This window comes from Sulfobacillus thermosulfidooxidans DSM 9293 (assembly GCF_900176145.1).
Lineage (GTDB): Bacteria > Bacillota > Sulfobacillia > Sulfobacillales > Sulfobacillaceae > Sulfobacillus > Sulfobacillus thermosulfidooxidans.
Genome location: NZ_FWWY01000001.1, coordinates 2,539,444 through 2,770,129, shown reverse-complemented (window position 1 = coordinate 2,770,129; position 230,686 = coordinate 2,539,444). Strand labels below are relative to the sequence as shown.

At 49.2% G+C, this 230,686-nt stretch carries 215 protein-coding genes, 3 tRNA genes, 1 other RNA gene, 2 pseudogenes, 1 CRISPR repeat array and 1 riboswitch (1 of these 223 cut by a window edge); of the genes and pseudogenes, 45 read left to right on the top strand and 176 right to left on the bottom strand.

Going from position 1 to position 230,686, the window contains the following annotated elements:
* From dxs to accC, 9 genes are all read right to left on the bottom strand, one after another.
* A protein-coding gene (gene dxs / locus B8987_RS13710; protein ID WP_020373287.1) for a 1-deoxy-D-xylulose-5-phosphate synthase crosses the window boundary here: on the bottom strand, positions 1-1,487 show its 5' portion. Its footprint begins 406 nt before the window's first position; 1,487 of the gene's 1,893 nt are visible here — the first part of the coding sequence; it begins with the start codon at positions 1,485-1,487; its stop codon lies beyond the left edge, outside the window.
* Between the two features lie 11 nt (positions 1,488-1,498).
* A complete protein-coding gene (locus B8987_RS13705) occupies positions 1,499-2,374 on the bottom strand; it encodes a polyprenyl synthetase family protein (RefSeq protein ID WP_020373288.1) in 876 nt (291 codons plus the stop codon).
* A 1-nt stretch (position 2,375) separates the two neighbouring features.
* Positions 2,376-2,573 (bottom strand): exodeoxyribonuclease VII small subunit, encoded by a 198-nt coding sequence (gene xseB, locus B8987_RS13700; RefSeq protein WP_020373289.1) that lies wholly within the window; start codon positions 2,571-2,573, stop codon positions 2,376-2,378.
* Positions 2,570-3,775: an exodeoxyribonuclease VII large subunit gene (xseA, locus tag B8987_RS13695; RefSeq protein ID WP_020373290.1), complete on the bottom strand. Its 1,206-nt coding sequence runs from the start codon at positions 3,773-3,775 to the stop codon at positions 2,570-2,572. The genes xseB and xseA overlap by 4 nt, the downstream gene beginning before the upstream one ends.
* A complete protein-coding gene (gene folD, locus B8987_RS13690) occupies positions 3,772-4,629 on the bottom strand; it encodes a bifunctional methylenetetrahydrofolate dehydrogenase/methenyltetrahydrofolate cyclohydrolase FolD (protein ID WP_020373291.1) in 858 nt (285 codons plus the stop codon). The genes xseA and folD overlap by 4 nt, the downstream gene beginning before the upstream one ends.
* Before the next feature lie 175 nt (positions 4,630-4,804).
* Entirely contained in the window at positions 4,805-5,767 is a 963-nt protein-coding gene (locus B8987_RS13685) for a tRNA (adenosine(37)-N6)-threonylcarbamoyltransferase complex transferase subunit TsaD (RefSeq protein ID WP_020373292.1), read from the bottom strand.
* Positions 5,748-6,224, bottom strand: a complete 477-nt coding sequence (nusB, locus tag B8987_RS13680) for a transcription antitermination factor NusB (protein ID WP_020373293.1) — start codon at positions 6,222-6,224, stop codon at positions 5,748-5,750. The genes B8987_RS13685 and nusB overlap by 20 nt, the downstream gene beginning before the upstream one ends.
* Before the next feature lie 24 nt (positions 6,225-6,248).
* Positions 6,249-6,650 (bottom strand): Asp23/Gls24 family envelope stress response protein, encoded by a 402-nt coding sequence (locus tag B8987_RS13675; RefSeq protein WP_020373294.1) that lies wholly within the window; start codon positions 6,648-6,650, stop codon positions 6,249-6,251.
* Positions 6,651-6,720: 70 nt separating this feature from the next.
* Positions 6,721-8,067 (bottom strand): acetyl-CoA carboxylase biotin carboxylase subunit, encoded by a 1,347-nt coding sequence (gene accC, locus B8987_RS13670; RefSeq protein ID WP_020373295.1) that lies wholly within the window; start codon positions 8,065-8,067, stop codon positions 6,721-6,723.
* Positions 8,068-8,292: 225 nt separating this feature from the next.
* Here accC and B8987_RS13665 point away from each other — a divergent pair, with 225 nt between their 5' ends.
* Positions 8,293-8,649, top strand: a complete 357-nt coding sequence (locus tag B8987_RS13665) for a DsrE family protein (RefSeq protein WP_020373296.1) — start codon at positions 8,293-8,295, stop codon at positions 8,647-8,649.
* Positions 8,650-8,728: 79 nt separating this feature from the next.
* Here the strand turns inward: B8987_RS13665 and B8987_RS13660 are convergent, their stop codons facing one another.
* From B8987_RS13660 to B8987_RS13545, 24 genes are all read right to left on the bottom strand, one after another.
* Positions 8,729-9,229, bottom strand: coding sequence for a SpoIIIAH-like family protein (locus tag B8987_RS13660; protein WP_020373297.1), 501 nt, complete (start codon positions 9,227-9,229; stop codon positions 8,729-8,731).
* A 42-nt stretch (positions 9,230-9,271) separates the two neighbouring features.
* Positions 9,272-9,784: a hypothetical protein gene (locus tag B8987_RS13655; protein WP_020373298.1), complete on the bottom strand. Its 513-nt coding sequence runs from the start codon at positions 9,782-9,784 to the stop codon at positions 9,272-9,274.
* A 38-nt stretch (positions 9,785-9,822) separates the two neighbouring features.
* Complete coding sequence (locus B8987_RS13650; RefSeq protein ID WP_020373299.1) at positions 9,823-10,320, bottom strand: stage III sporulation protein AF; 498 nt, start codon at positions 10,318-10,320, stop codon at positions 9,823-9,825.
* Entirely contained in the window at positions 10,320-11,483 is a 1,164-nt protein-coding gene (gene spoIIIAE, locus B8987_RS13645; protein WP_020373300.1) for a stage III sporulation protein AE, read from the bottom strand. The genes B8987_RS13650 and spoIIIAE overlap by 1 nt, the downstream gene beginning before the upstream one ends.
* Before the next feature lie 11 nt (positions 11,484-11,494).
* Positions 11,495-11,887 (bottom strand): stage III sporulation AC/AD family protein, encoded by a 393-nt coding sequence (locus tag B8987_RS13640; protein ID WP_020373301.1) that lies wholly within the window; start codon positions 11,885-11,887, stop codon positions 11,495-11,497.
* Positions 11,888-11,901: 14 nt separating this feature from the next.
* On the bottom strand, positions 11,902-12,102 hold the full coding sequence (gene spoIIIAC, locus B8987_RS13635) for a stage III sporulation protein AC (protein ID WP_020373302.1): 201 nt from the start codon (positions 12,100-12,102) through the stop codon (positions 11,902-11,904).
* 17 nt (positions 12,103-12,119) lie between these two features.
* The gene (locus B8987_RS13630) at positions 12,120-12,620 is read right to left on the bottom strand and encodes a stage III sporulation protein AB (RefSeq protein ID WP_020373303.1); all 501 of its coding nucleotides are present in this window, start codon (positions 12,618-12,620) and stop codon (positions 12,120-12,122) included.
* The gene (locus B8987_RS13625) at positions 12,617-13,525 is read right to left on the bottom strand and encodes an ATPase, T2SS/T4P/T4SS family (RefSeq protein WP_020373304.1); all 909 of its coding nucleotides are present in this window, start codon (positions 13,523-13,525) and stop codon (positions 12,617-12,619) included. The genes B8987_RS13630 and B8987_RS13625 overlap by 4 nt, the downstream gene beginning before the upstream one ends.
* A 154-nt stretch (positions 13,526-13,679) precedes the next feature.
* Entirely contained in the window at positions 13,680-14,192 is a 513-nt protein-coding gene (locus tag B8987_RS13620; RefSeq protein WP_020373305.1) for a CD1247 N-terminal domain-containing protein, read from the bottom strand.
* Positions 14,193-14,299: 107 nt separating this feature from the next.
* A complete protein-coding gene (gene efp / locus B8987_RS13615; RefSeq protein ID WP_020373306.1) occupies positions 14,300-14,857 on the bottom strand; it encodes an elongation factor P in 558 nt (185 codons plus the stop codon).
* 45 nt (positions 14,858-14,902) lie between these two features.
* A complete protein-coding gene (locus B8987_RS13610) occupies positions 14,903-15,964 on the bottom strand; it encodes a M24 family metallopeptidase (protein WP_020373307.1) in 1,062 nt (353 codons plus the stop codon).
* Positions 15,965-16,065: 101 nt separating this feature from the next.
* Positions 16,066-16,494 (bottom strand): type II 3-dehydroquinate dehydratase, encoded by a 429-nt coding sequence (locus B8987_RS13605; RefSeq protein WP_020373308.1) that lies wholly within the window; start codon positions 16,492-16,494, stop codon positions 16,066-16,068.
* Positions 16,494-17,750: a serine hydroxymethyltransferase gene (gene glyA / locus B8987_RS13600; protein ID WP_020373309.1), complete on the bottom strand. Its 1,257-nt coding sequence runs from the start codon at positions 17,748-17,750 to the stop codon at positions 16,494-16,496. Before glyA ends, B8987_RS13605 begins: the two co-directional genes overlap by 1 nt.
* Before the next feature lie 99 nt (positions 17,751-17,849).
* Positions 17,850-19,301 (bottom strand): aminomethyl-transferring glycine dehydrogenase subunit GcvPB, encoded by a 1,452-nt coding sequence (gene gcvPB / locus B8987_RS13595; RefSeq protein WP_020373310.1) that lies wholly within the window; start codon positions 19,299-19,301, stop codon positions 17,850-17,852.
* Positions 19,286-20,617 (bottom strand): aminomethyl-transferring glycine dehydrogenase subunit GcvPA, encoded by a 1,332-nt coding sequence (gene gcvPA / locus B8987_RS13590; RefSeq protein ID WP_020373311.1) that lies wholly within the window; start codon positions 20,615-20,617, stop codon positions 19,286-19,288. The genes gcvPB and gcvPA overlap by 16 nt, the downstream gene beginning before the upstream one ends.
* A 5-nt stretch (positions 20,618-20,622) precedes the next feature.
* Positions 20,623-20,991: a glycine cleavage system protein GcvH gene (gene gcvH, locus B8987_RS13585; RefSeq protein WP_020373312.1), complete on the bottom strand. Its 369-nt coding sequence runs from the start codon at positions 20,989-20,991 to the stop codon at positions 20,623-20,625.
* Between the two features lie 46 nt (positions 20,992-21,037).
* Positions 21,038-22,159 (bottom strand): glycine cleavage system aminomethyltransferase GcvT, encoded by a 1,122-nt coding sequence (gene gcvT, locus B8987_RS13580; RefSeq protein ID WP_020373313.1) that lies wholly within the window; start codon positions 22,157-22,159, stop codon positions 21,038-21,040.
* Between the two features lie 93 nt (positions 22,160-22,252).
* Positions 22,253-23,335 (bottom strand): 3-dehydroquinate synthase, encoded by a 1,083-nt coding sequence (aroB, locus tag B8987_RS13575; protein ID WP_020373314.1) that lies wholly within the window; start codon positions 23,333-23,335, stop codon positions 22,253-22,255.
* Positions 23,313-23,849 (bottom strand): shikimate kinase, encoded by a 537-nt coding sequence (locus tag B8987_RS13570; RefSeq protein WP_020373315.1) that lies wholly within the window; start codon positions 23,847-23,849, stop codon positions 23,313-23,315. Before B8987_RS13570 ends, aroB begins: the two co-directional genes overlap by 23 nt.
* Positions 23,833-24,972, bottom strand: coding sequence for a chorismate synthase (gene aroC / locus B8987_RS13565; RefSeq protein ID WP_040766935.1), 1,140 nt, complete (start codon positions 24,970-24,972; stop codon positions 23,833-23,835). The genes B8987_RS13570 and aroC overlap by 17 nt, the downstream gene beginning before the upstream one ends.
* 93 nt (positions 24,973-25,065) lie before the next feature.
* Positions 25,066-25,650 (bottom strand): prepilin peptidase, encoded by a 585-nt coding sequence (locus B8987_RS13560; RefSeq protein ID WP_020373317.1) that lies wholly within the window; start codon positions 25,648-25,650, stop codon positions 25,066-25,068.
* Entirely contained in the window at positions 25,643-26,446 is an 804-nt protein-coding gene (locus tag B8987_RS13555; protein WP_139793563.1) for a shikimate dehydrogenase family protein, read from the bottom strand. Before B8987_RS13555 ends, B8987_RS13560 begins: the two co-directional genes overlap by 8 nt.
* 22 nt (positions 26,447-26,468) lie before the next feature.
* Entirely contained in the window at positions 26,469-26,825 is a 357-nt protein-coding gene (locus tag B8987_RS13550; RefSeq protein ID WP_020373319.1) for a hypothetical protein, read from the bottom strand.
* A 77-nt stretch (positions 26,826-26,902) separates the two neighbouring features.
* Positions 26,903-27,412 (bottom strand): YqeG family HAD IIIA-type phosphatase, encoded by a 510-nt coding sequence (locus B8987_RS13545; protein WP_020373320.1) that lies wholly within the window; start codon positions 27,410-27,412, stop codon positions 26,903-26,905.
* Positions 27,413-27,648: 236 nt separating this feature from the next.
* Between B8987_RS13545 and sufC the strand changes: the two genes are divergently transcribed.
* Genes sufC through B8987_RS13515 form a run of 6 tightly spaced genes read left to right on the top strand, consistent with a single transcriptional unit; the run spans position 27,649 to position 33,135 of the window.
* Entirely contained in the window at positions 27,649-28,416 is a 768-nt protein-coding gene (gene sufC / locus B8987_RS13540) for a Fe-S cluster assembly ATPase SufC (RefSeq protein ID WP_020373321.1), read from the top strand.
* A 10-nt stretch (positions 28,417-28,426) separates the two neighbouring features.
* Positions 28,427-29,716, top strand: a complete 1,290-nt coding sequence (gene sufD, locus B8987_RS13535; RefSeq protein ID WP_020373322.1) for a Fe-S cluster assembly protein SufD — start codon at positions 28,427-28,429, stop codon at positions 29,714-29,716.
* On the top strand, positions 29,713-30,936 hold the full coding sequence (locus B8987_RS13530) for a cysteine desulfurase (RefSeq protein WP_020373323.1): 1,224 nt from the start codon (positions 29,713-29,715) through the stop codon (positions 30,934-30,936). Before sufD ends, B8987_RS13530 begins: the two co-directional genes overlap by 4 nt.
* On the top strand, positions 30,933-31,355 hold the full coding sequence (sufU, locus tag B8987_RS13525) for a Fe-S cluster assembly sulfur transfer protein SufU (protein WP_020373324.1): 423 nt from the start codon (positions 30,933-30,935) through the stop codon (positions 31,353-31,355). Before B8987_RS13530 ends, sufU begins: the two co-directional genes overlap by 4 nt.
* A gap of 60 nt (positions 31,356-31,415) precedes the next feature.
* Complete coding sequence (gene sufB, locus B8987_RS13520) at positions 31,416-32,816, top strand: Fe-S cluster assembly protein SufB (RefSeq protein ID WP_020373325.1); 1,401 nt, start codon at positions 31,416-31,418, stop codon at positions 32,814-32,816.
* Between the two features lies 1 nt (position 32,817).
* Positions 32,818-33,135: a non-heme iron oxygenase ferredoxin subunit gene (locus B8987_RS13515; RefSeq protein ID WP_037913512.1), complete on the top strand. Its 318-nt coding sequence runs from the start codon at positions 32,818-32,820 to the stop codon at positions 33,133-33,135.
* Between the two features lie 13 nt (positions 33,136-33,148).
* On the opposite strand, the gene B8987_RS13510 is transcribed toward B8987_RS13515, so the two are convergent.
* The 8 genes from B8987_RS13510 to B8987_RS13475 all read right to left on the bottom strand — a co-directional run bounded on the left by B8987_RS13510 (position 33,149) and on the right by B8987_RS13475 (position 42,637).
* Entirely contained in the window at positions 33,149-34,372 is a 1,224-nt protein-coding gene (locus B8987_RS13510; protein WP_051005350.1) for a trans-sulfuration enzyme family protein, read from the bottom strand.
* Positions 34,373-34,438: 66 nt separating this feature from the next.
* Positions 34,439-34,548, bottom strand: a riboswitch (SAM riboswitch).
* 166 nt (positions 34,549-34,714) lie between these two features.
* Positions 34,715-36,058 carry an amidohydrolase family protein gene (locus tag B8987_RS13505; RefSeq protein WP_020373328.1) on the bottom strand — a complete coding sequence of 448 codons (1,344 nt, stop codon included), beginning with the start codon at positions 36,056-36,058 and terminating at the stop codon, positions 34,715-34,717.
* Positions 36,052-37,245: an amidase gene (locus B8987_RS13500; RefSeq protein WP_020373329.1), complete on the bottom strand. Its 1,194-nt coding sequence runs from the start codon at positions 37,243-37,245 to the stop codon at positions 36,052-36,054. The genes B8987_RS13505 and B8987_RS13500 overlap by 7 nt, the downstream gene beginning before the upstream one ends.
* A gap of 244 nt (positions 37,246-37,489) precedes the next feature.
* A complete protein-coding gene (locus B8987_RS13495; protein WP_020373330.1) occupies positions 37,490-38,557 on the bottom strand; it encodes a ring-opening amidohydrolase in 1,068 nt (355 codons plus the stop codon).
* Complete coding sequence (locus tag B8987_RS13490; RefSeq protein ID WP_020373331.1) at positions 38,557-39,120, bottom strand: ureidoglycolate lyase; 564 nt, start codon at positions 39,118-39,120, stop codon at positions 38,557-38,559. Before B8987_RS13490 ends, B8987_RS13495 begins: the two co-directional genes overlap by 1 nt.
* A gap of 121 nt (positions 39,121-39,241) precedes the next feature.
* The gene (locus B8987_RS13485) at positions 39,242-41,389 is read right to left on the bottom strand and encodes a xanthine dehydrogenase family protein molybdopterin-binding subunit (RefSeq protein WP_020373332.1); all 2,148 of its coding nucleotides are present in this window, start codon (positions 41,387-41,389) and stop codon (positions 39,242-39,244) included.
* On the bottom strand, positions 41,386-42,159 hold the full coding sequence (locus tag B8987_RS13480; RefSeq protein ID WP_084661671.1) for an FAD binding domain-containing protein: 774 nt from the start codon (positions 42,157-42,159) through the stop codon (positions 41,386-41,388). The genes B8987_RS13485 and B8987_RS13480 overlap by 4 nt, the downstream gene beginning before the upstream one ends.
* The gene (locus tag B8987_RS13475; protein ID WP_020373334.1) at positions 42,146-42,637 is read right to left on the bottom strand and encodes a (2Fe-2S)-binding protein; all 492 of its coding nucleotides are present in this window, start codon (positions 42,635-42,637) and stop codon (positions 42,146-42,148) included. Before B8987_RS13475 ends, B8987_RS13480 begins: the two co-directional genes overlap by 14 nt.
* A 346-nt stretch (positions 42,638-42,983) precedes the next feature.
* Between B8987_RS13475 and B8987_RS13470 the strand changes: the two genes are divergently transcribed.
* Positions 42,984-44,816 carry a DUF4012 domain-containing protein gene (locus tag B8987_RS13470; protein ID WP_020373335.1) on the top strand — a complete coding sequence of 611 codons (1,833 nt, stop codon included), beginning with the start codon at positions 42,984-42,986 and terminating at the stop codon, positions 44,814-44,816.
* A gap of 85 nt (positions 44,817-44,901) precedes the next feature.
* On the opposite strand, the gene B8987_RS13465 is transcribed toward B8987_RS13470, so the two are convergent.
* The 24 genes from B8987_RS13465 to B8987_RS13350 form a co-directional block, all read right to left on the bottom strand.
* Entirely contained in the window at positions 44,902-45,282 is a 381-nt protein-coding gene (locus B8987_RS13465) for a type II toxin-antitoxin system VapC family toxin (protein WP_020373336.1), read from the bottom strand.
* A complete protein-coding gene (locus B8987_RS13460) occupies positions 45,279-45,521 on the bottom strand; it encodes a type II toxin-antitoxin system Phd/YefM family antitoxin (protein ID WP_020373337.1) in 243 nt (80 codons plus the stop codon). The genes B8987_RS13465 and B8987_RS13460 overlap by 4 nt, the downstream gene beginning before the upstream one ends.
* 820 nt (positions 45,522-46,341) lie before the next feature.
* Entirely contained in the window at positions 46,342-47,049 is a 708-nt protein-coding gene (gene sigK, locus B8987_RS13455) for an RNA polymerase sporulation sigma factor SigK (RefSeq protein ID WP_020373339.1), read from the bottom strand.
* 173 nt (positions 47,050-47,222) lie between these two features.
* Positions 47,223-47,948, bottom strand: a complete 726-nt coding sequence (locus B8987_RS13450) for an A/G-specific adenine glycosylase (protein ID WP_020373340.1) — start codon at positions 47,946-47,948, stop codon at positions 47,223-47,225.
* 180 nt (positions 47,949-48,128) lie between these two features.
* Complete coding sequence (locus B8987_RS19695; RefSeq protein WP_020373341.1) at positions 48,129-49,355, bottom strand: hypothetical protein; 1,227 nt, start codon at positions 49,353-49,355, stop codon at positions 48,129-48,131.
* Positions 49,356-49,417: 62 nt separating this feature from the next.
* On the bottom strand, positions 49,418-50,455 hold the full coding sequence (gene mltG, locus B8987_RS13440; RefSeq protein ID WP_242823840.1) for an endolytic transglycosylase MltG: 1,038 nt from the start codon (positions 50,453-50,455) through the stop codon (positions 49,418-49,420).
* Between the two features lie 30 nt (positions 50,456-50,485).
* On the bottom strand, positions 50,486-51,226 hold the full coding sequence (gene ruvX, locus B8987_RS13435; RefSeq protein ID WP_020373343.1) for a Holliday junction resolvase RuvX: 741 nt from the start codon (positions 51,224-51,226) through the stop codon (positions 50,486-50,488).
* Positions 51,227-51,493, bottom strand: coding sequence for an IreB family regulatory phosphoprotein (locus B8987_RS13430; RefSeq protein WP_020373344.1), 267 nt, complete (start codon positions 51,491-51,493; stop codon positions 51,227-51,229).
* 21 nt (positions 51,494-51,514) lie between these two features.
* Entirely contained in the window at positions 51,515-54,133 is a 2,619-nt protein-coding gene (alaS, locus tag B8987_RS13425) for an alanine--tRNA ligase (protein ID WP_084661670.1), read from the bottom strand.
* 78 nt (positions 54,134-54,211) lie between these two features.
* Positions 54,212-55,258 carry an AI-2E family transporter gene (locus B8987_RS13420; RefSeq protein WP_020373346.1) on the bottom strand — a complete coding sequence of 349 codons (1,047 nt, stop codon included), beginning with the start codon at positions 55,256-55,258 and terminating at the stop codon, positions 54,212-54,214.
* A 28-nt stretch (positions 55,259-55,286) separates the two neighbouring features.
* Positions 55,287-55,484 (bottom strand): hypothetical protein, encoded by a 198-nt coding sequence (locus tag B8987_RS13415; protein ID WP_242823847.1) that lies wholly within the window; start codon positions 55,482-55,484, stop codon positions 55,287-55,289.
* 2 nt (positions 55,485-55,486) lie between these two features.
* The gene (locus tag B8987_RS13410) at positions 55,487-55,675 is read right to left on the bottom strand and encodes a hypothetical protein (protein WP_020373348.1); all 189 of its coding nucleotides are present in this window, start codon (positions 55,673-55,675) and stop codon (positions 55,487-55,489) included.
* A gap of 29 nt (positions 55,676-55,704) precedes the next feature.
* Positions 55,705-56,181, bottom strand: coding sequence for a PRC-barrel domain-containing protein (locus B8987_RS13405; RefSeq protein WP_020373349.1), 477 nt, complete (start codon positions 56,179-56,181; stop codon positions 55,705-55,707).
* A 21-nt stretch (positions 56,182-56,202) separates the two neighbouring features.
* Complete coding sequence (gene mnmA, locus B8987_RS13400) at positions 56,203-57,252, bottom strand: tRNA 2-thiouridine(34) synthase MnmA (protein WP_020373350.1); 1,050 nt, start codon at positions 57,250-57,252, stop codon at positions 56,203-56,205.
* A gap of 1 nt (position 57,253) precedes the next feature.
* A complete protein-coding gene (locus tag B8987_RS13395; protein ID WP_020373351.1) occupies positions 57,254-57,712 on the bottom strand; it encodes an RrF2 family transcriptional regulator in 459 nt (152 codons plus the stop codon).
* 204 nt (positions 57,713-57,916) lie between these two features.
* Positions 57,917-59,593 (bottom strand): EAL domain-containing protein, encoded by a 1,677-nt coding sequence (locus B8987_RS13390; protein WP_020373352.1) that lies wholly within the window; start codon positions 59,591-59,593, stop codon positions 57,917-57,919.
* A gap of 276 nt (positions 59,594-59,869) precedes the next feature.
* Positions 59,870-60,634, bottom strand: a complete 765-nt coding sequence (locus B8987_RS13385; RefSeq protein ID WP_020373353.1) for a succinate dehydrogenase/fumarate reductase iron-sulfur subunit — start codon at positions 60,632-60,634, stop codon at positions 59,870-59,872.
* The gene (locus B8987_RS13380) at positions 60,631-62,412 is read right to left on the bottom strand and encodes an FAD-binding protein (RefSeq protein WP_020373354.1); all 1,782 of its coding nucleotides are present in this window, start codon (positions 62,410-62,412) and stop codon (positions 60,631-60,633) included. The genes B8987_RS13385 and B8987_RS13380 overlap by 4 nt, the downstream gene beginning before the upstream one ends.
* The gene (locus tag B8987_RS13375; protein ID WP_020373355.1) at positions 62,412-63,167 is read right to left on the bottom strand and encodes a hypothetical protein; all 756 of its coding nucleotides are present in this window, start codon (positions 63,165-63,167) and stop codon (positions 62,412-62,414) included. The genes B8987_RS13380 and B8987_RS13375 overlap by 1 nt, the downstream gene beginning before the upstream one ends.
* Before the next feature lie 123 nt (positions 63,168-63,290).
* Positions 63,291-64,616, bottom strand: a complete 1,326-nt coding sequence (locus B8987_RS13370) for a replication-associated recombination protein A (protein WP_020373356.1) — start codon at positions 64,614-64,616, stop codon at positions 63,291-63,293.
* 3 nt (positions 64,617-64,619) lie between these two features.
* A complete protein-coding gene (gene ltaE / locus B8987_RS13365; RefSeq protein WP_020373357.1) occupies positions 64,620-65,663 on the bottom strand; it encodes a low-specificity L-threonine aldolase in 1,044 nt (347 codons plus the stop codon).
* On the bottom strand, positions 65,660-65,980 hold the full coding sequence (trxA, locus tag B8987_RS13360) for a thioredoxin (protein ID WP_020373358.1): 321 nt from the start codon (positions 65,978-65,980) through the stop codon (positions 65,660-65,662). The genes ltaE and trxA overlap by 4 nt, the downstream gene beginning before the upstream one ends.
* A 78-nt stretch (positions 65,981-66,058) precedes the next feature.
* Positions 66,059-66,246, bottom strand: a non-coding RNA gene (gene ssrS / locus B8987_RS13355) — 6S RNA.
* Positions 66,247-66,336: 90 nt separating this feature from the next.
* A complete protein-coding gene (locus tag B8987_RS13350; RefSeq protein ID WP_020373359.1) occupies positions 66,337-66,588 on the bottom strand; it encodes a DUF3243 family protein in 252 nt (83 codons plus the stop codon).
* A gap of 170 nt (positions 66,589-66,758) precedes the next feature.
* Between B8987_RS13350 and B8987_RS13345 the strand changes: the two genes are divergently transcribed.
* The gene (locus B8987_RS13345) at positions 66,759-67,091 is read left to right on the top strand and encodes a phage holin family protein (protein WP_020373360.1); all 333 of its coding nucleotides are present in this window, start codon (positions 66,759-66,761) and stop codon (positions 67,089-67,091) included.
* Positions 67,092-67,170: 79 nt separating this feature from the next.
* Here B8987_RS13345 and aspS read toward each other — a convergent pair whose 3' ends face one another.
* The 7 genes from aspS to B8987_RS13310 form a co-directional block, all read right to left on the bottom strand.
* On the bottom strand, positions 67,171-68,910 hold the full coding sequence (aspS, locus tag B8987_RS13340) for an aspartate--tRNA ligase (RefSeq protein ID WP_020373361.1): 1,740 nt from the start codon (positions 68,908-68,910) through the stop codon (positions 67,171-67,173).
* A gap of 28 nt (positions 68,911-68,938) precedes the next feature.
* Entirely contained in the window at positions 68,939-70,195 is a 1,257-nt protein-coding gene (gene hisS / locus B8987_RS13335; RefSeq protein WP_020373362.1) for a histidine--tRNA ligase, read from the bottom strand.
* Positions 70,196-70,217: 22 nt separating this feature from the next.
* On the bottom strand, positions 70,218-70,673 hold the full coding sequence (gene dtd, locus B8987_RS13330; protein WP_020373363.1) for a D-aminoacyl-tRNA deacylase: 456 nt from the start codon (positions 70,671-70,673) through the stop codon (positions 70,218-70,220).
* On the bottom strand, positions 70,673-72,811 hold the full coding sequence (locus B8987_RS13325; RefSeq protein WP_040766948.1) for a RelA/SpoT family protein: 2,139 nt from the start codon (positions 72,809-72,811) through the stop codon (positions 70,673-70,675). The genes dtd and B8987_RS13325 overlap by 1 nt, the downstream gene beginning before the upstream one ends.
* 37 nt (positions 72,812-72,848) lie before the next feature.
* The gene (locus B8987_RS13320; protein ID WP_020373365.1) at positions 72,849-73,364 is read right to left on the bottom strand and encodes an adenine phosphoribosyltransferase; all 516 of its coding nucleotides are present in this window, start codon (positions 73,362-73,364) and stop codon (positions 72,849-72,851) included.
* 122 nt (positions 73,365-73,486) lie between these two features.
* Positions 73,487-75,796 (bottom strand): single-stranded-DNA-specific exonuclease RecJ, encoded by a 2,310-nt coding sequence (gene recJ, locus B8987_RS13315; RefSeq protein WP_020373366.1) that lies wholly within the window; start codon positions 75,794-75,796, stop codon positions 73,487-73,489.
* Positions 75,797-75,810: 14 nt separating this feature from the next.
* Entirely contained in the window at positions 75,811-76,680 is an 870-nt protein-coding gene (locus tag B8987_RS13310; protein ID WP_020373367.1) for a cation diffusion facilitator family transporter, read from the bottom strand.
* A 202-nt stretch (positions 76,681-76,882) separates the two neighbouring features.
* Between B8987_RS13310 and B8987_RS13305 the strand changes: the two genes are divergently transcribed.
* Positions 76,883-77,452 carry an RNA polymerase sigma factor gene (locus B8987_RS13305; protein WP_020373368.1) on the top strand — a complete coding sequence of 190 codons (570 nt, stop codon included), beginning with the start codon at positions 76,883-76,885 and terminating at the stop codon, positions 77,450-77,452.
* Positions 77,439-78,155 carry an anti-sigma factor gene (locus tag B8987_RS13300; RefSeq protein ID WP_020373369.1) on the top strand — a complete coding sequence of 239 codons (717 nt, stop codon included), beginning with the start codon at positions 77,439-77,441 and terminating at the stop codon, positions 78,153-78,155. Before B8987_RS13305 ends, B8987_RS13300 begins: the two co-directional genes overlap by 14 nt.
* 256 nt (positions 78,156-78,411) lie before the next feature.
* Here B8987_RS13300 and B8987_RS13295 read toward each other — a convergent pair whose 3' ends face one another.
* From B8987_RS13295 to B8987_RS20045, 3 genes are all read right to left on the bottom strand, one after another.
* Positions 78,412-78,621, bottom strand: a complete 210-nt coding sequence (locus B8987_RS13295) for a YgaP family membrane protein (protein WP_020373370.1) — start codon at positions 78,619-78,621, stop codon at positions 78,412-78,414.
* A gap of 345 nt (positions 78,622-78,966) precedes the next feature.
* Complete coding sequence (locus B8987_RS13290) at positions 78,967-79,719, bottom strand: IS110 family RNA-guided transposase (RefSeq protein WP_242823926.1); 753 nt, start codon at positions 79,717-79,719, stop codon at positions 78,967-78,969.
* Positions 79,647-80,192: an IS110 family transposase gene (locus B8987_RS20045; protein ID WP_242940674.1), complete on the bottom strand. Its 546-nt coding sequence runs from the start codon at positions 80,190-80,192 to the stop codon at positions 79,647-79,649. Before B8987_RS20045 ends, B8987_RS13290 begins: the two co-directional genes overlap by 73 nt.
* Positions 80,193-80,587: 395 nt before the next feature.
* On the opposite strand from B8987_RS20045, the gene B8987_RS13280 reads away from it, so the two are divergent.
* Positions 80,588-83,044, top strand: coding sequence for a hypothetical protein (locus B8987_RS13280; RefSeq protein WP_020373788.1), 2,457 nt, complete (start codon positions 80,588-80,590; stop codon positions 83,042-83,044).
* 73 nt (positions 83,045-83,117) lie between these two features.
* Here B8987_RS13280 and B8987_RS13275 read toward each other — a convergent pair whose 3' ends face one another.
* The 10 genes from B8987_RS13275 to B8987_RS13230 form a co-directional block, all read right to left on the bottom strand.
* Positions 83,118-83,537 (bottom strand): hypothetical protein, encoded by a 420-nt coding sequence (locus B8987_RS13275; protein ID WP_020373787.1) that lies wholly within the window; start codon positions 83,535-83,537, stop codon positions 83,118-83,120.
* A 180-nt stretch (positions 83,538-83,717) separates the two neighbouring features.
* Positions 83,718-84,614, bottom strand: a complete 897-nt coding sequence (gene secF / locus B8987_RS13270) for a protein translocase subunit SecF (protein ID WP_020373786.1) — start codon at positions 84,612-84,614, stop codon at positions 83,718-83,720.
* Between the two features lie 11 nt (positions 84,615-84,625).
* The gene (gene secD / locus B8987_RS13265) at positions 84,626-85,837 is read right to left on the bottom strand and encodes a protein translocase subunit SecD (RefSeq protein ID WP_020373785.1); all 1,212 of its coding nucleotides are present in this window, start codon (positions 85,835-85,837) and stop codon (positions 84,626-84,628) included.
* 152 nt (positions 85,838-85,989) lie between these two features.
* Complete coding sequence (locus tag B8987_RS13260) at positions 85,990-86,544, bottom strand: DEAD/DEAH box helicase family protein (protein WP_084661668.1); 555 nt, start codon at positions 86,542-86,544, stop codon at positions 85,990-85,992.
* Positions 86,507-87,208, bottom strand: coding sequence for a PP2C family protein-serine/threonine phosphatase (locus B8987_RS13255; protein WP_020373783.1), 702 nt, complete (start codon positions 87,206-87,208; stop codon positions 86,507-86,509). The genes B8987_RS13260 and B8987_RS13255 overlap by 38 nt, the downstream gene beginning before the upstream one ends.
* 18 nt (positions 87,209-87,226) lie before the next feature.
* On the bottom strand, positions 87,227-89,116 hold the full coding sequence (selB, locus tag B8987_RS13250) for a selenocysteine-specific translation elongation factor (protein WP_020373782.1): 1,890 nt from the start codon (positions 89,114-89,116) through the stop codon (positions 87,227-87,229).
* 10 nt (positions 89,117-89,126) lie between these two features.
* The gene (locus tag B8987_RS13245) at positions 89,127-90,500 is read right to left on the bottom strand and encodes a Mur ligase family protein (protein WP_020373781.1); all 1,374 of its coding nucleotides are present in this window, start codon (positions 90,498-90,500) and stop codon (positions 89,127-89,129) included.
* Complete coding sequence (rfbB, locus tag B8987_RS13240) at positions 90,497-91,534, bottom strand: dTDP-glucose 4,6-dehydratase (protein WP_026040528.1); 1,038 nt, start codon at positions 91,532-91,534, stop codon at positions 90,497-90,499. Before rfbB ends, B8987_RS13245 begins: the two co-directional genes overlap by 4 nt.
* Positions 91,535-91,550: 16 nt before the next feature.
* Positions 91,551-92,021, bottom strand: a complete 471-nt coding sequence (locus B8987_RS13235; RefSeq protein ID WP_020373779.1) for a dTDP-4-dehydrorhamnose 3,5-epimerase family protein — start codon at positions 92,019-92,021, stop codon at positions 91,551-91,553.
* 34 nt (positions 92,022-92,055) lie between these two features.
* Positions 92,056-93,123 carry a glucose-1-phosphate thymidylyltransferase gene (locus B8987_RS13230; protein ID WP_020373778.1) on the bottom strand — a complete coding sequence of 356 codons (1,068 nt, stop codon included), beginning with the start codon at positions 93,121-93,123 and terminating at the stop codon, positions 92,056-92,058.
* A gap of 128 nt (positions 93,124-93,251) precedes the next feature.
* Between B8987_RS13230 and B8987_RS13225 the strand changes: the two genes are divergently transcribed.
* Positions 93,252-93,328: transfer RNA gene (locus tag B8987_RS13225), tRNA-Pro, on the top strand.
* Between the two features lie 302 nt (positions 93,329-93,630).
* Here B8987_RS13225 and B8987_RS13220 read toward each other — a convergent pair.
* The 3 genes from B8987_RS13220 to B8987_RS13215 form a co-directional block, all read right to left on the bottom strand.
* A complete protein-coding gene (locus tag B8987_RS13220) occupies positions 93,631-94,020 on the bottom strand; it encodes a type II toxin-antitoxin system death-on-curing family toxin (RefSeq protein WP_341349020.1) in 390 nt (129 codons plus the stop codon).
* The gene (locus tag B8987_RS19690) at positions 94,017-94,166 is read right to left on the bottom strand and encodes a hypothetical protein (protein WP_020373776.1); all 150 of its coding nucleotides are present in this window, start codon (positions 94,164-94,166) and stop codon (positions 94,017-94,019) included. The genes B8987_RS13220 and B8987_RS19690 overlap by 4 nt, the downstream gene beginning before the upstream one ends.
* Positions 94,167-94,545: 379 nt before the next feature.
* Positions 94,546-94,842, bottom strand: a complete 297-nt coding sequence (locus B8987_RS13215) for an MFS transporter (protein ID WP_139793560.1) — start codon at positions 94,840-94,842, stop codon at positions 94,546-94,548.
* A gap of 392 nt (positions 94,843-95,234) precedes the next feature.
* Between B8987_RS13215 and B8987_RS13210 the strand changes: the two genes are divergently transcribed.
* Together B8987_RS13210 and B8987_RS13205 are read left to right on the top strand one after the other, a co-directional pair.
* Entirely contained in the window at positions 95,235-96,680 is a 1,446-nt protein-coding gene (locus B8987_RS13210; protein WP_020373774.1) for a form I ribulose bisphosphate carboxylase large subunit, read from the top strand.
* Between the two features lie 18 nt (positions 96,681-96,698).
* On the top strand, positions 96,699-97,127 hold the full coding sequence (locus B8987_RS13205) for a ribulose bisphosphate carboxylase small subunit (RefSeq protein WP_020373773.1): 429 nt from the start codon (positions 96,699-96,701) through the stop codon (positions 97,125-97,127).
* A 160-nt stretch (positions 97,128-97,287) separates the two neighbouring features.
* Here B8987_RS13205 and B8987_RS13200 read toward each other — a convergent pair whose 3' ends face one another.
* The 3 genes from B8987_RS13200 to cysK are packed head-to-tail and all read right to left on the bottom strand — an operon-like array spanning position 97,288 to position 99,598.
* On the bottom strand, positions 97,288-98,205 hold the full coding sequence (locus B8987_RS13200; RefSeq protein WP_020373772.1) for a LysR family transcriptional regulator: 918 nt from the start codon (positions 98,203-98,205) through the stop codon (positions 97,288-97,290).
* On the bottom strand, positions 98,206-98,667 hold the full coding sequence (locus B8987_RS13195; protein ID WP_020373771.1) for an RrF2 family transcriptional regulator: 462 nt from the start codon (positions 98,665-98,667) through the stop codon (positions 98,206-98,208).
* A 1-nt stretch (position 98,668) separates the two neighbouring features.
* A complete protein-coding gene (cysK, locus tag B8987_RS13190) occupies positions 98,669-99,598 on the bottom strand; it encodes a cysteine synthase A (protein ID WP_020373770.1) in 930 nt (309 codons plus the stop codon).
* Positions 99,599-99,705: 107 nt separating this feature from the next.
* Here cysK and B8987_RS13185 point away from each other — a divergent pair, with 107 nt between their 5' ends.
* Entirely contained in the window at positions 99,706-99,876 is a 171-nt protein-coding gene (locus tag B8987_RS13185) for a small, acid-soluble spore protein, alpha/beta type (RefSeq protein WP_020373769.1), read from the top strand.
* On the opposite strand, the gene dapB is transcribed toward B8987_RS13185, so the two are convergent.
* The 12 genes from dapB to B8987_RS13125 all read right to left on the bottom strand — a co-directional run bounded on the left by dapB (position 99,860) and on the right by B8987_RS13125 (position 109,995).
* Positions 99,860-100,609, bottom strand: a complete 750-nt coding sequence (gene dapB / locus B8987_RS13180) for a 4-hydroxy-tetrahydrodipicolinate reductase (RefSeq protein ID WP_020373768.1) — start codon at positions 100,607-100,609, stop codon at positions 99,860-99,862. The two genes, B8987_RS13185 and dapB, sit on opposite strands and share 17 nt — an antisense overlap.
* A gap of 8 nt (positions 100,610-100,617) precedes the next feature.
* Positions 100,618-101,781 (bottom strand): acyl-CoA dehydrogenase family protein, encoded by a 1,164-nt coding sequence (locus B8987_RS13175; protein WP_020373767.1) that lies wholly within the window; start codon positions 101,779-101,781, stop codon positions 100,618-100,620.
* Positions 101,782-101,786: 5 nt separating this feature from the next.
* A complete protein-coding gene (gene meaB, locus B8987_RS13170; RefSeq protein WP_020373766.1) occupies positions 101,787-102,746 on the bottom strand; it encodes a methylmalonyl Co-A mutase-associated GTPase MeaB in 960 nt (319 codons plus the stop codon).
* Positions 102,733-103,137: a cobalamin B12-binding domain-containing protein gene (locus B8987_RS13165; protein ID WP_020373765.1), complete on the bottom strand. Its 405-nt coding sequence runs from the start codon at positions 103,135-103,137 to the stop codon at positions 102,733-102,735. Before B8987_RS13165 ends, meaB begins: the two co-directional genes overlap by 14 nt.
* A 152-nt stretch (positions 103,138-103,289) precedes the next feature.
* Positions 103,290-103,964 (bottom strand): hypothetical protein, encoded by a 675-nt coding sequence (locus B8987_RS13160; protein ID WP_026040527.1) that lies wholly within the window; start codon positions 103,962-103,964, stop codon positions 103,290-103,292.
* Between the two features lie 132 nt (positions 103,965-104,096).
* Positions 104,097-104,321, bottom strand: a complete 225-nt coding sequence (locus tag B8987_RS13155) for a hypothetical protein (protein WP_020373763.1) — start codon at positions 104,319-104,321, stop codon at positions 104,097-104,099.
* Between the two features lie 78 nt (positions 104,322-104,399).
* Positions 104,400-105,110 carry a cytochrome c biogenesis protein gene (locus tag B8987_RS13150; protein WP_020373762.1) on the bottom strand — a complete coding sequence of 237 codons (711 nt, stop codon included), beginning with the start codon at positions 105,108-105,110 and terminating at the stop codon, positions 104,400-104,402.
* A gap of 1 nt (position 105,111) precedes the next feature.
* Entirely contained in the window at positions 105,112-105,822 is a 711-nt protein-coding gene (locus B8987_RS13145) for a heme exporter protein CcmB (RefSeq protein ID WP_051005369.1), read from the bottom strand.
* Positions 105,782-106,522 (bottom strand): heme ABC exporter ATP-binding protein CcmA, encoded by a 741-nt coding sequence (gene ccmA / locus B8987_RS13140; RefSeq protein ID WP_020373760.1) that lies wholly within the window; start codon positions 106,520-106,522, stop codon positions 105,782-105,784. The genes B8987_RS13145 and ccmA overlap by 41 nt, the downstream gene beginning before the upstream one ends.
* A complete protein-coding gene (locus B8987_RS13135) occupies positions 106,519-107,340 on the bottom strand; it encodes a hypothetical protein (RefSeq protein WP_084661667.1) in 822 nt (273 codons plus the stop codon). Before B8987_RS13135 ends, ccmA begins: the two co-directional genes overlap by 4 nt.
* A gap of 193 nt (positions 107,341-107,533) precedes the next feature.
* Positions 107,534-109,558 carry a heme lyase CcmF/NrfE family subunit gene (locus tag B8987_RS13130; RefSeq protein WP_242823931.1) on the bottom strand — a complete coding sequence of 675 codons (2,025 nt, stop codon included), beginning with the start codon at positions 109,556-109,558 and terminating at the stop codon, positions 107,534-107,536.
* 26 nt (positions 109,559-109,584) lie between these two features.
* Complete coding sequence (locus B8987_RS13125) at positions 109,585-109,995, bottom strand: cytochrome c maturation protein CcmE (protein ID WP_026040526.1); 411 nt, start codon at positions 109,993-109,995, stop codon at positions 109,585-109,587.
* 100 nt (positions 109,996-110,095) lie between these two features.
* Between B8987_RS13125 and B8987_RS13120 the strand changes: the two genes are divergently transcribed.
* Together B8987_RS13120 and B8987_RS13115 are read left to right on the top strand one after the other, a co-directional pair.
* Positions 110,096-110,182 (top strand) — tRNA-Leu (locus B8987_RS13120).
* A 477-nt stretch (positions 110,183-110,659) separates the two neighbouring features.
* Positions 110,660-111,283 carry a hypothetical protein gene (locus B8987_RS13115; protein WP_139793559.1) on the top strand — a complete coding sequence of 208 codons (624 nt, stop codon included), beginning with the start codon at positions 110,660-110,662 and terminating at the stop codon, positions 111,281-111,283.
* A gap of 196 nt (positions 111,284-111,479) precedes the next feature.
* Here B8987_RS13115 and B8987_RS13105 read toward each other — a convergent pair.
* The 10 genes from B8987_RS13105 to B8987_RS13060 form a co-directional block, all read right to left on the bottom strand.
* Positions 111,480-111,564, bottom strand: a tRNA-Leu gene (locus B8987_RS13105).
* A 360-nt stretch (positions 111,565-111,924) separates the two neighbouring features.
* A complete protein-coding gene (locus B8987_RS13100; protein ID WP_084661666.1) occupies positions 111,925-113,319 on the bottom strand; it encodes a sensor histidine kinase in 1,395 nt (464 codons plus the stop codon).
* Complete coding sequence (locus B8987_RS13095; protein WP_020373753.1) at positions 113,312-113,983, bottom strand: response regulator transcription factor; 672 nt, start codon at positions 113,981-113,983, stop codon at positions 113,312-113,314. The genes B8987_RS13100 and B8987_RS13095 overlap by 8 nt, the downstream gene beginning before the upstream one ends.
* A 15-nt stretch (positions 113,984-113,998) precedes the next feature.
* Positions 113,999-114,541 carry a hypothetical protein gene (locus B8987_RS13090; protein ID WP_139793558.1) on the bottom strand — a complete coding sequence of 181 codons (543 nt, stop codon included), beginning with the start codon at positions 114,539-114,541 and terminating at the stop codon, positions 113,999-114,001.
* 97 nt (positions 114,542-114,638) lie between these two features.
* Positions 114,639-115,586 carry a PepSY domain-containing protein gene (locus B8987_RS13085; protein ID WP_084661665.1) on the bottom strand — a complete coding sequence of 316 codons (948 nt, stop codon included), beginning with the start codon at positions 115,584-115,586 and terminating at the stop codon, positions 114,639-114,641.
* A gap of 394 nt (positions 115,587-115,980) precedes the next feature.
* Positions 115,981-116,469 carry a 2'-5' RNA ligase family protein gene (locus B8987_RS13080; RefSeq protein WP_157782326.1) on the bottom strand — a complete coding sequence of 163 codons (489 nt, stop codon included), beginning with the start codon at positions 116,467-116,469 and terminating at the stop codon, positions 115,981-115,983.
* A gap of 381 nt (positions 116,470-116,850) precedes the next feature.
* Positions 116,851-117,594, bottom strand: coding sequence for an ABC transporter permease (locus tag B8987_RS13075; protein WP_020373749.1), 744 nt, complete (start codon positions 117,592-117,594; stop codon positions 116,851-116,853).
* On the bottom strand, positions 117,591-118,490 hold the full coding sequence (locus B8987_RS13070) for an ABC transporter ATP-binding protein (RefSeq protein ID WP_020373748.1): 900 nt from the start codon (positions 118,488-118,490) through the stop codon (positions 117,591-117,593). Before B8987_RS13070 ends, B8987_RS13075 begins: the two co-directional genes overlap by 4 nt.
* 220 nt (positions 118,491-118,710) lie before the next feature.
* A complete protein-coding gene (locus tag B8987_RS20040; protein ID WP_020373747.1) occupies positions 118,711-119,361 on the bottom strand; it encodes a GNAT family N-acetyltransferase in 651 nt (216 codons plus the stop codon).
* Complete coding sequence (locus tag B8987_RS13060; RefSeq protein ID WP_157782325.1) at positions 119,358-119,885, bottom strand: GNAT family N-acetyltransferase; 528 nt, start codon at positions 119,883-119,885, stop codon at positions 119,358-119,360. The genes B8987_RS20040 and B8987_RS13060 overlap by 4 nt, the downstream gene beginning before the upstream one ends.
* Before the next feature lie 291 nt (positions 119,886-120,176).
* Between B8987_RS13060 and B8987_RS13055 the strand changes: the two genes are divergently transcribed.
* A complete protein-coding gene (locus tag B8987_RS13055) occupies positions 120,177-120,833 on the top strand; it encodes an AAA family ATPase (protein ID WP_242823930.1) in 657 nt (218 codons plus the stop codon).
* Between the two features lie 280 nt (positions 120,834-121,113).
* Here the strand turns inward: B8987_RS13055 and B8987_RS13050 are convergent, their stop codons facing one another.
* From B8987_RS13050 to B8987_RS13040, 3 genes are all read right to left on the bottom strand, one after another.
* A complete protein-coding gene (locus tag B8987_RS13050; RefSeq protein WP_020373744.1) occupies positions 121,114-121,311 on the bottom strand; it encodes an aspartyl-phosphate phosphatase Spo0E family protein in 198 nt (65 codons plus the stop codon).
* A 291-nt stretch (positions 121,312-121,602) separates the two neighbouring features.
* Positions 121,603-122,385 carry a hypothetical protein gene (locus tag B8987_RS19420; RefSeq protein ID WP_020373743.1) on the bottom strand — a complete coding sequence of 261 codons (783 nt, stop codon included), beginning with the start codon at positions 122,383-122,385 and terminating at the stop codon, positions 121,603-121,605.
* A 15-nt stretch (positions 122,386-122,400) separates the two neighbouring features.
* A complete protein-coding gene (locus B8987_RS13040; RefSeq protein ID WP_020373742.1) occupies positions 122,401-122,691 on the bottom strand; it encodes a hypothetical protein in 291 nt (96 codons plus the stop codon).
* A gap of 159 nt (positions 122,692-122,850) precedes the next feature.
* Between B8987_RS13040 and B8987_RS13035 the strand changes: the two genes are divergently transcribed.
* Positions 122,851-123,075, top strand: a complete 225-nt coding sequence (locus B8987_RS13035) for a hypothetical protein (protein ID WP_139793557.1) — start codon at positions 122,851-122,853, stop codon at positions 123,073-123,075.
* Positions 123,076-123,199: 124 nt separating this feature from the next.
* On the opposite strand, the gene B8987_RS13030 is transcribed toward B8987_RS13035, so the two are convergent.
* The 4 genes from B8987_RS13030 to B8987_RS13015 form a co-directional block, all read right to left on the bottom strand.
* The gene (locus B8987_RS13030) at positions 123,200-123,976 is read right to left on the bottom strand and encodes an alpha/beta fold hydrolase (protein ID WP_020373740.1); all 777 of its coding nucleotides are present in this window, start codon (positions 123,974-123,976) and stop codon (positions 123,200-123,202) included.
* Between the two features lie 218 nt (positions 123,977-124,194).
* Complete coding sequence (locus B8987_RS13025; protein ID WP_020373739.1) at positions 124,195-125,373, bottom strand: GerAB/ArcD/ProY family transporter; 1,179 nt, start codon at positions 125,371-125,373, stop codon at positions 124,195-124,197.
* Positions 125,340-126,407 carry a Ger(x)C family spore germination protein gene (locus B8987_RS13020; protein WP_026040523.1) on the bottom strand — a complete coding sequence of 356 codons (1,068 nt, stop codon included), beginning with the start codon at positions 126,405-126,407 and terminating at the stop codon, positions 125,340-125,342. The genes B8987_RS13025 and B8987_RS13020 overlap by 34 nt, the downstream gene beginning before the upstream one ends.
* Positions 126,404-127,966 (bottom strand): spore germination protein, encoded by a 1,563-nt coding sequence (locus B8987_RS13015; protein ID WP_020373737.1) that lies wholly within the window; start codon positions 127,964-127,966, stop codon positions 126,404-126,406. The genes B8987_RS13020 and B8987_RS13015 overlap by 4 nt, the downstream gene beginning before the upstream one ends.
* Positions 127,967-128,292: 326 nt before the next feature.
* On the opposite strand from B8987_RS13015, the gene msrB reads away from it, so the two are divergent.
* On the top strand, positions 128,293-128,736 hold the full coding sequence (gene msrB, locus B8987_RS13010; RefSeq protein ID WP_020373736.1) for a peptide-methionine (R)-S-oxide reductase MsrB: 444 nt from the start codon (positions 128,293-128,295) through the stop codon (positions 128,734-128,736).
* 563 nt (positions 128,737-129,299) lie between these two features.
* Here msrB and B8987_RS13005 read toward each other — a convergent pair.
* The 8 genes and pseudogenes from B8987_RS13005 to B8987_RS12970 form a co-directional block, all read right to left on the bottom strand.
* Complete coding sequence (locus B8987_RS13005; RefSeq protein WP_020373735.1) at positions 129,300-129,839, bottom strand: DNA topology modulation protein; 540 nt, start codon at positions 129,837-129,839, stop codon at positions 129,300-129,302.
* Between the two features lie 281 nt (positions 129,840-130,120).
* Positions 130,121-130,310, bottom strand: a pseudogene (locus B8987_RS20035) (integrase core domain-containing protein); the annotation flags it as partial.
* A 440-nt stretch (positions 130,311-130,750) separates the two neighbouring features.
* Positions 130,751-131,743 (bottom strand): HNH endonuclease, encoded by a 993-nt coding sequence (locus B8987_RS19875; protein ID WP_020373733.1) that lies wholly within the window; start codon positions 131,741-131,743, stop codon positions 130,751-130,753.
* Between the two features lie 690 nt (positions 131,744-132,433).
* Positions 132,434-132,646, bottom strand: a pseudogene (locus B8987_RS20260) (integrase core domain-containing protein); the annotation flags it as partial.
* Positions 132,647-133,201: 555 nt separating this feature from the next.
* Positions 133,202-134,350 (bottom strand): NAD(P)/FAD-dependent oxidoreductase, encoded by a 1,149-nt coding sequence (locus tag B8987_RS12985; RefSeq protein WP_020373730.1) that lies wholly within the window; start codon positions 134,348-134,350, stop codon positions 133,202-133,204.
* Between the two features lie 31 nt (positions 134,351-134,381).
* Complete coding sequence (locus B8987_RS12980; RefSeq protein ID WP_020373729.1) at positions 134,382-135,299, bottom strand: ornithine cyclodeaminase family protein; 918 nt, start codon at positions 135,297-135,299, stop codon at positions 134,382-134,384.
* 171 nt (positions 135,300-135,470) lie between these two features.
* Complete coding sequence (locus B8987_RS12975; protein WP_020373728.1) at positions 135,471-135,980, bottom strand: GNAT family N-acetyltransferase; 510 nt, start codon at positions 135,978-135,980, stop codon at positions 135,471-135,473.
* Positions 135,981-136,187: 207 nt separating this feature from the next.
* Entirely contained in the window at positions 136,188-136,556 is a 369-nt protein-coding gene (locus B8987_RS12970; protein WP_020373727.1) for a winged helix-turn-helix transcriptional regulator, read from the bottom strand.
* Positions 136,557-136,680: 124 nt separating this feature from the next.
* On the opposite strand from B8987_RS12970, the gene B8987_RS12965 reads away from it, so the two are divergent.
* The 4 genes from B8987_RS12965 (at position 136,681) to B8987_RS12950 (ending at position 139,478) form a co-directional block, all read left to right on the top strand.
* Positions 136,681-137,073: a DoxX family protein gene (locus B8987_RS12965; RefSeq protein WP_020373726.1), complete on the top strand. Its 393-nt coding sequence runs from the start codon at positions 136,681-136,683 to the stop codon at positions 137,071-137,073.
* A 116-nt stretch (positions 137,074-137,189) separates the two neighbouring features.
* Positions 137,190-137,534 (top strand): lipopolysaccharide assembly protein LapA domain-containing protein, encoded by a 345-nt coding sequence (locus B8987_RS12960; RefSeq protein WP_157782324.1) that lies wholly within the window; start codon positions 137,190-137,192, stop codon positions 137,532-137,534.
* Positions 137,535-137,743: 209 nt separating this feature from the next.
* Complete coding sequence (locus B8987_RS12955; RefSeq protein ID WP_020373724.1) at positions 137,744-138,736, top strand: hypothetical protein; 993 nt, start codon at positions 137,744-137,746, stop codon at positions 138,734-138,736.
* A 175-nt stretch (positions 138,737-138,911) separates the two neighbouring features.
* A complete protein-coding gene (locus B8987_RS12950; protein ID WP_026040522.1) occupies positions 138,912-139,478 on the top strand; it encodes a GNAT family N-acetyltransferase in 567 nt (188 codons plus the stop codon).
* Here the strand turns inward: B8987_RS12950 and B8987_RS12945 are convergent.
* Together B8987_RS12945 and B8987_RS12940 are read right to left on the bottom strand one after the other, a co-directional pair.
* Entirely contained in the window at positions 139,475-139,909 is a 435-nt protein-coding gene (locus tag B8987_RS12945) for a PucR family transcriptional regulator (protein ID WP_020373722.1), read from the bottom strand. The genes B8987_RS12950 and B8987_RS12945 overlap by 4 nt on opposite strands.
* Positions 139,910-139,959: 50 nt before the next feature.
* A complete protein-coding gene (locus B8987_RS12940; protein ID WP_084661941.1) occupies positions 139,960-141,417 on the bottom strand; it encodes an RNA-guided endonuclease InsQ/TnpB family protein in 1,458 nt (485 codons plus the stop codon).
* A gap of 66 nt (positions 141,418-141,483) precedes the next feature.
* Between B8987_RS12940 and tnpA the strand changes: the two genes are divergently transcribed.
* Positions 141,484-141,918, top strand: a complete 435-nt coding sequence (gene tnpA, locus B8987_RS12935; RefSeq protein WP_020373697.1) for an IS200/IS605 family transposase — start codon at positions 141,484-141,486, stop codon at positions 141,916-141,918.
* 159 nt (positions 141,919-142,077) lie between these two features.
* Here tnpA and B8987_RS12930 read toward each other — a convergent pair whose 3' ends face one another.
* The 6 genes from B8987_RS12930 to B8987_RS12905 form a co-directional block, all read right to left on the bottom strand.
* The gene (locus B8987_RS12930) at positions 142,078-143,130 is read right to left on the bottom strand and encodes a GAF domain-containing protein (RefSeq protein ID WP_020373696.1); all 1,053 of its coding nucleotides are present in this window, start codon (positions 143,128-143,130) and stop codon (positions 142,078-142,080) included.
* 102 nt (positions 143,131-143,232) lie between these two features.
* Positions 143,233-143,799, bottom strand: coding sequence for a GNAT family N-acetyltransferase (locus B8987_RS12925; RefSeq protein ID WP_020373695.1), 567 nt, complete (start codon positions 143,797-143,799; stop codon positions 143,233-143,235).
* Between the two features lie 79 nt (positions 143,800-143,878).
* The gene (locus B8987_RS12920) at positions 143,879-145,453 is read right to left on the bottom strand and encodes a hypothetical protein (RefSeq protein WP_020373694.1); all 1,575 of its coding nucleotides are present in this window, start codon (positions 145,451-145,453) and stop codon (positions 143,879-143,881) included.
* A 413-nt stretch (positions 145,454-145,866) separates the two neighbouring features.
* Positions 145,867-148,428 (bottom strand): M1 family metallopeptidase, encoded by a 2,562-nt coding sequence (locus tag B8987_RS12915; RefSeq protein ID WP_020373693.1) that lies wholly within the window; start codon positions 148,426-148,428, stop codon positions 145,867-145,869.
* A gap of 157 nt (positions 148,429-148,585) precedes the next feature.
* Positions 148,586-149,212 (bottom strand): ATP-dependent Clp protease proteolytic subunit, encoded by a 627-nt coding sequence (locus B8987_RS12910; RefSeq protein ID WP_020373692.1) that lies wholly within the window; start codon positions 149,210-149,212, stop codon positions 148,586-148,588.
* 201 nt (positions 149,213-149,413) lie between these two features.
* Positions 149,414-150,385 carry a tetratricopeptide repeat protein gene (locus B8987_RS12905; protein ID WP_020373691.1) on the bottom strand — a complete coding sequence of 324 codons (972 nt, stop codon included), beginning with the start codon at positions 150,383-150,385 and terminating at the stop codon, positions 149,414-149,416.
* Positions 150,386-150,664: 279 nt separating this feature from the next.
* Between B8987_RS12905 and B8987_RS12900 the strand changes: the two genes are divergently transcribed.
* Positions 150,665-151,243 carry a metalloregulator ArsR/SmtB family transcription factor gene (locus B8987_RS12900; protein WP_020373690.1) on the top strand — a complete coding sequence of 193 codons (579 nt, stop codon included), beginning with the start codon at positions 150,665-150,667 and terminating at the stop codon, positions 151,241-151,243.
* A 152-nt stretch (positions 151,244-151,395) separates the two neighbouring features.
* Here the strand turns inward: B8987_RS12900 and B8987_RS12895 are convergent, their stop codons facing one another.
* Together B8987_RS12895 and B8987_RS12890 are read right to left on the bottom strand one after the other, a co-directional pair.
* The gene (locus B8987_RS12895; RefSeq protein WP_139793556.1) at positions 151,396-151,815 is read right to left on the bottom strand and encodes a hypothetical protein; all 420 of its coding nucleotides are present in this window, start codon (positions 151,813-151,815) and stop codon (positions 151,396-151,398) included.
* Between the two features lie 21 nt (positions 151,816-151,836).
* Positions 151,837-152,166: a hypothetical protein gene (locus B8987_RS12890; protein ID WP_020373688.1), complete on the bottom strand. Its 330-nt coding sequence runs from the start codon at positions 152,164-152,166 to the stop codon at positions 151,837-151,839.
* Between the two features lie 436 nt (positions 152,167-152,602).
* Here B8987_RS12890 and B8987_RS12885 point away from each other — a divergent pair, with 436 nt between their 5' ends.
* On the top strand, positions 152,603-153,397 hold the full coding sequence (locus B8987_RS12885; RefSeq protein ID WP_020373687.1) for a Fic family protein: 795 nt from the start codon (positions 152,603-152,605) through the stop codon (positions 153,395-153,397).
* A 277-nt stretch (positions 153,398-153,674) separates the two neighbouring features.
* Here B8987_RS12885 and B8987_RS12880 read toward each other — a convergent pair whose 3' ends face one another.
* On the bottom strand, positions 153,675-154,931 hold the full coding sequence (locus B8987_RS12880; RefSeq protein WP_020373686.1) for an APC family permease: 1,257 nt from the start codon (positions 154,929-154,931) through the stop codon (positions 153,675-153,677).
* A gap of 365 nt (positions 154,932-155,296) precedes the next feature.
* Here B8987_RS12880 and B8987_RS12875 point away from each other — a divergent pair, with 365 nt between their 5' ends.
* Both B8987_RS12875 and B8987_RS12870 read left to right on the top strand, forming a co-directional pair.
* Entirely contained in the window at positions 155,297-155,899 is a 603-nt protein-coding gene (locus tag B8987_RS12875; protein WP_020373685.1) for a CGNR zinc finger domain-containing protein, read from the top strand.
* 270 nt (positions 155,900-156,169) lie between these two features.
* A complete protein-coding gene (locus B8987_RS12870) occupies positions 156,170-157,075 on the top strand; it encodes a cupin domain-containing protein (protein ID WP_020373684.1) in 906 nt (301 codons plus the stop codon).
* Between the two features lie 472 nt (positions 157,076-157,547).
* Here B8987_RS12870 and B8987_RS12865 read toward each other — a convergent pair whose 3' ends face one another.
* The 5 genes from B8987_RS12865 to B8987_RS12840 form a co-directional block, all read right to left on the bottom strand.
* Positions 157,548-158,183 carry a histidine phosphatase family protein gene (locus B8987_RS12865; protein ID WP_040767067.1) on the bottom strand — a complete coding sequence of 212 codons (636 nt, stop codon included), beginning with the start codon at positions 158,181-158,183 and terminating at the stop codon, positions 157,548-157,550.
* Between the two features lie 782 nt (positions 158,184-158,965).
* Positions 158,966-159,913, bottom strand: a complete 948-nt coding sequence (locus B8987_RS12855) for a LysR family transcriptional regulator (protein ID WP_020373681.1) — start codon at positions 159,911-159,913, stop codon at positions 158,966-158,968.
* Between the two features lie 102 nt (positions 159,914-160,015).
* Complete coding sequence (locus B8987_RS12850) at positions 160,016-160,888, bottom strand: DUF6671 family protein (protein ID WP_020373680.1); 873 nt, start codon at positions 160,886-160,888, stop codon at positions 160,016-160,018.
* A 272-nt stretch (positions 160,889-161,160) separates the two neighbouring features.
* On the bottom strand, positions 161,161-161,814 hold the full coding sequence (locus B8987_RS12845) for an HAD hydrolase-like protein (RefSeq protein WP_020373679.1): 654 nt from the start codon (positions 161,812-161,814) through the stop codon (positions 161,161-161,163).
* Between the two features lie 127 nt (positions 161,815-161,941).
* Entirely contained in the window at positions 161,942-162,409 is a 468-nt protein-coding gene (locus tag B8987_RS12840; RefSeq protein WP_020373678.1) for an NUDIX domain-containing protein, read from the bottom strand.
* Between the two features lie 564 nt (positions 162,410-162,973).
* On the opposite strand from B8987_RS12840, the gene B8987_RS12835 reads away from it, so the two are divergent.
* The 6 genes from B8987_RS12835 to B8987_RS12810 all read left to right on the top strand — a co-directional run bounded on the left by B8987_RS12835 (position 162,974) and on the right by B8987_RS12810 (position 171,564).
* Positions 162,974-165,112, top strand: coding sequence for an MMPL family transporter (locus B8987_RS12835; protein ID WP_084661663.1), 2,139 nt, complete (start codon positions 162,974-162,976; stop codon positions 165,110-165,112).
* 559 nt (positions 165,113-165,671) lie between these two features.
* On the top strand, positions 165,672-167,216 hold the full coding sequence (locus B8987_RS12830; RefSeq protein ID WP_020373675.1) for a hypothetical protein: 1,545 nt from the start codon (positions 165,672-165,674) through the stop codon (positions 167,214-167,216).
* Positions 167,213-167,869, top strand: coding sequence for a precorrin-2 dehydrogenase/sirohydrochlorin ferrochelatase family protein (locus B8987_RS12825; RefSeq protein ID WP_020373674.1), 657 nt, complete (start codon positions 167,213-167,215; stop codon positions 167,867-167,869). The genes B8987_RS12830 and B8987_RS12825 overlap by 4 nt, the downstream gene beginning before the upstream one ends.
* Before the next feature lie 158 nt (positions 167,870-168,027).
* Positions 168,028-168,924: a DUF309 domain-containing protein gene (locus B8987_RS12820; RefSeq protein WP_020373673.1), complete on the top strand. Its 897-nt coding sequence runs from the start codon at positions 168,028-168,030 to the stop codon at positions 168,922-168,924.
* A 567-nt stretch (positions 168,925-169,491) separates the two neighbouring features.
* Positions 169,492-170,088: a hypothetical protein gene (locus tag B8987_RS12815; RefSeq protein ID WP_040767032.1), complete on the top strand. Its 597-nt coding sequence runs from the start codon at positions 169,492-169,494 to the stop codon at positions 170,086-170,088.
* Between the two features lie 240 nt (positions 170,089-170,328).
* On the top strand, positions 170,329-171,564 hold the full coding sequence (locus B8987_RS12810; protein ID WP_020373670.1) for an MFS transporter: 1,236 nt from the start codon (positions 170,329-170,331) through the stop codon (positions 171,562-171,564).
* Between the two features lie 185 nt (positions 171,565-171,749).
* Here the strand turns inward: B8987_RS12810 and B8987_RS12805 are convergent, their stop codons facing one another.
* The 18 genes from B8987_RS12805 to B8987_RS12720 all read right to left on the bottom strand — a co-directional run bounded on the left by B8987_RS12805 (position 171,750) and on the right by B8987_RS12720 (position 201,281).
* Complete coding sequence (locus B8987_RS12805) at positions 171,750-173,390, bottom strand: APC family permease (RefSeq protein ID WP_020373669.1); 1,641 nt, start codon at positions 173,388-173,390, stop codon at positions 171,750-171,752.
* 447 nt (positions 173,391-173,837) lie between these two features.
* On the bottom strand, positions 173,838-175,079 hold the full coding sequence (locus tag B8987_RS12800) for an MFS transporter (RefSeq protein WP_020373668.1): 1,242 nt from the start codon (positions 175,077-175,079) through the stop codon (positions 173,838-173,840).
* A 236-nt stretch (positions 175,080-175,315) separates the two neighbouring features.
* Positions 175,316-176,404, bottom strand: a complete 1,089-nt coding sequence (locus tag B8987_RS12795; RefSeq protein ID WP_020373667.1) for an RNA polymerase sigma factor — start codon at positions 176,402-176,404, stop codon at positions 175,316-175,318.
* A gap of 477 nt (positions 176,405-176,881) precedes the next feature.
* Positions 176,882-178,786, bottom strand: a complete 1,905-nt coding sequence (locus B8987_RS12790) for a beta propeller repeat protein (RefSeq protein WP_020373665.1) — start codon at positions 178,784-178,786, stop codon at positions 176,882-176,884.
* Between the two features lie 182 nt (positions 178,787-178,968).
* A complete protein-coding gene (locus tag B8987_RS12785) occupies positions 178,969-179,682 on the bottom strand; it encodes a hypothetical protein (RefSeq protein ID WP_020373664.1) in 714 nt (237 codons plus the stop codon).
* Positions 179,676-181,472 carry a BREX-3 system phosphatase PglZ gene (gene pglZ / locus B8987_RS12780; protein WP_020373663.1) on the bottom strand — a complete coding sequence of 599 codons (1,797 nt, stop codon included), beginning with the start codon at positions 181,470-181,472 and terminating at the stop codon, positions 179,676-179,678. The genes B8987_RS12785 and pglZ overlap by 7 nt, the downstream gene beginning before the upstream one ends.
* Positions 181,469-184,132, bottom strand: coding sequence for a DEAD/DEAH box helicase (locus tag B8987_RS12775; RefSeq protein WP_020373662.1), 2,664 nt, complete (start codon positions 184,130-184,132; stop codon positions 181,469-181,471). Before B8987_RS12775 ends, pglZ begins: the two co-directional genes overlap by 4 nt.
* Positions 184,133-184,191: 59 nt before the next feature.
* Positions 184,192-185,439, bottom strand: a complete 1,248-nt coding sequence (locus tag B8987_RS12770; RefSeq protein ID WP_020373661.1) for a hypothetical protein — start codon at positions 185,437-185,439, stop codon at positions 184,192-184,194.
* A gap of 133 nt (positions 185,440-185,572) precedes the next feature.
* Positions 185,573-186,808 (bottom strand): IS110 family RNA-guided transposase, encoded by a 1,236-nt coding sequence (locus B8987_RS12765; protein ID WP_084661662.1) that lies wholly within the window; start codon positions 186,806-186,808, stop codon positions 185,573-185,575.
* A 342-nt stretch (positions 186,809-187,150) separates the two neighbouring features.
* A complete protein-coding gene (locus B8987_RS12760) occupies positions 187,151-188,773 on the bottom strand; it encodes a DNA methyltransferase (RefSeq protein WP_020373659.1) in 1,623 nt (540 codons plus the stop codon).
* Positions 188,774-188,816: 43 nt separating this feature from the next.
* On the bottom strand, positions 188,817-192,527 hold the full coding sequence (locus B8987_RS12755) for a DUF6079 family protein (RefSeq protein WP_020373658.1): 3,711 nt from the start codon (positions 192,525-192,527) through the stop codon (positions 188,817-188,819).
* The gene (gene brxF / locus B8987_RS12750) at positions 192,524-193,000 is read right to left on the bottom strand and encodes a BREX-3 system P-loop-containing protein BrxF (protein ID WP_020373657.1); all 477 of its coding nucleotides are present in this window, start codon (positions 192,998-193,000) and stop codon (positions 192,524-192,526) included. Before brxF ends, B8987_RS12755 begins: the two co-directional genes overlap by 4 nt.
* Positions 193,001-193,428: 428 nt before the next feature.
* Entirely contained in the window at positions 193,429-193,755 is a 327-nt protein-coding gene (locus B8987_RS12745; RefSeq protein ID WP_020373656.1) for a hypothetical protein, read from the bottom strand.
* A gap of 28 nt (positions 193,756-193,783) precedes the next feature.
* Entirely contained in the window at positions 193,784-194,515 is a 732-nt protein-coding gene (locus B8987_RS12740) for a hypothetical protein (RefSeq protein WP_139793555.1), read from the bottom strand.
* Positions 194,516-194,750: 235 nt separating this feature from the next.
* On the bottom strand, positions 194,751-197,474 hold the full coding sequence (locus tag B8987_RS12735; RefSeq protein ID WP_020373654.1) for a DEAD/DEAH box helicase: 2,724 nt from the start codon (positions 197,472-197,474) through the stop codon (positions 194,751-194,753).
* 11 nt (positions 197,475-197,485) lie between these two features.
* Positions 197,486-198,667, bottom strand: a complete 1,182-nt coding sequence (locus B8987_RS12730) for an EH signature domain-containing protein (RefSeq protein WP_020373653.1) — start codon at positions 198,665-198,667, stop codon at positions 197,486-197,488.
* On the bottom strand, positions 198,664-199,362 hold the full coding sequence (locus B8987_RS12725) for an OmpA family protein (RefSeq protein ID WP_020373652.1): 699 nt from the start codon (positions 199,360-199,362) through the stop codon (positions 198,664-198,666). Before B8987_RS12725 ends, B8987_RS12730 begins: the two co-directional genes overlap by 4 nt.
* A complete protein-coding gene (locus B8987_RS12720; protein WP_020373651.1) occupies positions 199,359-201,281 on the bottom strand; it encodes a MotA/TolQ/ExbB proton channel family protein in 1,923 nt (640 codons plus the stop codon). Before B8987_RS12720 ends, B8987_RS12725 begins: the two co-directional genes overlap by 4 nt.
* Before the next feature lie 556 nt (positions 201,282-201,837).
* Here B8987_RS12720 and B8987_RS12715 point away from each other — a divergent pair.
* The 5 genes from B8987_RS12715 to B8987_RS12695 all read left to right on the top strand — a co-directional run bounded on the left by B8987_RS12715 (position 201,838) and on the right by B8987_RS12695 (position 209,745).
* Entirely contained in the window at positions 201,838-202,797 is a 960-nt protein-coding gene (locus tag B8987_RS12715) for an ABC transporter permease (protein WP_020373650.1), read from the top strand.
* Positions 202,798-202,814: 17 nt separating this feature from the next.
* A complete protein-coding gene (locus B8987_RS12710) occupies positions 202,815-203,705 on the top strand; it encodes an ABC transporter permease (protein WP_020373649.1) in 891 nt (296 codons plus the stop codon).
* An 83-nt stretch (positions 203,706-203,788) separates the two neighbouring features.
* Positions 203,789-205,438, top strand: coding sequence for a peptide ABC transporter substrate-binding protein (locus B8987_RS12705; protein WP_020373648.1), 1,650 nt, complete (start codon positions 203,789-203,791; stop codon positions 205,436-205,438).
* A gap of 25 nt (positions 205,439-205,463) precedes the next feature.
* Positions 205,464-208,532, top strand: coding sequence for a WD40/YVTN/BNR-like repeat-containing protein (locus B8987_RS12700; RefSeq protein ID WP_139793554.1), 3,069 nt, complete (start codon positions 205,464-205,466; stop codon positions 208,530-208,532).
* Complete coding sequence (locus B8987_RS12695) at positions 208,525-209,745, top strand: MFS transporter (protein ID WP_020373646.1); 1,221 nt, start codon at positions 208,525-208,527, stop codon at positions 209,743-209,745. The genes B8987_RS12700 and B8987_RS12695 overlap by 8 nt, the downstream gene beginning before the upstream one ends.
* 91 nt (positions 209,746-209,836) lie before the next feature.
* Here B8987_RS12695 and B8987_RS12690 read toward each other — a convergent pair whose 3' ends face one another.
* Positions 209,837-210,175 carry a hypothetical protein gene (locus B8987_RS12690; protein ID WP_020373645.1) on the bottom strand — a complete coding sequence of 113 codons (339 nt, stop codon included), beginning with the start codon at positions 210,173-210,175 and terminating at the stop codon, positions 209,837-209,839.
* 109 nt (positions 210,176-210,284) lie between these two features.
* Entirely contained in the window at positions 210,285-211,193 is a 909-nt protein-coding gene (locus B8987_RS12685; protein ID WP_020373644.1) for an MFS transporter, read from the bottom strand.
* A gap of 84 nt (positions 211,194-211,277) precedes the next feature.
* Between B8987_RS12685 and B8987_RS12680 the strand changes: the two genes are divergently transcribed.
* Positions 211,278-212,543: an IS256 family transposase gene (locus B8987_RS12680; protein ID WP_020373486.1), complete on the top strand. Its 1,266-nt coding sequence runs from the start codon at positions 211,278-211,280 to the stop codon at positions 212,541-212,543.
* A gap of 1 nt (position 212,544) precedes the next feature.
* Here the strand turns inward: B8987_RS12680 and B8987_RS12675 are convergent, their stop codons facing one another.
* From B8987_RS12675 to B8987_RS12625, 11 genes are all read right to left on the bottom strand, one after another.
* Positions 212,545-212,943 carry an MFS transporter gene (locus tag B8987_RS12675; RefSeq protein WP_084661661.1) on the bottom strand — a complete coding sequence of 133 codons (399 nt, stop codon included), beginning with the start codon at positions 212,941-212,943 and terminating at the stop codon, positions 212,545-212,547.
* 179 nt (positions 212,944-213,122) lie between these two features.
* Positions 213,123-213,665, bottom strand: coding sequence for a DUF4850 domain-containing protein (locus tag B8987_RS19685; protein ID WP_020373642.1), 543 nt, complete (start codon positions 213,663-213,665; stop codon positions 213,123-213,125).
* Positions 213,666-214,189: 524 nt separating this feature from the next.
* On the bottom strand, positions 214,190-214,819 hold the full coding sequence (locus B8987_RS12665) for a nucleotidyltransferase family protein (protein ID WP_020373640.1): 630 nt from the start codon (positions 214,817-214,819) through the stop codon (positions 214,190-214,192).
* Entirely contained in the window at positions 214,794-215,816 is a 1,023-nt protein-coding gene (locus B8987_RS12660; protein WP_020373639.1) for an XdhC family protein, read from the bottom strand. Before B8987_RS12660 ends, B8987_RS12665 begins: the two co-directional genes overlap by 26 nt.
* 18 nt (positions 215,817-215,834) lie before the next feature.
* Positions 215,835-216,944: a VWA domain-containing protein gene (locus B8987_RS12655; RefSeq protein ID WP_084661660.1), complete on the bottom strand. Its 1,110-nt coding sequence runs from the start codon at positions 216,942-216,944 to the stop codon at positions 215,835-215,837.
* Entirely contained in the window at positions 216,932-217,783 is an 852-nt protein-coding gene (locus B8987_RS12650; RefSeq protein ID WP_020373637.1) for an AAA family ATPase, read from the bottom strand. The genes B8987_RS12655 and B8987_RS12650 overlap by 13 nt, the downstream gene beginning before the upstream one ends.
* Positions 217,784-217,803: 20 nt before the next feature.
* Positions 217,804-218,256: an SRPBCC family protein gene (locus tag B8987_RS12645; RefSeq protein WP_020373636.1), complete on the bottom strand. Its 453-nt coding sequence runs from the start codon at positions 218,254-218,256 to the stop codon at positions 217,804-217,806.
* Positions 218,257-218,260: 4 nt separating this feature from the next.
* A complete protein-coding gene (locus B8987_RS12640; RefSeq protein WP_020373635.1) occupies positions 218,261-219,226 on the bottom strand; it encodes an XdhC family protein in 966 nt (321 codons plus the stop codon).
* Positions 219,227-219,245: 19 nt separating this feature from the next.
* The gene (locus B8987_RS12635; RefSeq protein ID WP_020373634.1) at positions 219,246-221,600 is read right to left on the bottom strand and encodes an aerobic carbon-monoxide dehydrogenase large subunit; all 2,355 of its coding nucleotides are present in this window, start codon (positions 221,598-221,600) and stop codon (positions 219,246-219,248) included.
* Complete coding sequence (locus B8987_RS12630; protein WP_020373633.1) at positions 221,597-222,103, bottom strand: (2Fe-2S)-binding protein; 507 nt, start codon at positions 222,101-222,103, stop codon at positions 221,597-221,599. The genes B8987_RS12635 and B8987_RS12630 overlap by 4 nt, the downstream gene beginning before the upstream one ends.
* A 38-nt stretch (positions 222,104-222,141) precedes the next feature.
* Positions 222,142-223,029, bottom strand: coding sequence for an FAD binding domain-containing protein (locus tag B8987_RS12625; protein WP_020373632.1), 888 nt, complete (start codon positions 223,027-223,029; stop codon positions 222,142-222,144).
* A 252-nt stretch (positions 223,030-223,281) separates the two neighbouring features.
* On the opposite strand from B8987_RS12625, the gene B8987_RS12620 reads away from it, so the two are divergent.
* The 3 genes from B8987_RS12620 to B8987_RS12610 all read left to right on the top strand — a co-directional run bounded on the left by B8987_RS12620 (position 223,282) and on the right by B8987_RS12610 (position 228,767).
* Positions 223,282-224,460: a GAF domain-containing sensor histidine kinase gene (locus B8987_RS12620; protein WP_020373631.1), complete on the top strand. Its 1,179-nt coding sequence runs from the start codon at positions 223,282-223,284 to the stop codon at positions 224,458-224,460.
* Positions 224,448-225,074 carry a response regulator gene (locus tag B8987_RS12615; RefSeq protein ID WP_020373630.1) on the top strand — a complete coding sequence of 209 codons (627 nt, stop codon included), beginning with the start codon at positions 224,448-224,450 and terminating at the stop codon, positions 225,072-225,074. Before B8987_RS12620 ends, B8987_RS12615 begins: the two co-directional genes overlap by 13 nt.
* Before the next feature lie 282 nt (positions 225,075-225,356).
* On the top strand, positions 225,357-228,767 hold the full coding sequence (locus B8987_RS12610) for a TM0106 family RecB-like putative nuclease (protein WP_020373629.1): 3,411 nt from the start codon (positions 225,357-225,359) through the stop codon (positions 228,765-228,767).
* Positions 228,768-228,956: 189 nt separating this feature from the next.
* Here the strand turns inward: B8987_RS12610 and B8987_RS12605 are convergent.
* A protein-coding gene (locus B8987_RS12605) for an IS3 family transposase (protein WP_278281281.1) occupies positions 228,957-230,101 on the bottom strand; the annotation gives its coding sequence in 2 pieces (ribosomal slippage) (positions 228,957-229,855 and positions 229,855-230,101; 1,146 coding nt in all).
* 127 nt (positions 230,102-230,228) lie between these two features.
* Positions 230,229-230,623: a CRISPR direct-repeat array (repeat unit 37 nt; unit sequence GTTTCAATCCTCTCCCGGAGGTTTTGCTCCGGGAGAC).
* Between the last annotated feature and the right edge of the window lie 63 nt (positions 230,624-230,686).

The window sequence follows — 230,686 nt, the reverse complement described above, 5'->3', positions numbered from 1 at the left end:
TCGCCTTGGCCCCATGGCAATGGCTTCAACGGTTCTGTTAAGTCTAAACCGCGGCTTGCTCCCCGGGGATATCTCAGTGCCACCGGGTGCGGCCTGTCTAAGGCACTCACCAGTAACTGGCGTAATTCCCTTTCATCTTTCCCCATAGCAATTTCCATGTTCGGAACCGCGCGCAGAAAACTGATGTCATAGACACCTTGGTGGGTCGCTCCGTCTCCTCCCACGATCCCAGCCCGGTCTACCCCCAAAATCACCGGCAAATCCTGATGGCAAATGTCGTGAATCACTTGGTCGTAAGCTCTTTGCAAAAACGTGCTATAAACCGCAAATACGGGACGCATTCCGCCTATCGCCAAACCTGCAGCAAATGTGGCCGCATGTTGCTCAGCAATACCGACATCAAAAAACCGGTCAGGAAAAGCTTTTTGAAAGAGATCGAGTTTGGTTCCGTCGGGCATAGCCGCCGTAATCGCCACGATTTCGGGGTGTGTCTTAGCCAATTCGATCAAGGTTTGACTGAAAACCTGACTATAGGATGGCGGTTGGGGCTTTTTAATAAACTGCCCGGATTGAATTTCAAAAGGCCCTGGTCCATGAAATTCTCCAGGACGTTCCTCCGCTGGACGGTAGCCACGACCTTTTTGAGTAATCACATGCACGACAACTGGCCCGTCGACCAATTGCGCATTGCGCAGGACCGGAATCAGCTCGGACAAATTATGACCATCAATGGGTCCATAATACTTAAATCCTAATTCTTCAAACACATTGCGAGGTAAAACCGCATGGTGTAATAAATCCTTGACCCGCTCAATGGTTTTGCGAAGAGGCCCGCCAAATACCGGGACCGAATCCAGTAATTGTTCAATTTCTTGTTTCATACGCGTATACGCCGGAGCTGATCGCAATTCCGTCAAATAGCGTGAAAAAGCTCCTACATTGGGGGCAATAGACATCGAGTTATCATTGACCACAATCACTAAATTGGTTTTGGTTTGGCCGATTTGATTAAGCGCTTCCCATGCCATTCCAGCCGTCAGGGCCCCATCGCCAATCACCGCGACGATGCGGTATTTTTGGTGACGCAAGTCGCGGGCACTGGCAATCCCCATCGCCGCCGATAACGAAGTGGAGGCGTGCCCAGCCTCCCAGACATCGTATTCACTTTCGCGACGTTTGAGGAAACCAGACAACCCGTTTAATTGCCGGAGAGTAGAAAACGTTTGATAGCGCCCCGTCAACAATTTATGAGCATAGGCCTGGTGACCAATATCCCAAATCAGCTTATCTTGGGGTGTATCATAAGCATAATGCAGAGCAATCGCGAGTTCCACAGCCCCTAAACTCGCGCCGATGTGTCCTCCGGTTTGGGCCGTGGTTTCAATAATCACGCGGCGGATTTCTTTCGCTAATTCCTCTAGTTGCAGTATCGACCAATTCCGCATGTCTTTGGGGGATTGGATTGATGCCAGCAATTTTGTTTCCATAACCTACCTCCTTACCACTGACGGTCCACAGCAAAATCGATCAAATTACGCAAAATTTCGGCTCCGGGCTCCGAACCAATAGCAATCTTGGCCCGAATCCGGTGGTCATCAGCCAATCTGCGCGCTTGCTCGATGCCTACCAGTCGCGGATAGGTTGCTTTGCCTCGCTCACTGTCCGTGCCGACATTCTTCCCGAGCAACTCACGCTTGCCGACGACATTCAAAATGTCGTCAACAATCTGAAAGGCCAGGCCAAAATGTTCCCCATACACGCTCAGTGCCTTTTGCCGTGCGTGATTGCCCGTAAGCAAAGCCGGAATGACCAATGCGGCTTGAAATAATGCCCCCGTTTTATTGCGGTGTATGGTTTGCAATTCTGCCAATTCCACATCATGATGCTCAGCCGCTAAATCCATCACTTGTCCCTTGATTAAGCCTTGTCGTCCCACGGCTACCGATAAATAGGTAATGGCATTTAATACGTCTTCCGCCTTAGCGTTTTGCATTTGGCTCATTTTTACAAAAGCCTCAGTCAACAGCGCGTCGCCCGACAAGATAGCCATGGCTTCTGGAAACATTTTATGGGCTGTTGGCTGCCCACGCCGCAAGTCGTCATTATCCATGGCCGGCAGATCGTCATGAATTAACGAATAGGTATGAATATATTCAACCGCTAAGGCTACATCACGAAAGGTGTCCTGGGGTAACCCCAAATACACTGTACTGGCCATGACGAGTTGAGGCCGTAACCTTTTTCCTCCCGCAAGCAGTGAATAGCGCATGACTTCTTCAACAGTGCCAGGTGCTGCTTGACGAGCAATATCATCCTCGCGAATCCACTGTTCGATTATCGCCCGGGTTTCTTCAAGCCATTTTCCTATGTCCACGTTATGCCTCAGCCTTTGGTTTCAGTAAGCTTTCAGCTTGATTTAGCAGAAGGTTGGCTTTCTCACTGAGAACTCTGGCTTCTTGATACATAACCAGGCTTTCTTTGAGAGAGAGCCTGCCTCCCTCTAGCTGACGGACAATTTCTTCGAGCCGGACAATGATGTTTTCAAATTGGTCAAGTTCGTTTTCCTCAATCACGCATCTTCCTCTTTCCCCGGTGTCTCAGATCTCATCCAATAGCTCCCATTATACCAGTGTACCTCATATCGCTGCCCTTGACGAACGTCTTCTTTGCCAATTGTATTACCAGATTCATCTAACACATAAGTATAACCACGGCGCAATACGGCCGAGGGGTTCATAGCGGCTAAAGACGCTGCCAGTTTTTCGACATGCAATCGTAACGACTGAACCATCCGCTCAAAAGCCCGATCTCGGCGTTCATCTAGGCGATCTAAAAGGTCGCGACGTGTAATGATAAGCCGGGAGCTATCGGCCAGGATGCCGTGAGTTGTCCACCCTTCAATGCGGGTACGTTCCCATTCCAAACGGCGGCTTAAGGCTTGATACACCCTTTCATTGAGCTGATCAATCCATTCCATAAGACGGCCTTTCTCCGGCACCGCCAATTCAGCGGCCGCTGATGGAGTCGGTGCCCGCAAATCAGCCACTAAATCGACTAGGGTGGTATCAATTTCATGACCGACCGCAGATATTACAGGCATAGGTGACTTAGCCACCGTGCGCACCACCATCTCATCATTAAAAGCCATTAAATCTTCTTTTGAACCGCCTCCCCGGCCAATAATTAACACACTAATCGGCGTCCGAAAAGCCTTTTGCAAGGCCTCTACAATGGCCCGGGGCGCATCTTGACCTTGGACAAGAACCGGGAATAACCACACAGGCATGCCCGGAAAACGGCGGTTGATGACAGTTTCAATATCATATCGGGCCGCTCCCGTTCCCGAGGTAATCACACCGATCGCCCGCGGTAATTTGGGAATGGGACGTTTGGGACGGGAAAACAACCCTTCCTGATAGAGTTTTTGTTTTAACGCCTCGAGCTTTTGAAACTGGGCTCCCGCTCCCAAGTCTTGAATCACACTGGCATACAGTTGGGTTTGCCCATCTCGTTCAAAGACGCCGATGCGTCCATAGACCAATACGGACATGCCGTCAACCAAGGGTTTCGTTAAGGAAACGGCATCGCGCCGAAACATCACGCCCCGGATTTGAGCCTGATCATCTTTCAATATAAAGTACCAGTGCCCCGAACTATGATGTTTAACCCCCGACAATTCTCCTTGGACCCATAGGCGTTGCCATTCCGGAACGTTTTCCACGAGCTTTCTAATACCTTGCACTAGTTCGTGGACACTCAACACACTTTCTGTCATGATCCAACCGTTTCCTGAAAGGCTTGCCACGTATTACTGAGGAGCATAGCGATTGTCATGGGTCCAATGCCTCCGGGCACAGGAGTAATCCGTGAAGCCATGGCGGCAACCGAATCAAAATCCACATCTCCAACAATCCCGCTCTCAGTGCGGTTAATCCCCACATCAATCACAGTGGCCCCTGGTTTAATCCAGTTAGGCTGCACCAAATGGGCATGTCCCACCGCGGCCACGACAATATCTGCTTCCCGGGTAATGTCCCACGCATTTGGTGTCTTCGAATGCACGATAGTGACGGTAGCGTTGCGTTCCACGAACATAAGGGCTAAAGGACGGCCCACCAATTGCGAACGGCCAATAACGACCACGCGTTGGCCCTCTAAAGGCACATGGTAGCGGTCTAACAACTCAATGATTCCAAGGGGTGTACAGGGTCTTAACCCACTTTGACCTGCCATAAGTCGGCCCATATTAGTCGGCGTGAGACCGTCAACATCTTTGCGTGGATCTAAGTGGCGAAGAATAACTTGAGCATCTATATGCCTAGGCACGGGCAGCTGCAATAAAATCCCATGGATACTCGGATCTTGGTTTAACATTTCAATGGTTTCCAAGACCTGGCTTGTCGTCGAATGTGCTGGAAGAATGATTTGACGAGAGTCCATCCCAACTTGTGTACTCGCCCGGTGCTTATTTCGCACGTAAATTTTCGACGCCGGATCATCTCCGACTAGCACTACCGCTAATCCTGGTCTTAGCATCGTGCGTTCATAATGCTCCTCAATCTTCTTGGCTAGCTCTTCGCGGATAATCTGAGCCGTTCGTTTCCCATCTAAGAGCTGGGCAGTTGCCATTATTATTTCGTCCTCTCTATGAGTTCTTCGCGTCATGCCGACATCTCTTAACTACCTTGATGATATCCTTAAATTCCCGTAAATGAAAAATCCGGTTCTATTTTCGACGACGATGCCGCTAATACGCCCCTGAATTACGCAATGAAGTGCTTCATGCAATGGTCTCGAATTTTATTTAGCTGCTAAAAAGCTGGTATCCAATACGGGCGATACCCACTGCATTATCCCGACTGAGATCGGGAGTTGCAAAGAAAATTTCTTCGGGGTGAGAGCTATGTCGGATGAGTTCGTGGCGAAGGGTTTCATTCGCAGCCACCCCTCCCACCACAACCAACGGCCAAACATGGACGGCGCGCTCAATCAACCTCGCTAAGGCACGTGCCAATACCAATTCGACTCCCCGTGCCACATTCGCGCCGGCAACTCCTTGCTCATAGGCCCTGCGAGCTTGAGTTTCTGGGCCGGAAAAACTGGTTTTCCACTCCGTTCCATCATGCCAAACGCGGGGGACGGTCAACATGAGAGGCTCTGTAGCGTGTTGAGCCAAGGCTTGCAGGTGGGGGCCCGCTGGAAAGGGCAAACCCAGCATCACGCCCACACGATCAACGAGTTGGCCCGCGTACAGATCATCGGTGCTCCCGATGCGTTGAATCAAAAAATGGCCGGAATCTTGCCGGCGGACTTGCAACAATTCCGTCGTGCCCCCCGAAATATGCAGCGCTGAGAAACTCGTCCATTCCTCGTGCCCGATGCTCCACAAGGCCGCTTGAATGTGTCCCTCTTGATGGGTGGATAACCATAAAGGCACACCGTATACATAAGCCAGTGATCGGGCAAAACTCACTCCCACACTAAAGGGTGGTAGATAAGACGTGGGCAGAGGCCTGGGTTTTTCGGAAACACAGATGCCACGAATAGAATACGCCGTGATCGCTTGCACCAATTTCTCAATGAGAACTGGCATATTTTGGACATGTTCAAAAACCGCCTCCGAGGGACGTAATCCCCGTTGCGATGGCGGTACTTTCAGCAGTTGCCGTTGTTGAAAGATAACATGCTCCGCGGTCACTGCCGCGACCGAGGTGGTATAGGCACTGGTATCCAAACCAATAACACAATCACGAATTGACTGGGTCATCCTTAATCTGTGGATTCTCCTTGTGCGTCTTCTCATCAGCCAATGGCCGATCGACATCTCCCTGCGGACGAACGGTTTTGGATGCAGTAGATAAGACGCCATTGACAAACCGTTTGGCCTCATCGGTACTATAGGCACCGGCTAACTCTAAAGCTTCTGCAATAATGACCGAAATCGGAGTCTTGGGTTCATATAAAAGCTCATAAACAGCAATACGCAGAACATTCCGGTCAATCGTCGGCATACGTTGAATGCGCCAATCCACAGAGGATTGGGCAATGATTTCATCAATCTGATCTTGATGCATTAACACACCATGCACGATAGATTCTGCAAATTGCCGGTCATCCGGATCTTGCCCTTGAAGACGTGCCACCAAGACACCTGGCTCGGTATGGGCTAAATCATGTTCAAATAATACGCGTAAAGCCATTTCCCGTGCATGATGTCGAGCCATTACCTTTCCCCCTTTATGGATCGTTTAAGATTCTGAACTCGCTGGGCTTCCAGAGGAATTATCTTCCGTGGAGGCAAACGAGACGCCTTGGACATGAATATTCACATCCGAAACGGTGAGTCCAGTCATCAATTCCACTTGCTCTTTCACTCGGTCTTGAATACGCGACGCAACCTCTGGAATTTTTGCGCCATATTGGACCACCACATACAGATCAAGACTCACTCGGTTATCCTTCACTTCTAATTTGACGCCACGACTAGCGGCTTTTTTTCCCAACATTTCCGTAATGCCCCCGGTTAGTCCGCCGCTCATTGCCGCTACGCCATCTACCTCTGAGGCCGCAATCCCAGCAATCACTGCTATCACTTCATTGGCAATGCGCACACTGGGTATGGTTTTAATCTCCTGGGCCGTGTCTGCCATGATATGTCCTCCCCTCTTGTGGACTGCACCAAATCCATTGTCGAGATCTTTCCACTACGCATGTCGGCGTTTACGCGCCTTTGATGCGCTCAGCCAGGAAATTGGTATGAATGCGACCCGCACAGAATTCCTCATCGTTCATCAGTTGTTTGTGGAGGTCCAACGTCGTCTTGACCCCTTCGATATGGAATTCACTCAGCGCCCGCCGCATGCGTTCAATCGCTTCGTCACGGGTACGACCCCAGGTCACAATTTTGGCCAACAGGGAATCATAAAAGGGTTGAACTTGATAGCCGGGTTCCGCCCCCGAATCCACGCGCACCCAGGGCCCACCTGGCTCCTGCCATACCGTGACCTTGCCGGGGCTCGGGCGAAATTGATTAGCCGGGTCTTCCGCATTTATACGACATTCAATAGCCCAGCCCCTGAGTTCCACATCATCTTGTGTGATCGACAAGGGTAGGCCCGCGGCCACGCGAATTTGTTCCTTTACAATATCGATGCCCGTAATCATTTCGGTACAGGCATGCTCCACTTGGACCCGCGTATTCATCTCCATAAAGTAAAAATGCCCATTTTCATCCAATAAAAATTCTAATGTTCCCGCACTCGTATAGTTCACGGCTTGGGCGGCACGAACGGCAGCTTCACTCATTTTGGCTCGCAATTCTGGGGTCATGGCTACAGAAGGCGCTTCTTCCAAAACTTTTTGCCGCCGCCGCTGCAATGACGACTCCCGTTCACCTAACGTAACCACATGCCCATAGTTATCGGCAAGCACTTGGATTTCAATGTGACGGGGTTGCCGCAAGTATTTTTCGATATACACATCTCCCTGCCCAAAGGCTGATTTTGCCTCGCGGCTGGCGCGTTCCAATGCTTCTTCCAATTCATTTGGCGATTCGACAACTCGTATGCCCCGTCCTCCGCCGCCGAATGACGCCTTCACCATTACAGGATAACCAATTTCCTCGGCAATCCGCTTCGCCTCGTCAATATTTTCCACTGTGCCTGCCGTCCCCGGAACAACGGGGACCCCCGCCTCCATCATCATTTGCCGGGCTTGAGCTTTGATTCCCATTTTCTCGATGGCATCGGCTGGGGGTCCGATGAATTTAATGCCCCATGTCTGGCACACAGCAGCAAAATGATGATTCTCGGACAAAAATCCGTAACCCGGATGGATAGCTTCCGCCCCAGTTTGTACCGCGGCATTAATAATATTCGGAATATGTAAGTAGCTTAAATTGGATGGAGCCGGTCCAATAGGAAAGGCTTCGTCCGCATATTTGACATGCGTGGCCTCTTTATCGGCATCCGAATAGACTGCTACTGTCTTGATACCGAGTTCCCGAGCAGCACGCATTACCCGGATGGCTATTTCGCCCCGGTTAGCGACTAAAATTTTGTTAAACAAGATGACACCTCCGATTCTCTTTCATTACTAGACCACAATCATTCAGGATTGTCTAGACTCTGTCGACGCCCACTCCATGCCTTTTTTGTGCCTCTTTCTATGTTTGGTATTCTGGCTTGCCTTATCATTTGGTGAAAGCACGGTGTTTATAATCTGAAACATGATAGGGACCAATTTGTGGTATGCTGAAATTGTTCATAATGATCTACAAAAAGGAGGAGTCGCATGATGGAAAATAAGCAACCAACCCTTGTCGTCTTAACAACAGGTAAAGAAGCTTTTGTCCGCGCCAATGCCGTCTTACAAATGACCTTGATGATGCGCAAATTTGGACAAATGCCTGTAGAATTCTTGGCGCTTGGCCCGGGTATTGAAATTCTCCGTTCCAACCAAAAGAATTCCCCGCAATTTGGCCAACAACTTCAAGCCATGAAAGAAGCTGGAATTGAAATTGCTGTATGTGAAAATTCTTTAGAAAATCTCGGATTAACCATGGACCAAATGTTTGAAGCAAAAGTAGTGCGGGGTGGCGAAGAAGTCGCTCATAAGATTTTAGAAGGCTACAAAGTCTTAACGTTTTAACGGTATAACGGTGTAGCCGATGGCTCATCACAATAGAACATAATGAAAAGGAGCGCGTCATGCGCTCCTTTTTACTCATTTAGGATTTCGGAAGAATCACCACATCTTGAGGCGGTAAACTCGTGACTTCGGTAATGGTATCGGCGATCCGCCCAATTTGCTCGGAATTGAGATTAGTGGCTCCGATGACGACCACCGCTTTATTTTGGGTGATGGTCACAGCACTCAAGGGAAACCCGCGAGCGGATAACAGACCTTCGGCTTGTGTTTCTTCTTTTAATTCTTGCGTATCCCGAACCATGGTCGCCGTGGCTTCGTCTTTGGCTGACTGCGATATAGAGGGATTACTGATCAAGGCTTTCAAGGTGGCAATTTCTTCGGTCATCACGCGATCTCGGTGCATGCGGTAATTCACAAAATAATTTTCCAAATTTGTGACCGTCTGGGCTTGCTGTTTTTGAGGTGAGACAGTTGTGTATGCCGTGGCATTAGGGGAGGTTCTGTGATAGACCACATATCCCAATAACACGGCTAACACCGTAACAAATGCAGCAAACCGGACAATTTGGGGACGATTCATCGTATTCTCTCCTCTCAATCATGAATTTCGTATGAACCAAGGTTAGGTCGATGGCAAAATGAGCACTTGGTAGGGTTGCACTTGTAGTAACGTTTCGACCGCTTGGGCCAGCTCCGCGCGAATTAACGGATTATGAGCCGACGGACTGACCACAACGACACCTTCCACAGCCGGGCCAATTTCATCGAGGGGCACAACAGTCTCCCCAGAATTGGTTGTCAGGACGACCGGAGAGGATCCCTGGCCGCTGGCATTTGATGAGGCATATTGTGACGTCATACTGCGACTTAAGGTCACAGCCACAGAAACCTGATGAACTTGGGGAATAGCCTCCAAAATTTGACGGAGTTGTGAAGAGACTTCTTGTTCTTGGGCCACTAAAGGACCCTTACTCGTCACCGGTGCCGATGAATGAGGCGGCGACGGAACAGAAGGACCAAAACTGCCGAATCCTAACAACAACACTCCTAATAGCCCGATCCCGATAAGGCGGTATAATTGAGGTCGGTCCTGCGCCGAAATTTTTTTCCACCATTCCTGAAAATTGTTGGACATTGCAATCTTCCCCTTATGGCCTGTGTAGTGCTCCGCATTTATGGTTTGATTTGTGTCACGGTGCGTTTTAGTGCAGGATTCACAACAATGAGCTGGACGTGAAGGCTAGAGGCACTCTCTCCCGTCGTTATCGCTAAAGCGTCTTGGACATACTGCGACAGCGTGTGGGTGGCAAGAGGTGCACTCGTTTTCACCAGGGCCTGGTAATGTAGAGGACTACTCCTGGTCAGTTGGCAGGAGATGACCTGGGGATAACTCATCACCATAGCTTCCGCTTGAGCTAGCTGTTCTTGTTGTACCAGCGCAGTAAAATTGGCGCCTGTTCCCGGTCCTAACAACGCGCTGGGCGCGCTAGAATGTTGTAGTTGGTGCATCAGACTCCAAATGGGAGAAACCATGGCTAACAACAAAACCAAACCCACGATGAGCCCCGCATACTTTTTCAAATCGCCCTTGGGGAGAATAAATTCCGCAAGGTTGCCAAGCAATACGATAATGATCAGCGACTTCACCCAGTGCCCAATTAAAGCCATCATTACAGTCCCACTCCATTGGATGCGGTCACCACAACCGTAATCATCAAAAAGAACATGAGCGCCACGGACCCGGTAATTGCTAGCAACCATCCCGCTGCCGTGGCCATCGTTTCTAAAGTCTTATTAACCCCGCTTACACCTAAGGGTTCTGTTGCCGCAGCCCCCAAACGATAGAGCACCATCATAATGAAGAGCTTGATCAAGGGAAATGCCACAAGGACAATGATGGTTAAAGCCCCGACAACCGAAACCGCATTTTTGAGCAACATCGAGGAACCTAGAACGGCTTCCATAGCATCCGAAAACGCTTTGCCAACCACCGGCACAAAGGTATTGGCCAGAAATTTCCCCGTACGTAATGTGACGCCGTCTGCCACTGAGCCCGCCGAGCCTTCTACCGCCATCACCCCCAGGAACAACGTCATTAACCCGCCCAATAAGGTCAGACCGGTTTGACGTAGCAGCAAGGCTAAATTTTTTAGGGAAAAATTAGGGAGCCAGTGGCCAACCAAGTCCACAATGGTCGCAAGCAACACTAACGGCAGAACCCATGATCGGGTCAAAACCGCTACCAAATTGACGGTTAGCATCATCACGGGGTGAAAAATGCCGGCAGATGCCACTGCCCCACTGCCCGCCATCAATACCACAAGAAGGGGAATTAAAGCTTCCATAAGATGCACCACATCCGTCAACAGGTGATGCACCATAGACAATGCCACCCCAAAGGCATGCAACGCAATCAGAATGAGAGCGGAGACCACCACCATTTCCGACAACTCGGCAATTCGTCCCGCTCCATCAATGGATTGAGTCAACCTTGCTAAAATCGCCGCCAACACTGAAAGCAGAAAAATGACCCCTAATACCCGACCTTCTTGCGCTAAATCTCCGGCAATAGCTTGCCCCATAGCGGACAACAAGGTCTTCAGCGGAAAGGGATTTTTGTGATGCAGGAGGTCCGAAGCCATTTCCGAGACGGTAGGGATATGGATTTGAGGATAGGGATTAACGAGCTGGGAGATTTGATGATCCAGCGACTGGGTATTAACGCTTTGCGCTTGGTGTTGTACGAGCGTATCGATCCCTTGGGCATAAACCGCCGGAGATAATCCCGCGATCATCCCCATCGCCACGATCCAAATCCAAAGGCGCTTTAGCATGTCCCCACTCCTCATGACGGAATCATTTTCAAGACCGTGTGCAAAATGGCACTAATTAACGGCAATGCAAGAGCTAGAATGACGATTTTGGCCCCCACTTCAATGCGCCAACCAATTCCCGCTTCTCCGGAATCATTGGCAATATGTGCTGCGAATGTCGCCACATACGCAATGCCGATGACCCGCAGTAATAATCCCAGATACAACCCGCGGATTTTGACCTGATCGACTAACTGCAATATGCCGGATAACACCTGAGCCAAGGGAGACACCAAAAGCAAAAGAAGAGCAACTCCTATGGCGAGCCTGAGAATCACTCCGATATCTCCACGTTCTTCCCGGATAATCACCAAGAAGACGGTGCCGATAAGTCCAAGCGATACCAACTTGAGTATGGTGTGCACGGCACCTCCTCCTTTTACAGGTTAAACATGGTGCGCACGGCGTTGAACAATTGCTGCACCTCGCGTAACACCAAGAGGAATCCCACAGCAACTCCTGCCAAGGCGACCAGTTGTCCCCATTCCTTTCGGTCGAGGCGTTCCAACACACTGTAAGCCACTGTGACCAAAATGCCGATGCCTGCCAGACGCACGATTAAATCAATATTGTTCGTCATATCTTCACCCCGTTCGTTCAGATGAGAACGATTACGATGGCCACGCCGGTCAATGAGACCAATGCTTCCATCATTCGCGCCGTTTTTAACCCCTGAGTACGCGCATCGGTTAATTGTCGTGCCAATTCGTGATGGGCCGATTGAAGATGTTCCAATTGATAGTCCACCGCAGATTTTCCGAGCACTTGTCCCAAGTTCTCCCAGATATCGCGATCCTTGGTCCACAATCCAAGAACCCGGTCAAGCGCATGATGAAAGGCCGTCGTAAAATCGGTCTCGTGCTGGTCGATTTGTTGCGAAAGATACTCGGCCATCGGCTTCCATGCGGAATAGGAGCAACTCGCGCGTTTAAAGGCCTCCGTGAGGACACGGTGATGCCAACCAATTTCCGCCCGTAGCTGGTCTAATAGTGCTAGACCTTGTTCCAGACAGACAATCCGTTGGCGATAGGGTTTTGCCAACAACCGTCCTATCCACCATGCGGCGGCAATAATACAAATCGCCCCAACCAGTTTCATGACGGAACCTTCCAGACTTTCTCGTGATGGTGCCAAATTTCATGAATCATGCCAGGCGTTTCTCCTTTGTGTAGGAACACAACGGCATCAAACAGATTCTCCACCGACAGCTCCCCTTGACCACGATGACGCAAATCGTCATAAGTTTGGGCATGGATACTCGCCACCACTTTGACACCCGCATGAAGGGCATGGCTAACCGCCTGCAAATCTTCACGACTGCCAATTTCATCCACAATGACCCGGTCAGGGCCGAGCGTTCGAATGGCGACATTCAGCCCTTCCGCCTTGGGCCATCCATCTAAGACATCAAGATGGAGGCCCAAAGCAAAGCCATAGTGACCATTGTGATAGCCCGCCAGTTCCGATCGTTCATCCACGATCGTCACTCGCTCACCTTGGGCACTAAAAAACCGTGCACAGTCCCGCAACAAGGTCGTTTTGCCACTCCGGGGAGGACCCGCAATAAGAAGTGATTCGAGATCAAGCTGGTGCCGAGAAAAGATGCTGTGAAGAGCATCTGCTATCCCTTCAACATGTCGGGCTTTTCGAAAATTTAATCCGGTTACATCACCCATCGTGACAATTTTTCCGTTTTCCCAGATGGCTTTGCCCGCAATTCCTACCCGATGTCCTCCCGGCAGAGTCAAATAACCGTGCCGCAATTCTTCAGTGCGCGCATAAAGAGAATGTTGGGCAATAACGCCCACGATATGGTCGAGGTCACTTTGGATCCCAATTAAGACCTGATCTCCCACTTTTAATGGTTCAACCCAATAGGACCCGTAACAATAAACAGGGCGATCCAGCCGAAACCGCACTTCTTCCAAATTGTCCAGTTTATCTGAAGACAGCTGGAAAATTGCATCTCTCCAGGGATTTGGAAGATAGCCCCATGGTTCCATTACCCTCACTCCTGTTCATAACTGGAACTCTGTCCCAGTTGTTTGATATCTATGGAGGGGATAGACAAGTTATGCTAACCAAATAAAATGCCCGCAACCCCAAGGGGGTTACGGGCCAAGACAATGTTACCATTATCTAGGTAAGGCTAATGACTTAACGGTACGACGTGTAATCGTCCTCGTCATCATCGTCGGATTGTTCCATGATGATGCAGTCTTCGTCGCTATCATAAATCACATTGCCGCAATGGGGACAGGACAGCTGTATGCCGTCTCTTTCGAATAATGCTTCGTTATAAGACGATTCCTTATGACACACGGGACATTCCAGCGCAATATAAGAAGGTTCATCGAGATCGTCATCATCAAGAAATGCATCATCGAGAAGGGTATCGTCGTCATCATCGTCGAAATTCATTGTGTCGTCATCATCGACGTCACCATCGCCGTACACTTCTTCTTCGACATCCAGAAGGTCTTCGTCCAATTCGTCAAGAAAGTCTTCCATTTCCGCTTGGTTCACGGAAACTTCCTCGACATCCAGGGCCAAATCCCTCAAAACATCAATCATTTCCTCAATGATTTTTCCCTCACGACTTCGTGAACCCACATCATATCGTTCAGCCAAACCCACTAAATGCGAAACTTTGCGTCGAAGATCTGCCATTCATCACACCTCCTTAGCCATTACGTCCTATACTTTCTCCCTTTTGGACGGGATTCATGCATAAAAAAAGACTGGGAATCATCCCAGTCTTTCGGTCCTTGGCGGCGTTAAGCGCGTCCTAAATACTGGCCAGTGCGGGTATCGACAGTAATGACTTCACCTTGTTCAACAAATAAAGGAACTTTGACAATGGCCCCAGTTTCCAATTTCGCCGGTTTCGTACCACCCGTTGCCGTGTCGCCTTTAAAGCCCGGTTCTGTCTCAACAATTTTCAAATCCACACTATTGGGCAAGTCGACACCGATACTGCTGCCTTTGTATAAAATGACATAACAGGTCATATTTTCTTTGAGGAAACGAACTCCATCGCCAATGTCAGCACTGTGTAAGGTCAGTTGCTCAAAGGTTTCGGTATCCATAAAAGTGTAATCGTCGCCACTGCTATATAAGAATTGCATTTCCCGTTTTTCCACCCGGGCACTCGGAACGCGCTCGCCAGCGTTAAATGTCCGGTCTACGACACCACCGGTCTGCAAATTCTTAAGCTTAGTACGGACGAAAGCCGAACCCTTACCTGGCTTCACATGCTGAAATTCAATGACTTGATACAAAACGCCATCGAGTTCAATGGTTACACCATTGCGAAAATCGTTAGAAGAAATCACCCGTTATCCACTCCCATTCCAATCTGACATCATCAATAGAACAGACTAATTTAAACGTTTGTCCCACGAAGTGAGCCGTATTGAGCCCTCCTTGGTGACAACCAGCATATCTTCTAATCTCACGCCACCCATATCGGGAAGATAGATGCCAGGCTCCACGGTAATCACCATACCTGCTTCCAAAACCATATCATGCTCAGGTTTAGGGCCTAAAAACGGGTCCTCGTGAACATCCAAACCTACACCATGACCGGTTCCGTGTCCGAAGTACTCACCAAACCCCGCTTCTATAATAACGCGACGGACTACTTCATCAACCTCTGACGCCAAAATTCCTGGTTTGACGACTGCAATTCCCGCTTTTTGAGCCTGATATACAATATCATAGATTGCTTGTAATTGCCGAGTTCGTGCCTGATTGGTTACCGGTATCGTAACCGTCTCATCCGAATGATATCCGCGGTAAACAGCACCAAAGTCGATGGTAACCCATTCATCTGCCTGAAGCTGCCGTTCGGACGGCTTCGCATGCGGTAAAGCACCCCGAGGACCCGAGGCCACAATCGTAGGAAATGACAGTCCTTCCGATCCTTTTTGTCGCATGGCGGTTTCTAAGGCGATAGCCAGTTCTTGTTCAGTGATTCCGGGCCGAATCTGGCTTACCACCGATGCCAAAGCCTCATCGGCAATCCGCGCAGCCTGCTTTAAGGACATGAGCTCTGTCTCATCTTTGACACGCCGCTCAAGCTCCACCAAATCAGTTGCCGGAACCCATTTTATATCGGAAAAACGTTGCTGTATCTCGTCATAGGTCTTAACCGTGGTATGCCGAGCTTCGATCCCAATATGCTTGTATTCGTGCTCTCGGGCCAAATGAACGATTGAGTCAAACGGCTTTCGGGTTTCGATAATTTCAAAGTCGGGCGCTTCCTGGCGAGCTTGCAATACATAGCGTGAATCGGTTAACAAGTAGCGGTGTGTTCCATCAATGAATACACATCCAGCTGAACCCGTAAAACCACTTAAATAATAGCGGTTTTGTGGGGAGCAGATGACGAGAGCATCTAATCCCTGAGTTTTTTGCCACACACGCTCCGCACGCGACATACCCTTTCCTTCTTTCCGTCTTTCCGTCTTTCCGTCTTGGCGTCTTTGGTTCTTTCCCTGAGCCAAAGGCCACCTAGCGCCAGATACCCGTTAACACAATACTAGAGGGGATTCTCACATAAATACGCCACAGCTAGCCGGTAACCCTCCGCTCCAAATCCGCTTAATTGAGCCGTCACAACAGGAGCGGTGAGCGAATGGGCACGGAAATCTTCTCTGGCATAGATATTACTAATGTGAACTTCCACAATGGGCATCGACAAGGCTGCCAAGGCATCTCGAATCGCATAACTTTGGTGCGTCCAGGCTCCCGGATTAATGATCAAAGCCTCAATCCCTTGCTCCTCCAAGCTTTCTAAATAGTCAATAACCTGGCCCTCGTGATTGGACTGAAAATGCACCAACGTACACGCGGGGAAACGCTGTTGAAGACGTTGAAAAATGTCGTCCCAGCTACGATTGCCGTAAATTTGCGGTTGACGTCTCCCCAAAATGCCCAAGTTAGGTCCATTCACAATCGCAATTTTCATCAGTCATCCAACCCGGGAAGCGGAAATTCGTGAGCCAAAGCTTCCACCCGTCGCCTTAAGGGTTCTGGATTAAAGTCATGCGGGGCCTGAATGGTTTCCACGATGATATCGGCCAAGGCATCAATTTGTTCGGCTTTAAATCCCCTGGTCGTAATTTGCGGCGTACCCAAACGAATCCCTGAGGTGACAGTAGGTTTCTCCGTTTCAAATGGGATCGTATTTTTGTTTACGGTAATGCCCACTTGTGCCAGGCGCTCTTGGGCTTCGAGCCCCGTAATGCCACTGTGTTTGGTGTCAACCAGCATCAAATGATTATCCGTGCCGCCGGACACTAAACGTAAACCACGGTCCATTAATTGCTGGGCCAAACGATGAGCATTTTCTACGACTTGCACCTGGTACTGGCGAAAACTCGGCGTTAATGCTTCGCCAAACGCCACCGCTTTTCCCGCAATCAGATTCATCAAGGGACCGCCTTGCAACCCAGGAAAAATCGTCTTGTCAATTTTCTTTCCCCATGCTTCATTCGTTAAAATGAACCCTCCACGCGGGCCCCGTAATGTTTTGTGGGTGGTCGACGTGACAAAATCTGCGAATCCAACGGGACTGGGATGAAGTCCGGCGGCGACCAAGCCAGCAATATGAGCCATGTCGACCATGAGAAGGGCTCCCACCTCATTAGCGATGTCCCGAAAGGCCTTGAAATCCAAAATACGGGGATACGCCGAGGCGCCCGCCACAATCATGTGAGGTTGAAAAGCTTTAGCAATCTCCCGAACTTGATCCATGTCGAGACGTTCTGTCTCACGATCGACGCCATAGCTTTCAACCTGGTATAGTTTTCCGGAAAAATTCACCGGGCTTCCATGAGTTAAATGTCCCCCATGACTCAAATTCATGCCCAGAACACGGTCGCCTGGTTTTAAGGCGGTGAAATATACCGCTAAATTGGCTGGAGCCCCAGCATGGGGTTGAACATTCGCATGTTCCGCCGAAAACAATTTTTTGACGCGTTCTTGGGCTAGCCGTTCAACGACGTCCATATATTCACAACCACCGTAATAGCGGTGACCGGGATACCCTTCCGCATATTTGTCCGTCATCACGGATCCGACGGCTTGGCGAACGGCCTTTGAGGTCCAGTTTTCCGATGCAATTAACTCAAGATGGTTGGATTGTCGTTCCTCTTCATGAATAATCGCTTCATAGACTTGTGGATCAACCTGCGCTAACACATCTAAATCATGGCGCGCCATCAAAAAATCCCTCCTCGAAAAATATGATCGACCATCATAAGATAAAGAAAGCCAATTTTTTGCCTAAAAAGCGCGCCCCATTTCTATTAAAGCCCTCTACTACGCATCTTTTTGGAAATACGTCAAAATAGGATGACGGGCGGCTTGGGCTTCGTCCAACCGGCTCACAATGGTATGATGTGGGGCCTCGTGTAGGAGACTAGGCTGGGTATCAATTTCATCATCAATTTGAATCATTGATGCCGCAAAACGATCCAACGTTTCTTTGCTTTCCGTTTCCGTGGGCTCTACCATCATGGCTTCTTCCACAACCAGTGGGAAATATACCGTGGGCGGATAGACTCCATAATCAATGAGCCGCTTAGCGACATCTAGCGCCCGAGCGCCCCGTTTTTTTTGTGGGGTCAGAGACAACACAAATTCATGTTTGACCGGCCTGTTAAACGGCGTTTGGTAGCGTTCTTTCAATAAGTGCAAAAGGTAGTTGGCATTTAACACGGCGGTTTCGGAAACATTCTTTAATCCCTCGGCCCCATGGCTTCTGAGATAGGCATAGGCCCTAATTAAAATCCCGGGATTTCCATAATATGACCTGACCTTGCCAATAGACTTGGGTCGGTTATAATCCCAATACCAATGTCCTTCGTGACCTTGAATGCGAGGCAGAGGTAAAAACGGTTCTAGGGGCTTTTTCACGCCCACGGGTCCAGCGCCTGGCCCTCCTCCCCCATGAGGAGTGGAGAACGTCTTATGCAAATTCAGGTGTACCACATCAAAGCCCATGTCACCGGGTCGGACTTTGCCCATGATCGCGTTAGCATTAGCGCCATCGTAATATAACAGCCCCCCAACACCGTGAACAATATCCGCGATTTCCAGAATATCCTCTTCAAAAAGTCCCAAGGTATTCGGATTGGTGAGCATTAATCCAGCCGTTTCTTCATCGACGATCTCGCGAAGTTTCTGAACATCAACCCCTCCTCGTGCATTGGAGGGAACAACCTTGACCTTAAATCCTGCCATGGCTGCCGTGGCAGGATTGGTGCCATGAGCCGAATCGGGAACCAAAATCGTCGTGCGTTTTTGTCCTTGAGCTTCTAAATAGGCACGGATCACCAGTATTCCTGTAAGTTCACCATGTGCACCCGCTGCCGGCTGCAAACTCACCGCATCCATGCCAGAAATCTCAGCTAAACCATCTTCTAGGGCACGCATGACCGCCAACATGCCCTGGACAGTATCATCGGGCTGAAGCGGGTGCAAATCCGCAAATCCCGGCAACGACGCCACCGACTCATTGACTTTCGGGTTATATTTCATGGTACAAGATCCCAAAGGATAAAATCCGGTATCTACCCCGTAATTAAGGGAAGACAAATAGGTGTAATGACGAACGACATCCAATTCCGAAACTTCCGGCAAGTTCAATGGTGAGGTACGCACAAACGATCCGAGCTCTTTTGCTATATCAACTGTGGGAACATCACACTCAGGAAGCCTAATGCCTTGTCGGTGAGGAACGGAACGTTCAAAAATTACCGGGACATCCATCTTTTTACCTCCTCGACCAGCCCATCTAATTCTTGTTGGGTACGTTTCTCCGTGACAGCAATTTGCCAAAGCCCTTCAAAGGCCGGATCCCATTGTCCCAAATCAAATCCACCCAAAATCCCTTTGGTCAAGAGATGCTGATTTAAAGCAGATACCGGGCCCGGCACTTTTACGACAAATTCATACAAAAATGGCTCGTCAGGATTTGTTCGAAGTATCCCGATACTTTCCAATTGCTGGGCCAGATAATGGGCCTTATGCATAGAGAGTTCGGCAACTTGTTTTAGCCCATGAGGACCTAATAACGCCATATAAATCGTTGCCTGCAAGGCATTGAGAGAATGATTGGAACAAATATTGGACGTTGCCTTTTCACGGCGAATGTGTTGTTCGCGAGCTTGCAGTGTCAGCACAAATCCGCGATTTCCGTGATGGTCGACAGTTTGTCCGACCAAGCGTCCTGGCATTCTCCGGACCAGTTTTTCAGTCACTGTAAAGAATCCGAAGGTGGGTCCTCCGTAGTTCAGATGATTTCCTAGCGGTTGTCCCTCTCCTACGACCACGTCCGCTCCCCATTCCCCAGGTGGCTTCAGGAGTGCTAGTGCTACCGGATCGGAGGACACAATCGCTAACGCGCCGTACTGATGAGCAAGTGAAATGGCATCGGGCAAAGACCGAAAATGTCCCAAAATATCGGGGTATTGCCAAATAACCCCAGCGACCGGATGGGTAGCTAAGGTTTTCTCCAACGCTTCGAGCGAATCCACAACCATAACCTTGGCACCACGGGCATGAGCATAAGTTCGAACGACGGCTAAGCTATCGGCATGGACATAGCGGGACACCACTAAATACTCCCTGCCCGTTTGAGCTAAAGCAAGTAATGCGGCTTCACCGACGGCAGAAGCCCCATCATACATGGACGCTTGAGCGGCGTACATTCCACAGAGTCCGGCTATCATGGTCTGAAACTCAAAAATTGCCGCCAGCGTTCCTTGCGACAATTCAGGTTGGTACGGGGTATAAGCCGTGAGAAATTCCCCACGTTCCGCTAACTGCCCGATAGCAGCCGGAATAAACCGATCATAAAATCCCGCACCCAGAAAGGAAGTGAGTTGTTGAACGTTCTGATTTTCAGCGGCCAACTGTGCCATATGTTGTTGCAATTCTAATTCTGACAACGCTGGCGGAAGATTGAGCAACCGGCCAAGACGTGCCGCTTCGGGAATATCGTCAAATAACGGATCAATTGACGTGTAGCCTAAGGCTTGTAACATCGCCTGTTTATCATCATCAGTGTGAGGAATGTAGCGCAATGAATTTATTCTCCTTCGACTTGCTGCTGATAAGCCTTCGCATCGAGTAATTCTTCACCATATCCCTCTACATCCACTTGAATAATCCAGCCCTGATTGTAGGGATCTTGGTTTATGAGTTCTGGAGTTTCATTGAGCGCCTCGTTCACGGCCGTAACCGTGCCATCAACGGGACTATATAAATCCGACACAGATTTGACCGATTCTACGACGCCAAAAGCTTCTCCTGTCTTAACCACTTGGCCCACCTGGGGAAGTTCCACAAAAACCACATCCCCGAGCGATTCCTGGGCATAATCGGTAATTCCGACTCGTCCTTCTTCATCAATCCACTCGTGATCTCTGGTATATTTCAGGTTTTCCGGGATTTTCACGGTAGTTCCTCCTCAATGGATTTGTCTTGGTTACTCCGTAAGGCACTCACATGGGGCGACGATAAAATGGGGTTTTGACACTGAGGGCCGGGACAGCCCGATTGCGAATCATGACCAAAAAGTGTTGTCCGGTTTTGGCATGGGAACTTTCAACCAATGCTAAAGCGATGGGTTTTTTCAAAGTCGGTGAATAACTCCCCGAGGTAATCACTCCGATGAGGTTGCCTTGGGCATCTGACACCGCATATCCCGAGCGCGCAATACCGCCGTCAAGCGTGAGCCCAACAATTTTCCTTGTCAAGCCCGTTGCCTTTTGATTCCACAGAGCCTCACGACCAATGAAATCACTTTTATCAAACTTGACAAAGATCCCCAGTCCTGCTTCCAATGGCGAAATGTCTTCCGACAGCTCATGCCCATACAATGGTAATCGCGCTTCAAGACGTAAGGTATCACGAGCTCCCAGTCCCACAGGTTTGACACCCAGCTCATAGAGCTTCTCCCACAAGCCTAAGGCTTGGTCCGCTTTGACATACAATTCGAACCCGTCTTCACCTGTGTATCCTGTACGGGACAAGTGGACATTGATGTTATTCACCGGGACATCAAAAACTGCATGATAATAATCCAACGCGTCCAAATTAGTGGATGTTAAAGGTTGGATCAGCTCTTTTGCCAGGGGCCCTTGCACCGCAATTAACGCTGTTTCGTCCGAGACATCAATAAGCTGAACATTAGGATAGTTTTGAGCTTGTTCGACAATCCATGTCCAGTCTTTATCATGGTTGGCCGCGTTCACGACCATGAGGAATTTTTCGGGGGCCATGCGATAAATCAACAAATCATCAACGGTTCCCCCGTGGGGATAACACATTGGCGTATATAACGCTTGACCGATTTCCAACTGCGATGGGGTATTGGTTACCAAGTAGTCTAAAAACCGTGGAGATTCTTCTCCTTCAATGAGAAACTCCGCCATATGCGATACATCAAACATCCCGACCGCATGCCGGACTGCTTCATGTTCTTGGATAATGCCCTGATATTCCACAGGCATGTCATAACCGCCAAATTCCATCATTTTGGCACCATGCTCTTTGTGCCATGCGGTTAGTGGTGTTGTCTTCAATCGATTCCCCTCTTCTTTATACAAACTTAGGCCTAACATACCACTTCTACCGCTTTCCTATAAGTCCCTTACTGATGATACCCTGCCCAATCCTCTATCGCAATTAGCCTGATGCAATTCTTTCAAAGATCATCACTGAATTTCCTCGAGCGCCTCCATCACCTGTTGCGAATCCACTTGGCGGGTCACCAGGGGATCTCCAATGTCCTTTAATAGAACCCACTGTAACCCATAAGCCCGGGCCTTTTTGTCTTGGGCCATAATCTCATAGATTTTTGCCGGATCAAAAGGTTGGCTTTTGGTAGGGAGCCCCCACTGCCTAAGCCACCCCATAACCTGTTCACGCACGGCTTTTCGGAGTCCCAACACACGTTCTGACAGGCTTAGTGCCACAAGCGTGCCCAGTCCCACCGCTTCTCCATGAGACAGTGTGCCGTACCCGAAATAGTTTTCGAGCGCATGGCCTGCTGTATGACCAAAGTTTAAAAACATGCGTTGATTTTGTTCGTAAAGATCAACCTGCACGATCCGCGCCTTAAGCGCTGCGGTCTCAGCAATAACAGAGGCCCACCATGGAGTGAGATCGCCTAGAGGTTCTTGTTTTTGCTGAACCCATTCATAAAGGTGGCCCCCCGCGATAAGTGCGGACTTAATGACTTCTCCTAGACCTGCCCGCCACTCTTTTAACGGCAAAGTGGACAACATCGCGGTATCAATAGCCACAATAGCAGGCAGATGAAAGGCTCCCACCAAATTCTTACCGAATTCTGTGTTGACAGCCACTTTGCCCCCAATCGCCGCGTCTACTTGGGCGAGTAATGTGGTAGGGACAGCGATCCACCGTAAGCCTCTTAGGTAAGTCGCCGCCACATAGCCCACCAAATCCGTCAGAACACCCCCCCCTACCGCCACCACAACGGTATCCCGTGTCACCCGGTGTTTTCCAAAATCCCGGTATAAAGCCGCCACCGTTTCCAGCGTTTTGTCGTGTTCTGCAATGGTTCTTGGTACGACAGTCATATGGGCCTGACGACTTTTTTCAATGGCTGAAACAAGGGGCTCAATTTGGGTTTCAAGTTTCGGATCCACGACCATGACCACTGGCGCATTTTCAGGTAGCCACGATGACCACGGCCAGACTGATAACGTCTCATGGCCAATCATGACCTCCGATTTTTGATAACTTTGAGACTCAATCACAATTGCCTTGTTCACCAATATCTGCCCCCAACCCTTGCAAAATGGCTGCGACCACTGTACTGGGATCGCCAACGCATTCGATTTTTAACGACGCGACTTTTTCGTAGACAGCCCGCCTGGCCTGGTGCATCAAAAAAAATGCCTCTTGTCCTTGCGCCACTAAAGGCCGATTCGTGTCTTTGACCCGGCGCCATAATTCGCTGCTCGGCGCATCAAGCCAAATCACACGATGAGCTTTTACCAGATCATGACTTTTTTCTTGCAATAAGGCTCCACCGCCTAACGCTAAAACGATAGCCATATCATGCGCCAGCATGCGCTCGAGCGTTTCTCTTTCCCAGTGCCGAAAAGTCTCTTCACCATGCTGGGCAAAGATTTGCGGAATGGTCATTGCATAACGCTTTTCAATCTCCTCATCGAGGTCGAAAAAGGGCCAGTTCAATGCATCCGCCAATCGCTGACCAATTGTCGATTTGCCACTCCCCATCATGCCCGTAAGCAGAATGTGGCGTCTAATATTCCCGGACATACCGTTCCCACGCTTGAATTCGTTCCTGAACCTCGGGCAAACTATCCCCGCCGAACTTCTCCAAAATGGCATTGGCAAGAACATGCATGACCATAGCTTCTCCCACTACCACAGCCGGGGGGACGGCCGTAACATCTGACCGCTCGACCTGCGCCAAAAAAGGTTCCTTACTTTCAATGTCGAACGAGCCAAGAGGCGATAGCAAAGTAGAAAGGGGTTTCATGGCAATGCGTACGACTAGGGGCATACCCGTGGTAATACCGCCTTCAATGCCCCCAGCGCGGTTACTTAACCGGCTAAAACCCTTCTCCTTATCCCACCAAATCGCATCATGAACAGCAGAACCGGGAACATCAGCTTGGGCCATTCCTGTTCCCACCTCGACGGCTTTCATGGCCGGGATACTGAGGAGAGCCTGGGCCAATTGTCCTTCTATCCGGCGATTCCATTGCACATAACTGCCGAGTCCTACTGGCAAGCCAAAGGCCTTGACCTCAAAAATTCCTCCTAACGTGTCCCCCGCCTCTTTAGCCCGGTCAATCGCATCCGTCATAGCTTTTTCACTGGCAGGATCGACCACGCGAACCGGTGAGTTTTCTGATGCCAGGATTTCCTCTAAGGTATAATCCTTGTAGGGTGCATGCACATCGCCAATGCTAATGACATGCCCCCGCACTTCGATGCCCAGTTCATGAAGGAAACTCCGAGCGACGGCTCCTAACGCAACACGCATGGTGGTCTCGCGGGCCGATGCACGCTCAAGAACATTACGCAGATCCCGGTGTTGATATTTGATGCCACCCACTAAATCAGCATGTCCAGGCCTCGGACGCGTCACAATGCGATCGGGTTTGCCCTCGTCAGGGGCCATCGACTCTTGCCAATTCACAAAATCCCGATTTTTCACTAACAGGGCCACTGGACTGCCTAAGGTTTTGCCGTGACGCACGCCCCCGAAAAATTCGACTTGATCCTTTTCTATAGCCATCCGGCCCCCGCGGCCATAACCTTTTTGTCGCCGGGCCAAATCTTGATTGATTAATTCACTTGTGACGGGAACTTGAGAGGGAACCCCATCGACAATTCCGACTAATCCCGGTCCGTGAGATTCTCCAGCTGTCATGAAACGCCATAAAGCCAAATGATATTCCACCTTTCCTCACACGTGTTTTTTTGCAATGGATACGGTAAAGTGATTGACAACTTGCTTAAATGCCTAATGCAATAAGCCAACCAGGCCTGTCAATCCTCCCAATACCAGAAAAGGCCCTAAAGCAATCGCTTGCCCGCGCGATCGCCGAAACACCATCAGTAAAATCAGGGAATAAAGTCCGGCCGCCCATAATCCCACCACTGATGCCAATAAGCCTTGAGGCCACCCTAAAACAAAGCCTTGCGCGCCACTAAATTTCACATCACCCATGCCCAGTCCGCCGGACGTGACAAAATGGACCAACAAGTAAAAAGCAAAAAGACCTAGTCCTGTTGCCATGTCTTGAATTGCGATATGAAGAGTCCATGGCGTCACCATAATGCCCCAGAGCATGGTCAACAAAACGAAACGATTCGGGATAATACGTTCTTTGGCATCAACATAGGCTACAACCGTCCATAATCCCACAAACCCATCATCCAGGGGCTTCCAGTGCCCATCATACCAGCCCAGTCCAACAGCTAAAAAAATGATCACACAAGCCATCAAGACCCGGCTACGCCATGAAACCGTTTCCGTTAGACCCCAATAAGGAGCGGCTACCGACATAATAAGTGCTGTGAGCACACTAGCCCAAAGGTTATTCATAAAAAAACTCTCGAACTGCGTTTTCCATCACATCGAGCGGGCCTGGCATGCCAAACCACAGTTGCCAGGATAAGGCCGCTTGTTTCACCAGCAAGCTGAGCCCGTCCACAATCTGACATCCCGCTTGACGCCCTTCTGTCAGCAACACCGTGTTGTTGGGACGGTAGACCCAATCCACAACAATGGTATGGGGGTCAAATTCCGGGCGAATGTCCCAGGGATGTTCGCCGATTTGTCCAAGGGGCGTTGCGTTAACAAACACATCGCAGTGAGGATGGCGGAACATGTCATTATCCCATTCAACCCAGTGATGATGCCATGACGGCTTAGATGAACGTCGCCCAAACACAATGACCTCATAGCCCTTGGCTTCTAAAGCGACCACACTGGCCCGGGCTACTCCTCCTTGTCCTAATACCCAAGCCACTTTGCCAAAATAATGGGCTCCAGTATCAGGAATAGAGGCCATTAAGGCCTGAACATCGGTGTTATCGCCGACCCAAGAGCCCTCTTGCCAAACAAGCACATTGGCCGCTTGGGCCTTTTCTACCCACGATGATGCCGACTGTAAGTGTGGGACAATGAGTTCTTTTAATGGGCGAGTCAAATTGACTCCACGCCCACCGAGCTGGCGAAAAGCATCCAAGCGCTGCAACAGCTCGTGAGGTGGGCACTGAACAGGAAGGTAAAATGCTGGACGATCAAGATATTTGAACGCGGCATTATGCATCTGGGGAGAGAGCGAATGATGAATGGGTTGACCGAATACCGCGAAAAGTTCCATAAACCGTGTCACATCTCCACAATTCGTTAATAGGTTATCCGTAATTCATCATATGGCCCTGTCCTGCTCCCGCAGTTTGAAAGAGCACCGCCTCGACCACAGCTCGCCATGCAAAAGGTGGTTTAAAGATGCGTCTTGATGGGGAACGTGCCATCATCCCCGAAAGATCAACCACCATCCGTGATGTGCTGTGTTCCCATCGTAAGATTTGCTGACGTTCCCGAGATGTACATTGCAACCAGTCAATAATGAGACAGGTGACGGGATAGGTCGCAGTCGAGGCAGCTATGGGCTCTATTGTGACACAGCGCACGGAATAGGACTCGAACAACAACCGAACAATTTCCTCAAGTTCCGCATGACGTAGGAGCGTACCGACAGTGTTTGTCATTGGAGATTTCGATCCTCTCTTCCTTCGTTAAGCAATATGCTAACGGGAAGCGGTTACAAAATCTGTCGACCTTTGTCCTAGTGCGAAAAACTTTGTGGAAAATGCGGGCGTCTCACGACATATCGCTCTAACCTCCGAACGAGACGTGTCGCCCAATATTCATGTGTGTCGATGGGATGGACCAAGATGGTGAATAAACGCAGGCGGTTTCCACCCAAAATATCCGTAAAAACTTGGTCTCCAATCACGGCTGTATTGTGCCGTGTCGTGCCCATTTTTCTCATAGCTAGACGAAATGAACGCCGCCTCGGTTTGGCAGCTTTAGGAATTGCCATAACCCCGACTTTTTCGGCAAATTGCTCGACACGTTCCGTCATGTTATTGGACACAATGCACATTTTAAAGCCATGCGCCCGGACATCTTGGAACCACATTTTCAACTCTTGACTTAAGTCGGGTCGATTCCAGCCAACGAGTGTATTATCCAAATCCATGATCAATCCACGCACTCCATGGTCGTGCAAACGGGCCAAATCGAGATCGAAAATAGAGGTAAGAAAAAGGCGAGGCTGCAACAATTTTATCATCCACTGACCCCCTTTCCTCTATTTTCATTCAGTATACCATGCACTATTCACAATCATATATGCCTATTCGTTATACGCGCGTCCTTCCCTATCACGGCCTACTTAAAACACGTCAAAAATTCATGGGTCAAGTTTTCGGAAAATCTTTCAATGGTTGACTTTTATATGGAGTGGAATACACTAAATATGAATACTGAGTAAATTAGTCGGAAATCGGTTGGAGCAGGAGGGGTTTCATGCCAGCACCAGTACTGGAAATTAAAGATCTGCACGTAAATATTGATGACAAGCCCATTTTGAAGGGCGTTAACTTGACGGTTAAGGGGGGTGAAATTCACGCCATTATGGGTCCTAATGGAACGGGCAAAACGTCACTCGCCCAAACCTTGATGGGTCATCCCCGCTATCATGTCACACAAGGGGAAGTGTTGTTAGACGGTCAAGACGTCTTGGCTATGAAAACGGACGCCAGGGCTCGCGCTGGACTCTTTTTGGCGATGCAGTACCCCAGTGAAATTTCCGGTGTGACGACCGCCAATTTTCTTCGAACCGCCATTAATTCCCGGAGGGGTGAAGGAAATCAAATTCCTTTAAAGGAATTTCGCGATAAACTGGACCGGACTATGGAGTTTTTGGAAATGGATCCCAAATTTGCAAATCGGTACTTAAACGAGGGATTTTCGGGCGGGGAAAAGAAGCGCAACGAAATCTTGCAAATGCTCATGTTGGAGCCGCGTATCGCGATTCTTGATGAGATTGATTCAGGGCTGGACATTGATGCCATAAAAGTTGTGGCCAAAGGAGTGCAGTCTTTGTCTGGGCCCAACTTTGGCGTGCTCCTCATTACCCACTACCAACGCATTTTGTCCTATCTCAAACCCGATGTGGTGCACATCATGATGGATGGACGGGTCGTCAAGTCTGGAGACTACCAATTAGCCGAAGAATTGGAAGTCAAGGGTTACGAGTGGGTTCGCAACGAATTGCTCAATCAGGTGCAGTAAGGAGGCTCCCATGAATACGTCGACCGATGTGAAATGGCTTGAAGATATTCGCTCTCTCACTTTGGACCGTCAACAAGAGCCTCTTTGGCTTCGTAATTGGCGTTTATCCTATTTAGACAATCTGTCCGATTACTCGTGGCCAAAACGGGAGAAAACACCGCTCAGAGAACGACAATTGGATCAAATCCCCTTAACCACAGTGTTTCCGAGCGTCACGGTGCCTCGCGATATCTTACAATCGATGGTTTCACCCGCTTATGTTGCCTTTGCGAATGACCGTCTTGTCGCGAGCAGTGTACCCCAAGATTGGGCATCACAAGGTGTGGTGGTCATGCCTTTGCAAGAGGCTGCCGCAAGATATGAAAAAGAGCTTAGCATAGTCTTAGGACAGATTGTTACGTCTCCGATGAGTCGAGCGGAAGCCTTAAATGGAGCCCTCTGGGATCAAGGACTTTATATTAAAGTCCCAGCGCATATCCAAATGGCGGAACCCTTATTGGTTCTTCATTATGGCCAGTTTAGTCATGACGTGCACAGCCTTTTCCCGCGCACCCTGATTGTGGCAGAGCCGGGAAGTCAAATTACTGTCATTGAGCGCTATATTTCCAATGAATTTGAGGACAAAACCTTGTTCTCAAGCGTCGTTGAGATTTTGGCTAAAGAAGATGCCAAGGTGCATTATGGTGCTGTGCAAAATCTCTCTAACAACGCCGAAGTGTTTATGCGCCGCTCTGCACAAGTTTACCAAGACGCAGCAGTGAACTGGAGCATCGGCGAATTCGGGGGCCATCTTACCATAGCCAGCGATGAAACGCATTTGATACAACAAGGGGCCCAGAGTACCCACACCATGGTGTTTTTCGGATCTGGTCATCAACGACAAGATTTTGATACGGAGATTGTTCATTCGGCTCCTTATACCACGAGCCGGATTATCGCCAAGGGCGTCATGAAAGATCAAGGGCGCAGTGCATTTCATGGCATCACGAACATCGAACATGGAGCCATCAAGGCTGACGGCCGGCAAAAAGAGCAGACTTTGATGTTGTCCGATGAGTCCCGCGCTGACGCGGTGCCATCCTTGCTGATAAATGATAACGATGTCTACGCCGCCCATTCGGCCAGTGCGGGTCCCATTGATCAAATCGCGCTGTTCTATCTGATGGCGCGTGGGTTATCAGAACGCGAGGCCATCCGGTTATATGTTCATGGATTCTTGGCGCCCGTCGTAGACGCGTTACCCGGTCCTATTCTACGGGACTCGGTATGGGAATCTGTAGAAAGGAAGTTGGACGCATGATCACGGCATTGGTCGATATTACCGTGGATTTTCCCATTTTAAAACGGCAAATTAATGGACACCGGTTGATCTATTTGGACTCGGCTGCAACCTCACAAAAGCCCCAAAGCGTCATTGACCGGTTGGTGCAATATTATGAAACGACCAATGCCAATGTTTTGCGTAGCGTACACACCCTGGCTGAAGAGGCCACGACGGCAATGGAAGAAGCCCGGGAGAAGATTGCGCGTTTTATCCATGCCAAATCGCCTCGTGAAGTAATTTTTACGCGTGGCACCACCGAAAGCCTGAATACGATTGCCCGGGCATGGGGAGATAAATTCTTAGAAGCTGGCGATGAAATCGTCCTTTCTCCCATGGAACACCATTCTAATCTTATCCCATGGCAACAGTTAGCCAAACGTGTCGGTGCCAAGCTGAAATTTATCGAATTGCAGCCTAATGGCACAATCACCGTTGAAGCCGTTAAACAACAGATAACCGAACGTACCCGAATTGTGACATTGTCCGCCGTCTCAAATGTCCTCGGTACGATTAATCCCATAGCCGAGGTTGCGGTTCTGGCTCATCAAGTCGGGGCAATTATGGTGGTTGACGGGGCCCAATCGGTTCCTCATGGGCCCACGGACGTTCAGGCGTTAGGAATTGATTTTTTGGCTTTTTCCGGACATAAGATGTTAGGACCAACAGGTATTGGCGTGCTTTGGGGTAAAGAAGCGTTACTCGAAGCCGCAGATCCAGTAATGTTTGGCGGAGAGATGATTGCCTATGTCGACCGAGACGACGCCACTTGGGCAGAATTGCCCGCTAAATTCGAAGGGGGAACTCCCCATATTGCCGGGGCGATTGGTCTAGGAACTGCCATAGACTATTTATCAACCATCGGTATGGAGCGTATTGAAGAACACAGTCGGATGCTTGCGGAGGAGGCCTATAGGAGACTCGCGAATTTGAGTGATGTCGTAGTCTATGGGCCAGAATATCCCCGCACTAGTCTGGTGGCCTTTAACATTGTTGGAATCCACCCTCATGACATCGCCCAGGTATTTGATTCGCGTGGTATTGCCATCCGCGCCGGCCATCATTGTGCGCAACCTCTTATGCATTGGCTTGATGTCAGTTCCACGGCACGCGCGAGCTTTTATCTGTACAATAGTGATCGCGATATCGACGAATTGGTCGATGCCATTGAGGCGACAAAGAGGTACTTTAAGCGATGAACTTAGATGAAATTTATCGGGAAACCATCTTGGATCATAATCAGTCGCCACGAAACTATGGCCATTTGGATCATCCCACGAAAGTTGTGGGTCTACTCAATCCCACCTGTGGCGATCAAATTCAATTAGAACTGTTGCTTCAAGATGGAAAAATTCAAGATATCCGTTTTAGTGGTCAAGGCTGCTCTATTAGTATGGCATCGGCATCCATGATGACCGAGGCTATTAAAGGCAAAACCATAGAAGAAGCCTTAGCATTGACGTCCAATTTTAAAAATTTTGTGACCGGAGGCACTTCTCAGATTCCCTTAGGGGATTTGGAAGCTCTTCACGGTGTTTCCCAATTTCCGAGCCGTGTCAAATGCGCCACTTTAGCACACAATGCATTTGAGAAGGCTATGGCAGAACCGAGTGAATAAGGTCTCGTTATTTTAGAACACAAAACGTTGTGCACCAACAAACACAAAGGAGGGACTTTCATGGCTAGTAAACCCACAATTGTCAACGAAGAATATCAATATGGGTTTAACGACGGAGATGTTGGGGTTCTTAAGTTTGCGCGGGGTTTAAGCCGTGAAACGGTTGAAGAAATATCCCGGATCAAACAAGAACCAAAGTGGATGCTAGATTTCCGTCTACATGCATTGGATGTGTTTTACAAAAAGCCGATGCAAAATTGGGGAGCTGATCTCAGCAAACTCAATTTCGATGATATTATTTATTACGTCAAACCATCGGAAAATCAGGGCCGGACATGGGAAGAAGTGCCCCAAGCCATTAAAGACACATTCGAACGCTTAGGCATTCCTGAAGCCGAACGCAAATTCTTAGCGGGTGTGTCGGCTCAGTATGAGTCGGAAGTAGTTTATCACTCCATTCGCAAGGATTTGGAAGAAAAAGGGATTATCTTCCTCGACACAGATTCGGCATTGCGGGAATACCCCGATCTCGTGCGCGAATATTTTGGTACGGTCATCCCCCCCGAAGACAACAAATTTGCCGCGCTTAACTCCGCTGTTTGGTCCGGCGGCTCGTTCGTCTATATCCCGAAAGGGGTCAAAAGCGATATTCCGCTCCAGGCATATTTCCGCATTAATTCGGAAAACATGGGCCAGTTTGAACGCACCTTAATCATCGCCGATGAAGATTCCTTTGGACATTACGTTGAGGGCTGTACCGCTCCTAGCTACAATTCGGAATCATTGCACTCGGCTGTCGTAGAAATTATCGTCAAGGATGGCGCACGGATGCGCTATACCACGGTTCAAAACTGGGCGCCGAATGTTTATAACCTGGTAACAAAACGCGCCGTCGCCTATAGAAACGCGACCATGGAGTGGGTTGATGGCAATATCGGATCCAAGGCCACGATGAAATACCCTTCCGTGTATTTAATGGGAGAAGGTGCCAAGGGCAGTGTTTTGTCTATTGCCGTGGCGGGTCGTAACCAGCATCAGGATACGGGTGCCAAAATGATTCACATGGCCCCCAATACTACCTCCACGATTGTTTCCAAGTCCATTAGCCAACATGGGGGCAAAACGACTTACCGGGGCCTGGTGCATTTTGATAAAACCGCTATCGGTGCCAAGTCTAATGTCAAATGTGACACGTTACTGATGGACAGCGAATCGGTTAATGATACCCTGCCCTATAGTGAAGTGGAAACCAGCCAGGCCGAAATGGAACATGAAGCCACGGTCACCAAAGTTAGTGAAGAACAACTGTTCTATTTACAAGCTCGGGGTTTAAGCGAAGAGGAAGCCACGCGCTTAATTATCCTTGGTTTTATTGAACCCTTCACACGCGAACTGCCCATGGAATTTGCAGTCGAAATGAATCGTCTCATTAAGTTTGAGATGGAAGGAGCAATTGGCTAATTTGGCTAAGTGGGTTCGAGTCGCATCGGTTGAAGAACTTAAAGAACAAAATCCCTTGTTGGTGGTATTAGACAACGAAGATGTTGCTCTATATCGGGTCAAAGACCAATATTTCGCGACCGATGATTTGTGTTCACATGCGGAAGCCTCTTTGGCTGAAGGCGATTTGAAAGGTTATCTGATTCATTGTCCCCGTCATGGCGGGCAATTTGATGTCCGAACGGGAGAAGCCAAGCATTTTCCTGCCTATGCTCCCATTCGGACATATCCCGTCAAAGTCGAAGGACATGATATTTTCATTGACACAGAACGAGACTAGGCGAAAATCTCGCCTAGTCTTTTTGTATGACCAACGAATCGGAAATACGCACTGCCGATGCGGCTTGAATTAAATCTAACGCGATATCTTCCGGATCTTCTAGTCCGACGGAGATCCGGACCATACTGTCTGTAATCCCCATTTTCGCTCGTTCTTCCGGTGTTTGATTCCGGTGGGAAGCAATTAAAGGATAGAGACATAACGTGTAGATATCTCCAACCGTCGTCGCCGAAGCCACTAATTGAAGATGGTCCAAAAACCGAAACACATCCTCTTTTCCGCCACCTAAATCCAGTGTAACCACGGCCCCGCCCAAGTCGGCTGGCAATAGTCGTTCAGCCACAGCATGCGTCGGGTGGTCCGCAAACAAGGGATAGAAGACCCGGCTAAATATCTGGGATTCCTGCAAAATCCGAGCCAATTTGGCGGCATTGTGACACTGCCGTTCAAAGCGGACACCGAGTGTGCGGAGGCCCCGGTGTATCAACCAGGCTTCAAAAGGGCCTAAAACCGCTCCACGCAACTTTAAATATTGATGAAGGCGATTATGATATTCGTCTCGGCCTAGCACAATACCGCCCATGGCATCACCGTGGCCACCCAAATATTTGGTTGCACTATGCACCACGAGATCAGCGCCCCATTCCAAAGGTCGCATTGTGAGCGGTGTGGTAAATGTGTTGTCCACAATTAGTTGAGCGCCTACGCCATGAACTAAGCTCACAATTTGAGGAATATCTAACACTTTTAACAAAGGATTCGATAATGTTTCCAATAAAACCGTTCGCGGCTTGTGGACCTCAAGAAGTTGCCGAAAATGAGTGAGATCGGTAAAGTCTTCAATGACCACCTTTACACCCATTTCACCCCAAACGGTACCTAAAAGATTGAGTGACGCGCCATACACATCTTGACTGACTAAGATGGTATCCCCCGGTTCAACATGAGTGGCATACATAGCAGCATCAATGGCCGCCATTCCCGAAGCGGTGGCAATTCCTGTCTCGGCCCGTTCAAGTTGCTTCATCGCATCAACTAAAGCTTCCACATTGGGATTAGCATGACGAGCATAGGAAAAGCCCTCAATTTCTCCTCCCATCAGTTGATCTAACATTTGAGCTGAGCGAGAACGATAACTGGTCGACGGGAAAATGGGTAACGCGGTCGGCTCGATGTCGCCTAATGCAGGGGTTCCCGCATGAACTAATAATGTATTCCTTCGCCATTGTTGGCTCAAGGTAAACGCCTCCTCATGTTCATAAAAAAATCCCCCCATCGAGGGAGGGGTGGCGATACCCGTTCCCTCTCATCTTGAAAGACATGGTCTTTCAGGAATTAGCACCAACCAGACAATAGTCATCTGGGGGTTGCCGGGCTTCATTGGGCCAGTCCCTCCGCCGCTCTCGATAAGAGGTTTTAACAATTGAATGCACTTTAACATATCTCGCCGGATTCGGCAATATTTGAAGTCTGATCTCGGTGTATCCCATCAGAAATTTGTCATCTGTTTTCTGATCGTCATCATATTAAGTACAGATGGCCCAAATCATACGTCACGACATGGACCACAAGTACTACGCTACGTCGTCATCCATGATGATAAGGGTTCCATTTCAGCACGCCGTAACACACGGAGCAGTGCCTCCCTAGCCGTTCTCTTTACTTCGTCAAGGTTCAAGGTGGTGTATCGCCCGTTTTCATAAAGAATTTGACCCGCCACCATGGTAAGATACACATCGCTCGCATGCGTTTGATAGACGAGCTGACTGTAAATCGGTGTCATATCCCATAATTGATGATGCGGCCCACGAAAATTAAGGAGAACAATATCGGCCTGCTTGCCAACTTCGAGCGACCCAATTTCATCTTCCAATCCCAAGACCCGGGCACCTTCAATCGTGGCATGTGCAAAAACCTCAGGGGCAGACAAATAGGTGGGTCCAAACACTGGCTTCGCTAAAAGCGCTGCCGTCCGCATTTCTTGAAATCCATCCAGTAGATTGTTACACGGTGCTCCGTCAGCGGCAATCCCAAAGATCAAACCCTTTTGGCGCCACCGCACCGTCGGAGCAAATCCTGAGCCGAGTTTTAGATTGGATGACGGGCAATGAACGAGTTTAGCGTTGGATGTGGCCACCATATTTTCTTCATCGGCATTCATCCACACGCCATGCGCAATGACCGCAGATGGGGCAAGAATTTGCAGGTCGAATAAATGGGCAACAGGAGGGCGACGGTGAAGTTTTATCCCTTCAGTAATTTCATCGCGCGTTTCTGCCCCATGGGTATGCAACACCGTATGGAATGCATCGGCCAGTGAGCGGGCCTCTTCAAACAACGCATCGCTAGCTGATAATGTAAACCGGGGCGCGGGTGCATAACGCACCCGTCCTTGATCCTGTCCATGCCACCGGTGAGCCAAGTCATAACTTTCTTGCATCGCATCATCTTTACTTTGCATCAAAAATTTATTGGGACGGTCCATTAGACATTTTCCGGAATATCCGCGAATACCCATCTGTAACATCGTGTTCAAAATGTGTTCCGTATGATTTACTGACCCCATATCTAAAATGGTTGTCGTGCCCCCCGCCAGCAGTTCAGCAATACCCAATTGAGCCGAGACCCGCATAGCATCCTCGTCTAAAGCCGCTTCAAGGGGCCAGATGCGTTGTTCCAGCCAATCCAACAAGGACAAATCATCAGCCAAGCCACGAAATAAGGTTTGACACAAATGAATGTGCGGCTGCACGAGCCCAGGAATCGCGACCATATCCGTCCCATCAATCACACGGTCAGGACGATGGCCATAGGGTCCTATTGCCACAATCTTCCGGTCTTCTATCCACAGGTCGGTCGGGGATACGATATCGCGAGATGCATTCATGGTCACTGCCGTGGTATTCCGAATGCGTGTTAACATTCTATGCCCTCCCCTATGACCCAATTTCTGACCCAGGCCAATAATTCTTCGTCCATGCCGGGACCCGCAATCACCGAAATGCCAAAAGGAATGCCTTGAATCGTCAACAGAGGCATAGAGACCTGAGGCAATCCCCCTAACCCCGCAATACACGTGAGTTGCAAAACCCGGTCGCGAAAGGGATTAAGAATATTTAGAGGAGTATTTTTCAAAGGGGCCACTCCCGGTGCTGTCGGCAGGACAATCAGGGTATCTTGGCGCAGTCGGCTCCACAGTTCTTCGCGCCATTCCTTCTGCTTATGAGCCCACTTATCGCGTTCTTCTCGCGTGATCGTACGGGTCCAATAAAACCGTTCGTGGAATCCAGGGCCAAAATGCGGCTTGGTCTCGGTTATCCAGGTTCCAAAATTCTGCCATATATCATAACCTTGAATAATGCGAAAGGCTTGACTCCATGTCTCAAGCCCCGGTTCCGCAATCACTTCATGCTGGACCGTCAAAAAACTCGAAGCGATATGTGCGATTTTTGCTTCCACTTCCGGCACCAATTCTTGGTCCACGCGAGATATGGCGTCAGATGCCACAACCACGCGTGAAAAGCTATGCCCAGATGGGATTTTGTAGTGGTCTAATAAGACACTGGAGACGTTTTCTAGCAGTGACGGATCTCTGGCTAAACATCCCACCGTATCAAATGTTTGCGAAAGAGGGATAACGCCTTCAAGAGAAATTCTCCCGATGGTTGGACGAAATCCGTAAATTCCCGTGTAACTCGCTGGAATCCGTACCGATCCCCCCGTATCCGTTCCAATCGCAAAGTCCACTAATTTACCCGCCACTGCGGATGCCGAACCACTCGAAGATCCTCCCGGAATGCGATCAGGGGCCTTGGGATTAACCGGAGTGCCATAATGGACATTTTCACCATTTAATCCATACATTAATTCGTCCGTGTGGGTCTTGCCTACCAGACGTGATCCTGCCTGCACAAGCTGGGTAATCGCCCGCGCTGTCTCGGACGCTTTAGAATGTGTTCGGTACCAATCGGGATTGCCACCTGAGGTGACAAAACCTTTCACGTCAAACGCCTCTTTGGCGGCAAAAGTTGTGCCGCTTAACACGCCCTGCCCTTCAGGTTCTAATGTGCATGTCGTATCAAAAAATGCTTGCCAGGTATCATGAATCATCCTTCATTCGCCCCTTTTGCCGGATTCCTGCAAAGTTCCACCCTATCTCTTGAAATCTTAAGAATATCGCCGAGCCAACGATATCGGGACGGAGTACGTGTCCATTCACATCCTAAGGCGTTTTCACGTTTCACGGATCCAACGGCAATACCTCGTTTAGATCAAAACGATTATTCGCCACAAAAAACATTAAATCATCTGTATGGGCTTGTTGCGTGATCCCTTTTGGAAACGTTATGACATCTTAGGATATCGAGAGAATCACGGCCACCGGTCCACCGCCCAGTGGCCCATGATGTTCAGCACGCGTTGATACATACACAGCGGGAGTGCCGGTGATCGCAGCCAAAATGGAACTCACGACGCAGCGGGCATAACGAGTATCATCAATGTCATCATCCGATAGCATGGTATGACGGTATCCCCGAACACTTTGACGTGGATCCGCCTCAGCCTTAGCAAAGACGCCATGAATACGCTGGGCAATAGCCTCTTTATAGAGCTGAGAGCTAGAAATCCCGAAGCTCTCGAACAATGAGATCACCGATTGGGCGTCTAATATATCCTGCATCACGGTGTGTGTAATGACCAAATTCCCGTTCCACCACGGTGAATTTCCGAGCACCATAATATCGGAGTAGGACAATCCCGGTTTGCTGGAGGTGCTGGCACACCGGCTATACAACGCATAATCCTGAAGAATCATATCGTCATTCAAATCATGTTGGTTAACTTCGCCAAGTGCCAGAGCCACCCCTAAAGCCGAAGCACCCCGGGAATAGGCCATGGAGTTGCGAGGTGATTTCGGTGGCCATTCGTATGGAATGGCACCTTTCACATGAACAAAATGCACATCGTGTGGATCAATTCGGGCTTGCTCCAAAATCCTCCGGATCGTTTGAGCGGTTTCTTCGACCATCGTCATCGTACCCACTTCCTCCGGAAGAAACTGGCGCGTCCTCCCCCGCCCAATCGCCAGCCTGGACTCATATAATGGTGCGGAAGGAAACGTTCCTCGCGTTTCAAAGACCCGGTAATGGGGTGTGGTAACGCCTTCGGTGCCGCCGGAAAATGACAGCAGCACACGGTCTTCTATGACTGCTGGATCTTGTTGCAAATGGGTTGCCAAAACCTGACGACTCTTCTCGACGGCCAAGTCGCGACTGAAATCATTCCGGCCGCCGTTCCCTTCGGTTTTTCCGAGAATGGCGACAATGCGAAATGGATCGATTTCACCACGGGAAATTGCCGCGTCTAGCTCAGAAAAATCGCTGGGATGTTTCATAAAACCGGTAAAGATTCGTGTTTCCATCACATATCTACCCGCAAATGTTTGCCGGTATGAGTTTTGACATGCACTTTATAGACATCGCCTCGGTTCATATCCGCTGGAACGGGCTGTGATGCTAAGGCTTCCACCACTTCCTCCGAATTCATGGTAAAAATGGTCACAGGATGATGAATCGCCATCGGAAAATCATGCCATACCCGTTGCCAGAGCATGATACCGTGACCCGGTGGAAATTTAAATGCCTCAACTTGGGCTAAATTGGGAACTTTAGCATTCTCTTCGGGGCGCCCGAGCACCATAACAAAAGGTGCGGAACCGAGTCCAATAAAAACCTGCGTCAAAATGGTGTGATATTCCAACCAGAGTACTTCGGTATCACGCCGTGAAATGCGCGCTGTACGAATGACCGGCTTCCCACGGCAGACAAAATCTAAGTTAGCTCCTTCCTCCACGCTACCTTGATAAAAAGGGATGGGAAGTCCCGGACGATGTACCCCTTCGCCGAGTAACATGCCGTAAGGGGCCACTGCTTCTTCTGTGACATCTTTTACTGGTATCGTCAAAATTTCGTCTGTGCTAGTCATTTCATCATCGCTCCTTCATAGGAAAAAGTTCCGTGTGGGGCAAAGCCTTGTTAGGGATATGCACATTCAATGGTATTCATCATGACACCACGATATGGGTCAGCCAGCTCTCTTAACTGACCTAACGGACTATGGTTTCTTGTTGCGCTTGTAAGGCATACCACAGACGTTCCATCGTGATAGGTAACTCGGTCATCCAGATGCCTTTAGCTTGAAAAATTCCGTCCACGATGGCCGGAGCAACAGGGGCTAAGGCCACCTCACCCGCAGATTTGCCACCAAAAGGTACCGTCTGTTCTTGATGATCAGCAATGATAATCTCTAAGGGTGGAATATCCTGGGGAGTAATCAATGGATAATCGAAAAGTGACGCATTGCGGACGTAAGCATCTTGTTCATCCAGTTCCAATTCCTCGCACAGCGCGTAGCCGAGCCCTTGCACGACAGCGCCTTCAATTTGTCCGCGAAGCCCCATGGGATTAATCGGCTTGCCCACATCGATTCCCATGACCATTTGTTGAATATCTAATTGACCCGTGTTATGAACTTTGAGGCGGACAGCTAATATGGCAAAGGGAGCGGGAGAATCCGTCGGCACCGCAACGCCTTGACCCATAATTGGATGTCGCCAAGGACCGTAAAAACTGGCGTGCGCCACAGAGTACCAACACGCCGCCAAAGGACTTAAAGGGGTTGATGACGCCCGGGAAATTCTTCGTGCCAACGCTAGCATCTTACGACGCACAATGCGGGCCGCCTTAAACGCTGCATAGCCCGTAACATATGTGGTCGACGAGGCATAAGTCCCGTAATCAAATCCGTTATCGGACGTCTTCCCCATGGAAAAATAGATGGGGATAGAATCCACTGGAAGGTCCAATGCCTCATAAATAATCTGAGCGAGCGCTTCCTTAGACCCCTGTCCAATGTCCATTGCACCGGTTTTCACCACCAAACTGCCATCCTCATCGACATGAATGACAACTTGAGCCAGTTCTTGACCTGGTACTCCACTCGCTTGCATACTCATGGCAAGACCAATGCCCTCGTTCTCATCCACAGGCGGGCCGGATTGAATTCGTGCCATGGTCGTCGCTAACAGCTCCCCTAGGTCATTGTGATGTTGGCGTTTGACCATGCCATCATGGGCAAAAATATCGAGAGCATCCCCTTTCTTCGCCAGAATGAGATGGCGGAGGGCAGCGGACGATAATCCTTTGGCATGGGCTACTTGATTGATATGGGTTTCGATGGCCATAGCTCCTTGAGGTCCCCCGTAGCCGCGAAATGCTCCCGCTACAGGTCCTGGGGTATAACGCACTTGGCCATGGAAATGGTAATTTTTTGCGTGGTAAAGGGGCAAAGACTTTAGCCCCATATTATGGGCCACGGTGGGCCCGTGCGATCCGTAGGGACCCGTTTCTACATCCGCTTTCAGATCAATGCTTTGTAATGTCGTATTGTTCCACGTGCTCTCCACGTTTAACGTGGCCGCATGCCGTGTGCGGGTGATGGTGAACTCTTGCCGGCGGTTTAACATCATTTTGACAGGTTTTTTGGTCCACACCGCCAATAATGCCACCCAGGGCTCCACAATCACTTCTTGCTTGCCGCCAAATCCTCCACCCACATCTGTTGCTTTAACCAGTATACGCGACACAGGCCATCCCAAAGCTCGGGCAACAATGCGCCTGACATGATAAGGAACTTGGGTTGTGGTCACGATAACCAGCCGATTTTCTTCATCAAAGTAGCTCAAAGCGGCATGGGGTTCTAATTGCATGTGGCTGACCCGCGGCACTCGAACCGTCGTGCGAAACTGTTCGTTCCCTACCTCACTCAAGGGTTCAGTGCGAAGATCCCACTGGCTCATCACATTCGAAGGATGGGATTCATGAAAGGGGCCATGAACAGGTTGATAATCAATCTCCGCACATTGTTGTACGGATTTGATATCTTTTTCCGAATGGGCGGCAATGAGCGCGATGGGCTCTCCAGGATAACGGACCACCGTATTCAAAATCTTCATATCATAAGGAGACGGCTCTGGCTCGGGCTGTCCAGCCGTCGTAAACCGGTGTTCGGGTACATCATCCGCCGTCAGAATGGCTACAACCCCCGGCATTTGTCTTAACGACTCAAGATTTTGTATTTGAGCCGTGCACGGGGCAGAAGCCGCTTCAATCACGCCACACACTAAGGCATCAGGGGCCAAATCCAACATATCCGGAGCAAACCGGGGTCGAGTGCTTAAAGCCCATTTTCTCATAATGCAATTCCCCTATTATTCTCATTCCACCACTGTTGATAAATGTCTTGCCACATATTCAGGATTAGAGCCTGATAAAACTGGTTGACGTCCTGCCGTTCTAATATCCAATGCCTTACCGCGTAATCGATATCCTGCGGGGAACCGCAAGCCGCTCCTTGAAGCGGCCATACCGACAATCCAGAGGCCATAAACGTGATGTCCCAACGAGAATCTTGGGAACTCATAATGACCGTGAAGTTCACTAACGGGCGGGTCATCCGGCCTTTTGCATACTTACGAAAATAAACGCGGGATGCCTTAGGAATCTCTGGCACCTTCACCCCCACTATGGCACGCTCTTGAAGGCTTTCTGGCCAAGATGCAAGGTCGTTCTGGATAAAGTCATGTGCCGTGTCGATGTACAACACCGAAGACTGTAACAAGCGCAAGAGAGGATATAAGTCAGCCACTGGTTGTGGATTGGCAATCACACCAATGACCGTAGCCACCCTGCGAAATGCTGGCGAGCCTATCAGACTCAAGATTTGGGAAATCTGATGGTTAGCACCTAATGCTTCATGCCACGCATGTAACGTAACATTTGGGCCAAGAGTCCAACCTTGTGCATCGTGTGTAATCTCGTCACTCCCGGCCCATGCCCTCAAATCACATACGGCTCGAGGATTATGGCCGTCTTGAAGAAGCCATGTACCACCACCTATGATAGGAACACGTTGCGCCAAACATGCTTGCACTTCTTGGATAGTCGAAGGCTCAATCCAGCGCATGATGGTCTCTCACTTTCGCAATGGCTCGTAAAGGTGCGTAATATCCCGTGCAGCGACAGATATGTGACGAAATACCTGCCCGAAGATCAGACTCTGTTAACTCCTGTTTGCGCTCCAATAAGTATTTGGCACTGAGCAAGAGTCCTGGGGTGCAATATCCGCATTGAGCCGCATGTTCTTCACTAAAGGCCGCTATTAACTGGTTCATCAATAGGTCATCTTCAAATCCTTCGACCGTTTGAATCACCCGGTTTTTTTGACGGATCGTGAGTAAAAGACAACTCGGCACCGGTTCATGATCGACCAGCACCACACAAGATCCACAATGTCCCGTACCACAGCCATAACGTGCCGAAAAAATGTGCAGTCTGGATCGTAATGTGGTAAGAAGACGTTCTTCTGCAGGCACTTTTAGGATATGCTGTTGATTATTCACAACCAATGAAACCTCATAGAGCTCGTCTTCAAGATGGGGCATATGAACAGTTCATCTCCATCGCCAAGAGCCGTATCATCCATTGGCCTGCCATGGGACCAAAGACAACGACCCTCGAAACTCTCTTCAAACGGTAGATATTTGGCAGAGGTTCTAAGAAATACTACAATGTTATGTCATATTTATTAATACCTGTGGCATGTTTTTGGTTTTTTATCCAAAACAATCACGGAACATATACGCAAAATGTTCGGGATTCATGATCACAATATCATCGAGACATTGACGAAATGCCGTAATGATCCCATCATGTTGAGGGAATCATTCGTCGCCAAATCATCAAATACACCGATCAACGCCGGTTATGCACCGAAAAATCGAGGAAAGGATGATTGTCACGGGTTTCAGGAAATTCATTAAGCGCCCGGTTTGGATCAGTCTGACGGTAGGAAGTGTGGGGGCTTTGGTTATTGCTGGATTTCCATGGTTTGCCTTAGCGGGGACCACAGCGACCGCCACGGCGGGGGCTCTTTATACCGCAATAGGATTAAAAACACATCAAACACAAAGTATTGACACGGGTCTTAGCTATTTTAATGATGCGACCAAATGGTATCACACCATGATTTGGGCATGTTGGCCGTGGAAAGCTCTCGATCCGCACAACACCGTACTCACCCTTTTAGAGCAGTCGAGCCATAATTTAACCATGGCTGATACAGCTATCCAACGTGCGCTGCCCGGGATTAATGATTTACTAGGCCATTTAGGATTTGCCACTCCTCATCATCCGGATCCGCCATTGTCCCACGCCCAGATGGCTGCCGTCTTATTTCAACAATTACCCACGGTCAATCGTCTAGTCAATCTGTTTTACCCAAGCCTTGTGCAATGGAACCACTGGATTCAAAAAATACCCATGCCGAACTGGCTGATTAATCAGCACCGCTGGCATAAATTTCAACAAGAAAGTCAATTGCTAACCGCTGATCTGCATGACATTCAAAGCATTCTGCCCATGATTGTCAAAATGGTACCCGCTCATGGTACAAGACGATATTTTCTCATTTATGAAAACACCGGTGAACTCCGCGCAACGGGCGGATTTATGACAGCGTATAGTTACGTCACTTTTATCAATGGTCATCTCCAACCCTTGCATTCCCATAATATTTATAATTTGCAATCGGAAATTCGCTACCGGCCTCCGGCTCCTTTAATTATTCATACCTATTTGTATTCGCCTCTATGGCATTTACGCGACGCCAATACCTCTCCTAATGTCCCGACGAGCGTCCAACAAATTTACAAATTTTATAATTCCATCCCGCATGCCCCACACGTAAATGGCGTAATTTTTGTTAACACCTGGCTCGCCGATGCCATTTTACAAAACATTGGCGGTGTAACCATGCCGAAAACCTATAATTCCCTCAAAGTTACCGCAGCTAATGCCAATTATGAAATGGAATATATGGCCGAACGGTCACCACTGCCCATTCCCGCTCGCAAAAAATTCATCGCCATTATGTTTCATGAAGTCCTTCACAAACTGGCTCATTCACCCGTCCCCGTCTTATTGGCAACGATTCACAGCGTATTTCGGTCATTAAACCACAAGGACATCATCTTTTACTTTAATAATCCGCAGGTGGAAGAAATAGCCCAGACCCATAATTGGGCCGGAACCGTTGACAAACATGTTCATACCGATTATCTAGAAGTGGTCGACGAAAATCTGGGGGGACACAAAGATAATTTCTATATGCATTATCACGTCACTTCCCGCATTAAAAAAATCGGATCCCGGTATTTACAAACAACCACCGTCACTTGGACCAATACAGGCATCTTTGATAATTGGCTAGTGGTTCCTTATACATCATGGGTGCGCTTTTATGTGCCTTATGGCTCGACATTAATTTCATTAACCGGTGGTAATGCCATCACCCAGGATTACAATAACCGCACACTGCATAAAACGGTATTTGGCAATCACCTCACGATGCCAGTCCGTCTCACCGCTCAACAGTCGCCCACAACCGCGTCTATGACCGCTACCTATTGGCTGCCAGCAGGTCTTAACATGTCACGTTATGTGATTCAAAAGCAGCCAGGTATCAAAGACGATCATGAACTCATCATTTTCAACGGGCATGCTTTGCCGCCGTTTAAACTTTATACCGACACGACGGTAAACTTAGAGCCTGTCCACCCATAAAGCCGACGAGTCGAACTTACGACTCGTCGGCTTTTTCCAGGAACTGATGCCATGTGACATATGGCCCCTTAACTTCTAGAGAATTTTAGATCACTAGCTGAACCACATCCGAATATTTCGCTATAATCGCGTCAGCAGTCAACAAACGGAAAGGTCCGGAAATCGCTTGAGCAACCAGCATTCGATCAAAGGGATCCTTATGAATGGGAGGTAGGCTTGCGACCATACTGGCGTCCCGGGCCCTCACGGGCAGCTCCAAAAATCCACTTGCCTTGATACCTAGCACAATGTCGGAAATCTGAGCATCCAGTTTTCCTAGTCCTATCTTGATTGCCGCTTCCCAAATGGATACCGCACTCACAAAGACTTCATCGGCTTCTTCAATTTCCTCGCGAATCTCCGCTGTTAAGTTGGGGGAATCAGCCAGATACCATAAGTAGAGATGCGTGTCGAGCAAAATCCTCATTTGTCGGTCCCTTCAAAACTTCTCTGCACTTCGTCAGGCAAGGGAGCATCAAAGTCTTCCGCAATACGTATCTTTCCGCGCAAAAATCCCGCGGTCCGGATTGGCCGGGAGGTTGTGGCCGGAACTAATCTCGCTATAGGCTTACCCGCTTTAGCTATGGTGATTTCTTCTCCACGGCTCACCTCATCTAAAAGTCGTGAGAGATGGGTTTTCGCCTCATGAACGTTGACGGACTTCATCGCTGACCTCACAATCTATTGAAGAACTTAGTTTAGTTTAGTCTACTTATTGGTAAAGTCTGTTGTCAACCTTATGCGATCTCTATGATAAAACCTGTAGGACCGCATGACGAAGAGGCCGTGACAGGAGGCTAGAAAGCCATGCTATTATTAGCCTGGGAAGAAAAACCTCAGATCGTAGCAAAACGACAGGAAGCACCGTCAATGAAGGACCGTGACAACGTGTAACTCAAGAAGTGCTCCCATTAACGAGTGTATTGCAACTCTGTTATTCATCGCGGGAAGGGAGATACCCTGGTGAAGCCACCGCAAGGACTAGCAGGTGCCCATCACATCGCCTCGGCTGGCCGCATGTCCGCCTTATTTGCAGACACCCGCGACTGCATCGCCATCATACGTTCCCAGTCCGAGCGGTGCCGCACCTGAAGATTGGCCCTATTAAGCCCCCAAATATTTTTAGATATCCCATATGCCATGCGATATGATCCCATAGCGTGATCGCCGAGGAGATTTTGGCATCATTTTCATCATGGAAGGATGTCAAACACAGGGCAGAGTCGAAAACAATCACCCCGGCATGGAAAGCGCCCGGCATCCCAGAAGCACTGGATATCAGACAGAATATGGGGCAGTCGCCCGCCCCATGAATCATCGGTCCGTCTCGGATACAAAGGGTTAAGACCATCCCCTGACCCACATTCATGGGTTATTATGCCAATGCCACTTCTTGACGAGGATGTTGCACTTAGTATGAAGGGGCGCCGTCAAGAGTGGTAGGTGGGCAGGTTCTCTGGCTTACGATCCCATAGAAGATCCGCTCTTACGAGGGGAGACTCAAAGCGGCTAAAATTTTCTCGACCGCTTTTTTCTCGATACGGGATACATAACTGCGCGAAATACCGAGCCGTTCAGCAATCTCTTTCTGGGTATAACGTCTTTCTTGCCCATTTAAAGCAAACCGCAAATTCAGGACCAAACGTTCTTTCCGCGTCAAACTTCCCACATATTCTGTTACCCATGCCATAATCATACTGACTTCCACGGTATCTGGGACCTCTTCGCCACTGGCTAACACATCTAACAACAAAATCTCGTTGCCTTCTCGGTCAATCCCAATAGGACTGTATATACTGACCTCACTTTTGAGTTTCTTCTGATTACGCAGATGCATTAAGACCTCATTCTCAATACACCGGGCACAATAGGTTGCCAATTTCGTCCCTTTGCTTGGATTAAACGTATCTATTCCTTTTATCAGCCCAATCGCGCCAATACTAATCAAATCGTCAGATTCAGTGCCTTTATTCGCATATTTTTTTACGACATGCGCCACCAGTCGCAAATTATGCTCAATCAAGCGTTGCCTGGCTTCCTTGTCACCGCGCTGCATGGCTTCCAGTGCCTGTTGTTCTTCCGCTTCCGTTAATGGTTGAGGAAAGGCATTACCTCCAATGTATCCGGCCAACCAAATGGCCCCTTGTGCCGCCGCTGCTGCAATTAAGACCATCAAACCGATACTGATGCCCATATGTCACCCTCCCCCATATTGAATGGCGCGAACTTCTTGCTTCACCATCATATGAGCGACGAAAAAAGAGTGTGCATGGCCATTGTAAAATCCATCCGCAGCCCAAAATAAGCTAGACCGATTAAAACACAGGGGATGAAAAGCTCTGTAGAGGATCGCACCGGGATTCCCGGTTATTCCGTGCGCAACCGGTATTGCACACGTTCTTCTGCCGCTCGTGTCGGTTGTTCCGCTAACATGGCACAGCCCACCGCAACCGGGCAAATGAGACACTTGGGCTTTCGCGCCGTGCAAATCATAGCACCCATATCCATCAAGGCATTATTGAATTCCCGGGCCTGCCCAGAAGGGACAATGGCTTCAGCTATTGACCACAGCTGGTGTTTAGTTTCGGCCGATGAATCTTTGTAATCAATGGCAAAATAGCGTCCAATTAAACGATTGACGTTCGTATCTAAAATGGGGGCATCATAGCCAAAGGCGAAAGACATAATGGCTCCCGCGGTATAGCGTCCAATCCCAGGAAGGCTCAAAAGTTCCTCTAGTGTGCGTGGAAACACTCCGCTAAATTGACTGACCACGGCCTGAGCAATTTGATGAAGCCATTGTCCACGAATCTTATATCCTAAAGGGTCGGTAATCGTTTTGACCTCCGTTAAGGATGCATTGGCTAAATCCGTCACCGTCGGAAAGCGTTCCAAAAAGCGCCGATACACCGGTTCCACCGTTTTAACCGTGGTTTGATGTAGCAAAATCTCGGATACTAAAATGTGATAAGGGTCTGTTGTATGGCGCCACGGCAAATCCCGACCTTCTTGCCGGTACCACCTTTGGATGCCTGTTTGAAAGATGTCGAGTAGACCAGAATCCACCACGGCATGATACTTAATGCGTTTCATACGCTCACTGTAAAAGACTTTTGCGTAAATAACAAGTACTCTGTCAAGAAGCCACCAATATCCATTATCTCATTATCTCATTATCTCATTATCTCATTATCTCATTATCTCATTATCTCATTATCTCATTATCTCATTATCTCATTATCTTATTATCTTATTATCTCATTATCTAATGATCTAATGATTGTTTTGGCTAAGCCATACCGCCGCTTGCTGCACGATGGCGACAGTCTGGGTTGCGGCAGCGCCTTGAAGTACAATCACCAGGCCATGATCAGACGAAGTATAGGCTACAGCCATTTGATTACTGGGACGCCAGATATGGAAATGGATCGTCCCAATATCTTCTTTAGGTAGGACGCCATTAATTTGGGCGACAACCGAAGCAGGGACGAGAATGTGTCGAGAGAGATTCGTCTTTTTGCCGTGAAAAAACCAGCTCACAGCAGGCAATTTTCCTTCATCGATCAGTAACAAATAAGCCCGGGCCAGTTCATCACTGGTACCCCATAAACCGGTCCCTTCTGAGAACTCAGAGACTGTGGTCTTAGGTAAAGGAGGGTTAGTGAGAGGTTGACCCAAAATGGTTCGAGACTCACCAAAGCCCAACTGTAAAAGCGCCCGGTGAATGCCTGAACTGCCCCACCGCGAGCCAATGATATTTAGAAGGCTGGGCCCCTGTTGTGGGGTCAATCCGTGAAATAGTTGGGGATGGGTCAAGGCCATAGCTAACAGCACCGGTGTCAATGTTTTACCCAGCGGATGAGGCTGCCAACTCATGGAACGGCCAAGCGGACTGGACTCTTGGGCTAACAATTGCCCTTGTCCATTGAGAATAACCAGGCTGCCTCCAGAGGGAATAACCGGTTCCAGTGTGCTCATAAGAGAGAGTCTTGGCGTGACCCGGATCACGTGGCTTTGAACGCGAAACCCCTGACCCGTCCATTGCCATGGGCTCTGCGTAAAATCATGGTGCGCCCGGGCCATGGCCATGACAAGAGAAATGGGCACTTTAGGGACGGGAACAATTTCTTGAATCTTAACCCGGTAAAGACCCGGAATATTCCAACCAAGCGCCGTGTGAAAGAAAGCGGACTGACCATTCCACAAAACCTCTGCGACATGCGGCCATTTTGGATAGCGACTAAATAATTCGTGTTTGGCCCAGGACGGTAACGATGAGGGAACAACGACGAGGGCCTCTTGATTAACCATTCGCGTTAACAGATGCCCTTGACCATCCATCATAATGGCCGTTAAAGCAGGGTGTAGGGGTGAAATGGCCTGAGTTTTGTAAGGCACAGGTGTATACGGACGCCAAAGAAGATTAAATATCAAAGCTAAAAAGCCAATGATGGCCATAACCGAGGTCGTGGTGGTCCACGTACGACGAGTCCAATGCACAATAAAAACTCCCTTCACATCTACTACAGGGAGTTTTTCCAGATTTTCACATTTTATACCCGTCAAAAATGTTGATTAGCATATTGGATATTGGCGAGTTGCTGTTGATATGTCGTGGCAAATAATGTATGGCCATTTGGCAATGCAATAAAATACAAGTAAGGAACCTTGGCGGGATGTAAGGCAGCCTTTAATGCCAGTATACCGGGATTTGAGATGGGCCCGGGAGGAAGTCCCTTATGCAAATAGGTATTATAGGGCGATAGGACTTGAAGATTTGTATAGGACAACGATCCGGTAATAGGATGACCGATAGCATAACGGACTGTCGCATCACTCTGAAGTGGCATGCCGATTTTTAAGCGGTTGATAAATACCCCGGCAATTTTGCTAGCATCCCCCGGATTTTTATCTTCCACTTGCACAATCGACGCCAATGTCACCCACTGGGATAACGATAATGAGGAGTGGCTCTTTTTATAAAGAGGCAGCACCCGCGTAACAAAAGTTGTCCACATTGTCGTCAAGGCTTGTTTTGGGGTTGTACCATAAGGAAATTGATAGGTGGCCGGAAATAAGTATCCTTCATAGGGATCTTTAACACCGGGAGCCGGCTTGGGCATTCCGGGCAACGGTGTCTTCAATAAGGACGCAAACTCCTGTGTCGTTCCAATATGATGCATAACCAAACGGTGAACGATTTGCTGGACCGTAAAACCCTCGGGAATGCTCACCCGAATCGTGACAACCTTGCCCTCTTCCATCATGGCTAACATCTGTTGGGGATTTTGGCTAGGAGATAACCGGTATACGCCACTTTGTAAGGAGCGAGCCTGATGGCTAAACCGAGTTAAAAGGCGAAAGGCGAAAGCGGAGCGAATCAATTTCTTTTGATACAAGACGCGGCCTATCTGTGCCGCCGATTGTCCCGGCACAATCTTCACGTAAATAGCTTGGTGATCCTGGGGGTTCACTGGCTGTAATGCTGTCCACGTCCAAAACACCAGGAAAAGGACGGCTCCTAATAAAGCCGTCCCTATCCACTGTACCAGTCGCCCGCTGCGAAATGTTATATCGCCCCGCATCTTACGCCTGGTCATCAACGTTAAACCGCTCCCATCAGACAATGCTTATTCTTCATCATCCAATAATTCTTCATAAGCTTGCGCAACTTTTTCCCATTCTTCTTCTGATTCGATATCGACAAGAATATCGTCGCCATCATCATCTTTTTCTAAGCGCAAGATAACGGCTTCGGCTTCTTCATCTTCTTCCGTATCAATGGGCAATAAAATAGCGTAATCTTGCTCTTCGACTTCAATGACATCGACCACTACGAATTCGTGCTCATGTCCTTCCTCATCGGTCAAAGTAATAATTTCGTCTTCTTCCTCAGGCCCATGCCCTATCAAGTTTTTGTCGTCATCCATGTGATTGTCCTCCCTTGAATTGGTGTGTTTTTTATGGTCGAGATACCCCTGCAGGATTAATGCGGCGGCCAGACCATCCACCACCTGTTTTCTTTTGTCGCGCCGAACGTTTTGTTCTATTAACAACCGCTCAGCGAGCTGAGTGGTGAGCCGTTCGTCCCACGTCATCACATTGCAAGGGGCCTCAGTTTTTAGTGCGTCAACAAACTTTAAAGTTTTTTCGGCCTGAGGACCGACGCTTGCATTCATGTTCAATGGTAACCCTACCACAATTTCGTTAACATCCCAAGTCGTAACCAAGTCCAAAATGGCCTGAAGATCATAAGAATTGGAACGCCGTTTTATCGGTGGTCTAGCCGAAGCCAATAAACCCAGTTCATCACTGATAGCGACCCCAATCCATTTATCCCCAACGTCTAATGCCATTATGCGTTTAGCCATTTAGGATGTCTTCTCGACTTGTGCCACATACTGGCGCAAGAGTTCTTCTAGCAGCTCGTCTCGTTCCACACGACGGATAAGATTCCGGGCCCCCTGATGACTGGTGATATACGCAGGATCACCAGACAAGAGGTAACCAACGAGCTGGCTAATGGGATTATATCCTTTATCTTTGAGGGCACTATAGACTTCACGCAAAATTGCGTCAGCCTGATTGGCCGCTTCGTGATGCCCCCACAATCTGCGAGTCTCATCTGTCGGCCCCATAGTCCACGTCCTTTCTCTTGCTTATCCAGCAGCCATAAGTTTTTCCGAGAGCAAATGGCGAGCCTCGTCTAACATAGACGGAATGCCTCGCACATCTTTGCCACCAGCCTGGGCCAGATCGACACGGCCTCCGCCACCACCATCGATGCGGCGGGCCAGGGTTTTCACCAAAGCCCGCGCATCCAATCCGCGAGCAACTAAGTCTTTCCCTAAATATACAACTAATGAAGCCCGCTCACCATGTTTCGCAGCTAAAACCGCACCTGAGACTTGAGATTTGACACCATCTAACACTTCCCGTAGTTCTTCTAAAGAATTGGCATCGGTTTCGTGTACGATGATTTTCAAACCATTGTATGTTTGTGCCTCCGCGACCAATTGGCTCCCCCGTTGATAGCGTTCTTTCCGCTTGAGCTCGGCCAACTCGGTTTCCAATGCCTTATTGACATCTTGTAAGGCTTTGACCTTGTCCGCCAATTCCTCGGGAGCCGAATGCAGCTGTGCGGTCAATTGATCCAGAGCTTGGCGTTGTACCCGAAAAGTTTCCAGAGCATTGATGCCTGTCACTGCCTCGATACGACGTGATCCGGTTCCGACAGATGTTTCTTCGGTGATGGCAAACAATCCAATTTGCCCGGTACGTTGGCAGTGTGTGCCTCCACACAGTTCTTGGCTGGCGGAGGGAACGGTGATCACCCGAACCACTTCCCCATACTTATCACCAAAAAAGGCTAACGCTCCTTGATTTATTGCCTCGTCCTTGCTCATTTCCTGGACTTGAACAGGAATGTCTTCCAAAATCCAGCCATTGACCAGATCTTCAATAGCATTTTTTTGTTCAAGCGTTAAAGGACTAGGATAGGAAAAGTCGAACCGCAACCGATCTGGCGCCACAAGCGAACCCGTCTGGTGAACACCCGTACCTAAAATTTTTCTTAATGCCGCATGAAGAAGGTGGGTGCCGGTATGGTTACGCATGGCTCCTTCACGGCGTTGTTTGTCCACAGATAGGGTAACAAGCTCTCCAGCCGTCAAGCTTCCCTCAATAACCGTACCAAAATGCCATATAGCACCTTGGAACTTCACAACATCTTCGACTTTAAAGACCCCATGGGGCCCTTGAATTATACCCGTATCAGCGACTTGTCCACCACCTTCGGGATAGAAAGGAGTCTTCGGTGTGAACAGCCATCCCGATTCGCCCGTCATGAGACGCTTAACCGAGTCGGCTCCAATATATAGATGAGTCACGGGAACATCATGGCTTGTCAGCTGATGATAACCGACAAATTCATTGGGTTGCAGGTGGGGCAATTGTTCCGCGTCTTGCCGGCGATTTCTCGCCCGTCTGGCTCGTTCCCGTTGTTCCTTCATGGCCGCATCAAATCCCGTTTGATCGACGGTAATCCCGCGCTCTTCGGCCGCGTCAACCGTCAAATCCAAGGGGAACCCATAGGTATCATAGAGCAAAAAGGCTTCTTCCCCGGGCAATACTCCGCCTTCAGGAACCGATTGCAGTTTGGATTCCAAAACTTTCATACCGGAATCGAGAGTCACTCGGAATCGTTCTTCCTCATCCAAAATCATTTGTTGAATGAGACTTTCCCCCACTAAAACTTCGGGATATGCATCCCCCATAATTTCCCCGACAACGGGAACCAGTTCGTGAAGAAAGGGACGATGAAATCCTAGGAGCAATCCAAAGCGTACGGCGCGGCGTAAGATTCGGCGCATAACATAGCCCCGGTCTGAATTGCTAAAGGATACTCCCTCAGCCAACAAGAAAGTGATGGCACGAATATGGTCTGCAATAACGCGAAATGGCATGCCACCTGGTCCCGGGTCATAATTGACATGGGAGAGATGCTCAACATGACGAATCAAGGGTCGCAATAGGTCCGTGTCAAAGTTCGAATTGACACCCTGCAAATAGGCCGCAATCCGTTCTAGACCCATCCCTGTGTCAATAGACGGCTTGGGAAGCGGTGTGAGTATCCCATTTTCATCACGGTTATATTGCATAAACACCAGATTCCAAATTTCTTGAATCCGGTCGCAATCACACAGTCCTAATCCACAGTGATCACTACAAGCGTACTCGGGTCCACGGTCCACGAAAATCTCGGATGAGGGCCCACAAGGGCCGGTGTCGCCCATGCTCCAAAAGTTGTCTTTTTCCCCCATCCAGACAATCCGTTCGGGACGCACCCCCGCCACTTCTTGCCACAACTCATAAGCTTCGTCATCGGTTTCAAACACCGTCACCCAAAGAATCTCGGGATCCAAGCCTAAAACCTCAGTGAGAAATTGCCAGGCAAAACGAATCGCATCGCGTTTGAAGTAGTCACCAAAAGAAAAATTTCCTAACATTTCAAAAAATGTTTGGTGGCGTGCCGTTTTCCCCACTTGATCCAAGTCATTATGTTTACCCCCGGCTCGCATGCATTTTTGCACGGAGACAGCGCGGGAATACGAACGGGATTCATTTCCCAAAAAGACATCTTTAAATTGAACCATACCCGCATTTGTAAACAGCAATGTGGGATCTTGGGCAGGAACCAAGGGAGAACTTGGCACTTTATGATGTCCTTGTGATACAAAGTAATCTAAAAACTTTTGCCGAATTTCGGCAGAACGCATGGGAAGTCCTCCTTGCCTCAGGGACCAGGCATTGACTAATCTTACTCATTTTACTTGGCTCATTCTGCCATGGTCAAGTCAGATTATCAGCCTGCGATATAAATGGCCTAAAATCACTTTAATTACTGCTGCCGCGGGCACTGCCAACAACAATCCGGCAACACCACCAATTTCTCCTCCCGCCAAAATGGCGAAAATGACTACCAACGGATGAAGCCCGACCGAATCGCCCATGACTTTAGGACCAATCACGGTGCCTTCTAATTGGTGAATGGCCACAAAACCTAAAATCGCATACAGCGCTTTTAACGGGGATTGTTCAAGACCGAGGACCACAGCGGGAATCGCTCCAGCAATCGGACCCACGTAGGGAATCACATCGGTAAATCCCGCGATGGCGCCAATTAACAAGGACAAGGGAATGCCGAGAATCTCGACCCAAAGTCCTGAGAGTATGCCTACAAACAGGGCCACCAATAATTGGCCCCGAATAAATCCGTTAAGGGCCCGGTCAATGTCCAAAGCCAGCACGTACACCGAGGGTTGCCAATCGACTGGTACAACTTGCCAAAACCGAGCGCGAATCCGGTTCATGTCTTTGAGCAAATAAAAAGCCAATATGGGCGAAATAATCACACTTAAAATCCCGGGCAAGACCCCAAATATCGCGGTCACCAGCTGTTTTGATAACGTAAACAGTTTATTTTCCCAGCGCACCCCGGCTTCGTCTATCGCTTGACGGACTGAGGGGGGGATGGGAGCTTGATGAAAGCGCATGAGCCAATAATTCCAAGTCCATTGCAGCTGCTTTGTCAAGGCGGGAATTAAATGGATCATTTTCACCGTCTCTTGGATCCACAAGGGCACCATATAGACAATCATCGCCGTAATGAACAGGGTGACCAAGGCATACGCCAATAAAATAGCCGGCACTCGGTGTATGCGGTGTTTGACAAATAGTTCCACCAAAGGGGCTAACAAGTAGGCCAACACGATAGCAAAAATGAAGGGCAGCAACACAACACGGGCAGCCCATAGGAGAAGCAAAGAACCGAGGACAAAAACCGCCAAAAGCCCCAAGCGATAAAACTTTACGGGGCTTCTGGCGAGGCTTGCACCTTTCACACTGTCACCCTCATCCCACCAATCTGTCTTATCCTAGCCGTCGTTTCGCTAGGTGGATGAGTTCCCGACCTCCAACTTTAGCCACTTTCCATGCCTTCGGCGCCATTTGGCTTGCACCGCGCCATGCCAAACGGTAAACACTTGGGCGCGGGCGGGTGATTAACCATACCCCAGCCATCACGGCTCCCACTAAAACCCCGGTAACCATCCCTGTGACATATTTCATTTTCACGACATCACCCCTTCGGGACCGAATTCATCGAGTCGAGACAATTCTCCATCCGCTTCCACCCGGAACATGCGGACGCCGCGGGGACTTAACGAAAACTCAATAAAACACTCCCAACAATAATACTGTCCGGTACCTACACGACCCACATTGCGTCCCCCGCAAGCAGGGCATAAAGGATCTGTCATGTTCCATTGCTCCTTTTGGCGTGATACCGTTATATTGCCCTGTTGGAGAAAATTTTAATCTTGCCATCGGCATCTTCTCGAATTTCATGCGTTGGTACCAGCAAAGCCCCGTGTAACAAGTCTTCCAGTAATCCGCGGCTGATCACAATTTGATGAACGGCTAAACTATTTTCATCAATGATCAAATCTTTTATGCGTCCGACCAACTCGCCATTGTCCCGCCATACAGGGCGGTTCATCACGAGTTTTTGATCATGAAGGGTTCTCCACCATGATCTTGGTCTTTTCAGCGCATATGATTTACGACGCAATTGGATTTCCATCAACGTCACCGAAACCATCTCCGGTTCTGCCGGGATATAAAGACGGCTAATGGCCGTACGAATGCCGAAGCCTTCGATAACACCTTCCGGCCACCGGATCACGATATCTTCTACCCATCCCCAGTGTCCCGCTTTCCCGTAAAGGGTCACGGGAAGATGCAATAAATGCCATCGGCTGACCATTTTTGCCTCTCCATTCGGGCTCTACTTTTGAATTCTTCCCCCAGCCACCAAAACATCATTCTGGTAGAGCACCGCCACTTGTCCAGGGGATATCGCCCATTGCGGCTGATCAAAAATAATTTCTGCGTTCTCGCCCCGGTCCATCCACCACGCCGGTTCCGGTTCCATGTTGTAACGAATCTTGGCATCGCCCCGCAATTGGTTTGCACTAATGGGCAAAACATAATTTACACGACTGACATGCACAGTCTTTTCGAGAACATCTTCTTTGTCTCCCACCACGACCTGATTAGTCTTCGCATCGAGTTTCACCACATAGCGGGGCACCGGGGAACTAATTCCGAGTCCACGACGCTGCCCAATGGTGTAAAAGGCAATACCCCGGTGATGTCCAAGAACCTGTCCTTTGGTATCCACGACCTCACCCGGATTTACCGCTTCAGGCCGATGTGATTCCAAATACCCTTGATAATCATTTTTGGGTACAAAACATAACTCTTGACTCTCCGCCTTATGCGCCGTGACCAAACCATAGCGTTCAGCTATACGTCTGGAATCCTCTTTATAGTATTCCCCCAAGGGAAACAGCAAATGTGCCAAATCATCTTGGCGCATTGTGTACAGTAAATAGCTCTGATCTTTGGCATGGTCAATGCCGCGCATCAAATAATAGAGTCCATCGCGTTCTTGTAACCGTACATAATGTCCCGTCGCTAAGTAATCCGCCCCTTGCTTGGACGCCCATTCCCACATCGCGCCAAATTTGATATGCCGATTGCATAAGGCACAGGGATTGGGAGTCATCCCCGACAAATACGCCTCTTCGAAAGGCAAAATCACTCGTTCATAAAAGGGCTGTTCAACGTCGACAAGATAATGCGGAATCCCCAATTTTTTCGCAACACGCCGGGCATCAACGATGGCTTCTAATGAGCAACAACTATTAGTCGTCTCTGCCGGTAAATGCCGCATGGTAACCCCAATCACGTCATAGCCTTGTTCTAAAAGTAAAGCGGCCGCTGTCGATGAGTCGACGCCGCCGCTTAGACCTACCACTACGGTTTTCGCCACTCTATCCCCCACCTTCTAATAAGGTTGCAATATTCCGTTTAAAATGTTCCCGCTGTAAATCGATCAACATTTGAAAGCTCATGGACGACATCGTCGCAATCAGCGCTTCTTGAACACGGCTCCACACGTCAGGTCCCACGCAAAAATCCATGTCTGGACAACCTTGCGCGTCTTCTGAGCTGCAATCCGTCAGGACAATTGGACCTTCCACCGCATCAACCACATCACTTACCGAAATTTCCGCTGGGGGTTTAGCCAACATGTAACCTCCCTGGGCTCCCCGTAAACCACGAACTAAACCGGCTTTTTTGAGCGGTCCCATCAGTTGCTCTAAATATTGTTCCGAAATGTTTTGTGCTTTAGCGATCCAACTCACGGCAACAGGTCCTTGCCCATAATGCAAAGCCAATTCATAGACGGCTTTGACACCATATCGACCCTTGCTCGAGATCTTGATCATGAGACCCCACCGTCCTTAGGCTCTGTTCCAATAACTTTAAAGTATCATTCTCGGTGAATTCGGTCAATGGAAAGCCGCACAACCAATGGCTGAGGTTTTTCTAGAGGTTAACCTAAATCAACTAAATGACTAGTCATAAATAACTATCCCATTCGCAGCAATCTTCCTCAGCAACGCAGCAATACAATAATCAATTCAAGATTTTTATGGCCCTTCGAAATCCCAATCATGAAGGTTGGCTGCAGATAGTGCATCCGTCACAACAAATCCTTGAATACCGCGACATCCCCAGGCTTTAAGTTGTTCTTTTTGTTGAGGGGTTTCTACACCTTTTGCAATCACAGGGATGTTAAGCGGTTGGCATGCGCCAAGAACAGCCCGGATTGTCGATTCGCCGATATGTGTATCCCATCCGCGAACGAGGGCTGTCGCCAGTTTCACCGCGGCAATCGGACGACGGACTAGACTGGTCAAATCGCTGCCGTCGAGGCCAAAATTATCACAAACCAAATGGTAACCTTGTTCCGTTAAAACTGCCAAGGCTTCCGTAATCACGGGATCGTCACTTGCTAACAACGAGGCCGGAACATTCAGCCAAATAGAGTGCGGAACCAATTCAGGCCATTTTTTCTGCCAGCTTTCCCATTGCGAAAAGAAATCCGCTCGCAACAAGTCCGCAGCAGTCACAGGCAAGGCGATCCCTCCCGTCCGATTTTCCCAGCGGGCCCATTGATCCAAAGCATGCTCCCAGACCCAGCGATCCAATTGGAACAATACAGGATGGTGATACAACGCCGGTAAAAACTCGCCAGCACGATGCAAGTGATGATGTGCATCTTGATAACGTACCAGCACTTCCCATGTCCAGATCGTGCCCGAAGATACATCCAACACCGGCTGATAAAAGATGTGCATTTGATTGTCGGCCAGTGCTTTGGCAATGCGCTCCGGCCACGGCGAATCCCATTTCTCCGGATTCACTTTTTGACCATGCTTTTCTGAATACAACACGCGGTCCGCATGGTGAATCAAAGCACTAAGGGTGGTACCCTGAGTCGGAAATTGTGCCATTCCCCACGATGCAAATAATTTCACGGTTGTTTGTTCATTTAACAAGATCGGTTCATGAAAGATTCCGTCGAGCTTCGTTAAAATTCGCTCTTGACCTGAGTCGTCGGGAAATCCGGGCAACAAAAACAGAAATTCATCACCGCCCCAGCGTCCAACCCAGTCGGTATGACGTAGCTGTTTTTTCCAGCGGTGGCTAATCGTGCGGAGCACCATATCTCCCGCTTGATGACCCAATGTGTCATTAATTGTTTTGAAGCCGTCTAAATCCACCAGGACCAACGTAAACGGCTGCCGGGAATTAATGAACGCTTGTCCTTGAATTTCCGTCGCTAAACGGTTGGGTAAACGGGTGACGGGATCTTGCCAACCAGCTACCGTTAACGCCACATTGGCCAGACTCCGTAGCGAGCGCATAACTCGTTTAATCCCGGTGGCAACATGGGCCACAGAATGCCATGTGCTAGACGCGACGTCATCTCCCGCCAACATCAATTGAATCAACCGCCCATGTAACATGAGCCAATCATCGGGGGTTAGCCGTCGCAATAGCCAATCAGCGGGAAGATGATCCGATTCTTCCGGCGACACAGCAAGTTGTTCAATAAACTGTGATAATGCGGCATGTAATTCTTCGGTATCGGCCAAGTGCCTTTGGCTCACCCGTTCAACAATGGAAGGCACCACGCGAGAAGCCATCGTCGCCCATGGCCACTTGCTTAAAAGACTCTGGTCCCTTTCGTTCCACTCACAGGGATCAGGATGGGCCGAGTCGGCCCATAACCCATGATCCACCCCATTATTTGCTCCCATATCCATGCCCCATTTAACATTGACATTGGCCATAAGACAGGACGACTGGATTAGTTGGCCTAATTTTTAACGCCCTATCTCGTATTTGGTGACATCACGCACTTCCATATTCGGGAATATTTTACATGTTCTTGCCCGTTTTGCCTAATATTTCGAGAGGAATAGGCACCAAAGAGATTTCGGGGTGATAGTTCTCGGACAAAAAGCCCCAAGACAGCAGAACCGTTAATCTGCTGTCTTGGGGCTTTGTTAAAGGCTGGAGTCTCATATAGGCTGTTATCCCTTGGTGGGAACACTTTGGGATGATTCATCTTTTTTGCCCAGGCGGCGGAAGAAACTCCGAATAGGATCGTAATAACGGTCCGCCACTCGTTCTTTAAGAGGAATGATCGCATTATCCGTAATATGGATATGTTGCGGACAAACTTCTGTACAACACTTGGTCACGTTGCACATACCGATCCCGGCCTCATTTTTAAGTTGCGGTACCCGGTCCGCCCGATCCTCTGGATGCATTTCAAATTCCGCCATTTTGACCATGAAACGTGGACCAAAATATTCGTCTTGGGCATGATGATCGCGCAAAACATGGCAAACATCTTGGCATAAGAAACATTCGATACAGTGATGAAATTCTTGAATGCGGTCGACATCCCATTGTTGCATCCGAAATGGTGCAGCGGTTTCGGGATGAAACGTGGGAATTTTTTTGGCCACTTCATAATTCCACGAAACATCGGTTACCAAATCTTTAATAATCGGAAAGGTCCTCATAGGTTGAATATGCACTACTTGACCCTTGTAATCATCCAACCGGGTTTTGCACATGAGTTTGGGCATGCCATTAATCTCAGCGGAACAGGACCCACAATGAGCCGCCTTGCAGTTCCAGCGAACCGCCAAATCGGGAGCATCATGAGCCTGAACATAGTGGACAGCATCTAAGACAACCATTCCGGGAATGGCTGGCACATAATATTCCCGTTCTTCTCCCCCGTTTTGGTCACCGCGAAAAATTCTCAACACAAACTGATCGCTCATGACGACGCCCCTTTCCGCTGATTGGGTTTATCAGAAGCTTCACGTCCCGGCGCCACGGGCCTCGCACAAATTTCCTGAAGAGCGGGCGGCATAGTCGGCACCGGAACTTGCTTAATCCGGTCACCATCCGGAGAATACTCATGAACAAAATTCCACTTGCCCATTTCCTCGAGTTCGTCTGGATAATCCGTACGCCAGTGGGCTCCCCGGCTTTCTTTGCGTTCCAATGCGCCTCGAATAATCAGTTCCGATAAGGTCAACATATTTTCCACGTCGAACACCGCATGCCAACCGGGATTGTAGGCTCGCCCACCTTGCGCTCCCATATTCTTTGCGCGTTCTTGAAGTTTCAAAACCTTTTCGAGCCCTTCCTCCAACGTCTGTTGATCGCGGACAATTCCCGCATGAGTCGACATGACCGCTTGGAGTTCTTCATGAATGGTGTAAGGATTCTCTCCATTGGGCCGGTTAAAGGGTTCGAGAACCCGCGTCACTTCTTCCTCAATTTGGGATTCCGGAATACTTACCTCTCCCTTGCGAGATCCTGCAAAGTCTCGGGCCGCAATCCCCGCTCGACGTCCAAACACAAGAATGTCAGCGAGCGAATTGCCGCCAAGACGGTTGGCGCCATGAAGACCGCAAGCCACTTCTCCGGCGGCGAATAAACCTGGAATGTTGGTGGCACACGTTTCAGCATGGGCTTTTACTCCACCCATTGTATAATGGCAAGTTGGCGCCACCTCAAATGGTGATTTGGTAATATCCACGTCCCCTAGAGTCAATAATTGCTCATACATTCCGGGCAACTTTCGCTTGATAAAGTCAGCACCCTTATGACTGATATCGAGCCAAGCGCCCCCGTGCGGTGTGCCCCGTCCTGCTTGCACCTCTTTAAAAATTGACCGGGCCACAACATCGCGCGTCGAGAGCTCTTGCCGCTCGGGATCATAACGCAACATAAAGCGCTCTTTTTCCGAGTTATAAAGAATCCCGCCTTCACCACGCACGCCCTCGGTGACCAATAAGCCAGCGACCCCTGGCGGCCAGACCATACCAGTCGGATGGAATTGAACCATTTCCATATCTTGCAGTTCAGCACCGATTCGGTATGCCATAGCTGCCCCATCGCCCGTACTTTCCCACGAGTTCGAGGTCACCTTATACACTTTGCCCCATCCGCCTGTCGCCAGTACCACGGCTTTAGCCTTAAACACGACAAAATGCCCATCAGCACGGTAGTAACCAAAAGCTCCCGCAATGCGGTCCTTATCCATTAGCAGGCGGGTAATGGTCACTTCTTGGAAAATACTGATATCCATCGAAATGGCCTTGTACTGCAATGTGCGTAATAGTTCCATGCCCGTCCGGTCCCCAATATGAGCGAGACGGCGAAAACTATGACCACCAAACGCCCGCTGCATAATCAAACCTTCTGGTGTGCGGTCAAACACAGCGCCCCACTGCTCAAGTTCCAAAACCCTTGCAGCAGCTTCTTTAGCGAAAACCTCAACAGTCCGGAAGTTATTAATGTAATGCCCACTTTTCATGGTGTCATAAAAATGTGTCTGCCAACTATCGAGACTGTCTACATTTCCAATCGAGGCAGCGGCTCCCCCTTCGGCCATGACTGTGTGGGCCTTCCCCAAGAGGGATTTACCAATGACCGCAACAGACAGTCCACCACCAGAGGCGGCTTCCACTGCGGCACGCAAGCCGGCTCCTCCGGACCCTAAAACCAAAACGTCAAATGAGTGCGTTTCCATCGTTTCGATATTCATCAGAATAACCTCACATCATGGATTACGCCCATTATCAAGAGGCGAATATAAAGATCCGCGATCCACACGGAAAAGAGTGACGCCCATGCCCAAGCTCCATGGAACGCATTGGCCTCGGAAACCCGGTGCCATAAATTGTACCGCAGGGTCTTTTTGCCGTGAGCGGTGCAAGAGAAGCAATCTTTCCGGCCGCCAATCAAGTTTCTAAAGGCATGGCAAGAAAAGGTGTACCCCGTCAACAATATGGCATTGATCAAAAGAATAATGGAGCCAAGGCCCACACCAAACCCATTGGGAAATATAAAGGCTTGCACAACATCTTTCCACAAAAAGATCAACACGATAACCGCTAAATACCACGCATAACGGTGTAAGTTATTGATTTTCCATTCACCCTTATAAGGGCGATTTTGATGAGATTTGGGTTCGGAGACGGCACATCCCATAGGATGAAACGTAAAAGCCCGGTAATATTCTTTCCGATAGTAATAGCAGGAAAACCGAAACACAAAGGGAATCCATACTACGTACAACGCGGTTAATAAATGAAATCCAAACCACCCCGCAACATCCGGAGAAAAGAACGGCGACACATAATTATGATAAGTTCCTGTATTATGGAAAAGGACTTCCCATAATGAATAAATGACAAATCCACCTAAGGCAACAATGGTAAAGGCCGGTTCTACCCAATAGGGCAGTTTACCAGCGGGCTTTATAGGCCGACTGGGGCCCGGTTGACTCGCCTGTGCCATTCACATCCCCCTCTTTACAGCAATGATGGCGTTTGTTGTTCATCATGTTATCAGTGTGAATACATGCTCAAGTATAGCGCAACGGGATTTTCACGGATCCGGTTGTCGTTTTAGGCAAAAGATTCAGACATTCGGTTCTAAGCCTTGACGTCGTCTGGTTTCGAGGTCTTTAATCAACATCTTTTCTTGACCTTGGTCGCTACCTTCAAATATTTGGATATTGTCCATATCCCAAGGAAGATAACGCTGGTCGACATAATGGTTGGGAAAATCGTGAGGATAGCGGTATCCTTCATGTAAAGTCCTTTCGCCAAAATGATGATCGCGCAAATACGATGGCACTTCACTTTGGGGATACCGCTTCAAGACCTCGTCGAGTTTTCCTAACGCCTTGACCACACTATTGGACTTTGGAGCCGCAGCAATATAAAGAACAGCTTGAGCCATCGGGATCCGTGCCTCCGGCAATCCGACCGCCTCCAAGGCCGTCCAGGCCGCAGTGGCGACCACCAGTGCCATTGGATCCGCCAGTCCCACATCCTCAGCCGCATGGACCATCATACGCCGCATAATATACCGAGGATCTGTTCCCCCGGCCAGCAATCGTCCAAACCAGTAGAGGGCAGCATCCGGATCCGAGCCCCGCAAGCTCTTGATAAACGCGGAAGTCAGGTCATAGTGCAGATCTCCCATGCGATCATGGTAATGCCGGCTCGATGTCATCACTTCATCGAGGTGAGCCATACTTAGGACCCGGCTCGCCTTCGCATCGGCCAAAATCGCCATTTGCTCCAACACACTTAAGGCAAAACGTCCATCACCGCCCACACGTTCGGCAATCGCTTCGAAGACTTCGGGATCTCTCTGCCCGTCTGGGTGCCACCATTCGCCGCGCCTTGTCCATGCGCGTTCTAAGATGGCGATGACGGCTCTAGAAGTTAAGGGCTTCACTTCCAGTAACAGGCACCGAGATAATAAGGCACGATTGATAGAAATCCAAGGGTTTTCCGTGGTTGCTCCAAACAAGACGAGCGTGCCGTCTTCGACAAAGGGCAATAAGACGTCTTGCTGTGCGCGGTTAAAGCGATGAATTTCATCAAGAAAAAGTAACGTCCCCTTCCCGTTGAGATTCCATCGTTCCCGGGCTTGATCGGCGACAGTCCTGATTTCTTTAACTCCACTATCAATGGCCGACAATTCAACAAACGAGAGCCCCACCTGTTCGGCCACGATCCGTGCTAAGGTGGTTTTCCCTGTTCCAGCAGGTCCGTGAAAGATTATGGACCGAACTTGTCCCTTTAACATCGAGCGAATAATACCGTGAGGGCCGGTCAAGTGTTCTTGACCGGCCACCTCCTCAAGGGTTCGCGGACGCAATTTCCAGGCTAACGGTGCCTGTTGTTCACGACTATTTGCGCCTGCACTGGCGAATAAATCCCCACTCACCATCGATCACCCTTTCGCAGGGGTTAAATGGGCAAACGCGTCAATCGTGCGCTGAATGCCCTCATCATCGACATCGAGATGGGTTACCAAACGTAATCGTCTTGGCCCCATGGCTCCGAGTAAAATCCCTGCCGTTTTTAAGGCGCTGATCACCCCATCCACCGGAACGTCCAGATCCACCATCACCATATTGGTGGGGACAGAGGGCATGTCCACACGATATCCCATGTCTATCAAAGCCTGAGCGAGGGTTAAAGCGCGTCTATGATCATCGGCTAGACGCTCGATGTGATGATCCAACGCATAAATCCCGGCGGCCGCCAAAATGCCAGCCTGCCGCATTCCTCCCCCTAACCATTTGCGGTAGACCCGAGCTTGATCGATATACGCTTTCGATCCGGCAATCACAGATCCTACCGGCGCCCCCAGCCCTTTAGAAAGACACATAGACACCGAGTCCACATCCTCGGTTAATTCCGCAATAGGCACCCCGAGCGCGATGGCGGCATTGGCAATGCGGGCCCCGTCCAAATGCACCTGAAGCTGATGTCGGCGGGCCACCTCAATCAAGGGACGTAATCGCTCCCGGGACAACGCCGCGCCGCCCGCCCGGTTGTGAGTATTCTCCAAAGACAGCAATCTGGGGCGGGGATGATGGATATTTTTAGGCCGGATACTGGCTTCTAAATCTTCCGGACTCATTAGACCCTCAGGACCCGCAAGCTGAGTAAACGTGGCTTGCGACCACATAGCCGCCGCGCCGCCTTCGTAATAATAAATATGATTATCACGGTGAATGAAAACTTCATCGCCCCGTTGAGTATGGGTCAAAATCGCAATCTGGTTGGCCATGGTTCCTGAGGGGACAAATAAACTGGCTTCTTTGCCAAGAAGGTGGGCGGCATATTCTTCCAACTGATTGACGGTCGGATCTTCACCGTAGACATCATCCCCTACCTCGGCCTGGTACATCGCCTCACGCATAGCCGAGGTCGGCCGGGTGACGGTATCCGAGCGTAAATCCACATAACCCTGATAGGACTCGCTCATAATCCCAACTTCTTCAACAACTGAGCTTTGGGGAGCGCTCCCACCACACGGGATGTCTCTTGACCATTTTGGAATTTAATGAGGGTGGGGATACTCATTACGCCATATTCCGCCGCGATTGTCGGATTCTCATCCACATTCAATTTGGCGATGGTAATCGAACCTTGACGTTCTTGAGCCAATTCCTCCAAAATCGGACTGATCATACGACAGGGCACACACCATGCAGCCCAAAAATCCACAATAACCGGGTTAGGAGATTCTTCAATCACTTGATGAAAATTTGCTTGACTTACAACCACGACATTATCTGCCAAAGAATTTCGCCTCCAATTTCACCCTCGATATTACCAGGGAAATGAAAGAAAGAGAAGATAGGCAAGCCATCTTCTCTTTCAAGCCCCGCCATGCCGTGCAACACCGACGTTTTGAACCTGCTGATAAGCAGGTGGGTACCTCCCGTTAATTTTCGCAGTCCCCTTTCAACGAGGGGCAGGACGGCCATTAACTGAGGATCAGGTTCCCTATGTTTTGGTGTTGGCTCAAAACATATCGGTCGCCTTCACGCACACAGCCGGATTAGTAAACTTCATTATAGTGACCTGGGCAAACCAGTGCAACTACAAAGAATTCCCACCAAAGCAAATTTCTGCTTTGGTGGGATAGGAGGTCATTAAGACAGTTCGTCGTCGTCCTTCGCCATCCGGGTGACCACGTTGGCAAGCATCTGCTTTTCGTGAGGCCCGCTAGCTTGCCACATCCGCTTTGCTACCCGGTCTTGAGCATTTTTTGGCTCAACGCCGGCTTGTAGCATGGCGTCGCCCATGTCGATCACGTCTTCTTGGACGTTGTTATCACCGTTGCGGAGTTTCTCGGCAACGCGCGATTTCAACTCGTGAAACGATTGCGGAACACCCTTCGCCAAAGGAATCCCTCCTCAAATTTGAAGTGCGAGTGATGCAAGTGTGATGTCCTTGCGATCCTTCGTGGAGCCTTGCTCCATAGCTAGTGTGTTCGGCTCGTTGCAAAACTATGAGAGGAATAATTCAGGGAGTTCACGGCTACACTAACGTGCAGCATAAAGGAGGTGAGCGAATGAGCTGGATTGGCGCGATTGTTCGGTTCGTCGTAGCAGCACTTGTTTTAATGGTTATGGGCTATATTGTGCCCGGATTTTCGCATTTAGGCTTTTGGTCTGCGTTATTGGCTGCCTTAATTATTGCCTTGGCGGGCTACATTATCGAGGCTATGTTCGGAAAATCCGCGTCACCCTATGGTCGAGGTTTTATCGGATTTTTGGTTGCCGCGATTGTTATCTATTTCACGCAGTTCTTAGTCCCTGGCATGCATGTTTCTATTTTGGGCGCGTTATTGGCAGCCTTTGTGATTGGGCTCGTCGACCTGTTTATCCCTACCGCCGTCCGTTAACCTGAGACACCTTAGGTCTTCGTCTCCTTAACCCAAAGAAGAAGGGAGTTCCCTCCGTCTTCTTCTTTGGGATCTCCCTTTATTTTTTGATTTGAATACCGACCTCATCTAATTGCCGAGGATCGACAGGACTCGGCGCATTCATCAGGGGATCAATGCCTCGTGCCGTTTTCGGAAAGGCAATCACTTCCCGCAAACTCTTAGCCCCAGCCATTAACATGACCATCCGGTCAAGGCCAAAGGCAATACCGCCATGCGGGGGAGCACCGTACTGAAAGGCCTGGATGAGAAACCCAAACTTTTCATCGATTTCTTCGGGTTTTAAACCGAGCGCCGAGAAAATGCGTGCTTGCAGTTGCGGTTGGAAAATACGTAAACTTCCTGACGCAAGTTCTGTTCCATTCAGCACCACATCATAAGCTTGCGAACGAACCGCTAAAGGATCGGTCTCAATCAAGGCAATATCATCGGGATGGGGCATGGTAAAGGGATGATGTGCCGAGACCAAGCGATTTTCTTCTTGTGACCATTCAAACAACGGAAAGTCCGTGACCCACAAAAAGCGCCAACCTTCTTCGATGCGGTTTTCCTGACGCGCAAATTCCAAACGCAATTGACCGAGTACATTGAGACTCGGCATCTTATCGCCGGCCACAATCAATAGCACGTCGCCATCCCGTAACTGGACAGCATCGGCTAACATTTGCAGTTCCTCGGCACTTAACCATTTTCCGGCCGAAGACCGGATCTGGCCTGGCGACTTCACAATCCAAATTAGTCCGCCAGCTCCCAAACTTTTAGCGAAATCCACCCAGTTATCCAAGTGCTTACGCGAGGGTTGGTAGTCACGAAAAACCACCCCACCCACAAACGAGGACTCACGCAACACCGGCCACGCAATCTGTTGGGCTGTCATTTCGGTCAAATTCCATAATTTCTCGCCCGCTCGTAGATCGGGTTTATCCGAGCCGTATCCTTCCATGGCCTCTTGCCATGTCATACGCGGAAAAGGCTCCAAGTTGATCCCAAGACTTTCTTGAAAGACATACCGCAACATCGCTTCCATCATGTTAAGGATTTCCTCTTGGGACATAAATGACATTTCCACATCAATTTGGGTAAATTCCGGTTGCCGGTCAGCGCGCAAATCTTCGTCCCGAAAGACTTTAGCAATTTGGTAATAGCGATCAAAGCCCGCGACCATCAGGAGTTGTTTGAAAATCTGGGGGCTTTGGGGTAAAGCATAAAATGCCCCGGGCTGTAACCGGCTCGGCACCAAAAAGTCACGAGCTCCCTCTGGCGTGGAACGGGCTAAAGACGGCGTTTCTACATCTAAGAAGCCGTGGCTGTGAAAGAATTGGCGCACCGCCATGAGCACTTTATCCCGCAAAATGAAGTTGTTCAACAAGCTGATGCGGCGCAGATCAATATAACGGTATTTGAGCCGCAATATTTCATCAACGGCATCAGCATCCGCAGGCATAAACGGCGGCGTTTTCGCTTCCGCTAAAATCACAACTCGTTCAGGAGAAATCTCGACCGCTCCCGACGCCAATTCCTTGTTCTCCATTCCTTCTGGCCGGCGTTTGACCGTGCCCTGAACCGCCAACACATATTCCAATCGCACTCGGTCTAATTCCCGAAAATTTTCTTCTTGGGTGGGGTCAGCGACAATTTGCACAAGTCCCGACCGATCACGCAAATCAATAAATATGAGTCCCCCATGATCCCGCCGACGGTGAACCCAACCGGCCACCGTCACCGTTTGTCCTTCTAAGGTTTCATTAATTTCCGCGGCATAATGTGTGCGGCCCAACATATAAACGTGTCCTCCTCAACATTCTTGTTCATGGGTTTGGCGTTAATTCTTGGCGCAAGAACTCGCTCAACTGGTCTTGATGTATCGTCAGTTGTTCACTTTCCCCAAGACGTTTCACCGCCACTTGTCCTTGTTCCCATTCTTTACCGCCGACAATCACGACCACCGTGCTGCGCCGGTTCGCATCGCGCAATTGGGCTTTTAGACTTCTGTGCAACAAATCCGATTCGGCACTGAATCCTTGCTGCCGGAGGTTTTCGGCCAACACGAATGCGGCATCCTCAAAGCCCGGAAGATGTGCGACATACACAGAACGCTTGAGTGGTAGCGGGAAATTCTCTTCTACGGCAGACAATATGCGTTCAATCCCCATACCAAAGCCCACCGCCGGTGTCACTTCGGGGCCATCGAGGGTGGTCGCTAAGCCATCATACCGGCCCCCGCCAAATAAAGCTGTTTGGTTGCCTAAGGAGGGATGACCAATTTCGAAAACCGTTCGAGTATAATAGTCTAATCCCCGCACTAAAAAGGGATCGCGAATCACCTGACGCCCGGCTTCGGTTAACAATGTCGTCAACTGCTGATAATGCGCGCGGCAGTCCTCACACCAGTAGTCTTGAATGTCCGGAGCTTGTTGCCTAATCTCCACATCAATTTTGCAATCCAGAAGGCGTAAAGGATTGGTGTGAATGCGGGTTTGACAATCCTCACAAAGTTCTTGGTGTCGTCCTTGATAATACTCAATCAAGCTCTTTCGGTATGAAGGGCGGCACTGGGAACAGCCAATCGAATTTAACCGGATGAGAGGATTTTTTAAGCCAACTTGCTCGACGACGTCACAGGCCAACAAAATGATTTCGGCGTCTGCTTCGGGTTGACTCGAACCATAAAGTTCCGCTCCGAACTGCGTGTGCTGCCGGTAGCGTAATGCTTGAGGCCGTTCTCGGCGAAACATCGGCCCGTAATAACACATTCTGACCGGCTGGGGTTGATTAAACATGCCGTGTTCCACGTAGGCTCTGGCAATAGCCGCTGTTCCCTCCGGGCGCAACGTTAAATCGACACCCCCAGCATCGGTAAACGAATACCGTTCGTGCTGGACGATATCGGTGGATTCTCCCACCCGCAAAAAGACTGGAGTTTGCTCAAATATGGGGGTTTCAATGAGGTCATAACCAAATTTAGCCGCCGTATCAATGGCAATACGCCGTATTTGTTCCATACGGTAGGATGCGGGCGGAAGAATGTCTTGAGTACCGCGGGGTCTTTGAAATTCTGAACGCATTAAGTGCTGGACTCCTTTCTAATTAGTTACCGGGTTTTGTCACACTCTCAAGCCAAATGGTTACCGGACCCCAGTTAACTAACGACACATCCATATCGGCCCCGAACGAACCGGTGGCCACCGGTGCAATGTGTTGACGACAAATGGCCACAAATTCTTCATATAACGGTTCCGCAATGGCCCTCGGCGCTGCCTTGGAAAAACTCGGGCGCCGACCGTGGGCGGCATCGGCATATAGCGTAAACTGTGATACGACTAAAAGTCCGCCGCCCACCTCGCTGACATGGCGATTCATTTTACCCTGCTCGTCAGGAAAAATGCGCAACGACAAAATTTTCTCAGCCATCCATGACGCGGTGGACAAATCGTCATCATGTGTAATCCCTAAGAACACCAATAACCCATGGTCAATGGTCCCAGTGATGTTCCCATCAACACTCACAGAAGCGCGTTTCACGCGCTGAATCAAGGCACGCATCAGGCTTTTTCATGGCTCACGCGCTCTACTCGTTCCACGTACGGTAAAGCTTCGAGCCGTCTAATAATGCGTGTTAATTGAGTCAAATTCTTCACTTCCAGTCGCACATTAACCACCGCCGTACGATCTTTAAATCCCCGCGCCTTGGCCGATATAATATTCGCATCGGCGACAACGTTCGCCACATCGGCCAATAGTCCCGCTCGGTCCCATGCAAATACCGCCAGTTCCACGGGATGCGGCGCAAGTTCTGCTTCTTGAATATCCCAACTGACCTCAATTAATCGTTCGGGATCTTTACTGAGTTCTTTTTCGTTGGGACACCCTAAACGGTGCACCGAGACCCCACGTCCCCTTGTCAAATACCCAATAATGGGATCGCCTGGTACCGGCTGACAACACCTGGCAAGGCGCGTTAACAAGCGAGGCTGACCGCGTACCAGAATTTGTTGTCCGGCCGTAGGTGGCGTGCGAGGTTCCCGCTTCAAGGGCACGACTGGGGTAATGACGGGTTCGATTTCTTTGGTCAGTTCATCCTTAATACGGTTGACGGCTTGAACAGGGTTAATCATCCCGTCGCTTATCCCGACAGCCAACTCGTCTACTGTACCATATCCGACTTTCTTCACCAATTCTTGCAACCGATCATGTTGCAAGGACAGGCCAGCTCGCTTTAATTCCCGGTCCAAAATTTCCTGTCCACGCGATAGATGCTCTTGCCGCCGCTCTTTACGAATCCATTGGCGAATGCGGTTTTTGGCCTGAGATGTCTGGACGATATTAAGCCAGTCCACGCTGGGGCCTGGACTTTTCCGATTCACAAGCACTTCCACAATATCGCCGTTTTCTAAGGGCGTGGTCAAAGGCACAATCCGCCCATTGATTTTAGCCCCCACACAGTGATTGCCGACATCCGTGTGAATGCGGTAGGCAAAGTCTATCGGGGTTGATCCTGCTGGCAAGTCCAGCACATCCCCTTTAGGTGTAAATACAAATACCTCATCGCTAAATAAATCGACCTTCAAGGTATCCATAAATTCGCGTGCATCCCGCATGTCCCGTTGCCATTCTAGCAACTGACGCAACCACGACAATTTTTGTTCGAATTCGCGATCTTCTTTGCTGCCCTCTTTATAGCGCCAATGCGCAGCAATCCCATATTCCGCCGTATGATGCATTTCAAAGGTGCGAATCTGTACTTCAATGGGTTCTCCTTCAGGACCCATCACCGTAGTATGCAAACTTTGGTATAAATTGGATTTAGGCATGGCAATATAATCTTTAAATCGGCCGGGAACCGGTTTCCATAGACTGTGCACTAATCCCAATACGGCATAACAATCTTTCACGGTCTCGACCATCACGCGTACAGCCACCAGATCGTAAATTTGGGAAAAGTCTTTGCCTTGTTTGTACATTTTTTGATAAATGCTATACAAATGTTTGGCACGGCCCGACAATTCCGCGACCATTCCCATTTGTTCGAGACGGCGCGTCAATTCTTGGGTGACAGCTTCCACAGCGGCTTCGCGTTCTTTGCGTTTTTTGGCCACCAATTCTTTCATCATTTGGAAGGCTTCAGGCTGCAGATGCTGAAACGCTAGGTCTTCAAGCTCCCATTTGATCCGGTAAATTCCTAACCGATGAGCCAAAGGCGCATAAATCTCCATCGTCTCTTTAGCAATCCGTTGAACCCGGTCCGCCGCCAAATGCTTTAACGTGCGCATATTATGGAGGCGGTCAGCCAGTTTGATTAATATGACGCGGATATCTTTGGCCATGGCCAGCAACATTTTGCGCAAATTTTCCGCCTGTTCCTCTTCACGAGTTCTCACTTCCAGGCGGTCTAACTTCGTTACCCCGTCGACCAATTGGGCAACTTCCGAACCAAATCGTTCTTCGATATCCTCTAACGTGTAAGGGGTGTCTTCGACGACATCATGCAATAAGGCGGCAATAATGGTTGGCACATCCATGCGCAAATCCGCCAAAATTGAGGCCACTGCCAGAGGATGTTCGATATAGGGGGCGCCCGAAGCCCGGCTTTGCCCGGCATGGGCTTGGCGTGCAAACTCTATTGCTTTAGCAATTTGTTCGGCCTCTGGAGAATCCTCCGTAAATCCAAGCTTTTCCGCCATACTTACCTGCTCCACGCTTCTCCCCCCTATTCGCTGGTTATAGTGTCAGCAAACTTGTGACAAGAGCATTGGCATCTAACCGGGAACGTCCGCCTAAGGATGCCAGTTCAATCAAAAAAGCGAAACCGACGACGGTTGCTGACAGCCGTGAGGCTAAACGGGACGTTGCAGCCACAGTGCCCCCGGTTGCCAAAACATCGTCCACAATCACAACCCGTTTACCTGCCAAATTAGAATCCCGTTCCACTTCTAATTGGTTTTCTCCATATTCTAACGAATATGTTTCCGATAGAATAGGGGCTGGCAATTTTCCGGGTTTTCTTACCGGCACGAGTCCAATTTTCAAACGATCAGCCAGAGGTGCCGCAATTAAAAATCCCCGGGCTTCGGGTGCCATAATAGCATCAGGAGCGAGCGGTTTAATACGCTGTTCCAGCCCATCCAACACCTCCTGCCAAGCGTCATTATGTGCCATAATAGGGAGAACATCCCGAAACAAAATGCCTGGTTGCGGAAAGTCGGGAATTTCTCGTAGCCACTTTGTCCATTCCACCGTGATAAATCCTCCTCAACTCACTCAAATTCAGATGCCGGCATCCATACCTTAACATCTTGCCTGACTTCCTAAAGTCTCCCAAGCCTTCTCATTATATTTCTGCCACTCCTTTGGCGTCATCAGTCCTTAGCCCATTCAATCACGGGCTTCTGCCAGCTAGCCAAGATTTCTTGCCACTTCGTATGCGCCCGTTGATAGGAGGGACTCTCATGCAAATCCCGGCGCGTTTGCCCGCTCACCCCAGCCTCTAATCCCAATTCTTCAAACACCCGCCCGCCAATTATTAAAGGTTTAAAGCCTTGTTGTCGAGCCCGCCAAAGGCGCGCCAACGTTTGACGATGAGGGACGAGACGCTTGGCCTTTAAGATGACCGGGTCCGGTGATAGCCTGGGGTCAACCCACATCATGCCCTCTACGTCGAGCAATGAGGCCGCCATGGCCAAACATTGTTGGTTAGCTGGCGGGCTAAGCCAAATGATATGATGGGCCCAGTGCCGGATTTCTGGCCATAATCCCCACTGATTGACCACCACCGAGATCGTGGATCGAGCCCGTAACTTTTCTTCCTGGACCAGGCGCGTGCCATAATCCCAATGATGATTCCAGCTTACCGCCCCTAAATCCTTAGCCATACGGTGTTGTTCACGGGTACTGTTCACAACGTAAATAATCCGCCCCGAAACCGTAGACGGCGCCACATCCCATTGAGTGTACGATCTCCATTTCAGGTCTAGCGCCCTCGCGTTTACCAGTTTATGGATTCGCCACTGATATTCTTCCCGTCCCTGAAAAAAATTGGGCACCAATTCCCCAATAAACTCTATAGGCATGCCAACCAAGAAACTGGAAGCCACATCCCCTTGATTAAAGCCCACGACCCGCACGGTCGTGTCCTCGAGAGTCATAGCCACATGCTGTTTGTCTTGACCCATAAGACGCAAGGAGTCCAATGTTCCAACTACCGCGAATTGCGGCCGTTCAAACCCGTGCCCAAAGGGCTCTAAAGCTTTAAATTCGTCCATCACTTGCGGCGTCAAATCCTCCGCTTTGATCCGCAGATCCACGGTTTTGTCGACAAACTGCTGAGTAAGAAGCTCTTCAGGCAAGGACCTCGAAAACCGCAACGACAATTCATAGGGATCTTGCCGTACTAGGCTAAAGCCACAGGCTCCCCGATGCCCACCCAATTTCAAGAAGACGTCCCGGTGCTTAGCCAAATGATTTAACAGGTGAAAGCCGGGAACACTCCGGGCCGAACCTTTGCCTTCGTCCTGCTCCCATCCAATAATGGCCACGGGCCGTTTCACCAAGTCTTTGATGCGGGAGGCCACAATACCTATCACACCGTGATGCCACTCGTCCCCGGCCAACACTACAAAAGGCGGAAGTCCCCTTTGATCATAGGACGCCAATTGAGCAAGGGCACCGCGCAAAACCTCCTGCTCGATATCACGACGCACCTGGTTTTTCTCGCGCAGCAAAGCGGCTAAGGGTTCTGCGTCCTCTTTTCTCGAGGCCAATAACAAACCTACCGCAGGGGTGGCATCCCCCATACGTCCAGCGGCATTAAGATGAGGCCCCACAAAAAATCCCAAGTCATCCACATGAATGCGTTGGCCGGGTTTGATCCGCTCTCCCAACAAGGCCGAAACTCCTGGGCATGCACCCATGTCCAGCGCTTGAAGCCCCCGTTGTACAATAAGGCGGTTATCTCCTGTCAACGGAACGATATCGGCTACGGTTCCAATAGCGGCCACAGCATAGGCCCAGGGAGGCACATCATCATGGAGCAACGCGCGTAAAAGTTGTAACGCGACGCCCACCCCGGAAAATCGGTTGGGCTCATTCATCCGCTCGGGATTTACCAGGGCTCGAGCCCTAGGGAGAACGGGCGGCAGCCCGTGATGATCGGTGATGATTAAGTCAATGCCGTATTGGGCGGCTAAATCGGCTGCCTCTTGGGAACTCGATCCACAATCTACGGTGATTAAGACATCGATACCCTCGGCCGCAGCTTGCACTACCGCATCGGAACTTAGTCCATAGCCTTCGTCAAACCGGTTCGGGATATAATAATCGACTGATGGAAAGCCTGCCCAGACCAATCCTTGATACATGAGGGCCGTCGCACTCACACCATCCGCATCATAATCACCATAGACACGAATAGATTTGTGATCCCGGCGGATATTTTCCAGAAAGGTCACGGCCTTAGTTAAGTCTGGCAACTGTTCGGGATCGGATAATTCACGAGACTCTAACATGAGACGCCGGTAGTCCTCTAGAGAACGGATATTTCTCAACCACAAAATCTTGGCTGTTATCTCGGATAATCCGACTTGTTGTTGAAACAGGCGAAAGCTTTCTTGATCTTCATCATGCGTCCAAGCCTGGCGATAAGGTCGATTTAGATAATGCGTAACATTCACCAATCCATTTCTCGTTAATCAGGATTTACATGAACCATAACATCTTGAATACGTGGTTGCGCCATCACCGCATCTTTCACGCGGTGAGCGATCCGGTGTGCCTCTAATAGCGACAAATGACGGTCGACCACAATTTTTAAATCCACCAGCACCTGAGTTCCCGCAACCCGGGTGCGAATTTCATCAATCGTTTTCACCCCAGGTACCTGCAAAGAGACCTCACGAATCGCCTCAACAATCCGAGGATCGGCCGCCCGGTCCATGAGATCATTGGCGGCTTGAGAGAAAATTTCAATTCCTAACCAGACAATGAGCACGGCAACCGCAAGCGCTCCATAGGAATCAAAATGTGGAATTCCCCACTGGGCTCCTAAAATCGCTGCGGTGGTGATACCCGAGGAAATGACATCCATCCGGTTGTCTAACGCCGAGGCCATGAGCGAATGGCTCCCGGTTTTCAACGCCATCCGCTTTTGCCGCGCATACATGACCCATTTGACCAACATCACAGCTGCTGAAACAACCAATGTCAAAACTGTCGGATGTTGGCTAAAAGAGTGACCAAGTGCTTGAATCGCCCCATTAGCCACTTCAAACCCCGCCAAGATCAGGAGGAGGGCTACCACCTTTTGAGCCACAGCCTCCGCTTTGGCATGACCATAATTGTGATCTTCGTCAGGGGGAATCCTTGAGACTTTTAAGCCCACAATGACCGCAATAGACGAGCCGAGATCGGCACCAGAATGGATGCCATCGGCAATCAAGGCCCGTGAATTTCCGACAATCCCAACAATAATTTTTAGGGCCATGAGAAGAAAATTACCCAGGGCACCCCAGATCGCGCTCTTGGTACTGCTTTGTAGTTCCCCGTCGACATCGACCACGCCACTTCACCCATTTACCAAGAATGTCTTTCCTATTGTACCATGACATCCTAAAGGCTTTGAGCGGGTCCGTATGACACAAGCCTTCCTAAAAAGTTGTATGATGAAAGGCACATAGATTCCCAAATGGCCCGTTATCATTGTCGGTTATGGATCGATTTCAGGGATGATCACGTATCATCCCATAGGAGGAACATGGGGATTGCCTGAGATATCCGACGAACAATTATTGCAAAGGATTGCCCAAAAAGATCAACAGGCAATGATGGCCTTTTATGACCGGTACTTTGGCAAGGTTAAAGGATTGTGTCACCGCATGATCCAAAACCGGGAAATCGCTGATGAGACGGTCCAAGATATATTTTGGACCGTCTGGCAAAATGCGGATAAATATGATGCGCATCGTGCATCTTGTTCCACCTGGCTGCTTGTGATTGCCCGCAGTCGGTGTACGGACCAACTGCGTAAAATTAAAAATATCCCCGCAGCAGACTCCATCGACGATCTCAGCGATGAATTGGCTGACATGGATAACGAAGTCGTTGAGGATGTGATTCAAAAAATGGGCCAACGTGCTCTCCAATCCGCCATGAGCTTATTGCCAGAGGCCCAGCGCGTCGTATTGACCGATGTTTACCTCATCGGTTTTTCCGCACCACAAGTCGCACGAGCCAGGGGATTGCCATTAGGTACCGTGAAAACACGGTTGCGACTGGGTCTCGAAAAGCTTCGAGACATTCTACGAGAGGAGGTGAGTGATGCTGAACCATAACGATGAAAGCTGGCAGGAAGCGATCGAAAAAACCTTTACCGGTCTCGCCGATGCTCACACTCAAGACCGCGTCACTCGTCATCTCCAAGAATGCGAGACTTGTCAAATCTATTGGCATCAGTTATCCACTTTCGACAGCGAGCAGGCATGGAATGCGATTGAACCGGATTTCAGCGCTCATGAACCCATGCGGGAACAATTTTTGGAGCGGATACAAGACGATTTAGGAACAAAACGCCCCGTGTCTTCCCATCTCAAGACGCGCCGGATTATGGTGCCGTGGGCCCTGTCCACCGCAGCGGCCGTGATTGTGGCCGCTCTTGGCTGGCAATCGTATTTTCACACCAAAGAGCGCGCTCAACAACTAGATGCCCTAGTTCAAATGATGTCGTCATCCGAGCAAATTCACTTGGCTAATGTCTCGGCAAAAGCCAGCAGGGTTCTCCTCTATGTGCAGGGTCCCAAAGCACTCATTTGGGTCAAGGCATTGCCTCCCTTAAAACCAGGGGAAACTTACGAGGGGTGGTGGCTCGTTAAAGGCACCCCGGTGCCGGCGGGAACCTTTGGACCCGGTCCACATTTTTTGCCGCCTAAAAAACCCGGTGCCAGTGCCTTCGCTATTACCATAGAACCCCAAGGAGGCACAGAAAAGCCCACAACCCCGATCTTGGCGGCCGCCACATTGCCGGCATCATCTATCTAGGTTGACCATGACTCAGCCATCTTTCGTCCTAACGAGAGGAAAGATGGCTTCATTGTGCTTGAATAAGGCCGTGACCTTTTACGTAGTTTTCCTGTCCGAACTCGTCATGGCGTGTTCTCGTACCATAATGCGAGACGACTGCCGACATTTTTTTATTCTCTTCACGGTCTCAAAATGCAGACAACACACCGGGTCCACCCGAAGAATGTGCTCCATGGTGAACCCGGTGAAATCTTGCCTTAATTGTCTGTGGAGTTTACTTTCTAATCGGACAGGTGCTCACACCAATCAATTTATAAAGCGCACATACTCCAGTAAGCCCAGTTATTATGGCTAATGCCGCCACAATCCCAAAAACCCATGTCCCTACATTTCCTCCGACATGATTAAACGCCAAGCCCAAAGCAATCAACCCGAAGATGATACGTATAATGCGGTCACTACGACTCTCGTTAGTTCGAAACATCGTCACATTCCCCCTGTTTTGTTGGTCAGTTAACACCTCATGGATGCAGATGAGTGAAGCCCAGTAAAGCGCTTTCATGGAGAAATACGGAGATATGGGATTAACGGATCTGTTTTTCGTTTTAGTCCACCTCAAAGGTCCCCACAGATCTGTTTAATCGCTCCTTGCGTATCAGGACATGACAGCAGAAATTGCGTCAAATACCGGGTGGAACCGCCCGATGACAAAGTCCCGCGGTTAAATGTCAAGAACCGATCAGCTTAGGACAACGACGAACAGGGCCAGGGCAACATAAACCTGCCTAAAAGGAGGTGGTAGATAATGGCAAATAAGTTGTCAATCCCTTTAGTGCGGCATCAACTTCCTTTCGTCGTAGATTTGGCCCCGGGTCAGCATCCCGTAGACCACGCCGACCAACTTGCGTGCCGTCAAGACCAACGCCCGCTTATGTGCGTGGTGCGTGGCTTCGTGGTACTTCTTCTCGTAAAAGGCTTTGAACTGCGGGTCCCGCACCCGGACCCTCTCCGCCGCTTCGATGAAGTAGTACCGCAAATAGACGTTCCCCGTCCGCGTCAGCGGACGGATGTCGGCATCAAAATTCCCCGATTGATGCGGGCGCCAGGTCAGCCCCGCATATTTGGCCAAGGCATTTTCCGACGGAAATCGTTCGATGGGACCGATTTCGGCCAAGAGGCCCGCGCCATAGACCGGACCAATCCCCGGAATCGTGGTCAGGGTTTGGCGAAACGCCTGCATGTCACGGGCAATCACTTTGTCCAGCGCCTGTTGTTGATGTTCCAAGGCCCGGATGGTGTCCAAATGCAGGACCAAGCTTTGGTGCCGCGCGTCCTGCTCGTCCGGATGCAACCGAAAGGCGCGCCGCGCCAAGCGGTGCAAGGTCTGCGCAATGTCATCGGGCGCTTTCAGCCGTTGGCGACCGGCCGCCGCGATTTCCGCCACCAGATCCGCCAGCGGGATGGCTGCCAGCGTATCGGGCGTGTAGCGTTCCAACACGGTTTGCGACGCTACCCCAAAGACGTTCGAGAAAAACGGCTCCTCCGTATGGGCATACTGCCCCCAGACACAAAACAATTGCACCAACGCGCGATTTTTTCTTGGGTGATGAGGTGGCTCAGCTGCCGACGATGGCGGGTCAAGACCTGCAACGCCGCATAGCGCGGATCCGGCGGGGTCCAGGGCGTGACGCGCCCAAACCGCATGACATCCGCAATCAGGGCGGCATCCGCTCGGTCGGTTTTGCCCCGATCCACATAGGTCTCTCGGAATTTCTGGACGACTTTCGGATTGAGGACGTACCAGGTGGGTTGCCACCGCTGCAAGTCGGGGGTTTGCGTCAGCCATTCCATCAGCGGCACATGGTACACGGACGTGGCCTCGACGCCAATGGCCAGCCGCGCGTACGGCGCGGCGTGGGGGTGCAGCCAAGCGACGAATTGCTCGGCCCCCGCCTGATCGTTGGGGACGGTCGTCCGCGCGACGACCTGGCCATCCGCCGCCATCGCGCAGACGACGTGAGCCCCGAGACTGGTGTCAATACCGACGTACAACACGCTATCCATGGGATTTCACCTCCCTTCGCGGAGGAATGCATCGGGAACGGGATTTCGCCGACGCGCCGACGCCTTCGCCGCAACCTCGCTTATAAGCCGTCATCGCCACCCGCGGTGTGCGATAGACCGGTGCCACGGGTCTCCACGGGGGGAGCGGCATCCCGCGCGTTAACTGTGACGAAGCGGCGTCGCCGACTCACAGACTTTCGAAGCCGTCAATCCGGCAGGAGGAATGCAGTCTTGAATCGTCCCGATCTTCTTCGAGCATCGCCGACGAAACCCGATCTGGCAAGCCTGATCATCCCGAATGCCGATTGCTGCTGGCCGCGAGGCAGGCCTCAAGATAAAGCCTCAGGGTAGCAGAATCAATTTCTTTATACGAGGATGATGCATGTATGAAACGTTCCGTGAAACTTTTAGCGGCCACATTAGCTGGCTCCGTCTTAGCCGGATTACCGCTCACCCTCACTTTTGCCCAATCCGCTCCATCCACGTCTTCCCCGACCTCGACACCTGCGGCAAATCTGCGTGCGGGACTCGATCAACTGCTTGGCGAGCATGCGATGACTTTAGAATTGCGGATGCAAGCTTTAGCCCAAGGGAACAAAGCCCAATATCAAGCTTTGACCACCACCATGAATCAGGACACCACGGCGTTAACGAATGCCGTCAGTTCGATTTATGGGCAAAAAGGCGGTCAGGAATTCGAATCGCTATGGAATCAGCACAAATATTTCTTTAGCTATGCCAAGGCTTATGTTGGAGAGCAACAGTCTCAAGCGCTTTTAACTCACTACAAAAATGAATTTGCCCAGTTTATGGCCACCGCGAATCCGAATCTTCGTGAAAGCACCTTGTCTACCGTACTCCAAGATCACATTAATCAAATCACCACGGCCTTTAATGATGCACAGACAGGCCATCCCAATCAGTCATGGGCTCAATTAGTGACTGATTACAATCTCATGTACACCGCAGGAGGATATCTGGCCGCCGGTATCGATCAACAATTTCCCGCTCAATTCAAAGACACCAGCACACTCACTCCCGCAGTAAACTTGCAAGTCGCTCTTGACCAGTTGCTCGGAGAACACGCGATTGTTTTAGAGCAGGCCATGCAAGCCGATTATGCGGGCAACACCGCCCTCTTTAACGCATTGATGAAAGTCATGGACAACAACACCGCACAATTAACGCAAGCCATTGCCTCAGTTTATGGCACCCAAGCTGGGCAAGAATTCTCGACCCTATGGAACAAGCACGTGTATTTCTTCGACTATGTCAATGCTGTTAAAGCTCACAACGTTAGTGCCGAAGAAGCTGCCCAAAATCAATTGACCTTTTACAAAAACCAATTTGCTCAATTTTTAGCCACAGCCAATCCGAATTTTAGTGAATCAACCTTGTCCTCCGTTCTCCAAGAACACATCAATCAAATTACCACGGCCTTTAATGATTACGTATCCGGGAATTACTTATCATCCGAAAACGAAATGGTCCAGGCATACAATTTGATGTACACTGCCGGCGCCTACTTATCCCAGGGTATTGCGGCTCAATTCCCACAAAAATTTGATAATTCAACCGTAGGAACTCCAGCGGGTAATCTCCGTGTGGCTTTAGACCAACTTCTTGGGGAACACGCGATGATCTTAGAATTACGCATGCAGGCCCTTGGCGCAGGAAATACCGCCCTTTATAACGCTTTAAGTGACGTCATGACGCAAAATACTCAAGCCTTAACAAACGCCATTACCAGCATTTATGGGAATGCTGGCGGCCAAGAGTTTGAAACGTTATGGAATAAGCACATGTATTTCTTCACTTATGCCCAAGATTTTGTTAACGCACAAAAAGCCCAAGCCCAATTAACGTTTTACAAGAACGAGTTCGCCAAGTTTATGGCCACCGCCAATCCCCAGTTGAGTGAAGCCACGCTGTCCAGCGTTCTCCAAGAACACATTAACCAAATTACCGCGGCATTTAATGATTTTGACCAGGGTAATGATGTGGCAGCGGATCAAGAACTCGTGGCAGCATATAATCTCATGTTTACCGCAGGGGATTATCTTGCGACCGGGATCAGTAACCAGTTCCCCTCGCAGTTTCCCACTTCTCCGAACACACCCGCAGCCAACCTTCAAGCGGGCTTGGATCAACTTCTTGGCGAGCATGCCTTTATCTTAGAGTTGCGCATGCAAGCTCTTAGTGCCCATCAAATGGGACAATATCAAGCGTTAACCACCATCATGAATCAAAACACTCAAGCCTTAACGGCGGCCATTTCGAGTATCTATGGAGCCCAAGCTGGTCAGAAATTTGAAAGTCTTTGGAACAAACACATGTACTTTTTCACGTACGAAAATGCTGTTCTCGCCAACAATTCTGGGGCCGCACAACAAGCTCAAGCAACCCTTACCCATTACAAAAGCGCATTTGCGGCTTTTATGGCAGGAGCTAACCCGAATTTGAGCAAGAAGGTGCTCTCCTCCGTCTTGCAAACACACATCAACCAAATCAGTCAATCGTGGCTGGACTTCAATCAAGGTAACGACTCCGCCTCTGATGCCCTACTGGTTCAAGACTACGGACTCATGTTTGATGCCGCCCACTATTTAGCAACGGGTATTGTCGCACAATTCCCCCAGAAATTCGGCAAAAGTCCAGCACCCATCACCTCCACAACGCCATTACCTGTGATTCCTAAAGCCGATATCAACGACCACACAAATGCCCTTCAACACGCGCAAATTGACGGGGAAGAGGTATATTTCCGTGCCAACCAATATGGGATCTATTCAGAAAGTTTAAATCCCAACCAGGTCTATAATCCCGCACAACCGACGACATAAATACCCTAGCCTGCTTAAAAACGCGCTGTTTTCTGTTCTGAACAAGAAACAGCGCGTACTTTGTGTCTTCCCTTTACCGGGTCAGGGCCAAAAAAATCGCCAGTCCGATAATGACCAGCATTTTGACAACCCGCACGCGCAAAACCTTGGGCACATCTTGACGAAATCCATGCAGGCGTGCAGCCGCGTCAAACCCCACCGTTCCTTGCCAGACAATAAATCCCGGAATCGGACTAAGTAAAAGAGATAGCCAAATCAAAATCCACGATTCTTCCAAAAGGCGCCCCGGGCTCCGCTGAACGGGCCTAGGAGGCAGCCACTCATGAAAGAGCCATTCCAACAGCCCAAGTCCTCCTAATTCAGCCACGAAAAAGCCTAACGACCCGTGAGGGTATCCCCATTTCAAGAGCCATTGGATTCCGAAAGCAATTAAGAGCCACGGCCCATCCCAAAATAATGATCCGATAGCCGGCACGGCAAACCACCAAATCATTGCGCGTCTCCTACTTCAAGACATGTCACGATTAACGACCAGTTTTACGACTTTGTGTTAGCATACCCAGATTTTCCGAATCTTTCCTCACTCATCACTCATCACTCATCGACCATCATAAAAAAGCCCGGCTATCTCACCCCTGCAGGAGATAGTCGGGATATGCAAGACCGGCTTTGGTTATGCCGAGACCACTTTTTTCTTCTTGTTCTTCAAGTCCCGATTTCTCCACAACAACCAAATGGGACTGGCAATAAAAATGGAGGAATAGGTGCCAAAAATGACTCCGAACAGCATTGTTAAGGCAAAATCGCGGATACTTGATCCTGCAAAAATCAACAACGCCAATAGCGCAATGACCACGGTGGTTGACGTATTAATCGAACGCACCAGCACTTGATTGAGGCTTTTGTCGACCAGATCTTCCAACGTTTCTTGCTTTTTCTTTTTCGCTAAATTCTCCCGTATGCGGTCGAAAACGATGATTTTATCGGTGATGGAATACCCGAAGATCGTCAGCACTGCCATAATAAAGTATTCCGTGATTTGAATGTGGATGAGCGCAATGAGACCGACCGTAATAATCACATCGTGCACCATCGCAATAATGCCGGACAGGGCAAAACGCCATTCAAAGCGAATGGTAATGTAAATGATAATGGCCACCACGGCGAGTACAACCGCGATCAATGCGGTACGCTCCGTCTGTTGCCCAATAATCGATGACACCCTGTTTGTCGAAATTTCTTGGAACTTTCCGACCTGTTTGCCAAACTGCGTTAACAATGTGGTTCGTTCATGTTCGGAAATGGTGGGTGTCGTAATCTGGACATTGCGCCGGCCTTGTCCTAAAAACACCACTGTACTCCCATAAAGATGATCCTGATCCAAAACTTTTTTAATGGCGGTTGTCGTCACGGGATGAACAAATTTCAAGTTCATCTGGGTGCCACCCGTAAAGTCAATCCCATAATTCAATCCCCGGATGAAAAACGCCCCTAAGGCCAGGACAATCAACAATCCGGAAACAATAAACCACGTTTTCCAATGGCGAACAAATTCAAAGTGAAAGCGCATGCTATGTCCTCCTAGCCCACAAATATACTCCGGACTTTAGCCCAGCCCGCGTCGGCTACCCACCGAATTACGACGCCGGTCACGGACACGGCGGTCAATAAGGATACCGCAGTACCGATCATCAGGGTCAAGGCAAATCCCTTCACTTCCCCTGTTCCTAAAAAGAACAAGATCAGCGAGGACACAAAAGTCGTCACATGGGAGTCCAAGATGGCCCGAATCGCATGACGAAAACCGGCTGCGACGGACGCCCTGGGGGTTTTCCCATTGATCATTTCCTCACGAATCCGGGAAAAGATAATAACGTTGGCATCCACCGCCATCCCCACAGAGAGAATCAGCCCAGCTATCCCTGGCACCGTGATGACAGCATGAATTGCCCATAAGGCTCCCACGACGAGCAAGAGATAAATCAATAAAGCCATATCGGCAACAAATCCGGCTAAGCGATACCACACAATCATCACAAATCCTATCAAGGCAATCGCAATAATCGACGCCACTTTACTTGCCACCACGGAAGCATGGCCTAAAGTGGCACTCACCGTACGGACATCCAGAACCTTTAAGTTCACTGGCAATGCGCCCGATTGCAATAGCAGGGCGACCTTTTGCGCTTGTTGCAAGCTCGTAAAATTCCCACTCATTTGAGCTTGTCCATCGGGAATCACGTTTTGAACAATCGGTGCCTCTACCAGTTTTCCGTTAAGATAGATTGGCAATGGTTTTCCGAGATACTTTTTAGTGGCTGCCGCAAAAATCTTAGTGCCTTGCGCATTAAAAGTTAAGTTGACGACATATTGACCATTGACAATTCCGGCCACCGCATTCTTTAAGTCGCCGCCACTTAATAAAACTTGTCCTGTGGGGCTTTTAATTTGCAAGACGGCCGTTTGACCGAGAAACTGCAAGGCTTGTTCGGGATTTTTCACGCCAGGTAAATCCACGGTAATGCGGTTCGAACCGACCTGTTCTATCACGGGTTCCGAAACCCCTAAGGCATTTACGCGGAATCCTAAAATCGACATAGCTCGCGCCATCGTTTCTTTATTCACAGGCTCGCCGGGTGCTGGTTCCGCTTGATAAGTTGCGGTGACGCCCCCTTTGAGGTCAAGACCATAACGGAGATGATTAGTAATGGGATTTACGGCTAGAAAATAATAAACGGCTGCGATTAGCACCGCAACCAGGGCAAAGAACTTCAGCATACTCTTTTGACGCATTGTAAGCCCCCCGGTTCAAAATCGTTTCATTATAGTCCGGGTCGGAATATCGTGTCAAATAGACACGTAGGCTCACTCGAGCACTGTGACACACGACGCTATCGATAGATTCTCCATTCAATAACACTCAAAACCTTATAACGAGTCGGGTATTATGACGTTCTTTGCTGAATCATTAACCGGTTCCGACTCAGAACATGAGAATGACGTCTAAGCTCAGGAGCTGGCGATATCATCAGATTTGGCAACGCGATTCCCCATGTCACTTGATAACGCATCATCGTTTGCTGAGCAGCATCCAAAATATGTCGCTGTTCAAAGAACGTTGACAATCCCGTCCACTGGTCGAACCACTCAACAATTGCGTGGGCCACGGACTGCGGGTCCAATGCATCCGTCCGGATAATAAGGTTCGCCTTTTGACGGGCTAACTGAAGCCTTTTCCATTGCTCCTCATAATGATGGAAAGTCCATGCTAGCCGCCGTCTTTGCCGCACGCTAGAAAAGCTGGCAGATAAAAGTACGACAGGGTGATCGCCCTGACGAGAAAACAAGGTGGGAACCTGGGAATGTTCTTGCGCTATGGAACGCGCGACCATCCCGTAAGATGTTAACAACCGCGATATTGTTGATTTTCCGGCGGCACATACTCCGACTAAAATAATGCCGTTAGTAGGGAATACTGGCTGATAATGTGCGTATGGCATTTTGGACATCGCTCCTTATTCCTAACGCGACAATACTCACATCATCGCTGGGCCGGTCTTTATCCAGTGCCAAAGTTCGCGTCATCAAATCATTGACCCATTCTTCTAAGTCTTTCACCTCAAGTGACTTAAGTTCTTGTTCAATCATATCCCATGGCAGCGATTTTCCAAAGCGTTTACCGGCATTTATCACCCCGTCAGAAAATGTCAACAAGATGGTATCTGGGATCAAAGGCAGTTCAGTCATCGCCGGCCGGGTTTTGCGGTAGGTTCCTATCACCTCAGAGCCCCCTTCCAGGCGAAAGACGACATTCTCTTGCCGAATCAAAACCGGAACCGGTGTATTTCTCGCGATAACCACCGTGTTCGTATGCATGTCACAGGATAAAACCACCAAAGTAGCAGTAACCCGGCCTTCGCGTGCCGTATAAAGCATGTCCTGCACCGCCCGAGCTACCGCGCCATCGCGCGATCCATCCGCAATCAAACTGACCGCTTTCATCGAAACCAATCGGCTGATCCGTTTTGCCGCCGGACCCGAACCTTGTCCATCCGCCAAGATCAAGGAGACGCCGCCTAAAGGGCGCTCCACCAACTCAATCGTATCGCCACTTTCCCCAAACCCACCTTTGGGAATCTTCGCCCATGCCACATCAATTCTCATTGTCTTTTCGTCCCTGTTCTATCCCACCAAAGTCCTGTTGTCGCCGATGCGTCTGGTAACATGCAGTGCATCCAACAACTCTAAAAATAAAACCGCAAACCGCCGATTCGTTCCGAGAACTTCTCGAAGTTGACTGGTAGATAATTCTGTGGAAGTCTTGAGCGCTTCGGTGACTTGATGCCTCGCTTCATCAAAAACCCGGTCGGCTATATAAATGCCGTCATCTAACCTGATAATCCGTCCTTGTTGCACCAGAAATTCGAGTACATCAAACACATGACCCGGCTCGATGACAATTTGGCTTTGCAATTGATCTATTGCCACAGGTTTTAGCCCCGTATGACTAATGGCCTGATAGAGTCTCTCAATTTCTGATTTCCACGGCTCAGGGCTGTTTGATTCAAACGTGGTTAAATGCACCCATTCCCCGCTGACACTGACGTCTATACTGTGTGCCACAACAAATAAGACCTGCTTCATCGACCATTCAGGCCATAATGCTTCTTTTAACCGTTCCCGTTCAATTCCTGGACGCAGGGGATGTTTAAGGTGATAATCCGTCAAGAATTCCCGTAACTGCTGGGAAAATGGTTCCAACTTATGCCCTTCGAGCACGAACCGTTCGGGACCATACAATATGTCAGAACTATGCTCCAAAATGGGTATGACGTCATTCACGGCAAGACCCGTTTTGGTCGCGATCTCATCCACACTGATTGGAATCTGCGCAGGTTTCAACACGGCACGGATAACATCAGCCGGATTCCCTTGGGCGATCAACGTTAAGAAATCTAGAAGACCCGGTTCTTTACGCTTATGGTGGCGCCCGACTTCGATCACACGGCCGCCACCAATCGTGATGACGGGACTATAAGACCGGATAAGAAATCGGTCGCCACGTAAGGCGGGCAAGGGACTTTCCAACCGAATTTCGGCAAAGGCCGTACGGCCCGGTTCCATTTCATCACTTTCGTACCAATATACCCGTCCGGTAGCTTCCGCCGTTCCTAAATGCACATGAACCCGGGTACGCTGAGACAATACGGGACTCGAAGGCAATAAAGATAATTCAACCACTAAAATGTCATGAGCCCGAAGATGGCCGATTTCACTTAAGACTTGTCCTCGGTGAATCAATTCTTTATCAATCCCACTCAAATTGGCTGCAACCCGCTGACCAGCCACCGCGTAATCCACTTTGTGGCCATGCACTTCGAGTCCCCGCACGCGCACGACATAGTCACCCGGAACTATTTCTAATGTGCTCTCCGTGCGGATCGTTCCATTAACCAAGGTTCCTGTCACAACGGTACCGAAGCCCCTCACCGAAAAAACCCGGTCAATGGGTAATCTCACTGACCCCTTGGCATCCCGTAGAGGGACTTGTTGGGCCAATTCATCTAATGCGGTGAGCAACGCGTCAATACCCCGGCCCGTGACCGAATCCACAAAAATCCGGGGAGAATGTTCTAAAAAGGATCCGGTCAAGGCTTCTTGCACGGCCTCATCCACAATCGGTAGCCACTCCGCCTCTACCATATCGGCTTTCGTTATGACCGTTAATCCATTTTTAACCCCGAGCAGCGTGAGGATATCTAAATGCTCCCGGGTTTGGGGCATAATGCCTTCGTCGGCCGCCACCACGAGCATCACAGCGTCCATGCCATGAACACCCGCAGCCATATTGCGGATAAATTTTTCATGTCCCGGTACATCAATTAAAGCCGCATGTTGGCCGCTAGGTAGAGTAAAATGCGCAAATCCCAGATCAATGGAAATACCCCGGCTTCGTTCTTCCGGTAATCGGTCCGTATTCACTCCGGTTAAACGCTGCGTGAGGGTGGTTTTGCCATGATCAATATGCCCGGCGGTACCAAATATGATCGGCCGGGAATAAATATCTGCCATCGTAAAAATCCTACCCTTCCCGAAAGTGTCGCGTATACCCTTTATCCGTCAGGTACTTGCGAATTTCCAAGAGTGCTGTATACGTCGGCAAGATATAGGTCACTTGCTCCGGCGCACTATTGTGTATCAAATCCTCCAACGCTACCTCCGGTTTTTCTATGACATGCATGCTGCCAGTATCCAGCCCGGCATATAACAGACGCACAGCCATATCTCGAGCCCGAATGCCGCTAATCCATACATGCCACTGCGGTTGGACAAAGCGCTCAAAATCAACATCCCACAACCACGATACATCTTGCCCATCGGCATAACGATCATTAATGATAAATAATAGATTTTTTAAAGGGCGCTTGTCCTCATCGATCGCTTGTAAGACTTGGTTAAATCCCACCGGGTTTTTTACGAGAGCTAACCAGACATCTTTGCCTTCAATCGAGACTTCTTCCATTCGCCCAAACGCCGGGCGAAAGCTCCCCAGTGAGGTGGCGACCGTGTCCAACTCCACACCGAAGAGCAAAGCGATGGCCATTGCTGCCATCACGTTATAGGCATTATATAATCCTGGCAAGCGCATCGGTACACTAATTTGTTCTCCACGGTAATCGATCCGAAGATTTCCGTGAATTCCTTGCCAATCCACCAATAAAAGATCAGGGATGGGACGGCGGTAATCGCAGGCTGGACAATAATAATCGCCCAGGTGTGCATAGTATTGCCGAATATAGCGTAACTCGTGCCCACAGCGGGGACAAAACCGGGCATCTTGAATATCATGGTGCCCTTGGGGTGTAGGGTAGGCAGACAAGTCAGCACCAAAATAGAGAACTTGGGAATAAGAAGCGCCAAGATAGGCCACTTGCGGATCATCGGCATTTAAGACCAGCCATCCTTGTGGATCAAGCTTTTCAATCCCCTTCTTGACGAAATTCACCGTCGTAGATAATTCGCCATAACGATCAAGCTGATCCCGAAAAAAATTGGTGACGGCTATGGCTTTGGGTCGGCTTTCCTCCGCAGCTCTGGGCATGGTCGCTTCATCGGTCTCCAACAGGGCCATATCAGCCTTGGGATATAATCTCAAGCGACTAGCCTGAATCAACGCCGCCGTTAATCCGAGAATCAAATTAGCCCCGGCTTGATTGTTGACGACTTTGCGTCCACTCTTGCGTAATAGAAATGTGGCAATGGCCGCCGTCGTCGTTTTGCCATTAGTCCCCGTCAACAAGATGACGCCGCCACGAATTTTTTTAGCCAGTCGCTGAAAAACTCGAGGATCAATGCGGCGGGCAATGAGCCCCGGCAAGGAGCTGCCTCCGCGGCCTGTCAAGCGACTAACCCAACCGACAATACGCGCTATCCATACGGCCAGAAAAAATCTCATGCGCTGGGTGAATCCTTTCTCAACGGACCATATTGTTGCTGGTAATATTCCAAATAGGCACCGGTTTTAATAGCTTTCCACCACGCTTCATGATCTTTGTACCACTGAACGGTATCGCGTAGGCCCTGTTCCCAATCGACTAATGGATGCCAACCCAGTTCCTTCGTGATTTTCTGGGAGTCAATAGCGTATCGCCGGTCATGACCTAACCGATCCGCTACCGGGGTAATGACCGAATACGGCAGGTGCAAAATGTCCGCTAGGGCCTCGGCCACTTCCCGGTTCGATTTCTCATTATGTCCTCCAATATTGTAAATTTGGCCACTCTTCCCCTGAAGGGCAACCATCCATAGTGCTCGGACATGGTCGGACACATGAAGCCAATCCCGAACATTTTGCCCGTCACCATATAGCGGCCATGTTTTCCCTTCCAACCCATTTGTAATGAATAACGGGATCAGCTTTTCAGGAAATTGATAGGGTCCATAATTATTCGAACAACGCGTGATAACGACATCCTGACCGTACGTGCGAAAGGCTGCCAAGCAGAGAAAATCGGCCGCAGCTTTACTCGCGGCATAAGGACTATTGGGAGTTAAAGGGGATGTTTCGGAAAACCAATTGCTGCCCCCAAGAGGTAAGCTTCCATAGACTTCATCCGTAGAGACTTGGAGAAATCTTGGCACATGATGGGTTCTAGCGAGCTCCAACAGGACCTGAGTGCCCAAAACATTGGTCGTCACAAATGGTGCCGCAGATAGAATCGAACGATCCACATGCGATTCAGCGGCAAAGTTGATGATGACATCCACAGGATTTTCAGCAAGAACTCTGTCGAGCGTTGCCTGATCGCCAATCGATGCATGCACCCACTCATAACGCGGGTCATTTTCATAGTCCTTCAGGTTTTCTAAATTCCCTGCATAGGTTAACGCATCGACATTAATAATATGAATATCGGGAACTGTCTCGAGTAAATAACGAACCATCTGGGACCCGATAAAGCCGAGTCCTCCTGTTATCATGACACGCATGGCTGTCGCTTCTTCCTTATCGATTTTGGGTTGTCCAATCAAATCCGATGGTTTCATCATTCCACGCCAACCGTTTTTCATCCGGTTGTGCGGGGTTATAGGATTCCGTAGTGAAATAGACAATCATAAGGGGCTTGTTCCCGAGTACTCGATATCCATGGACCACGCCCACCGGAATTACAATGAGTTGGGGATTGTCCTCTCCCGGATATAACACTTGGGTAATGCCATAGGTCGGCGAATCCTTGCGGGCATCATATAACACCACTTGGGCTGACCCGACGGGAAAAAACCATAAGTCGTCTTGCCGTTCGTGATAGTGGAACGCCTTAATAACACCGGGATAACTCATGGACAATGAGGCTTGACCAAATTTGCGTAAGAGATGGTCATCATCGCGCAAGATTTCTTGAAAAAATCCACGATCATCGGGATGACGCACGAGCTGTTTAACAACCACACCTTCAATGGTTCCAAAAGTACTCATAATGCCTCCTATGCCGTTTGATATTGATCATCTGTTATAAATCAACCCGACTATGGTCTCCTAAAACAAGGCGCATGGCTTTAGGGCGCTCATGCCGTCCTTGCACCTTGACGCCACGCCCAATTAAGGATTGGTCGATGCGTTCTGCCACTCTTTGAATCAGACTGTCGGGAAGGACAATACTATTTTCGATTTCTGTTTCTTCAATCGTGACCCCATCACCAATAGTCGTATAAGGGCCGATATAACTATTGCGAATTACAGCGCCTTCGCCAATGACGACTGGTCCACGAATTGTCGTTTGCTCAATGCGGGCCGTCGGAGCGATATACACGCGGCCAACAATTTCGCTGTCTTTGTCGACATGTCCTTGTACCGCAGGTACCAAATCCTCAAGAACCAAACGGTTGGCTTCGATAACATCCTCCGGTCGTCCCGTATCTTTCCACCAGCCGTCAACAAATGTGGCATCCACAACCCGGTCCTGATCAATTAAAGCTTGGATTGCGTCCGTAATTTCATATTCGCCGCGCCATGATGGTTTTAAGGAAGCAATCACCTCATGAATTTCCGGTTGAAAACAATAAGCCCCCACTAAGGCCCAATGGGACGGCGGATTTTTCGGCTTTTCCACAAGACGCGTCACGCGACCATTTTCGACAACGGCCACTCCAAATTGCCGGGGATCATCAACTGCCGTTAGCAAAATAGACGCCGCATAACGTCCCGATCTGAATCGTTCCACAAGTGTTCCCAGGCCACTGCGCAATAAATTATCACCCAAAAACATGAGAAAAGGAGCATCTGCAAGGAACGGCGCGGCGGTTTTTACCGCATGTGCCAATCCCAGCGGTGCTTCTTGTACAATGTATGTAAAATGACAATCAAAGGCTTGGCCATCTCCCAGACTTTCGCGAATAGCCGCACCCGTTTCCCCGACAATGACGCCTATATCTGTTATTCCCGCCTGCACCATCGCCTCGACCGCATAATGTAAAATAGGACGATTGGCGATGGGAATAAGCTGCTTCGCTCCGGTATAGGTTAAAGGACGCAAGCGACTGCCCGTCCCACCGGCCAGTAGCAGTCCTTTGAGTTCCATAAATCGACTCCTTTTATAATGACCATTGTTATTGTATCCATCCTACTTGTATTTGACCACGTTTTTGGCGTTTATTCATCTTATCTTGACATATAACGAACCGAAGCGCTATACTTACTACCGTTCGTCGGGGAGTAGCGCAGCTTGGTAGCGCGCCTGCTTCGGGAGCAGGAGGTCGCAGGTTCAAATCCTGTCTCTCCGACCACTTCTTTGCCTTATCCCACAAGGATTTCCGCGATGTGGTTCATTAACGTGTTTCCTTATTCCATCTGGTTGATTACGTATTCTCCCCTGCGAGGTGACCTGATATCTAGCGGAAACATTATCAAACGCGGTCCGCAAAAATACTTAGTGCGCATTCCGTTAGGAACGGATAGCACGGGCAAGCCGCGAACGCACACCAAAACTATTCACAGCGACACTACCCAAGGTCGAATGAGAATGACGTAAATCACCAAACACGTCCGTAGATTAGTTGTGGGATCATGTTGTGTAAAAGTGGTGGGCTTAAAACCGATAATAAAACCTAAGCCACTTGGCAATATCTGGGATGTCACATGTGTGGTCTGCCACGGACACGGCCAGATCTTCGATCTCCTTATCCCTCAACGGGCGAATTCGTTGTCCGTTCGCTTCTGCGACGGCTAACCCAAGGGCCATGGCTGTCCGTTTGTTAGCATCTACAAAAACGTGCATAGTAATAATCGCGTGAATCAGGACTGCGATTTTATCCGCGATTGTCGGATAGAAATCGCTCCCATATCCCCCTTGAAAAGAACTCACAAGAGCGGATTTCAAGTAGTTCGAATGAAAAACACCGACGCGACCTTGACCAGTAATGTTAACCACATACTGTTGCATCGCGACGGCATCATCGTAACCGGGCCAGTCTTTTATTTGTCCGCTAATCGCTTGAACGCCTCTAGGTGCTCTTGAACAATTTTGCGTCCTAATGCTTGAAGCCGTTCATTGATAACCGGTTTCGAGCCCATCGGTTGCGGCTGTTGTTCTACCGTGAGTACCGGGACTTTTGTGGTACGCATTTTTAGCACCCTCTTTCGTACAATATGTATCTATTATGAGACACCTGCTTCCCTTGGTCAATGTAAGGTGCCCTATAATATTCCCTTTGACGGATAAATAATACCTCAAAGGAACAAATTGTATTTTGGTTGGTTTTTGTCTTGGATTGTATGCGAAGTGACCGAACAGCTCTAATCCAACCGGTACACGGTTTAACCCCCTAATTCTAGACAGGTTATTGATCGCTGGACCGAATCCTCTCGGGGCATGATATTGACAAACAAGGCCACAGGGTTATGGCTCAATCAATTCCAGCCTATCATGCCCCGTTCTCCGCCTCCAGCGAGACCCTAACCCACGCCCGTCATAGAGTCGTTTTGTTCATAGTTGTTAGGGGGATTAATAGATAACCACCGTTAACATCCCATAGCCTAGCCCTCGGCTAACAAGGTCGACGACCATACTGCGCCTAATGGACCAATAACGGAAGAGTTTCACGGTTAGCGGTCCGCCAATGATGACGGGCGCTGTATTCCAAAACACATACCATCCCAGATTTGCCGGAGAATGACCGCGCGTTGCCAAGAACCAGAGCAGAGCAACCTGCACACACTGCTCCACTAGGCGAACAATGGTGTCACCAAAAAAATAGCGAGCAAATGCTGGGATCTGGAAAATGCGCAGATAACGCATCATGGATCCCTCGCCCAATTTTTTAGTTAACAAGGAAAGCGAGAGAATTAAGGGGGAGTCAGGGGCATGAGGGGTGTGTTCTTATACATCAAGAAATTCCCCTCCTTGGCAAGTTTACGTGAACCATCTTTGAAATAAAAGCAATAAAAGCATTCTACCACAATTTTTCTCTCTAGCCACGACACCGACGATTTTATGTACTATGCCAGAAATTAACACCGATTATTTATCAATGAATTCTACTCTTATAAATAAATATTTATGTATCTTTAATCCAATCCATATTTCACAAATACCTCTGAGATCGTTATTCTTATCACATAGACCTTTACCACCCAATTAGCAACGCTCTAAATTGTCTGAATTCGCGCTTTTATTCTAAGGGAGGAAATTTCATGAGTTCAACTGAGAACAAAAAGAAAAGCCGCTGGGCCTCTGGGGTAACCCCATATAGTGAAATGGGATATTGGCGCCCAGATTATGAACCTTCAGAAACCGATGTCATTTGCGTATTTCGTGTCACCCCACAAGAAGGCGTATCACCTGAAGAAGCCGCTGCCGCCGTTGCAGGGGAATCCTCCACAGCAACATGGACCGTTGTATGGACTGACCGCCTTACCGCGTATGACAATTACCAAGCCAAAGCATACCGGGTTGATCAGATTCCTGGAACCGACCAATATTTTGCCTATATTGCATATTCTATTGATCTCTTTGAGGAAGGCTCTATCGCCAACCTGGCATCATCCATTATCGGTAATGTTTTCGGTTTCAAACCCTTAAAGGCCCTGCGTCTCGAAGACATGCGCATACCGCTTCATTATATCAAGACCTTTCAAGGCCCAGCCCACGGGATTGTTGTCGAACGGGAATATCTCGACAAATATGGACGTCCCCTACTTGGTGCCACCATTAAACCTAAATTAGGGTTGTCTGCACGTAACTATGGTCGTGTGGCCTATGAAGCTCTACGGGGCGGCCTCGACTTTACTAAAGATGACGAGAACATTGGATCTCAACCCTTCATGCGGTGGCGTGACCGTTTCCTCTACGTCATGGAAGGTGTTAACCGCGCTGCAGCTGAAACAGGTGAAGTCAAAGGTCATTACATGAACGTTACTGCTGCCACAATGGAAGACATGTATGAAAGGGCAGAATTCGCTCGGGACTTAGGCAGTGTCATCATCATGATCGACCTCACTGTGGGGTATACCGCCATCCAGTCCATGGCCAATTGGGCCCGTAAAAATGGTATGCTGCTTCACTTACACCGGGCAGGTCACGCAACCTTTACCCGCCAAAAAACTCACGGGGTATCTTTCCGTGTTATTTCAAAATGGATGCGCTTAGCTGGAGTTGACCATATCCATGCGGGAACCATTGTGGGCAAACTAGAAGGCGACCCCAACATGATTCACGGATATTACAAGACCTTACGGGATTCCAAGGTCGAAATGAACCTCCAAGAAGGCTTGTTCTTCGATCAAGACTGGGGCTCCATGCCAGGTGTCATGCCGGTTGCATCAGGTGGAATCCATGCCGGACAAATGCACTTGTTGCTGCATCACCTTGGTGAAGATGTCATCTTACAGTTCGGTGGCGGAACTATTGGTCACCCGATGGGAATCTCCGCAGGGGCAACGGCTAACCGCGTCGCATTGGAAGCTATGATTAAGGCTCGTAACGAAGGCAAAGATATCCTCAATGAAGGACCAGAAATCCTCCAAAAAGCGGCCAGGTTGTCGCCGTCGTTACAAGCAGCCCTTGATGTCTGGAAAGATGTCACATTTAACTACGAATCCACGGACACCCCGGATGTATTACCGACACCCAGTGTATAAATAAGGAGGACACTATCGATGGCTTTTCACCTGACCCAGGGAACCTTTTCCTATCTTCCCCCGTTAACAGATGACGAAATCAAGTTGCAAATCGAGTATTCCCTTGATCACAATTGGCCAATGAGTGTGGAATTTACCGACGATCCTCATCCCCGCAACACGTATTGGGAAATGTGGGGCATGCCGATGTTCGACCAGAAGGATGCGGCGGCAATCCTCTACGAAGTCAATGAATGCCGCAAAGCGTATCCCAATCACTACATTCGGCTAAATGCCTATGATCCCTCTCGGGGTCGGCAGTCTTTACGGATGTCCTTCATTGTGAATCGTCCACCGAACGATCCCGGTTTCGGCTTGATTCGCCAAGAAGGTTCCGATCGGCAACTGCGTTACACCTTGCACAGTTACGCCACGGATAAGCCGAAGGGCGAACGCTTCACCGATTAAGGATATCCTCACAAAAAACAGCCCATTTGGGCTGTTTTTTGTTGTGGGAGCCGGCCTGAAACTCTGTCAACATCTACAGTCAATGAATTGTTATTGACCCACCATCATGTACTATTCGAGAGAATAAAGAAAAAGAATATGGCCGGAACACCCGCTTGTCTTATACCCGCGCCTGCTGCAGTAGCAGATCCTTTAACGCTTTGGCCGGCGGTGGCAAATAATGTCCCCGTAAGTGCACGACATACCAGTAACGTTTGAGCGGGAAGCCTTCCACTGGTAAAATGACAAGACGCTTTGACTCTAATTCCAATTGAATCACACGGCGGGAGATTACCGCAATTCCTAACCCATGAGCCACACCTTGCTTAATCGTGCTATTATTTCCCAGTTCCATGTTAACACGAAATGTTATGCCAGCTTGATTGAAATACCGTTCCATGGTGGCTCGCGTGCCCGATCCCACCTCTCGAACCAGAAATCCTTCATGCGCCAATTCTTCGGTGGCAATGAATCGTTTTTGTGCCAATGGATGCTCAGGGCTTGCGATGACGACCAAATCATTTTCCATAAAGGGAGTCGCGTCCCATTCGGCCACATCCTCGGGCACTTGTCCCATTACGGCCAAATCGGCTTCGCGAGCCGCAATCCGTTCCATGACCGTGGCCCTGTTAGCGACATCGAGCATAATGGCGACTTGGGGAAACATCCGTCGGAATTGCCCCAAATACTCAGGTACCACATAAACTCCCACCGTCGTGTCGGCAGCCACCCGCAACTGGCCGATATTGCCACCCTTTAAGGCGCTCATCACTTGTTGTGTTTCCTCCATGAGCGCAAAAATCTTTTGACTATAAGACCATAATGATTCTCCCGCTGCCGTCAGACGAATATGATGTCCCACTTTTTCAAATAAGGGCAGCCCGACAGCGCGCTCTAGGCTTTTCACGTGCATGGACACAGCCGATTGACTAATAAGCAATTCTTCAGCCGCCCGCGAAAAGCTTAAGTGCCGCACCACCGTCTGAAACACTTTAAGATGGTGGAGGTTCAATGTGCCGTAATGAGTCTCCTCACTCACTTAAATCCCCGCCCCATCTCGCCACACGGGCGCGTCAGGCAACACCACCGAGTGCGCCATGACGTGAAAGCTTTCTTGAGAAATCAAATGCGCCAAAGAGATGCTGGCCAAAGTGTTTCCCACACATAACTCTAAAGCCTTCCAAATTTCTGGGCGTACACAATCCTGGCATTCCTGATGCCCGCAGTCACAAAACTCAATGGGACCTTGCAGGGCTTTCATAATGTCGAGCAACGAAATGTCTTCGGCCGGTCTCGCTAAGGTAAAACCTCCATTCGCTCCCCGCGTCGAGCGGACCAACCCGGCCCGTTTTAAAATCATTAATAATTGCTCTAAATACTTATCGGATAATCCGAGCCGAGGTGTCATCACACTGATAGATACTGGCGTCCCTAAAGGACTCTCGCCGAGTAAAGCCAGAATACGGAGACCTGACTTGAATCCGGACGATAGTTTAAACACATTAGCCCTCCTCTTGGTATAGCGCCGTACTCAAATACCGTTCTCCCGAATCCGGTAAAATCACTACAATCGTAGCATGTTCACGATGTTCCTGCATAAGCCACTGGTTAGCTGCCGCAATCGCCGCGCCACTCGAAATCCCTACGAGTAATCCCTCAGACCGGGCGAGATCGCGAGCCGTATGAAATGCCTCCTCGCTGCTAATCGGGATGACATAATCGAGCAAGGAGACATCTAAGGTTTTGGGCACAAATCCGGCCCCGATGCCCTGGATTTTGTGTGGCCCGGGATTGCCACCTGAGATGACTGGCGACTCAGCGGGCTCGACGCCAATAATATCAATGGCTGGATTGCGCTCCTTTAAATATTGCGCAATGCCCGTTATTGTCCCTCCAGTCCCGATGCCAGCTACAACAGCCGTAACCATGCCCTCTGTGTCTTCCCAAATTTCCGGCCCCGTCGTCAACCGATGAATTTCGGGATTGGCCGGATTTTCAAATTGATGCAAACTCATCGCCCCGGGAATTTCTTTTTCTAATTCGGCCGCACGGGAAATCGCTCCGACCATCCCAAATTTCCCTGGCGTCAATTCCACTTCCGCGCCAAATGCTTGAAACAATAAGCGGCGTTCAATGGATGCGGTGTCCGGCATTGTCAGAATACACCGGTAACCCCGTTTGGCGGCTACCATAGCTAATCCCACCCCGGTATTTCCTGAGGTGGGTTCAATAATCACGCCGCCAGGTCGCAAGATCCCCTCTTTTTCCGCGTGAGCCACCATATTTAAGGCAATACGGTCTTTCACACTGCCCCCCGGATTATACGATTCCAGTTTGCCATAAATCAAACATTTTCGTAATTCAGATATTTTTTGAAGCTTAACCAGTGGAGTTCTTCCAATCAAATCGCAAACCGACTCAAAGGTTCGCATACGCCACCCTCTTATCCATAAACTGGAAATACGATAACCATTCTCGCATTCATTATATCATAGCCCGTGTGACACACTATTTCTACTATTAATCAAGGAGGATTCACATGTCCCCACGAAAAAAATTACTCGTCCCGGAAGCGTCGCAAGCATTAGACAAGTTGCGCGAGGAAATCCTTAAAGAACTGCGCATTAATCGCCAACCCATGCGCGAGCAATTTCGTGATACCGCACGCCGCATTGCCGAACAAGCCGACAAAACTAATCGGGATCCATAATCCTCCCAAAGTCCTGTACAACGTGCCCGGAAAAACTTCGCACTTTGCGAATAGCGGCTAAGACGCCGGCGGCATAAGCACTGCGGTCATGGACATCATGTCGTAACGTCAATATTTGACCGCTAGCTCCAAACACCACCGCTTGATGGGCGACCATTCCTGGCAGGCGCAAGGCATGCACAGGGATGGCATCGACCGGAGTGTCCCAGGAATCTGCTAATAACTGGGCCATTCGTTTTGCGGTCCCTGACGGCTTATCTTTTTTGGTGTCGGCATGCGCTTCCAAAACCTCGGCCTTTTTAAAGTACTGGCTAGCTTGTTTAGCCAACTGCTCCATCACCCATGCGCCCAAGGAAAAATTGGCAATCAAGACCGCTCCAACCTGATAACGGGCCACCAGCTGAGTAATCGATTCCCGTTCTTCGGAGGTAAACCCGGTCGTTCCCACCACAATGTCCCACCCTCGAGATACGGCTTCACAGATCCGCTGATAGGACGATTGATGTTCCGTAAAATCCACTAATACAGCATAGGGATCCTGAATCTGGGCCAGGGATTCCTTGACCACTATCGGTACAGGTTCTGCCCACAGATCCGTAAGCATGCTTCCCGCATGACGTTGAGCAATTGCTCCAATAAGGTTCATATCATCCGCATGATAAATGGCTTTTCCGACTTCGCGGCCAGTTTTCCCGCTTGCTCCGGCTAATACTACTGGAATTGATGTCGTCATAAATCCCCCTAAATGTTGCCTAAGTCATATTCTTTTAAGAGTCGGCTCGCAATGACTAATCGCATGATTTCTGAAGTGCCCTCATAAATTTCTGTCACTTTCGCATCACGCAAGAGACGTTCTACCCCGTATTCTCGCATATAACCATATCCACCAAAAATTTGAATGGCGTCGGCGGCATGCTGCACCGCTTTTTCTGAAGCAAACAATTTTGCCATCGCGAACAACGGACGCTGCGCTGGGCCCTCTTCGCGGCGTCTGGCAGCCTCATAGGTCATCAAGCGGGCCGCATGCAAATCCGTCGCCATATCGGCTAGCCGCCATTGAATTCCTTCAAATTGGCCAATCGCCTGACCAAATTGTTTGCGCTGGCGTGCATACGCTAAGGAACGCTCTAAAGCCGTGGTCATAATCCCCACGCTTTGCGCCGCGATTCCAATTCGCCCCCCGTCTAAAAGGTACAACGCGATATAATAGCCTTGCCCTTCTTCGCCGAGACGATCCTCCACTGGAACGACAACATCATCCAAGATCATTTCTGAGGTTCTCGACGCCCGGATTCCCAATTTATCTTCGGGAGGTCCAAAACGTAGTCCTTTGGCCGTTTTCGGCACAATAAATGCTGTGATGCCCTTTTCTTTCAGCGCCGGATCGAGCGTCGCGAAAACAATATAACGATCCGCTTCTCCTCCACTAGTGATGAACATCTTCCGGCCCGTTAAGTGATAGCCATCCGCCAAGCGCACGGCCCGCGTTTGCATACTTGCTGCATTAGATCCCGACTCGGCTTCGGTAATAGCAAAAGCCCCAATACTTTCCCCTTGACATAAGCCGGGGAGATAGCGTGATTTTTGTTCCTCCGTCCCAAAACGCCAGATTCCTTCGATATGCAAAGAATTATGTACTTCATAAATAACAGCGGTAGCAGGATCAGCTGCGGCGATCGCTTCGACCACCAGTGTTTGTGCGAGGTAGCTGGCACCTGCTCCTCCCCATTTCGGATCCACAATCATCCCCAAATAGCCTTGTCGGCCAAGTAGTTCCATGTTTTCACGGGGAAAAATGGCCTTTTGATCAAATTCTTGCGAGCGTTTGGCAATGGTTCCTTGCACAAGCTCGAAGATGGCATCGCGTATGGCGTTCTCTTCTTCATTTAAGATACTCAAAGCCATTTGTCTTACTCTCCTTGTGCGCTGGTCTTTAGCCACTGGGTCAACAATGTTTTGGCTTTCCTCGTAGAATCTTCTCCTGACAAGATGTCCAGCACGGATTGGCGCCATATGCCCTGATGCTCCATCTCAGACTGGACCGCCACCATAATGTCTTCGAGAGATTGCTTGAGTATGTGTTCCGCTTGTTGGTAACGGAGGTTATCTAATAGATTATGTTCACGCAGGTAGACTTGGTGTTGATCAATGGCCTCAATCAATTCCTTGATCCCAACAAAACGATCTGCTTGGGTTTTGATGATCGGCACGGTCCATGGGGAAGCTTCCCCACTTAAGCTCAGTAATCCTTTGAGCGACCGCACGGTGAGTTCCGCCCCATCACGATCAGATTTGTTGACAACAAACACATTGCCAATTTCTAAAATTCCCGCTTTAATGGCTTGGATATCATCACCAAGTCCAGGAGCCAAGACCACCAAGACAGTTTGGGCATAACGCATGATGTCCACCTCAGCTTGCCCGGCTCCCACCGTCTCCACCAAAATGGTATCAAATCCGGCAGCATCTAAGAGATTGATCGCTCCAAATGCCGCTCGTGACAATCCGCCAACATGTCCCCGGCTTGCCAAAGACCGCATGTATACACCCTTATCGTCTACCGATTCCTGCATGCGAATGCGGTCTCCCAAGATGGCCCCACCACTATAGGGGCTCGAAGGATCAACCGCGAGAATGCCCACAGTATTTTGACGTTTTCTGAGTTCTAGGGCGAGCGCATTGACTAATGTTGACTTGCCGACTCCAGGAGCTCCCGTGATCCCAATAATGCGGGCATGACCCGTATGCGCGAACAACCGGTGAGCTAACTCCTTACCACGCACACTCCCCTCATCAATCCACGACAAGCCGCGAGCCAGAGCACGCCGGTTCCCCGCGATAATGCCTTCATATAAACTATTTAGGTCCATTAGAGCGTTCTCCTACATATTGCCTGATATATTCCACAATATCCCCTGTGTCCGTTCCGGGCCCAAACACTTGGTGTACTCCGGCCTCCAACATCAAAGGAATATCATCATCGGGAATAATGCCCCCAAGAAGCACAAGCATATCGTCCACGCCATTTTCGCGCAATAAACTCGTGATTCGAGGTACCAGTGTAGGATGGGCCCCAGATAAAATGGAAATGGCCAAGACATCTACATCTTCGGAGATCGCGGCATCCACAATTTGATCGGGCGTTTGATGAAGGCCGGTGTAAATGACTTCCATCCCGGCATCCCGCAAGGCGCGTGCTATCACTTTGGCACCTCGGTCATGACCATCCAGTCCGGGCTTGGCCACTAAAACGCGAATCATGAGATTCACTCCTCATCATTTGGTACTGACAGTATATGGTATCCATCCGGATGTGCTCACGCTTTTAGGTCATAACCAGTTTACCATCTTCCCCATAAAAAAAGAGAAGAAGACAATAAAATGACTTCTTCTCAGGCAAATCAGAAAGATTGTTAGGCGCCTTTGGCAACCTTTGTCGAAGACCGTCCTTGCTGAGACGACCGAGAATAAACGTACCCTAAAAAGATCAAGACCAAACCCACAATGTTCATCACGGGCAAAATACTTAAGGCCACACCTTGCGAGGCCAGTGTCCCGCCCACTCCCGCAGCTAAAGCGCCAGCGGCAATCAACAAGTTATAATAGCGCCGGGTTTTCCACCATGACCATAACGCCCCAACCAACACTATCGTCCCGCCGACTGAGGCCATAATGATATAAACGACTTGGGTTAATCCCACAATGCCCCCTTTCCCACCGTTCAACGCGAGCCATGAACCATGGATTACTGGTGGTGTAGAAAATACAGAAATCGTCAATACCCCGGCTAACAGGACAATCAGCGCGGCATAAATTCTCCCGACCCGCTTTGAAAACGCCAAATAGGTTGTGCCCACAGACATAGCACCGACTAACGTTGCCGAGGCAATCACATAGAGTTGGTATGCGAATACCGTCCATTGGCTACGAACCGTTGTCGCCTCAGCAAGATAGGCGACGGTATAAAGGCCGAAGGAAATAGCCCACCACAAGTAAAACGGAGCCCGGCGCTCCCGGTACCGTTGCAATAAGGCCAGTGCAAATAAAGCCGCCAATAAGGCCGCGGCGAAGAATAATCCCTCCACCATAAATAACATGCCTTCTTTCCTAAAAAGTTCGTAAAATGACTCCCGTGACTATCCTCAACGCAATAACCGATAAATCATCATGCCAATTTAGTTATAGCACGAAATCAACGTGTGATTTTGTTATAGATCAATTTAGAGTTCAGGACCAGGGACATTTGGCGCAACTGCAGGGGGGACATTCGTCCTAATTGTTGAATCCATCCCTGCCCATTGATCTTCTAGGCGCTTGACCTCGGTCAATAACTGCTGTGTTTTTCGTAACATTTTGGCCATAAATCCAAACATCATCAGGAATAATCCCGTGTAAGCCGCGAACATAAACCACAGATACATTTTTTCTATTGGGGTCATCACCATATTTTTTCCCTCCCTAATATCTCCTTAATATCTCCTTACACAACACAGTAAAAATCCCCTAGCTGTAAACTGGCGTCATCATGATGAAGGGGGATCTTCCAACACCTGATGTCTTCTCTGATAAATTTGCCGTAAGCGCCATTCGGCATCTAATAAACGCATACGAATAACCATCCAAATCACAAAAATCGCCATCATGGCGACCATAGACAATAGCATCGCGTCGACCATCTTAGGGGCCATATGGATCCCTTGGGTCGTAATGACAACAGGATGTACCGAACGCCACCAGCGCACGGCCATATAGTCAATAGGAACATCGATATAAGCGACAATGGCTAACACTGCCGAATAAGTAGCCCGCTTACCCAGATCCTCTGACCATTCCCGCAACAATAAATAGCCCGCAAACAGCACCCAGAGGATAAGGGTCGAAGTGAGTCTAGGATCCCATGTCCACCATACGCCCCAGGCCGCTTTTCCCCACAAAATACCGCTGAACAAAACCATGGCCGTGAAAACGGTTCCGATTTCGGCGGAAGCCGCCGCCATATGATCCCAACGAAGATCTTTAATCAAGAGATATCCGAGACTGGCGCCAAAGGTGAGGGTAAAAGCTAGCGCCGCTACCACCGCCGCACCCATATGGAAATAGAAAATTCGCTGGCTCGCTCCAAGCACTCGGTCATCTGGGCTCCAAATCAAATCGGCATAGAGCGCTGCGACAAACAGAGGCAGGACCAGGATAACGGCGTACTTTGTCACCAGCTGTTTTCGTAATGGCACCATCTCACACCTCCCACAGGTAATCCGAGAGCATAAGTCCTACGGCCAGAAAAATGAGATCATAGGCTATGAGTCCGTGAATCCACAAACTCACGTGAGGTGGGCTTGGCATCAGCACCCCGGCGGTGGCTTGAACCGCCATTATTAAGACAGGAATTTCCAAGGGTATGACGAACAAGCTTAACAGTATGTCACCATTTTTCACGTGAATACTGATCGCCGCCAATAATGTGGAAATCTCCACCAAACCTAACGCTCCGAGTACCAATGTGACGAGAAAGCCTCCCACATGCACCGCGAAACCTGCATTAAAATTAAAATTAAATAGGATAAAAAAGGCCGGAACACTGACGAGCTCAGTAACCAACATGAAGAGGAATGCCACCGTCATTTTAGCTGCATACACAGCCAATCGATCTCCTGGCGCTAAAAACAAACCCGTTAAGGTGTCTTCCGCTTCTTCCCGCTGAAAGGCCTTGTTGATCCCTAATATTCCCGCAAACAGGAATGTTATCCATAACATACCCGGAAATATCTGCCGAAATACCTGGTTCAAGGAATCCAACGCAAACGCAAACACCAAAAGCACCATCAGGACAAAGGTGACCATCCCCAGCCACCAATCCTTTGTGCGCCACTCGAATAACAAATCTTTGTGCACAATAGCAAAAAATTTACGGATATCGATGCACCTCGTCTGAGACCCACTTTGCATAGGTGTTGAAGAAATGGGGATCGTTTTGTGACTGAGAATGGACAGAAGACCACCACACAAATTGACCACGCGCTAAAATGACTATGGCGTCTGCCAATGGGAGGACATCATCCATTTGATGCGAAATCAAGATGATGGCCGCACCGTCTCTTTTGCGCTGGGTAAGAATTCTTTCAAACAGAGTCCGACCAGCCAAGTCGAGTCCCGTATACGGTTCATCCAATAACAGTAGCTCCGGTTGAATTAACAACAGGCGCGCCATCTGAAGACGCTGTTTCATTCCGCGGGAATAGGTCCGCACCATTTCATGGGCAAACCACGATAACCTCACCTGTTCCAACACGTCATCCACCTGCTTTGTGGGATGAGATAATCCCCACAACCGTGCTTGGAACAGCAAATTTTCGCGGGCGGTTAGATCAGGATAAAGCATTGAGTGATGTCCTAAATATCCAATTCGCGGATCACTCTGATATGATTTCCCAACGTCTGAACCAAAACGCCTCAAAGTTCCCCACGACAGAGGCCATAGTCCACTTAAAACATTTAACAACGTCGTTTTCCCTGCCCCATTAGGTCCCATGATCCCCAAACATTTGCCTCTTGCCAAACTAAAAGAGACATCTTGAAGAACGGCTTTACCAGCCATCATTCTTCCTACATGCTCGGCTTGTATAACCCATCCTGGCGCTTGTGTCATACCTTGTCCGGTCCTTCCTGATGTGAGCCTTTGTGAGTTGGTATGTGCGTAATGTCCTGTTGTAAAGTGAAGTCATCCACTAAACCTTGATGAAAGCTCGCATTTTTAGCCAACATGTCATGTGACCAGGAATTACTGCTCAGTCCAAAGAGCTTGCGCCAAGAAAAGGCCATAAGGATCGCGGTGGCTGACAACAAAACCATAGCGATTTGAAAGCCTTGACCTATGCCGGGATAAAGATGCCCGGCAAAGCGAGTTGACGAAGGGGATACGAGGTTGTTAGCCTGTTCCACAATTAAGGGCAACGCCGATCCCGCCATAAGATGGGAGGTGACATACTCATTAAAGACAGGACTCGCAGCCATCATCTTAGGAAGAGGAATACGCCCTTGCCCGTTAAATGCCAACGACGGATTTAATACCGCCGGCATGGCTAAGGACGGTGGAACTAACAGGACCACCACACCAGTGCTCTCATAACTCGGAAGCGTGTAAGCACCCGAATGCTCATTCCAAGGCACTTGATACCGAACAGCACACGAGTTCACTGGGGCTGTGATGATAACGTCATGAGCATCTTTTGAGTCAATATGGCCCCCTATGGCACGTAAATGCGTTGCATCTGGCAAAATGCCCAGTATCACCCCGTGGGGCGGATGTGAAAACACCCATTGTTCGTAAATCGCTAAGTGATGCTGAATGGGCAACATCATGACCATTTCCATCACCACCGGTTCGGGCAAGCTCTTAGCCAAAACCCCGGCGGGAGTTCCCACTGCTATCATGCCTGCCATCAGCACCCATCCAAATTTTTTCATGATCTTCGTGTGCTGTCCTTTCCGCCATGAGAGCACGATCTGTAAAATACGCCGCGTTTTTGTCCACACTTTAGGCAATAGCTTGCTGGCACTTTTTCTATGAAGGCCGTGTCTGAGGATTCCTGCCTTAACGCAGGGACAACCAAGAGAGTTAATACGGCAATAGTTAGCATGACTCCTAACAATGTAACCATTAAAACGGATCCCGTCCTTTCACACTCAAAGACGTCCCCCGAATCCCCGCAACATCGACAAGGGACCGGGATATATTGCGCTCTTTAGTGGTTCGACCTCCTAAAGACAACAACGTGGCGCCGATAAGGATGTACATTCCCGTCCAGATAAAGCGTACAAATGGATTAATGAAGATGTGCAAAATCGCTGCCTGGTGTCCAGGACTTCCTTCAAACACACAATATAAATCCTTCATCCATCCCCCATGAATGGCGACCTTCGCCACCGGCTCAGCCGATCCTGGAAAAAAAGCCAGCGCAGGCTGCTCGCGAAATTGTCGAGCATGATAATGAACCAATAAATTGGCCTGCACCATCTGATACCCTGGTCCCGTCGCGAGAGACATCCCTTGGTATGCAATGTCATACCCTCCGAGAACCAGGTGTTGATGGGGCTTTAAAGTGGTCGTGACTTTGATATTATGGGTGTGGGATCCAGCCACCCCAAAAATGATCAGCAAAAAAGCCATATGGGCTAAATATCCCCCGTAGCGTCGGCGATTATGGCTAATAGCTTGTGCCAAAGAACGGTGCCATCCCAGATGTTGCGCTTTTTGCCGGTTCTTGGCCGCTCTAACAAATTCTTGAATCATCGATGTGGAAGCGAATCCCACAACCATCATGGCCAGCCAAGCCATCATGGCATGAAATCCACTGAGATAGGCTAGAATCCCCAACACCAGCGCAACAGCCACCGGTTTTCGCATTTGATGCCAAAACCGTACAAGTTGCGTCCGCCTCCAACCTGTGGCGGGGGCTACCCCTAAAAGAACGGCTAGTATTAAGAAAAGAGGCACCGTGAGCCGGTTAAAATATTCTTGAGTGAGAATAATTGTGGTTCCCGTCAATGCTTGGGACAGAACCGGATAAAATGTGCCGAAAAGGACAATGACGGCAATGGCGCTAAAAAGGACGTTGACTAATCGATATATGATTTCTTTAGACCAGGTCAGATCCGAAGAATCCTCTACGGATCCTTGTTGAAGCTCCTCTTGCCGTGACCAAAGAATGAAGAGGGTTGCCAATCCAATCAGGATTAACAAGGCTAAGAAATAGGGACCGACCCCAGTCCCCGTAAATGAATGGACCGAATTCTTCAAAATGCCACTCCGGGTAATATAGGTTCCCACGAGGGTCAAAAGAAAACTTCCCACCGCCAATACTGCTGTCCATGCCCGAAGAATTCCCCGTTTTTCCTGGGCTTGCAGCGAATGCAAAAAGGCTGTGGCCAAAAGCCATGGCATCAAGGAGGCATTTTCTACAGGATCCCATTCCCAGTAGCCTCCCCACCCGAGTTCCATATAGGCCCACATGCCTCCGAGAACAATAGCTGCCGATAAGAACATCCAAGCGAACAATGTCCATCGTCTGACCATCCCTATCCACTGTTCCATGGGAGTTCGCGTCCATAAAGCCGCCATCATGACCGCGGCGGGCACAGCCATTCCAATCAATCCCACATACATCGTAGGGGGATGAATACTCATCACCACATTTTGTAATAAGGGATCTAGTCCAGCACCATCCCTAGGGTGGCCACCAAGAATCCGAAATGGATTGACGACGAGATTAGACATTCCCGTAAAAAACAGCAACAGGCCCGATAAATACAAAATCGACAGGGAGGTCAATGGCTCTTGCCACCGCACCCGCACTGCCACGACGGCTGTATATAAGGACAAAATCCATGCCCAAAACAAGACCGACCCAGAATTGCCTCCCCACAATGCTCCTATTTTATAAAGCAGCGGCAAAGCACGGTCGGAATGATTATAGACCGCTTGAATGGTGTAATTCCCCGTTACCAGCAAATATTCTAAAGTGAGTACTGCGGTGGTGAGAGCCAAAGCCAAAGCGAGCACCGCTCCCCGCATACTTTCCGTTAACCGGGCACTACCAATCCGCCTGTTCCACGAGCCGATAACCAGGATATAGATTGAACTCCCGCCAGCTAAGAATAACGCGTACCGTCCCAATTCGGGCATCGTCACGGATCAAGGTCACCTTCCCTTTACGGGTTTCTCGCTGTGGGTGCAGCCGAGTAATGATCGGGGCATTGAATTTCTAATTTTTGGGCCTTAAAGATGCCGTCCGGTTCCATATGTCCTTTAACAATGGCACTCGCATTTTTGAATTGTTCGGTTGGCATCGGACCTTGGTATAGGATGGGCAATTTGGCGCCATTTGATACCAAATCAAATCGCAAAGTACTGGTTTTGGGATTGTAACTCACACTGGTCGATTGCAACGTGCCTTGCACGCGCACTGTTTGCTCGGAGAAGCGGCGAATATGATCTTCATATTGTTTGACGGTGAGGAAGTAATTGGAGAAATTATGGGCTCCTTGGACAAGAAGATATCCGAGTGATAAAGCAATCACCGCACTACCTACCTGTAATTTACGCTTTTTCGATGTGGCCAACTGGTTCCGTCACCCATTTCACAACATGTATTTAATCCTCATGTTGCACAACTTAGACGAAGATGATACACTAATTTTTGCACGTCAGAGTGAGGACGTTGCCGAAGTGGTGGAATCGGCAGACACGCGGTGTTCAGGGCGCCGTGAGCAATAGCTCGTGTGGGTTCAAATCCCACCTTCGGCACCACAATTATGTTTGAACACACAATCGTACGACAAGTTAAAAACCCTATAATCCGGCACAGAATGATGTCGGTATTTTTTTAAAATCAACGTCTTATTAAAATTTGCTCTTGCTCTGTCATATTGACAACGATTCAATATGCCCGTTACGACTAAACTCAATGCAAAACCTCTCTTCAATGTTCGGCTTTACCAAGAACAGGTTTCTTTAATTTTCTTGACACACCCTAGTGATATCTAATTTTTCTTCCCTTTTTCCTTTTCTTCTTTGAAGGTCCAAGTTGAAAGGATTTTATAAAATTCCATCGAAATCTATCGTAATGAAATACGGTTCAATGAATTAGGACTGCCCATAGAAAGCAGCATAAGCAGGAAGCAATTTTTCAACTTTTTATGGTCCAGGGATAGTCATCATTCACCTATTCTCGAAAGGATAGACAAACATGGCCAACACATCCCCACCATGTTCATCAGAAAATCGATGGATGAACGCCATGGCTGGATCTTTTTATTGGTTGCCGGGGCTGTCATTGCCGCATTTATTGCCTGGGCTCGGCGCCATGTTACTCCTCCGACTCCTCAAAATTTGGCTCAAGGAACACTGGGCACTTTAGATGACCAAGCTCTCAAGCAGTTGCAAGTGACCGTGACACATTCTCGTATCGTCGAGACTTGGCCATCATTGCATTTAGAGGATGTCTTGATTACCGTGATGATGCACAATCCGACCTTGACACCTGTAGCGATACCTTTGCTGAATGCTGTCACCGTCCAAAATCACACAGCGAATCCTGAATATACAAATCCTACCGGACAGTTTGATATGCTACCCACTTCTGTGAATACCTCGACAGGTTCTATTATTGAGTGGGGTGGACTTACGACTCAGCAACTTGATCTCCTAACGCCCTCGTTATGGCCAACGCCGCCCACTACAACGTCTTCACTTAATCCTGTGTTACGAATTCCACCCGGAGGGACTGTATCTGGTAAAGCGCTTGCTCCAATTGGGGAAGGATGGCATACAGCCCTAATTGATGTCCTTTCATCTCAAACGGGACAACCCACCATGATGAATATCGCTGTGTTTTCCGTTGCTCAATGAATTTTATCCGTCCAGTTATAAAGATAGAAGACATGATGTTTATGACAGGAGTATTCTTAAAACTATGCAGTGCCCTCTCCGGACCCATCAAAAAAATCAAAATTTCAAGGAATGGGCGAGAGATGCAATGGCTACTAAAAGTCACTATGGGATATCATGTGGTTGGACTCATTACATAATGAAGAGAGTTGAATTGTGGTGTCGGGAGGGGGACTCGAACCCCCACGGATTGCTCCATACGCCCCTCAAACGTAAGCGTCTGCCAGTTCCGCCATCCCGACACATATCGCGAGGTCAACTGCTTTTTTATTTTATCACAGACTTTCTCCAGAGACAAATACCCGGAGATATGTCGCACTTTTCATTTTTTACGGAAATAACGACGACACATTTATTGAAGCGTGAGACTTTGTCATTATCGACAGGGTCGGATACCTTCATACTCTAGTAAACCGTCGAGTCAAATGATTGATTTGTCCTTCCCAAATATCTTCACCAATCTTTAATATCCCGAGTTTTATTCGCTGATATGGTGCAACATCTGTCTTGTTATCCCCTGCACTTCGAACGTCACAACGGGTGTTCATAGAAGCAATGAAAAATTAGTGGTGGTTCTTTTCCTTTGAACCTTTATCCTTGCCTTATTCGCTTAAGAACATAGGTAAGTCAATAGCAAAGATCGTGCGGTGGAGGGCACTTTCGATTACCCACTGCCCTTTGATTCGCATGACAATATTATGAGCAATTGCGAGTCCTAGTCCAAAATGTTGGCTCGAGGCAGGTTGTCCAGCCCGGTAAAAACGATCAAAGAGGTGCGCAAGAGTATCTTCAGAAATCTCAGGGCCTTGATTTAAAACACCAATGCGCACGCGGCGAGTTGCCATTAATGGGATCACGAACAACGTTACCGCCGTATTATCATCGGCATAAGTGTCGGCATTTTCGACCAATATGCGCAAAACGGCTTCGAGGAGATCGGGTTCCGATAAAATATCCGGTATCTCTTGCGTGGTCAGATCGAGCGTTAATGGATGGTGCAGGCACGTGTCCCGTAGATTTGGCAGAATTTTTTGGAGATAAGGCAGCACTTCCAGTGGATGCAAGGGAGGCGGATCATCTTGCTCCATCCGCGATAACTGCAGAAGACGATCCACCAAGGTTTCCATAGCCTGAGACTCCCGGGCCAGCGCTTTTAGCGCCTCGGATCGGCTTTGAGGATCGTGATGAGCCCATTGTGTTAAAGTGTGAATGTACCCACGAATAATGTGAATAGGGGTTCGAAAAGAATGAGCAGCATTACTGATAAATTGTCGCTCGCGTTCTTGGGCCTTGAGAAGTCGATCAAGCATGCCGTTGAATGACTCCGTCAAAGAGACTACCTCCGTTAAGTTCGACGAAATAACAACATGTTGACCCGTCTTGCGATTTAAGGTCACCGTCTCGGTTGCCTCCTCCAAAGACCTAAGAGGGTCCGTGACGCGGCGCACAATGATAATGACAGCTAATATGCTACTAATAACTAAAAGAAGTTCTCCAAAAACCAGAGCCTTGCGGAGCGTAGAAAGTAACGAGGCCGTTCGCGCAAGACCATCGACCACAATGAGATCACGGTGACGCCCATCTAATATCAAAGGTGCATCGGCAAACACATAGGGAGTTCCGTCAAAGTTAAACCATCCCGATGCCCCAGCATTTACCCAGCCTTGCTGGGGCACAGCGGGCGGCATGGGGCCACTGGATCCGACGAAGCGTCCACGGGGGGTTAATAACAGGAAATAGAGATGACCACTGGCTAAATCATTCAAATCTTCAACGGGAACCCGCGTGGGATGTTGATGATTTTCTTCCATTAACTTCAGCGCAGAGGTTTTGGAGGTGGTAACAATTTCCTGAATACCTTCTCGTATCAAAGTGCTTTTGGCCAAAGAATAAACAAACCATCCTGAACTGAGCCCCGCCAAAATGACCGCCGCCCCAATGCCGATCATAAGCGCCCACGATATTCGCCATGTAGGGCGCCGAAATCGCTTAGTCATGACTCCCCCGCAGCATGTATCCTACGCCCCGGACGGTGGTGATCATAACATGCCCCTCTGGGCTAAGATGATCGCGAAGTCGTCTGACGGTGACATCAACCACATTCGATTCGCCATAAAAATCATAGCCCCATGCTTTTTCCAATAATTGATCGCGGGATAGTACACGGTTGGGATTTTGCATAAACACGAGGAGCAAGTCGAATTCGCGTCGGCTTAGACTCAAAAGCACCCCATTTTGTGACACGGTACGTTCTTCTGGCCATAAACGCAAATCGTAAAATTCCAACACTGGCCCGGGGTCCCCGTGTGTTCGTCGAAGAACAGCCCGAATTCTTGCTAAAAGTTCCTCAATCGCAAAAGGTTTTGTGACATAATCATCCGCACCATCATCTAATGCATGAACCCGGTCATGAAGATCATCTCGAGCGGTGACCATAATCATGGCGGCTTTCGTGATATGACGAAGTTGGCGGCACAAGGTCATTCCATCGCCGTCCGGAAGCATGATATCCAAGAGGATGACGTCATAAAAGCCGTGACGTGCCATGGTCGATGCACTCTCTACCGAATAGGCCACGTCACTTTGCCAGCCAACATGATTCAATTCGTTTTGAAGCCAACGGGCTAGCTCACGATGGTCTTCAACGATCAAAACCCGCATCTCTTCCTCCACTGGTTAATGATCTCCAGTATCCAACTGTACAGACAAAATCTCGGACAACTGAGGGTTCACATGAATTTTAGCGTATTGGCCATTGGTTAACATTAATTCCACAATATAGGTCTTTCCATGATCTTCGCTCATAGTCCTCACGGTCGCGACTTGTCCTCCGCCGACCGCTTGGCTCGCTATTTGAATAGCTTTGGCTTTAAGCGATGTGGGATATTGTGCTGTGGACGATGCCGATGACGGATTGGTTAACGGTTGATTAGCCAGAATTCTTCCGGTTGCCGTAGCAATATAGACATGCCGCAAGTGTCCTCCTGGCGTTCGGATACGGTAGCGATAGGTGAGCTGATGATTCAAAACATCTGGAACACCCGTTAAAATTTGACTATGAGGATATAAAGACCGTACCGATTCCAAAGATTTCTCAAACGTGATTGGCGCTAAGGGAGTTTCTTGAGGAATCTGATGAAGAGCAACCAATCCGGGCAACATCAATACTCCTAAAAGCGCCAGTGTATATGCCGCTATCGACCATGATCTTTGCCTCATTAATACCGCATCCCTCGTTATCATCCCACATCATCGAGAAGAAAAAACCACAGGGTTCTCCCTCCATTTTCGTTTAACGTAAAACGAATTTGGACATTTAATGCTCAACTGTTTGTCGAATTAATTGGCCAGAGGAATTGAACACATCTTTAACTTTGATGTTTCCGCCTGGATGTCGGCGAATCTTGATATTGACTTGGATGTCGCCATTATCCTTGTGGATGAATTTAACCCATTTTAATGTGCCGTTTTCCTGGTGCAAGGCCTCCGTGACATAACTTTGGTAAGCTGAGGGCACAGTCCTCAGTTTTATCCCGTAAGAAATGGTTCCGCTTGCTGATGGCACGCTGGGAACCGATTTCGATTCCGATTCAATTGTGTCTTGAGACTTGGACGTTTGAGGTGTCTGATCTTGGGAACGGGACGAACCGGAGTGTGTCTCACCCACCGTATTTTCTGTGGCAAGACGCTTCTCAATCACCCTACCTGTGAATGGGTTAATCTTGACATCCCACATTTGATTGAAGTTTTTAACATGGATATCAAATACCAGGGCGTTATGGAAATGATCGGGAGAAATGTGGACCACTACACCGCCGCCTACGGCCTTCAGAGCTAAGCGTTCGGCTTGACTCATGGAGATGCCTGAAGATGCTGCGGAAACCGCCCCTGATGACGAACTCTTTGTAAGCGGGGTGGACGAAACGATTCCGGGTTGTTCTGACGCCCGCTTTATTTCGATCACTTGACCGGTCATTTGAACTATTTTCACATCATAAACAATATGGTGGAATAGCACATGAATATCGTACACACTTTGCCCAAGATAGGTATCATTCGAAATATGGATAATTTTCCCCCCTCCTACGCGAGCCATCGCGGCTTTTTCAGCTTGAAGCTGTGACATTCGGTAGGATGTCGCCGTGAACGTCGAAGACCCATGGGAAGTCAAGGCTACGCTCGGTACAATTTTGGGGGGGCTCGCCAAAGAAAGAGAGAGAACACCCGTTGCGGCTATGACTCCCACCCAGATTTGTTTCATCATCTTTCCCTCCTATGCAAATGAGTTTGTTCATCATTCGGCCTCTGACAACTCGTCATCACTGATGGCCACTATCTTTACGTTATTGCAGAAAGATGATCGAACAATGACAAAATCCCTACGTTCTCAGCAATTTATTCCTGAAATGGCTGCTAACAAGGGCAGCATGATACTACCCCGTTCACGGGTTACAGCTTTCTTCTCATCTAGTTCACGCCCTAGCAGTCCTACGTCAAGGGGGATATCCGGGGAGCTATCGAATGACAATATTCTGGCGGCGCTATGGGTGGTCTTCTTCGATGATTCGGTGGCAAGTAATAAACCTTCACTGTCTATCAAGATAAAGCCTTATAATTTCTCACGAAGGATTTCCAAACTTTTAACGTGTCGTTGTTCTTTATGCTTCAATTATGCCTATTTCAGTAACTTTCCCCGATAGCGATACAAATATTTGGGCGATTCGTTCGAACGCTGTCGTCATATTCGTGCCATATAAGTTGAGACCCAGCGAACAATGAGACGTCCACTGCTGAGGACGATAATAGGGTAACAGCTCGATTCCACTCTGACTTAAAGTCCAAGCAATGTCCTCGTGAATCAGCCATAGTGGCGTACTCATCACCGGTGATAAAAATAAAGTGCCTGTCGTGGGAAAGCATCCCACCGCGTCAAACCGAATCGGAAAGGGAGCCAGATTGCGTTGGCGAAGGAGAACCTGCTTTACGTTGTGTGGCGTTTTTACATCGCACACCGCCAGAGAAATATGAGGCCTAGCGCCCTCGATAGCATTGAGAGAGGTCAAGGGATGCATTTCCTCAATGGAAATCCACAAATCCCGAATACTTTGTTCGGGCTCTTTATTAAAATACACCTCGATCGCAAACACCACTGAGTGCCCCATTCATGCTAAACCACAAAGAGCATTATCAGAAGTGGCAGACACGATCACCAGAGCTAGCAGCCGAGGAGAGTGTCTATAGCCTTAGAAAAATCGATAAAATCAGCTCATGAGAAACGACGTTGTTATCAAACACAAACAGATTCGGTAATTCTATTGCAAATGGCATACCGCACTTTGCCACGTTCTCCTGCTTCTTAAGGTTATGCCGTTTCATACATTTCCGGCTAACTTCCGGAAGGCAGGACACTTGGGAAAGGTTCCCAATGTCTTAAATCCGTTCGAATAACGATGTGGATCAGGCTTCGCGGTCTCAATAGCGCCTCTTCCAAATTCCGTAACACGTCAGGGACCTGTCTGCCCAATGCGTTATGCCTCTGTCCGCACGTCTAATTGCTTTTGGATGATCGCAGCTGTCAATACAAAAAACAGCGTGTATAAGATCAAAATCCCGATATCTGAGAGATGGAGCGGTCGTCCGCTTAGCATATCCCAGGCAGGATGTGCAAAACGATACGTCGGCATATAACGCGCAAGCTCTTGCATGCTTTTAGGAAGAGCTTGAACCGGAGTCCATAGACCACCTAGAAGGCTGAGACTTAAATACACTAACGTTCCCAAGACTTGAGCAGCATTACCGGCTAAGCCTATGAGAACTCCTAACGCCGCAAAAGGAATCGAACCAATCCATAACCACGCAGCAATTTCCAGCCACCTGACCAATGGTAAACTCACTTTTTGGTCGAAATGTGCAACCAGAAAAATCGCAACCACAATCCCCAAAGATATCGTCAATTGCGTAAAAATTTTAGCTAGCGCATAGGCCACGGGCGATAACGGTGTGGTTCTCAGCCACCTGACCCAACCGCTTTTGCGTTCAGCGGCTAAACGAACCCCTAAGGTATTAACAGAAGATCCCACTACCCCGAAGGTTGCCATGGATACCATGAAATACGCATTCCATGTGGTTCCCGCAATCGCCAAAGTGCCTTTTTCTTCACTAATGAAAATGAGATAAAAGCCGATGGGCATAAGGAGGGTTAGCATAAAAAACCGGCGATCGCGCACTGTCCTTAAGATTTCGGCTTTCCATTGCGCTAATAAGGGTTTCATATCGAATCCCCCTTCAGTTGAGTTAAGCGGACAAAGGCTTCTTCGAGTCCTCCACCGCCAACCATGATGTCCCGAATATCCCAGTGCCCCTCAATCAGCCGTCTCAAGGTGGTATCGGAATCCTTGGTAACCACCACGGTTCTTCGGCCCGCCACGTGCACATCAACGACTTCCGGCCACTGTGTGATGGGTGTGAGATCGATCCCATTGCCAGGAACAAAACTCACTTGACGCCCGGCAAATTCCTTTTTGATGGCTTCGGGTGTTCCATCGGCAATGACCGCACCATGATTCATGACCACAACCCGGTTGGTCATGGCATCGGCTTCATGGAGATCATGCGTCGTCAAAATCAAGGTTTTGCCTTCCTTGACGTATGTCTGCAAAGCGTCCCAAAATTTCCGTTTGGATCCCACATCCATGCCAACGGTCGGTTCGTCTAAAAATAGCACATCTGGATTTCCTGTCATGGCGAGGGCAAACTGAAGACGTCGCACTTTCCCTCCCGATAATGATTGAGCCATTTTTCGGGCATCATCTTCTAGTCCCGCCATGGCTAGCAGGTCTTCCAAAGGCCGTGGGTGAGGATAAAATTGGCGAAAAAGGTTCAAGCATTCCTTTACAGTCAGACGATCCGGAACACTGACATTTTGTAGCACCACGCCAATATCGATATGCCGCTTTGGATCAGAAGGGTTGCCCCCTAAAAGCCAAACGCGTCCGGATGACGGCTTTTGCAAGCCTAACATCATTCCAATGGTCGTGGTTTTACCGGCCCCATTAGGCCCCAGGATAGCGATGGACTCACCTCGATCAATGGTTAATGACAGATCAGAAACGGCAAGGTGAGAACCAAAAGTTTTCTGAACATGCTCAAGCACGACCACAGGCGTCACGTTAAGGAGTCACCTCTATCTCAGATTCACTGCCATCGGGAAGACGATGTTCATCTTCAAGACCCTAAAGTTAGAATGCCATAAAAAGAAGCGACAGCCGAGAATCAAAAGTCCTGAAGAGAGGTGACTTTCGTCATATCAAGAGCGGCAAGAAAGCACTATGGATTACGCCCTAAACACGAAGCAATTAGCCCTACGAGAACAGAGCCAATAAATATTGCTAGAGTCGTTTCTCAAGAATGATTTTAGGCTCGCCTTGACTATCGGTATATGTACCAATCACATCAAAACCATGCCGCAAATTGAGAATTAACATGTCACGCCATTTATTTTTGGTATATGTGCGCACCGTTTGATAACCGTTCTGTCGACACCACAGATGTTGGCGACGCATCAATTCCGAAGCGATTCCCCGACCACGATAAGTCGGATCAACCCCTCCAAACCAACTATAAAAACGGCGTGGGCGATCTTGATAGCCAATTTTGTAGCCCACCACGTTATCGTAATCGACGGCAATCAGAATCAAAAACGGTCGTGACGATAATACCTGTTTAATAAATGACGCATCTTGCTGGAAAATATTTTCGTGTAGCCAGCACATCGCCTGATATGTGTGAGGATCGGGAAAAACATGAGCATATTCCTGATATTCCAAGATTTGTTCCTCCGTTTCATTGAGCCACAACGATCTAATAAATGCCGTTATGACATCGCAGCGCTTTCCCGGTCCTTGATGGCTCGCAATCGTGCAGGGAAAAACTGTCTTGTTATCCTTCTCGAAACGGAAGCTATGTAGACGAAATGCACCCACTCCAAACTTTTTGGTTTCTGACATGGTCACCCACGACTGTTTAGTAGAAAATTTCATATTCTCCATTCCCGTTTAAGTAACAAGAAGTGCCATTGATCTTGAAAACCCGATGGAAACCAATAATGTTCTCGCATCACACCATCCAAATGGAAGCCCAAGTGTTGCAATAAACGCACAGAAGGTTGATTACCCGAAGCCGTGGTTGCATAGAGTTTGTTTAACGACCACACAGGGTCAGAAAACATGTATGACAAAAAAGTCGCCACCATGTTTTGTCCAAGGCCCTTTCCCCGATGTTCCGGGGGAAGGTAGTACCCAAATTCGGCACTTTTGTTCCGGGGATTATAATCAAATACCACAATTTTTCCTAGCATGTTTCCCGTTGGCCAATCCCTCGCCACAAATATTCTAAGAGAACGGTTTTCTAATCGTTGACGCAGCATGCGCAAAAAGGTTGAGCAATCAGCGACTGGGCGAACGGGCCGACACGTGTACTGTTCTTGCTCGGGTTCCGCTACCTCCCATTGATATAATAAGTGAAGGGTATCGATGTCATGGGTTAATACTTCGTCAAGACTCATCGGCACTCAAAGCATCCCACCTATTTCAAAAAAACACCTTGGTCTCGCCATAGAATAAAACATCCAGGTAACAACATTCTTGTGAAGGTTTTGTTGACAAAAACCCTCTCATGCCTTATGCCAGATTTAATATTGTAATCCATGATGCTTTTTTCTCGACTAAGAGCCAAGCCCACAGTCCCGATGAAAGGCGGAGCATGCATGTTTTTACGAGAAGTACAATTTCAGAACTGGCCGCAAGAGGCGGATACCTATCCGTTTAATCTTTTGGCGTTTCAAGGTTGATCCGTTATCTCTTTTCGAACCGCTGTGACATTCTTCGTCGGCGAAAATGGCTCGGGCAAATCGACGCTTCTTGAGGCTATTGCTCAGGGCGCTGGATTTAATCCCGAAGGAGGAAACCGTAATCATAATTTTTCGACCGCCAACACCGAATCGTCCTTACATCAATACATCCGCCTGTCATGGTTGCCCAAAGTTACCAACGGGTTCTTTTTGCGCGCCGAAAGTTTTTTCAATTTTTCTTCCTATATTGATACCATAGCCGAAGAGGACAGGAGCAGCAATGTCTATGAAGCCTATGGCGGCAAATCCCTTCATCACCAATCCCACGGCGAATCATTTCTATCCCTGTTTACCCACCGCTTTCAAGGGCGTAAACGGGCTCTATATCTGCTCGACGAACCGGAAGCCGCTTTATCACCGGCAAGACAACTGGCCCTATTGCGAATTCTTTGGGATCATGAACACTCAGGACGATCGCAGTTCATTATTGCCACGCATTCTCCCATCCTATTAGGCTATCCTCATGCCACGATCTTCAATTTTGATCAAGCTCCCCTTGCTCCGATTCGCTACGAAGACACGGATCATTTCATCGTCACCAAAGAGTTTTTAACGCATCGCGAGCGCATTCTTGAAGAATTGTTCAAAGAAAATAAAGACTAACCATACGGAGCAATATCTTGCCGTCTCAAGCGTCATTGCACTAAAACCCCAAGGCTCAGTTTGCTTCGCTGTTGACATCAAACTCCTATGGCATAGTCTGCTCCTCGCACTCATTGACAAATCTTAGTAAGGATTCGAACAACCGCCCTACATCCCACGCCATTTCGTCCAAGTTTCTATGAGAATAGAACATTTCCAATAATATTCACGAAAATTCTTGTACGTCTCATCCCGCCTCATCGACACGGTTTATTTCTTGGTGAGAATCACCGCGTCTAGTTTATGATGATAAGCGTATCTGTCTTTCACAGTCATAAGACGACTTCATATACCATTCCTCAATCACCCGGTCTAAGGCTTGTGAACACGCAAGCACTTGCGGGTCCGTCAACATGTCAGAATCTGATGCGACGTCCAATAATTGTTGTCGAAGAGCTGCAATTCGCCGCAAAATTTGCTGGCATTCAGTTGCTGTCACAGATTTTCTTCCTCCTTATTTTCAAATTGTACCGCAGCCTTATGGAGAAATTTGTCAATTGATGCTTGGCCACGACAAGATGTCGGGATTTTAACCTCATTTCAACCTCAATACCCTATGAAAATACTTTCTCCATGGCTTTCATCCCGAACGTGACGAGCCCCTACCCGTTGAACAACCATTACTAACCGATAAGAGAATGTTCGTCATCAGTTTCAACAGGAGATGACAAACACAAGACGCTCCCTAAATGTAGGAAACGTCTTGTTCTCAGATGTTTTCGACCGGATTCTATGAGGGACTGGTTGCTGGGCTGGGACTCATGGCGGCACTGGGACTAGTTGATGACGTTCCGGCGCTCAAACTTGCCGTTAACGACTGGACTTGTGTTGTCGCTTGCGTCAAGGCCGTCAATTCGGCTTGAAACAAGGCGATCACTTGGGAGAGGGTCTGAGAGCTTGAGTGAGAACCGACAGATGCCGACGCACTTTGGGCCGTTTTCTCGCTTTTGACCGTTTGGGCGAGGGTCGTGTTAATGCTTTGGAGTTGGGTTAAGGCCGTCTGAATGGACGTTTTTCCTCCCGCTAAATCTCCTGACAACACCTTAACATACGCCCCAATGGCTGCCACGTAATTTTGGCGTGCGCTTTGAATTTTATCTTGTAGCGTTCGCATTTCTTTAACATCGGCTAGCACGGCTTGAGATGGTCCTCGCTGTGGGGACGACATAGCAGCATGTTGTTGAGCCTGACTCGGCAGCGATGTCGCTTGACTCGGTAGAGAGGACGCTTGACTTGGTCGATTTGACGAAGGTGGCGACCCTTGTCCATGCGAGGACGGCGGCGAAGACCGTGAGGAATCATTAGACGGCGTCGATGAACCCTGGCTTCCGGGTACTCCGGATGGGCTTGATGACGGCATATTGCTATGGCTAGACATTGTCGTCGCCGTTTGGGAAGGCGCACCATAAGACGTGTGAGTCGGACTATTTCTCGAACTATGACCCGCAGCCATCGCCGGTACGGTGGCGATGAGCGATACCGCCAAGGCCGCGGCTAAAGGAGTTATTTTCATAAATCTCACCCCAACTTAAGGATTTTGTAACTGCTCAAGCAACTGATTTAGTTGATTCACCGCACTCTGTAATTTTTCGGATTCTGTTGCGGGCACTGCATGAGATGTCGAAAGCCGCACGGTTAAATGACCTTGTGTCTTTTGTACCACAATATGTACCGCATGCTGTTCTCCAGATGCCTGGGCAGAAGGTACTTTAGGGGCTTGTGTGGCGGGGTGCGCCTGGCTACTGAAGGCGGAACCACATCCACTCAAGATTAGGGACAACACCATCATTCCGCCCCCCAACCACTTGAATCGCACCATAGGCTATCTCCTTATCATCTATTTGAAGCATCTTGCTCATAGGTGACTAAATTCGACAGCATTATCTACTCTCCTTTTTTTGATGCCAGGTTTTTGACGCCTGAGTGGACCGGGGCTGATCACAACGCCTGATAAAATGGAAATAATGCTCTCGTCGCCTTGGAAGATCTCTCGTCCGATCTCGTTATGGATGACATCGGCTTTGGATCATTTCTCAAGCATCAAGCTTTGTTCTTTGTGGGAGACAGTACGGTCACTTACCGTTCCAGGCGGGATTGTGAAGAAAGTCATGGGAGTCATGATAGACATCTTGCCGTTGTCCTATTTGTTCATCCAGCAGGGATTTTGTCCGATTACCGCACCCAACGCGCCATTGTCCTCTAGACGAATGGAGTACAAGCAACGTGGTAAAGGTTTTTCGAGAACTTCTGCACACGTCACACAAGGCTTTGTATTCACTTTTTGTCATTCCTTTGATTCGGGTATTCGGTGTCAAGTCGATTTTCCATCACCGTCTTGCGATTGCCATCAGCGACTGAATGGCTAACGCACAGCCCTTAGGATTTTCCACGAACATATCGTGGCCTGCATTGGCAATCAGACGAATGGGAACCGGTGACGATAACGCCTGTTGGACTTGTCTTGATCCCCGGCTACGTTCGCCAATCAGGGTACCTATCGCTTGTTGAATAAATGTCTTTTCAACGTCAAATTCCTTTAAGTCGAGTAATGCTTGCGATGCCCGGTACATGGCCATCGGCGAGGCCTGCCGTAAGGTCTGAACATAATGACGCAAGGATTGCGACGCAGTATCTTGACCGAAAAGATCCTGGAAAAATTCGTGAAAATGCTGGATATATTCGGGTTCTGGTAAACCATCAGCCCGAGCCGAAATCGAGGAACGTTTTAAACCGCGACTCGGCAGCAAATTCGCTTCAGCAATAATGAGTCGATCGATGCGTTCAGGTGCCACGACTGCTAAGGCCAAGGCGATATCGCCACCCATGCTATGTCCCACGACTGACACCCGGGAGAGATCCATCTGCTCCATCAATTCGACCAAGTTCTTTGCGTAATCCAACAAGGAGTAAGAAAATGCAGGGGGCTTCGCACTTTCCCCAAAACCCAGCAAATCCGGCATAATAAGCTGCCATTTTGGCATAAAGGGCACAATCCCGGCAAATGTAGTACGGGCACTCCCCAAGCCGTGCAATAGCAGCAAGACCTGATCGCTTTGGCCATACACATCCACCATAATAGCACCCTGTGGGGTTTCGATACGCATTAGGGTCCCCCTCGCTCTCTTCCTATTCCCACAGACGCCGTTACGGGCCAGAGATGTTTATTCCATCAAGCGGCTGTCACAAATTTCCATCTTAGCTGTAATCAGCCTATCATAAATCTTTTCTGTGCACAGGAAGAATGGCTCAAAAGCACAAGAATTCCACGTTTTGCTCTCAAAAGAGATTGAAATAGATCCAGCTAGTCGCCATCATTTTTCTTCTAAACATCTGAATCTGAAGCCGTGCCATGATGAGATGGCCGGCGCTTCCACAGGGTAAGAATAACGGCGATACTAACCCAAATTGTACTAAACCAAAAATTAATCGGTGCTAGAGTATTTAATAAAAAAGCCTCTAAGGTTTCGGGATTCAAACTCAGTCGCATGACCAAAATGGCGGCAGCCGCAATGACAAGCGCAATCACCCATGGATTGAGACCACCGGGTCTTTTTTTCCATACATGTTCAATCAGGAGAGACTGATGCCAAACATGCCAAGCAATAAAACCAATAAAACTCACGGTCCAAATAATTGCAACACCCAGTCCAATCTCTGTGATAAAAAAATTGGACAGATCAATATTCTCAAACACAAAGACGATTGGCCAGGTCGCATGGGCTACACCCTCAGGGCCAAGGGTCATCACGGCCAGACTATATAACAGGACTAAAAGAAAAATTTGAATCACCACGGTCCATAACGTGGTCGGCATCACCTTAGCGGGAAATCGGTCCCGCACCAAACCCACGGCTGTCGCCAACGGTAGGATCGGAACCCAAAAATAAGTACCCGAGACCGTGGCATCATAGACATTGCCCCATTGAATCGGGACATGCGGGCGTAGGGCATTAGGGAATTGCACATTTTCGAAACCTAATCCCACTGTAATCAGGGTTAACAGAGTCAAGCCAGGAATCGTTAAGGTAAACAACCGAATCACGGAAATGGGGGGGCGTGTGCCCAACCAAAAAATATACCCCATTAAAATGACACCTAATGCCCAGGCACGGTGCCCAGGAATCACCACCGTGGTCAAAACCGTAATATACAAAGCCCCAATGGCGGCAATATAGGTCATGGTTAATATTCCAGCAATCCCGGCAATCAAGACACCCCAAAATCTCCCGCTGGTCCGTTCGAGTTTTTGATAGGCGGTTTTCCCAGGCGTCACAGAAGCCCAATAGGCCACACCTCCCAAAATGAAGAGTCCCCATAAGCCCGTGAGGACCAAAGCTAATATCCCATTAGAACCAGCGATAAGGCAAAGACTCCGTGGCCAAACGTAAACCCCTCCGGCGACATAGCTGGCAATCAAAACGGTGGCATACTCAAAAGTCCCCATGGGTTCGAGACCACTGCGCAATTTTACCCGGTGCGCGCGGTAGGCGTGATGCGGCAATGAACCGTCACCTCCAAGGGGGGGATCTGAGACGACGTGGCTTGAGACGTCCACACCTCTTGATTTATCACGCCAAAGGGATCGGCATGATGCTTTTGTGCCCACTGGTACAGCTGCAAAATATGGTGCAGCACTAACCGTTCAGCTTCCTGATTTAACCGTTGTTCCCGCCCACTTCGTCCCATGGCCTCCCAATGTCCATTCAGGGTGAGATTCCACTTTGCCATGACTTGACGGTGCACACGGGTAAGCTGACGACTCGAGGATAAGCGAAGGCTTTCGGCAAACCCGTTTTCCTTGCCACTAGGTAGCATCAACGCACCTTTTTCATATTTTCCCATGGCCATGGCCCAATCAATCGTCTGGCTCTGGCTACACTTGATGATCTGACATGGGGTTAACCATACCGAGCGACTGATCCTCAGGGTTCTGCCATGAACCACACTCAAGGGAATCACAGCAGTATGGCTAGGGACTAATAGATCGTCCCATACCTGCCACACGCGGGTTTCAAGCTGCACGGGATGGCAAACATGGCAACTAAAATAATTCGATAGGAACACCGTGGGCACAACTTCTTCCGGAGGCGAGGTTTTAAGGACTGCCTTGGCCGAGGGCGACGCCATCGTAACCCAGGCCCGGGGCGGAAATTCCCCGGTATTAATCAGAAGATGCATCAAATGCACCACATCAGATGCGGAAAACTCCACGTTTACAGCCACAAATTGGACATCGCCCAAATAGACATAACGGTCAGTTAAGGCACTGACATCCTCGACCGCTTGCATTAAACTGGGGGCCTTAGCTTGCAGCACATAAAATTCCTCAGACGGTTTAATACTGGACTCACTACTTGGCGTAATTGTGGGATTAGGAAACATAAAGCTCCAGGTATATTGCCCAGCAGGACCGGGATCTACCGCGAGGGCTAAGACAATGCCGGTTTGACTAATGCCGGCCACCGTGCCACATCCAGGCAACAACATCATCCCCATTCCCATCACCAAAACTTTCCACCACAACCGGATTTTCATCGCGCTTTGACTTGATGGCGTTTGAGCCGAGGTTGCATACTTTTGCCCTGCAGCGGATAGCGCCAGACAAAACGCAGAGGACGCACCGCGGTTAATCGCCGTTTCCAAAGAGCAAGAGGTAAGCGTACAATGCTATCTTTAAGATCACGCCAGTTGATGGGAATTCCAGGCGACAGGTAGGGTACGCCAAATGATACCATACTGTCTAGCTCCACAATTAATGCCAATGATACCCATAGCACGCCAAATAATCCCCAAAGCTGGGAAGCCGCTAACAAGAGAAAATTGACAAGGCGCCATGTTCCGACTAATTCATAGCTGGGCACCGAGTAAAAGCTGAGCGCCGTAATGGTCATAATGACGATAATTTGATTACTCACAAATCCTGCCTTCACAATCGCAGTGCCCACCACAATCGCGCCCATCGTTCCAAGCACGGTGGATAGCGCTTTAGGTAAGCGAAGCGCTGCCTCCCGGATAATCTCTATCACAAAAATCATAACCACGGCTTCTAAAATGGGGGGAAAAGGCAATCCAATATGACTGCCCATGATGGTGGTCAAGAGCTGGTAGGGTACCAAGTTTTGATTTGTCGTTGTGAACACAATATAGAGGCTGGGAAAATATAGGGTGACAAAAAACCCTGCCATACGAATAAAACGCACAAACGACGCATCATACCATGACGAATTGTAATCCATCGGCGTTTTATAAAAATCCCACATCGTCGCCGGAAGAATCATCACAAACGGATCGCCGTCGACTAATACCGCCACTTTGCCTTGTTCTAGAGCCCAGACCACAAAATCCACGTGTTCGCTATAGCGCAAGGTCGGAAAAATACTGTAAGGATGGTCCCGGATGAGACTGCCAATTTGGGTAGCATTAGGCACAGCATCAATGCGGATGCGCCTTAAGCGGTACAAGACCGTTTCCAATAACCCAGGATTCACGACACCCCGTAAGGCCGCGACAATGACCTGATGATGATCGAGATGTCCCAATTGAATCGCTTGAAAGCTCAGCCGGCTATCTCGCAGGCGGCGACGAATCTGATTCATTTGTGTTAGGACCACTTCATTAAAAGCTTCTTGCGGCCCGCGAATGGACGCTTCCGTTTCCGGTCGTCCAATAGAGCGCTGCATATATTTGACCGTATCAATAATCCATGCATAGGCAGATCCTTCAGGAACCAGGATCGTATTACCAGATAATAACTTGGGCCAAATTTTGTCCCACCGCGATTCCTGGCTCACATGTCCCGTATGCAAAGACTGTTGATTCCACGATGATGCGGGTACCTTAGTTTTCAATAAGGGAGCAATAATATCTTGATCGACCATGGTGGTATCCACCAGACCATCAATATATGCGATCAAAACCCGTTCTCCCCGCGCCGTTTGGATAATCCGGGATATGAAGTCAGGACTCTTCAGTAATTGCGTTTGTAAATATTTTTCCACTGCAGTAATATCTTTGCCAATGCCATCTGGCTTGAGAGGATTCCAGGCATTAATCTCCGCGAGCAGGCGGTCCGCGGCTTGTTGGATATGTTGCACCGCTTTAACATGCGTGGGGTCGATAGTGCCTCAACCTCCTACCCCTTGAATGGTCGTCAGTGTTCGATACATGAATCTTTTCCAATCTCTGGCCGATTTATGCTGCTTGCTTGGTAACTCGCCCTTTCTTTACCTATCAGGCATTAGGCACGCAGTCATTCGTGCGCGTTTTTCTCTGTCAAGAAGACAGAAGATTTGCCATGAATCATGTTCGAACATGCCCATACAACTGTCCGTCAGATCGTGTGTTCTGTCATCAAACCGCTATACTAAAAGCAGCGAGAGAGCTTTTTGGAGGTCCGAATCCGGGAAGGGAGTGTGAGAATATGGATAAAGAGTCATTGCGTTATCAATTAACCCCCTTGCAATTTGAAGTCACCCAACATGCAGCGACGGAGCCCCCATTTCACAATGCCTATTGGGACAATCATGAAGAGGGAATTTATGTGGATATCATTTCAGGAGTTCCGCTATTTTCATCCCGAGACAAATTTGATAGCGGATGTGGTTGGCCTAGTTTTACCCGGCCTCTCAATCCGCAAGAAATTGAGGAAAAGAAAGATTTCAGTCACGGCATGATTCGCACCGAGGTACGCAGTCACACGGCCAATTCACATTTAGGACACGTTTTTAATGATGGGTCACCGGAAAAGGGCGGCTTACGCTACTGCATCAATTCTGCCGCCCTACGTTTCATACCCAAAGCCGATATGGAAAAAGAAGGATACGGGGCCTATCTTTATCTTTTTGACGAGCCAGATCGTGGGTAATGGGCGTGCTGTTTCCGAACAAATAATGGGAATCCAAGCCGTCTTATGCTGTATTTTAGAGATTTTGAGCCCGCTCAAGTGATAGGGTAACGAGGTAAGCTAATGCTCAAACCCTCATTGCCCTATCATTGATCAAGAGCCATTAATGTCGCGCCACCCATCTATCCGGTGAATCCATTGTCCGGATTTCGGTAGGAAAGACTTCGCTGGGCATCCAGTAGGCCGAGCGCGCCCTCGCCGAAACAAAAGAAAGATCATCGATCAGGGCCGGTCATACTCATGGCGACTAACACGTGAGGCCAAAACAATCCCAAAGAGATACATCACGAGAACTCCGGTAGCAAAAAGCGACTTTCAAGCACCCTCTTCCGCCCTAACAATGCCGCCACCCTAATATCGTGCTCAGCAAAAAGGTGAGCGACAGGGCATGGGACGAGGACGCGTAACCCGTGATGTCGTGACGATCCCAATGGAGTGCCCAAAGCACTGGGGCAAGTCAACCAGAAGCTTTGTCAAGCTTCGCTCTTGAGAGCGGCGTGATGGACCATCACCCCTGTCACCGATTAAAAGCGATGTTTGCCTGTTCCTAAAGATGTAGTGAGGCTTTGCAATAAACGCGAAATGTCTGATGACCTCCGAAGGTGGATGATGTGGGTCCCCCGCTGCTGTCTTTCTCGCAACTGGTCGAGGATTCGGGGCCGCTGATCATGGGGAAATTGCCAGATATAGCGCAAAAATTCACCATCAAACCGTTCCTCGCACCCCTCAGCCATATCGTCTCGAGTATGACCATAATGCTGTTTGATGCGCTTTAAGACCCGCCATAAACAAACGTAACGAGAAAAATCAAGAAAGATTACCGTGTCGGCCACCTGAAGACGGATATCCAGTGTCTTTCCATAATTGCCATCGATAATCCATGCATCACGCTGGACAAGGTCTTCTTGGATTGAGATCCATTCCTCAAGAGACGGCTCCACCCAGTTGGGTCGAAAATATAAGCGGTCCAAATGAATGACAGGAAGTCCTGTGATAACGCCCAACTGCTGGGCAAGGGTTGATTTGCCAGCCCCTGGTGATCCTATCACAAGCACTTTTCGCATAAGGTGTAGAGTTACGCGGAACCTCGGTTTAGACCGAGGGGAGCGCCGCTTCCTCCTTTCGTGGTTTGAATCAAGACGGTTGAGATACGCTCTAACACTGTAAGGTGGACCCCATTGTCCAGACAAAATTTTTGGCCCTTAAGTGTGAGATTGTTCCCCCTTTTTTGGTGTATTTTGATGGAACAGTCAGTGAAAGCGTCAGCATACGTAGGAGCTGGGCACTTGTCCTGAGCTCAGCCCATCCGGCTGTGCCAAATTGCTCAAACGGCACTTCCGCCGTGTTAACGGTGGAAAACCCGGATAGTACGTTCGGCAGGCGTGCGATACCCTAACGCTTGATGTAGACACTGAAGGCTGTAAAAGTGAACGTAGCGATTCAAGCCTTGGCGCTCTTCTTGCGGAGAGGCATAATCGTTTAATTAGACTTCCTCGTACTTCACGGAATCGCCACAGTCGCTCGATAAAGATATTGCCATGGGGAATTAAAAGCGTCAACAATCTCAGCATGTTATTAGCTATATAATCATTGACAAACGTGGCACTGGCGAAAAGACATGGAAACATGGTTCGTTAAGGGCATCCTCGATTCGGATATCCTCGGAAACTATGACATGGAGCATGGTTGGCCAAAAGCGGGCGATCCTTATTACCGCAGATTGGATGAGATAGTGATTCTAATCGATCGGATGGTTCTCGATGCAAGCGATGCTATGGATTTCGAGGGTATCATAGCGCATGCGCCATGTCGAAAAGTTCAGATTGTTAACTCTGAAAAGTTCACATAACGACGAGCTTTCTATAACCCTTTTCATGGAAAACTTTATATATACATATATACACCTTTCGACTCCACGAGGCACCGCGGGCTCCGAACCGTCTAGTGTCTACCTTAGGAACCTTAAACAATGTCTTTAACTTAGGTCCCATCTATAAATTGAATTGTGCTCATTCAAATTACGTTCAAGAATTTTAAGATACTGCTTATCTCCTGGCAAAGAAATAGTAGATGCTTCAAATTGCTGTAACGCCCAATCTCGTTGGCCTAAATACATACCTCGAGTCGGATGAACAACAGTCTTTAAACGTTCGTGGTCTACGCGAAACGTGATTAATCCGTTATCGAATGCCCAATGATGGAGTCGACACAGAGGAATCCCATTTTCAATGGTATCTTGACCGCCATATTCAACGGGAACGATATGTGCGACCTCGATTCCACTAGAAAGCGATGGTTCCCTAAGGGTGCTGAAATTACACGCTGCACATTGTTTGCCTAAAACATTTAAAACACGGTTTCTAAAAGATGCAGCTCTAATGGCTCGTAATACGAATTTAGTTGTTCTTTGAGATACTAGATCATCCTTGTCCATTACACACGATTCACTCAATATTTCTTCCATTAACTCCTCAGGTGTCATAGCCATACGGCTCTCGTTAACCCTAAAAAAGAGTCCTGATGGAAAAAAATTCGGTTTGTAGCCTATATAACGTAATAACCGACTATATTGAAGGTCGATCGGAAAGACTTGCCCAACCACAACGAGGGGAAATCTTGGCTCGCCCCAAATGCTCTTGCTAAGATCAAACGCCTGCTCTTCTATACCGATGGTGTAATCAACAATTTGGAAAGCAAATCGGATTTTACTTTCCCATGTTTGTGTGTCGGGAATTTTATTCAACGAGCCAATGAGGAATATCCAATCCCCCTCATTTAATTGGTCAAAAATTGGCTTAGCTCCTGCTGGGACGCCCCATATGTTAGTTTCGTCTCCTATATTCTTTAGGCCATTACGAAAAGTTGATTTATATAGTTTTGTCTTTTGCGAGGGAACTTGATTTTCAATGCTCTTAGGAAAATCACGATTAGCGCCGTCTTTTCCTACATGATGAATAAAGATATTCACAAATTGTCTCCTATCGAATATTCTTTATGGGAAATATTAGAAAACTACAATTATTATAGCAGAAACTTGTCCATGCGAATCCAATAGCCTAAAAATGTCCGTTTAATCAGAAAGCCAGATTCATGATTTCAGGGAACTCCATCCGTCGAAGCCATCGTAGTCCTTTTATTTCTCACTAGCATATTTTTATCATCTGGTATGTACAAGGATGAAAAAATGTATCTATTCTTAATTTCGACAGATTTTAATCATCCGCTGATGAAAAGCCGTTGTCGTTGGCTTGGTTACGGTCATCTCGAGTGGAGAAAGGTGATGGGCCCCACTCGGATTATGGGACACTACGATTTCCGTATGTATTTCGCGGCACAGCATATTTAGATATTGATTGAGTGTGACGAACCTCGGGACCGAAGGGGTAGATATTCGCTGAAAGTCGTGTTGATCGAACCCACACTGTAAAGCGGTTACCACCGGATCAAATTAAGGTGGAACCCCTTTGTTAAGACAGATTTTTGAGCCCCAAAGTGTTGAGACGGGCCTCCTTTCTTTTGGTCTTCATTGAGGACATTATCCCCCCGTTTGGCGTGGGCCGCTTGTGGGCCCGCCGGCAAACGGGAGGCTCAACCCAAACGGCTGCCTATGGGGTCTCACCCGAATCCATGGGAAACATCTCCGATGGTTCTCTTCCCGTCAATCCGGGTCCGGTGACGGGAGGGCCAATACCAGGCGGCGGGTAGCGTATATCCCAATGCCTGGTGAAGTCAGGGATAGTTATACACTGTAAAATATCGGCTCAGGCCGGACCGTGCTTCCCGCGGTGAACGGTCATCGTGCAGGTAGATCCACGTCTTCATATTGCATACTCCGCCAAAGCCGTTCCGTCAACACGTTGTCCAACGCTTTTTTGTGCCACTCAACATGGGGGACAGTTTGCCGATTTTCGCCTAAAGTGCCGTCAACTGTTGTTGGTGGGCTGGGGCATGTTGTTAGAGCGCTTGAGACTCAGTAAACAACGGCGGAAAATGCTCGAACCTCCGGCGCTTCCCGCGATGCCAAGGGCAGGGATGAATGCCGTATTCGGCAGCAATCTGGCCAACCGTTTTTTCTTCCTTGAGCATTTCGAGCACCGCTGGGCTCTTGGAGTTAGCCGACAGCGCAAGTAACACGACCCGCTTGTTCTTCGGCCACCAACACAACACTCTTGGCCATCATCTTATCGAACAGTGGAAATCCCAAAACCTGCAACCCTCTTAACGATTAAATCCGGCGAGTGAAAAAACCTATCCCATCACACTTTTAGCGGCTCTCACTCTCACTGGCACGGAAGTTACAGCATTTGGAAGACGGGATGATCGACAAGATCCCTTTGTGTGTTTATGCTACGATCTAAAATCATCTCTTATCATGCTTGCCGTCCTATACAAACAATCGCCTTGCCTGATCACCCGGAAATTTCCACTAAATCACAAACGTTTCCCAAGTGGGCTGGTTCTCCGTAAATCGGGCGAGAAGAAACGGACGGATATCGACAAACGGCTCTTCCCCCGCAATCAATTCAGCTATCACTCGACCGGCAGCCGGAGAATGCATAAAGCCATGGCCGCTAAAACCGTTGGCACAATAAAATCCAGACAAACCCGGCACTTCACCGATAATGGCCGAATCATCGGGAGAAACTTCATATAATCCCGCCCAACCGCGCAAAATGGCCGCATGGTTCAATGCGGGGACCCAGCGCAATAAGGTGTCAATCAGTTTTTCCAATACCTGATGATCCGTTTCGGTGTGATAACTACTCGGTTCATCGGGATCCGACATCCCCAACAAAACGCTATCCCCTTCCCGGCGAAGATAAGAGGTCGTCTCCAAGTCCAAAGTCATCGGCATCATTGGAGGAAGGTCCATAAAAGGTGTCGTGATATAAATACTGCGGCGGTATGGACGCACGGGAATCTCCACTCCGGCCATCTGTCCTATCGTGCTGGCGTAAGGACCTGCAGCATTGACAACCACGGGGCCGGTAATGACTCCTTTGGTCGTTGTAACGCCCATGATCTGATCATGGTGCGCCATAATCCCGGTAACTTGTTCGCCGAGCCGAATGGTAACGCCGAGATCCCTAGCCCGTTTAGCAAACCCATAAAGAACCGCGCCGGGATCGGCAACGCCATCCTCTGGGCAAAACGTTGCTCCCACGAGGTCTGGAATTTTCACATAAGGAAAGCGGTAAAAGACCTCTTGCGGTGCTAGACATTTTACGGGAACGCCTAAGGATTGCTGCATTAAGGATAAATCCTGCATAACCTTCCACTGGCCAGGATCTCGAGTCAAAAACAGATAACCACATGGATTGAAAGACGCTGAAATCCCGAACAGGTCATCAAAATGGCGAAACATTTCGAGGCCATACTGCGAAAATTTTACAGCGCTGGGATGAGAAAATTCGAGACGTACCCCACCGGCACTGCGTCCTGACGAGCCGTGGCCCCATAAAGATTCCTTCTCAATCACCACCACATGTGAAATCCCTTTGCTGGCTACATGATATGCAATAGATAAGCCAATGAGCCCCGCGCCAATGATAATCACGTCAGCTGTATCCGCCATCGCGTCTCCTCTTTTCCTGCATTTCCCATCATTATTTTGACATCACTAAACATTCGGCACAGGATAAATCAAAGACTGCGGAGCCAACACTTTTCATAACCGTAATCCCAGGCATTGGTCCATCATGCGCTGCACTCGCCAAAGGCCGAACGCGTGTCAGATCGAGAAGACCCTCTGCCGCTGGAATGAGATAATCCCCCGCTTCTTGGAGACACGCCGGGAGAAAATCGGCATATAAGGTCGCCTTGGCCACAATATCACTAGACAATTCCCGGGTATGGGGCAAATACGCACCCATGGCATTAATGAGCACAGTCTTTTTAATCATCTGGGCGTTAAATAAGGGTTCCGGAGAGGATGTGACTGTGGTAATCACGTCCGCATCGGCCAGTGCCTCCTCAATCACCTCGTGGACCCTCACAGACAGATGAGAAAATTGCGGAAGGGCACAAAGCTTCTCTTGGAGCGCATAGGCTGCTTTAGGTGTCCGGTTCCACAAACGCATCGTCTTGACGCCCTTCAGCCGAGCGAGAGCCTTGGCGTGATAATAGGCTTCAAAACCTGCGCCAATAATACAGTGACACGTTTTAGACATACTCAGCCACTCGGTTGCGAGCGCCGCGATGGCTGCGGTGCGTAATCCGGTAAAGGTGGCACCATCCGCCACCGCCATAACTTCCCCATCATGGCGGTAAATGCTGACGGAACCGTTTAAGACCGGTGTCCCGTTCCCTCTCATCTTATTCTCTGGCCGTTCGTAAAGAACTTTAACCAAGGAGAGACTCAGATCCTGCCAGCTTGCTGCCATTAAAATCAGATGCCCTTTGTCATCGGACTGGACAATGCGCACAGGTTCACCAGCCAAGGGAACAGTAAGTCGCTTAGCCAAATGCCGCCTTAAGATCTCATCATCAAGCTGTGCTTCCAGATCCTGGGGACCAAACCACATCGACAGCCCTCCCACGTTCCGATTTGGTCGTCTGCAACCAGCGGTCATGACGTCTTCTCTTCAATCTAACGCGATTTAGTCACTTCTTAATAGAGCCATAAGAACAATTGGAAAGACTGATCAGGCAAAACTTCTACATGAAGACTTGCGTCAAAAATCTTTGGTCCACACTCAATGGATTAATTTGGCCATCATATATTCATCCACAAATTGCCCATCCGCATAACGAATCGCATGACGACGTAATCCTTCAACGACAAAACCCATTTTATGATATAAGGCGATAGCTCGACGGTTTGAGACCATGACTTCTAACTCTAAGCGGTGAAGCCCACGCTCTTTGGCCCAAGCTTCGACTTTTTCGAACAACTGGGTGCCTATTCCCTGTCCCCAATACTCCTGTAAAATCCCAATGACAATCAAAGCCGAATGAGCGAGCCGGCGCGGAGTCTGGCCCCGAGCCCGGAGAAAGCCCACTAATGTGCCTTCGGCATTTTCGACAACCCAAAAGACATTGTGTGGCTGGTCAATGAACGGCAAAATACGTTTTTCCCATTCCACCACACTGTCTGACAACTCTCCGGGCTCCATTAGCATAAACCGTGTCTCGCGGTCCAAAGCTTTTTGCAAATTCATAACTTTGGCTGCATCCGTTTTTTCGACCAACCGAATGGTCCACACATCCTATCCTCCCCACGCTCGCCATCTGTTCCCTCGGTCAACGACAAATTATTTCGTGACATCTGAGTCAGCGGTAAACAAAAAAGGCATAGGTCACGCTCAAACGAGAAGGTCTCATGGGCACCCAATCATTACAAGATTTATAGAGGAGTTCTGAACAGAAAGGTTTCCTCAAGCCCTTAGATACGCCAAGCTCTGGTCAAAAACCTAAGAATCCCCCAAGGAATTTGAATTCTGACGAGAGAGGGACAATTCAGGACTCAAATAGTGATACCATTTGTCCGCCCATTTCTGGACTTGATCCATCACGGGTTCTAGTTCACGGCCTTTATCGGTCAGCTCATATTCCACGCGCACGGGCGTTTCTGGATAGACGATACGCTTTACGATACCTTCCGCTTCGAGGGCTTTAAGTCGTTCCGCTAACATCCGGTCGCTTAAATGGGGAATCATTTGGGTAATGTCCGAAAACCGGCGTTGTCCCGAAAGAAGAGCACGAATAATCAAGCCTGTCCATCTTTGCCCCAACAAGGCGAAAGCTGCTTCAAATTTGGGGCATATTTTCAGATCATCCATCTTGATCCCTTCTTTCTGTCTCTTATTTTACCATAGCTATTGACAATAGATAAGCGACTTACTATCATTACCTTTGTAAAGACACTTATTTTACGTTAGTTAATAACATTAAGGAGGTGGATGGATGAATATCGCGTTAGCTCTTGTGCGGATTGTTATCGGCCTGACCTATGCAGGTCATGGCAGTCAAAAATTATTTGGCTGGTTCGGTGGTTACGGCTTAACCGGTACGGGCCAGTGGATGGAATCGCTCGGACTCAAACCGGGTAAGCTTATGGCCTTGTTAGCAGGATTGGCTGAACTGATTGGGGGACTCTTATTGGCCACGGGCAGTCTATTGCCTATTGCCGCGACGCTGTTAATTGTCACCATGTTGGTGGCTATCATCACGGTACACCGGAAAAACGGGTATTGGGTCACACAAAATGGGTTCGAATATCCGCTGATTCTTATTGTTGTCATTCTGGCGGTGACCCTTATTGGTCCCGGTTCTTACGCGATTCACCTATTCTCATAAGATTTTAACCGCATATCCGCACCGGGCGAGAGGTCATCACGAATCGGCCCGGTGTCTATTTGTGGTAAAATATTTCATAAAGACATATTTTTCTCTATGTCGGAGCGGAGGGAATCGTGGTGAATCCTGAAAGTCGTGGTCTCCGAAAGGTTATAGTGTGGCTGTTCGGTGCCGTGCTTATTGCAATTTTAGCGCTCCAAAATCAACATCCTGTCTCATTACATGTCTTTTTCTGGCAACTCCCGCACATTTCTTTAGCGTTGGTCGTATTGTTAAGTTTATTGCTGGGCGCCAGCATTGGTGCCGGTGGCATGTTATGGGACCGCTACAAGTCCACGAATCGTTCTAAACATCTTGCTCCTACGTTAGGCGATGAGTCCTCCTCGGTATTGCCTCCGTCCTCGATAGAAGGCATGCCAGACGATTCCCCCACTGCCCCCACAGATTCCACTCCACAATAGAAATAAAAGCTAATCACGAAACGATGATGTCTTCCTGGCATCTCAAAGCGCCTTTTCACGCCTTCTGCGCCCCTGACGAGACTCAGCCTACAAATGAGTCCAAAGTCACCATAGAGTGCGTGATACAATGAGGGGTGGCGTGGCACACTGGCATTAGCCACGGTACCATCTAAAGGTCCGGTCATACCGGTAAAGGGAGCGCCATCGAGATGAAAGCCAAGTGGATAGCCAGCATAATGGCAGCCAATCTTTTGGGGGTGATTGCAGGATGTGGAGTAGAACAAAGTAACGTGTCCCCCCCATCGGTATTGCTCGCCAAACATCCCGCTAATAACAACAAGTTTCCCGGCGGCATTTCCCAAGACGTCGTGCTTTCGCCTACGCGTCCTGCTACCGAAGTCTTGCCACAAACCGTACGGCGCTTGTTACCGGCTTATGTTGCCGATGGCTTATCCATAAATCTTCCGGACTTTTCTCCTCAATATCCGGGACGAGCCCACCTTCCTGTGAAGCAATTAATTCCTGAGATATTTGGAGTGTCTATCCACCAGGTGCCGTGGTATTACCAGGGAACCACGACCCCCAACAATCCGATGTTACTGATGGTGGATACCGTGAACAATCTTGCCTATCCCAGTCGGTTTGACCTCGTATCTCGGGATGTGCTAAAAGGCGCGGGAACAATTTTTCAGTCCTCGAATCTCAACACCATCGATCAAGAACTACACGGGAGTATTGCAGACCAAAATCCCGGATTTCAGAATCTCTATATCCCCACGTTATTTACCGAGACCATGGGCGTCAAAGGCTTCCAACAAACGAATCCCCATGCTATCCATATTGTGAGTGTGGGCACGAACTTTTTGGCTCCGACGTATTCCGCGTCTACCCACGGACCCGTCGCTTACACCGTTTTTCACGCCTATTCTCCTGGGGAAAACGGTGCACCCCAAGTCCAACTTCCCCATGGTTATGAACTCGAACAAGGTCCTGGCACCATTTTAGTGGGGCAACCCTTGTCGACTATTGTATTCCGAGACGGTCAAAAATGGGCGGAAGGCTATATTCAATGGACATTTATCGAAGCCTATACCAATAAAGGATGGTATGTGGTGTTTCTTGGTCTCAATCCCGTTCCTCAAAACATGGGAAAAAGTCCTGTGCCCTCTTCAAATCCCCAACCTGCGCGCTTGTTATCCTAAATCCATACGGAATAAAGTGGAAGGGGTGGCATGACACAGTGAGGGCGTCTATCAAATAGAATGGAACACCTATGGCTTTTTCCTATAATCAACCCCGTTGCCATTTATTTATCGCCATTCTACACTGAAGACTATAGAGTGTATCCCTAATCCCTACACGTCTTTCAAGGAGATAATGATGCACATCCACCAAGGCGATTTCATCCTTCGTCCTTTAGATCCTGAGGATATCCATTACCTTTACCGCTGGTTGACAGATGACTGCGTCTTAGAATTCTATGAGGGACGTGATAAACGCTTTACCCGCGAGATGATCCAAGAAAAGTATTTGACCCCGAGTTCTCGCCCGATATACCGAGAACTTGTTCTCTGGCAGGGTCTCCCCATCGGCTATATGCAAATCTACCCCTTATCGGTAGAAGAATATGAAACCTATGGATATTCCTTATTCGAGCACATCATCGGCATGGACCAGTTTATCGGTGAGGTCACGTTATGGAATCAAGGAATCGGCACGGGATTGATACAAACGGTGTGCCAGTGGCTCGAAGCGCATCAAGAGGTGGATTGTCTTGTTATGGATCCTCGAGCTGATAATTTGCGTGCCATTCATGTCTATGAAAAATGCGGATTTCGTAAAGTCAAATATCTCCTCAATCACGAATATCATGAGGGCATACAACATGACTGCTGGCTCATGGAACGACGACATAAAGAGAACCCCTTCCCCACAAATTCCTAAGAGATGTCTTGACGCAATGCAAGAAACATACAGGCAAGGCGGATTAACATCATTTCCCGGTCATCATTCACATCGGTCCCGGTTAATGCCGCAATTTTTTCAATGCGGTAGCGGATGGTATTCGGGTGCATTTTGAGTCGTTGACTGGCCACCGAAAACGAGCGATGGGAAAAGATCCAGGTATTTAATGTCGTGATCAACATCGCATCGTCTTCGATCGGCCCCAAAACCTTGGTCACAAACTCATCTTGCACCTGTTGGGGTAGCGCATCCAAAATTTTTATTTCCGGAAAGTTGCGCGCGTCGACCGAGTCACTATCTGGGGGAACGACCGTGGGGAAATGCTGCAAATAACGCCAGACACTTAACAACATCCGCAGAGCTTTTGGCATGTCCCGAGGATGCTGATAGGTTTCGCCCCGAATGCTCACCCATCCTCTAGGGAAAGCCGCATATGCATGAACTCTCCCGCCACCTAACCCTATCGGGTTGAGGTGGGGGTTTCCCGGATCACTCCGCGAAGTTCCTGGTTCTGCGACCTGTGCATGTCCGTCTTTGACGGAGCACGTCTTATGTGAGTCTCCCCAGGCGTGACTTCGGACCGTTCCGGCCCTAGTGTCCGAAAAATCCGCGTCGTTTTACGCGATGTCGTAAGCGGTTCTCCGGACAGGAGTTTCTGAATCCCGCGTTTTTTGATCACGCGGGCGGCATTGTGGTCCGCATTGTCCCTGTGTCCGCAGCGTTGACAGACAAACGCAGCCTGTGAAGGCCGATTGTCCGGGGCAGTGAATGTACACTCAGCACATTCCTGCGAACTGTGTTGGGGCGGAACCGTGATGACGAGTTTGCCTCGGCGCCGTGCTTTATAGCGCGTGAACATGACCACCTGGCCCCATGCCGAGGCGAGAATAGCCCGGTTCAGGCCCGCTTTCGCGGCCCGCCCGTTGGGCAGAAAATGGCCTTGGGCGTCTTTTTTTGCTTTGGGCCGTTTGGTCATCTGCTGGATAGGCAGATTCTCAAAGACGTACAGGTCGTAGGCTGCGTGGACCACAAGCGCGTGACTGGTCTGATGCGCATACTCGTGTCGGACGTTCTTTTCGTACTGGGGGTAGTGAGCCACTTTTCGGTAGGCTTTCTTCTGATTTTGCGATCCTTTTTTTCTGCGGGCAGCCCGTCGTTGCCAGCGTCGGTGCTGCCGCCGCGCTTTCTGGATTCGGGTTTGCTGCACCGGTAGGAGATCAAACACGTGACCGTCGGAGGTCATGAGGGGCTTGGCAATCCCGCGATCTCCGCCGAGCGTGCGCTCGGCGAGTTGGTCAGCAGAGAGGTGCCGTAAATCCTCGGCGATGCGTTCGGTTGCCGCGTCTCCCTCCTTGCCGGGAATCGTGACGGTCAGATCCTCCGCCGCAAACGAGAGCCACCACTGCCCCCCTTCGATGGCAAGATATATCGAAGCCGGCACAGCGTGCGGCCGATGGGCCACATACGGGATGATCCCGACGGGAAATTTGTCGGTACCGACATGCAGGTGATACCCGCACACCGCGCCGGGGGTGTCATCGACTATCGGACGAAATTCGAACAACTCCGAGGTCAGCCAGACACTTTGTCGCCCGGATTTCCGCTTCATCTTTGGGCGACCACTCAGTTTCTGAAAAAACCGTTGATAGGCTTGTCGCCAGCGCACCGCGCCATTGCGCAACACTGGGGAGGGCACTTGGCGGAGGAATGCGGTCTTTGCCGTAATGAAGCGGCTGTACTGTTGGTCGACAGGAATGTCTTCGCCCACAGTCCCGACCATCCGCCGCTGAAATCGGCGAAAATAGCGATCTTCTTGCACTTTGGCGTTGTAGATGAGGCGTTGACACCCGATCCACTGGAGCAAGATCGGCTCCTGCTCTGGACTCGGATACAGGCGAAACTTATACCCGTTCAGCATGCCCTCACCTCCTTGCGTTGATTCGGACGTCTATTATATCATTAAGCTACTATGAATGACACAGAAATGATGTCTGCCTCACATGCAGTGTACTCTCTTCGGCTACATATCGTCTTCGTGACCAAATATCGAAGGAAGACATTAACGTCAGAACTCCTCGCGGCCTTGCGAGAGGCGTTCGCAGAAATCCTGAACGACTGGCGCTGTACCCTGATTGAGTTCGGGGGGGAAGCAGATCATGTCCATTTGCTGGTGGGTATCCATCCTGCGCTGAACCTGTCTACCTTGATTAACAATCTTAAGTCCGCCAGTGCGCGGCGGATGCGCAATCGATTTGCCGATCATTTGGCGAAATTCTATTGGAAGCCATACTTCTGGCATCGCGCATATTATGTCGGGAGCGTCGGTGAAGCCTCGCTGGAGACGGTGAAACGTTACGTCGAAGCCCAAGGGACGCAAGAAAAACCCCGCAAGGCGGCCAAGAGGCCGCCGCCCGCTTGACCCCCTCTTGGCTATCGCCTAAGAAGGGGCATGCGCGGGCATTGTGTTCAAGCGTATTCCACCATTGTTCACTAATATCTTCGGTTAAGATAGCAACCAAAGTGTTTTGCATGAGAGTATAGGGCACATGGTAGCTCATGAGCCATTCCGTCAAAGGCCTCAACAGCGTGTCTGATAAAGCGCTTTGTCTCCACGCGCTAGTAACACCATTTGCCACATTGGATGAGAAAAATGATATGACTTGATGAGCGCATTAACCGCAAACTGATTACCTTCTAAGAGACGGTGAAAAAGATCGGATTGACTATGCAAACGTTCTTGTTCCACCGCTTGCCGCCTTAAAAGCTCAATAGCGAAAAGGACCCGAGCCTGGTCAATAGCGGCGCGCTCAATGGGGTCGACAGTCTTTCCCCCGATGACAAGTTGTCCCAGAACCTGTCGGCCTGCCACGATGGGATAGGAATGAATGATATCGCCCTGTTCACCAACCCGAGCCAAAACCTGGTGGCTCATGTCGTAAACCGTAACCGAGCTATGAATTTGACGCCATAAGGTTCGGGCTAAACCCGCTAAACTGTTTTCTTCACTGACCAGATTGGCCAATAATTGTTTTTGCAGGTGCAATGTCTTTTGTAGATCACGCGACACAGCGAGCCTGCGGGCGTGCTCCTTGGCATTGGCTACGGCCACCGCGGAATGATCGGCCAAGGCTTTTGCCACAGCCAAATCGGTTTCATTGAAATCGCGGTCTGTATCATAATTATCGATGACTAAAACTCCCACCGTTTCCTGTCCGACAATGAGAGGGACGGCAATGGAGCTACGAACCGGATTCGTAGGGCGTCTTACCGCCTCGCGAACGAGATTGTCATGTTCAGGGCTTAAATTATCCTGGGCTTCCTTGATTTCCTTGGGCGTCCGCAACAAAATGGGTTGACGCCCCACAAAAGCTTTGCCGGTCAATGATTCCCCAGGACGGAGCCGGACCTGTTTCATCACCTTCATATCGAAGCCGACGCCGCCGACCGGTTTGAGCACATTGTCCTCAGCATCATATAAAAATACACAAGCAAAATCTGCCCCCGGAATCAACTCAAGACTGCTTTGGAGGATATCGTGCAAGACGCCATCCAAATCCCGGCGAGCAATGAGAGTTTTTGCAATCTGTAACAATTTAGCTAAAGTCTCTGGCGAAATCTCATGTTGCACCATAACAATCCTCGATGTGTCTTAGAGTGACGAAGAAATTGAATCCGTCCTGCCAATGCGAGATGATAGCGATCCTATCCGGACAAGTGGGAAGATTGGCTTTCGTTAGGGCGTGACGGGAGAAGTGTTCGTTGTGAGCCAATCGTCTTTTAAGAGGCCATAAACCACGTGATCGACATAATGATCATATAGCCATTCAGTTTGGCGTAACACCCCTTCTTGCCGAAATCCGAGTCGTTCCGGAATCGCCCGGCTTTTCATATTGTCCACGGCCGCCTGAATTTCCACGCGGTGCAAATCATATTCCTCAAACAAAATCCGAATGAGGGCACCACAAGCTTGAGTCATGATACCGTGTCCTTGAAATTTTTCTCCTAGCCAATACCCGAGACTTGTTGTCCGGTTCGTCCAATTAATGAAATGGATCCCCACCACACCCGCAAATTGTTGACGGTACCAAATGCCTATTTCGCCGCCGTTGTTGTGAGCATAACGGGCAAGCCCTGACTCAATAAACTGGATAATATCTTGAACGGAGTGAACATTATCCAAAAACGGCAACCATCGCCTTAAATAACTTTCGGATTCGCGTAAAACAGCATAGAGGGGCTCGGCATCGCGCACCTCTAACAACCGTAACGACACATCCTCATTAATAGGATAAGAAAACATCTGACACCTCCTAACAAAATTTCACGCTCGTTAAGCCGTCGTCATCACCATCTGTCCAGATTTTTGAGCGGGGGAAAACTTAGAACGTTTCCCGGTGCCCTTGAATATATTCCAGTGCCAGCCGTATCCCCGCGTGCGGATCAAACCCGTAACCGCTTAAGGTTTCATAGGTTAGAGGAAATTTTGGACTCAAAACCGTCCCTATCTCAGGATTCTCCGGAAATAGCCAGCTTTCTTTATAGGAAATGGTTCCCCGGCACTGCGAATGGGGAAGCTCAAAATGCAATACATCAATAAAACAGTTGCCGGCTTGTGCAGGCGCCACACCAAAATGTCGGGCGCCATGGCGCCACAACATCGCTGCGACATCAAATCCTGCACTATACGTATGGGCGCTTGTCACCATCAGAACCTGAGGACTCCAACGCTTTTTTTGAGTGCTTTGGGCTTGAACCCATTTGGCTAATGTGGGAATACCCTCTATCTCCTGTTCCCACTCTTTTTCTGCCTGTTTACGTGTAATGGGGTTAAGCCGTTGATGCTGCCGGTTCTGCCAGGCCCGTTTATCACGGAAATCATAGCCGCCCAATTTTAATGACGCTCCTTCTGGCAATGCGTGATAATTTTTCAGATATAACGGAGAATAACGGGGAACTTGGTAGCCACTCTCATCGTTCCAAAGTGCACGGGACCCATATAATGCATAGCGTAAAATGCTTTCCAATAAGGAGTGCCCGCCCGTCGCAAAGCGTAAATCGACAATTAACCACGACGTGTTATACGCCTGGGCTGCTTGAAACAACGTGTCGAGCGTCTCACAAGCCGAAGGGATACGTGCCAAAAGTTGTGGAACCGCCTCTTTTTGAAAAGGCTCATGAGGGAAATGCTGGGCCCACGCCTCTTGAATGGGACGCCAAAAGCCAGACATATACCAATCTTCAAACGCTTCCCGGTAATCCATTAATTCGCCAATGCGCAGGCAGGTAATATCGTGATCATCATTAACAAATCCCCAACTCATACCGCCAGACCCTATCTCAGGACAGTGAACCGCACTAGCAGGCGCCATAAGGGGATGATCATAGGCATTCCATAACCATTCGTAAATTGCGGGGGCTTGGTGATAAGCGGGCTTGAGTTCGACCTGTATCGTACTTGGTTCCTGGTCATAATCCAAAAGAGCGGCTAATAAAGGGCGCGAGGAGAGGGTCTTGGTCAACCGGCGAAGAGTGTCGATAAAATTGTCTGACCCCTGCAACTGACGTTGGCGGTCCAATAATAGGGACCACGGCACCCCATCAATTCCCGTCAGTTGTGCCCCGAGGAGTGGTAACCACTCGCTTTGACGAACCGATTCCACATAGAGTCCCTCACCCACTATGCCAAAGTTGGCTGGCCAGCGTCTGGCATCTGGCGGCTGTTTACAATAAATCGCGGTATGCCCGTCACCAAGTCGTGCCACAAAAGGACTAAGCAACCGCCAAAACTGCGTTGAAGACAACGTGCTGGGTAGTGAATCCAAAAGGCGATGGGCCGCATCATAAAAAGACACAGGACCGCCAAAGTGACGAAAAGGATCGGGATGGGTCTCGGCCAAGAGACGGACCAACTCGTCGAGATCCTCCGTCATCATTGAGCGCGTCAGTTCTTTCATTCTGTCCTCCCCTTTATCTTTCGCTATCTTGATATTCCTGTTATGGTTTTCTTCACCTCAAGTCAAAACTCCTCTTAAAACGTGGCCAATCGGACAAGAAAAAGACATTTCGTCCAATCCTTTTTAGACAAGATAACGGCAAGCGTTTCGGGAAACGAAAACTTAAGAAGACAGACGGCATCTCAAGGACATGAAAAGACCCCACGATAAAAGGACGTAGCGCCTTAATCATGGGATCCCCTTGCCATTTGATCTTTTGATCCTGTCCATATTCTAAAGCTTAAGCCGAAATCCGGTCGTCCAGATCGTTATCACGCGGCCCTCCACTCTTCTCTATCAAGTCTCTCGGCGTGGCGCATCTTGCACCTTAGCTCCAATCGTGCCCTTGAGCATTGATCCGTTGTCCCGCAATATTAAGCTCGTGATGAGCGTAAAATATTCGCCAGCTGTCCTTTCACCCGGTGCGCAAAATGGCGGTGCACCCGCTGCAACTCCATAGTTTGCTCTAATTGCCGGGCCATTTCCGGTAAGGGATGAGCTTTAAACCACTGAATGGTGCGTTCGGCCAACGAATCATCAATGATGGTGGGCAAGGCGTAGACGACAGGATGCATCATATAAGAGGGAAACTTGGCGGTAACGGCATCCCACTCATTCTCGAGCAACGTCCATGTCGTGTCCGCGACCTGGCGATTTTGTAATCCTTGGCCGATGGCATACAAGCCGTCTTGGATGCGCACTTCTTTTGACAGACAGAGTGAAAAGGTGTGGGTCATTAATACCGGATCTGGAAACTTCCCTAATGCCATAAGATAGCGTTCAGCATCTTGCGGAGTGTGGGCTTCTTGGAAATGGCGGTACATTTCTTCCCATTCGTGTTCTCCTCCGTTGTGGGCAACAACATCAACGACGGCAGAAATCAAGTCCGGGGATAATGATGTTTGACCCTGATAGTGGGCCGTTAATCGCGCTTTGGCTTCGGACCTCACCGCTTCATTGGCTCCTAATGTCCCGAGCATTCGCACCATTTGAGCCCTCAGGCGTCCCGTTTTGACGTCCTCATCGTCACGAGGCGTCCAACCCAGACGCTGGAATAAGGGAGCTGCCACCTCATTCACCAATTGAGCCAACAACTGACGGCCCTTATCATCGGCAATCCGGTCCAACAACATCATATGGCTAAAGATCAAGTTCCACACGTCGGGTTCCGTTTCATCCCCCAGGGAGTGCCACAATTGTACCGCTTGCGCTAATGGCACTTCATCCGCCAACACCTCAGCCCAAATGTCATCGGCTAATGATATCCGCTCTAAAGCCGTCATTTCTGGCAATGCCGCCATCAGGCGTTGCCACAACACCTCATCATAGGCTACACGATAAAATCCCCATCCCCCGCGGTTGACCATAAGCCACTCCATATCCTCGTCAACAGCCACACTTACGGACTCAGGGCCTAATAACAAAGACTGGGAGAGATCCGTGGTGCGAGTATGGATTCCTAATACGATGGGAACCTTCCATGTTCCTGTCCCTTCCCCGTCATACCGAAATGGTTTTTGAGTCAGGACAAGTTCATGGCGCCCGTGATTCCATGTGGCCCGCACCAAGGGATATCCGCCTTGAAAGACCCATGATTCCATGACTTCGCGGATGGGTTGACCAGATACGACTTCAAGACTATTCCATAAATCTTGAGTTTCCGTATTCCCATAGCGGTAGCGGTTGAGATAGGCTTTGACACCTTGACGAAACACTTCAGGGCTCAAATATTGCTCCATCATGCGAAGAACAGACGCCCCTTTTTCGTACGTTAAAACATCAAACATACCTTGGGCATCCGCTGGAGAAACGACCGGATATTCAACGGGACGAGTCGATGCCAAACCGTCAATCTTGAACGCATAGGCCCGGTGCACGCCAAAATTGGTCCACACATCCCATTCGGGATGCAAACTATCCGTTGCTAATAATTGCATGAAGGTGGCAAACGCTTCATTCAGCCATAGGCCATTCCACCAGCGCATGGTCACCATGTCTCCAAACCACATATGCGCTGTTTCATGAGCGATGGTGCTCACGACTTCCATTTTTTCCATCGGAGAGGATTGTACGGGATCAATTAACAAGGCCTCTTCCCGGTATGTAATACACCCTAAGTTTTCCATCGCGCCCGCGGCAAAATCCGGGATGGCCACATGATCGAGTTTGTCCCCGGGATAGGGAATGTCGAAATAGTGCTCAAAGAAATTGAGCGCGTTAACGGCAGAAGTGTGCGCATAACCCGTGAGAGCGGAAAACCCTGGACGTGCCGCCACTCGTACGGGAATTCGGTGGCCAGCCTCGGGTTCGGTTAATTCAAAGGGACCCACGATTAATGCCACTAAGTAGGTCGACATCGGAATGGTTTCCGCAAACTGCACATGCCGTTTCCCCGCCTCATCGACAATACTACTGACTTCCTGGGCGTTCGATAACGCCGTAAGATCCGCATCAACCACCAACGTGATGGCAAATGTCGCCTTAAAATCGGGTTCATCCCAACAGGGAAAAATCCGGCGGGCATCTGTCGCTTCACACTGTGTCGAGGCAATGACCAGCGTCTCCCCATTCTTTTGCTTTACGGTAGTCACATAAAATCCGCGAAGATCGTGACCTAACTGGCCATCAAAGGCTAAAGCCAATGTCCAGAGTCCCGGTGTCAACTCGCCAGCAAACTCAAGACGTACCCGTTCATATTCCCTTTCATAGATCACCGTACCTGGATAACTCTCGCCTGTACTCGCTGTCATCACGACATCTGATAGCGTCAAATTGACGGCATTCATGATAATGTGATCCGTGTTATGGGATATCTCGACATCGACCCGTAATAGCCCCTTGAACGTTTCAGCGGCTAAGTCGGGTGTTATCTCGATCTGATACCGGTGCGGAATAACGGTCCGGGGCAGCCGGTATTTCTGTGCATTTTCTGTCATGAAATCCCTCCTGGTCAAATCCTGCCCATTTTGAAATATCCTCAAGCATTACGGTATTCCCCATAATAATAAAAATCTCAGGGCTAAGGTCGCACGCTTCATCCAGGTAACCATATCCGGTTTGGCAAAACCACACCGAATACAATAGTCGTCAGATTTATTGTGGGGCGTCTCCTTTTGTCTCGTCAGCACCCGCGATCCGCCTGGGAACAGTAATATCATCAATAAGGCCATAGTGCTTAGCCTCTTCAGCGGTCATCCAATAATCCCTTTGCAAATCATGGAGCAATGTGGCCATAGATTGTCCCGTGTGTTGCGCCAATACTTTGGCCAATTGTTCCCGAGTAGCTATCAATTCGCGCACCGAAATGTCCACATCGGTCACTTTCCCGCCTAATTGCTGAACCGACGGCTCATGAATCATAATTCGCGCATTAGGTAATGCAAAGCGTTTGCCGGGCGCACCCCCCGCTAACAAGACCGAGGCCATACTCGCCGCCAGTCCCACACACAAGGTGGCCACATCGGGCTTAATGTACTGCATGGTATCGTATATGGCCATGCCTGCTGTGACAGACCCTCCCGGTGAATTTATGTATAAATAAATATCTTTGTCGGGATCATCACTTTCGAGAAAGAGTAATTGGGCCACAACCAAATTGGCCATGTCATCTTGTACCATGCCGGATAAAAAAACAATACGCTCTTTTAACAACCGCGAATAAATATCATAGGACCGTTCACCACGATTGGTCTGTTCTACCACAATAGGTACTAACGGCAAGACAATTCCTCCTTACGGGCTGTTTCTACTCTTCCACTGACCAAAGACAAGTGTGATGTCCGTGACTTGTCATTGATCTCTCTATTTTTCTCATGCCTTGGCAATGCGTGAATCCGGACACAACCATAGCGTATTCGGCAAACTTTATGATCCCATGCACAATTTCTCTATTTGGTTCAGGATGAACCTTTCCCCCTAACATCACGCATCGTCTAAGTTCTTCCTTAACCGTATCATATCTTGACAGACAATGTGGTTTTCAATAATTGGCGGATCATGATCATTGACAAAAAAATTTGGGATAACATCGATCACGCGAAAGCCTGCCTTTTGATAGAAGGCCAACGGGCCCAAACTGGAATTGCCAGTTCCCACTTCCATCCACTTGTATCCCTCTTCACGCGCCCACTGTACGGCATGATCCAAAAGAGACTTGCCGATTCCGTGGCCTTGCCAATCTTTGTGCACCGCAATATTCATGAGTTCCACGCGCTTTGCGTCGGTTTTTGCTAACACATAGACGCCGATGGTCCCTTCTTGCCCTTGCGCGACCACACATGGCCCTTTGCCTAAATACCTCTTAATGCGTAAGATTGATGGGTCTGCCAACAGTAATAAAGACCACGGAATATCTTCTTCAGCTCTCACAGGGCGAAAATCATATGTGGGTGCTTGCGTTTCGCCTGAGGGTCCCATGTTTTCCACATAGTGTGTGAGGGCTCGGTGATAACGGGCGAGATCGGAACTCTGACACTGGTTAAGGATCCAGTCGAGAACAAACTGGAGCGCTTCTCGAGGTTTTCCCTGACTGTCTTGTGCTATGGCCATGAACACCGCAAAGGCAGGGAACTGGAGAAAGGCGGTCATGACCTCCTGCAATAAGACCACCGCTTCATCGAAGCGCTCCAAATTGCGTAGAGAACTTGCCCACTGCACCTTCGCATAGGCCTCATATTCGGGGGTTAAGCCGAGCCCGATCGCTTGCTGGTATAAGGGGATAGCGTCATGTTCTCTCGAGAGAAAATCTAGCACATTAGCCAACTCAAATGTTGCGCGGCCGGAGTCCGGATAGGCCTCCGCAAGATGTGTGAAGTAGGTTCTCAGTGCTTGAGGATTATCATGAAACTCTGTCCATCCCTGCTGAGCCTTTTCCTCAATATCCTTATCCTCCATGACTCGCCTTGCCTTTCATTTCCCTCATCTGGGACGTGATTGCCACATCTCTATCCTCTCATTTTTTAAGGTTTCCGGCCAGCAGAGGCCGAGCTTACGAGCCCTTGGTCATAACCCTGGGATGCTTGCCATTTCAGACGATAATTCCTGTCCTGGCTTATCCCTTAACATATCTCCTCCCGATATGTTGCTATTTATCTAATTTTACATTGATCTAATTAGATTGTTATGATATGGTGTGCATGGAAAAGAATACGGCATTGCCAAAGGAGAAAGCCGATGAACAATGATCAGGACGCCTTATTGACTTTTCTCAAAGTCCTCTCGGACATGAGCCGTTTACGCATTTTGGGCGTGTTAGCCACACGCAACGCGAGCGTCGAAGAATTGGCGGCTGCTCTTAATTTAAAACCCCCCACCGTATCCCATCATCTTAGCCGTTTACGTGACGTGGACTTAGTTCAGATGTCTGCCGAGGGCAATACGCACATCTACCAGTTGCGTGCCGAGAATTTGCGGCAATTTAGCCATCTCCTCACCCCAGAACACCTATCGGGATTGGCCGCCCCTATTCCCGAAGATGCGTGGGAACGCAAAGTCTTGCGTGATTTCTTAAATGGCGAAGAACTCAAAGAGATTCCGGCAAGCCGGAAGAAACGTGTCGTCATTTTAAAATGGCTTGCCAACCAGTTTGAATGGAATCAGCGTTATAAGGAATCTGAGGTGAATGCCATTATCAAACGTCATCACCCCGATTATGCCACGTTACGACGAGAATTGATTGGCTACCAACTCTTAGCACGAAGTCAGGGAATCTATTGGCGCATAGAGCCAGAAACGTTAACCGCAGCGGAATAGATGGGATTAGATAAGCGATATCCCTTCAAACTCCCACAAAATGGCCTACGACATTATCCCCAGATTCCCTAACAAGTGCCAGAGAATCTGGGGGTTCATTGGAATGTCTTTTCGTTCCTTATCATGCAACTCCACAAAGACAGAATGAGGGGTCATTCAAAGAAACAGCCATTACGTTCTTTACCGATCATAGCGAATAATGATTCCGAGTTATCGTAATCGCGGCTCATGAACGAAAATCCTAATTCTGGCACAGACGCCTCAAACACAATGGATGCCGTAGCCCGGTGAAAAGCGATTTCATATTGTTCCGGCGGATTAGACCAGCCAATTTCCGGTCCAAGACCTTTCCAGCGAATGCGTACACTCACTCGGGCCTCATACGTGGGGCCAGGTGCGGGAAATTTGGGTTGGTCAATCACGGGATAATCACAGACCACGACCTCCGCTACCTGCCCGTCTTTGCTAATCCGCAAAGCGTTCTCTGGGATGGGCGTCGTCCAAAACAGTCCGTTAGACGCAATGGGCTGATGAAAACTGTGCAATTGGTCATTGACGCTCGGAAAGCTCACTGAGCTTGGATAGAGGTCGAGTCAAAGATGAATAAAAGTCCCGTAGTGCTTTTCTCCATCCTCCGTCACATACTCACCCTGCATAAAGCGGACATCGGTGCCTGGCCCCCCAAAGCGTACCATATGCCCTGCGTTATCGCGGCCCCATCCCGCTAAAATCGCGGTGGCCACCCGTCCTCGAAAGTTGAAAATTTCCGAGGGCTCGGTATAAGGAGCGGGCGGCACATTATGGTCACCCTTCGCATCGATTTCGGGAATCGGTGTCGGCAGGGGAAGAGAAGGTATCGGCGTGGGTTTTTGCCCATACCGGCAAGGACCACATGCCTGGTCCAATCGTTTTGGAACCCGCATCGTCATTCTCCTTCCAATTTGCTGGTTTTCAATTCCATAATATGGATGTCACCGCAAAGTGTTCGCCAAACGATGTGAGTTCCAGAAAAAGCGTCATTTCAAATTCTACTCGACCATGATTTGTAGCCATGTCCGTTTCTTACCCGTAAAATAATGAGAAACATGTCTTGCATACGACTCAACAAACTCTCATGCCGAACTTCGGCATGAAAGGACGAGGAGTTCCATCATGCTGCAGGCAAACAAGTTGTTTGCCAACAAGCCTGCGTTGGACAAGACATCTCGTGCGCCTCGTGCATCTTACCAGCTAACTATATTCCATCATATGGAAGATAACAGATCTGACCACCCTCTAAATACGGTATACTGCTAGAAAAGAGCGTCTTGATGAACAAATGATGACCTCCAACATCACATCATGCCTAGGAGAATCGCCATGCCCGAATCACTGGAACAATTACTCCAACGTGTGACGCAGCAGCAAGACCAAATTGCTCAGGCGCGTCCTCTGCCAGAAGCTACTCTGCGCAGTTTGTTAGACGATTTTCTCATTCGTTTTGCACACGACACCACAGCCCTCGAAGGTAATACCTTGACATTGCACGAAACCCAAGTGGTATTAGAACACGGGATAACCATCGGCGGAAAAACTCTCCGCGAACATTTAGAAGTGACCAATGTGGCAAAGGCATGGGAAGCCTTAAACGCATGGGTCCGATCCGCGGAGCCACTTACAGAAGAGCTTTTGATCCATCTGCACCGACTGACGATGGCTGGCATCCTACCCGAAGAGGCAGGACATTACCGCACCGTTCCTGTTTTTATTCGCGGCTCTCAACACGTTCCCCCTAACCCGCTGCGTGTCCCCAAGGCCATGGAAGATTTTGTGCAAAAATTTGCACATCGGCCCCCAGGGATGCATCCGATTGTCTTTGCTGCCCATGCACATATTCAGCTGGCGGCCATTCATCCGTTTATCGATGGGAATGGCCGCGTGTCGAGGCTTCTCGTCAACGGCCTATTGCTCCGAGAGGGGTATCCTCCAGCATCCTATCCAGCCACGTCTCGCGCAGAATATCTTGCGACCTTAGAACGAGCCCAGGTCACTCAAGATCGTGATCCTTTCGTCCGCGTAACCGCCGAAGCAGTGGATTGGATGCAGCAACGCTACCTCCTTGCGATTCGCCACACTAATTCCATGCCCCCTATTCAGGATCTGGACTCTGACTAAGAGGGAGAAGTCCGGCCATGTATCGTGGTTCTCTTTGTCTAACGATAATTCTGCCATGAAAGATCATAATGGGTCTTGTTCTCTTAAGGGTCTTTAAAGAATAAACCTTACTTAAGCTGAACTGCCATACCCATGGACCATGCTGCCCTATTTTAATTTCTCCAAGGAAAGGGGAAAACCGAAATCCGTGTGCGAACATAACATTGCCCGTAGTGGATTGGATCCCACATAAAATACGTCGATCCCCTCGCTGGACGATGATCTTCATCCCATGATCTTATGGCACCGATTCTGCTGCGTGTTGGTGCTGTCGTAGCGGAAGCAACCACGCGATAGCAAACAACAGAACAGGATAGAGCAACATCCATGTAAACACGGCCATAAATATCCCGGTCACGATCAAGGTCATCACAGCCAATAAACGGGATCGCCACGAGCGATTAAGCTTGAAATAAGCGAAAATGCTTAATAAATAAAGGACCAAGAAATTCTGACTAAAGTTTAGAATTAAGGTGGTAATGGAATAATGCCATAGCGCCATCCCCACGTAATTAAGGGTATACAAAATCCACAAGGTGGCTAAGGCATGGCGCGGAGCGCCTGATGCATTGTCGATACGGCCTAAAAAGGGCGGTAATACCTGATCACGCCCTCCACTATAATACAGGCGTGATCCACCCCAAACCCAGGCGTTGGCATTAATCACCGTAATCAGGAATGCTAAAAGAGCCACCAGGTCGCCACCAATCCCTCCCAATATCTGATGAAACATACCTGCTATAGGGGCTTTTGTGGTAACGGCAGCTGTTTGGGGTAAAATCGTCACCACAGAAAAGGTAATACCCAAGTACAGCAATAAAATCACGGCAAATCCGATGAATAAACTGAAACGGAAGTCACGCTGGGGATTGCGGAATTCTTCTGCCGTAAACGACATGTTTTCCCATCCCAAATACGCCCAAAACACCAAAGCCATCGCTTGCCACAAGGGATGCCATGCTAGATGCCAACTGATACGGGCCAGACGGGAATGCGGCAATACCAAAAAGACCGTGACGGTGAGCAACGCACTCAGCAACGCGACGGTAATATTTTGAAGCCTGGTCCCCGCCTTGACGCCCATCCAGTTAGTTCCGACTGCCAACAGCACAACCCCATATCCCACCGCCATCGTCTGCCAAGAGTTAAGTCCTAGCGCATACGCCACGTAATTGGCACCAATTAAGGACAACGCCGGAATTCCTACGGGAAATGTACCCGCCAAAACGTACGTCGCCCCCTTGGACCAACGGGAACCGAATGCCTGAGCAATGTACCCCGCGATGCCGCTGGCATCGGGATGCCGTTGAGTTAGATTCGAAAAGATGAGAATGAACGGAATCGCCATCATCCCCATGAACAACCACGCCAAAAGCGCACCGCCCGACCCAACGTCGTGATAAGTCAGACCGGGCAACAAGAGCAGGCCTGAACCCAAAACCGATCCAATCGTCAACGCTACCGCATCCCAGATCGTCAGTGTTCTTTTTAACACGATATCTCCCTCCCGTTAAGAGCCGCGTTCTTAGGCTCCTGCCATGAGTAACAAGCAGTTCTTAGCCCATTGCATGGATAGTTCGTTCCTTAATCGCAGTGCCTTAACCCCCGTTATCCTCTCAATTGCGGCCTATATCTTTTCGTTAGTCCTCAGTGAATTGGTCCTTCCCCAGTGTGATACATCGCCACCTCACATTCGCCATGGTTTTACCCGAAAATCTGTAACACAATCAATTTTCTGACTCTCCTTCATGAGAAAAACAAGACACCGTTTTAATAACTATTTACCGGTTACATTACCAAATGAAAGAAACACTTGTAAATAGAAAATTTACCGGTTACACTCCAAATGGAGGGATGTCGATGATGGATACCGACGAATCCTTGACCTTATGGACCGCTTTAGTGAACACACGATATCTTCATGACGGTCACGAGGTCGATGACCTCAAGACGCCTGAAGGTTTATTAGATTGGATTAAGCAATATTTCCCAGATATTGTCTCTTCTCATCCTGTGGACAACCCAATATTTATTGGCCAAATGCTACAGCCTTTAAGAGATCTTCGTGAGATCTGTCTCCTGATTGCCACTGCGCTGACCCATCACACACCCTTACGCGATGCCCTAAAGCGGTGGAATCAGTGGCTGGAAGATCTTAACCTAAAGGCTCATGTCATATGGAACGAAGGTCAATTTCACGAAGTGATCCACGGTGTGGACCCGTCTCAGCATATACTTTGGCGTATTAGCCATAGTCTGGCGGAAACGTTGCAACGCGTTCCCTCTGAACGCATCCGCCAATGTGAAGACGAGCAATGTATCCGGTACTTTGTCGATACATCCCGGGGCGGACACCGTCGCTGGTGTAATATGGCAACCTGCGGAAATCGTCAAAAAGTTGCCCGATATCGAGCTAAAAACAAAGGTAGCAAAACCCGTTCTGGCGCAGTCCCTAAACGGTAACCATTGTGCTATGGTATATCCTCCGCAAATGGTATGCTCAGCACCAATCATCCCCTTAAGAGAGTAGACTTGGAACAACACCCATCGTTGATTTACCACGAGGTAAGGGATCATACGAAGACATAAATCAATGCTTAGATGGCCCAGGCCCTCTGTACAACCAGAAATTTTTGAATAATACTAGATAATAAGACCTCATAATCGAGACCCCAGAAGCGACATCTAATCAGGCCCAAGTCGTGTTCATCATAACAAGAAGGAGTAGAGACGATGACACAGACAAAAATCGTCTTGGTAATGGACGTTCCCGAACCCCCAAACACAGTCATTCGGTGGGATCTGGCATGGCAACTTTTTCTACCGGATGCACTCGGCGATATTCCAGCGGGAGACGGGAAACAAAGCGTGCCCTTAGCGCGCTGGTTTTGGGAAGCCATGGGCCATATGACGGGCCGTATTCGCCCAGATAGTCCTGAGACGGTATTCTGCGTTGTACCACCACTAACACCGGCTGCTGAAGATTTTGTCATTCGATTAGCGTCCTTTTGGTCAGACATCATCATTGACCACCGTCAAGGACCAAGCGAGCACAATTGCTGGCGTGCGCCGATAGTCAATGTGTTCGGAGAAGATACTCGAAGTGAGGCGGAGGCACAATTGACAACAACGTATGGGCAAAATGAGACGGCGCACTATTTCATGCCGCTATTAGGCGTGGGCCGAGCATTCATGCGAGTCGAGGTCGTTCCCCCAGGCAGTGCCACCGCTCGACTGCACAGCCATTCCGCGGTGGATGAGTATTACTTGGTGTTGTCTGGACGCGCTGTGTTGAGAATGGGATCTCATGAGTTGGAGGTCGGTCCGGGAACTCTCATTGGGAAGCCAACGGGTCCGGATTTAACTAGCCACTTGGTTGCCTCTCTTGGAGAAAGCATCATGGTACTCGATATGGAAATTTGGCCGGACCGTGAACTGAGGAGCAAAGATATCATCTACTATCCCGACCAACGGGAACTGCTGTGGCGAGGCGAAGGTTGGCGTGGTGCCCAAGTCATCTCATCCCTGGGCTCGGCTTGGGATCTGAAGCAACATTATGATGATGGCTATGTCCGACAAGATGATGGCCATTGGGTCCCGGCCAATATTCCGGGAACAGACCCCAGAAAACCGCGTTGACGGCAATCAATATTTTCGGACTTTATTTGGATTGCATGGTTTACACACATGTTGGCGCATAGCATATATGGACTGTTTCATACCTGTGAGCAAAAAAATACACGACCAGGTCGAGTCGATAAATCATCACGCTATGGGCGACACAATTCCAAAAACAGTAGTCGCCGTTCGGCGCATGTTGTTAATCTGTTATTAATAAATATGGCTTGATGTCACAATTGATGGTTGACTTAATAACACAAACAAACATCCGCTCATTACGCCAACGACTCCAAGTAGACATAGTGATGGCCTTCATCGCGAGATGTTAACAAACGCGAAAAGTCGCCCTTTTGAATCGTTCATAAGACAAACGATTGCCTGCTCCTATTTAAAGAGGACAGATGAATCCTTTTGTGGTCATCTCAATAAGGTGGCGGGCCGGACCTATCGCTATCGTGCCTGTGGCTATCAGACCCACAGTGGAGACGATTCACATCAAAGGTTCGATCCCTTGCATCATGAGATGGGTCATATGCAGACCGGATTTCCATTTGATCAAGCCCGAGTCATCAATGTTTAACACCCATATGTCTCCATTTTCGATTTCGAAATTGCGGTAACTCACTAAAGAGAGCCCCAAAGACGCTGCAATAAATAGACGCATCACGGTATTATGCGATATCACCAAAATGGTCTCGAAAGGACTGGTTACCATATCGTCAACAAAACTTCTCATGCGTTGAGCCGCGTCAATGCCGGATTCCCCATTGCCTCCTGCTTTGTTGAAAGTGGGATCCTCAATCCATGATTGCCATTGCTGCGGATAATTCGACTCGATCTCTTGTTGCGTTAATCCTTCCCAGTCCCCAAAGTCGATTTCTTTCAACCGATCATCAAGATGTAAAGGAAGTCCTAATCGTTCCGTAATCGGTAATGCCGTCTTTCGTGCCCGTAGTAAGGGTGAGGAAAAAGCTTTATCAAAAGGGATGGTCCCTAACATTTTGGCTAATATTCGAGACTGAAATACCCCCGTTTCGGCTAACGCAATATCTGAGCGTCCACAATAACGGTTTTGATTACTATTCCACTCGGTTTCGCCATGACGAATAAAGTAAAAGGTTGTCATCGACAATGTTGTTACCTCCGTTGTGTTACCTCTCTGTTATCTCTGCCTTGATGCATTTGTGGGGCATTTCGTTTTGTGATCCAAAAGTGTTTAGGTACCATCGTCCGGTAATGAGATGGAACCTCGGTCAACTTCAACATAACAAAGGCTGTCCATGCCTCACGGGTTCCATTCCCCATCCCAATTGACGGCATTCTGCAACTCGGGCATAAAGTCCTCGGTCTACAGATAGTGTCCTAGCTTAATTCTCTCCTGATGGAAAAAGAGGCGGACTGCGAGCGTGGGCGGAAGACAAATCATCAGGGATTGTCGCAGATATATCCGTTTTCTGGCCCAAGGAAGTCCCTCCATCGTCCGGTTTTCCCACTGTTCCAGAAGTGTCTGATATCAAGGATTTCTTTCACCTCGGCCACGCCACGACCATGGCATAGGCCCCACAGGCATTTCATCATGGCCCTTAGAAATGACGCATCTTTGTTTCTTCCCTGAGATGTGATGCTGGCCCTCATCTTGCATCCTGTTCTGTCTTGTCGTCGCATAGTTAGCGTACCAGCATTACTATGCGCTGACTAATACCGAAACACAAAACCACCTATAAGTTTTGGATGATGGATTCTTTCAAAGTCATTGTCCGCGGATATTGATCCCGCATTGACCTCGCCCGCCCATTATTTTCTCGCGTTTAGGGCGGTTTCCACGCCAGGGACGATGGTTCTGTTCTTAAAACTCCATCCTCGACCAAGAAAAGAGTTCGTGAGGAGCCTCAAATCAAACTCTCCCCGTTATTCTTGGTGAGGACCTCCTGCCTGCATCGATCCTAAGGCAGGATGGGAATGGCTTAGAAGAAGATTCTTGAAATGAGCAGCTGGTGGTGCCAAAAATCGATCACGAAGTTGAACGACGTGCCAGTAGCGCACCCGGGGAAACCCTTGAACGTCCAAAATTACTAGCTGCCCCGTACGGAGTTCTAGTTCAATGGCACGGCGTGGTACGACGGCTATTCCCAAACCGTGCGCCACGGCTTGTTTAATCGCACTATTGCTAGCCAATTCCATACCGATACGCACTCTGATGCCTGATTCCCCAAAAAACTGCTCCGTGGTGGCACGGGTTCCCGAACCTTCCTCACGCATCAAAAACGATTCCTTGGCCAGCGCATTCAAAGGAATTTTTTGACGGTGCGCTAATTTGTGCTCCGGCCAAGCAATCACGACCAGTTCATTGATTAAAAAAGGAGTCGCTTCCAATTCTTCTTCGCGAGGAAATTGGCCAATCACGGCCAAATCAATTTCACGGGCTAAGAGCCGTTCGATAACGGTTCGGCGATTGGTTACATCAAGACTGATATCCACGCGGGGAAACTTTTGTCGAAAAATGCCCAGGTATTCCGGCACGACATAGGCGCCAGCCGTCGTATCGGCGGCCACCCGGAGTCGTCCGGCGTTCCCGCCTTGCAGTGCACTCATCGCTTCTCGCGTTTCTTGCAAGGCGTTGAACACCCGCTGGCTATATTCCAGAAGCTGTGTGCCTGCGTCGGTCAGATAAATTTGCCGTCCCACTTTTTCAAAGAGTGGCATTCCTATGGTTTCTTCGAGATGTTTGATGTGCATCGACACCGCCGGTTGACTTAAAATCATATCTTCTGCCGCGCGCGAAAAGCTCATATGCCGGGCCACCGTGCGAAATACGCGTAATTGATGCAGGTTGATTAAAACCTCATCTTCTCTCAAGCACCGTTTCCTCCTGACATCACGATTCTTTGTTAAAGGACCCGCGAAACCTCTCTACCGCCTATTTGTCATCGGTGAAGAGCCACCGGTTAGCTCTCATTCTTAGGGATTACACCAGGGGCAGTTATCAGGCGGCGCCACTTCCAGTCCGTCTGAACGCGGATGCGTTTCGCGGTAGTCACACAATGCACACCCAAAAATTTCTCCTCGCACCAAAAGGGTTTCTTCACCGCACCACGCACAAGGCAACCCGCGAACGACATCCACTTTGCCCCAGCCCGGTGTTCTGCAGTGAGGGCATAAAGAAGCCAGCCGATGAGCCAATTTGATGGCCAGTTCATGGAGTACCCGTTGCCGGCTAGGATTCATAAAAGCTCGCATATCGGTTTCGACATGGGCTAAGCCATCTTCGGAGGCCGACCTACATTGTTCGATAGCTTTTTTCAGATCCTCAAGATTGATGATTCCCTTGAACAGCAAGCCTGAGGAAAATCCCGAATTCGGGCGGACAATTAATCCATGTGAGGGAAATTGTGCCCGTTGAAGAAAGTCTGTTACATCATCGACATGATGGGCTTCTATATGCGCATAGTTCGTTTCCGTACTGAGAATTTGTTCGGTCACTTCAATGCCGAGACGATCATCGACGAAGGCCAAAAGTTCGTGATGTCCCGGAACAAATAACAATTGAGGGTGGGGACCAAAGCTTCCTTCACTGGCTAGACCTAAAGGAAGACCTAAGGCATCCATTCCCATCCGGGCCTTTTGTATCACCACTTCCGCTGGGGTCCCGTTTCGGGGAATTTCGCCGCTAAATGTGCCCAATACATCCGTATCCAGATGAGGAGGTACACAAACCTCAAGACCTACGATCTCCTGTAGAGGCGGGCCTACCACATGTTCTTTTTCATGTTTCGTAGCGAGAGCCACCTTCTGCCCGTGGTACGGATGATTCCGCTTTGATCCTGGCGTCATTGATCTTCTCCCTTGTTCATTGGGTCAAAGCCGCCTTGAAGGCAGCCTAGTCAAATTATGCTATTATTATCATGAATCTTATGTCATATATCAAGAGGCAGAGCCCACCAACACAACCCCTCAGGGGCTTGGCGTCCCTTGAGCGGTCTTGGACACTATCACTTTCGCGGCAAACCGTATCAGCTCTCCCTGATCATCTTTAGGGACGACATGTCTTAAGCCCCCCAAGACATCAAGGCAGCTATTTGAAAAATTTTTTCTTCTGCTCCCCCTTAACCCTTCACAATGGGATAAATTTCATCAAACTGTTTCACCAGGTATGTCGGACAAGCCTTATAAAGGGCAGTAGGGGAGCCGTATCCGTATTCGACGGCTACACTGTCCATATGCCACGTCGATGCCGCCAGAATGTCCTGTTCATGATCCCCGACCATAAGAAAAAGCTCCCGGCTAACCCCAGGAGTTTGTTCGATAATGTGCTGTAACACATCGACTTTTCGCGAACGTCTCCCGTCGAATTCACTTCCCACCACCCCAGTAAACAACGGCCGCAAGCCAAAAAAGTCGAGAATTTGTTCGCTAAATCCTGTCGGCTTGGATGTGGCGAGCCAGAGAGCGACGCCATCATGGGCCAGTCTTTCCAATGTGGCTTTCACATGAGGATACAAATCATTTTCATAAAGTCCGTGTACCGCAAAATATTCCCGGTAATAGCTCACCGCGCGCCACGCCTCAGCTTCCGTCAATCCATAACGAATAAAGGATTCATGAAGAGGAGGTCCGATAAAAGACGTAAGTTCATCACATTTGGGAACCGAGGGGAGAGCCATTTTTCGCAAGGCATATTGCACTGAACGGGTAATTCCTACCTTCGGATCACTCAGGGTTCCGTCCAAGTCACAGAGCACGACCGAATATCTGGGCATAAGTTTCTCCTTCCTCGCTGTAGCTCAATGCCAGTCGGTCACAGACTCTCAGGACCACAATTCTAAGGCCACTGATATGAATTAGAAGATGTGGGAATATCATTCCGGATTTCATGACCGAGCGTTGTCAATCAAAATAGGGTCCCCTGTCATAGTCGATAGCAAAGATCTCTAAAGGATAAGGCAAAGAAAGCGTGCTAAGGCTTTCCGGTGTACGATATTCGAAGGCTGTGACTTCGCCGTCGATGGGCTGTAACGTACCCGTCATGACTTGGCCGCGAAAAACGATGATGAAATACTCCACAGCATTGCCATCAGGATATGTCCAGCGAAATTTTTCTCCGCCTAGAACCGCCAACACTTGACGGGGTTCTACCAGAAGTCCGGTTTCTTCCGCGACTTCCCGAATCACGGCTTGCCGAGGCGTTTCACCCATTTCGATCGCACCGGCCGGAAGTCCCCATTCCCCATTTTGGGATTTAACACATAACACATGACCTAATGCGTTGTGAATCACAGCAGCCACAGCCGGATTAAATATGAGGTCTGTTCCGATTTTTTCACGGAGCTGTTGGTAATAGGGTGACATCGGCATGGTCCGCACCCCCCTTTAACAAGTTTAAAATCGCATGGCAAGCAAGGGAACCAGATCGTTCTTCATGATTTTAAACGATTTGCCTTAAGGAGAAGTACCTATTCGCTATTAAAACAACAAAATACCGGAGGAGGAGAAATAGGGTAAAGACATAGCGGAGAAGGTAGTTGGCCTGAGATGAGACCGGGATTAGGATGCTCTTCCATGAACCCGCCCATGATCCATTCAACGCCTAGCACGCCCTAAACTAGTATCTAGAGTCCGAAGCTAAAGAACCTTCATTCCGTGACCGCCTCATATTTCGCATTGGTCGTGTTCTAGAATCTTCACAGTACAGCAAAAGAGAAGACTAGCCTGTCCGAAAAGACCCGCATTAAGGAGAGATCCCTCGATAAAATTCGTCAACACACAGATTAAAAAATTGACAGAACAGGTATATGCAGTAGACTGAAAACGATGTGTCCGCACGTATTACACGTTGTCTTCGTGCGGTAACAAAGAGCGCACGATGGACGCAACACCATTATTAAGGAATCATGTCGGAGACGCAGGTAGAGGGTTCGTGTGAACAGAAAAACGATCACGTCATGGATTGTCAACCATCCTTGGCACACGATCATTTTATGGACCGTGATTTTTATCGGTTCCCTGCCGTTTATGTTAAATTTAACCCACCAGTTCAAGACCGACGGTCTTGGTGTGCCAGGCAGTCCTTCCCAGCATGTCCAAGATATTGTTCAACAAAATTTTGGTACCTTGGCGAATTCCACGGCAACCGTCGTGTTCTATTCCCCTCACCATGTCAATCAGCCCGAGTATACCCAGGCGATGACACAGATTTTACGTGCCATGCGCAAGGTTCCCGGGGTCGCCTCGGTTCCTTCGGTCCATCAACTCATTATGTCAAGCGATGGCCATGTGATGTATGGCACCATCTTCTTTAATCATGTGACCACCAACTCCCTGGCCGATACCAAGGCCGTTGTCCCCATCCGCCAGCTCCTCGCTAAAACACCCCCTGGCCTTACAGGAGGCTTAACGGGTCTAGTCCCTCTCGAACGCTCATTTACTGATCAAGTCGATAAAGATTTAAAAACGGCCGAAATCTGGAGTTTCCCGTTAACCCTCATTGCCCTGGTCTGGATTTTTCGCAGTGTCATTGCGCCCATTGGCCCCCTCGCCATAGGATTTGGAGGAATTACGGTAGGCTTAGCCGGAATCGACCTCCTGGCCCGCGTAATCGCCATTGCACCCGAAGTCGAAGATGCTGCCGCCATGATTGGCCTGGGGGTCGGAATCGATTATGCGCTATTAATGGTCCACCGTTACCGCTTGGCAAGACAACAGTACAAAGCCCCTGATGCCGCCAATCTTGCCGCCAACACCGCCGGACGGGCCGTTTTGTTCTCGGGCAGTATTGTCGCCGCGGCTTTTGCCGTGGTGCTCTTAGTTCATCAACCCTTAATGCGTTCAATGGCCCTCGGTTCCTTAGCTGCGGTGTTAGCCACTGTTATCGCGGCGCTCACGCTATTACCCGCCATTTTAGTGGTTTTAGATCCGTGGTTAGACTGGCCTTACCGAAAAGCGTTAGAAAAGCCAAGCCACTGGTGGCAATCGTGGGCAACCCGCGTGATGAAACGACCCCTATGGAGTCTTTTGGCATCGGGGACCCTTTTGTTACTCCTGGCATGGCCGGTCACTACTATGCATTTTTGGAATCCTGGTGTCGACACCTTACCCGCATCTTCACAAACCCGGCAAACCTATGATTTATGGCTTAAGCACACGTTTCCCGGGGTCGGCAGTCCTTTATGGGTGGTTCTGAAAAAATCCTCGAGCGTTTATACGCCCTCGACCTATAAGCAAATTCAGACCATCAGAGCACAACTTCTTCGTCAACCGGACGTTCATCAAGTGCTGCCGCCGCTGCCTAACTTGCCAGCAGCGGCCTTTAAGGCGCTCCCTCCCGCTATTTTCCATGACGCCTTATCACCGTCTAGACACATCTTTTTACTCACCGTATTTCCCAATTCCCGTGGGGAATCGCAAGCCACACAAGCCTTAGTGCGCCACTTGAGGTCTTTGTCTTATCCGTTTTCAGGCACGGTGCTCATTGGCGGCGGGGTCGCCTATACAGTGGATGTCATCGCGCTGATCTTGCACTGGCTTCCCATTGTCGCCGTGCTCATTGCGATCACCACCATGATCTTGCTCTTTCGACTATTCCACTCCCTAGCCTTGGCCATTAAAGCGGTCCTCATGAACTTGTTATCGGTTTCCGCAGCCTCTGGTCTTCTCGTCTTGGTTTTCCAAGAGGGATTAACCCGCCCGATTACAGGAATCGGGGGGGCGGGAGCCATTGATTGGACCACGCCGCTTATCTTGTTTTCCGTTCTATTTGGGCTCTCGACCGATTACGAAGTATTCTTATTAACTCGCATTATGGATTATCATCATGACCACTATCCCGACTCCGAAGCGATTGCCCAAGGTCTCGCGGATACCGGCCGCATTATTACCGGAGCTGCGCTCATTATGGTGACCGTGTTCATTGCCTTTGGTGTGATTGGATTAGAATTCATGCAGGAACTCGGCCTTGGATTAGGTATCGCCATTTTGCTTGATGCCACCATCGTGCGCTTAGTCCTCGTTCCGTCAATTATGCGCCTATTAGGATCCTGGAATTGGTGGCCAGGGACCTAAATGATCAAGTCATCAACCAAACAATCAAGAAAAGTCCCCCCTAACGTAATGGGCTGGAGACTTTCCCCGTCAGCCAATCGGTTGTAACCGTTCTTCATCCCCCCTTTAGCCCCAGCATCATGCGGTTAAGAACCTTAAAATCATCCAGCCACCGTATCCGAGCTTCTCTGAATAGGAGCCGTAAGAAGATAGGCCTGTTCTCGATAGGTCAGTCACGGCATTTCTCCTCAAACAGTAAAGGAAATGATGCCCTTGCCCTTCGGTGCCTCATCGCATAAATCTTTCAATTGCTTGGTCAATGCCTTGGTCAATGCCTTGGTCAACGTCTTGCCAAGATCATGGCCTCTCGTACGACCATCTCTCTTTGTGTATGGCGGGCGGATTCATTCATAAACCTTGTTAATTTTGTTCATATATTTTATTATTAATGTTAGATTACTTCCGTATCTATGTAAGATCTTGTTCGATTATGATGGCAGGTCAGTAATGTTTTTAAATTCTTATACTGCAATCTCTCATGTGTTCTCATGCTTTCGGTTCTTGAAGAAAGGTGATGTGCATGGCAAAAGTCACTCCCGCAGATATTGAACGCATTAAACGCGAAAAAGACGGATTAGCCGTATTAGAGGATATTCCCAAGTGGATTGAGGACGGAGTGTCATCCATTAGTCCTGAAGACTTGGTGCGTCTCAAATGGTTAGGGTTATTTTACCGCGAATCAACCCCCGGGCTATTTATGTTACGTCTTCGTATTCCCGGTGGCCGTCTTTCGCCACCCCAATGGCAGCGGATTGCCGATTTATCGCGACGTTACGGAAAGGGACACATGGATTTAACCACGAGGCAATCCATTCAACTACGTTACATTGCCCTTGAAGATGTTCCGGCCATTTTTTCAGCGCTCACAGACGTCGGCCTTTCCAGTTGGCAAACCGGAATGGATAGCGGGCGCAATATCTTAACGTGTGCCTTAGCGGGACAACTGGCAGACGAAGTGCTCGATACACGGCCCGTGGTTCGCGAATTGTCGCGCCTCTTTGAATATCATCCACGCTATTCCAATCTTCCCCGCAAGGTCAATATCGCCATTACAGGGTGTCCTGCCAATTGTGTTCACGCGGAAGCCAATGATATCGGCTTTATTCCCGCCACATCCCATGGCGTCACCGGGTTTAACGTGTTAGTGGGTGGGGCTTTGGCTCACCAATACCGAGGAATCGGCATGGCGCTTAACGTTTTCGTCCCACCGGAAGACGTCGTGCCCTTAACGACCGTCCTCTTAGATATCTACCGGGACGAGGGACTCCGAACCAACCGTTCCAAGTCCCGTCTTCGCACCTTGGTTTTAGAAAAAGGTGCAGAAAATCTGCGGGCGGAAATCGAACAGCGCCTTAGGCATCCTTTGCAACCAGCGGGCGTGGACCTGCGAGCACTGGATCATCATGATCACTTAGGAGTTATCCCTTCTACCGAACCTCATGCAGTTCACATGGGCCTTCACGTCCCCTATGGCAGCATAACAGCGGACGATTTCGAAGCCCTGGGGAACCTCGCCCTGCGTGGAGGATCTGGGGATTTGAACCTCTTGCCCAGTCAAGATCTTGTGCTGTTAAATATCACAAATGTCTCAGCCATCTCCCAACATCCGCTGTTGACCAAATATTCTCCAGATCCCCCATTACTCGAGCGTAATGCCGTGGCTTGCACGGGCAAACCCCATTGTCCCTTAGCCATTACCCATACCAAAGAACCCCTCTCCCAAATTTTGTCGACATTGTCATCTGACATCCGCTTACGCCAAAGTGTCACCATTTCCTTTTCGGGGTGTACGAATGCCTGCACCCAGCAAGGATTGGCCGATATCGCCTTAACCGGGGTCAAAGTGAAAGTGGGAGAGCAGTGGGAAGAAGGGGCTGATATCTTCATTGGAGGACAGTCTGGTCCCAAGGCCCGGATTGCTGAACGTCTTTACCGGCAAATTCCATTCAGTCAGCTCACCCGCACGTTAGAAGAGGTGATATTGACCCATTTTGCTGATCGCCTCATGCATGAGAATCCGGACGGACACCCAGGTGCCGTGGTGTCCCAGGAGGCCTCATCATGAGCGCATTGCCCATCGCCATTGAATTAGAAAGACAAAAAGTTCTGATCATTGGCACAGGCGCCTTGGCACACGAACGTATTGTAAGCCTTCTTGATACGGGAGCCGTCGTGGAACTCTATGGATCCCGCGATCCAGATAGCCCAGTTGAGAGTGATATTCGAGAAGGCCGTGTGAGTTATTATCACCGCGATGTCTGTGAACAGGATTTTGTGGGTGCTAAACTGGTGTTTGTTACCGATATCCATAGGCTGAGCCCCCACATCGCGGTGATTCAAAAATGGGCTCATCAACACCATGCCTGGCTCCATGTTGCCGACGTGCCGTCATTGTGTGATTTTTATGCCGTCAGCCAATTACGGCGAGGCGATTTGGTGATCGGCATCTCAACAAGCGGAAAAGCCCCAAGCTTGGCCAAGCAGGTGCGCCTGGCTCTCGAAAATCTTTTTGATGGATCGTGGGCTCCTTTGGTTTCGAAACTCTATTATTACCGCTGTCAGCGTTCGGAACAGGCTAGTTCGGTTAAAAGAGCACACTTGCAGCAATGGGCCCAACATTATGTTCACAAGCACTTGGTCTCTCGCATTGTACGCGCACAGGGAGAGATGGATCCCGCTTATTCCGACATTCCTTGCTGGCAAGAAGAAATGCCATGACAAGACACCCAATGCTTTTCACTTGTGCACGGCGTTTTTTTTGGTTGTGCCGACCCATCCTAAATGGTTTACACTTTTATTCGTACCTGTTCCTAAGTTTTGCATGATACAAACCCTGGAAGGTCGGTGAACACGGTTAACCTTAAAGGACTAAACTCATGAAGTACACGCTCGCCCTGCTATGGGATGCGAAGAGCACTCGAGCTATTGCAGAGGTTTGTGCGGCACTCACAAAAGCCGGCTTGAGGCCTAAAGAATTCGATCCTGTTCTAGGACCCCATATGACATTATTTAGCACGGAAAGATTGGACCCCTTTTCGATCCAAAAGGGGTTAGAAGAATGTGTATTCCCTTCCTCGGCGCATCTGCCTGCTCTGTTGCTTGAGAAAATCACGACTTTTCCGCATGCGCCCCATGACTTGTTCATTGAGGTCTTACCTCATGCTCCCCTGAAGAATCTTTATGATCACTGGTTAAAATGTTTGTCTCCCAGCATGGGCCGCCTTTTGTCCACCTCCTTATCCCATTCGTGGATTCCCGGGGTCACCCTAGCTTCTCATTTGGGTGATACGCTGCTTGCGCGTAGCCGTCATCTGGCCCTCAATCTCTTTACGCCCCTCGTCGGCCATATCACAGGGGTGGTTCTCTACCAATCTGAGCCCTCAAGGCATGGAATATACGCCTATTACCCGTTGAATACCAAGGATCTCGAGGGATCATCGTGGTTTTTGTTTAACCATCACCTCATGCAACAGCAGTATTTTTCTGCCCATGAGGACATTGAAGCCTTATGGCGCCAACACCATGATACCCGCTCTCAAAGCACGATTTGGATTGCCGCCCTGTTTGTCCATTGGCAGCGGCAGCAGTTCACCGGAGCGTCTAAAATCTTAGGCAAATTCGTCCAAGATCCCACGCGTATTCCTCCCCTTCTACTGCCTAGCATCAAATCGTGGCAAATTAAACTGAGCCAGCAAACCCCTTTACCCCTACTAAATGCCTTTGAGAGAATGGCACTCATTCGGTGGGCCCGCTACGAATGGTCACCGTTCTGAGCCTAAGCTCACGAACTCTAGGTGCTCCCTCAGAAGCGTGTCCCGACCGAATGCTGAAGCTTTTTTCTGGTAAGGGCCGCAGGCCAGATCGAGTCTGTCGAAGCACTGGAAGGTGGCCACGGTCAGTGGTGTTTTGATACACTGAAAAAGAGGTTTTTCCCCAAGTGCCATGGTCCGTGCAGTTTGCCAAGACTATGGTTCGGTGCCCTCGGGGCTTCTTAAAGCGAAAAGGAAGGACGAAAGGAAGGGATAATCCTATGGCTTCTTTCCCGTATCACATTCGGCCAGCAAGAGCTGATGACGCGGAAGCCATTTTTCGCGTGCAAATAGCCAGTTGGCGCAGTACCTACTCAGGACTTATTGCCTTGAGAGACTGATTTCCTAACGCTTCGACTCCGCTAATCCCCGACAGGGAACACGAATGAGATAATCAAGGCATCAAAATATTATACGTCTCATCAATCGTATCAAGCCCCATACGCGCTTAAAGTCTTGCTTATAATCAAAAGAGAAGCGACCCGTTGAAACCGTTCGGCAATCATTGACGTTACGAAATGGAGCATGATCATGCCCACGCCCATCACTCCAAAAAACTCAAAAGACCCTATGCCTTTTCCCACCATACCCTGGCGCATTCTCACCTGGTGGATTTTGATACTGCCCGTATTAATGGTCTTGGCCCTCATTATTCATAGCTTTTATCTGCTTCTGTTTTCCCATGTCATGGCGGGCTCCTTATGGACGGGTGCCGATATTTTTCTCGGATTTCTTCTTGGCCCCATTTGGAAACATCTATCGCCCAGCGAACGAAAAGCGGTTCAATCCCGTCTCATTCCCAAAACTTTACTCTATATGCCTGTTTTAGGTCTCACCACGGGAACAGCCGGATGGTATGTTGCCCAATATAACGGGTTTGCCACCACCCACAGCACCATCTTCGGATGGATTGTCGCCGCCGGATTCGTGACCGTCACTTTAACCGTCGTCGGACTGGGTATTATGCTGCCGACCAGTCTTTCCATGCTCAAAGAAATGGCGCGACCGCATCCCGACCCTTCCCGCTTAACCCGCCTTATCTTTCGCAACCGTCGGTTAGCGGCTGTGCAAGGCCTCCTACAAGTGACAATCATCCTCATTATGGTCTATCTAACTATCGCCCCTTAATCGAAGGCGCATACAAAACATGATTGTTCCGGAGTGAGAGGCAAAGGGGAAAAAATCTTGAGTAAAAACAAAAATATCGGGTCATATCAATTGAAAACCCCTCAAAAGTGTTATGTGATAGTGAACACAGATTAGTGTTTATCGAGTCACATTTTGGCCCGTACCGTCCTTGATTTCTCAATGGCACGCCAATCGATGCTGAAATACATTGATGCAATATATTGAAAGGATTACACAACCATGCCGAAAACCCTTCAGTCGTTTCGGTCCGTAATCACAGGACCCGTGATCGTCCTTTTTTTAATTTCTTTCATCGTCCCCTTTTCAGCATTTATGCTTTATCCCTTCCTCATTATTTACTTCACGCACGTCTTGCACTATCATCCCTGGCAAGCCGGCTTGTTGTTATCTGTCCGTTTCTTAGCGAGTGGAATTTTCGGGTTTACTGGGGGACTTGTGTCCCAGAGACTGGGGAATCTTCGCACCTATATCATTTCTGGCCTCCTGAGTGCCGCAGCAATCGTGGCCTTGGCTTTCACGCACAAACCGGCCACCATTGTGATGACCCTTGCCATCTTAGGACTCGCTGCGTCCACCGTTAACGCGATGGCGCGGGGCTTGGCTAACGAACTGGTCAAAGACGAGTACCGAGGGGTCATTCAGAACTATATTCATTGGCTCAATAATATTGGCATGGCGGCGGCGTTGCCTCTCTCTGCTCTCCTCTTAGGAGGAGGTTATTCACGCGCACCCTATTTTTTTGCAGCAGCAGGTTATGCGCTCGCAGCCGGGGCGCTCGCGATGACTGTGGGCCGCTCACGATCTCGGTCGCCTGAGCCCGCGTTAAGAATGTCCCAGTCCCCATCATCTATGAAGCCGTGGCAGATTCTCCAACATGATCGAGCGTTTTCCTGGCTTCTTTTGTCATTTGCGCTGGTCGTCATCGTTGAAATGCAGTTTGAATCAGGCGTGCCCCTAGACTTGTCTTTTCATTTTGCTCATGGGGCAAAGTTATACGGTGTGCTCGGAGCTATCGATATGATTCTCGTGTTTTCCCTGCAACTTCTTGTAGCCCATTTTTTGGATAAACACCCGAACTCGTGGTCTGGATCAGTCGGCATGTTTTTACTGAGTGGATTAGTTATCGGAGCCATATGGCAAACAGTTTTAGGCTGGAGTATTGCCATCATTCTTCTTAGTGTGGGCGATGTCTTTGCCTTTGGTCAAATCTTTTCGTTAATGGGTGTGTTGCCGAAAAGTGGCCAACATGGGCTATACTTTAGCCTGTTGGGCATGGTCCAAGGTTTTGGCACCTTCGTGGCCTACGCATTAGGAGGCATAGGGTATGAAATTTTACACCCGTTCGGCATGTTCATGCTGACCATTCCCCTAACCATTCTTGCCGTCTTCTCTTATCGCAACGCATTCCGCCTCGGAACAGCCTCGCAAGAAGAACGGATGATAACCACAGGCTAATGGTATCCATGGGCCAGACTTGAGGTATCCTTAGCCATGATAACCCTGGTGTATCCCTTAAGCCTGACCCATGATATATGGTCTCAGATAAGCGGAAATCAAAACCCATTCGTTATGTCTTGGTCTTATTTGGTCTCTGATGATGAAATCTTTGCTATAACAGACGCTTTAGTGCCTAGGATGATTCAGAAATTTTGATCAAAACTACTTAGCTCGGGTTCTTGTACCCGAAGTTCTCTGGCCATTTGCCGTCCACCCATAAGCGCTTGTTCAATAGGCAATCCCGAAGCGACACCCCAACCCCAAAGCACGAGAGCTCCGGCTGCAACCCCTAAGGAATCCCAAGGGGCTGCAATCAGATGACGCCCGCCATAGGTCCCGAGCCACGACATGACCGCCAAAAATCCCATAAAGACTAAAAACCAAATTCCATGCCAAATGTGAGACAAAGGCCAACCTTGCTTCCTAAAAGACAGAGCATAAAACACGAGTCCTACCGCGAAAAATAAAATCACTTGACCATTGATAGGCCATCCCACCCAGTAGATAATCAAAGCCGAGATCATCGTGGCCAATGGGCTAACAATCTTAGCCCAGGGTGTACGAAACGGCCTGGTTTGATCGGGCAAAGTCCTTCGCATCACCATGTGGGATATGGGTATAACCAACCGGATAAACAGGGCACAGGTGACGATGACCCCAACTAACGCTTGCCAACTGGGAAAAGGTAACAAGAAAAAGACACTAAAGAGCAAATTCACCAACAAGGCTCTGGTCGGTACCCCCGTTTTCTCACTCACATGCGCAAGAAATTTAGGGGCCCATCCCTCAAGACCTAACGCATAGACGATCCTCGATACAACGGCTGTTCCGGATAACGCCGTTCCTGAGGGTGATAAGATGGCATCGGCATAGAGAAAATAGGAAAACCAAACCAAATTCACAGCAATTAACAAATTGGCAAATGGCGCATTAAATGACAACCCACTCCAATTGACGCGAGCAAGCAAACTAGGAGGAACGGCTCCTAAAAATACCAGTTGCAGCAAGGTATAGAGTAAAAAGGAGAAGCCCACGACCATCAATAACACGCGAGGAATTTGCTGGTTAGGATTTTTCGCTTCCGCGGCCAATTCCAAGGGTCCGCTCGATCCCAAATACGCATAAACGATCCCGGATGTCGCCAGCGCCAGGAAAATACTCTTGATATGAAACGGCATAAACCCATGGGATGTCAAATTACTGGCATGAAAACTCGTAGCCAACAAGATAATAATCGTCGCAATCGGCACCGCCAATTTAATCACGGTGATCGGTCCATTAATTCGGGCAAAAAACCTGATCCCCAGCAAATTGATATAAGTAAAAAGGACCACCAAGGCTGCCGCCACGAGCACGCCTTCGGGCGTCATGGTGGTTCCGTTAAATAACCCGGGCAGATAAGAACTGGCATATTGAATGACAGCCGCCGCCTCGGTTGCAGCCCCCGCTGCCCCAGGGATCCAACTGCCCCACCCGATCAAAAATGCCACTAACGATCCATGAGAATACAAAGGATAGCGCATAGCTCCCCCAGCTCTGGGGAACATGCCAACTAACTCGCCATTGATCAGGGCGCCTAACAAGACCACAATGCCGCCGATAACCCAGGCTATCAAAGAAGCCGGCCCAGCGATTTTGGCCGCATTATAGGATCCGAATAACCAACCCGATCCGACAACCCCGGTAATCGAAACAAATACCAGATCCCAAAAGGTGAGCTCCCGGCGATAGGGCGCGACGTCGGGATCTAAAGAGAGGGTACTAACATGCGATTCTTTGACCATAGGATGGATCCGTCCTTTCTGTGGGCAAATGACAAATCATCACCGGATTGATCGCTGTGGGCTAAAGTCCATCATCAAGGGAGAAGGAACTGCGAAAATACAAACCAACTCACACGTTTACTGTAACATGGCACGGCAAAAATTGCCGAGACAACCCTCGTCATATGTCACAAAATTTGCATTGTCCCGTCAAAAGTCCGTTTATATTTCTCTATTTATGTTAGATTTTCTGGGCGATATATCATAACTCTTACATAATTTGCGTGGATCGAATCCTGCTTGGCGTTTTGACCGGGACTTGTCACAGTCATTTTTTTTGCTTCGCTATCTAGCAATGAGGCGCGGGTTAGGTGCGAATAGAGCAGAAAGCTGCCCCACGATTTCCCCACAAATCCCTGAACCCCATTGCCCCTCAAGAGTATTTGTGTAAATGATGATGGCCAAACCTTATGGGCTAAGGTCTCGATGGGAAGAGGGGTCGATTTCAAGAGGCTGGGGCGTGGGTAATCCGATAAACCCAGAGGCCAGGGCCATAATCAATAATCCGGCCAAGCGGAACAGCCAGATCAATCCCAGCACACCACTTGCCCATCCCACGAAAATCTCGCCCAGCGGTGTGGCCATGCTCATACCCGTAGACACGATTCCCCCAATGCGCCCCCGCACCTCGGGCGCTGTCATGAGAACGATTTGGGTAGAAAGTAATGTATTGATGATCCCCACCGTGATTCCCGCAAGCAGTAAACAAAGAAGGCTCGCCCACAAACGAGGATACAAGGTCATACTAACAAAGGCGGTTCCAAGCACAACAAAACTCCCCATAATCGTCTTGGACATTTCCCAGTTTTTGTGCAGTGACGAAGCGAAGAAGCTGCCGACAATCACGCCGATGAGAAATGCCACGCTAAAGAATCCATAGGAAACGGCCCCCCGGTGCAGAATCTGACGCACCCAGGCGACATCCATAATGCTAATCGGCGTGAGCACAAAATTAATCGCGATTGTCAAAGGAATTAATCGACGAAGGAAAGCACTCTGCCAAATGATCTGCAGGCCTTCTATCAAATCTTCACGAATCCTGTGATGAGACGACACGTATTGCATGGACCGGGTATTGGGCCGGGTTATCAGCAAGCTCAGTGCGGAAACGCCAAAACTTATGCCATTTAACAAAAACAGCAATGACGGACCGCCAAGCGCTAATAGCCAACCCCCAGTGCCAAGACCGACGAGTTGTGAGAGGGCACTACTACTTTGATTCACGCTATTAGCTTCGGGATAGAGATCTTGCCCCGTCACTTCCGGCAAATAGGCCATCTCTGCCGCATTAAATAAGGTTTCTAACAGATTCAGAAGAAATAATATAACGGCCAGAAGGACGAGATGCAGATCATGAAACCAAAACAGAGCCACTAAACTTACACTTAATACCGCCCGCAGCCAATCGGTCAATACCAACGTTCTGCGGTGATTCCAACGGTCTGCAAACACTCCGGAGACAATGCCCATCAGCCCTGCAATGCCTGCAGTACCGAGCACATACCCTAAATCGGTGCGGTTATGGGTGGTACTCAAAATAAACCACGAGACCCCCATCAGAAAGAGCGCATTCCCCACTTGGGAAACCCATTGACCGGAAATCAAAACGATAAACTGCGGATGTTTCCACAAACGCCGTGACGCCAACATCAAACCCTCCTCAAGTATCTGCTGGTGTTCCACTAAGCATGTCGGAAAAACACCCCATGAGGTTCGGGTTTTGAGATAGGGTGGAATGAAAAATGCCAAAAAACAATTCCTGGTACACAAACTACCAAGCCATCGGACAACGTCCCGAGATGGGATTAGCTTTTTCGACTTACGTGCATCAATCTCATCACAGTTCTGATCAAGAAATGCGGCGGACCATCCTTGTCGTCGGCAGTTTAGATGTGGGTATCACAGGCCATGCGAAAGAGTTTCGCCGGATCCGCCATCTGATATAAGAGATATTGCCTGTCATTCACGACAAGATGTTGCTCCGGCTGGCGGGCCGGGGTTTTCACATGCCATCTAGCTGGCAAAACCAAGGCCATTTTTGAGGTCATACGAAGGTGCGATGGAGGCGAAGAGACGGGAATAGTTTCAAATGCCACATGAAATCCGGACCGGGTGATACTGAGCATATGAAGACGTCGGGCCTTTTGCGGAGAGAGAAAGAAAGACAAATTGATATGGGTAGGATGGGTTACGTCACTGAGTTGATATCCTCTGTGAATAGATCCGTCTGTTGAGACAAAACGACGAAGAGCGGTATTGCTCACTAAACGCCTCGGCCACCCCAAATCAGTCCAACGCATCGACAACGGGGATAACGACCTCATCTGGGTCATCGCCACGTGAACATCCAGCCATATTGAGCCTAGAGGCTCGACCCGCACCGTCCAGGTCATTCGGATATCAAATTCCCCCGCTTTGAGCCATTGCCACAAGGCTTTTTCCCTACCTAATACGATTCGGTAAGGATCCGGGAATAACAACGGCCCGTCATCATGTGGCAAAGCGAGCAGGCGGCGTTGTAATAAATGCCGGGCTTGATGTAGCCGCGATTTCACCGTGCCCACGGGAAGATGATACACACGTGCCAAATCCTCAAGTGTTGCTTCCACAAATAACCGGTCCTGGATTATCCCTTGCAAGGTCTTTGGCAACTGCTTAATGAGCAAGCGTATTTCTTGTTCAAATTCTTTATCTTCCACCACGTCATGACCCGATGAGAAGGCTGGTCGGTCAGCCACAATGTCCACCGATTTTTGCCTTCTCCAGTAATCGGCGACGACATGCTTGGCAATACCCATGACATAGCCGTGATTCCCCTGCACCCAGATGGCGTTCACATGCTCTCGGGGACGATCAAAGAATTTCAGCCAAATCTCTTGAACCACATCCTCGACATCCTGCTCCGGAACTCTGTTCTGACAATAACGCCGGATGGAGGAATCGATCGCGGTACACCATTCATCCCAATCATCCATAGGTTTTACCTCCAAACGGTTGATGTCCACCGACCACTCTTGTTGGCCATACCCACATGACATCCCTTAAAACGCGTCTCTCTTATACCTTCTTCCTCCCAGGTAACCCCTAGAGACTCTTTTCGTTTGACTGAATTCATTGCCTATTATCGTACACAAAATGTTTGAGGAAGCTGTGCATTGTCAACAAAAAGATTGGGGTAATTTCCAAGGTATCAATTTCTTCCGGGGCTCCTGGGAACATATGTCTGCGGGCAATATCCGGTACTTTGTTGTCGTTCATGAGGGCCTAATTGAAGAAAGCGCCCGAGTCATCAGGGCAGATAGCCAGTGGAATGAGTATGGGAGAACAATCTAATGCTGCGAAGTCTCGCCCCCAAGAGGAACGGTCCCAACCGTTCCTCTTGGGGGCTTTTCGTGATGCGTGCATTCGCTTTCCTCGTCTTGTCAATTGTTAAAGTCCTGGCCATCCCAATGCTAGGGGACAGGCGTCCAACTAATACCTCCATTTGTGGTATGATACAACATCCCTTGGACAGCCTGAAGCCAACCATCGGTAGCACTGGTAAAACCTAAAGCTCCCCATGCATAATTTAGCGAAGTGGGAAACGAATGCATCGTCCATGATCTCCCGTTATTGACCGATAGCACCCAACGCTGATCTTGAAAAACGAGCCATAATATGGGGCCTTCTGACCCTGCCATTTCTAGAGGTTGTCCCACGCGTTGGACCTCTTGGTTCACAAAATGATTTATATCAGTTAAGGCTTGCTCAAAGTTTTCATGTTGAGCCTCATTCCATGTCTGTCCGCCATCAGCGGTCCACCAACAGGTGTTAGAGTACGGTGCTCCCACCACACCACTGTGTCCAATAAAACTGACGTCGGTTAAACCATCTTGAGGTGTCCAGCCCGGTAGCGTTACCATGGCCCAGCTTTTTCCGCCATTAAGGGTTTTGAACAAATGACTTTGCCGTACCACCCAGCCGTTCGCTTCACTGGTAAAATCGAGACTATTACCACTGCCATCAAATTGCCACTGCGACGACGCGGGCAGTCTCCCTACAGGTTGCCAACGGCTTCCGCCATTTTGAGTCATGACAATTTGATTGGGGTGTCCCGGAAGCCCTAAACCATAGCCGACAAACTGGGTGACAAAACTCACCGACTTCACCGGTTCCGGTGGGGGAAAAATTTGCTGCCAGGTCTTCCCGCCATTTAAGGTCCTTAGCACTTGTGTATTATTAAGCCCGTCGACCAACCAACCCTGTTTTTGCGAGACAAAGCTCAGAGCAGCGTATCCAGGCACGCCATTGGCCCCGTAAATCGGGGGATAGGTATTCCAACTTTGACCCCCGTTTTGTGTCGACCAGATAGCTGTCGTGCCCAAATTTCGAGCAGAACTGACCCCACCTAAAAATGTCGCACCATTGACCACGGCAAGAGGGCCCGGTGCCAATTCCGGGGCTTTAGGCGCATCAGACGGAGCATCTGGTGCCGGCCCAGCTCCGGCGGTGGATTTGGCCGCCACCACCTTCCATCCCGTCTGTGGGGTATCATGAATCACCGTATAGGATGTCTGGCTCATTCCCGATCCGCCTTGCAAAATAACCCAGATACTTTTCGGTGTCGCCACCGTGATATGGGCAGCCATAGGAACAGTTGAGCCAAAAATATAGACAGGACTCCACCGTTTTCCTCCATCGGTGGTATGCCAAATGCGACTATCTCCGACCACCCAGCCTAGCTGCTGTCCCCAAAAAGCAACGGCCAAAGGATGAAACGGTGTCGCTAACACCTGCCAGTGCCGTCCCCCATCGTGTGTTTCATAAAGACCATCGCCTGGTCCTCCACTTCCCGGAGGAGCGCTCGGCGTTCCCATCACAGCATAGCCCGTATGAGTGCCCGTAAAACTGATGGAGATAAATGGGGACCCACCGTGATAGCGAACCTGCCAGCTTTTTCCGCCATCGGTGGTAGCTACCAAGGTGTAGTCACTCCACGTCCATCCCGTTTTATTGTTGATAAATTGAATTCCCCAAAAATTTGCCGCATGCGAATAGACCGAGCTCCACGCATTCCCACCATCTGTGGTTTGCCAAATCCCTCCGCATCCGGCCAAAAACCCCTGCGAAGGGCTGAGAAAATCAATGGCCTGCATACGGGTCTGATCGGCTGTATTCACAGAAATTTGTGGCAAAGTATTTTCCGTGGGAGATGGTGCCTGGGACACAGGCTGTTTGGAGGATATAGGTGAAGAAGGCGTAGGAGAAGAAGAGTGAAAAGATGGGGAAGAGGACGGAGAAGGATTGACGCTGACGCCACAGCCGGTGACACTCAGCATCAATGTAAGGGCCATGAATGGCGTTCTCAGTGGTTTCATCAAAAAACCTCCTGACGTTATGCACAGTTCTCATCACTGCCAATAACGCCAGGAAGCACATAGGGGTTACCAATATCTTGAGGAATATTGGAGGACTCGGGATTTAAAGATTGTGCTAAGAACCAAAAAACTCTCGTCATCGAGGCCTTTGCCGTGTTTGTAGCTCATAACTATCCCGCTTGTCAAACAGATGAGAATGGCCTCCCCACCATTAAATGCTCTCCGCCGGAAGGCTCAATGACGAGGCCCGTGCTTCGTAAAGTCCAGCGAGATGCCTCAATCTGAAAGGGAAACCACCACGGCAGATGCCCTACGGTATCCAGAGCAATCCGGTCTTGGTCTAAAGTCTGAAGCGTCGCATAAAGTACAAAGGTTAAGAGTTCAGCCCCTACAACCGTGACTGGAGAGGAATGTAACCTGTAGTGGCCGATTTTCTCCCGCTTTAATACTTGCCATTCGGTCAGTGACCCTAAAATCATCCGGACGCCAACGCGGACTCTTTCGGTATCGCCATAAATCGTCGCGATTTGCGCGTAAACTTGGCGGGTCGTAAACCCTTCTGATAGGGCTAACAACCGCCCTATCGCCGTAACCGTGTCCCGAAAAAATGGATAGGCAGTGATAAAGAGTCCCCAATATCCGAGAATCCGGTTTTCATTCAAGGTCTTCACTAAAACATCGTAATTTAAAGGATCTTGCCAAAAAGGTTGATTCCACAGCCGGGTCATAATGGTCGCCGCTTTCTTGCGTGCGGCTTGTCCTTGAATATGCTGCCAGCGGGGTATGAGGGTCGCTGGGGAAATAGACTCTCCCCTTAACCACCAGTGATACACCATGTCTAAGTCGGCCCAGCGAATCTTATGATCAATCCCGACGCGCGGTCCTGGCCTTACCATATCACCACCACCGGCACCATGAGTTCTTCCCACGAAATACTACCATGACTCACGCCCTGAGCTTCAGTATTGAAGGCTTCATGGGATCGGGCTAATAAGGGATAGGTTCCGACGGGTAAAGTATGGGCAAAGGGCCAGTCTATACCCCACTGATTATCGAGATTGACACTGCGGCGTAAGGTTTCGGATTCAAAAATCTGAACTCGTTCCCCCTTGGTGGCGCTTAATGACCCGGTAGGAGGTTTGCCAATCCCCCGCACTGGTGTATGGCCATGGTCGCTAGTGATGACTATGTGATAATGTCTTTCTTGAAGTGCCTTGATAAGTTGAGACAACCAGCCCACATCTTTCATCCATTGTTTTAGATCGGCGAGAATTTGCCTCATGCCCATTTGGGCATGATGTGCCAAATCATCGACCATATTCGCGACACATCCTACCATGATCGCATCCCGACTGTCTATTTGCTGCATGAAATCTTTTACGGTCATTGTATCCACCGTATTCTGGTAAAGAACACGGTATAAATCCATGCCCTGTTCCTTCCAAAATGTCTTCCATGCCTTCTCTTCTCCTTGCGTTGTATAGATGGATCCGGCGAAAGCTCGGGGGATACGTCCCGAAAATATCGCTTGGCGAGAAACACTAGTGATGCTCGGTACCCATGCCATCACAGCCCACTGATCGCACTGGTCCCACTTCAGGGAAAGAAACTGACGTAGATAAATCCATTCCGGCAAACTCAGCCCATCAAGCACCACAAGCGCCCACCGGTCGTGGCGAATACGCCACTCATGGCTTATCCACTGGGGAATATGATGGACCATTTTGGGCCGGGGTAAATGCGGTAAAGACGCCATCAGGGCGTAATGATGGAGAACCCATTCATAAAATACGCGCTCAATCTCACAGGTGAGTGGGGAATAGGTATCATTTCCTAAGTAAGTGGCGAGGTAAATGCGAGCCATATCATAGGCTTTGTCAATCCAATCAAGACCGACCAGATGCTCCCTGTGCAAAAATTCTTGAATACTATGATGGGTTTCCTCTCCAATGATGACTTCATTTTCCCCAATGTGATCATCACCCCCTAATCGTTTGATCCAATAGCTCCCTTGTAGCCATAACAGGTCATTCTGGTGAGACCACTGGGCCAGATATTGTTGCCATTTCTCTCGGGACAGGAGCACCTCAGATAACGGGATTTCACTATGCCAATACCCGTTCAACAAAGTACTTAACCACGATATCAATCCGGGTGACAATCCTAAATCCGTCGAATGGACTCGGAAAATTAACGTCAGAAGATCTTCTTCACTTCCCACTAAGTCGGGATCGACCCGGTATAACGTGCGCATAACGAAGACGGCACTGTCTTCATAGGTCAGAGACTTTTGGGGATAACGGGGTGATTCGAGAATCTGATCGAAGGCACGGGAATCTAAAGCATCGAGTACGGCCACATCCAAATTCGGAAAGACCTGGTTCATAGATAGATAGAGCTGGTTTGCACGGCTCACAACATCATAAGGCAGTTGATGAAGATCAAAATAACCCGTTCTCACCACCAAGATAGGAGTGCTCTGATGTTGATCCCATTTCATGCGAAAGTCCTCTTCGTAAACTAAACGAAAACGCAGGGGATCCTCGTAACTGAGGACCACGATCTCTTGCTGCTGCAAAAGTGCCAGCAACTCTTCATCTAATAATAAGCCATGGGGATCAGAGATAACCCGCACTCTCTTACTCGATTCACAAATGAAATCGACAATGCGCTGGCGCCACGTCATAGGTTTTTGACCTCCACAATCAACAACGGGGTGATCTGGGCAATGGTTTTTTGCATCTGATCAAGTTGTGCTTGCCGTTTGTCCAGTTCTTGTCGCAACCGCTTGAGGCGAAACTCACGCACTTCCGGTAAGCCAACATGCTCGGCCATTTGCACGCGGATGCGGTAGGCTTTGATGGCTTTGTCTCTTTCCCCCTGCAAAAACATCTGGTGAGAAGCGATGAGGTCTTGATAAGAAGATCGACCTTCTTCTTCGGCAGCTTGTCGAAGCCTATGAAATTCCTCATCACTTAGGACCCGGTGCGCCGTAATCTGTCCCTGAAATTCTATTTGGCATAGTTGTTCCCATATCTTTTGTGCCGTCGTTCGAAACCGTTTGCCATCATGCGAAATAAACAGAGGGATAAGACGGGACCGTTTTTGCTCCGAAGTCGTGAGAGTCAATTTCCATAGGCTCCACAGGCCCTGTAATCCTTGTGGAAATTGGGGCGAGATAAGCGTCACAACCATTTCACCCGGTGTTACCCAGGGTACCTGGTCAATGAGCTGGGCGATACGGGGATGATGAATACCCACGTAATGGGCATGGACCGCCCGGTCCCGTTTTCGAAAAACAGCTTGGGATATGACCTCACCGTCCGGAAAATGAATATCGATGCCAAACAGGCGTGGCTCAATCATACCGCCTCGCGCCATCACATATTGCTCGGTCATCAACTGTACCCATTCAGGAAAAGGATGCCGTAACGCCTGGGACACTTTCTTTAAATCAGGCGGCGACGCACTAATCGCATCAATTTGGTGTCGACTGCTCTTGGCTTGAGTCTCGACGCTTTCCACAAATTCCCTCAAGTATTGCTCTGTCCGCTCTGGATTCATTAAAGATTCCATAAAGAGATGCGGATAATTAATATCCGTGCCGGAGGAATCTAACACATCCCCGAGCTTATCGATTCCCATTTCCTCTAGTATCCTCTGCAGTTTTTCTAATAAAACTTGATGGACTCTCGATTCCACGGTGTCTTGCAAGACAAAGTTGAAGGCCCAAACGTCATGGGTTTGCCCAATCCGATCGACACGCCCAATGCGCTGTTCAATTTTCATGGGATTCCAGGGCAAATCGTAGTTAATGACCACATGAGCGAACTGCAGATTCAATCCCTCTCCACCTGCATCGGTGGATATCAAAATTTGACTGGCATCCCGGAACTCTTCTTGCACAGCAAGCCGTTCCTCCAGGCTCATTTGACCATTGAGTATGCTGACTCGGTATCCCGCTTCTTTCAGCATTTTCGCCAACATGGCTTGAGTCGGAAGAAATTCCGTAAAAATGAGGAATTTCATGTCGCTTGTTTCTTTTTGCCGCAGTTCATCCATTAATCGCAATAAACGGTCTAAACGGGCGTCCGCATGATTTAAGGCAACCAGTGCTAAATCCTTAAGACTTAATAGGTGTTGCCGTTCTCCGCCAATCACCGATCCCGCCATAATTTCCTTATTTTCCTCGTCATCTTCACTGATTACAGAATGCTCATCCTCTTGTTCTTCCTGCCCATCTAAGACCTGAAGTCGCCTTTCAATAGCGCGTAAAATCGCCGCAGGTGATGAGGTCACCAACCGCTGCATGAGAATCAAGAGAAAGGCTTGGGAAAATTGTTTAGCACGCAAAGCCTTCTGATAACGGTGCCGGACATAGTCGGTTACGGCCTCATATAATGCTCTTTGCGCTTGATACTGGGGCTCACTCCAATCGACCAAGACTAATTCCACGATCCGCGGCTTAAAAAGAGGTGTGCCATCCAACGACAAGGCCTGCCGTTTGGCCGTACGAATCACATACGGCCTGACATCTTCTGGCGTCATGTGATCCGCGTCAATGAAGCGTTCGGCATCAAGTAAGGACAAGAGGCGCACAAATTGGTCTGATTTTCCCTGGTGTGGCGTCGCCGAAAGCAGCAGGAGATAGGGTGAAGCCATAGCCAGCGCTTGCCCTAAACGAAAGCGGGCCACGTAATCGGTGCTTCCGCCAAGCCTATGCGCTTCATCAACAATAATGAGATCCCAGGGCACATGGGTAATCGCATCAAAATGTCTCCGGTTATATTCCGCAATCTGCCGAGCTTCCCATCCCGCGCGTTTGGCCAATGGCTTAATGCTATCGTGAGAAACAATGACCTGATTGTGGTCGAGCCATAACCTTTCGGGTTGGACGCCATCAACCCGTTTCATGTCCTCCCCGGTAATGAGCTGGAAGACCTCGTCAAAATGCAACCAGAGTTCACTCTTCCATTGCTGCATGAGTCCTTTGGGAGTGACAATTAAAATACGCTGGATGAGCCCACGCAATTTTAGTTCACGAATCACCAATCCGGCTTCAATGGTCTTTCCCAAACCCACTTCATCGGCCAAAAGAAGCCGTCCCTGCCCGCCGTAAATAACACGCTCCAATACCGCGAACTGGTGGGGCATTGGTTCAATTTGCCCCTCCAATGGCGCTAACAGCACATCTTGGTTTAAGGCCTGAATAATTCGGCCCACTAAAGCACGGTAGCGAATCTCGGCGAGCGAAAGAACCCTGGCATCACCGAGCTCCTCTTCGCGAACCGTGATGACCCGCTCTTCGTTCGGTAGCCACACCTGACATGTTTTTTGGTCGAACACGGTCTGGCAATCCAGGATACGCACCATTTGAGAACATGAGGGAAGATATCGCCACGTGTTCATCGCATCAACGACTTCGCATTATGAATAAACTGGGACAAAAAGATATCCTCTTGGACCATAGCAGGTGGCAATTTATCTCCAACCAAAACAATGTCGGCGTATTTTTGTTCCATCCATAACCGTTTAAATCCCGCCTTGAGGGCCTCAGTCCGGCACATTTTGAGGCGTTTACTGCTGCTGGTTTTAGCCTCATCAAGATAGTGCTCAAATTCCCGCCACAATTCCCGTTCTCGCAACTTCTCGAGGTCTGCAGCTTTACGGGGATCGGGAACATACCAAAAGCCCTTGGCTTTTTGCCGCATTTCCCGGGTTATTTCTGTTCCCCGGAAAGTATGATAGTTGGCTCGTAAATAACTCATGATTTGTTCGGGGATCTCGTCTTCCCCGTCATATTTTAAGAAGTTTTGTTCCAGAAGCTCCATTAATTCCGGCAATTTCTCATATTTATTCAGATGCTGAATGGATTTCATGAAATCCGGCTGCAAATCATGGTAGGCTTGCGGTTTATTTATCAGTCGTTGGCGAATCCATTCAATGGCACTTGATTCATTAGAAACAAAGAGATCGGCTTGTAATAACTCTTTAACAAGAATCTTCTTCTGATCATATTCCGCTACCTGATCTTCCATAAACACCATGCCGTCGCGCACCGGGTATCGCCTCACCAGTTCCGATTGAAAATCCCCTGAGGTGAGAATGGGCAACGGCCATCCACGGGATACATAATATGCCACTAACCGGTCGTAAATGTTGCGGGGCCTACGTTCTTCAATGAGTTGTGCTTGACCGCGTTTGCCCACAAATACCGGCAAATGCCGCAGATGCTCATCAACAAAGGACCAGATTCCGGCACTCTGTCCTGACACCGCTTCCATCTCGTCAGTCATCTTTTCAGACGGTTTATACGCGGAAATAACGAGATCTTTCCTTACCGCAGTCGTTGTCGTCACCGCTTTGAAGCTTCCTTGTTGTTTATCCAAAGCAGAGACATTCGCAATGACGAAGCCGGCCTGTTGAATAGCTTGGGTAATCGCATTCCATACGGCTGTTTGGGTATTGCTAAATTCAACGGTCATCCAGCGCCCGGGTTTCAACATCCGGTATGCTGCCTCAAAACTTTGGGTCATAAGTTTTTGATAATCTTCAAGAGTCTTCTTCTGCACCGGATTTACTATGGCCTCGGGTCCATTATTCGTAAAGACCTTAAGCCATGCTTCCCACAAAAAGTTAAGTTCCGAATACATAATATTGGATCCGAAAGTCCCGCGGTTAAATGTCAAGAACCGATCAGCTTAGGACAACGACGAACAGGGCCAGGTCAACATAAACCTGCCTAAAAGGAGGTGGTAGATAATGGCAAATCAGTTGTCAATCCCTTTAGTGCGGCATCAACTTCCTTTCGTCGTAGATTTGGCCCCGGGTCAGCATCCCGTAGACCACGCCGACCAACTTGCGTGCCGTCAAGACCAACGCCCGCTTATGCGCGTGGTGCGTGGCTTCGTGGTACTTCTTCTCGTAAAAGGCTTTGAACTGCGGGTCCCGCACCCGGACCCTCTCCGCCGCTTCGATGAAGTAGTACCGCAAATAGACGTTCCCCGTCCGCGTCAGCGGACGGATGTCGGCATCAAAATTCCCCGATTGATGCGGGCGCCAGGTCAGCCCCGCATATTTGGCCAAGGCATTTTCCGACGGAAATCGTTCGATGGGACCGATTTCGGCCAAGAGGCCCGCGCCATAGACCGGACCAATCCCCGGAATCGTGGTCAGGGTTTGGCGAAACGCCTGCATGTCACGGGCAATCACTTTGTCCAGCGCCTGTTGTTGATGTTCCAAGGCCCGGATGGTGTCCAAATGCAGGACCAAGCTTTGGTGCCGCGCGTCCTGCTCGTCCGGATGCAACCGAAAGGCGCGCCGCGCCAAGCGGTGCAAGGTCTGCGCAATGTCATCGGGCGCTTTCAGCCGTTGGCGACCGGCCGCCGCGATTTCCGCCACCAGATCCGCCAGCGGGATGGCTGCCAGCGTATCGGGCGTGTAGCGTTCCAACACGGTTTGCGACGCTACCCCAAAGACGTTCGAGAAAAACGGCTCCTCCGTATGGGCATACTGCCCCCAGACACAAAACAATTGCACCAACGCGCGATTTTTTTCTTGGGTGATGAGGTGGCTCAGCTGCCGACGATGGCGGGTCAAGACCTGCAACGCCGCATAGCGCGGATCCGGCGGGGTCCAGGGCGTGACGCGCCCAAACCGCATGACATCCGCAATCAGGGCGGCATCCGCTCGGTCGGTTTTGCCCCGATCCACATAGGTCTCTCGGAATTTCTGGACGACTTTCGGATTGAGGACGTACCAGGTGGGTTGCCACCGCTGCAAGTCGGGGGTTTGCGTCAGCCATTCCATCAGCGGCACATGGTACACGGACGTGGCCTCGACGCCAATGGCCAGCCGCGCGTACGGCGCGGCGTGGGGGTGCAGCCAAGCGACGAATTGCTCGGCCCCCGCCTGATCGTTGGGGACGGTCGTCCGCGCGACGACATGGCCATCCGCCGCCATCGCGCAGACGACGTGAGCCCCGAGACTGGTGTCAATACCGACGTACAACACGCTATCCATGGGATTTCACCTCCCTTCGCGGAGGAATGCATCGGGAACGGGATTTCGCCGACGCGCCGACGCCTTCGCCGCAACCTCGCTTATAAGCCGTCATCGCCACCCGCGGTGTGCGATAGACCGGTGCCACGGGTCTCCACGAGGGGAGCGGCATCCCGCGCGTTAACTGTGACGAAGCGGCGTCGCCGACTCACAGACTTTCGAAGCCGTCAATCCGGCAGGAGGAATGCAGTCTTGAATCGTCCCGATCTTCTTCGAGCATCGCCGACGAAACCCGATCTGGCAAGCCTGATCATCCCGAATGCCGATTGCTGCTGGCCGCGAGGCAGGCCTCAAGATAAAGCCTCAGGGTAGCAGAATCAATTTCTTTATACGAGGAGGATCAATGAAGATGTAGTCAACTACTTCCTTGACAGAAAAATAAAATGCAGAAATATCATTTGTTTCAATAATATTTGGCGACGGTATCAAAAATGTAGATGACAAGATCGCTGAGGTCAGTTTTCTCAATTTGTTTCCATAAAAATATATAGGATTATTCTCCCGAGAAAGAGCTGGCAAATATAATGTTCCAGACAAAACACTCATAGGAAATGACCAATTTCCATGCTTGACTCTTTTACTTAGACCATGATCTATTGATCCCCTCCAAAAATGGATTCTAGAGGGTTTATCACCGTTGGCGTTTGTAGCTATCATTGCCATCGTCCATAAATTCCTCTTCGTATAAAACTGGTGTACATGCGTTATCCCATGAGACTCTTTTGGTTGTTTCGTATTATATCCCTCAGGCATCCTATCCGTTGGAAACCAATAGGGTATGGGCTGCGAATTAATAACATTAAGTAAAGCCCAGTCAAAAGCGTCGGGAATTTTGTCCTCCCGTCTTTTCCCAATAGAATAATTAATTAAAACTGGGACCTGCTTGGCATGGCGAACCGTCTCGTGAATAGCGTCATCATATGCCGTCACCCATGCTCGTTCCAGCTTCTTTTTCGTTAGTTGCACACCGCAAGATGGACAGAGAAATTCATCCCGCACTTTCCCTTGCTCTTTATCAACGGCCGCCTCCCAAAAAATGATTTCATGGGAACAGTTCGGGCAAACAAACACATCGGACCATACTGTGTAATTAATTTTCGCCCACGGCAAAGAGGTATCTTCTAAAATAGATTGAGGGTGATTGCGCAATGCTTCTAACGCTTTTTCCCTTTGTTCTTCGGTCGCGTAAGAGGGCAATGTCGCGTACATCCACCCACACTCTTTTTCAACTTCACGTAGAACCTGCTCAGCTTGTTCTTGGAACAACTGGGGATCAGTTGGCGTATTATAGTTATAGGCAATAAAGGAGGCAGCAGGACTTAAATCATTTAAAATCGCGTGGCGAACCCCTAATTTCGAAATCGGTTTCCACACCGTTTCATCGTCTTCATTCGATAAAATCGTACCATCTTCCTCAACGCGGTATCCCAAAGATTCTACGGTTTTCCGGTCACCACAGAGCTGAGCGGCTACTCCGGTCATGCCCGTCCCCGCAAAGCCGTCGAAGACAATATCCCCAGGATTGGTGTAATGAAGGATATAACGCATAATCGCCTTATGCGGAACTTTGGTGTGATAGGAATGGGCATTGTAAATGGGGTCATTCTTGCCCTCAGAGACATCGGCCGCATAGGGTTCGCGAAGATAGGGGTCGTCGTTCTGCGGACGATCTTGTTCCCATTCTTCTACAATTTGTGGCAAAAAGGGATTGGGACATGCGGTGTAATACGGGGGATCGGATAATGCTAAAATATCCTCATCGCGCCCCTTGGGAAACCCTTCGATGTTCTTGAGTTCGGGTAATTTCTTCTTAAGTTCCTCTGTAAAATAGGTGCGACGGGCTTCTTCGCTCTCAAATACCATGCCAAGACAGGTTACCGGGCCCTTTTTCTTTTTGTCTTGTTCAAATTCTAAATCCCATGCCAAGGTTCATTCATCCTTCCATCTAATGTTTTCTCATAAGAACAACTTAATTGGCGTCGGGCAGTTTAAAGATTACCCGCACTTTGCTGGGATCATCGCTGCCTCGAATCACATCATCGATAACTTTGGCCAAGATGGCTTTCGCTTCTTCAGGCTTTAAGGCGCTTGCTTTGGTCAAATGCTCACGTAAGGTAGCCAGGGTTACTTCCCTGGCTTCAATGCCCCCAAGAACTGTTTTGACATTTTCGATAAATCCAGGCGGTAAGGGCAAGGGCAAACGCCCCGATTCTATAAAGTTGTTAATAACCGATCGTGAAGAGTTATCCAAATAGGACAAGCTCTGTAGGCAATAAAGATCCTGAAGGGATTCGTGCAAGTTCGCCGTCCACTGATCCAATACTTCTTGCGTCTTTTCTTCAAACCAATTGAGATCGTGCACCGTGTCCCGTTCTTCCAATGGCTTGAAATGACAATGAGGACAGATAGGATCTTTATCGAGATCGGATGGAGTTAAACGGCTGCACATTTTGAGGCTCATCAAATCCCTTTGGAGGTGCTCAAACTGTTCACCGCTAATCAGAGGCACTAGTTTTAACGAGGCGAGCGCTTGCCATTCGGGTGATTCTACGAGTCTTGCCTTGCGTTCATCATCGGCTTTGTTTAGCCGATACTGTTTGTGCAAGCTGAAATAAATCTCTTTATAGTGGTTGATCAGTGGTACAAGTTGTTGTTTGATGTGGGTGAGGCTCTCATCCCCCTTCAGATCCTCAACCACGTGCTCTTTAAGACGCAAAGCCTCTGTTTGCCATGGATCGTCTGATGGTATAATTTGCGATGCCTTATCCAGATAACTCAACATCGGTTGTACTTCTTGCACTCTTGTAATCACGGGGGCAAATGCCTTACGCACGCGGTGTAACATATCATCGACGTGGCTGATTTGATCAGCGCTATACGCGAATGCTGCCAGTTTTCCCACCGTGTTATATTTGCTCACTTCGTCAAGAAACTGATGTAATGTCTGAAGCAAATCAGCCCAATGTTGCTGTTCCTCTGAGGACCACAGCGGTCTTCCCCACACAGTCATTCCGTCTTGCAAGATTTTTTCCCACTGCACAACGTCTTTTACGAGATATTGCTGCTTTTCTTGTAATTGCCTAATCCCTTCTTCTCGCTGCTTTTCTTGTTGAATCAACCCAGGTGCGAGATTCAGCATTTCAAATAGGACAATTAACGGGGCCAAAGGCATTTCTTTGGGCCGTTCAATATGACTAAAATGGAGTCTGTCATCAAGAGACAGCTTGACCCAGTCGGCCAGCCGACTCGCGTCATACTTCACATTGCCGGCAACAATCACTAGGTCCCCTGCATAGACAAGGGCTGTTAAAACCACCAAAAGTAGTTCGGGCTCCAAATGGAATTCCTTAGTATAGGCCACATCTTCGACACCATTGCGTGTCAATATCGTCTCAATCAGTGCCGCACGATTGACCAAATGAGCCGGTGCTGGTTTTTGTTCCATGAGCGACAAAACCCACTGTGCATAGGGGGAATGACGGCGATGGATCTTGTTGTCCTCTAGTAATTCTAAGGATTCAAGAAGCATTCCTGTCGCCGCCGAGGATGACTTCCCCGCGATACGGTCCATAGCTTCTTTGGCATAGGTTTTCAGGCTAGACTGGCTTACCGGCATTTTAAAGGCGGTAAATGACGGGTATCCCGGGCACTGGCGGTTGAAGGCTTTTTCCAAAAAATAGCCTGCAATCTTGGGCACCATTTCGTGAATGAGGCTATCGGAAGGAAAGTTTAACTCTTTGACCACGCTAACTAACCGCTTAGGCTGACGTTCATGAACCACTTCAAAATGCGTGACGAAGTGGACCCTGAACCACTCATTGAGGTTTTTGAGGGCCCTGTCACTGCGCAGCGTATATTCTCGCCAATCGGGACTATTAATTGGTTTATCATTGGCCAGTTCTCTTGCCGCCGCATAATGCCGTAAAATATCGCTTAACTCCTCATCAACTTCAGATAATCGGAAAAAAACATCATCATCACGGCCTTCATCCTCAAAACGGTTGGTTTTAAAAGGCGGGAGAAAATAGACATAAAACTCCCGTGGAGGTTGTGCGGTAGAGCGTTCATTGGGTGTCCCGAGAAATAGGTAGCCCGGGCGCTCCACATTATGCGACAACCACGGCACATCAAAGCGCCAAATTCGGGTATTAGACACGTAAGGAGCGTCTGTTCGCTGCAAAATCCGCATCACGGCATCAAAGTAGTACCGGTTAAGGACATCAGGGCTTAAAACCGAGGCCTTTTCTTTTAATATCCCTTCGTAGTCAACCAGGGTGCCCATATCTAAATAGTACTGATCGTTGGTGTCATTATGAACGATGACACGGTGGCCTAAAATCGCTGAAATGCTTTGACAAATAGATCGGATAGACGTCGTTAAAAAACGCATGTCCTGAACCGGTAGGGGAAGGTACAAACAGAGATCATCACGTAAATTCTCTGCCGTTAACCCCAAGGGTAAATCGAAATCATCTGTGGTTAGGCGAGAAATGGCCAACGCGCGAATGATGCGTTCGGCGACAGGCCAATACTGAGGGGTATCCAAACCCTTCTCAACACGTTCTAACGCTAGATGAGTACGGCGCTTTAACTTATCAAAGGTGGGATCCGCCGTGAGCGTCGTATCCGTATCTAAGTAATCCCAATAACTGTCGTAACTTAAGAGTTTAAGTGTTGACTCGTCAATCTCCTCATCCAGTAAGCCCCGAATCTCCTCACTAATCGTACGCAAAATCTCACGTTTTTCGGCGAGTACCACTTGCTCAAATGTGCTCAAAAATTGGGGATGAACCGGAAAAAGCTCAACAAAACGGTCAATATCACTGGACAAACTCTGATATAGAGGCATAAAGGGTTTGAGATATTGGCGAATCCATTCTTTTTGTTCAGCCGTTTTCACTAAAATCCTCTGGCTAACGACATATGCCACGTCCTGACGCACAATATGAACTTGTAAAAACCGTGCTTGGACGTGTTTGATGGACTCTGCCACGAATTGGAAATGAGGATTACCAAAAAGCATCTCTTGAATACCAGCCATAAGTCTTAAACGGGTGGATGTGGCGAGTTCGCCGATCTCACGCAGAAATCCTAAATCAAGAACTATTTCCTGTTCGTTGCGAGCCCTTAAAAAGTCTAATAATTCATCCACTACCATGAGAAGACCTTGTTCAGGAAAATGTTCATGGAAAAGACCCATCATCTCCACAAAACTTTCCTTATTATTGGCAATACGGTTGACAGGGGGAAATTGGTAGTCAATTCCTAAGCGTTTGAGCCCTTTCTCGAGTTCAAGAACGATAGCATCCCGCAAGTCAATTTTTGTGCTTCCCAATTCCATGCGCAACACATGAAATTTTCCTGCTATCGCTTCGAGCGATTGAGCCACCTGCTGATTGTGCAGCGCCGTTAAGGCCTCAGCATTTTCGGCAATGGTCGAAATCACCGCCATCAAATGGGACTTACCAGTGCCATAGTTACCCACAATCAATAAGCCTTTGTTATCAAAGGGCGCGTCAAATTGCAAATTGGGTACAATGTGATGGCGAATTTCTTCTTCCATCCGTTCAGAGATCACATAATTGCCAACAAGTTCCAAGGCTTTAGTTTTTTCATTAGCGTCTTGCACTTTAATAACCGATTCAATCGGCTGAAACTGAATTAAATCACGATATTTCATACGTTCCCACCATTCTTGTTTTCCAGATTTGTCACCATAACCACCGTGTCGCGAAAATAGTAATAATCGTCTCGACTCGGCATGGAATATTGAAAAACCCCGTCCTCAACGGATCCCGGCCAAATCACCACAGCAGGATGATGGCGAGAGAAATCCTGAAAGAAGGGAATGACCTGAATTTTTAACGTCATTAAAAGTTCGATGTTGTCGAACACGAAAGGTACGGATGAAAGCGTTTCCTCGCAACACATCAGCAGGTGATGGATAGTGAAAAGAGCGAGGTCTCCCTGGTGCAGAAGATACCGGGCCAACGCCCAACTTAAATTGATATAGACACCAAGTCCCTCATTCGCAATCCGCCGAGCCAAAGTCGTTTTGCCCGAGCCTTGTGCCCCTGCGATGACATATAAAGGATGCAAATGTGAAGGCAGGTGTCTCACCTTTTGGCTGATTACATCCCAACCTTCTTGCATGACACCCTTCCTATTCCCCAAACCTCTGTGTACCCAAAAGAAATCCCCAATATTTCACATGGCCTGTAACATATTCCTACCTTGCGAAGTTCTATTGTATAAGATTCGGGAAAAACTGGCATAATCCTTCTTCAGGATTGCGGTCTTCACAGAAAAATCTGCTGAGAATTTTTGGAGTATTACCCAAAAAATTCATTGTGGCAGATCTGTCCGTTGGCCTAGTCTGTTTACTCTTCTAAAGATGACACGTTTCCTCTTGATCACCTTTAAAATATTGTTTCAAAGGCAAACAGTAGGAGAAGGATGGACTGCTGCTTCTAGACTATCGGCAAGGTTATGTGTAGAGTTCCATGGAATGCTAGTTCTCACCGTTAACTTCGCCAATGAAGTTGAGAAGGTTAAGAAAGAACGTCTTGATTATGTCACGCTTAGTGAGCAGATGCCACCTGATTGGCGGTGGTCACATCGGCTTGAGCTTGATTAAACAATTGCTGAGCCTTAGCCAGATCCTGACTTCCCGTGGTTTTATCCGCGTTGAGATCGTTTTGAATAGCATTTAGCGCATTTTGAATCATAGCAGATGTAGGAACCGAAGATGGAACATAGTTAGGCAATTGGGACTGGGCACTCTGATAGATAGCAAAATCGCTTTGGATTTGCGGTCCGAGATTAGCAAGACCGGTGATATCCGAAGACGGATCATCATATTGTACTGATTGCTGATCATTCCCTACAACAGAAGCATCATCGGACACTTCTGAAGCGTCATCGTGAATTTGTCCATTATCCCTTTGGGTATTGTTCCGCCAAAACCTCTTCGGCTTGAAGTTGATTGGCCGTCGTGACCAAATCAGCGGTCTCGGATTGTAGGTCTTGGTTCATCGCCGATAGCGCAGCCGTGATACTGTTCTGTCCACTTTGTTCAGACTGCAAATCTGCCGGCACAGTTTGGGCATCATTACTAATTGTTTGCTGTTCATTGCTAATTTGAGCCTGCTGAGCCAATGCTTGTTGTTGTTGGTTGACTTGTTCTTTGAGTTGATGAACCGCCTGATTATATTGGCCGATAGTCCTGGGTTGAAATGTGACGCTGTTGAGTGAGCCATCGGATTGAGGAAATAGCACTGTGAGCTGTCCATTGGACAGGGTTCCGGTCAACTGGGATTGGAAATTAGGCCCAAAGTTTAAGCCTTGAAAGAGAATTTGCACATTGCTTCCATCTTGATTAATGGATACCACACTCGATTCGGTCACTGCCACCGGATTATTCGGCCCTTGATCGTAGACCTCATAAAATTGACTAGTTCCGTTAACAAAGGGTGCGAAAAATTCCACGCCATTTGAAAAATCGGCGATATATCCCTCGATTTGATTGGCGGTTGAGTTTGATGGAGATGGGGACGGTGAGGAGGACGGCAATGGGCTTTGTGATGGTGAACTCATCAACACGCTTGGTGAGTCAGTCGCACTAACGGATTGTTTCTTTAGTTGCCGCAGCCGGATTTCCACAGACACTGGTCAAAAAGCTCGTCGTTAAAACCATTACGGGAAAGTGAGGGTTTTCATTAATTTGCCACCTTCACAACCTCTTTGGTGCAGTATACCATGTTGTTGTCGTTCCCGGCTCAACGCACACGAGATCCGTGGGATCCAACGTGCCCAAAATCGATCAACGACAAGCCTAAAGGACAGCTTTCGTCTTCCGTCCGTCTTTGCGACTCCTATCCTCTCTTTCTTCTTAACGAATCGTCTAGAAAGTTTGGCGCAAAATTTCTTGTTCCAAATCGAGATCACCAGAAGGTACCATGACAAGGTCTGCCAGCGCCTGTTTCTCCGATAAGATCCGATCCATAATTTCATCCACGGTTCCCTGTTGAGTAAGCGATTCCCTATCCACCACTAAAGGATAATAAACGGTGACAGGACGCGTTTGACCTAGACGGTGCACCCTGTCGGTTGCTTGATTTTCCACGGCTGGATTCCACCACCGGGTATAATGCACCACGTGATTGGCACCGGTTATGGTTAACCCCACTCCGCCAGCACGCGGAGTGGAAATCATCACCCCAAATCCCTTATCGGTATTAAAGCTCTGAACGATCGCTTGCCGGTCAACGGTTTCACCGTTCACGATATAGGCCATTTTATCGAATTCTTTCATGATCCATTCCTGCAGCATCCGTTGTAAAATCAGGCTAGTTGTAAAGACTAAAGCTTTTTCGTCCCGATTTTTGACCTCGCTAAGAATTTTCAAGGTCTCATGTAATTTGGGAACTTGTTCAGCGGGCAAGGCTGTCCAAACCGCGTGACGTTTTAACGCCCATGGATGCCCCAAAACATTGCGTAATTGATCTAACGCAACGAGGCCAGAAAGTTCTCTTTTCTTGACTTGAAGGATAATTTGCTGGTAAATCTGTTTTTGTTCTTCTCCTAGGGGAACATATCGCTTCTCAATCGTCTTTTCCGGTATCTCTAAATTCACGTCTTCTTTGGTTCGGCGGAGATAAATAGGCCGAATCGTTGTGATAAGACGTTGTTCCAAAACCCTAGCGGACTCGGGAGTCAGGGGCTGTCCCTTCCCGGGTTCTTCAAACTGATCACGAAATTCCCTGAGACTCCCTAAAAACCCCGGTTGCACAAAATCAACGAGGGACCATAAGTCACGCAAACTATTTTCGACGGGTGTTCCGGTTATTGCCACGCGAAAATGATTCTTCAAGGCTTTGACTGCTTCGGTTCGAGCTGTCGATGCATTCTTGATATTTTGTGCCTCATCCAAAATAACGGCATGCCAATTAATCTTGCCTATTTCCAGTTGGTCCCGCGTCACCGTCTCATAAGTCGATATCACCACATCAACATTGTTTATATGATCTCGCACGGCAGCGCGTCCGGGACCATAATACGTCAGTACCTGTATTTGTGGAGCAAATCGATGGATTTCATTGACCCAGTTATCGAGAACGGAAAGCGGTACAACAACCAAGTTTGGCCGTTTGTCTTCTTGATAGAGATATGCCAAGACGGTAATGACTTGAACCGTCTTGCCCAATCCCATGTCATCGGCTAAAAGAACTCCCCATCCTCTACGATACCGGCGCATCAAAAATTGAAACCCTTCCCATTGATGAGACAATAGGTTCCCACAGAAATGGACCGGTACATCCATTGCTGTGGCATCATCGTCCAAGGCTATCCATTCACGCAGGGGTTGATTAAAATCAATGACCTCGAGATTGGTAAAAATATCTAACACATAGGGGAGACGATGTGGTGCCACGGGCCCCTGTTTTGAAATTTCTTCAATAGCCTGGACACTTTCTCGGTAATGATGCGGCAACTCGATCCAACCATCCTGAAATCGAACAAAACGATCCTCCTCTCCGGCTTGATTAGCCAAATCCCGAATCATTTCGGGGGACAAGATCTCAGGTTCGATCTTGTCTTCCCCCTCACTGGGCAGTTCGAGGCGCACTCCAGCCTGGAGTTCGAACCAGCCGCGATCATTCGTTTGCCCGTTGACAAAAGGTTGCGCCCGGTAAATTCGGAGTTTCAAGCCGCGTACCCGTTCAGAGAATTGCGCCAGATCAATCGGAACGTTCTCGGGGATAAACGCTTCGGGATTTTTGAGGAATTGGGGAACTTGATGCCCAAAGAGCGGCGGTAACTGGGTGCGCAGTTGCTGCACACGCTCTTTGGTCACTTTCTTGGCAACAATACGCCGCCGTTCGGCACCATGGCGGGCTTCGACATATCCTCCCGCCTTCGATAATTGACGTAAGACGTCTTCATCAAGACGCTCATCATGGTATTGCACATCACAGTGCAAGTGTTCCGGATCATCAAGGACAGGCTGTATCTCAAAATCATCAACCAACACATAATTTTCACGGGTTAAATAGGTATCCAAAGTTGCACCAAGAGTTCCGGCCACTTCCTTAATCTCAGCCACCCATGCCATTTTCTCTTCCAAGCCTACCGGAACAGGTTGATCTAATAAAGTTAGAAGCCGATAGGTCAAAGCATCGATGACCACAGGCCCTTTATCGGTGACAATCCATGGTCCATAACGGCGTCCCCACAACAAGAGGTTTCCCTCATGGCCTTGATAGCGAACATCGGCGCGAATGCGAAACCGGGACTGCGTAATACTCCCGGTTGAAAATAAGGACACCCCAGGTCTCACGGGTACAGGCCAGTGGGTCCCCTCGAAATCATCGACACCTAGGGTAAAATAAACCGTCCATGGCAAGAGATATTGACCATCTTGATATGAAGTAATGCGTTGCTGATGCCATAGCTCGTCTAACAATGCCAATTTAGGCCAACACGCGTCATTCACTAATTGACGCATGGGAATACCCAAACCCACTAATGGGAGGCTCAGTACCTGGTCCTGGTAGCAAAGTGTAATCGCCAAACCCTCAGGAAGTGGATGTTCCTCTGTGTGAAATGCCTGTGTTTTATGATCCATTCATAATTCACCTACCGATGGGGCCAACCCAAATAGGGTTCTAACTCCCACATAAAATGTTCCGGCCACGCTCCGTTGTGTAATAAACGGTTAATAGCTAAATCCTGGTCTTTCAGTTTCAGGGCGTTATTGTCGGCGTATCGCTTCACAATAGCGAAGGCTTGGGGTAAATAGATATAACATGCATTCCCGACAAAAGAAAATTCAACAGCGACAATCTTATCGAAATAAAGAACCACTGCAGAGCGCGGTGTATCTTCCTCCCATATTTCAACGTGCCGACAGCGATCCAAATACCCTTTCCAAAACTGGTAACGTGCATTGTCTTGATTAAAGAATTCTGCCAGACGCTGAAGACGTAACCACTGTAGGACACGTCCTCGCGCATCATTACCGACTTTGAGCCACGCTTCTGTGGGAAGTTCGGGATTGCCCCATCTCCCAAGAAAGGTCTGGATGACATCCCCGTCGAACCGGTCAACGGGAACGTTTAACAAGTAGGACCGCATGGCCTGTTGCGCACGCCCTCGGGATTTGTCATCCAGCTGGCTACTCCAACTCGACCATGAAAAATGCTTTGAGGCCAAAATCTCTTGCCAAATCGGTGGTGTGGCGGCTATTAAGACATGGGCCATCAATACATGCGCCAAGATATTCTGTTGTGATAAGCCTAAAGCATGAAGGTCATAATCCAAGGCCCCTTGGCGTAAGCTCCCTGCCCACGTGGATAGCGGCTCATTGTCTTGAAACGCCAGCCGGGCCGCCTCAACCATTGCCGGGGGCGTATTGGACCACCACGGAAATTGTTCAATGTGGTTCATAACACTGCGCATCAGTTCTAAATACGCACTTTCGGGAAATTCGACAAATAGCTCCCAAATTAATGCTAAGGCGGGATCATCCCCCCGTATTTTAACGAGTTGTTGAACGGTTGAATGCAGGGCTGCCGGTACTAATGTTGTATAAAAGAGAATGAGCACATACAGATCAATGCGGTCCATGGTTTCTGCCCATTCCAAGATTTGCTTCTCAGACATCCCTTCAAGAAGTGCCAGCAATTTCGGCAAGCGTCCCTTATGTATTTCGGCCAGAAATCGGGCATTGTCATGGTGCTGGGGATACACCTTCGCTAATGCTTGGCGCACTCGCTGAAGCTTTTCGGGAACATAGCGAAAACCACTAGGCGTTGTCATGGCGCATTAACCGTGCTTTGCACGGCATTCATAATTTGGGTCTGATTCAGTTTAAATGAAAATACAACCCGTCGAGACGCTTTGGCACTATAGCGCCCATCAATATATACGGGATCGTTAAAAGAGCGCCCTTCGGCCGTAATATATTTTTGTAACTCCGTTTGATAAGGAAAGGAGCCAAATGCTGGGCTAAATATCGTGTCGACAACAGCTAACGCTCGTTCTTGCGACAGATTGAGGTTGTACAAGTAGGTCCCTTGTCGGTCTGTATACCCCTCAACGACAATGGCCGAAATGTCGTGCCGATATTTCGGACTCAACAAGACCGAAATATAGGCGGGAATAAACGATTTAAGGCTTTTTACCCCCGCTGGCGATACCTGGTAAGAATTAAACGCGAAAAACACATCGCTCGCGAATTGAATATCACCAGTCTTAGGATTAATCGTCATATGCAAATGTGATTTTTGAAATTCCTGTTCCAATGAATGGACAATGGCAGTTTGGACGCCTAATAGCGCATTAATCCGGGCTTCTTTTTGTTGTAACAAATGATGATAAGTTAAAACACTGACCGCCAGAAATAAGATGAACATCAAGACCAAACCTGCCATAAGGTCTGAATACATAATCCAGTGATCGAAGTCATTCGTTGGCCGCTCCCTATGCCGTCTTCGATTTCGCATTGCCATCATGAACGATTCACCTCGTCTTGCGTCTCCCGGTATTGCATCCGGCTCATGGCTTGTGAAAAAGTGTTCATATGCTGGAATAAGATCCTCGCCGCTTCATCAACCTGTTGAACAGGAATCGCTAAAGTTTTGACACCGCTTTCGATCACTTTGACACCATTAGCGAGGTAATCCACGGCTTGCGCTAATTCGTCGTCAAATTGTGAAAAGGTATAATGAATCCCGGTACTAAGATTTTCCTGAAGCGTATCCATGGTCTTTTCCACATAGTTCTGGAAGGCCTGAGCCGTGGTAGCAAAAGTCGCCGTTAATTGCAACATTTTCTCGGCCATTGAGGTTTCAAGCTCATGAAATGCCTCCATATGATTGGATAAAGCTTGACTCATCGATTCCCCATAATGACTAAGGGCTGTTGCCCACTGTGTCAAGGCCTGAGTCGCCTGCTCTTCGATATCCCGGACTGCGGTTTTCAACTCTTCGACCACTGTGGGAAAACGATCGATAGCCAAAGACATCTGATCAGCGAACCGCAATTGTTCATGTTGAAAATGCTCCTGCGCGGCAGCCAACATCATTTTTTCTGATTCGATGACCTCCATGACGTCCTTCATTTCCGTTACCACGCTGTGAAAATCTCTTAACATGGCCTCTTCAATACTTTGGAATCGCTCGACAAAAACTCGAGATTGCGTCTCCAATTGGCTAAAGAAATTCTCCAAACGAGTTGGTAAGCCCTGTGTCACCTCTTTCATGGATTCTACAAATTGTGACCAGTATCCAGCACTATCGAGAAGCTCACGGTGAATGGCGGCACTTTCATTCCAAAGATCGCGTTGAACTTGGTTTACCTTTTCTGCTTGTTCCATACTACGCTGGGCTTCTTGAAATGCTTGACGCGCAATGTCGAGGATTTCGTGCTGGACATCGACCGTTTGAGCAAACGCTTCATGCAATGATCGTGTCAAGTCAACGGTTTGCATGCTGACCTGATCAATAAAGGTATGGGCAATTTGTTCCAGACCCGTCATTTGAGCTTGGGTCGTATTTTCTGCGACACGGGTCAATTCCTCACCTAATGCATTTAAGCGTGCCACCGTCTCTTCTTCTTTGACACCTAAGTGCTGAATTTCCGGAACCAAGGTCTTATAAAGGGCATCTTGAAAACCCCCGACTAATTGGGGAATTAACGCATCAGTCACGAGCGTGGCTAAGTCGTCCCGTTGAGCTTGTTGAAGTAAGGTGAGCTGGTGCAACAAAAGTTCCTCAGGTGGCACCTCAAACAATTTTTCTAAACGATCTAAGAGATCGACGACGGCCTTCTCGAGTCTAGGACTCCATATCATTTTGTCCGCGATAATCCATAGCAACGCCAACAATATCCCGAAGACTGACGAGGTAAATTTGAGACTTAATCCCCCTACGAGCTGCGCGATACCCGAACTCAAATTACTCGAGGAATTGATGTTGAGCCCATGAAGACCGGCCACCAAACCTAAAAATGTCCCTAAAATCCCCGCCATCGTTAACAAGGTAGGAATAATCTCGGTGATGCGGCGGTGCGCAATATTATATAAAATAGCATACTCAGAAAAATAGCGCAGGGGATCGACTACAGCCGCTTCCCCGCTCGCGTCATGAATTTGAAGAGCCTGACGGTATTGGTCCCATAAAGGTTTGAGCACAGACTCCGGATGGTCAGCAAACCACCCTTGCAATTGCATCCGGGGTTCCTTATCACGGGCTTGATCCAGAGCCTGAGTTAAATTCCCAACGTCCCGAAACACTCTTCCCTCGGCCCACATACGCCAAATACCTACTGCAACGGTCCCAAAAAACAGAGTCCAAACATATTCAGCACCAAAGGTGTTTATTCCACCGGCTGCATGAATGAGCCCAAATATCCATTCCCCAGGATTCCCCATCGGCTCTCTAATCCTCTTTCTTTATCATGTGATTGCTCTATCATGTGAGGTTTTACGATGCGTATGGACAATTCGACGAGAATCCTCCAAACTCCTCTCAAATGTTGTCGGATTCGGTAAAATTTCTCTTTTATACAATGCATTTCCAATCCATGGCCAACACAATCTATCTCATGTTCACAAGACAGCTCAAAATAAAGTCATTTCCTGATCACAATTCCTACCAATTTGGTTAAATGACCAAAATCATGGTATATCTATTCATTTTTTGCGGGAGATATGTCATAATTTCGCTACAATCCGTATGATTTTCTCCTAATGAACCGATTTATTGTCACCTTTTCTTCACTGTCCAAACAATGCTGACAACCACACAACCAAGACCAAGCAGGTTATACACATCACCCGGATGGGGGTGGGGTACCATGACGCGGTATTTAGATGGTGAAATAGCTCTCAGGCGTATGTGTGAATCAAGCGAATAACTTCGACGACAGATCGAACAGATCTAGGCAAAGACATCTAGTCCATCACATCGTTTTGAGGGAGAAGCAAAATGGGAACTTTCTTAGTTCGTCGCCTGTCCCAGTCCATTCCTGTGCTCTTTGGCATTAGTATTTTGATGTTTACCCTGGTTCACATACTCCCCGGCGGTCCTTTAGCCCTCTACCGAAATCAACCGGGAGTCACTGCTGCTCAACTGCACCAAGTGGCCGTGAACCTAGGATTGACAGCGCCTTTATATGTACAGTACTGGCACTGGCTTGTAGGCGCACTGCATGGCAACTTTGGGTATTCCTACATCTATGGACTGCCGGCCACGCAAATGATGTTGCAACGGTTACCGGCTACTTTAGAATTAATGGGAGCCGCATTTTTGTTAGCCACGTCTACCGCCTTTGTCATTGGAGTCTATAGTGCTGTTCACTACCGATCCAAATGGGATCACCTTTTCACCACCCTGAGCTACGTGGGCATTGCTGTTCCTGCGTTTTGGTTCGGATTGCTTCTAATAATTCTGTTTTCTGTGGATCTTCACTGGCTACCCTCCGGCGGCATTTTGAGTTCTGGGCAACCATTTTCTATAGCAGATGCTTTGCGCCATTTAATTCTCCCGGCAACTGTCCTGGCGTTTTATATTGTTGCGCAAGAAAGTCGCTATGTCCGTGCTGCCATGTTAGACGTGCTAAACCAGGACTATATTCGCACCGCTCGGGCCAAAGGTGTGGGAGAACATGTCGTGATTTGGAAACACGCCTTGCGCAACGCCTTGTTACCTGTCATTACGGTCATGGTTCTCGATACCGCCTACTTGTTTGGCGGTTCAGTCGTGGTCGAGACGATCTTTTCATGGCCAGGAATGGGCCGTTTGTTTATTCAAGCACTCTCGCAGGGCGATTACCCCGTGCTTCTGGTGATCGTCTCGTTTTTGTCGGTTGTCATTGTCTTTGCCAATATTTTGGCGGACATTTTATACGCCGTCTTGGATCCACGAATTCGTGTCTTATACCAATAGCCCGGAGGATTCTCATCATGTCGCTACCAATGCTTGATGCCTCTCTTGATGATGTCAAGGACTCACAATCTGAGACGAAGGCACCATCTAATCGTTTTATAGCCCGGTTCAAAACACATCGACCCGCATTATTGGGATTGGCGCTATTGACCGTTATCACATTAGCATCGATTCTTGCACCAGTGCTAGCTCCGTATCCCTTAAATGCACCCGACCTGAATGCACTGTTAGCTCCACCCAGCTTACATCACCTCATGGGCACTGACGATGTAGGAATTGACCTATTTACAGAGGTCCTCTATGGAGGACGTGTCTCGATAGCGGTGGGAATTTTTAGTGCGGTTGTGGCTATTACAGTAGGTACTGCGATTGGTTCGACCGCAGGCTATTACGGTGGCATTATTGATGGCATCCTCATGCGGCTTACCGATGTGGCGTTATCCACACCCGTACTCTTTATTATTCTACTTGTCACCGCGCTCACCGGACCTCATCCGGTTACAGTGGTTCTGGTAATTGGTCTCACAGCGTGGATGTTCCCTGCACGTATCTTGCGGAGTCAATTTCTCACGTTCAAATCACGTGATTTTGTGGAAGCCGCCCGGGCGATGGGCATGACAGACAGCCGAATTATTATTCGCCATATTCTTCCCAATGCTTTGCCGCCACTCATTGTGAATGCCACACTGCTTGTGGGTCAAGCCATATTGACCGAGTCCACCATGAGTTTTTTGGGCGCAGGTTTGCAGCCCCCTAATATCTCTTGGGGATATCTGCTAAATCAAGCACAAACCTATTTAACCACCGCGCCCTGGATGGCATTTTTTCCGGGATTAATGATATTCCTCGTGATCTTGTCCGTAAATATGGTGGGTGATGGGTTACGTCACGCATTAGACGTTCGTTAAATCCCAAGACACATGATCGAGTAAGTTTAAAGAATATTTTGACTTCCGTATTCTATCATCTGAACTCAAGGAGTGAACCCAAGTTGTCCATACAACGTCCACTTACATGGTTAGCGACTGGTCTGACTTTATCAGCTATTGCGGCAGGATGCGGCTCCCCTTCCACGACGACGTCGCAAGGGACGACCACAAGCAAGGCGGCTGTCATTGCCAATGGTACGGTGGTTGACGGAATTTTTGAAGAGCCGGATAACTTAAATCCGATCTTGGGACCCAATATGACCTTCTCTGCAATTGTCAAAACCTCCATGTTTCACAATCTATTTCAGGTTTTACCCAATGGTACCTTAGAACCCGATATTGCAACCGTCGTTCCCACTGTGGCCAATGGCGGGATTTCCGCTAACGGTTTAGTGTATACGTTCCATCTCAAACAAGGCTTGAAATGGTCAAATGGACAACCTATCACAAGTAAAGATGTATGGGAAACTTATAAGTTGATAACCAATCCGGCCGTCAATGCTGTCACAAAACTGGGTTGGTCGGATGTCAAAACTTTTAAGATATTGAGTCCCTATAGCTTCCAACTCATCTTAAATGCGCCATTTGCTCCTCTGATCGATACGGTGTTTACAGGAAGTAGTCCCGGCATTTTGCCTTACTCCGTCTTTAAGAATATTCCTGCCAGCCAGGTGAACACCGCTCATTTTAATGTGGACCCGTCAGTGAGTGATGGACCTTTTATGTTCAAAAGCTGGGTGCCCGGAGTCGCCATTACTGTGCAACGTAATCCCTACTGGTGGGGACCTAAGCCTAAAGCCAGTCAGATCGTCTTCAAGGTTATTCCCAATGAGAATACCTTGTTGGCCGATGCCCAGTCGCATGCGATTAATGTCTACTATTTTGCTCCTATTGAACAAGCACAACCCTTATCAGCCATTTCCGGTGCTAAAGTCTTCTTTACCTCGGCCCCCAATGAAGAAATGGCCGTCGTGAATATGCGCGATCCCGTTTTAGACAATGTCAAGGTGCGGCAAGCGCTAGAATATGCCATCGACAGGCCCGCCCTGGTCTCTAAGGTTTGGATGGGGCATGCAACGCTAGTTGGAGCCGATCAACCGCCTGATGCGTGGGCCTATGACCCGCAAATCAAACCGTATCCATATAACCCCCAAAAAGCGGATGCGTTATTGACGGCAGCCGGATGGAAGATGGGCTCCAACGGCTTTCGCACCAAAAATGGGCAAGAACTAACCCTGATCTATTCCACTACTGCCGGTAACCCTTACCGCGATGCGACAGAACGCTTGTTGCAATTCTGGCTCAAACAAGTCGGTATCAATTTAGTCATTCGTAACTACCCTGCCAACGAGTTTTTCGGCACAATACTGCCCGATGGGAAACCGTGGGACTTAGCCGAGTATGAATACGGACAAGGACTTGATCCCGGGGTCCGTCCCCAAGTCATGTACGAGCCAGGAGGTGCTGAAAACTTTGGCGCTTATAATAATCCGGCGGTAACCTCCTTACTCCAAGCCCAAAGCACGCTCGTCACAGAAGCCCAACGCCGCCCATACCTGTTCCGTGTCGAACAAATCCTGCATAATGACCTCCCGGATCTCTTTTATTACAGTCCCCAAGGTGTGTCGGCCTCAATCAATATGTCCGGGTATCAACCTAATCCTTGGTCCGTAGACACCTGGAATTGTTGGGACTGGCAGTTAACCAAGTAGTCAGTTGACATCAAAGGGGGTGTTTTTGGCTATGGAGAAATTGATGGCGTGGCGCTCGATCGGCCCTTTTCGGGGTGGACGGGTTGTTGCGGTTACCGCTCACCCATCGAATGCTCACACCTTTTATTTTGGGGCTGTTGCGGGCGGTGTCTGGAAAACCACAGATGCCGGCATAAGCTGGTACAATATTAGCGACCACAGCTTAAACGCATGGTCTATCGGGGCCTTAGATATCTCGTCTACAGATCCTAACATTCTCTATGTGGGAACGGGTGAAGCCTGCTTGCGGGGCAATGTCACCCATGGGCAAGGAGTTTTTCGCACGTCTGATGGGGGGCGGCACTGGGAATCGCTTGGTTTAAGCGATTCCCGTCATATTGCTCGCATTCGTATTCATCCTACCCAACCCGATTGGGTTTATGTGGCGGCTATTGGTCACGCGTTTGGCCCGAATACCGAACGGGGCGTATTTCGAACCCGCGACGGAGGACGCAATTGGGAAAGAGTCTTGTATCTAAATCCGGAAACCGGTGCCACGGACCTGGTTTTAGACCCTTTTAATCCGCGCCGCCTTTGGGCAGCCATGTACCAAGTTAAACGCGAGCCGTGGAGTTTCACCTCTGGTGGGCCGGGAAGTGGGTTGTGGCGAAGTGAGGATGGAGGAAACTCATGGACCAATCTCACCAAAGCCCCAGGTCTTCCCCAGGGCCCCTTGGGCCGCATAGGAATTAGTGCATCAGGCGCCCAAGAAGATCTTCTTTACATGTCGGTTGAAGCCGCTGAAGGCGGGATCTTTGTGTCTCATGATGGGGGCGACCATTGGGAGGTGGCTACGCATGACCCTGAAGTCCGCCAACGCCCGTGGTATTTTAGTCACATCTTTGCCGATCCCCAGTCACCTGGCACGGTTTATGTCCTTAATTTTGAGTTTTTACGTTCGCTCGATTTTGGACGACATTTTGAAAGTGTTCCGACCCCTCATGTCGACCATCATGATCTTTGGATCGATCCTCACAATCCCCAGCGCATGATTAATGGCCATGATGGCGGTGCAGCCGTTAGCCTGGATGGGGGGAAGTCATGGTCGACTATCTTAAATCAACCCACCGCACAATTCTATCATTTGGCCGTCGATCACCAGGTTCCACCCCGCGTTTATGGTACGCAGCAGGACAACAGCAGCATTTCCGTACCGCTCCGCAGTTTTAAAGCGGCGATCACGGTAGCGGAACAGACCGAAGTCGGTGGCGGAGAAAGCGGTTACATTGTCGTCCATCCGGCCCATAATCACATCATCTTTGCCGGAAACTATGGTCTGTTAACGCGTTACGACCAACATGAAGGAACCACGCGTGTCATTACGCCCTGGCCAGAAGATCAAGCTGGCCATGGAGCGAGCCATCTTCGTTACCGGTTTAACTGGACATTCCCTATCGCCATCGATCCGCATCCTCCCTATGCCCTTTATGCGGGAGCGCAAGTGGTTTTCCGCAGTGTCGATGAAGGACAATCTTGGGAGACCATTAGTCCTGATCTGACACGAGCAGATACCAGCAAAATGGTGCCATCAGGAGGACCCATTACCAAAGATAATACCAGCGTCGAATATTTTGGGACACTCAGTGTCATTGCCGTCAGCCCATTGGCGGGAACAGAAATTTGGACAGGATCAGATGATGGCCGGGTACATTGTTCCCAAGATGGAGGAAAAACTTGGCACGACGTTACCCCGCCAGAAATTCCCGCTTGGGCGTTTATTAGTGGTATTGAACCTTCCCATCACGTCCCCGGCCGCGTTTATGTTGCTGCTAACCGCTACAAGCTCGATGATCTCACACCGTATATATGGCGCTCGGACGACTATGGGCACAGCTGGACCCCTTGTCACTCTGATCTTCCCTCTGACGCGGTTATGCGCATTGTGCGAGAAGATCCGCTCAATCCCCATCTTCTCTTCGCAGGCACGGAATGTGGCGTTTTTTATTCTCGTGACGGAGGAAATCACTGGCTTGCCCTTAACCATCAATTGCCACTCGTGCCGGTGCATGATTTAGCTATTGCGGGCAATTCGCTAGTGGCTGCCACCCATGGACGATCATTTTGGGTTCTCGATGATATCACGCCCTTACGCGTATTTCCCACGCAAGATCCTGATCACTTACAGGTCGCAGTGGCGCCGACACATTTTATATGGCCAGAGCCTGCACGTCTACCCACGGAGGATAAGTCCGAAGGTTTTGTTTCTACGGGACCCTATACCACCCGGTGGAAACTGCAAGAAAAGCGCCCCATATTCCCTGATGCCGGACGTAATCCTGAAGACGGCATCTATGTCTATTACCAGCTACCAGTCAACGTGGAACACCTTCGTATTACCGTCAAGGATTCGCGCGGAAATCCCATTACGACCACGGACGAAACCCAAAGCCTCCCAACCGTTAAGGGGACACATGGCTGGTCATGGTCTTGTCGTTATCCAGATCCCGAAAATCTCGAGGGAGCGGTCTTTCGCGGCGGCCGTATGAAAGGGCCGCTAGCTCCGCCTGGACTCTATAGCGTGACCTTAACCACTCCTACAGAAGAGGTGAGTACCACCTTCGAGCTGGTTCCCCTTCCCCATACCCGGGCTTCCGACTTAGAAAAGCGTTGGCAATTGTTAATGAACATCGGCAATACGTTAACGGCTGTTCATCGACTATTCAAAGATATGACCACCGTGAAAGAAACTCTTATAAGCTGGCAGCAAAAGGGGTTCATTGAGGGATCAGAATCACAGGCACTGTATCAGGAGCTTCTCGATCAAATAGACCACTTACGCAACCAATTAAACCAATATAAGGCCCTCAGTGCCAAAGATCTGCTCAACTATCCCATCCAACTGAATGGCAAACTCACATCCTTAGCCCGCTGGGTACAAGCCACTTACGGAGCTCCTACCACAGCCATGCTTCAAGTGTATAATGATCTTAAAACCCGTTTTCAGGAGGTTCAGAGTGCCTGGACAACCACCATGAAAAATGTTCAGGAGTTGAGTCAGCAACTGGATATTACGAAGCATATAGTCTTTGATTTTCATAAGCCCGCCGATGAATAACACGCATAGGATCATTTTTACATTTTCTCTTATCAGCGTGTTAGTCGCGACCTATAATCTGACGCTCACATCCGGATTATTACATCATTTTCACCGGATTTGGCATCTTCATCCCAGCACGTTATCCTTAATTAATGCCGCGCCGCTCGTAGGAATGGCGGTAGGTGGTCTTTTGTTGGGCATGCTGAGTGACCGTGTCGGCCGCGCAACCATCTTGCGATGGAACTGGCTCATCATTTTCCTTAGCAGTGTTGCTGTCCTATTTGTTTTTTCACCCCTTACTCTTATTACGGCACGAGTCCTTTTAGGAATTGGACTAGGGAGCGATTTTGCCATCATCTTTCCTTACATCGTCGAACTCGGCAACCGCTCACGCATGGTCATCGCCGTGCTAGGACTAGGAGACTTCGGTCAATGGCTCGCTTACGCCGTCGATGCATTGGCTCAGCACTTGAAGCTGTATCGCCTGCCTTTTGTTCTCGGGATCTTATGGGTGATTCCTTTGGCTTTAGGACGACGGCAATTGCCTGAAAGCCTTGTCTGGCAGCAATACCGGGTAAAAAATTATGCCCGCTGGATGCTATCGCTGCGGACCTCCAAGACCCGCACTCATGTCGTAAAAACCGGCCTACCTTGGGCCCTGCACCAAATTAGTGGGCAAGGTCTGGCTTTGTTTTTACCTTCACTCTTGCTCGGATTAATGCCATCGGCCGCACCGTGGGGACCCACGGTCATCAAATTTTTGGTCTTACCCGCCTTTCTCGTAACAATACAGGTTGTTCGGATAATGGGTCCTGTCAAATGGCAGGTTGCAACCTTTAGCCTGCGTGCCTTAAGTTTTTCTGGTGCGTGCGTAGCGATTGGGGCGCATTGGTCCCACTGGATTGCCATAGCCCTGCTCACGGGTGCCTTGTTTTGGGGATCCGCAGGTCCAGATAAAACGACCGTCCTCATCCCCTCGCTTCTCTTTCGCCCCAGTATTCATACGTCCGGACAAGGCATGGCCGAGTTTCTAGGGCGCTTAGGAAGTCTTCTTGGCGTATTACTCTTTGGTTCTTTGGTGATTACGGGCCACACCCTGGTAGCCCTCGTGGGATTTGCCCTTTCAGATTTTTTGGGAGCAGCTATTAGCTTAAGTCTCTTCGCCATACCGCTGTGGAGCCTACCCACGGGTCATAAGCCGTTACCGGCTTCGTCCCTCATTCACGATTAAGCATATTCGTGCGGAACCGAATAAGTTACAGTTCTATCCCACCCGTTTACCTATAGGGTCATCACCCAAAGAGTTGGCGTAACACAAGCGCCTAAGACGTTTTTCGAAACAAAATGCCTGAGATAATGAAGGCATCTAATCCTAAGACACCGATGATACTAATCGTTGAGCCGTGCGCTATCGCCAGTAAAGGAATCGATAAGGCCAATACAGACGTGACAGTGCCTGCTGGTCCACGTTCTTTATGCCGCCTCTTCATGGGTACAGATGCCTTTAAGTCGTTCTCAGCGGAAACGGTAGGTGAGATCTTGTGCTGGATGAGACGAAGCAATTGATCTGCCGTATGTTCGTCATAATCCGGTCCCAACTCGCGGTTGGCTTTCAATATCGCGATAATATCCTCTTTTTGAATGCCCTGTAAATTGTCCATTGTTTATCCCTCTCCCCCATACCGTTTTTATTGCCTGCTGTTACCCTATGCTTTCGCCCTCCCTCTTCACAAGTGCCATTGGGCACTTTTTATGCCGCGGGGTCTCATCTCATGACTCGGGGGCCAAAACCGTTCCAGATGAACCATCCAAATTCTTGGGGATCACCCGCCATAACGAAAGGCCAAAGGCCACATCGGTGATAGCCATGGCCAGGTACCACCAAATCGTCGGGATAATACTGACGGATACTCCCGCCAAAAATACCGCAAGCGGGGTCGCTGCGGTCACAATCGTAATCAGCAAACCAAACGTGCGGCCACGAATGGCCTCAGGAATTAAACGCTGCAGCATGGTAAATATCAGAGCATTGGTAGATCCATTACAGACCCCTCCGATAAAAAGCCACACCATGTCAACGCCTGGCGCATGCGTAAAAGCAAATGCCGCCATCATGCACCCTTGGAGGATCCCCGAAACACTAATCGTTTTTTCTAAGGAAAACCGACTCAACCAACCCGCGTTGAGGCTTCCAATCATCATCCCTAATGACCAAGCACCATCGGTAAGACCATACCAAAATGCTGTCGAATGCAGGTCGTGATGGACCCAATAGGGCAACAGAATCAAGCCCCCAGCAAAGGTAAAGTTGGTTAACAAAATGAGGGGTAATAACGTGACAAACCAGCGCATCATCGTAATCATTTTCCAGCCTTCCCGAAACCCGGCAAAAGGATGTTTGGTCTCAGTTGATACGGTAGGTTTCTGCCCTAAAGGTCTGGAGTACCGGGTCATGATGAAAATGGCGAGGGCACTAAACCAAAATGAGACCAAGTCAAACCCAAAGACCGCAAAAATTCCCACGGTCGCAATCGCTGCCCCGCCAATTCCTGCGCCAATGGCTGAAGTCATCTGGGAGGTGAGTGAATAGAGTCCATTGGCAGCGGCCAAATCCTGATCCGGAACGAGAAGGGGCAACACCACGGCTTCCGCCGGACCAAAAAATGGAGAATGCCCCATTTTTCGTAGAAATTGAAACTAGCGATCCTGATGGCTCTCTGGTTTACTAGAGAGGTCTGAACCCATCTTGAGGAGGAATCGCTAGTGACTACCAGTATAAAGAAAAAATCGCTTCCCGAACAGTCGGTGACGGTGCCGTGGGTGGACATCCTCCAGGATGCCGAAGACGGATTATTGGCGCTGTCGATCCGGGTCGGATTGCAGGTTTTGCAACAGATGATGGCGGCCGAGGTGGAGCAGTTGGCAGGACCTAAAGGCCGTCATGATCCGCAACGCCAAGCGGTCCGACACGGGACCGAAGTCGGCAGTGTCTTTTTGGGGGATCGCAAAATCTCCGTTCCACACCCTCGGGTGCGGGCCGCTGATGGCTCGGAGGAAATTCCGTTAGACACCTACCATCAGTTTCAGGACCCGACGCTGGCGACACAAGCCGTACTGGAACGCATGCTGTATGGCTTAGCGAGCCGCCAACAGCGCCATGCCGATGCAGCCTTTGAAGCCGCGATGGAGCAGCCAGGCCCCAGCAAAAGCACGGTGAGCCGCCGCTTTATCCAAGCCACCCAACAGGCTCTCGACCGCTTCCTCCAGCGCCGATTGGATGACCGGACGTGGGTGGTGGTGATGATCGATGGTTTGCGTGTAGCGGACCATCTGGTGGTAGGCGCCTTAGGGATTGATGCGGACGGTCACAAACGCGTCTTGGGATTGGTCGAAGGGGCGACAGAAAATCATACCGTGGTCATGGCCTTATTGCAGGATCTCATCACCCGCGGCCTGACGGCCGCGCAGGGATTACTCGTGGTTATCGATGGCGCCAAGGCCTTAGCCAAAGCCGTGCACGACGTCTGGGGAGACCAAGTCCTCATCCAACGCTGCCAAATTCACAAGCAACGGAATGTGCTCGACCACCTGCCGAAATCAGCCGAAAATCGGATCCGCCAGCGCTTACGGAAAGCGTATCAAGAACCGGATGCGGACACAGCCGCACAGGCATTAGAAGCACTCGCGAAAGAGCTGGAACGGGACCATCCCGGTGCCGCCGGAAGCCTTCGGGAAGGACTCGCCGAAACCTTAACTGTCCATCGATTGGGCCTTCCGGGCCTCTTGCGCCAAACGTTGGCGAACACCAATGCCCTGGAATCCATCAACAGTCAATTGCGGACTCATGCGCAAAATGTCAAACATTGGACCAATGGGCAACAAGTCTTACGGTGGATGGCGTCGGCGAGCTTTTTTATCGAAGACACGTTGACGCGGATCCCCGGCTATCGCGAGATTCCCGTGTTGCAAACGGCCTTAAAAGCCACGTGTTCCAAAACGCCGGAACAAAAAACCGAGCAAATCGGATAAATCACGAGAAAGGATGCGCTAGCGAAATTCCACGAAGCTTGGGACAACCTCGAAAAAATGCGGTGCCTAAGGCATTCACCCCAATGACGGTGATAATGATATAAGGACTGGCTTGCGGATCGAGGGCGATAATTACGAGGCCCACGGCAACCGCCGTTCCACGCAATAAATCGGTTAATAACATGATCTGCTTAGCATCAAAACGGTCTACCACCGCTCCGCCAATTACCGCTAATATTTGGGGAATGGCCATGGCCAGCCCCGCAATCCCTAATAAAAATGGGCTTTTAAGCTGGATGACCCAAAACCCCATGATCAAAAATACTGCATTGCCAAATTGGGATAACAACTGCCCTAACCACAGCCAACGAAACCCGACGGTTCTTAGAGACGCAATCATCTTGGCACCTCAATTGTAAATTTAGTAATTGAATTATTAACAATATAGATCTTTCGATTGACTTTTTCTACAGTATAACTAAAAATATGAACTTTATCACAGATGATAAAGATGTGTCCCCTGGCTCCAAGAAATTTCCTTACGACAAGGCAACTTCTAAACCCAGCACAGACCCCATTTCAAATCTGGGGATTTTCTAATTGTGGTAAGAGATTGTTCAAAATCACGGTTGCTAAAGAATGCTCACCGGGAGGCAATATCGTTTCGGCTTGGCGAAACATGACTTGATCATTGCCATTAGGATTTTCTATAAAGGGTGCATAGACAATCCCGTTGACGTGGTAACCCGTTTGCGTATTAGGAGCACGGTACGCCCTTAAATCCGCCGCGAGAGGATATCCTGAAATCACAGGTCCCTGATAGGTTCCCCAGCCTGCGCTGGCAAAATGCTGGCGTACCCATGAAAAATAAGGGGCGGCTAGATACCACGCACAGCCCACACACCCGCCCGAAGTGTTTAGAAGGATGCGGGGACCATATTGAGCGGAACCGCCCGGAGGATATAACACAATGCGTTTTGAGCCATCAGCGCCTTCTTGTGCGGTGCCCGACCATCCTTTGGGAGTGAGGATCACAAAGCCCAAAGCCCCTATTGCTTGCAATTGAGACGCCCACTGTACCGGGGCTGTTACTGCCACGGCCTTGGGATAATGAAATGTCACCACGCCCCCTCCAAAACTGGGAGTGATGATGGCTACCGGTAGCGTTACGGTCTGCGTAGATGGGACTGGACTTGACGACAATGAAAAGGACGGAGAGGTGGGAGAACTGGAAGAGGGTGAAGACGGGGAAGGTGATGACGTTGAGACAGAATGCGAAGGAGAAGATTGTGAAAGAGAACGGGACGGCGAATGGTTTGACGGTACACTGGATGTTGGTCCAGGACCCCCTGTGCTCAGTGAATGGCCCCCGCATGCTGTGGTGACAAGAGCCACACCCAAAAGCAATCCCCTCCGCATCCATACGACGTCCTTCATTTCCCTTTTCCCTTCCTGCGCATATTCCCTCGTCAACTCTCACTATATAATCATTTGTTTTCTTGTGCAGGGACCTTAAAGAATTTTGAGGGAAAATCAAGCCCTAGGAAACAACATGAGGGACTAAAGAAAAATCGTGAAGCCATCAAATTCCCCGCGCGACATCACTAATCTTCTTACTGTCTCTTATTGTCTTTGGGAAAATGGGGTTAGTTGGGCTCTTGATTCCACTTTCTTAGGGACAAGGCCCGAGCATAGTCGGTTGGTGTATCCAAATCAAAACTCGGATGAGGTCGTGACAGCAAAGGCGGCGCCTTTAGGCTTAAGGTATCAGGGCGTGTATTCCAGATTTTACCGAGCCCCCTATCTCCTTCTAACTGAAAAATAGCAGCATCAAAGGCCGCATCAAAAATGACAGGGTGACCTATCAGACCTTCATAAAGCGGCCTCACGGCGTGAACATCTGCTGAACGCGCCACAAATTGCTTCCATGTCCACAGAATATCATCTGAGGTCACAAAGGGTTGATCCGCTAAAAGGACGAGCACAGGGGCCAAGCCTTTATGCCTTCGAATCCAGGTTAATCCGCATTGAATGGAACTGGCAATCCCCTGAGATGCATGAACATTCCTCACCCAGTCTCCGGTGATGGGAAAAGAGGGCTCAAACCCTAACACCACCAGGGTCTGAGCGCCGGCTTGCCGGGCTTGGCCCATCACATGATCTAGCACGGTCCCCTCCCCCCACGGCAATAACGCTTTGGGTTGTCCCATTCGCGTACTAAACCCTGCCGCGAGGATCATCGCTACGCTCTCATGAATGGACATGTTCACGTCCATGTAGGGTGCCTCCTTTAGTGCCCTTCCGGCTAGCCATTAGCTCTCCCACAATACTGACTGCCACTTCTTCAGGAGTTTCACCGCCAACATCTAGTCCGACGGGTGCGTGTAACGGCAGATCATGAGGAGTGAGTCCCACGTTTGTCAGCATCTCCAATGTCCTGGCCAACGGTCCTAACACCCCAACAAATTGAGGATGGGAAGCCGCTGCAAGTGTCAGCGCTTCTTCATCACGGCGTTGATGATGATTCATAATAACCCAGTAAGCCCCCGTTAAGGTATCCGGATTTATTTGGGTCATCAGAGTGAGACAATGTATGACCTGGGGAAAATGGCGATCATTATTGACATGAGGCCGAGGATCTACAATTGTCACGGCAAAGCCGACCTGTCGGGCCAACTGGGCAACAGGCTCGGCGTCATGGCCAGCACCGGCAATAACCAACCGTGTAGGGGGCTTCATGAGATCCCACCAAAATCCGTCGAAAAACCCGGTGTCCCTCTTGTTCTCGGATGATGCGAAGATCGCCGAGGCCCACGGAGGAACTTCTCCACACTGTGTAGCGGTAGAAAAAAGAAAACGGCGTCCTGAAGGAAGTTCTGCTCCCCAAATCACGGGTTCTTCGCGGTGTACACATTCATTAAATGCAGTCCAAAACGGATCAGATAAACGGATCGGCTCTAGCCATATATCTACACGCCCTTTGCATCCAATACCCAAGCCCCACATGTCATCTTCAGTCAGATCATAATGCTGCAGACATGGTTCATGGGTCTTCATAACACGTTGGGCATGGAGAAATAAATCGCCTTCAAGACATCCTCCACTCAAGGTACCTTGCATTCTGCCATCCTCTCGCTTCACCATTTTGGCCCCGGGCCGGCGATATGCCGATCCATTCACCCTTACTAAGGTAGCCAAGACCGCCCTTTGTTCCGATACCTCTGCATCGGTTATTAGTGTCCACAAATTCCGCGCCTCTTGAATTGACGACACTGTCTATCCCTCCCTTAGTCATTGCAGGCACGTACGCACGTAATGAATCCATGAGGAACTGTCGGCCACTCCAACATGTTCCGCGACGTAAGGCAATACAATTTTTAAAGCAGCCGATTGGGGAGTATATTCTGGCAATAATAATAACGGGTTAAACCACACCACACGCTGAGTAAGACGAACTAGAACGGGAAAAGATTGAGCCAGCAACCACAAATCTCCTGTGTCAAATCCATCTGACGCAATAAGAAAGGTCGTTCGCCGAGTAAACAACCGAGAATAGTCGTGCAATAACGATGAGAAAGCCCATCCTAATCGTGTCCCTCCTCCCAGCTGATGCGCATCAGCCACGGGTGGCCCACCTGGTCCACTTCGACGTAAAAAGGGCGTCACCCGCTTAATCTGATTACTTGATAAAAAACATTCCACCCGACTGCCCTCACGCATCAGTTGCCATATCAGGCCTAAATAGAAAGGCACATAAGCCTGCATCGATCCGGAAACGTCTAGCAATACGACAATCCGCGCGTGTTCTTGTCTACGAGGGTGCCAAAGCCACTTTACAGGGTCTCCGCCGTGGCGGAAAGCAGTTTGGAACGTAGCGCGCCAATTCAATTTACGTCCCCGGGAACTTTTGCCACGCCACGGCCCAGTTTTCGTTGCCCAATAACGCGCAATATGGTGCGTCCAATGTTTCATTTCATGATAGGGCACATCCTGTCCTGGAGACAAAATACAAGGGCTTCCCCAACGCGGACTATAGGCAAACAGAGCAGGAGAGGGATTTTTTGATTCGCCTCGCACGCGTGTTTGACCAGGCGTTGACAACACGTCATCAGCGCTTTCTTGAATACGTTCTGGTACCGTCAACCGAGGCCTTTCCGGATAAAAGAAACGCTGAAACAGGTTAGGAAATATTTCCCATTGCTCTGCTGTCTTCGCAAACACGGGTCGCCACATTCTCAGCAAATCTTGAGCGTGCTCTATCGGCGACGCAGAAAATAATTGCAGGGCGGCCTTTGTCTCACTCACCGCCGGATGAAATCCATGCTGCCTTAGAAAGTGTGAAAACTCTATCACTTGCATTTCTAGGCGACGGGAAAACTGGTCAACCCTCACTCCGTCCATAATGCTCGAATCCCCCGTGTTTCGACCACAATCCAATCATCTTGGGTCTTCAGCACACTCGACAGAGTCCACCGCACCGTACTCTCCGAATATCCCTCGCCATCAAATTCCGCCAACATCCGGGCCCAGTCGATTGATTCCGCAAGGCCAGGAGGTTTTAGCAAATTCCATCCTCGTAAAGTTCTTACCGCCGCGACGACACGTTTGGCAATATCTAAGGACAAATGTGGAACATGTTGATGGATAATGGCCAATTCGCGTTCTGGCGTCGGATAATCTAACCATAAATAAAGGCAACGCCGTCTCAAAGCGTCGGACAAGTCTCGCGTACGATTAGACGTTAACACAACCCATGGAGGCTCCTGTGCAGTAATCGTTCCAAGTTCAGGGATGGTTATTTGAAATTCACCCAAGAGTTCCAGTAGTAGCGCTTCAAACTCTTCGTCGGCTCGTTCCACTTCGTCAATCAGTAGGACAGGCGCGGGTTGAAGACGAATGGCTTTGAGTAATGGACGCTCCAATAAATATTCCCAGCGGTAGAAATCATCGACAACGGTTGTTGTTCCAGCACTATGTGCTGCTAACAGTTGCTTGGCATAATTCCAATCGTACAATGCTTGGGAGGCATCAAGTCCTTCATAACATTGCAGACGGACCAACGGCTTGTTAAGGCACTGGGCCAGTGCCTTCGCCAAAAAGGTTTTCCCGACACCCGCTGGACCTTCCACGAGCAAAGGACGGCGTAAACGGTCTACGGCATAACACACGGCGGACAGCATCTCGTCCGCAACATATCCCGCTTGGTTTAATTGCTGAATCCACAGTTCGCACCCATTCACCCATATTCTCCTTTACTCGGCTATTCGGCTAACTGAGCCGCAACCCCTTGCCGAATATTTTCAAAGACCTGTTCTGTAATTTTTTTCACTTGATTATCCAACAACCGCCCCCCTAAGGTCGCAAGGGGTCCACTGACACTGACATCCGCAATCCAATTGAGGGATACCTGCCCTGACTCTTGTGTAATATGCATTGTGCTCAGAAGATGAAAACCACTGCCCATGCCTCCTCCTTGAGCATCTAAGCGAGCGTGGTACGGTTCAGGCAATAACTCAATGGCGGCGTTCATATCAAAAACTGCGCGAACAGGTCCTACCCCCACCCGCACTTTGGCATGCAAATGGCGATCATCTAATACCTGATATTCGACGACATCCGGCATACAGCGTCCTATTGCATCGGGGTCTTGAACAAAATCCCAAACCACATTCAAGGGAGCGTCCATCACGACAATGCCTTGATACGTTTTCATCGGTTCATGCCTCCTTATGGTGAACATAGCGTTCTGGATCTTGTAAAAATGCTTCCCGACAAGATGGCGCACAAAATCCCCATGTTTTGTCCCCAAAGACTGCTTGGTATGGAGTCTCAGAAAGATTCACCGTCATATGACAAACCGGATCGATTACCTCTGTATTTAGAAGGGATGAGATCCTTACAGCAGTCGACTGAGTCTGCCGACGGATTTGAATGATTTCAGCCAAAATACTTACCGCGATTTCTTCAGGAACTCGCGAATGCACATCTATTCCCGCCGGAATTGAGAGAATGCAGGAGTCATCAACCTTGCGCCCTTGTAAGAAACGCTCTCGCAGCAGTGCCCCGCGCCGGGGCGACGCTACAACTCCGAGATAGGAAAGCGGAGAATCTTGTAACGCCTCGATTGCCCAATCGTCATATTGCCCCATGGAAGCCAAGACGGCGAAGCCGCCATCTTGGCTTAATAGACGAATCTGTTGTTGAAATGTTTCCCAATCGCCACCAGAAGACGGAGTTGCACCTTGCACCCGAAAATTTAGGTGAGAGGCTAATTGCAGTACATGGCGAGCCACTGGCGAATCACCGATGACTAACAGCAGCGGGTTGGCGAGATGCGGCTCGATAAATAGTTCGACCGTCCCTCCCGAGTGACACGTCATCGGTTTGATCAATACTCCCTCGTCCTCGGGATCTTTCTGTTGAAACAATTCATCGTCTGCTGGCTGAGGTGATAATAACAACAGCCGTGGCTTCCCATCGGTCAATGCGTCTTCGGCAACTTCCAGTAGAATGCGTCGCGTACATTCACCGCCCACATAGCCTGTTAACTGCTGATCGCGGCTAACAATGGCATGCGCTCCGAGAATGGCTGATGTCGGCGGGCGGGTTCGTACCACCGTCACGAAGACGTAGGGCTCTCCCGCCTGATCGCGTCGTGCAGCTTCTTGCAAGACTGGATCCATGCTTCTCCCCCCTTTTTGCCTAAGACCGGGTTAGCCCATGCTGTTTCAGCACATCCCAGATTTTCCATGGGAATAAAGGGATTTCAAGATTGGTAACACCATAGGGTGCCAAGGCGTCGATTACGGCGTTAACAAATGCCGCAGGGGATCCAACATTGGGCGATTCACCAACCCCTTTGGCTCCAATAGGATGGTGAGGAGATGGTGTGACAGTACGCCCCGTTTCCCAGTGTGGAGTCTCCACAGCGGTTGGCACCAAATAATCCATAAAATTCGGTGCAAGATTGTTACCATCGGAATCAAATGCAATCTCTTGCATAAAGGCAATCCCAAAGCCTTCTGTAAGCCCTCCGTGAATTTGTCCTTCGACGACCATGGGATTGATGACTGTTCCACAATCATCGACTGCAACAAACCGTTCCACGTGCACTTGTCCCGTTCCCCGGTCAATGGAGACGACAGCAATATAAGCGCCATTGGGAAATGTCAAATTGGGCGGATCGTAATAGTAGGTGGCTTCCAATCCTGGTTCCATGCCTTCTGGCAAATTGGTATAGGCCGCCAAAGCGACATCCGCCATGGTCACACTACGAGAGCTCAACCCTTTCGCGAAAAATCGGGTTCCATCCCATTGCACATCTTCTTGGGATACTTCGAGCAAATGCGCGGCAATCTGTTGGGCCTTCTTTCGTACCCGCCTGGCTGCCAGTGCCGCGGCTCCTCCAGCAGTTGGCGTACTACGACTAGCATAGGTTCCTAATCCATAAGGTGCGGTATCGGTGTCCCCTTCTTCAATTAAAACATCGGCTGCTGACAATCCCAGTTCCTGCGCAATGAGCTGGGCAAACGTGGTTTCATGTCCTTGCCCTTGATGACGCGCGCCGAGTCGGGCAATCACCTTACCAGTGGGATGGATCCGAATTTCACAGCTGTCGAACATTTTGATGCCAAGAATATCAAAAGTATGACTGGGTCCTGCCCCAACAATTTCAGTGAACGTCGAGATCCCAATGCCGACCAATTCGCCCTTTTCACGCCGTTTCTGCTGTTCCCTACGTAATTTTGGATAATCCACCATAGCGAGAGCGGTATCTAGGGTTTTAGCATAGTTACCACTGTCATAAGTCCAACCCAATGGAGATTGATAAGGAAATTCTTCAGAGGCAATGAAATTTCGTCTCCGCAACTCGACCGGATCGAGATTGAGCCGATATGCCAAAGTATTCATCACACGTTCAATCAAGAACGACGCTTCGGTGACCCGAAATGAACAACGATAAGCAACACCCCCTGGCGCTTTATTCGTATAAACTCCATCAACTTCGGCGAAAGCCACAGGAAAACGGTAGGACCCCGTTACAATAGAAAATAATCCTGCCGGAAACTTAGAAGGGTCAGCTGCCGCATCAAATGCACCGTGATCGGCAAGAGTGGTGACCTTTAAAGCCGTCACATGCCCGTCTTCTGTGGCTCCAATCTCGGCTGTCATATGATAATCTCGAGCAAAATTGGTGGTGGCTAGATTTTCCGTGCGAGTTTCTATCCATTTAATGGGTTGTCCTAGTTTTATCGACATAACCACAGCACAAACATAACCGGGATATACAGGTACTTTGTTACCAAATCCCCCGCCAATGTCAGGTGACACAACATGAATCATATGCTCCGGAAGTCCAGAAACCATGGCCAAGACCGTTCGGTGTGCATGAGGGGCTTGTGAGGTAACATACCAGGTGAGTTTTCCCGTGGATTTCTGATAATCAGCGATACAACCACAAGGTTCCAAAGGAGCTGGATGGACCCTGGGCATCCGGATCTGTTCTTTTACCACCACGGGTGAGGCCGCCAACGCCGCATCTGTTCCTTCTTTGTCACCCACTTCCCAATGGAAAATGTGGTTGCTTTTCTGTGCGCGGTCTTCCCGCAATATGGGCGCTTCGGCCGTTAAAGCAAAATAGGGATCGATAACCGGGGTGAGAGGTTCATACTCGACTTCAACACGCGACACACCGTCTTCAGCAGCTTCCCGAGTTTCAGCCACAACGGCTGCGACTTCCTGATATTGAAATAGAACCTTGCCAGTGGCTAATACCATTTGCTGATCTCCAGCTAATGTCGGCATCCATGCGAGGTTCATCGCAGCCAAATCTTCCCCAGTGAGAACAGCCTTAACCCCTTTAACGGTATAAGCAGCTTCGGTGCGAATGGATTTAATTCGGGCATGGGCATAAGGACTACGAACCAGTGCCATATAAAGCATGTGTGGCAAGACAATATCATCCAAGTATCGCCCTTGTCCCCGTATAAACCGCGGATCTTCCTTGCGTTTAATGGCTTTACCTAAAGGCTGGGTTTCCGTGACGTCCATGCTCATGACGTACTAGCCTCCTCTCCCATCCGGCGTTTAGCCTCGAGAACCGCTTTGACAATATTGACATATCCTGTACACCGACAGAGATTTCCGGAAATCGCCCGTCGTACCTCATGCTCGGTGATGTTTTCGGAATTTCGTAGGAGGGCTGTGGTTGTCATTAACATGCCAGGGGTACAAAATCCACATTGCAAGCCATGATTGTCCCAAAACGCTTGTTGCAAAGGATGGAGTTGTCCGTTCTGTTCAAGGCCTTCTACCGTTTCGATATCATGACCATCAGCTTGCACTGCCAAAACCGTACACGATTTTACTGGCATGCCATCTAAGAGCACGGTACAAACTCCACAACTAGTCGTATCACAACCGACATGAGTCCCCGTTAATCCAAGAGTATCCCGAATAAAATAAGCGAGTAACGTTCGAGGTTCCACCAAGGCATGGCGCGATTCGCCATTAATCGTGACGTGAACCATAATTTGATCATTGATAACTGTTTGTCCCATCGTGTTTCCTCCATTCCCTTCATGGATTTCAAAGATACTTATGCCGACACATCCATCAGCCGTTGCCAGTCCTGATAAATGGACATAAGACCACGTTCTACGAAAACATTAACCATTGCCCGTTTGTACTCTTCACTGCCGCGGCGATCCGTCACCGGATCGGATTCCTTTGCCGCCTCAGATGCGACCTGACGAATGAGGTCCGTTGTTAAAGGATGACCCTGCAATAACGATTCCGCTTTCACCGCTGCCAAGGGTGTCGTTCCCACAGCCGCCAATCCAATACCAGCATCCAACACGACACCATGGGGATCTAAGACCAGCGTAAGTGCAACCCCTACCACTGCAAAGTCCCCCACTTTTCGCTCCAGCTTCAAATAGCGAGCGCCCACAAATCCAGAATCGTGATGCAGGGGAATACGTATTCCCGTAACCACTTCTTGTGGTTCAAGCACCGTTGTAAATGTGTCAACAAAGAACTCGCGAATTGGCACTTTCCGGGAGCGTTGTGCACTTTGGATGGATACCGATGCTTTAAGAGCCAATAGGGCCGCTCCCCAATCAGCTGCTGGATCAGCGTGGGCTAGTGAACCCGCCATCGTGCCCCGATTTCTCACAAGCGGATCCGCAATGTGCCTCGCCGTCTGGTGAAGCAAAGGTACGCGCGAATCTAGCACAGACTCCCATTTGCAATGACGAACGAGGGCGCCAATATGCAGCAGGTGATCCTGTTCCGTGACATCAGTCCATGAGGAGATGCCATTGACATCAATCAACACAGAAGGGGCTGCCAAACGCAGTTTCATCATCGGCAACAGGCTTTGGCCACCTGCTAAAATTTTAGCTTCATCCCCATATTGAGCTAATAATTCGAATATTTCATCTGATGATTGCGGCGCATAATATTGAAATGGATTGGGAAACATTCTTATCCTCCTTAGTTGTCCAAGAATGCTTATCACCTTGTCTCGCGTGATGCAGATTCTATTGTCATTGTGGAGATTGAGACATTGCTAAGCGATACCCAAAAAGGTATATTCCCGCATCTGTTTTGGTATTTTTCACACATGCCCGTAAAAAATTAAATGTCACGTGGTAATATATAACTACCTTCATGACATCGTAGGAGTTGTAAGTAGCCAACAGGTGGTGTTGTTGACGAAAGAAAGGTTATACTCATGGCTCTTAAAAAAGGAAAAACCGCGATTCCGTCCGACTTAACCAGACAGGTTCGTGAACTCGAAACGTTAATCATGCTGAACCAAAAAATTGCCATGCAGGCCGACCTTGACAGTCTCTTACAAACCATCGTTGATTGCGCTCGTGATCTCATTGGAGCTAAGATGGGTGGGCTCGTCGTCGTAGATGAGAACAATCCTCGCCAACTACGGCATTTCAAAGTCTCGGGTGTCCCTCCTGCCAAGGAACTGCCTACAGGCCATGGACTGTTTATGGTTCCTTACCGTACTGGACAAGCGGTACGACTTGACCAAGTTCCCTTATCGCATGCAGTAAACAAACCGGCTAACCACCCCCGTTTGGGGTCATTTCTAGGAGTTCCCCTTAAATCTCTTGAGACATTACTGGGCAGCTTGTTTTTGGCTGAAAGCCCGCACGGACGCCATTTTACGCAACGAGATCAAGATTTGCTATCAGCTTTCGCTACTCAAGCTGCGATTGCCCTTGAAAGTGTGCGCAGTCGTGATCAGTTGGCAAGGATTTTAGTTTTAGAAGAACGCGAGAGAATTAGCATGGCCCTGCATTCCTCGGTAGCTCAAACATTGTTTCTGTTAAAAATGGAAATAAGCCGATGCCAACAGCATCTTCCTCAAAATGATGAAGAACTCCTTGCTCGATTAACCGCCATGCAAGAACTTGCTGAAAGAGGCCTACAAGACGTGAAAACGGCAATTTTTTCTCTGACCGATAATGCGCCCTCGCGGGGATTAGCCGCCTTAATTTCACAGATGTTGGTAGAATTCGAAAAAGACAGTGGAATCAAAACTAAGTTCTTATGCACGGGCAACGACAAAAAAATCGGCTCGGCCACCGTCTCCGTTGCTCGCGCCATTGCACATGAAGCCTTAACCAATATTCGGAAACATAGCCATAGTGAGGTAGCGGTCATAACGTTATCAATAAAGGATCGTGAAACCATCCTTGCGATTCATGATATGGGAGTGGGACTGCCGCCATCGTGGAATGCCCCTCTTAGCTATGGCATCCGATCGATGGATACCTTAGCCCGCCGAATTGGGGGCCAATTTGCGATATTCAATCATGACGACGGCGGCACGACAGTCCGTGTTGTTCTCCCCAATAATACCAAACCGAGGTCATCACCATGTATCGAGTAATCATTGCCGATGATCATGAACTGACCCGACGAGGTCTACGACAAGTCTTATCAGACACCCACGAATTTCATGTGGTTGGCGAGGCAGGCGATGGCAATATGGCATGGGATCTCATCCAAAAATTGCATCCCGAAATCGCCTTGCTAGATGTTCGCATGGACGGACTCCAAGGGCCAGCAGTCTGCCGTTTGGTGAAAGACGCTGGCCTGCCCACTGCCTGCATAATCCTGACCAGTTATACGGATGAAACGTTATTACGGTCTGCTTTGGTCAATGGTGCGCGGGGTTATATCATCAAAGACGTCACCAGTTCGGAACTCATCGACAGTATCCGGCGTGTTTTAACGAGAGGAGCGGTCTTAGACCCAAAATTGACGGCACACGTCATAAGGTGGGTTGAAGAGGAACATCTCAAATTCCCGGCCCCGCTCAAACCCTTAGATATCCGTATTTTATCACTTGTTGCCGAAGGCTTGACAAACAAAGAAATTGGTACCATCCTAAATCTGTCCGAAAACACGGTTAAGGTGCATATCAACACGATAGTAGAAAATCTCGGTGCCAGGAACCGTGTTGAAGCCGCCGTGATTGCCTACCGTTATGGTCTGATCTAAAAAGACTAAGGCTTTCCGCTTCCTTTTAGCATCATATGTTTAACCTCCAAATCCGAGTTGAAACGAAGGGTCTGTTCCTCCCTGCCTTACAGACAAATTTTCACAAACTGTCTATAGCACATCACAGAATTCATTCCAGACGTTCTCGACACGCAGAAGTAAGTAGCATCATTGTAGAGACCCAACATAATTCATGTTACAATTTCCGGTATATGGCAAGAATGATGCGGAAGACTTGAATAACATACTCTATTCTAGTGATTATGGAAAAAGGAGGCCCCGATGCAACTCATTGATGGCCGATTCTTATTAACGGCATCCGATGTGGTCAATCACATCGAATGTCCCCAAAGAAGTTGGCTTAACCTGCAACTCGTGCAAGGAAAGATGGCACCCCTTGATTCTCAGGATCCTCAGCAGCAGATGTTAAGCCGTATGGGGAATGAAAAAGAACAGCAGTACCTAAATGAACTCTTGTCCCAAGGGTTGCCCTTATGGGACGGAAGCCAGGGAGTCTCTCTCACAGAACGGGTTCATTTAACCCGCCTCGCCTTAGGTCGAGGGGAACCCGTCATTTATCAAGGCACATTGCAGCAAGATATCTGGATCGGGACCCCCGATTTTCTCGTGCGGTACGAGGGATCCTCAGAGCTCGGTCCTTTTTATTACCGCGTCGAAGAAGTGAAATTAGCTCATCAAGCACGCGTCTCGGCACTGGTGCAGGCAACGTTTTATAGCCTTTTACTCGAAGGGGTTCAAGGGCAAGCGGCCCCCATCACCCTCGTTTTGGGACAGCATGAGAAAATCGATTTTCCGCCGACATTTGCCCGGTCTTATGTCAAATTAGCCGCTTCCCGCCTGAAACATTGGATAAAGGATCCCACCCCTTCATATCCCGATCCCAAACCGGCTTGTGAATCATGCACGTGGCTTGATATCTGCGAAGCCAAAAGGCGCGAGGATGATCACCTCTGGTATGTCGCCAACATTACCAAATCTCAGATTAAAAAATTGCAGCACCACGGTATCCATACCCTCAGCGCGTTAGCCCACACCGATCCGTCAGGGCATATCAAGGGCATGAGTGATGACACCTTAAAACGATTAATCAAGCAAGCCCGCCTTCAGTGGGAACAGCGGATCTCGGGTCAGGTCATTTTCGAGATATTACCCGTTCACCCTGAGCATGGATTTCACCGCTTGCCCGATCCCCAACCTGGCGATGTGTACTTTGATCTGGAAGGAGATCCTTTAGCCGAAGGGGGACCCCTGGAATATCTTTTTGGATGGGCCGAAGTCGATGACTTGGATAAGGAACCCTCATTTCACGCTCTTTGGGCCCATGACCGCCCCAGCGAGCGCCACAGTTTCGAAACCTTTATTGACCGGATGATGGACCGTCTCGCCCACTATCCCCATATGCACATTTATCATTATGCGCCCTATGAACCCACCGCCTTAAAACGGTTAATGGGACGTTACAGCACCAGGGAAGCGGAAGTGGATCATCTGCTGGCCCAACATATTCTCGTTGATTTATATCACATTGTCCGTCATAGCCTGATGGTCTCTCAAGAATCTTACTCCATCAAATATTTGGAGCCCTTATATATGGAAAAGCGTGAAGGAGAAATCACCAATGCTGGCGCAAGTATCATCGCCTATGACCAGTGGAAACAATCGCGCGACGCCACGATTCTCGAAGACATCGAGGCTTACAACCAAGATGACTGCCTGTCGACGTGGCGTCTTCACACGTGGCTTGTTGCGCGAAAACACGAATTCATCGCCCAGAACCATGAGAGCATCCCACAAAATGCCAATTCCGACGCAACTCCTCCCGCTTTTGAAAGGCCACAAGATGACACCCACGCCTTAGTCGCTGAACTTATCAAACCTTTTGATCAGGAACCGGGTCCCGAGGCGCCAGAATATGCGCGCTTTATCCTTGCCCATCTCCTCAATTGGCATCGCCGCGAGGATAAATCGGTATGGTGGAAATATTTTGCACACCGGGACATGTCCTTAGAAGAATTGCTGGAAGATCCCGAAAGTCTCAGTGGTTTAGAATTTGTTGGTATCCGGCAAGATGGCAGTGATCTATACCGCTATCCCCTGCAAGAACACAAGATCAACGTGGGTGATAAGCCCGTGGATCCCGTGACTGGAAAAACGGTTGGCGAAGTGATTGATGTTGATCCGGCCCAAGGTCTTATTGCCATCAAAACTGGCGGCAAAAGACCCCAGGCTCTGATCCCCCCAGGCCCCATCCAAACCGGAGTTTTGAAAAACGCACTAAAATCTTTGGCCTCCACGGTTTTAGAACAAGGAATGGGCACAAAGGGCCGGTTTTCGGCTTTAAGAGCGCTTTTAATGCGTAGACGCCCTGAAATCCCGGGCTGTTCCCCAGATGGCGTCCTGCGCCTTCCCGGTGAAGAGGCCAGTGCCGCGGCCAGACGGTGCGCGTTAGCCCTCGATCATCAATATTTAGCCATTCAAGGGCCACCTGGCTCAGGAAAAAGTTACACAGCCTCTCACATTATCGTTGATTTGGTCGAGGCCGGTAAAACCGTCGGCATCACCGCCCCCAGCCATCAGGTCATTCGTCATTTGCTCGACGCGGTCCTCTTACGGGTCAAAGAACGGGGCATCAACCTCAAAGCCGTGCAACGAGGACGGGATAATGGCGGCATTTCATCCTCTTCGCTTCAGGTATTGAATAATAATGATAAAGTCTTTGCCGCATTTCTTAACGGCGCCCAGGTGGTGGCGGGTACCGCTTGGCTTTTTGCTCGGCCCGAATGGTGTGAAGCTTTAGATGTGCTCGTGATTGATGAAGCAGGGCAAATGTCCTTAGCCAACGCGCTGGCCGCTGCACAGGCCGCCAAATCCCTCATTTTGTTGGGAGATCCCCAGCAACTCCGCCAACCCAGTCAAGGTCATCATCCCCCAGGCGTGGATGTTTCGGTTTTAGAATACATCCTGCAAGGGGCTCCAACCATCGACCCCCACTACGGGATATTCTTAGACGTCACGCGCCGCATGCATCCCGTGATCACGCGCTATATTTCCCATATTGCCTATGACGACAAATTCACATCCCATCCGCAGTGTGCGAAGCAAAATCTCCAGGGGCCGGGTCCCTGGTCTCATTCAGGCCTCTATTATGTTCCCATTTGGCATGAAGGGAACCGAACCGCCTCCGAAGAAGAAGTCCTCTTAACCCGTCAAGTGGTGATGGAACTCTTAACCAGCACCTGGACCGATCAACAAGGACACATGCGCCCCTTAACGGCCAATGACATCCTGGTTGTAGCCCCTTATAACGCGCAGGTTACGAGGCTTCGAGCGGCTTTGCCCAAGGACGTGCGGGTAGGCACGGTCGATAAGTTTCAAGGGCAAGAAGCGCCTGTTGTCATCTATAGTACTGCGGCTTCAAATCCTGAGGATATTCCTCATGGTTTAGAATTCCTTTATAGCTTAAATCGTCTGAACGTCGCCATCTCCCGGGCCCAAGGCGTTGCCATTTTGATTGCGAATCCTTCATTGTTATTCCATAAGCCCGCGCATATTGAACATTTACCCTTAATCAATGCGCTCTGCGTGTTCGTTGAACAAGCCGAAATTATTCCTGGCTCTAAATCCTCACCGGTTCCCTCTTCCATCTTTGCCAATGCTGAAACCGCGATATAACGACGGACTGGCGTTCATACTTTAGGTTCTTGGGATATTCTTCAATAGAACATCGGTGCGCTGACCCTTATGGGCATAGGGAACATCAGGCCACACCGTCTCTTGAAGAACTTCGAGATGATAACTTTGCTGCGGCGTTTTGGACCTATGTCAATAAAATGGACACCCAAAATGGAGACATTATCCAGATCACGCTTGATACGCCGCCTCAGCCTCGGCTGGAGTCTGATAATCTAGGGCGCTATGGACGCGCTGCCGATTATAAAAAATCTCGATATAGGCAAAGATCGCAACTTCCGCTTCTGCCCGGGTTCGGAATTTCGTCAAGTAAATCAGCTCCTTCTTGAGGAGACTGTGCCAGGATTCAATCATGGCGTTATCGTAACAATTTCCTTTGCGACTCTTGCTCGCCGTCATGCCATACTGCTGAAGCCTTTCCTGGTAAGCCGCGGCGGCATATTGGCTGCCTCGATCCGAGTGATGCAGCACGCCGGCCGGCGGCTGGCTGTGGGTAACCGCACGGTCTAAGGCTCGGATGACCAAATCTTGCGTCATGCGCCGGTCTACCGCCCATCCCACAATTTTTCGGGTGTACCAATCCTGAAGACTCGCTAAATAGAGCCATCCTTCCTCCGTGGGGATGTAGGTAATATCCGCCATCCACACCGCATGCGGGCGATCCGCGGTAAACGTTTGATTCAACACGTTCTCATGCACCGGCAACGTATGCCGAGAATTCGTGGTGGCTTTATATTTCCGTGTCACGCGAGAGCGCAATCGATGGTCGTGCATCAACCGTGCCACCGTTTTTTGACTAATGCGCTCGCCTTCCCGCCGTAACACGGCGGTGATTTTGGGGCTGCCGTAGCGTTCCCCTGATGCGGTAAACACCGCCCGAATCCGTTCGACCCGCCGGGCCCGGACTTGCGCCTGAGTACTGGGGGGGCGATGGCGCCACGCATAATACCCACTTCGCGAAACGTCGAGGATTTGGCACATCTTCGTGATCGAGAAGGTGAAGCGGTGTTCATGAATGAACTGAAAGATTACTTCCGATCGTTGGTGACGAGGCGCATCGCTTTTTTTAGGATCGCATTCTCCTCTTCGAGATCCCGAATACGCCGCGGCAAATCGCGCAGGGCTTGGTCTTCCGCTTTCAGATGCCCACTACCCACAAAGGGTTCCACCGGATCGGCTTTGTAGGCAGCGACCCAGGCATACAAGGTTTTGCTGGGAATGCCCAGTTCGCGCGCCACTTGCGCGCCACTTTTTTGTTGGGTCAACACGAGTTGAACCGCTTGTTCTTTAAACGCTCGATCATATTGATTGGCCATCGGATTCACCTCAATGGAGAATTATTGTATCATCTTGTCTCAATTCGAGGTGTCCACAATTTAGACTAACATCCAGTTTTGCTCCGGGAGACGTTGAGTAGTACCCCCTTAAGTCCCTTATGGAATGGTTTCAATCCTCTCCCGGAGGTTTTGCTCCGGGAGACCTCCGGCATACATATCGAGTTGCAATTCCATGCTCTGTTTCAATCCTCTCCCGGAGGTTTTGCTCCGGGAGACGAGGAATTGGGATCCCCGCTGGCTCACTTCAAGGTTTCAATCCTCTCCCGGAGGTTTTGCTCCGGGAGACATCAAAACGAATGCGAATTGTCGCATGGATGTCTGGGTTTCAATCCTCTCCCGGAGGTTTTGCTCCGGGAGACCGGACAGGGCCTCAATGCCGTCAATATTTACAAAGTTTCAATCCTCTCCCGGAGGTTTTGCTCCGGGAGACTACTAGGGAATTAAGTCCGATCTTTGCGAAAACGGTTTCAATCCTCTCCCGGAGGTTTTGCTCCGGGAGACCTGGAAGAAATGCCGAAATAGTGCAGAAAATGGAGTTTCAATCCTCTCCCGGAGGTTTTGCTC

Coding starts and splice junctions, on each gene's coding strand:
- B8987_RS12940 (WP_084661941.1), bottom strand. CDS start 141,417: ATGCTGAACGGGTATAAGTTTCGCCTGTATCCGAGTCCAGAGCAGGAG.
- brxF (WP_020373657.1), bottom strand. CDS start 193,000: ATGCAAGAAGGTTGGGATGTAATCAGCCAAAAGGTGAGACACCTGCCT.
- selB (WP_020373782.1), bottom strand. CDS start 89,116: ATGGCAGATATTTATTCCCGGCCGATCATATTTGGTACCGCCGGGCAT.
- B8987_RS12985 (WP_020373730.1), bottom strand. CDS start 134,350: ATGGCGGATACAGCTGACGTGATTATCATTGGCGCGGGGCTCATTGGC.
- glyA (WP_020373309.1), bottom strand. CDS start 17,750: ATGGCGCGCCATGATTTAGATGTGTTAGCGCAGGTTGATCCACAAGTC.
- B8987_RS13155 (WP_020373763.1), bottom strand. CDS start 104,321: ATGGTGATGACCCCAATAGAAAAAATGTATCTGTGGTTTATGTTCGCG.
- B8987_RS12925 (WP_020373695.1), bottom strand. CDS start 143,799: ATGTTTTCTTATCCTATTAATGAGGATGTGTCGTTACGGTTGTTAGAG.
- B8987_RS13545 (WP_020373320.1), bottom strand. CDS start 27,412: ATGATAAAATTGTTGCAGCCTCGCCTTTTTCTTACCTCTATTTTCGAT.
- B8987_RS12730 (WP_020373653.1), bottom strand. CDS start 198,667: ATGACAACGCCTAGTGGTTTTCGCTATGTTCCCGAAAAGCTTCAGCGA.
- B8987_RS13130 (WP_242823931.1), bottom strand. CDS start 109,558: ATGCCCGAATTGGGACGGTACGCGTTATTCTTAGCTGGCGGGAGTTCA.
- B8987_RS12800 (WP_020373668.1), bottom strand. CDS start 175,079: ATGTTGGCGTCACGGCGTTTGTGGAAACATCCGCAGTTTATCGTTTTG.
- B8987_RS12790 (WP_020373665.1), bottom strand. CDS start 178,786: ATGAAACCACTGAGAACGCCATTCATGGCCCTTACATTGATGCTGAGT.
- B8987_RS13075 (WP_020373749.1), bottom strand. CDS start 117,594: ATGAAACCCTTATTAGCGCAATGGAAAGCCGAAATCTTAAGGACAGTG.
- B8987_RS13255 (WP_020373783.1), bottom strand. CDS start 87,208: ATGAGAATTGATGTGGCATGGGCGAAGATTCCCAAAGGTGGGTTTGGG.
- B8987_RS13175 (WP_020373767.1), bottom strand. CDS start 101,781: ATGGCTTTGAGTATCTTAAATGAAGAAGAGAACGCCATACGCGATGCC.
- B8987_RS12845 (WP_020373679.1), bottom strand. CDS start 161,814: ATGCCCAGATATTCGGTCGTGCTCTGTGACTTGGACGGAACCCTGAGT.
- B8987_RS12865 (WP_040767067.1), bottom strand. CDS start 158,183: ATGACAACCTTTTACTTTATTCGTCATGGCGAAACCGAGTGGAATAGT.
- sufC (WP_020373321.1), top strand. CDS start 27,649: ATGCCAGCACCAGTACTGGAAATTAAAGATCTGCACGTAAATATTGAT.
- B8987_RS13570 (WP_020373315.1), bottom strand. CDS start 23,849: ATGTCCGGGAATATTAGACGCCACATTCTGCTTACGGGCATGATGGGG.
- cysK (WP_020373770.1), bottom strand. CDS start 99,598: ATGCGAACCTTTGAGTCGGTTTGCGATTTGATTGGAAGAACTCCACTG.
- B8987_RS12980 (WP_020373729.1), bottom strand. CDS start 135,299: ATGTGGTTTGGTCCCCAGGATCTGGAAGCACAGCTTGATGATGAGATC.
- B8987_RS12950 (WP_026040522.1), top strand. CDS start 138,912: ATGATGCACATCCACCAAGGCGATTTCATCCTTCGTCCTTTAGATCCT.
- B8987_RS13625 (WP_020373304.1), bottom strand. CDS start 13,525: ATGGAACCATGGGGCTATCTTCCAAATCCCTGGAGAGATGCAATTTTC.
- B8987_RS13460 (WP_020373337.1), bottom strand. CDS start 45,521: ATGAAGTCCGTCAACGTTCATGAGGCGAAAACCCATCTCTCACGACTT.
- msrB (WP_020373736.1), top strand. CDS start 128,293: ATGGATAAAGAGTCATTGCGTTATCAATTAACCCCCTTGCAATTTGAA.
- B8987_RS13415 (WP_242823847.1), bottom strand. CDS start 55,484: ATGAAATATGTCACAGGGATGGTTACCGGGGTTTTAGTGGGAGCCGTG.
- B8987_RS12805 (WP_020373669.1), bottom strand. CDS start 173,390: ATGGTCAAAGAATCGCATGTTAGTACCCTCTCTTTAGATCCCGACGTC.
- B8987_RS13275 (WP_020373787.1), bottom strand. CDS start 83,537: ATGATTTGGTGGTTTGCCGTGCCGGCTATCGGATCATTATTTTGGGAT.
- B8987_RS12965 (WP_020373726.1), top strand. CDS start 136,681: ATGAATATCGCGTTAGCTCTTGTGCGGATTGTTATCGGCCTGACCTAT.
- ccmA (WP_020373760.1), bottom strand. CDS start 106,522: ATGACACAAGCGCCAGGATGGGTTATACAAGCCGAGCATGTAGGAAGA.
- mltG (WP_242823840.1), bottom strand. CDS start 50,455: ATGACCAGGCGTAAGATGCGGGGCGATATAACATTTCGCAGCGGGCGA.
- B8987_RS12715 (WP_020373650.1), top strand. CDS start 201,838: ATGGGAACTTTCTTAGTTCGTCGCCTGTCCCAGTCCATTCCTGTGCTC.
- B8987_RS13470 (WP_020373335.1), top strand. CDS start 42,984: ATGATTGTCACGGGTTTCAGGAAATTCATTAAGCGCCCGGTTTGGATC.
- B8987_RS12900 (WP_020373690.1), top strand. CDS start 150,665: ATGAACAATGATCAGGACGCCTTATTGACTTTTCTCAAAGTCCTCTCG.
- B8987_RS13150 (WP_020373762.1), bottom strand. CDS start 105,110: ATGGTGCCATTACGAAAACAGCTGGTGACAAAGTACGCCGTTATCCTG.
- B8987_RS13395 (WP_020373351.1), bottom strand. CDS start 57,712: ATGATCAAGATCTCGAGCAAGGGTCGATATGGTGTCAAAGCCGTCTAT.
- B8987_RS12850 (WP_020373680.1), bottom strand. CDS start 160,888: ATGACGCCAGGATCAAAGCGGAATCATCCGTACCACGGGCAGAAGGTG.
- B8987_RS13465 (WP_020373336.1), bottom strand. CDS start 45,282: ATGAGGATTTTGCTCGACACGCATCTCTACTTATGGTATCTGGCTGAT.
- B8987_RS13060 (WP_157782325.1), bottom strand. CDS start 119,885: ATGAGTCTTGACGAAGTATTAACCCATGACATCGATACCCTTCACTTA.
- B8987_RS13530 (WP_020373323.1), top strand. CDS start 29,713: ATGATCACGGCATTGGTCGATATTACCGTGGATTTTCCCATTTTAAAA.
- B8987_RS13500 (WP_020373329.1), bottom strand. CDS start 37,245: ATGATTCATGATACCTGGCAAGCATTTTTTGATACGACATGCACATTA.
- B8987_RS12830 (WP_020373675.1), top strand. CDS start 165,672: ATGGCAAAAGTCACTCCCGCAGATATTGAACGCATTAAACGCGAAAAA.
- B8987_RS12655 (WP_084661660.1), bottom strand. CDS start 216,944: ATGGACGGAGTGAGGGTTGACCAGTTTTCCCGTCGCCTAGAAATGCAA.
- B8987_RS13405 (WP_020373349.1), bottom strand. CDS start 56,181: ATGGTCAGCCGATGGCATTTATTGCATCTTCCCGTGACCCTTTACGGG.
- B8987_RS13090 (WP_139793558.1), bottom strand. CDS start 114,541: ATGAGGCAAAGATCATGGTCGATAGCGGCATATACACTGGCGCTTTTA.
- B8987_RS13205 (WP_020373773.1), top strand. CDS start 96,699: ATGGCTTTTCACCTGACCCAGGGAACCTTTTCCTATCTTCCCCCGTTA.
- B8987_RS12625 (WP_020373632.1), bottom strand. CDS start 223,029: ATGTTTCCCAATCCATTTCAATATTATGCGCCGCAATCATCAGATGAA.
- B8987_RS12870 (WP_020373684.1), top strand. CDS start 156,170: ATGACACAGACAAAAATCGTCTTGGTAATGGACGTTCCCGAACCCCCA.
- B8987_RS13485 (WP_020373332.1), bottom strand. CDS start 41,389: ATGAGAAAATGGGCTTTAAGCACTCGACCCCGGTTTGCTCCGGATATG.
- B8987_RS12755 (WP_020373658.1), bottom strand. CDS start 192,527: ATGAAATATCGTGATTTAATTCAGTTTCAGCCGATTGAATCGGTTATT.
- B8987_RS12735 (WP_020373654.1), bottom strand. CDS start 197,474: ATGGATCATAAAACACAGGCATTTCACACAGAGGAACATCCACTTCCT.
- B8987_RS13560 (WP_020373317.1), bottom strand. CDS start 25,650: ATGAATAACCTTTGGGCTAGTGTGCTCACAGCACTTATTATGTCGGTA.
- B8987_RS12920 (WP_020373694.1), bottom strand. CDS start 145,453: ATGAAAGAACTGACGCGCTCAATGATGACGGAGGATCTCGACGAGTTG.
- B8987_RS12675 (WP_084661661.1), bottom strand. CDS start 212,943: ATGATTGCGTCTCTAAGAACCGTCGGGTTTCGTTGGCTGTGGTTAGGG.
- B8987_RS12810 (WP_020373670.1), top strand. CDS start 170,329: ATGCCGAAAACCCTTCAGTCGTTTCGGTCCGTAATCACAGGACCCGTG.
- B8987_RS13450 (WP_020373340.1), bottom strand. CDS start 47,948: ATGAAACGCATTAAGTATCATGCCGTGGTGGATTCTGGTCTACTCGAC.
- B8987_RS13295 (WP_020373370.1), bottom strand. CDS start 78,621: ATGTTTCGAACTAACGAGAGTCGTAGTGACCGCATTATACGTATCATC.
- rfbB (WP_026040528.1), bottom strand. CDS start 91,534: ATGCGTGTCATGATAACAGGAGGACTCGGCTTTATCGGGTCCCAGATG.
- B8987_RS13385 (WP_020373353.1), bottom strand. CDS start 60,634: ATGAGCGATCAGTTTGTGTTGAGAATTTTTCGCGGTGACCAAAACGGG.
- meaB (WP_020373766.1), bottom strand. CDS start 102,746: ATGGACCTAAATAGTTTATATGAAGGCATTATCGCGGGGAACCGGCGT.
- B8987_RS12645 (WP_020373636.1), bottom strand. CDS start 218,256: ATGAAAACGTATCAAGGCATTGTCGTGATGGACGCTCCCTTGAATGTG.
- B8987_RS13135 (WP_084661667.1), bottom strand. CDS start 107,340: ATGAAAAAATTTGGATGGGTGCTGATGGCAGGCATGATAGCAGTGGGA.
- dapB (WP_020373768.1), bottom strand. CDS start 100,609: ATGACGACATCAATTCCAGTAGTATTAGCCGGAGCAAGCGGGAAAACT.
- B8987_RS12635 (WP_020373634.1), bottom strand. CDS start 221,600: ATGAGCATGGACGTCACGGAAACCCAGCCTTTAGGTAAAGCCATTAAA.
- B8987_RS13215 (WP_139793560.1), bottom strand. CDS start 94,842: ATGATGCGTTATCTGCGCATTTTCCAGATCCCAGCATTTGCTCGCTAT.
- B8987_RS13260 (WP_084661668.1), bottom strand. CDS start 86,544: ATGCCATACGCACATTATCAGCCAGTATTCCCTACTAACGGCATTATT.
- B8987_RS12720 (WP_020373651.1), bottom strand. CDS start 201,281: ATGGGGAATCCTGGGGAATGGATATTTGGGCTCATTCATGCAGCCGGT.
- B8987_RS12915 (WP_020373693.1), bottom strand. CDS start 148,428: ATGACAGAAAATGCACAGAAATACCGGCTGCCCCGGACCGTTATTCCG.
- B8987_RS12630 (WP_020373633.1), bottom strand. CDS start 222,103: ATGGGACAAACAGTTATCAATGATCAAATTATGGTTCACGTCACGATT.
- B8987_RS12725 (WP_020373652.1), bottom strand. CDS start 199,362: ATGATGGCAATGCGAAATCGAAGACGGCATAGGGAGCGGCCAACGAAT.
- B8987_RS13085 (WP_084661665.1), bottom strand. CDS start 115,586: ATGATGAAACAAATCTGGGTGGGAGTCATAGCCGCAACGGGTGTTCTC.
- secF (WP_020373786.1), bottom strand. CDS start 84,614: ATGCGCTTTCACTTTGAATTTGTTCGCCATTGGAAAACGTGGTTTATT.
- hisS (WP_020373362.1), bottom strand. CDS start 70,195: ATGCGTTCAGAATTTCAAAGACCCCGCGGTACTCAAGACATTCTTCCG.
- B8987_RS13115 (WP_139793559.1), top strand. CDS start 110,660: ATGGATGAACGCCATGGCTGGATCTTTTTATTGGTTGCCGGGGCTGTC.
- secD (WP_020373785.1), bottom strand. CDS start 85,837: ATGCGTCAAAAGAGTATGCTGAAGTTCTTTGCCCTGGTTGCGGTGCTA.
- sufD (WP_020373322.1), top strand. CDS start 28,427: ATGAATACGTCGACCGATGTGAAATGGCTTGAAGATATTCGCTCTCTC.
- B8987_RS12710 (WP_020373649.1), top strand. CDS start 202,815: ATGTCGCTACCAATGCTTGATGCCTCTCTTGATGATGTCAAGGACTCA.
- gcvPB (WP_020373310.1), bottom strand. CDS start 19,301: ATGGATGTCCCGGTAATTTTTGAACGTTCCGTTCCTCACCGACAAGGC.
- B8987_RS13475 (WP_020373334.1), bottom strand. CDS start 42,637: ATGCCCCATCTTGAAGACGAGCTCTATGAGGTTTCATTGGTTGTGAAT.
- B8987_RS12785 (WP_020373664.1), bottom strand. CDS start 179,682: ATGGTAAGGCCAGGACCGCGCGTCGGGATTGATCATAAGATTCGCTGG.
- B8987_RS12690 (WP_020373645.1), bottom strand. CDS start 210,175: ATGGACAATTTACAGGGCATTCAAAAAGAGGATATTATCGCGATATTG.
- B8987_RS12875 (WP_020373685.1), top strand. CDS start 155,297: ATGATGGATACCGACGAATCCTTGACCTTATGGACCGCTTTAGTGAAC.
- B8987_RS13145 (WP_051005369.1), bottom strand. CDS start 105,822: ATGCAAAGTGGGTCTCAGACGAGGTGCATCGATATCCGTAAATTTTTT.
- B8987_RS12885 (WP_020373687.1), top strand. CDS start 152,603: ATGCCCGAATCACTGGAACAATTACTCCAACGTGTGACGCAGCAGCAA.
- B8987_RS12890 (WP_020373688.1), bottom strand. CDS start 152,166: ATGCGGGTTCCAAAACGATTGGACCAGGCATGTGGTCCTTGCCGGTAT.
- B8987_RS13235 (WP_020373779.1), bottom strand. CDS start 92,021: ATGAGTACTTTTGGAACCATTGAAGGTGTGGTTGTTAAACAGCTCGTG.
- sufB (WP_020373325.1), top strand. CDS start 31,416: ATGGCTAGTAAACCCACAATTGTCAACGAAGAATATCAATATGGGTTT.
- B8987_RS13165 (WP_020373765.1), bottom strand. CDS start 103,137: ATGATTCGCGTTTTAGTGGCCAAGCCCGGACTGGATGGTCATGACCGA.
- spoIIIAE (WP_020373300.1), bottom strand. CDS start 11,483: ATGCTAAAGCGCCTTTGGATTTGGATCGTGGCGATGGGGATGATCGCG.
- B8987_RS13280 (WP_020373788.1), top strand. CDS start 80,588: ATGAAACGTTCCGTGAAACTTTTAGCGGCCACATTAGCTGGCTCCGTC.
- B8987_RS12905 (WP_020373691.1), bottom strand. CDS start 150,385: ATGGAGGATAAGGATATTGAGGAAAAGGCTCAGCAGGGATGGACAGAG.
- B8987_RS13505 (WP_020373328.1), bottom strand. CDS start 36,058: ATGTTAACACGCATTCGGAATACCACGGCAGTGACCATGAATGCATCT.
- alaS (WP_084661670.1), bottom strand. CDS start 54,133: ATGCGTTCTGCCGAAATTCGGCAAAAGTTTTTAGATTACTTTGTATCA.
- B8987_RS13325 (WP_040766948.1), bottom strand. CDS start 72,811: ATGGCGGAAAAGCTTGGATTTACGGAGGATTCTCCAGAGGCCGAACAA.
- B8987_RS12955 (WP_020373724.1), top strand. CDS start 137,744: ATGAAAGCCAAGTGGATAGCCAGCATAATGGCAGCCAATCTTTTGGGG.
- spoIIIAC (WP_020373302.1), bottom strand. CDS start 12,102: ATGACGAACAATATTGATTTAATCGTGCGTCTGGCAGGCATCGGCATT.
- B8987_RS13160 (WP_026040527.1), bottom strand. CDS start 103,964: ATGGTGGAGGGATTATTCTTCGCCGCGGCCTTATTGGCGGCTTTATTT.
- B8987_RS13245 (WP_020373781.1), bottom strand. CDS start 90,500: ATGAGATTTTTTCTGGCCGTATGGATAGCGCGTATTGTCGGTTGGGTT.
- B8987_RS19420 (WP_020373743.1), bottom strand. CDS start 122,385: ATGAAAATAACTCCTTTAGCCGCGGCCTTGGCGGTATCGCTCATCGCC.
- ltaE (WP_020373357.1), bottom strand. CDS start 65,663: ATGAGCGAGTCCTATCAGGGTTATGTGGATTTACGCTCGGATACCGTC.
- B8987_RS13210 (WP_020373774.1), top strand. CDS start 95,235: ATGAGTTCAACTGAGAACAAAAAGAAAAGCCGCTGGGCCTCTGGGGTA.
- B8987_RS12930 (WP_020373696.1), bottom strand. CDS start 143,130: ATGGTGCAACATGAGATTTCGCCAGAGACTTTAGCTAAATTGTTACAG.
- sigK (WP_020373339.1), bottom strand. CDS start 47,049: ATGGGCATCAGTATCGGTTTGATGGTCTTAATTGCAGCAGCGGCGGCA.
- B8987_RS12970 (WP_020373727.1), bottom strand. CDS start 136,556: ATGGATGATCTGAAAATATGCCCCAAATTTGAAGCAGCTTTCGCCTTG.
- B8987_RS13380 (WP_020373354.1), bottom strand. CDS start 62,412: ATGAATATCGAAACGATGGAAACGCACTCATTTGACGTTTTGGTTTTA.
- B8987_RS12610 (WP_020373629.1), top strand. CDS start 225,357: ATGCAACTCATTGATGGCCGATTCTTATTAACGGCATCCGATGTGGTC.
- B8987_RS13095 (WP_020373753.1), bottom strand. CDS start 113,983: ATGCGGGTTTTGATCGTTGAAGACCATCGTGAGCTAGCCCGTTGGCTT.
- B8987_RS20040 (WP_020373747.1), bottom strand. CDS start 119,361: ATGAAATTTTCTACTAAACAGTCGTGGGTGACCATGTCAGAAACCAAA.
- B8987_RS12795 (WP_020373667.1), bottom strand. CDS start 176,404: ATGGATGATTGGGATGAATGGTGTACCGCGATCGATTCCTCCATCCGG.
- ruvX (WP_020373343.1), bottom strand. CDS start 51,226: ATGGCTAAACGCATAATGGCATTAGACGTTGGGGATAAATGGATTGGG.
- nusB (WP_020373293.1), bottom strand. CDS start 6,224: ATGGCTCGACATCATGCACGGGAAATGGCTTTACGCGTATTATTTGAA.
- B8987_RS13230 (WP_020373778.1), bottom strand. CDS start 93,123: ATGGAACTCAAAGGACTGCTACTGGCCGGTGGGACGGGCAGTCGCTTG.
- B8987_RS12825 (WP_020373674.1), top strand. CDS start 167,213: ATGAGCGCATTGCCCATCGCCATTGAATTAGAAAGACAAAAAGTTCTG.
- B8987_RS13390 (WP_020373352.1), bottom strand. CDS start 59,593: ATGGGAGCAAATAATGGGGTGGATCATGGGTTATGGGCCGACTCGGCC.
- tnpA (WP_020373697.1), top strand. CDS start 141,484: ATGATGTCTGCCTCACATGCAGTGTACTCTCTTCGGCTACATATCGTC.
- B8987_RS13495 (WP_020373330.1), bottom strand. CDS start 38,557: ATGGAAACACGAATCTTTACCGGTTTTATGAAACATCCCAGCGATTTT.
- folD (WP_020373291.1), bottom strand. CDS start 4,629: ATGGCAACTGCCCAGCTCTTAGATGGGAAACGAACGGCTCAGATTATC.
- B8987_RS13345 (WP_020373360.1), top strand. CDS start 66,759: ATGAGCTGGATTGGCGCGATTGTTCGGTTCGTCGTAGCAGCACTTGTT.
- B8987_RS13620 (WP_020373305.1), bottom strand. CDS start 14,192: ATGGCAGATCTTCGACGCAAAGTTTCGCATTTAGTGGGTTTGGCTGAA.
- B8987_RS13605 (WP_020373308.1), bottom strand. CDS start 16,494: ATGAAAATTGCGATTGTGAATGGACCTAACTTGGGCATTTTGGGGAGA.
- B8987_RS12695 (WP_020373646.1), top strand. CDS start 208,525: ATGAATAACACGCATAGGATCATTTTTACATTTTCTCTTATCAGCGTG.
- B8987_RS12820 (WP_020373673.1), top strand. CDS start 168,028: ATGAAGTACACGCTCGCCCTGCTATGGGATGCGAAGAGCACTCGAGCT.
- B8987_RS13430 (WP_020373344.1), bottom strand. CDS start 51,493: ATGGGGCCGACAGATGAGACTCGCAGATTGTGGGGGCATCACGAAGCG.
- B8987_RS12640 (WP_020373635.1), bottom strand. CDS start 219,226: ATGGATCCAGTCTTGCAAGAAGCTGCACGACGCGATCAGGCGGGAGAG.
- B8987_RS12620 (WP_020373631.1), top strand. CDS start 223,282: ATGGCTCTTAAAAAAGGAAAAACCGCGATTCCGTCCGACTTAACCAGA.
- dtd (WP_020373363.1), bottom strand. CDS start 70,673: ATGCGTGCCTTGATTCAGCGCGTGAAACGCGCTTCTGTGAGTGTTGAT.
- B8987_RS13675 (WP_020373294.1), bottom strand. CDS start 6,650: ATGGCAGACACGGCCCAGGAGATTAAAACCATACCCAGTGTGCGCATT.
- B8987_RS13370 (WP_020373356.1), bottom strand. CDS start 64,616: ATGGTGAGTGGGGATTTATTCGCCAGTGCAGGCGCAAATAGTCGTGAA.
- aroC (WP_040766935.1), bottom strand. CDS start 24,972: ATGACAGCTGGAGAATCTCACGGACCGGGATTAGTCGGAATTGTCGAT.
- B8987_RS13480 (WP_084661671.1), bottom strand. CDS start 42,159: ATGCGCTGGATTGAGCCTTCGACTATCCAAGAAGTGCAAGCATGTTTG.
- gcvT (WP_020373313.1), bottom strand. CDS start 22,159: ATGTTAGGCCTAAGTTTGTATAAAGAAGAGGGGAATCGATTGAAGACA.
- B8987_RS13685 (WP_020373292.1), bottom strand. CDS start 5,767: ATGACCCAGTCAATTCGTGATTGTGTTATTGGTTTGGATACCAGTGCC.
- B8987_RS12815 (WP_040767032.1), top strand. CDS start 169,492: ATGCCCACGCCCATCACTCCAAAAAACTCAAAAGACCCTATGCCTTTT.
- B8987_RS13410 (WP_020373348.1), bottom strand. CDS start 55,675: ATGACAGATCCTTTATGCCCTGCTTGCGGGGGACGCAATGTGGGTCGT.
- B8987_RS13660 (WP_020373297.1), bottom strand. CDS start 9,229: ATGAATCGTCCCCAAATTGTCCGGTTTGCTGCATTTGTTACGGTGTTA.
- B8987_RS12840 (WP_020373678.1), bottom strand. CDS start 162,409: ATGCCGATGTCACCCTATTACCAACAGCTCCGTGAAAAAATCGGAACA.
- B8987_RS12685 (WP_020373644.1), bottom strand. CDS start 211,193: ATGGGGCATTCTCCATTTTTTGGTCCGGCGGAAGCCGTGGTGTTGCCC.
- B8987_RS19690 (WP_020373776.1), bottom strand. CDS start 94,166: ATGCGTACCACAAAAGTCCCGGTACTCACGGTAGAACAACAGCCGCAA.
- B8987_RS13020 (WP_026040523.1), bottom strand. CDS start 126,407: ATGAAAATCCGGTTGTGGTGGAAAGTTTTGGTGATGGGAATGGGGATG.
- B8987_RS13100 (WP_084661666.1), bottom strand. CDS start 113,319: ATGACTAAGCGATTTCGGCGCCCTACATGGCGAATATCGTGGGCGCTT.
- B8987_RS13490 (WP_020373331.1), bottom strand. CDS start 39,120: ATGACTAGCACAGACGAAATTTTGACGATACCAGTAAAAGATGTCACA.
- B8987_RS13040 (WP_020373742.1), bottom strand. CDS start 122,691: ATGGTGCGATTCAAGTGGTTGGGGGGCGGAATGATGGTGTTGTCCCTA.
- B8987_RS13630 (WP_020373303.1), bottom strand. CDS start 12,620: ATGAAACTGGTTGGGGCGATTTGTATTATTGCCGCCGCATGGTGGATA.
- B8987_RS13655 (WP_020373298.1), bottom strand. CDS start 9,784: ATGTCCAACAATTTTCAGGAATGGTGGAAAAAAATTTCGGCGCAGGAC.
- B8987_RS13550 (WP_020373319.1), bottom strand. CDS start 26,825: ATGACAAACACTGTCGGTACGCTCCTACGTCATGCGGAACTTGAGGAA.
- B8987_RS13300 (WP_020373369.1), top strand. CDS start 77,439: ATGCTGAACCATAACGATGAAAGCTGGCAGGAAGCGATCGAAAAAACC.
- B8987_RS12665 (WP_020373640.1), bottom strand. CDS start 214,819: ATGGACGTGAACATGTCCATTCATGAGAGCGTAGCGATGATCCTCGCG.
- B8987_RS12770 (WP_020373661.1), bottom strand. CDS start 185,439: ATGTATTCGGAACTTAACTTTTTGTGGGAAGCATGGCTTAAGGTCTTT.
- aspS (WP_020373361.1), bottom strand. CDS start 68,910: ATGTTGGGCCGCACACATTATGCCGCGGAAATTAATGAAACCTTAGAA.
- pglZ (WP_020373663.1), bottom strand. CDS start 181,472: ATGACGTGGCGCCAGCGCATTGTCGATTTCATTTGTGAATCGAGTAAG.
- B8987_RS13650 (WP_020373299.1), bottom strand. CDS start 10,320: ATGATGGCTTTAATTGGGCACTGGGTGAAGTCGCTGATCATTATCGTA.
- B8987_RS13005 (WP_020373735.1), bottom strand. CDS start 129,839: ATGCGAAAAGTGCTTGTGATAGGATCACCAGGGGCTGGCAAATCAACC.
- xseA (WP_020373290.1), bottom strand. CDS start 3,775: ATGACAGAAAGTGTGTTGAGTGTCCACGAACTAGTGCAAGGTATTAGA.
- B8987_RS12615 (WP_020373630.1), top strand. CDS start 224,448: ATGTATCGAGTAATCATTGCCGATGATCATGAACTGACCCGACGAGGT.
- B8987_RS13665 (WP_020373296.1), top strand. CDS start 8,293: ATGATGGAAAATAAGCAACCAACCCTTGTCGTCTTAACAACAGGTAAA.
- B8987_RS13610 (WP_020373307.1), bottom strand. CDS start 15,964: ATGTCGCGTGCGGAGCGTGTGTGGCAAAAAACTCAGGGATTAGATGCT.
- B8987_RS13375 (WP_020373355.1), bottom strand. CDS start 63,167: ATGGCACAGGCGAGTCAACCGGGCCCCAGTCGGCCTATAAAGCCCGCT.
- B8987_RS12765 (WP_084661662.1), bottom strand. CDS start 186,808: ATGGATAGCGTGTTGTACGTCGGTATTGACACCAGTCTCGGGGCTCAC.
- sufU (WP_020373324.1), top strand. CDS start 30,933: ATGAACTTAGATGAAATTTATCGGGAAACCATCTTGGATCATAATCAG.
- B8987_RS13185 (WP_020373769.1), top strand. CDS start 99,706: ATGTCCCCACGAAAAAAATTACTCGTCCCGGAAGCGTCGCAAGCATTA.
- B8987_RS13030 (WP_020373740.1), bottom strand. CDS start 123,976: ATGCGTATCGAAACCCCACAGGGTGCTATTATGGTGGATGTGTATGGC.